The sequence below is a fragment of the Croceitalea sp. MTPC5 genome (genome assembly GCF_036985505.1).
Taxonomy (GTDB): domain Bacteria; phylum Bacteroidota; class Bacteroidia; order Flavobacteriales; family Flavobacteriaceae; genus Croceitalea.
Map to the genome: position 1 here is coordinate 1 of NZ_BTGQ01000006.1, position 230,686 is coordinate 230,686.

General features: G+C 41.6%; 202 protein-coding genes, 2 tRNA genes, 1 other RNA gene and 7 pseudogenes (1 of these 212 cut by a window edge). 84 read left to right on the forward strand and 128 right to left on the reverse strand.

The window, feature by feature from the left end; all coding sequences use genetic code 11:
- Positions 1-155: 155 nt before the first annotated feature.
- The 4 genes from AACM45_RS16860 to AACM45_RS16875 all read right to left on the reverse strand — a co-directional run bounded on the left by AACM45_RS16860 (position 156) and on the right by AACM45_RS16875 (position 4,996).
- Positions 156-230, reverse strand: a tRNA-Pro gene (locus AACM45_RS16860).
- 27 nt (positions 231-257) lie between these two features.
- A tRNA-Ser gene (locus tag AACM45_RS16865) sits at positions 258-341 on the reverse strand.
- 170 nt (positions 342-511) lie between these two features.
- A complete protein-coding gene (locus tag AACM45_RS16870; RefSeq protein ID WP_339144201.1) occupies positions 512-2,833 on the reverse strand; it encodes a TonB-dependent receptor in 2,322 nt (773 codons plus the stop codon).
- A 126-nt stretch (positions 2,834-2,959) separates the two neighbouring features.
- Complete coding sequence (locus AACM45_RS16875; RefSeq protein WP_339144202.1) at positions 2,960-4,996, reverse strand: HD family phosphohydrolase; 2,037 nt, start codon at positions 4,994-4,996, stop codon at positions 2,960-2,962.
- Positions 4,997-5,112: 116 nt separating this feature from the next.
- Between AACM45_RS16875 and AACM45_RS16880 the strand changes: the two genes are divergently transcribed.
- Together AACM45_RS16880 and AACM45_RS16885 are read left to right on the forward strand one after the other, a co-directional pair.
- Positions 5,113-6,288, forward strand: coding sequence for an acetyl-CoA C-acyltransferase (locus AACM45_RS16880; RefSeq protein WP_339144203.1), 1,176 nt, complete (start codon positions 5,113-5,115; stop codon positions 6,286-6,288).
- Positions 6,289-6,306: 18 nt separating this feature from the next.
- Complete coding sequence (locus AACM45_RS16885) at positions 6,307-7,059, forward strand: C40 family peptidase (protein ID WP_339144205.1); 753 nt, start codon at positions 6,307-6,309, stop codon at positions 7,057-7,059.
- Between the two features lie 50 nt (positions 7,060-7,109).
- On the opposite strand, the gene AACM45_RS16890 is transcribed toward AACM45_RS16885, so the two are convergent.
- Positions 7,110-8,360 carry a tetratricopeptide repeat protein gene (locus AACM45_RS16890; RefSeq protein ID WP_339144206.1) on the reverse strand — a complete coding sequence of 417 codons (1,251 nt, stop codon included), beginning with the start codon at positions 8,358-8,360 and terminating at the stop codon, positions 7,110-7,112.
- 37 nt (positions 8,361-8,397) lie between these two features.
- Complete coding sequence (gene gyrA / locus AACM45_RS16895) at positions 8,398-10,929, reverse strand: DNA gyrase subunit A (RefSeq protein WP_339144208.1); 2,532 nt, start codon at positions 10,927-10,929, stop codon at positions 8,398-8,400.
- A gap of 258 nt (positions 10,930-11,187) precedes the next feature.
- Between gyrA and AACM45_RS16900 the strand changes: the two genes are divergently transcribed.
- Both AACM45_RS16900 and AACM45_RS16905 read left to right on the forward strand, forming a co-directional pair.
- Entirely contained in the window at positions 11,188-13,737 is a 2,550-nt protein-coding gene (locus AACM45_RS16900; RefSeq protein WP_339144210.1) for an ATP-dependent Clp protease ATP-binding subunit, read from the forward strand.
- A gap of 194 nt (positions 13,738-13,931) precedes the next feature.
- Entirely contained in the window at positions 13,932-14,348 is a 417-nt protein-coding gene (locus tag AACM45_RS16905) for an STAS/SEC14 domain-containing protein (RefSeq protein ID WP_339144212.1), read from the forward strand.
- 2 nt (positions 14,349-14,350) lie between these two features.
- On the opposite strand, the gene AACM45_RS16910 is transcribed toward AACM45_RS16905, so the two are convergent.
- The gene (locus AACM45_RS16910; RefSeq protein ID WP_339144213.1) at positions 14,351-15,886 is read right to left on the reverse strand and encodes an NAD(P)H-hydrate dehydratase; all 1,536 of its coding nucleotides are present in this window, start codon (positions 15,884-15,886) and stop codon (positions 14,351-14,353) included.
- A gap of 251 nt (positions 15,887-16,137) precedes the next feature.
- Between AACM45_RS16910 and thrA the strand changes: the two genes are divergently transcribed.
- From thrA to AACM45_RS16955, 9 genes are all read left to right on the forward strand, one after another.
- Positions 16,138-18,585: a bifunctional aspartate kinase/homoserine dehydrogenase I gene (gene thrA, locus AACM45_RS16915; RefSeq protein ID WP_339144214.1), complete on the forward strand. Its 2,448-nt coding sequence runs from the start codon at positions 16,138-16,140 to the stop codon at positions 18,583-18,585.
- Positions 18,586-18,587: 2 nt separating this feature from the next.
- Positions 18,588-19,511: a homoserine kinase gene (locus AACM45_RS16920; protein ID WP_339144215.1), complete on the forward strand. Its 924-nt coding sequence runs from the start codon at positions 18,588-18,590 to the stop codon at positions 19,509-19,511.
- Positions 19,512-19,515: 4 nt separating this feature from the next.
- Entirely contained in the window at positions 19,516-20,808 is a 1,293-nt protein-coding gene (thrC, locus tag AACM45_RS16925; RefSeq protein ID WP_339144217.1) for a threonine synthase, read from the forward strand.
- Between the two features lie 187 nt (positions 20,809-20,995).
- The gene (gene gcvT / locus AACM45_RS16930) at positions 20,996-22,084 is read left to right on the forward strand and encodes a glycine cleavage system aminomethyltransferase GcvT (RefSeq protein ID WP_339144218.1); all 1,089 of its coding nucleotides are present in this window, start codon (positions 20,996-20,998) and stop codon (positions 22,082-22,084) included.
- A complete protein-coding gene (locus AACM45_RS16935; protein ID WP_339144220.1) occupies positions 22,081-22,995 on the forward strand; it encodes a glutaminase in 915 nt (304 codons plus the stop codon). The genes gcvT and AACM45_RS16935 overlap by 4 nt, the downstream gene beginning before the upstream one ends.
- Positions 22,996-23,817 (forward strand): sugar nucleotide-binding protein, encoded by an 822-nt coding sequence (locus AACM45_RS16940; protein ID WP_339144221.1) that lies wholly within the window; start codon positions 22,996-22,998, stop codon positions 23,815-23,817. It begins immediately after the preceding gene.
- An 11-nt stretch (positions 23,818-23,828) separates the two neighbouring features.
- Positions 23,829-24,113: a 4a-hydroxytetrahydrobiopterin dehydratase gene (locus tag AACM45_RS16945; RefSeq protein WP_339144222.1), complete on the forward strand. Its 285-nt coding sequence runs from the start codon at positions 23,829-23,831 to the stop codon at positions 24,111-24,113.
- Between the two features lie 73 nt (positions 24,114-24,186).
- On the forward strand, positions 24,187-24,897 hold the full coding sequence (locus tag AACM45_RS16950; RefSeq protein ID WP_339144223.1) for a YebC/PmpR family DNA-binding transcriptional regulator: 711 nt from the start codon (positions 24,187-24,189) through the stop codon (positions 24,895-24,897).
- 116 nt (positions 24,898-25,013) lie between these two features.
- The gene (locus AACM45_RS16955; protein WP_036383580.1) at positions 25,014-26,204 is read left to right on the forward strand and encodes a site-specific integrase; all 1,191 of its coding nucleotides are present in this window, start codon (positions 25,014-25,016) and stop codon (positions 26,202-26,204) included.
- Positions 26,205-26,223: 19 nt separating this feature from the next.
- On the opposite strand, the gene AACM45_RS16960 is transcribed toward AACM45_RS16955, so the two are convergent.
- From AACM45_RS16960 to AACM45_RS17060, 21 genes are all read right to left on the reverse strand, one after another.
- Positions 26,224-26,475 (reverse strand): hypothetical protein, encoded by a 252-nt coding sequence (locus AACM45_RS16960; protein ID WP_036383578.1) that lies wholly within the window; start codon positions 26,473-26,475, stop codon positions 26,224-26,226.
- 26 nt (positions 26,476-26,501) lie between these two features.
- The gene (locus AACM45_RS16965) at positions 26,502-27,551 is read right to left on the reverse strand and encodes a relaxase/mobilization nuclease domain-containing protein (RefSeq protein ID WP_339144229.1); all 1,050 of its coding nucleotides are present in this window, start codon (positions 27,549-27,551) and stop codon (positions 26,502-26,504) included.
- Complete coding sequence (locus tag AACM45_RS16970; RefSeq protein ID WP_036383575.1) at positions 27,541-27,888, reverse strand: plasmid mobilization protein; 348 nt, start codon at positions 27,886-27,888, stop codon at positions 27,541-27,543. Before AACM45_RS16970 ends, AACM45_RS16965 begins: the two co-directional genes overlap by 11 nt.
- Positions 27,889-28,058: 170 nt before the next feature.
- Positions 28,059-28,544 carry a hypothetical protein gene (locus AACM45_RS16975; protein ID WP_094997577.1) on the reverse strand — a complete coding sequence of 162 codons (486 nt, stop codon included), beginning with the start codon at positions 28,542-28,544 and terminating at the stop codon, positions 28,059-28,061.
- Entirely contained in the window at positions 28,541-29,329 is a 789-nt protein-coding gene (locus AACM45_RS16980) for a hypothetical protein (RefSeq protein ID WP_094997576.1), read from the reverse strand. The genes AACM45_RS16975 and AACM45_RS16980 overlap by 4 nt, the downstream gene beginning before the upstream one ends.
- 613 nt (positions 29,330-29,942) lie before the next feature.
- Positions 29,943-30,971 carry a nucleotidyl transferase AbiEii/AbiGii toxin family protein gene (locus AACM45_RS16985; protein ID WP_225621182.1) on the reverse strand — a complete coding sequence of 343 codons (1,029 nt, stop codon included), beginning with the start codon at positions 30,969-30,971 and terminating at the stop codon, positions 29,943-29,945.
- An 11-nt stretch (positions 30,972-30,982) separates the two neighbouring features.
- On the reverse strand, positions 30,983-31,585 hold the full coding sequence (locus AACM45_RS16990) for an AbiEi antitoxin N-terminal domain-containing protein (protein ID WP_094997573.1): 603 nt from the start codon (positions 31,583-31,585) through the stop codon (positions 30,983-30,985).
- A 409-nt stretch (positions 31,586-31,994) separates the two neighbouring features.
- Complete coding sequence (locus AACM45_RS16995) at positions 31,995-32,234, reverse strand: hypothetical protein (RefSeq protein ID WP_339144232.1); 240 nt, start codon at positions 32,232-32,234, stop codon at positions 31,995-31,997.
- Positions 32,221-33,021 carry a PRTRC system ThiF family protein gene (locus AACM45_RS17000; RefSeq protein WP_158657149.1) on the reverse strand — a complete coding sequence of 267 codons (801 nt, stop codon included), beginning with the start codon at positions 33,019-33,021 and terminating at the stop codon, positions 32,221-32,223. Before AACM45_RS17000 ends, AACM45_RS16995 begins: the two co-directional genes overlap by 14 nt.
- Positions 33,011-33,721 (reverse strand): hypothetical protein, encoded by a 711-nt coding sequence (locus tag AACM45_RS17005; RefSeq protein WP_339144233.1) that lies wholly within the window; start codon positions 33,719-33,721, stop codon positions 33,011-33,013. The genes AACM45_RS17000 and AACM45_RS17005 overlap by 11 nt, the downstream gene beginning before the upstream one ends.
- On the reverse strand, positions 33,721-34,764 hold the full coding sequence (locus tag AACM45_RS17010) for a hypothetical protein (protein ID WP_094997570.1): 1,044 nt from the start codon (positions 34,762-34,764) through the stop codon (positions 33,721-33,723). Before AACM45_RS17010 ends, AACM45_RS17005 begins: the two co-directional genes overlap by 1 nt.
- 2 nt (positions 34,765-34,766) lie before the next feature.
- Entirely contained in the window at positions 34,767-34,982 is a 216-nt protein-coding gene (locus tag AACM45_RS17015) for a PRTRC system protein C (RefSeq protein WP_094997569.1), read from the reverse strand.
- A 12-nt stretch (positions 34,983-34,994) separates the two neighbouring features.
- The gene (locus AACM45_RS17020; protein ID WP_094997568.1) at positions 34,995-35,480 is read right to left on the reverse strand and encodes a hypothetical protein; all 486 of its coding nucleotides are present in this window, start codon (positions 35,478-35,480) and stop codon (positions 34,995-34,997) included.
- A gap of 319 nt (positions 35,481-35,799) precedes the next feature.
- Complete coding sequence (locus tag AACM45_RS17025; RefSeq protein WP_094997567.1) at positions 35,800-36,999, reverse strand: hypothetical protein; 1,200 nt, start codon at positions 36,997-36,999, stop codon at positions 35,800-35,802.
- Positions 37,000-37,830, reverse strand: a complete 831-nt coding sequence (locus tag AACM45_RS17030; protein WP_094997566.1) for a serine/threonine protein kinase — start codon at positions 37,828-37,830, stop codon at positions 37,000-37,002. It abuts the gene before it with no gap.
- Positions 37,831-37,835: 5 nt separating this feature from the next.
- The gene (locus AACM45_RS17035; protein ID WP_094997565.1) at positions 37,836-38,537 is read right to left on the reverse strand and encodes an AsnC family protein; all 702 of its coding nucleotides are present in this window, start codon (positions 38,535-38,537) and stop codon (positions 37,836-37,838) included.
- A 376-nt stretch (positions 38,538-38,913) separates the two neighbouring features.
- Positions 38,914-43,929: a helicase-related protein gene (locus AACM45_RS17040; RefSeq protein ID WP_094997564.1), complete on the reverse strand. Its 5,016-nt coding sequence runs from the start codon at positions 43,927-43,929 to the stop codon at positions 38,914-38,916.
- Between the two features lie 6 nt (positions 43,930-43,935).
- Positions 43,936-44,301 (reverse strand): hypothetical protein, encoded by a 366-nt coding sequence (locus AACM45_RS17045; RefSeq protein ID WP_094997563.1) that lies wholly within the window; start codon positions 44,299-44,301, stop codon positions 43,936-43,938.
- Positions 44,302-44,313: 12 nt separating this feature from the next.
- Positions 44,314-44,628 (reverse strand): hypothetical protein, encoded by a 315-nt coding sequence (locus tag AACM45_RS17050; protein ID WP_094997562.1) that lies wholly within the window; start codon positions 44,626-44,628, stop codon positions 44,314-44,316.
- A 3-nt stretch (positions 44,629-44,631) separates the two neighbouring features.
- The gene (locus AACM45_RS17055) at positions 44,632-45,891 is read right to left on the reverse strand and encodes a hypothetical protein (protein ID WP_119648312.1); all 1,260 of its coding nucleotides are present in this window, start codon (positions 45,889-45,891) and stop codon (positions 44,632-44,634) included.
- 10 nt (positions 45,892-45,901) lie between these two features.
- Positions 45,902-46,696 (reverse strand): M23 family metallopeptidase, encoded by a 795-nt coding sequence (locus AACM45_RS17060; protein ID WP_119648311.1) that lies wholly within the window; start codon positions 46,694-46,696, stop codon positions 45,902-45,904.
- A 98-nt stretch (positions 46,697-46,794) separates the two neighbouring features.
- Between AACM45_RS17060 and AACM45_RS17065 the strand changes: the two genes are divergently transcribed.
- The 18 genes from AACM45_RS17065 (at position 46,795) to AACM45_RS17150 (ending at position 66,493) form a co-directional block, all read left to right on the forward strand.
- Positions 46,795-48,006 carry a hypothetical protein gene (locus AACM45_RS17065; RefSeq protein WP_119648310.1) on the forward strand — a complete coding sequence of 404 codons (1,212 nt, stop codon included), beginning with the start codon at positions 46,795-46,797 and terminating at the stop codon, positions 48,004-48,006.
- A 152-nt stretch (positions 48,007-48,158) separates the two neighbouring features.
- Positions 48,159-48,938 carry a hypothetical protein gene (locus AACM45_RS17070; RefSeq protein WP_339144234.1) on the forward strand — a complete coding sequence of 260 codons (780 nt, stop codon included), beginning with the start codon at positions 48,159-48,161 and terminating at the stop codon, positions 48,936-48,938.
- A gap of 212 nt (positions 48,939-49,150) precedes the next feature.
- The gene (locus AACM45_RS17075; RefSeq protein ID WP_119648308.1) at positions 49,151-50,443 is read left to right on the forward strand and encodes a toprim domain-containing protein; all 1,293 of its coding nucleotides are present in this window, start codon (positions 49,151-49,153) and stop codon (positions 50,441-50,443) included.
- A gap of 45 nt (positions 50,444-50,488) precedes the next feature.
- Complete coding sequence (locus tag AACM45_RS17080) at positions 50,489-52,954, forward strand: type IV secretory system conjugative DNA transfer family protein (protein ID WP_339144235.1); 2,466 nt, start codon at positions 50,489-50,491, stop codon at positions 52,952-52,954.
- Positions 52,954-53,352, forward strand: coding sequence for a hypothetical protein (locus AACM45_RS17085; RefSeq protein WP_339144236.1), 399 nt, complete (start codon positions 52,954-52,956; stop codon positions 53,350-53,352). Before AACM45_RS17080 ends, AACM45_RS17085 begins: the two co-directional genes overlap by 1 nt.
- A gap of 242 nt (positions 53,353-53,594) precedes the next feature.
- On the forward strand, positions 53,595-54,269 hold the full coding sequence (locus tag AACM45_RS17090) for a ParA family protein (protein ID WP_339144237.1): 675 nt from the start codon (positions 53,595-53,597) through the stop codon (positions 54,267-54,269).
- 2 nt (positions 54,270-54,271) lie between these two features.
- Positions 54,272-54,736 (forward strand): hypothetical protein, encoded by a 465-nt coding sequence (locus tag AACM45_RS17095; RefSeq protein WP_339144238.1) that lies wholly within the window; start codon positions 54,272-54,274, stop codon positions 54,734-54,736.
- A 125-nt stretch (positions 54,737-54,861) separates the two neighbouring features.
- Entirely contained in the window at positions 54,862-55,089 is a 228-nt protein-coding gene (locus tag AACM45_RS17100; protein WP_339144239.1) for a hypothetical protein, read from the forward strand.
- Positions 55,022-55,378, forward strand: coding sequence for a hypothetical protein (locus tag AACM45_RS17105; protein ID WP_147378288.1), 357 nt, complete (start codon positions 55,022-55,024; stop codon positions 55,376-55,378). Before AACM45_RS17100 ends, AACM45_RS17105 begins: the two co-directional genes overlap by 68 nt.
- Before the next feature lie 2 nt (positions 55,379-55,380).
- A complete protein-coding gene (locus AACM45_RS17110; RefSeq protein ID WP_094997551.1) occupies positions 55,381-55,704 on the forward strand; it encodes a DUF4133 domain-containing protein in 324 nt (107 codons plus the stop codon).
- Positions 55,689-58,292: a TraG family conjugative transposon ATPase gene (locus AACM45_RS17115; protein WP_119648303.1), complete on the forward strand. Its 2,604-nt coding sequence runs from the start codon at positions 55,689-55,691 to the stop codon at positions 58,290-58,292. The genes AACM45_RS17110 and AACM45_RS17115 overlap by 16 nt, the downstream gene beginning before the upstream one ends.
- A complete protein-coding gene (locus AACM45_RS17120; protein ID WP_339144240.1) occupies positions 58,289-58,921 on the forward strand; it encodes a hypothetical protein in 633 nt (210 codons plus the stop codon). The genes AACM45_RS17115 and AACM45_RS17120 overlap by 4 nt, the downstream gene beginning before the upstream one ends.
- Before the next feature lie 8 nt (positions 58,922-58,929).
- Positions 58,930-59,835 carry a type IV secretion system protein gene (locus AACM45_RS17125; RefSeq protein ID WP_162987836.1) on the forward strand — a complete coding sequence of 302 codons (906 nt, stop codon included), beginning with the start codon at positions 58,930-58,932 and terminating at the stop codon, positions 59,833-59,835.
- An 8-nt stretch (positions 59,836-59,843) separates the two neighbouring features.
- Complete coding sequence (locus AACM45_RS17130) at positions 59,844-60,470, forward strand: hypothetical protein (protein WP_094997547.1); 627 nt, start codon at positions 59,844-59,846, stop codon at positions 60,468-60,470.
- 64 nt (positions 60,471-60,534) lie between these two features.
- Positions 60,535-61,503 (forward strand): conjugative transposon protein TraM, encoded by a 969-nt coding sequence (gene traM / locus AACM45_RS17135; protein ID WP_158657144.1) that lies wholly within the window; start codon positions 60,535-60,537, stop codon positions 61,501-61,503.
- Complete coding sequence (locus AACM45_RS17140) at positions 61,500-62,483, forward strand: DUF4138 domain-containing protein (protein ID WP_339144241.1); 984 nt, start codon at positions 61,500-61,502, stop codon at positions 62,481-62,483. The genes traM (AACM45_RS17135) and AACM45_RS17140 overlap by 4 nt, the downstream gene beginning before the upstream one ends.
- Before the next feature lie 90 nt (positions 62,484-62,573).
- Positions 62,574-63,125, forward strand: coding sequence for a conjugal transfer protein TraO (locus AACM45_RS17145; RefSeq protein ID WP_094997544.1), 552 nt, complete (start codon positions 62,574-62,576; stop codon positions 63,123-63,125).
- An 11-nt stretch (positions 63,126-63,136) separates the two neighbouring features.
- Positions 63,137-66,493 carry a TraQ conjugal transfer family protein gene (locus tag AACM45_RS17150; protein WP_339144242.1) on the forward strand — a complete coding sequence of 1,119 codons (3,357 nt, stop codon included), beginning with the start codon at positions 63,137-63,139 and terminating at the stop codon, positions 66,491-66,493.
- Between the two features lie 43 nt (positions 66,494-66,536).
- Here the strand turns inward: AACM45_RS17150 and AACM45_RS17155 are convergent, their stop codons facing one another.
- From AACM45_RS17155 to AACM45_RS17180, 6 genes are all read right to left on the reverse strand, one after another.
- On the reverse strand, positions 66,537-67,022 hold the full coding sequence (locus AACM45_RS17155) for a hypothetical protein (protein WP_094997542.1): 486 nt from the start codon (positions 67,020-67,022) through the stop codon (positions 66,537-66,539).
- A 279-nt stretch (positions 67,023-67,301) separates the two neighbouring features.
- A complete protein-coding gene (locus AACM45_RS17160) occupies positions 67,302-67,787 on the reverse strand; it encodes a phosphatase PAP2 family protein (RefSeq protein WP_094997541.1) in 486 nt (161 codons plus the stop codon).
- A gap of 24 nt (positions 67,788-67,811) precedes the next feature.
- Positions 67,812-68,618, reverse strand: coding sequence for a M90 family metallopeptidase (locus AACM45_RS17165; RefSeq protein WP_094997540.1), 807 nt, complete (start codon positions 68,616-68,618; stop codon positions 67,812-67,814).
- An 85-nt stretch (positions 68,619-68,703) separates the two neighbouring features.
- Positions 68,704-69,348, reverse strand: a complete 645-nt coding sequence (locus AACM45_RS17170) for a GNAT family N-acetyltransferase (protein WP_094997539.1) — start codon at positions 69,346-69,348, stop codon at positions 68,704-68,706.
- Between the two features lie 82 nt (positions 69,349-69,430).
- Complete coding sequence (locus AACM45_RS17175) at positions 69,431-69,649, reverse strand: heavy-metal-associated domain-containing protein (RefSeq protein ID WP_094997538.1); 219 nt, start codon at positions 69,647-69,649, stop codon at positions 69,431-69,433.
- A 23-nt stretch (positions 69,650-69,672) separates the two neighbouring features.
- Positions 69,673-71,931 (reverse strand): heavy metal translocating P-type ATPase, encoded by a 2,259-nt coding sequence (locus tag AACM45_RS17180; protein ID WP_094997537.1) that lies wholly within the window; start codon positions 71,929-71,931, stop codon positions 69,673-69,675.
- A 335-nt stretch (positions 71,932-72,266) separates the two neighbouring features.
- Between AACM45_RS17180 and AACM45_RS17185 the strand changes: the two genes are divergently transcribed.
- On the forward strand, positions 72,267-73,532 hold the full coding sequence (locus AACM45_RS17185; RefSeq protein ID WP_094997536.1) for a thiolase family protein: 1,266 nt from the start codon (positions 72,267-72,269) through the stop codon (positions 73,530-73,532).
- Between the two features lie 131 nt (positions 73,533-73,663).
- On the opposite strand, the gene AACM45_RS17190 is transcribed toward AACM45_RS17185, so the two are convergent.
- The 15 genes and pseudogenes from AACM45_RS17190 to AACM45_RS17260 form a co-directional block, all read right to left on the reverse strand.
- Positions 73,664-74,179, reverse strand: a complete 516-nt coding sequence (locus tag AACM45_RS17190) for a PQQ-dependent sugar dehydrogenase (RefSeq protein WP_308423258.1) — start codon at positions 74,177-74,179, stop codon at positions 73,664-73,666.
- 3 nt (positions 74,180-74,182) lie between these two features.
- Positions 74,183-74,953: a PQQ-dependent sugar dehydrogenase gene (locus AACM45_RS17195; protein ID WP_308423257.1), complete on the reverse strand. Its 771-nt coding sequence runs from the start codon at positions 74,951-74,953 to the stop codon at positions 74,183-74,185.
- A gap of 55 nt (positions 74,954-75,008) precedes the next feature.
- Positions 75,009-76,346: an MBL fold metallo-hydrolase gene (locus AACM45_RS17200; RefSeq protein WP_094997535.1), complete on the reverse strand. Its 1,338-nt coding sequence runs from the start codon at positions 76,344-76,346 to the stop codon at positions 75,009-75,011.
- Positions 76,347-76,465: 119 nt separating this feature from the next.
- Positions 76,466-77,026 (reverse strand): DUF305 domain-containing protein, encoded by a 561-nt coding sequence (locus AACM45_RS17205; protein ID WP_094997534.1) that lies wholly within the window; start codon positions 77,024-77,026, stop codon positions 76,466-76,468.
- Between the two features lie 85 nt (positions 77,027-77,111).
- A complete protein-coding gene (locus AACM45_RS17210; RefSeq protein ID WP_094997533.1) occupies positions 77,112-77,342 on the reverse strand; it encodes a heavy-metal-associated domain-containing protein in 231 nt (76 codons plus the stop codon).
- A 406-nt stretch (positions 77,343-77,748) separates the two neighbouring features.
- A pseudogene (locus AACM45_RS17215) lies at positions 77,749-77,880 on the reverse strand (helix-turn-helix domain-containing protein); the annotation flags it as partial.
- A gap of 18 nt (positions 77,881-77,898) precedes the next feature.
- The gene (locus AACM45_RS17220) at positions 77,899-78,768 is read right to left on the reverse strand and encodes a DUF4249 domain-containing protein (protein WP_229702449.1); all 870 of its coding nucleotides are present in this window, start codon (positions 78,766-78,768) and stop codon (positions 77,899-77,901) included.
- A 5-nt stretch (positions 78,769-78,773) separates the two neighbouring features.
- Positions 78,774-81,176: a TonB-dependent receptor gene (locus tag AACM45_RS17225; RefSeq protein ID WP_094997530.1), complete on the reverse strand. Its 2,403-nt coding sequence runs from the start codon at positions 81,174-81,176 to the stop codon at positions 78,774-78,776.
- A 152-nt stretch (positions 81,177-81,328) separates the two neighbouring features.
- The gene (locus tag AACM45_RS17230; RefSeq protein ID WP_094997529.1) at positions 81,329-82,081 is read right to left on the reverse strand and encodes a methyltransferase family protein; all 753 of its coding nucleotides are present in this window, start codon (positions 82,079-82,081) and stop codon (positions 81,329-81,331) included.
- Positions 82,082-82,153: 72 nt separating this feature from the next.
- Positions 82,154-83,203, reverse strand: coding sequence for a helix-turn-helix domain-containing protein (locus AACM45_RS17235; protein ID WP_094997528.1), 1,050 nt, complete (start codon positions 83,201-83,203; stop codon positions 82,154-82,156).
- A gap of 92 nt (positions 83,204-83,295) precedes the next feature.
- Positions 83,296-83,541 (reverse strand): annotated as a pseudogene (locus AACM45_RS17240) (helix-turn-helix domain-containing protein); the annotation flags it as partial.
- A 50-nt stretch (positions 83,542-83,591) separates the two neighbouring features.
- Positions 83,592-84,928: pseudogene (locus AACM45_RS17245) on the reverse strand (IS3 family transposase).
- A gap of 112 nt (positions 84,929-85,040) precedes the next feature.
- Positions 85,041-86,720 (reverse strand): annotated as a pseudogene (locus AACM45_RS17250) (multicopper oxidase domain-containing protein); the annotation flags it as partial.
- Between the two features lie 65 nt (positions 86,721-86,785).
- Positions 86,786-87,229, reverse strand: coding sequence for a DUF3347 domain-containing protein (locus AACM45_RS17255; RefSeq protein ID WP_120182570.1), 444 nt, complete (start codon positions 87,227-87,229; stop codon positions 86,786-86,788).
- Between the two features lie 39 nt (positions 87,230-87,268).
- Positions 87,269-87,490 (reverse strand): heavy-metal-associated domain-containing protein, encoded by a 222-nt coding sequence (locus AACM45_RS17260; RefSeq protein WP_120182569.1) that lies wholly within the window; start codon positions 87,488-87,490, stop codon positions 87,269-87,271.
- A gap of 367 nt (positions 87,491-87,857) precedes the next feature.
- On the opposite strand from AACM45_RS17260, the gene hppD reads away from it, so the two are divergent.
- Positions 87,858-89,018, forward strand: coding sequence for a 4-hydroxyphenylpyruvate dioxygenase (hppD, locus tag AACM45_RS17265; protein WP_050377144.1), 1,161 nt, complete (start codon positions 87,858-87,860; stop codon positions 89,016-89,018).
- Positions 89,019-89,246: 228 nt separating this feature from the next.
- Here the strand turns inward: hppD and AACM45_RS17270 are convergent, their stop codons facing one another.
- From AACM45_RS17270 to AACM45_RS17350, 17 genes are all read right to left on the reverse strand, one after another.
- The gene (locus tag AACM45_RS17270; RefSeq protein WP_050377143.1) at positions 89,247-91,502 is read right to left on the reverse strand and encodes a heavy metal translocating P-type ATPase; all 2,256 of its coding nucleotides are present in this window, start codon (positions 91,500-91,502) and stop codon (positions 89,247-89,249) included.
- 126 nt (positions 91,503-91,628) lie between these two features.
- Entirely contained in the window at positions 91,629-92,030 is a 402-nt protein-coding gene (locus AACM45_RS17275) for an HAD family hydrolase (RefSeq protein WP_050377142.1), read from the reverse strand.
- Positions 92,031-92,150: 120 nt separating this feature from the next.
- A complete protein-coding gene (locus AACM45_RS17280; RefSeq protein ID WP_082171028.1) occupies positions 92,151-92,576 on the reverse strand; it encodes a Fur family transcriptional regulator in 426 nt (141 codons plus the stop codon).
- Positions 92,577-92,692: 116 nt separating this feature from the next.
- Positions 92,693-93,172: a DUF2652 domain-containing protein gene (locus AACM45_RS17285; protein ID WP_339144243.1), complete on the reverse strand. Its 480-nt coding sequence runs from the start codon at positions 93,170-93,172 to the stop codon at positions 92,693-92,695.
- A gap of 183 nt (positions 93,173-93,355) precedes the next feature.
- On the reverse strand, positions 93,356-94,651 hold the full coding sequence (locus tag AACM45_RS17290) for a TolC family protein (RefSeq protein WP_292968514.1): 1,296 nt from the start codon (positions 94,649-94,651) through the stop codon (positions 93,356-93,358).
- A gap of 9 nt (positions 94,652-94,660) precedes the next feature.
- Complete coding sequence (locus AACM45_RS17295) at positions 94,661-97,789, reverse strand: efflux RND transporter permease subunit (RefSeq protein WP_304144919.1); 3,129 nt, start codon at positions 97,787-97,789, stop codon at positions 94,661-94,663.
- Positions 97,790-97,792: 3 nt separating this feature from the next.
- Complete coding sequence (locus tag AACM45_RS17300) at positions 97,793-98,863, reverse strand: efflux RND transporter periplasmic adaptor subunit (RefSeq protein ID WP_225603953.1); 1,071 nt, start codon at positions 98,861-98,863, stop codon at positions 97,793-97,795.
- A 435-nt stretch (positions 98,864-99,298) separates the two neighbouring features.
- Positions 99,299-99,889, reverse strand: coding sequence for a helix-turn-helix domain-containing protein (locus tag AACM45_RS17305; protein ID WP_225603954.1), 591 nt, complete (start codon positions 99,887-99,889; stop codon positions 99,299-99,301).
- 153 nt (positions 99,890-100,042) lie between these two features.
- The gene (locus AACM45_RS17310; RefSeq protein ID WP_225603955.1) at positions 100,043-101,113 is read right to left on the reverse strand and encodes an iron-sulfur cluster-binding domain-containing protein; all 1,071 of its coding nucleotides are present in this window, start codon (positions 101,111-101,113) and stop codon (positions 100,043-100,045) included.
- Between the two features lie 107 nt (positions 101,114-101,220).
- Positions 101,221-101,637, reverse strand: coding sequence for a hypothetical protein (locus AACM45_RS17315; protein WP_225603956.1), 417 nt, complete (start codon positions 101,635-101,637; stop codon positions 101,221-101,223).
- Between the two features lie 111 nt (positions 101,638-101,748).
- Positions 101,749-101,991 carry a heavy-metal-associated domain-containing protein gene (locus tag AACM45_RS17320; RefSeq protein ID WP_225603957.1) on the reverse strand — a complete coding sequence of 81 codons (243 nt, stop codon included), beginning with the start codon at positions 101,989-101,991 and terminating at the stop codon, positions 101,749-101,751.
- A gap of 109 nt (positions 101,992-102,100) precedes the next feature.
- Positions 102,101-102,607 (reverse strand): plastocyanin/azurin family copper-binding protein, encoded by a 507-nt coding sequence (locus AACM45_RS17325; RefSeq protein WP_225603958.1) that lies wholly within the window; start codon positions 102,605-102,607, stop codon positions 102,101-102,103.
- Between the two features lie 181 nt (positions 102,608-102,788).
- Positions 102,789-103,175, reverse strand: coding sequence for a hypothetical protein (locus AACM45_RS17330; protein WP_225603959.1), 387 nt, complete (start codon positions 103,173-103,175; stop codon positions 102,789-102,791).
- 53 nt (positions 103,176-103,228) lie between these two features.
- Positions 103,229-104,179 carry a cation diffusion facilitator family transporter gene (locus tag AACM45_RS17335; RefSeq protein WP_225603960.1) on the reverse strand — a complete coding sequence of 317 codons (951 nt, stop codon included), beginning with the start codon at positions 104,177-104,179 and terminating at the stop codon, positions 103,229-103,231.
- 12 nt (positions 104,180-104,191) lie between these two features.
- Entirely contained in the window at positions 104,192-104,464 is a 273-nt protein-coding gene (locus tag AACM45_RS17340) for a DUF5661 family protein (protein WP_225603961.1), read from the reverse strand.
- 20 nt (positions 104,465-104,484) lie between these two features.
- Complete coding sequence (locus tag AACM45_RS17345; protein WP_225603962.1) at positions 104,485-106,896, reverse strand: heavy metal translocating P-type ATPase; 2,412 nt, start codon at positions 106,894-106,896, stop codon at positions 104,485-104,487.
- Between the two features lie 90 nt (positions 106,897-106,986).
- A complete protein-coding gene (locus AACM45_RS17350) occupies positions 106,987-107,550 on the reverse strand; it encodes a helix-turn-helix domain-containing protein (RefSeq protein WP_339144247.1) in 564 nt (187 codons plus the stop codon).
- Positions 107,551-107,803: 253 nt separating this feature from the next.
- Between AACM45_RS17350 and AACM45_RS17355 the strand changes: the two genes are divergently transcribed.
- From AACM45_RS17355 to AACM45_RS17390, 8 genes are all read left to right on the forward strand, one after another.
- Positions 107,804-108,649, forward strand: a complete 846-nt coding sequence (locus AACM45_RS17355; protein WP_249601195.1) for an RteC domain-containing protein — start codon at positions 107,804-107,806, stop codon at positions 108,647-108,649.
- 263 nt (positions 108,650-108,912) lie between these two features.
- Positions 108,913-109,266: a helix-turn-helix domain-containing protein gene (locus AACM45_RS17360; protein ID WP_249601196.1), complete on the forward strand. Its 354-nt coding sequence runs from the start codon at positions 108,913-108,915 to the stop codon at positions 109,264-109,266.
- 12 nt (positions 109,267-109,278) lie between these two features.
- Positions 109,279-109,587: a helix-turn-helix domain-containing protein gene (locus tag AACM45_RS17365; protein ID WP_002978404.1), complete on the forward strand. Its 309-nt coding sequence runs from the start codon at positions 109,279-109,281 to the stop codon at positions 109,585-109,587.
- 85 nt (positions 109,588-109,672) lie between these two features.
- Positions 109,673-111,148 (forward strand): DUF3945 domain-containing protein, encoded by a 1,476-nt coding sequence (locus AACM45_RS17370; protein WP_249601197.1) that lies wholly within the window; start codon positions 109,673-109,675, stop codon positions 111,146-111,148.
- Between the two features lie 6 nt (positions 111,149-111,154).
- Complete coding sequence (locus tag AACM45_RS17375; protein ID WP_249601198.1) at positions 111,155-113,248, forward strand: type IA DNA topoisomerase; 2,094 nt, start codon at positions 111,155-111,157, stop codon at positions 113,246-113,248.
- Positions 113,238-114,119, forward strand: coding sequence for an ORF6N domain-containing protein (locus AACM45_RS17380; protein ID WP_249601199.1), 882 nt, complete (start codon positions 113,238-113,240; stop codon positions 114,117-114,119). The genes AACM45_RS17375 and AACM45_RS17380 overlap by 11 nt, the downstream gene beginning before the upstream one ends.
- 146 nt (positions 114,120-114,265) lie before the next feature.
- Positions 114,266-114,703, forward strand: a complete 438-nt coding sequence (locus tag AACM45_RS17385; protein ID WP_120181168.1) for a DUF1896 domain-containing protein — start codon at positions 114,266-114,268, stop codon at positions 114,701-114,703.
- Complete coding sequence (locus AACM45_RS17390; protein WP_120181169.1) at positions 114,690-120,110, forward strand: N-6 DNA methylase; 5,421 nt, start codon at positions 114,690-114,692, stop codon at positions 120,108-120,110. The genes AACM45_RS17385 and AACM45_RS17390 overlap by 14 nt, the downstream gene beginning before the upstream one ends.
- Before the next feature lie 54 nt (positions 120,111-120,164).
- Here AACM45_RS17390 and mobC read toward each other — a convergent pair whose 3' ends face one another.
- From mobC to mobA, 7 genes are all read right to left on the reverse strand, one after another.
- On the reverse strand, positions 120,165-122,165 hold the full coding sequence (gene mobC / locus AACM45_RS17395) for a conjugal transfer protein MobC (protein ID WP_120181170.1): 2,001 nt from the start codon (positions 122,163-122,165) through the stop codon (positions 120,165-120,167).
- Positions 122,166-122,390: 225 nt separating this feature from the next.
- Positions 122,391-122,924: a GNAT family N-acetyltransferase gene (locus tag AACM45_RS17400; protein ID WP_120181171.1), complete on the reverse strand. Its 534-nt coding sequence runs from the start codon at positions 122,922-122,924 to the stop codon at positions 122,391-122,393.
- Positions 122,925-123,383, reverse strand: a complete 459-nt coding sequence (locus tag AACM45_RS17405) for a GNAT family N-acetyltransferase (protein ID WP_120181172.1) — start codon at positions 123,381-123,383, stop codon at positions 122,925-122,927.
- 16 nt (positions 123,384-123,399) lie between these two features.
- Positions 123,400-123,729: a DMT family transporter gene (locus AACM45_RS17410; protein ID WP_120181173.1), complete on the reverse strand. Its 330-nt coding sequence runs from the start codon at positions 123,727-123,729 to the stop codon at positions 123,400-123,402.
- A gap of 75 nt (positions 123,730-123,804) precedes the next feature.
- Positions 123,805-124,368, reverse strand: a complete 564-nt coding sequence (locus AACM45_RS17415; RefSeq protein ID WP_120181174.1) for a Crp/Fnr family transcriptional regulator — start codon at positions 124,366-124,368, stop codon at positions 123,805-123,807.
- Between the two features lie 126 nt (positions 124,369-124,494).
- Positions 124,495-125,778, reverse strand: a complete 1,284-nt coding sequence (gene mobB / locus AACM45_RS17420; protein ID WP_120181175.1) for a conjugal transfer protein MobB — start codon at positions 125,776-125,778, stop codon at positions 124,495-124,497.
- Positions 125,779-125,780: 2 nt separating this feature from the next.
- Positions 125,781-126,218 (reverse strand): conjugal transfer protein MobA, encoded by a 438-nt coding sequence (gene mobA / locus AACM45_RS17425; protein ID WP_120181176.1) that lies wholly within the window; start codon positions 126,216-126,218, stop codon positions 125,781-125,783.
- 699 nt (positions 126,219-126,917) lie between these two features.
- On the opposite strand from mobA, the gene AACM45_RS17430 reads away from it, so the two are divergent.
- From AACM45_RS17430 to AACM45_RS17445, 4 genes are read left to right on the forward strand one after another with little or no spacing between them, the layout of a single operon-like run.
- Entirely contained in the window at positions 126,918-127,685 is a 768-nt protein-coding gene (locus AACM45_RS17430) for a ParA family protein (protein ID WP_123860956.1), read from the forward strand.
- A gap of 12 nt (positions 127,686-127,697) precedes the next feature.
- Positions 127,698-128,102, forward strand: coding sequence for a DUF3408 domain-containing protein (locus AACM45_RS17435; RefSeq protein ID WP_066434606.1), 405 nt, complete (start codon positions 127,698-127,700; stop codon positions 128,100-128,102).
- Positions 128,102-128,407, forward strand: coding sequence for a DUF3408 domain-containing protein (locus AACM45_RS17440; RefSeq protein ID WP_066434593.1), 306 nt, complete (start codon positions 128,102-128,104; stop codon positions 128,405-128,407). The genes AACM45_RS17435 and AACM45_RS17440 overlap by 1 nt, the downstream gene beginning before the upstream one ends.
- 12 nt (positions 128,408-128,419) lie before the next feature.
- The gene (locus tag AACM45_RS17445) at positions 128,420-129,055 is read left to right on the forward strand and encodes a conjugal transfer protein TraD (protein ID WP_123860957.1); all 636 of its coding nucleotides are present in this window, start codon (positions 128,420-128,422) and stop codon (positions 129,053-129,055) included.
- A 56-nt stretch (positions 129,056-129,111) separates the two neighbouring features.
- Here AACM45_RS17445 and AACM45_RS17450 read toward each other — a convergent pair whose 3' ends face one another.
- The 3 genes from AACM45_RS17450 to AACM45_RS17460 are packed head-to-tail and all read right to left on the reverse strand — an operon-like array spanning position 129,112 to position 132,429.
- Positions 129,112-130,866, reverse strand: a complete 1,755-nt coding sequence (locus AACM45_RS17450) for an ATP-binding protein (RefSeq protein ID WP_339144266.1) — start codon at positions 130,864-130,866, stop codon at positions 129,112-129,114.
- A gap of 2 nt (positions 130,867-130,868) precedes the next feature.
- On the reverse strand, positions 130,869-132,074 hold the full coding sequence (locus AACM45_RS17455; protein ID WP_019974894.1) for an SIR2 family protein: 1,206 nt from the start codon (positions 132,072-132,074) through the stop codon (positions 130,869-130,871).
- 55 nt (positions 132,075-132,129) lie between these two features.
- The gene (locus AACM45_RS17460; protein WP_019974895.1) at positions 132,130-132,429 is read right to left on the reverse strand and encodes a helix-turn-helix domain-containing protein; all 300 of its coding nucleotides are present in this window, start codon (positions 132,427-132,429) and stop codon (positions 132,130-132,132) included.
- Positions 132,430-132,633: 204 nt separating this feature from the next.
- On the opposite strand from AACM45_RS17460, the gene AACM45_RS17465 reads away from it, so the two are divergent.
- The 17 genes from AACM45_RS17465 (at position 132,634) to AACM45_RS17545 (ending at position 144,877) form a co-directional block, all read left to right on the forward strand.
- The gene (locus AACM45_RS17465; RefSeq protein WP_002979435.1) at positions 132,634-132,939 is read left to right on the forward strand and encodes a DUF4134 domain-containing protein; all 306 of its coding nucleotides are present in this window, start codon (positions 132,634-132,636) and stop codon (positions 132,937-132,939) included.
- 11 nt (positions 132,940-132,950) lie between these two features.
- Positions 132,951-133,283 (forward strand): DUF4133 domain-containing protein, encoded by a 333-nt coding sequence (locus AACM45_RS17470; RefSeq protein WP_019974897.1) that lies wholly within the window; start codon positions 132,951-132,953, stop codon positions 133,281-133,283.
- Positions 133,280-135,784, forward strand: a complete 2,505-nt coding sequence (locus AACM45_RS17475; protein WP_123860958.1) for a TraG family conjugative transposon ATPase — start codon at positions 133,280-133,282, stop codon at positions 135,782-135,784. The genes AACM45_RS17470 and AACM45_RS17475 overlap by 4 nt, the downstream gene beginning before the upstream one ends.
- Positions 135,785-135,810: 26 nt before the next feature.
- On the forward strand, positions 135,811-136,443 hold the full coding sequence (locus AACM45_RS17480) for a DUF4141 domain-containing protein (protein ID WP_019974899.1): 633 nt from the start codon (positions 135,811-135,813) through the stop codon (positions 136,441-136,443).
- A gap of 2 nt (positions 136,444-136,445) precedes the next feature.
- Complete coding sequence (gene traJ, locus AACM45_RS17485) at positions 136,446-137,441, forward strand: conjugative transposon protein TraJ (RefSeq protein ID WP_059333820.1); 996 nt, start codon at positions 136,446-136,448, stop codon at positions 137,439-137,441.
- A 21-nt stretch (positions 137,442-137,462) separates the two neighbouring features.
- Positions 137,463-138,086 carry a conjugative transposon protein TraK gene (traK, locus tag AACM45_RS17490; protein WP_026357463.1) on the forward strand — a complete coding sequence of 208 codons (624 nt, stop codon included), beginning with the start codon at positions 137,463-137,465 and terminating at the stop codon, positions 138,084-138,086.
- A 12-nt stretch (positions 138,087-138,098) separates the two neighbouring features.
- Complete coding sequence (locus tag AACM45_RS17495) at positions 138,099-138,527, forward strand: hypothetical protein (RefSeq protein WP_066439692.1); 429 nt, start codon at positions 138,099-138,101, stop codon at positions 138,525-138,527.
- Between the two features lie 19 nt (positions 138,528-138,546).
- Positions 138,547-138,834, forward strand: coding sequence for a hypothetical protein (locus AACM45_RS17500; protein WP_019974903.1), 288 nt, complete (start codon positions 138,547-138,549; stop codon positions 138,832-138,834).
- A complete protein-coding gene (gene traM / locus AACM45_RS17505; RefSeq protein ID WP_066439696.1) occupies positions 138,821-140,155 on the forward strand; it encodes a conjugative transposon protein TraM in 1,335 nt (444 codons plus the stop codon). The genes AACM45_RS17500 and traM (AACM45_RS17505) overlap by 14 nt, the downstream gene beginning before the upstream one ends.
- 24 nt (positions 140,156-140,179) lie before the next feature.
- Positions 140,180-141,073, forward strand: coding sequence for a conjugative transposon protein TraN (traN, locus tag AACM45_RS17510; RefSeq protein ID WP_066439697.1), 894 nt, complete (start codon positions 140,180-140,182; stop codon positions 141,071-141,073).
- Between the two features lie 21 nt (positions 141,074-141,094).
- The gene (locus AACM45_RS17515) at positions 141,095-141,655 is read left to right on the forward strand and encodes a conjugal transfer protein TraO (RefSeq protein ID WP_066439701.1); all 561 of its coding nucleotides are present in this window, start codon (positions 141,095-141,097) and stop codon (positions 141,653-141,655) included.
- Between the two features lie 11 nt (positions 141,656-141,666).
- The gene (locus AACM45_RS17520; RefSeq protein ID WP_066439702.1) at positions 141,667-142,116 is read left to right on the forward strand and encodes a DUF3872 domain-containing protein; all 450 of its coding nucleotides are present in this window, start codon (positions 141,667-141,669) and stop codon (positions 142,114-142,116) included.
- A gap of 111 nt (positions 142,117-142,227) precedes the next feature.
- Entirely contained in the window at positions 142,228-142,509 is a 282-nt protein-coding gene (locus tag AACM45_RS17525) for a molybdenum ABC transporter permease (protein WP_066439704.1), read from the forward strand.
- Between the two features lie 62 nt (positions 142,510-142,571).
- Positions 142,572-143,372, forward strand: coding sequence for a TIGR02391 family protein (locus AACM45_RS17530; RefSeq protein WP_066439705.1), 801 nt, complete (start codon positions 142,572-142,574; stop codon positions 143,370-143,372).
- Positions 143,373-143,525: 153 nt separating this feature from the next.
- The gene (locus AACM45_RS17535) at positions 143,526-143,837 is read left to right on the forward strand and encodes a helix-turn-helix domain-containing protein (protein ID WP_066439706.1); all 312 of its coding nucleotides are present in this window, start codon (positions 143,526-143,528) and stop codon (positions 143,835-143,837) included.
- On the forward strand, positions 143,818-144,117 hold the full coding sequence (locus AACM45_RS17540) for a helix-turn-helix domain-containing protein (protein WP_066439707.1): 300 nt from the start codon (positions 143,818-143,820) through the stop codon (positions 144,115-144,117). Before AACM45_RS17535 ends, AACM45_RS17540 begins: the two co-directional genes overlap by 20 nt.
- Positions 144,118-144,391: 274 nt before the next feature.
- Positions 144,392-144,877 (forward strand): DNA-binding response regulator, encoded by a 486-nt coding sequence (locus tag AACM45_RS17545; RefSeq protein WP_268224752.1) that lies wholly within the window; start codon positions 144,392-144,394, stop codon positions 144,875-144,877.
- 242 nt (positions 144,878-145,119) lie between these two features.
- Here AACM45_RS17545 and AACM45_RS17550 read toward each other — a convergent pair whose 3' ends face one another.
- The 34 genes and pseudogenes from AACM45_RS17550 to AACM45_RS17715 form a co-directional block, all read right to left on the reverse strand.
- Positions 145,120-145,926, reverse strand: coding sequence for a PRTRC system ThiF family protein (locus AACM45_RS17550; protein WP_055133019.1), 807 nt, complete (start codon positions 145,924-145,926; stop codon positions 145,120-145,122).
- Complete coding sequence (locus AACM45_RS17555) at positions 145,926-146,648, reverse strand: PRTRC system protein B (protein ID WP_123860962.1); 723 nt, start codon at positions 146,646-146,648, stop codon at positions 145,926-145,928. The genes AACM45_RS17550 and AACM45_RS17555 overlap by 1 nt, the downstream gene beginning before the upstream one ends.
- Positions 146,645-147,811: a hypothetical protein gene (locus tag AACM45_RS17560; RefSeq protein WP_130914202.1), complete on the reverse strand. Its 1,167-nt coding sequence runs from the start codon at positions 147,809-147,811 to the stop codon at positions 146,645-146,647. Before AACM45_RS17560 ends, AACM45_RS17555 begins: the two co-directional genes overlap by 4 nt.
- Before the next feature lie 17 nt (positions 147,812-147,828).
- The gene (locus AACM45_RS17565) at positions 147,829-148,047 is read right to left on the reverse strand and encodes a PRTRC system protein C (RefSeq protein ID WP_002978317.1); all 219 of its coding nucleotides are present in this window, start codon (positions 148,045-148,047) and stop codon (positions 147,829-147,831) included.
- Between the two features lie 27 nt (positions 148,048-148,074).
- Entirely contained in the window at positions 148,075-148,677 is a 603-nt protein-coding gene (locus AACM45_RS17570) for a PRTRC system protein E (RefSeq protein ID WP_123860964.1), read from the reverse strand.
- Between the two features lie 12 nt (positions 148,678-148,689).
- Positions 148,690-148,884, reverse strand: coding sequence for a hypothetical protein (locus AACM45_RS17575; protein ID WP_123860965.1), 195 nt, complete (start codon positions 148,882-148,884; stop codon positions 148,690-148,692).
- 14 nt (positions 148,885-148,898) lie between these two features.
- A complete protein-coding gene (locus tag AACM45_RS17580) occupies positions 148,899-149,237 on the reverse strand; it encodes a molybdenum ABC transporter ATP-binding protein (RefSeq protein ID WP_339144280.1) in 339 nt (112 codons plus the stop codon).
- A gap of 17 nt (positions 149,238-149,254) precedes the next feature.
- Positions 149,255-149,632, reverse strand: coding sequence for a hypothetical protein (locus tag AACM45_RS17585; protein WP_232520466.1), 378 nt, complete (start codon positions 149,630-149,632; stop codon positions 149,255-149,257).
- 58 nt (positions 149,633-149,690) lie between these two features.
- A complete protein-coding gene (locus AACM45_RS17590) occupies positions 149,691-150,764 on the reverse strand; it encodes a DUF932 domain-containing protein (protein ID WP_123860967.1) in 1,074 nt (357 codons plus the stop codon).
- Between the two features lie 44 nt (positions 150,765-150,808).
- On the reverse strand, positions 150,809-151,201 hold the full coding sequence (locus AACM45_RS17595; RefSeq protein WP_123860968.1) for a single-stranded DNA-binding protein: 393 nt from the start codon (positions 151,199-151,201) through the stop codon (positions 150,809-150,811).
- A gap of 427 nt (positions 151,202-151,628) precedes the next feature.
- On the reverse strand, positions 151,629-152,954 hold the full coding sequence (locus AACM45_RS17600; RefSeq protein ID WP_228378468.1) for a site-specific integrase: 1,326 nt from the start codon (positions 152,952-152,954) through the stop codon (positions 151,629-151,631).
- A gap of 318 nt (positions 152,955-153,272) precedes the next feature.
- A pseudogene (locus AACM45_RS17605) lies at positions 153,273-155,092 on the reverse strand (efflux RND transporter periplasmic adaptor subunit).
- A 210-nt stretch (positions 155,093-155,302) separates the two neighbouring features.
- A complete protein-coding gene (locus AACM45_RS17610; protein ID WP_094997526.1) occupies positions 155,303-156,013 on the reverse strand; it encodes a PepSY domain-containing protein in 711 nt (236 codons plus the stop codon).
- A complete protein-coding gene (locus AACM45_RS17615) occupies positions 156,013-158,535 on the reverse strand; it encodes a heavy metal translocating P-type ATPase (protein WP_094997525.1) in 2,523 nt (840 codons plus the stop codon). Before AACM45_RS17615 ends, AACM45_RS17610 begins: the two co-directional genes overlap by 1 nt.
- Before the next feature lies 1 nt (position 158,536).
- Positions 158,537-158,830 (reverse strand): phosphoribosylpyrophosphate synthetase, encoded by a 294-nt coding sequence (locus tag AACM45_RS17620; protein WP_094997524.1) that lies wholly within the window; start codon positions 158,828-158,830, stop codon positions 158,537-158,539.
- Between the two features lie 11 nt (positions 158,831-158,841).
- Entirely contained in the window at positions 158,842-160,068 is a 1,227-nt protein-coding gene (locus AACM45_RS17625; protein WP_094997523.1) for a permease, read from the reverse strand.
- An 86-nt stretch (positions 160,069-160,154) separates the two neighbouring features.
- Positions 160,155-160,733 (reverse strand): DUF2911 domain-containing protein, encoded by a 579-nt coding sequence (locus tag AACM45_RS17630; RefSeq protein WP_094997522.1) that lies wholly within the window; start codon positions 160,731-160,733, stop codon positions 160,155-160,157.
- 6 nt (positions 160,734-160,739) lie between these two features.
- The gene (locus AACM45_RS17635; protein ID WP_094997521.1) at positions 160,740-161,216 is read right to left on the reverse strand and encodes a YybH family protein; all 477 of its coding nucleotides are present in this window, start codon (positions 161,214-161,216) and stop codon (positions 160,740-160,742) included.
- Positions 161,217-161,348: 132 nt separating this feature from the next.
- Positions 161,349-161,906, reverse strand: coding sequence for a potassium channel family protein (locus tag AACM45_RS17640; RefSeq protein WP_094999235.1), 558 nt, complete (start codon positions 161,904-161,906; stop codon positions 161,349-161,351).
- 136 nt (positions 161,907-162,042) lie between these two features.
- Positions 162,043-162,642, reverse strand: coding sequence for a DUF4136 domain-containing protein (locus AACM45_RS17645; RefSeq protein ID WP_094997520.1), 600 nt, complete (start codon positions 162,640-162,642; stop codon positions 162,043-162,045).
- Between the two features lie 120 nt (positions 162,643-162,762).
- Complete coding sequence (locus tag AACM45_RS17650) at positions 162,763-162,993, reverse strand: hypothetical protein (protein ID WP_339144284.1); 231 nt, start codon at positions 162,991-162,993, stop codon at positions 162,763-162,765.
- Complete coding sequence (locus AACM45_RS17655) at positions 162,978-164,207, reverse strand: ferredoxin reductase family protein (protein WP_339144286.1); 1,230 nt, start codon at positions 164,205-164,207, stop codon at positions 162,978-162,980. The genes AACM45_RS17650 and AACM45_RS17655 overlap by 16 nt, the downstream gene beginning before the upstream one ends.
- Positions 164,208-164,281: 74 nt before the next feature.
- Positions 164,282-164,833: a YceI family protein gene (locus AACM45_RS17660; protein ID WP_094997518.1), complete on the reverse strand. Its 552-nt coding sequence runs from the start codon at positions 164,831-164,833 to the stop codon at positions 164,282-164,284.
- A complete protein-coding gene (locus AACM45_RS17665) occupies positions 164,826-166,352 on the reverse strand; it encodes an FMN-binding glutamate synthase family protein (RefSeq protein WP_094997517.1) in 1,527 nt (508 codons plus the stop codon). The genes AACM45_RS17660 and AACM45_RS17665 overlap by 8 nt, the downstream gene beginning before the upstream one ends.
- 10 nt (positions 166,353-166,362) lie before the next feature.
- Entirely contained in the window at positions 166,363-167,037 is a 675-nt protein-coding gene (locus AACM45_RS17670) for a DUF2231 domain-containing protein (RefSeq protein ID WP_229702448.1), read from the reverse strand.
- Between the two features lie 324 nt (positions 167,038-167,361).
- Entirely contained in the window at positions 167,362-167,901 is a 540-nt protein-coding gene (locus tag AACM45_RS17675; protein WP_094999234.1) for a hypothetical protein, read from the reverse strand.
- Between the two features lie 151 nt (positions 167,902-168,052).
- The gene (locus tag AACM45_RS17680; protein ID WP_094997515.1) at positions 168,053-168,619 is read right to left on the reverse strand and encodes a DUF3347 domain-containing protein; all 567 of its coding nucleotides are present in this window, start codon (positions 168,617-168,619) and stop codon (positions 168,053-168,055) included.
- Positions 168,620-168,641: 22 nt separating this feature from the next.
- Positions 168,642-169,097 carry a heme-binding domain-containing protein gene (locus AACM45_RS17685; protein WP_229702447.1) on the reverse strand — a complete coding sequence of 152 codons (456 nt, stop codon included), beginning with the start codon at positions 169,095-169,097 and terminating at the stop codon, positions 168,642-168,644.
- Complete coding sequence (locus tag AACM45_RS17690; protein WP_094997514.1) at positions 169,098-169,751, reverse strand: DUF3347 domain-containing protein; 654 nt, start codon at positions 169,749-169,751, stop codon at positions 169,098-169,100. It abuts the gene before it with no gap.
- Positions 169,752-169,804: 53 nt separating this feature from the next.
- Positions 169,805-172,243, reverse strand: coding sequence for a multicopper oxidase domain-containing protein (locus AACM45_RS17695; protein ID WP_094999232.1), 2,439 nt, complete (start codon positions 172,241-172,243; stop codon positions 169,805-169,807).
- Between the two features lie 8 nt (positions 172,244-172,251).
- The gene (locus AACM45_RS17700) at positions 172,252-174,051 is read right to left on the reverse strand and encodes an efflux RND transporter periplasmic adaptor subunit (protein ID WP_094997513.1); all 1,800 of its coding nucleotides are present in this window, start codon (positions 174,049-174,051) and stop codon (positions 172,252-172,254) included.
- A gap of 130 nt (positions 174,052-174,181) precedes the next feature.
- A complete protein-coding gene (locus tag AACM45_RS17705) occupies positions 174,182-175,405 on the reverse strand; it encodes a TolC family protein (protein ID WP_094997512.1) in 1,224 nt (407 codons plus the stop codon).
- A gap of 1 nt (position 175,406) precedes the next feature.
- A complete protein-coding gene (locus tag AACM45_RS17710; protein ID WP_094997511.1) occupies positions 175,407-179,243 on the reverse strand; it encodes an efflux RND transporter permease subunit in 3,837 nt (1,278 codons plus the stop codon).
- Positions 179,244-179,349: 106 nt separating this feature from the next.
- Positions 179,350-179,796 (reverse strand): HYC_CC_PP family protein, encoded by a 447-nt coding sequence (locus tag AACM45_RS17715; RefSeq protein WP_339144294.1) that lies wholly within the window; start codon positions 179,794-179,796, stop codon positions 179,350-179,352.
- A gap of 227 nt (positions 179,797-180,023) precedes the next feature.
- Here AACM45_RS17715 and AACM45_RS17720 point away from each other — a divergent pair, with 227 nt between their 5' ends.
- On the forward strand, positions 180,024-182,258 hold the full coding sequence (locus tag AACM45_RS17720) for a TonB-dependent receptor family protein (RefSeq protein WP_094997510.1): 2,235 nt from the start codon (positions 180,024-180,026) through the stop codon (positions 182,256-182,258).
- Positions 182,259-182,321: 63 nt separating this feature from the next.
- Here AACM45_RS17720 and AACM45_RS17725 read toward each other — a convergent pair whose 3' ends face one another.
- Positions 182,322-182,906 carry an RNA polymerase sigma factor gene (locus AACM45_RS17725; RefSeq protein ID WP_094997509.1) on the reverse strand — a complete coding sequence of 195 codons (585 nt, stop codon included), beginning with the start codon at positions 182,904-182,906 and terminating at the stop codon, positions 182,322-182,324.
- 115 nt (positions 182,907-183,021) lie between these two features.
- Between AACM45_RS17725 and AACM45_RS17730 the strand changes: the two genes are divergently transcribed.
- From AACM45_RS17730 to AACM45_RS17760, 7 genes are all read left to right on the forward strand, one after another.
- Positions 183,022-183,279: a hypothetical protein gene (locus AACM45_RS17730; RefSeq protein ID WP_339144297.1), complete on the forward strand. Its 258-nt coding sequence runs from the start codon at positions 183,022-183,024 to the stop codon at positions 183,277-183,279.
- Between the two features lie 24 nt (positions 183,280-183,303).
- Complete coding sequence (locus AACM45_RS17735; RefSeq protein WP_339144299.1) at positions 183,304-184,173, forward strand: FecR family protein; 870 nt, start codon at positions 183,304-183,306, stop codon at positions 184,171-184,173.
- Between the two features lie 104 nt (positions 184,174-184,277).
- Positions 184,278-186,035: a SusC/RagA family TonB-linked outer membrane protein gene (locus tag AACM45_RS17740; RefSeq protein WP_339144301.1), complete on the forward strand. Its 1,758-nt coding sequence runs from the start codon at positions 184,278-184,280 to the stop codon at positions 186,033-186,035.
- The gene (locus AACM45_RS17745; protein ID WP_339144444.1) at positions 185,948-187,540 is read left to right on the forward strand and encodes a TonB-dependent receptor domain-containing protein; all 1,593 of its coding nucleotides are present in this window, start codon (positions 185,948-185,950) and stop codon (positions 187,538-187,540) included. The genes AACM45_RS17740 and AACM45_RS17745 overlap by 88 nt, the downstream gene beginning before the upstream one ends.
- A 19-nt stretch (positions 187,541-187,559) precedes the next feature.
- Positions 187,560-188,897: a hypothetical protein gene (locus AACM45_RS17750; RefSeq protein ID WP_339144302.1), complete on the forward strand. Its 1,338-nt coding sequence runs from the start codon at positions 187,560-187,562 to the stop codon at positions 188,895-188,897.
- Between the two features lie 97 nt (positions 188,898-188,994).
- A complete protein-coding gene (locus AACM45_RS17755) occupies positions 188,995-191,535 on the forward strand; it encodes a spermidine synthase (protein WP_158657142.1) in 2,541 nt (846 codons plus the stop codon).
- A gap of 31 nt (positions 191,536-191,566) precedes the next feature.
- Complete coding sequence (locus tag AACM45_RS17760; protein ID WP_339144303.1) at positions 191,567-191,947, forward strand: hypothetical protein; 381 nt, start codon at positions 191,567-191,569, stop codon at positions 191,945-191,947.
- On the opposite strand, the pseudogene AACM45_RS17765 reads toward AACM45_RS17760, so the two are convergent.
- Both AACM45_RS17765 and AACM45_RS17770 read right to left on the reverse strand, forming a co-directional pair.
- Positions 191,942-193,278 (reverse strand): annotated as a pseudogene (locus AACM45_RS17765) (IS3 family transposase). The gene AACM45_RS17760 and the pseudogene AACM45_RS17765 overlap by 6 nt on opposite strands.
- A gap of 73 nt (positions 193,279-193,351) precedes the next feature.
- Positions 193,352-193,948, reverse strand: a complete 597-nt coding sequence (locus AACM45_RS17770; RefSeq protein WP_339144304.1) for a hypothetical protein — start codon at positions 193,946-193,948, stop codon at positions 193,352-193,354.
- Between the two features lie 847 nt (positions 193,949-194,795).
- Here AACM45_RS17770 and AACM45_RS17775 point away from each other — a divergent pair.
- From AACM45_RS17775 to AACM45_RS17810, 8 genes and pseudogenes are all read left to right on the forward strand, one after another.
- A complete protein-coding gene (locus AACM45_RS17775; RefSeq protein ID WP_339144305.1) occupies positions 194,796-196,085 on the forward strand; it encodes a malectin domain-containing carbohydrate-binding protein in 1,290 nt (429 codons plus the stop codon).
- Between the two features lie 12 nt (positions 196,086-196,097).
- Positions 196,098-197,228 (forward strand): fibronectin type III domain-containing protein, encoded by a 1,131-nt coding sequence (locus AACM45_RS17780; RefSeq protein WP_339144306.1) that lies wholly within the window; start codon positions 196,098-196,100, stop codon positions 197,226-197,228.
- 31 nt (positions 197,229-197,259) lie between these two features.
- Positions 197,260-200,304: a hypothetical protein gene (locus tag AACM45_RS17785; RefSeq protein ID WP_339144307.1), complete on the forward strand. Its 3,045-nt coding sequence runs from the start codon at positions 197,260-197,262 to the stop codon at positions 200,302-200,304.
- Positions 200,305-200,326: 22 nt separating this feature from the next.
- On the forward strand, positions 200,327-206,629 hold the full coding sequence (locus AACM45_RS17790) for a DUF6443 domain-containing protein (protein WP_339144308.1): 6,303 nt from the start codon (positions 200,327-200,329) through the stop codon (positions 206,627-206,629).
- Between the two features lie 60 nt (positions 206,630-206,689).
- Positions 206,690-207,475, forward strand: coding sequence for a hypothetical protein (locus tag AACM45_RS17795; RefSeq protein ID WP_339144309.1), 786 nt, complete (start codon positions 206,690-206,692; stop codon positions 207,473-207,475).
- A gap of 302 nt (positions 207,476-207,777) precedes the next feature.
- Positions 207,778-208,357 (forward strand): annotated as a pseudogene (locus AACM45_RS17800) (REP-associated tyrosine transposase).
- A 220-nt stretch (positions 208,358-208,577) separates the two neighbouring features.
- Complete coding sequence (locus AACM45_RS17805; protein WP_339144311.1) at positions 208,578-212,048, forward strand: T9SS type B sorting domain-containing protein; 3,471 nt, start codon at positions 208,578-208,580, stop codon at positions 212,046-212,048.
- 216 nt (positions 212,049-212,264) lie between these two features.
- Positions 212,265-212,759 carry a hypothetical protein gene (locus tag AACM45_RS17810; protein ID WP_339144313.1) on the forward strand — a complete coding sequence of 165 codons (495 nt, stop codon included), beginning with the start codon at positions 212,265-212,267 and terminating at the stop codon, positions 212,757-212,759.
- A 14-nt stretch (positions 212,760-212,773) separates the two neighbouring features.
- Here the strand turns inward: AACM45_RS17810 and AACM45_RS17815 are convergent, their stop codons facing one another.
- From AACM45_RS17815 to AACM45_RS17840, 6 genes are read right to left on the reverse strand one after another with little or no spacing between them, the layout of a single operon-like run.
- Positions 212,774-213,319, reverse strand: a complete 546-nt coding sequence (locus AACM45_RS17815; protein ID WP_339144315.1) for a 1-acyl-sn-glycerol-3-phosphate acyltransferase — start codon at positions 213,317-213,319, stop codon at positions 212,774-212,776.
- A 38-nt stretch (positions 213,320-213,357) separates the two neighbouring features.
- Positions 213,358-214,485 (reverse strand): iron-containing alcohol dehydrogenase family protein, encoded by a 1,128-nt coding sequence (locus AACM45_RS17820; protein WP_339144316.1) that lies wholly within the window; start codon positions 214,483-214,485, stop codon positions 213,358-213,360.
- A gap of 1 nt (position 214,486) precedes the next feature.
- Positions 214,487-215,191, reverse strand: a complete 705-nt coding sequence (locus tag AACM45_RS17825) for an HAD family hydrolase (protein ID WP_339144318.1) — start codon at positions 215,189-215,191, stop codon at positions 214,487-214,489.
- The gene (kdsB, locus tag AACM45_RS17830) at positions 215,182-215,895 is read right to left on the reverse strand and encodes a 3-deoxy-manno-octulosonate cytidylyltransferase (protein WP_339144446.1); all 714 of its coding nucleotides are present in this window, start codon (positions 215,893-215,895) and stop codon (positions 215,182-215,184) included. The genes AACM45_RS17825 and kdsB overlap by 10 nt, the downstream gene beginning before the upstream one ends.
- 31 nt (positions 215,896-215,926) lie before the next feature.
- Positions 215,927-216,493, reverse strand: coding sequence for a DUF4126 domain-containing protein (locus tag AACM45_RS17835; RefSeq protein WP_339144319.1), 567 nt, complete (start codon positions 216,491-216,493; stop codon positions 215,927-215,929).
- A gap of 24 nt (positions 216,494-216,517) precedes the next feature.
- A complete protein-coding gene (locus AACM45_RS17840) occupies positions 216,518-217,957 on the reverse strand; it encodes an ATP-dependent DNA helicase (protein ID WP_339144321.1) in 1,440 nt (479 codons plus the stop codon).
- A 102-nt stretch (positions 217,958-218,059) separates the two neighbouring features.
- Between AACM45_RS17840 and AACM45_RS17845 the strand changes: the two genes are divergently transcribed.
- The 4 genes from AACM45_RS17845 (at position 218,060) to AACM45_RS17860 (ending at position 220,688) form a co-directional block, all read left to right on the forward strand.
- On the forward strand, positions 218,060-218,710 hold the full coding sequence (locus AACM45_RS17845) for a hypothetical protein (protein WP_339144322.1): 651 nt from the start codon (positions 218,060-218,062) through the stop codon (positions 218,708-218,710).
- Positions 218,688-219,521, forward strand: a complete 834-nt coding sequence (locus tag AACM45_RS17850; protein ID WP_339144323.1) for a DUF3822 family protein — start codon at positions 218,688-218,690, stop codon at positions 219,519-219,521. Before AACM45_RS17845 ends, AACM45_RS17850 begins: the two co-directional genes overlap by 23 nt.
- Complete coding sequence (gene rsmD, locus AACM45_RS17855) at positions 219,521-220,060, forward strand: 16S rRNA (guanine(966)-N(2))-methyltransferase RsmD (protein ID WP_339144324.1); 540 nt, start codon at positions 219,521-219,523, stop codon at positions 220,058-220,060. Before AACM45_RS17850 ends, rsmD begins: the two co-directional genes overlap by 1 nt.
- Before the next feature lie 64 nt (positions 220,061-220,124).
- Positions 220,125-220,688, forward strand: coding sequence for a hypothetical protein (locus AACM45_RS17860; protein ID WP_339144326.1), 564 nt, complete (start codon positions 220,125-220,127; stop codon positions 220,686-220,688).
- Between the two features lie 46 nt (positions 220,689-220,734).
- Here AACM45_RS17860 and rnpB read toward each other — a convergent pair.
- An RNA gene (gene rnpB, locus AACM45_RS17865) (RNase P RNA component class A) lies at positions 220,735-221,064 on the reverse strand.
- A 148-nt stretch (positions 221,065-221,212) separates the two neighbouring features.
- On the opposite strand from rnpB, the gene AACM45_RS17870 reads away from it, so the two are divergent.
- Positions 221,213-222,961 (forward strand): DNA polymerase III subunit gamma/tau, encoded by a 1,749-nt coding sequence (locus AACM45_RS17870; RefSeq protein WP_339144327.1) that lies wholly within the window; start codon positions 221,213-221,215, stop codon positions 222,959-222,961.
- Here AACM45_RS17870 and AACM45_RS17875 read toward each other — a convergent pair whose 3' ends face one another.
- Genes AACM45_RS17875 through AACM45_RS17905 form a run of 7 tightly spaced genes read right to left on the reverse strand, consistent with a single transcriptional unit; the run spans position 222,962 to position 229,709 of the window.
- Positions 222,962-223,312, reverse strand: coding sequence for a transmembrane 220 family protein (locus tag AACM45_RS17875; protein WP_339144328.1), 351 nt, complete (start codon positions 223,310-223,312; stop codon positions 222,962-222,964).
- The gene (locus AACM45_RS17880; RefSeq protein WP_339144330.1) at positions 223,309-224,688 is read right to left on the reverse strand and encodes an alkaline phosphatase family protein; all 1,380 of its coding nucleotides are present in this window, start codon (positions 224,686-224,688) and stop codon (positions 223,309-223,311) included. Before AACM45_RS17880 ends, AACM45_RS17875 begins: the two co-directional genes overlap by 4 nt.
- 1 nt (position 224,689) lies before the next feature.
- Positions 224,690-225,883: a metabolite traffic protein EboE gene (gene eboE, locus AACM45_RS17885; RefSeq protein WP_339144331.1), complete on the reverse strand. Its 1,194-nt coding sequence runs from the start codon at positions 225,881-225,883 to the stop codon at positions 224,690-224,692.
- Positions 225,884-227,047, reverse strand: coding sequence for a 3-dehydroquinate synthase (locus AACM45_RS17890; protein ID WP_339144333.1), 1,164 nt, complete (start codon positions 227,045-227,047; stop codon positions 225,884-225,886). It abuts the gene before it with no gap.
- A gap of 9 nt (positions 227,048-227,056) precedes the next feature.
- The gene (gene eboC, locus AACM45_RS17895) at positions 227,057-227,941 is read right to left on the reverse strand and encodes a UbiA-like protein EboC (protein WP_339144335.1); all 885 of its coding nucleotides are present in this window, start codon (positions 227,939-227,941) and stop codon (positions 227,057-227,059) included.
- Entirely contained in the window at positions 227,941-228,849 is a 909-nt protein-coding gene (locus AACM45_RS17900) for a TatD family hydrolase (RefSeq protein ID WP_339144336.1), read from the reverse strand. The genes eboC and AACM45_RS17900 overlap by 1 nt, the downstream gene beginning before the upstream one ends.
- Positions 228,850-228,851: 2 nt before the next feature.
- Complete coding sequence (locus tag AACM45_RS17905; protein ID WP_339144338.1) at positions 228,852-229,709, reverse strand: EboA domain-containing protein; 858 nt, start codon at positions 229,707-229,709, stop codon at positions 228,852-228,854.
- A 134-nt stretch (positions 229,710-229,843) separates the two neighbouring features.
- Here AACM45_RS17905 and AACM45_RS17910 point away from each other — a divergent pair, with 134 nt between their 5' ends.
- Positions 229,844-230,425, forward strand: coding sequence for a tRNA-(ms[2]io[6]A)-hydroxylase (locus AACM45_RS17910; RefSeq protein WP_339144447.1), 582 nt, complete (start codon positions 229,844-229,846; stop codon positions 230,423-230,425).
- A 2-nt stretch (positions 230,426-230,427) separates the two neighbouring features.
- On the opposite strand, the gene ppk1 is transcribed toward AACM45_RS17910, so the two are convergent.
- Positions 230,428-230,686, reverse strand: the 3' end of a protein-coding gene (ppk1, locus tag AACM45_RS17915; protein ID WP_339144340.1) for a polyphosphate kinase 1. 1,823 nt of this gene lie beyond the right edge of the window; the window shows 259 of its 2,082 coding nt (coding positions 1,824-2,082); the start codon falls outside the window, past its right edge; its stop codon occupies positions 230,428-230,430.

The window sequence follows — 230,686 nt, forward strand, 5'->3', positions numbered from 1 at the left end:
CTATTTAAAATTAGCACAAATTGCGTACCGCTTTGTACACCGAATTGCACACCAGAAGGGTGGTTTCAAACGATATCATATGATTGCAGAAAAAATGAAAAACCCTGATAATCATACGATTAGCAGGGTTTTGATATTGCCATAATGGCAGTTCGTCGGGGTGGCAGGATTCGAACCTGCGACCTCCGCGTCCCAAACGCGGCGCGATAACCGGGCTACGCTACACCCCGAGTAGTTATCCCTATTAAAAGAAATTGCGGAGAGAATGGGACTCGAACCCATGCGACACTTACGCGTCGACAGATTAGCAATCTGCTCCGTTACCACTCCGGCACCTCTCCTTTAATCTTACTTACTTAAGAACTTACGCAAAATGCGGATGCAAAAATACCCTTTCAAGTTAAAGGAAACAACTATTTTTTTAATTATTTGAAATAAAAATTACAAAAGGTTTCAAAAAAATAAAGTGGGGCAATTGCCCCACTTTATTTTTGATTATTTCCATTGCTTACTAATAAATCGTTTTTAAACTTCCGTTTTTACCATCTGGTGTAATGGCTTTGACATCGAAGGTAATTCCCCCTGATTCGGATAGTTTCGGAAGTTCGATTACAGCTTCCCCATTTTCATCGGTTTTTAGCGAAGGATTCCAATACACCGTGCTGCCTTCGGTCTTGCCCCTCTTACTGTTTAATTGTCCTTGATACGCATCAAAAGAAAGGGAATCATGAAAACCCTCAAAAGTCAGTCGCGCTTTTTTTCGATTAAAATAATTCTCATCCATACCGTTTCTAGTATACATCAAAATTACACCTCCGGCACCTCTAGTTCCGTAAATAGTGGCATTTGCTCCAAGCAATAACTCAATTCGGTCAACGTCAAAGAAAGGTACAAGGCTCATAATATCGTTTAACGATGTAGGTTGTATCAAGGGCAATCCATCTATGACCCATAAAGTAGGCCCACCACCAATAGTCCGCGGTAATACCAATCTCGGGTTTAAACTCCCCAAACCTACCACCTGCACGCCCGGAATACCTAAAAACAGTTCAGGTATCGTTCTGGGTCTTTCCGGATTTTGATAGGTAACCCTATCTGGTTCGATATTGTAGATTGAGGGCGTCCTTTTTGCTTTCAATTTTTCCCCGATTAACGTAACTCCCTCTAAGGTAACCAATCGTTCGGCATTCTCATCCGGTTTGAATTCAGCAGTTTGTTTTTTAGGGATGAACTGTTTTGATCGTAAATCTTGTTGTCCATTCTTGTCTTCAAAGTTTAAGGGAGGGGTTTCATATTGATAGGGTACTACCTTTACGAACTTGTCCCTGTCTTCTTCAGCGACCCTTCTAAAAACCATGTCTGCCTCCCCTTCAATCTGCAAATTTTTCAGTTCGAAAAGGCCTTCTTCATTAGTAACCACCTCATAAGCCTCTGCCTCACCTTCTCCGCTGACTACGATCTGAATTTTGGTATTGGTCAAGGGAACTGCATCTAAATCATAGGCCCTACCATAAAATTCCAGCCCTTTCTGAAAATTATATCTGATTTCATCGGGAAGTTCCGTAACCTTATTCAATGCATAATCTGCAGGTAATTGGTTGGTGAGCACCAACAGATCATTTAAAAAACGTTGGTTTCTAACGCTATCGAAACTATTTTTTGAAGTGCTAACCGTCTTATTTTGACCCAGGGCCACTGAAAGTTCGGTTTGTACGGGCAAGCCCTCGGTATCCGTAACCTTTATTTTCAATGACCTACCCTCGACATTTGAAGTTTCTTCGATTTGAAGTCGAAGTTCATTATTGCTAATATGCAATGGCCGGCTAGCCCAGACCTGATCAATATCATCTTCTAACTGAAGTCTTAGCACCCCGTTGGGCAATTTACCTTTCGGAATGTCAATCTCGACCTCATTGTTCTTATTGAAATCTACTTTGGATTCAAAAAACTTGATTCCATTGATTCTTCCCCGCAAATAAATGTCTTGGTCTTTTAGATTTTTTGTTGAAGCTACTTTTGCCACGACTTTAGAATCATCTATCGTATTCAATCGTAATGTATAACCTACCGCATTACTATTGGGGAGGGGAATTTTTCTTCCTTTATTAAGCAGTAGGCTATACCGTTCACCGACTTTAGGTTTTAACAAAAACGTACCTAAACCGCCTCCATAGTTTTGCACTTTGGCCACTTCATTGTTATTTTCATCAACTACCGAAATCTGGGTTTCCCCCAGTTTTTCAAAACCCACCGCAATTCTATTCTCCAATCCCGCAATCAGGTTTCCGCCTTCCGGAAAAACTTCGATACCACCGAAATCAAGATTACCGACCGATGAAAGTGATTTACGCTTCTGAACGGAAATGGCCTTGACCGCAAAATTTTCAGGCCCGTAGTTCAACATCCATCTGGTATAGGCCCGAAGGTAATGCTTACCGGATTTCGTTTTTTTCGGAACCTTAAAGGAGCCTTCTGCTGCCCCGTCAACCACTTTGTGATACTGACTGTTGACCAGTTGCCCATTTTCATTCAGAAGTTCCACCTTAAGCACGTCACTCGCGCTCACCCGCAACTGTTCAGGACCCGTAAGCACATAAGCCTTAAAAAACAAGTGTTCTTTCGGTTCAAGAATATCCTTATCAGTATGCAGCAAAACTTGCTCTTGCCAAAGCACTAGGGAATCCTTCGGCGCACGTTCTTTTTGCAGGGATTCCCAAAAAACATCCTCCAATGATTGATCTGTGATTGCAGGTCCGGATTGTTGTCCTGTTAAAATGGCAACACTAAATAAGAATGTAATCGTAGCCGAAAGGAAGTTGTTTTTAGAAATCATAGCTTTACTTTTAAAATTGATAGTACAACTTTTATATAAGTAAATTTAACTATTATTCAAGGGAATAACAACTTGTTTTTCATTTTATTAACGTTTGCATTTGAATTAAACTGCACCTAACCAAACTTACTCCGGATACTCTACTCGTAAATGATAGATGTTGGTCAATTTTTGTTTCAGCACTTTTTTGACGGCCTCTATTTCCTTAAAGGTAATATTCGCATTTAAGAATTGATTGGCCTGCATCTGGCCCTTCACTATTTTTTCAACAAATTCATCAAGCATCAAATAGGTTGGTGACCTTAGGCTTTTTGAGGCTGCCTCCACGGCATCGGCCATCATTAAAATCGCGGTCTCCTTTGAAAAAGGTATAGGGCCCGGGTATCTAAAATCCTCATCACTTACTTCTGGGTCGATCTCCTGCTGCTTTTTAAAAAAGTAGAATACCAAACTCGTACCATGGTGGGTTCGTAAGAAATCAATTACACGATCGGGTAGGTTGTTCTTTCGAGCCAATTCGATACCGTTGATGACATGGTCAATTATAATCTTGGCACTTTCTTTTGGTGGTAGGTCATCATGCGGGTTAACATTCGTAATCTGGTTTTCGGTAAAATAGGTCGGGTTATCCATCTTACCAATATCGTGATATAGTGCACCTACCCTGACCAACATGGAATTTGCCCCTATCTCATTGGCCGCGGCCTCTGCCAAGTTGGCAACCTGTAAAGAGTGGTGAAAAGTACCTGGGGCCTTATTTGAAAGTTCTTTCAGTAATTTTGAATTGGTATCGGATAGTTCCAATAACGATACATCAGATACCAAGCCAAATATCTTTTCATACAGATAAATCAAAGGTTGGGCAAATAGGGTTATCATCCCATTCAGCAGAAAAATACCAAAAGTGACCAATTCAATATTCTGTAGGTTTCCTTCGTGTATCACATGAAAAGCAAAATACCCTATGATATAGATTAAGGTAATCTGACCGACCGAAATAAAAAGATTGGCCCTTTTGTACAATTCTGAAACCGTAAGTATGGTCACAATACCAGCGATAATCTGTAAAAAAATATATTCGAAACTATTGGGTACCACAAAACCTAAGATCAAAATGGTCAAAACATGAACGAAAAGGCCCAATCGAGCATCAAAAAAGTTTTTCAATACAAGGGGAAGTATGCACAAGGGTACCACATATAAAAACGCATCATTGTTCTCAACCACCAAAGTGGTGATGAAGACCATTAAAAGAATGTTCACGAAGATGAAGGTAACCTTGGTGTTATTGTTGAAAATTTCAGTACGGTACTTTTTCAAGAACAAAAACAGCATCATCAGTACCAATGCCACCAATACGGTATACCCTATTAAGATAAAATAGTAATTACTGCCTTTCCAAAGTTCTGATTCGTACTCCGTTTTTAATGAGTTGAGAATATTATAATCGTTGGATTCTACAACCTCACCCTTTGCAATAATCAATTTACCTTCTAAAATATCACCTCTTGTAAATGACACTTTAGACATTTCAGCTTCCAAGGCATTCTCCGTAAGGTTTTTGTTGAATGTAACGTTGGGTCTTATCAAATTTTTAATAAGGTTCTCCAAGGGCGCACGGAGCTCATTCGAAAAACCAGCAAGGTGGTCCGCAACCCTCTCTTTGGCTTCTGAGATGCCCAAAATCTGATTTTTGGTCAATTTTCGAGCTTCATTATCCACCACCAATAAAACTTCTTGTTCGGTAACATCCGTATGGAATACACCGTTCACGTAGATGGAATCAAGCAGCTGACCCCCCGTTTTTAGCATGGCCCGTTTTTGTGAATTTGAAACCGTCCCTTCAGCAAATATCGAAGGTGATTGCCTTAGGTAAGACTGTTTGACGTTCTCATAAACCGCCCCATCATAGGTGTAGTACATTAGCCTGCGTTGCAGTAATGCCTGTTTTTCAGAAGTGATGTCCTCTTCCGTTTTTTTAATGGAAAAATCAAAAGGGGCATAGAGATTTTCATATTGCCAAGGCTTTCCTTTTTGGAAATCATATTTGAATTTTCCACCTCTCGGAAAAAAAAAGACAATGAGACCAATTGAAATAAAATAAAGGACATACTTATAAATAAGTGCTTGTTTCTTGTAAAACTTGTCTAATGATTTTCCCATTTTTTTGAAGCCTAATCTCAAAAATAGAAAATTAAAAATTCACATAGATAGATAAGTACTTTGCAAGGCGGAATGCATTTTTAAATTTGTATTTTCGTGGCATAAAACGTAAGGTAATGAAACAAGTGGTCATCGTATCGGCCGTTAGGACCCCTATCGGTAGCTTTATGGGCTCTTTATCATCGGTTCCGGCCCCTAAATTGGGAGCTATTGCCATTAAAGGTGCATTGGAAAAAATCAATTTGACGCCAGAACAGGTCGACGAGGTTTTAATGGGCAACGTGGTTCAGGCCGGTACAGGTCAGGCACCTGCACGGCAGGCCGCTATTTTTGCGGGAATCCCAGATACGGTTCCTTGCACCACCATCAATAAGGTTTGCGCCTCGGGCATGAAATCTGTCATGCAAGCTGCCCAATCGATAACCCTGGGTGATAACGAGATCGTAGTTGCCGGGGGTATGGAGAATATGAGCCTTATCCCGCATTACGTACACATGCGCAAAGGGACCAAGTTTGGCCCTACTTCCCTAGTTGATGGCATGCAAAAAGACGGGTTGGTCGATGTTTATGATCAAAATGCAATGGGGGTATGTGCTGATGCCTGTGCGACAAAACACGATTTTACCCGTGAGGAGCAAGATGCATTTGCCATTCAATCTTATAATCGTTCAGCTGACGCATGGAATGAAGGTAAATTCTCAGAGGAAATAGTACCCGTAGAAGTACCTCAAAGAAGAGGGGAACCACTGCTCTTTTCAGAAGATGAAGAATACAAGAACGTGCGGATGGAAAAAATTCCGGCACTAAGACCTGCATTTACGAAAGACGGTACGGTTACCGCCGCTAACGCATCGACGATTAACGATGGGGCTGCTGCATTGGTGCTCATGAGTGCCGAAAAAGCGGTGGAATTAAAGTTAGAACCCTTAGCCACCATTAAAAGTTATGCAGATGCCGCACAAGAACCGAAATGGTTCACTACGGCCCCTGCAAAGGCCCTGCCTAAAGCCCTTGACAAAGCAAATATCAAGATTGATGATGTTGATTATTTTGAATTTAATGAAGCCTTTTCGGTAGTCGGGTTGGCGAATACGAAATTATTGGGTTTGACCGATGAAAATGTAAACGTCAATGGCGGTGCGGTTTCCTTAGGGCATCCATTAGGTTGCTCAGGAGCAAGGATTTTGGTTACCCTGATACATATTTTAAGGCAAAGGGATGCCAAAATCGGAGCGGCGGCCATATGTAACGGTGGTGGTGGTGCTTCTGCCGTAATCGTTGAACGCAACTAATCCATTAGCAGTATACCAATGCAGTATGGAATCTGCCATATGAGTATCGTTGCTGTAAGAAGTGGTGCCGATGATAGCACTGCCATGGTGACCCAATTACTTTATGGTGATTTCTTCAAGGTCAAGGAACGTAGAAAAAAATGGAGCAGGATAACAGTCTGTTTCGACCATTGTGAAGGTTGGATCCTAAACAACCAATTTCGACTAATCCCAGAAACGCATTTTAAGGACTTTGACTCAAAAGAAGCCCATCGACTTACTACGGATTTTGTTTCACATATTATCTCAGAAAAAGGGGTATTGACCCCTATTGTTTTGGGATCTCGGGTTGATGGCATCCCTTTATTACACCATTCCTTTGATGGAAGTGCGCCCATAGTAAAACAATTGAAATCAAACCTAGTTGCGACGGCTTTACTATATCTAAATACACCTTATTTATCGGGTGGAAAAACCCCTTTTGGTATAGATAGTTCAGGTTTTAGCCAAATGGTCTATAAAATAAATGGGTTCAACCTATTTCGAAGCACTGAGAAACAAGCTACACAAGGGGAGCCATTAAGCTTTATCGAAGAAAGCGAACCGGGTGATCTTGCATTTTTTGATAATAACGATGGTATTATAAATCACGTAGGTATCATACTTAAAGACAATTACATCATACATGTCAATGGCCAAGTACGTATTGATAGGTTAGATCACACCGGCATTTTTAACGTAACGGAAAAAATATACTCCCACAAATTACGTGTCATCAAAAAAATTGCATAAAAAAACCCTGATATAATATCAGGGTTTTCTATGCTGTCTTATGAACTGACTTATTCCCCTATCAATTTTTTGATACGCATGAAGTTCTCATTATCTCCAAGTGCTCCATAGATATTCTTTAGTTGGGATAGGATACCTTCATTATCAGGATTGGTTTTAAGGGCTTCTTCTAAAATTTTAACGCCTTCCAAAAACAACTCATCCTTTTTCGCCTTAAGCTCATCGTAACGGGCGGTGTCGGCCCTTGACGTACCCAATGTATTCATTTCATCAATTAAGGCATTGCCTTCGTTTACGTACGTGGTAGAAAGGTTCAATTGGGCATTGATGTAATTAGGGTCTACTGCCAGGGCCTTTTTAAAGGCATCACGGGCCTCCTCTAAATTACCTTGTTCCATACTGATAACCCCGATATTGTATAAGAGATCCGGATTATTCGGGGCCATTGCCGAGGCTTGGCCCATTAGTTCCTTAAACTTATCTTTTTCACCGATACTATAATATAGGTTAGCCTTGTTCAAAACCAAGTTGACATCGTCAGGATTGTTCGATATGGCATCTTCGTATGCTGCGAGGGCCTCATCATTCTTTCCTTGTTCTTGATAGATCAATGCGATGTTCTTTACAATTTCGGCTTTCTTTGAAGGTGTGGTCTCTTCTTTTGGATCTTTATGGGTACCTGCCTTAACATACAGGTCCCTGGTCGTCTTATCCATTGATTCTACTTCACCAGAGGCGACATTGACGGCAGTATATTTCACCTCACTACCATCGTAATTCAATTCTTTCAACTCATTGTAAAAGCGTATCGCCTGATCGTAATTGTCTGGGCCACCATTTACCGCGCTACTGGCAGCATAATAAAGGTAGATGGTATCTTGAGGGCTCAACTTGTACGCAGTGTATAGCTTACTTGCACCTTCTTTATAATTCTTGTTATTGTTATCTTCTACGGCTGCATTGACCAACTCAGAGGTCATTTGGGTCAATTTCTGTTGTGCCGCAGCGGTATATTTCGGTTTACCTGAAGCCTCTTCAATGGTAATGACCTTTTTCAGGGCAGCAACGGCTGCATCAAAATCAGACAACTGGGCACTGGCATTACCAAGAATGGAATACGCCTGCGCCTGTAACTTGGGGTCTGCATTTTCGATTAAAGCCATGGCACCTTCCAAGGTGCTTTTTGCCGCTGCGGCATTTCCATTTTTCAATGCTTTGTCAGCCGCTTTGATTTCAGATTTTTGCGAAATGCCTGCCATTGTTATCGAAAAGGCAAGCAGTATTAAAATTTTAGTTCTCATCGTAAAAAGGTAATTTAAAATATTTAGTGTTTAGTACTTATTCTTTTACTTCATCATTGGTATTATCAAGAGCCGTGCCATCTTCTTCATTCACCTCAATATCAAGTATATCGGTTCCATCTACAGCGTCTTCATCCTTCATGACCTTGGCAACCGCCGCTATACTGTCATTGCCTTTAAGATTGATCAAACGTACCCCCTGTGTGGCACGCCCCATGACCCTCAAATCCTCAACTCCCAAACGGATCGCAATACCTGATTTATTAATAATCATTAGGTCATCTGAATCAGTAACGTTCTTTATGGCTACCAAACCTCCTGTTTTATCGGTTATGGAAATTGTCTTGACACCTTTTCCTCCCCTATTAGTTACGCGGTAATCATCAATATTGGATCTTTTGCCATAGCCATTTTCAGAGACCACTAAAATATTATCCTCAAAATTGTGCACGGATACCATGCCGATCACTTCGTCGTTATCATCTGCAAGGGTAATTCCGCGAACCCCTGAGGCGTTTCGGCCCATAGGTCTTGTCTTACCCTCTTCAAAACGGATTGCTTTTCCTGATTTGAGTCCCAAGAAGATCTGACTTGTTCCGGTAGTCAATTTAGCCTCTAGTAATTCATCATTGTCACGGATGGTAATGGCATTGATCCCATTCTGGCGAGGCCTTGAATATTGCTCTAAGGAAGTCTTCTTTACAGTTCCCTTCTTAGTGGCCATGATTACATAATGACTGTTTACGTATTCTTCGTCTTTCAAATCTTGCGTACAGATGAATGCCTTTACCTTGTCATCATTCTCTATATTGACCAAATTTTGAATTGCCCGACCTTTTGAGGTCCTACTACCTTCCGGAATTTCATACACACGCATCCAGAAACATTTTCCTTTCTGGGTAAAGAATAACATATATTGGTGGTTGGTACCAACAAACAAATGCTCTAAAAAGTCTTCATTACGGGTAGAGGACGCTTTTTGGCCCACCCCTCCCCTATTTTGTGTCTTATATTCGGTGAGTGGGGTCCTTTTAATATATCCGGCATGCGAAATAGTGATGACCACTTGTTCGTCTGGAATCATATCCTCAATGCTCAGGTCACCGCCCGCAAAGTTGATTTCTGAACGACGTTCATCCCCATACTTTTCTTTGACCACTATAAGCTCATCCTTGATAATCTGCATTCTACGCTCTTTCTTATCAAGAATATCCTTTAAGTCTTCTATGGTTTTTAACAATTCGTCATACTCTTCACGAAGCTTGTCTTGTTCGAGGCCCGTCAATTGACGGAGACGCATTTCGACAATTGCCTTTGCCTGTATTTCGGTAAGCTTGAACTTTTCCATTAATCCTGTCCTCGCCTCATCGACGTTTGAAGAAGCACGAATCAAGGCGATAACCTCATCAATATTATCAGAGGCAATAATCAGTCCTTCAAGTATGTGTGCGCGATCTTCGGCCTTTTGAAGTTCGAACTTTGTTCTTCTGACGACCACTTCATGACGGTGTTCAACAAAATGATGGATAATTTCCTTTAAGTTCAACAACTTTGGCCTACCATTGACCAAAGCAATATTATTCACGCTAAAAGAAGATTGTAATGCGGTATACTTGAATAACATGTTCAACACGATATTCGGAATGGCATCCCGCTTTAAGATATAGACGATTCGCATTCCCTTTCTATCCGATTCGTCACGAATAGTCGAGATACCTTCAATCTTTTTGTCATTGATAAGGTCTGCGGTCTTCTTTATCATGTCAGCCTTATTGACCTGATAAGGAATCTCGGTAACGATAATGCATTCACGACCTTGAACCTCCTCAAAGGTCGCCTTTGCCCGCATCACTACCCTACCTCGCCCGGTGTGAAAGGCCTCTTTAACGCCATCATATCCGTAAATAATACCCCCCGTAGGAAAATCAGGGGCTTTGATATGTGTAATCAATTCATCGATTTCAATAGCATCGTTATCGATGTAGGCCACTGTACCATCTATCACCTCAGATAGGTTATGCGGTGGCATATTGGTGGCCATACCTACGGCAATACCTGATGCCCCATTGACCAACAATTGGGGAACCCTTGTTGGTAAAACGGTGGGTTCTTTCAGCGAGTCATCGAAATTCAGTTGATGGTCTACGGTATCTTTATCAATATCGGCCAACATCTCATCAGCGATCTTTCGCATGCGCGCTTCTGTATATCGCATTGCGGCCGGACTATCACCATCTACGGATCCAAAGTTACCCTGGCCATCGACCAACATGTAACGTAAGCTCCACTCTTGTGCCATACGCACCATACTATCATAAACGGAAGTATCACCATGGGGGTGGTATTTACCCAAAACCTCACCAACGATACGGGCAGATTTCTTGTGTGCACTACTTGACCTTACACCAAGCTCGTACATTCCGTACAGCACACGACGGTGAACAGGTTTCAGGCCATCCCTGACATCTGGCAGGGCACGTGACACAATGACCGACATTGAATAATCAATGTAGGCAGATTTCATCTCATCCTCGATGTTGATGGGTATCAATTTTTCTCCTTCAGCCATGCTAAAATCTTAATCTTTTTTGTGGTTAAAACATCGTAGCAATATACAGAAAATCACAGGCGAACGCACAACGATGGCAGAGTTTATTAAAAAAATTATCAACACGATCTTGAACACTTAGTGTACATGGGAAACCTGTTAAATTGTTTATAAAAACCACCTTTTTTCGTCATTTTTCCAGTCTTTATCGAATAAGGGTATAGTATTTGAACATTGTACCGATACTTTTATTAATTTTAATTGCTGAAAAGAGAATTTATGGATGATAATTTTTCCCCAAGAGTCAAAGATGTTATAGCCTACAGTAAAGAAGAAGCTTTGCGTTTAGGCCATGACTTCATTGGCACGGAACACCTCATGCTCGGATTACTCAGGGATGGCAATGGTAAGGCCATAAACATTTTGGATGCGCTTGATGTTGATTTAGACCACCTGAGGAGGAAGGTCGAGATATTAAGCCCTGCGAACCCGAATACCGGTAGTGTTCAAAAAGATAAGAAAAACCTACACTTGACGAGACAGGCTGAACGCGCCCTGAAAACTACATTTTTAGAGGCCAAGCTATTTCAAAGCTCGTCAATAAATACGGCCCACCTGTTGCTTTGTATTCTTAGAAACGAGAATGATCCCACGACAAAGTTACTTCATAAGTTAAAGGTTGACTATGATAATGTTAAAGATCAATTCAAATCAATGATTACAAGTGACGACGATTATATAGATTCCCCCACTTCAGAGTCTTTTCCAGGGGATGCCGAAGATGCTGGCGATCCAAAAGAAAGTTCTTTCGGATCTTCAAGTTCTCAAAAAGGGAGTAAAAAATCGAAAACGCCTGTTTTGGATAATTTCGGTCGTGACTTGACCAAAATGGCCGAAGAGAACAAATTAGATCCTGTGGTCGGGCGTGAAAAGGAAATCGAAAGGGTCTCGCAAATATTGAGCAGAAGAAAGAAGAACAATCCCTTACTAATTGGGGAACCAGGTGTTGGTAAAAGTGCCATTGCCGAAGGTTTAGCCCTGCGAATCATAAACAAAAAGGTATCCCGGATTCTTTACAATAAACGTGTCGTAACCTTGGATTTGGCTTCTTTGGTGGCCGGAACAAAATATAGAGGGCAGTTCGAAGAGCGTATGAAGGCCGTTATGAACGAGCTTGAAAAGAATGATGATATTATTTTGTTCATCGACGAAATCCACACCATTGTAGGTGCTGGTGGTGCGACAGGAAGTCTTGATGCCTCCAACATGTTCAAACCTGCCTTGGCAAGGGGAGAGATACAATGTATAGGCGCAACGACCTTAGACGAGTACCGTCAATATATCGAAAAGGATGGTGCCTTGGAACGACGTTTTCAAAAAGTAATGGTCGAACCCACTACGGTTGAAGAGACCATTGAAATTTTGATGAACATAAAAGGCAAGTATGAAGACCACCATAATGTGGTTTATACGGACGATGCCATTGTAGCATGTGTCAAATTGACAAATCGCTACATGACAGATCGATTCTTGCCAGATAAGGCTATTGATGCCTTAGATGAGGCCGGATCAAGGGTACATATCGTCAATATGGACGTGCCCAAACAAATTCTAGAGCTTGAGACACAATTGGAAGAAGTTCGTGAATTGAAAAACAGCGTTGTCAAAAAACAAAAATACGAAGAAGCCGCGAAGTTAAGGGATGACGAAAAACGTTTGGAAAAAGACCTCGCAACGGCACAAGAACGATGGGAAGAGGAAAGCAAACTCAACCGTGAGACCGTTTCAGAAGACAATGTTGCCGATGTAGTCTCTATGATGAGCGGAATACCGGTCAATAGAATTGCCCAAACCGAAAGCAATAAATTGGCGGAATTGCCCCAACTCATCAAAGATTTCGTTATCGGACAAGATGAAGCGGTGGTGAAGGTTGCCAAAGCCATACAACGCAATAGAGCAGGATTAAAAGACCCTAATAAACCTATTGGTTCGTTTATATTTTTAGGACAGACCGGAGTTGGTAAAACACAATTGGCAAAAGTACTTGCAAAAGAGCTTTTTGATTCCGAGGATGCCTTGATACGGATAGATATGAGCGAATACATGGAAAAATTCGCCATTTCGAGACTTGTTGGTGCCCCTCCAGGGTACGTAGGTTATGAAGAAGGCGGCCAGCTGACCGAGAAAGTGAGAAGAAAACCCTACTCGGTTATTCTGTTGGATGAAGTTGAAAAGGCCCATCCTGATGTATTCAACATGCTATTGCAAGTATTGGATGATGGCTTTTTAACGGATAGTCTCGGGCGTAAAATAGATTTCAGGAATTCCATCATCATCATGACCTCGAATATCGGGGCACGTCAGTTAAAGGATTTTGGCCAAGGTGTCGGTTTTGGTACTGCTGCCAAAAAAGCACAGGCAGATAGTCACCAAAAGAGCGTTATTGAAAATGCACTTAAAAAGGCTTTTGCCCCTGAATTCTTAAATCGAATTGATGATGTCATCGTCTTTAACGCACTGGAGCGTGAAGACATCCATAAAATCATCGATATTGAATTGGATAAACTTTTCAAAAGAATCAAGGATATCGGGTATGACTTAAATCTTTCCGATAAAGCCAAGGATTATATCGCCGAAAAAGGTTTTGATAAACAATATGGGGCAAGGCCCCTTAAAAGGGCTATTCAAAAATATATTGAGGATGCCCTTGCGGAAGAAATCGTTAATTCCAACCTTAATGAAGGTGATGCGATATTCATGGACTTGAACGAAAAGAAAGAAGAATTGACCATTAAGATCAAGAAGGTGAAAAAGTCTTCTGAGGCTTAAACTTGACGATACCTAATATAAAAGAGGAGCTGTGTTACAGCTCCTTTTTTTGTTCTACACCTTTCTAATGATGAATGGTACATTTTAGGATGATTTTTTAACACTATAAACGATATATTGGCCTTTAATCTAAAATTTTTCAAAATACATACCCTTAAAACTACTTTCGTTGCAACACTATAAATGAATGGGGCATGAAAATGGGTTTTACTAAAAAAGCCATTATTGTTAAAGAGTATGTTTTAGATATTGGGGTTGTTCAAGTGTATGATAACTACATTGTTGCGACTTTTGATGAAGGGGCTACCGTAACACTTGAAAGGGCATATCAAATAATTGGTATTTCAGAAATACACTTTAGGGGTAAAGATTTTGGTTACATTAGCCTCAGACGTAATTCTTACGCGGTAGATCCCATTATATACACATACATAAGGGGCTTAGAAAACTTGAAGGCATTTGCTATCGTTTCCAAGAAAGAGATAGATATGCATAATTTCAAGATTGAAAAATTGTTTTACAAAAAACAAATTGAATTTTTTATCGAATATGAAAATGCATTGGCATGGATAAAAAAGCGTTTGAACAAAAAGAAAAACAAAAAAGCATAACCCTATTCTTGAGATCCCTTTTCGGGTTCAGGCCTTCTGAACAACTCCGTAAAAGCTTTTCCCAACCCTCGTATCAATTTTGAGGCAGTTACACTTTCGTAACCGCCTTCACCAGCAAGCAGATCACCCGAAAGCCCATGTAAGTATACCGAAAAAACGGATGCTTGCAAAGGCGGATAACCCTGGGCCATAAAACCAGTTATAATCCCCGCCAAAACGTCTCCACTACCAGCAGTGGCCATGCCCGGATTTCCGGTACTATTGATATACCCTTGGTTTTCGTAAGAAACCATCGTGTGGGCGCCTTTTACCACTAAAATGCAATCGTATTCTTTTGAAAAAGCCTTGATTTTATCCAGCTTGTCAAAATCATCATTCCACTGTCCAATCAACCGTTCCAATTCTTTTGGGTGAGGGGTCAGAACGCTTTGCGGTGGCAAGAGTTTTAATAAACCCGGATTTCCTGCCAGTAGGTTCAAACCATCGGCATCAATGACCAAAGGCGCTTTATTTTCTTTCAAAAAGCCCTCAAAGGCTTTTTCGGTAGACTTATTGGTTCCCATGCCCATTCCTAAACCAATGGCCGTAGGTCGTATTTCAAAACTGATGTCCGTTATTTTTTCGTCATCATCATCCGTTAAAACCATGATCTCAGGTACCGCGGCCTGCAAAGGGGTATAGCCACATTCCGGCACGTAAGCGGTTACCATCCCGGCCCCAGAGGTCAAACAGGCTTGTGATGCTAGATTTACGGCCCCGATCTTTCCATAACTGCCCCCTATGATAAGCGCATGACCGTAGTTACCCTTATGTGAAAACTTCAGCCTTGGTTGATACATCGGTAAGATTTCGGGCTTACCGATCAATTGATACGGCGTCACTGTTTGATAGAGGAATTCCATGTCCAATCCAATATCCAGAATTTCCCATTGATTTACATATATTCCTGTTTCGGGCAAGAAAAAAGGCAACTTAGGCACTTGAAAACTTAAAACATGATTGGCATTGATTACAAATTCACTATTGATGGGAGCTTGAGCCATAAAGAGCCCAGACGGAATATCGATTGATAGTATGAATGCCGCTGATTCGTTTAAATATTGAATCAACTTTCCTACCCATTCTTCTGGGGTTCTATTCAGTCCAATTCCAAAAATCGCATCTACGATAATATCGTCCCCCCCAACTTCCGGAAAAGTACAGTCTGAATCTATGAAATCTGGCCATAGTTTACGTTCTTTAAGCCGGTCTAAATTGATTAAAAAATCTTTTGATCGGGTCTCACTGTAATTGACCACATAAACCGAGATGGCATAACCAGCTTCTTGAAGGTGCCTTGCCAGAGCGATACCATCACCCCCATTATTACCAATACCACAGAATAAATGAATTTTCACCTTGGCTCCCTGCAGCCTTGCGTGCATCCAATCAAAAATTTGTGTGGCTGCCCGTTCCATGAGCAAATCACTCGAAATCTGTTGTTTTTCAATTGTGAATTTATCAGCAGCATAGATTTGTTCAGCAGTAAATATCTTCATTCAATAATAAAATTTGATTAAAACTAGTGATATGATAAAAATTTAGGAATCATTTGGTGTGATAGGCAAAAGTACTACTTTTGACCTATTACAGAAGCCATGCAATTTAAACAATCGGACATAACGATTTTCACTCAAGACAACATTAACACCATTACTGTTGGCACGACTTTTACCACCCCTTTGGGGTAAGCTACTATATTTTCGTCCGAATTACACTTATTCCATCACTTTATTTAACGTAATACCCAATGAAAATCTTAAAATTTGGTGGCACATCAGTCGCTAACGCCGAAAACATAAAACGTGTTCTATCCATTGTAAAAGAAAGGTCTAAAACCACTAAAATAGGCGTTGTAGTATCAGCATTCGGTGGCATGACCAATATGTTGCTAGATACCCTACGATTGGCAGCCAAACAAAGTCTAGACTATGAGCAGGGATTCGGGACTATGGAACATAAACATTTGAGCGTTATCAAAGATCTTTTTCCGGTAACGGAGCAAAGTAGTATTCTAGGGAAGATAAAGGGTGAATTAAATGAGTTGGAAACCTTATTACAAGGCGCTTATTTAATCGGTGAGGCGACCACACAACTTACGGATAAGATCATGAGTTATGGGGAATTATTGTCTTCTTTCATAATAACCGAATATTTTAAGTCTGAAGGGTTGGATGCGGCCCTTAAAAGTGGCAGGGAGCTAATAACCACGGATGAAAATTTTGGGAAGGCCACCGTTGATTTTAAAGCTACGAACGCCCGTTGTGCCGATTATTTTGCCAATACCGCCAACCAAATCACAGTCATACCCGGTTTTATTGCAGCATCACAAAAGGGCAAAGCCACCACCTTGGGGCGTGGGGGTTCTGATTATAGTGCAGCAATACTCGCCGGCGCCACGAAATCGGAAATTTTAGAAATCTGGACCGATGTCAGCGGCATGTTTACCGCCAATCCAAAATTGGTAAGACAAGCAAAATGCCTATCACATATCTCTTATGAAGAAGCCATGGAGTTATCGCATTTTGGGGCCAAGGTATTATATCCACCCACAATTCAACCCGTTTTGGCCCAAGGTATTCCGATTGCCATTAAAAATACCTTTTTTCCTGACGATGAAGGCACCCTGATTACCAAAAATACGAACGGAACGGATAAGACCGTTAGAGGCATCAGCCATATAGGTGGAATAACGGTATTGGCACTAGAAGGGCCTGGTATGATCGGTATTCCCGGTATTTCAAAACGTTTTTTCGAGACACTTTCACAAGAGCATATAAGTGTGGTCATGATCACACAGGCATCATCTGAACATTCAATATGTATCGGCATTTCAGATGATGATGCCCAACGCGCCCTAAATGCCGTCAATACGGCATTTGAATATGAAATGGCCTCAAAGAAAATCAAACCCGTAGTTATTGAAAACAACCTCGCGATTATTGCTTTGGTAGGTGACAACATGAAAAGTCATCAAGGTCTCAGCGGAAAAATGTTCAGCACATTAGGAAAAAACAATGTCAATATCAGGGCGATAGCCCAAGGGGCTTCTGAGCGAAATATTTCGGCCGTAATCGGAAAAGGGGATGTTAAAAAAGCATTGAATTCATTACATGAGGAATTTTTTGAAGAAAACATAAAACAACTCAACCTTTTTGTAATGGGGGTCGGCAATGTGGGTGGTCGATTTTTAAATCAAATCGAACAACAACGAGGGTACCTCAAAAAAGAACTTCAATTAGCGATTAGGGTAATTGGGCTTTCAAATTCAAAAAGAATGGTCTTTGATGAAAATGGTATCGCCCTAGATGCTTGGCAAAACGAATTGGAACAAGGGCAGCAGGCAGATACCATCAAATTCTTTGAAACGGTTAAAAAACTGAACTTTCGCAATAGTATTTTTGTCGACAATACGGCGAGTAAGGCTATCTCTGATAGTTACACCTCTTATTTGGCCAATAGTATCGCTGTGGTTACTTGTAACAAAATAGCGTGTTCTTCAGCATATGAAGACTATCACAATCTAAAACAATTGGTAAAAAAATACGATGCCCCCTTTTTATTTGAGACCAATGTCGGCGCAGGCTTACCCATTATAGACACTTTAAAACACCTTATCGTTTCAGGGGATAAGGTGCATAAAATACAGGCCGTACTTTCTGGAAGCCTCAATTTTGTCTTTAATAATTTCAATGACAACACCAGCTTTCACGATGTAGTCATGGAAGCGATGGAAAAAGGGTATACCGAACCAGATCCCACTATAGATCTCAGCGGTATTGACGTCATGCGAAAAATATTGATTCTTGCCCGTGAGAGTGGCTATCACATGGAACTTTCCGATATCGAAAATGAATCATTTTTACCGGAGGAAAGCTTAAGGGCCGACTCAAACGATGCATTTTTCAGCTCGCTTAAAAAATACGAGGCCGATTTTCAAAAGCGTTACCAAAGGGCAACTAAGAAAGATTGCAAGCTCAAATACGTGGCAGAACTTGAAAATGGAAAGGCCAAAGTAGGTTTGCGGGAAATTCCGGCAGGACATGATTTTTATAATTTGGAGGGGAGCGACAATATCGTACTTTTCTTTACGGAAAGATACCCTGACCAACCACTCATCATTAAAGGGGCCGGGGCCGGAGCCGACGTTACGGCATCTGGTATTTTTGCCGATATCATAAGAATTGGTAATTTCTAGTTATGAATGAGATCAAAATATTTTGTCCCGCTACTATAGCCAATGTCTCCTGCGGATTCGATGTACTCGGCCTGGCACTTGAAAGCGTAGGCGATGAAATGGTGGTTCGAAAAACGAAGTCCCCTGAAATCAGGATTTCAAAAATCGAAGGGCAGCAACTTCCTATGGAAACCAATAAAAATGTTGCGGGAGTAGCAGCGTCCGCTCTGTTGGAAAAAAGCAACTATGAAGGCGGTTTTGAAATTGAGATTTATAAAAGGATAAAACCTGGCAGTGGTATCGGTAGTAGTGCTGCGAGTGCTGCCGGGGTAGTTTGGGCCATAAATGAGCTTTTAAAAAGACCTTTTTCAAAACAAGAATTGGTCACGTTTGCCATGCAAGGGGAAAAACTGGCCAGTAACGTTGCCCATGCAGATAATGTCGCGCCAGCAATTTATGGCGGTTTTACACTGGTCAGAAGCTACGACCCCTTGGATATTGTCTCTATTCACACACCTAGGGCGTTGTTTGCAACGGTCATACATCCACAAATTGAAATTAAGACATCCGATTCAAGAAAAGTTTTAAAAGCCAACATATCCCTTGAAAAAGGAATAAAACAATGGGGAAACCTTGGAGGTTTGATCGCAGGGCTATTCACTGAAGACTATGATCTAATCGGTCGGTCGTTAGAAGACCACGTCATCGAGCCGATCCGTTCCATTTTGATTCCTGGTTTTGATGAAATAAAATCAAGATCATTGGAAGCGGGAGCTTTAGGATGCGGAATTTCCGGATCAGGGCCTTCTATTTTTGCGTTGAGCAAAGGTGAAGCTACGGCACAAAAAGTAGCGAGCAGTATGGCCGCCGTCTATCACGCAATCGGATTGAATTTTGAAACACATGTCTCTAGTATTTGCCCGCAAGGTGTAAAACAAATAAACTGACCAAATGAAGTTCCATAGCTTAAATAACCCTACTGAGAAGGTTTCATTCAAAGATGCAGTGGTAGCAGGCATTGCACCAGATAAAGGATTGTACTTTCCTGAACGTATTACCCCCCTACCCGCCCCCTTTTTTGAAAACATTGCATCCCTATCAAATCAAGGGATCGCATTTAAGGCAATACATCAATTTGTCTCAGAAGATGTTACCGATACACAACTTCGATCCATATTAGAGCGGGTTTTAGATTTTGACTTTCCCGTAGTTGACATCGAAGATAACGTTGGTACGCTCGAACTTTTTCACGGTCCGACAATGGCCTTTAAAGATGTGGGCGCCCGTTTTATGGCCAATTGCTTAGGTTGTTTTTCAAAAGAAGGAGAAGAAGTTACCGTATTAGTGGCTACTTCCGGTGATACCGGAGGGGCAGTGGCAAACGGATTCTTAGGTGTAGAGGGGGTTAAAGTCGTTATTCTATATCCGAGTGGAAAAGTGAGTGAAATACAAGAAAAACAACTGACGACTTTAGGTCGAAATATCAAGGCCATCGAAGTGGATGGTACTTTTGATGATTGCCAGACTATGGTCAAAACGGCGTTTTTGGATAAGGACATCACCACCTCAAAAAAGCTGACCTCTGCCAATAGTATCAATGTGGCGAGATGGTTGCCCCAGCTGTTCTATTTCCTATTCGCCTACAAGCAAGCTAAGATGCAACATAAAGAAATCGTATTTTCAATACCATCAGGTAATTTCGGTAATTTATGCGCGGGTATGGTAGCCCAACGACTGGGTATGCCTGTGAACCATTTCATTGCCGCAACCAATATCAATGATACCGTTCCGCAATTTATGGCCTCCGGTTCGTATCGACCAAAACCTTCTTCAGCTACCATTTCAAATGCAATGGACGTTGGTGACCCAAGTAATTTTATTCGTATTCGACATTTGTATCATAATGATTTTGAGTTGCTGGCCAAAAACCTCTCTTCATATGCCTTTGACGATGATACCACAAAGCAAGCAATGAAATCGGTTTATAAGAAAACTGGTTATGTCATGGACCCCCATGGGGCGGTTGGCTACTTGGGGTTGAAAAAATATCAAGAAACACATGCCAATACATACGGCATCTTTTTAGAGACCGCCCATCCTGTAAAGTTTTTGGATGTTGTTGAGAACAACCTTGACATAACCCTTGAAATTCCACCACGGATAAAATCGATAATGGGTAAGGAGAAAGTGGCCACACAAATAGCAACTTATGGTGAATTAAAATCTATTTTAAAGGATAGTTAAGGCTTTTTTTCAAAAAAGGAATCCCTTTTTTTTTATAAAACAAATGGTTTGGTAGGAATCCCACACCATTATTTCAATATTTTTGCGAAGACCAATGGACTGGGTAGATAAGATTTTTTTTTTAAATCCACTTCAGTATTTGATTGCAGATCAAATTGGTCCGATAAAATACAATAACTATCAACAGATGAAAAATACCGCACTTACGCAAACCCATATCGATTTAGGGGCCAAAATGGTGCCCTTTGCAGGTTTTACCATGCCTGTTTCCTATGAAGGGGTAACCCTTGAACATGAAACGGTTAGAAAAGCTGTTGGCGTTTTTGATGTTTCACACATGGGGGAATTTTTGATCGAAGGTCCAAATGCACTAAATCTCATACAAAAAGTAAGTTCTAACGATGCGACAAAACTTACCGTAGGGAAAGCACAATACAGTTGTCTGCCAAATGAAACGGGTGGTATTGTTGATGATTTAATCATCTATAAGATAAAGGAAGAAACGTATCTACTCGTGGTCAATGCTTCCAATATCGAAAAAGACTGGCAGCATATCTCAACATATAACACTTCTATCGGGGCAACAATGCGAAACTTATCCGACGAGTATTCCTTGCTTGCCATACAAGGGCCAAAAGCTGTTGAAGCTATGCAATCATTATCCTCCCATGATTTATCGGAAATTAAGTTCTACAATTTCGTGGTCGGTGATTTTGCAGGCGTTGAACATGTAATCATCTCCGCTACAGGCTATACGGGTTCTGGCGGATTTGAGATCTATTGTAAAAACTCGGAAGTGAAACAAGTCTGGGATAAGGTTTTGGAGGCTGGAAAGGATTTTGGAATTAAGCCAATTGGACTGGCCGCTAGGGACACCTTAAGGTTGGAAATGGGATATTGCCTCTATGGAAACGATATCGATGACACCACTTCGCCACTGGAGGCCGGACTCGGATGGGTCACCAAATTCACTAAAGATTTTGTCAACCATGAAGCTTTGGCCGAACAAAAGGAGGCAGGTGTGACCAGAAAGCTGGTCGCTTTTGAAATGGATCAAAAGGCCATACCAAGACATGGGTACACTATCACCGACACCGAACAAAATGCAATAGGCCAGGTGACCTCGGGTACCATGGCACCTTCGTTGGGCATTGGAATCGGATTGGGTTATGTAAGTAAACCCTTTTCAAGACAAGGTGAGAAAATCCATATCCAAATACGAAAAAAATCCGTTCCCGCAACAATTGTCAAGCTACCATTTTATAAAGGTCAATGATAGATTTTCAACACATCATTGATACCATTGCCAAAGAGGCAAATACTGCAGAAGAAAGGGGAAAAGTGGCTTCTTATATTCCTGAATTGTCAAAGGTAAGTGCCAAAAAGTTTGGTATTACTTTGTTGGATGCAGATGGGAACAGTTTTTCAGCGGGTGATTCAAATGAGCGATTTTCCATTCAAAGTATCTCTAAAGTACTGGCCTTGGCCAAAGCGTTTGATTTGGAAGGAGACCACCTATGGCAACGAGTGGGCGTCGAACCTTCGGGAGACCCCTTTAACCATCTTTCTTTATTGGAAATGGAAAACGGTATCCCTCGAAACCCCTTGATCAATGCCGGGGCCATTGTTATTTGTGATATTTTGGTTTCAAAACTGAATGCGCCCAAACAAGATTTTTTGACATTTGTACAACAAATCGCAAATGACCCGACCATTACTTATGACGAAGCGGTTGCCCAATCTGAGAAAAAGACAGGATTTAAGAATTATGCCGCGGCATACCTTATAAAGTCTTACGGAAACCTTACCAATGATGTGGAAACCGTATTAGATCTTTATTTTTATATGTGTTCGTTAACACTTTCTTGCGAACAATTGGTCAAAGTGTTTTATATTTTTATGAACCATGGCAAATGCCTTAGAAATCAACACTATTTAAATATATTTCAGATAAAACGGATTAATGCCATTATGCTTACCTGTGGATTCTACGATGAGGCGGGTGAATTTGCCTTTGAAGTTGGTTTACCGGGCAAAAGCGGCGTAGGTGGGGGTATCGTAGCACTTTTACCCAATGAATTTTGTGTTGCGACATGGTCGCCGGGATTGAACGACAAAGGAAATTCAAAGCTAGGGATGCGCGCCCTAGAAAAGTTGACCACAAAAACGGGCTTATCCATATTTTAATTGAAGAAAAAGAAAATCCTCATACTCGGTGGTAGCGGTTTCATTGGCCATGCTCTTTATAAGGAGTTGTGCAATTATTATGACACTTATGGTACCTATTTCAACAATTCCTCATTTCAAGACAACAGACAATTCTACGAGTATGACCTTCAAGAAGATGATATTTTTGATGTTTTGGAAGCCGTAAGGCCAGATTACATCATATCGGCTTTACGGGGTGACTTTACGGCCCAGGTTCAAGCCCATATCCATTTAATGGAATATGTATCAAAGCGTGAATGCAAGCTATACTTCATCTCTTCGGCCAATGTTTTCGATGCTTACAGTAAGTATCCTTCTTATGAGAATGACAAGACACTTTCAGAAAGTGTTTACGGAAGGTTGAAAATTCGTATTGAGAATATGATGATGCGTATGTCGAAAAAAAAGATGGGGATCTTAAGGGTACCCATGGTTTTTGGAAATACATCACCTCGGGTACGGGATCTAAAATCACAACTTACCGCCAATGAACCCATAGAAGTATTTCCGAACCTCATCATCAATGTCACCAATGATGATCGGCTGACCCAGCAAGTGCACTATTTGATAAATCGCGATAAATATGGTATTTTTCATTTAGGCAGTATGGATTTGGTGCATCATGAAGATTTTATCAAAGAAGTCATCAAACGTTTGGGCAATTATCACCCGCTGTTAAAAAAAGTATATACCACCAATGAAGATAGGTACTTGGCCGCACTGCCAAAAGAAAATCGATTGCCCAAAAATCTTCGCATCACCTATCAAGAAGTTATCGACCATCATTTGGCAGTAGAATAAAAAACAAGAATATGGATAAATTAAACGAGTCACAGATTACGGAACTACTTTTAGAATTGACAGGTTGGGAATATAAAAAGGGCTCCATTACAAAATCGTATAAGTTCAAGGACTTTAAAGAAGCTTTTGCCTCAATGACAAGAATAGCATTTGAGTGTGAGGCGCAAAACCATCATCCAGAATGGGAAAACGTCTACAATTCGTTGACTATTAAGTTGAATACCCATGATGCGGGTGGGGTAACCCAAAAAGACATCGATCTGGCCAAAAAAATTGAGTTTTTGATGACCTCGTAAAGACAGAAATCGGTATTTGTCAGTGCTATGTGTTTTAGTACATTTGTTGTTCTCATTTTAATCAATAGACGTTATGGGTAGAGCTTTTGAGTTTAGAAAAGCACGTAAAATGAAACGCTGGGCAGCCATGTCTAAAGCCTTTACAAGAATTGGCAAAGACATTGTCATGGCGGTAAAAGAAGGTGGTCCTGATCCAGATGGCAATTCCCGTTTAAGGGCGGTCATACAGAACGCCAAGGCCGTCAATATGCCCAAAGACAATATTGAAAGGGCCATTAAACGGGCTTCTGATAAGAGCCAGGGCGATTACAAAGAAGTATTGTTTGAAGGTTATGCCCCACATGGTATTGCTATATTGATTGAAACTGCGACGGACAATAATACGCGAACCGTGGCAAATGTTCGCAGTTACTTTAATAAGTGTAATGGTAGTTTAAGCACTTCAGGTTCCGTGGAGTTCATGTTTGACCATACCTGTAATTTTAGAATCAATGGCGAGGGGCTAGACCCTGAGGAACTCGAATTGGAGCTTATTGATTTTGGGGCGGAAGAGGTTTTTGTTGATGATGATGGCATCTTGATCTATGCGCCTTTTGAAAGTTTTGGCGATATCCAGAAAGAATTGGAAGCACGTGAAATTGAAATATTATCCTCAGGTTTTGAACGCATTCCGCAAGTGACCAAAGAATTGAACGAAGAACAGATAGCGGATGTGGAAAAGCTATTGGAAAAGATCGAGGAAGATGATGATGTGCAGAACGTGTACCACACCATGCAGGAATAAATACGCTCACACCCTTTAAATACACGTAAAAGCCTCTATATCAATAGAGGCTTTTATTGTTTATAATCGTTTATATTTCATTATATTTATGCATATTCCGAACTAATACCGAACTAATGAATTTCAACTATTATCTTTCCTCTTATTTAAAAAAGAACGGAACCCAATTAATCAGACTTAAAATTGAGACTTCTAAAAAGGATGTCCAGTATATTGACTCTGGAATATCCGTACTAAAAAACCAGTGGGACGACAAAAAGAAAAAAATAAAAAGGCATCCACTTGAAGAAAAACTGAACGCCAATCTCCAATCCTTATTGATCTCTGTTCAACAAATCTATTACAATAATAAAGGGATTTCGGCCAAACGCTTGCTCCTTCTTTATAAGAATAACAAGAAGTATGATACTAGTTCTTTTTTGGACTTCTATCAACAAATAGTCGATGAAGCTAGGTTAAAAGGTAAAATCCGCACTGCCAACACACAACAGAAGTACATCCAAAAACTAAAAAAATTCTCGAGCTACGTTTCATTCTCCGATCTTTCCGTACAATTCGCCAAGGATTATGAAAAATGGATGCTTGAAAAAGGGAATAAAATTAATACCGTCGCCTCGAATTTCAAGTCAATGTATGCAGTTCTAAATAAAGCAATGAAAATGGGTGTTATAAAGGAAAATCCCATAAGAGGCTATACAATAGTAACTGAGAATGTTGAAAAAGACTCATTGACTTTTGAAGAAATCACCAAACTTTCAGAATTGGAAATCCCTGTAAGATTCAAAGGGATGATCAAAGCCAGGGACATGTTCCTATTTTCCTTCTATACAGCTGGCATGAGATTTTCTGATATATGCAAGCTTAAATGGGAAAATATTGCCGGAAATGAAATCGTATATACTATGGGCAAATCCAGAACTAGAGCCGGTGCAAAAAGAACTTTGCCTTTGACTCCTAAGGCTGTGGCTATACTAGAAAATTATAAAGGTAGAAACAATACTTTTATCTTTCCTCCCCTTTATGGAATGGACAATAAAAATGCAGAAGAAATAGAACACAAATTATATATTGCCAATAATGCTATAAACCGGTCATTGCGTAATGCTTGTGAAAAAGCAGAAATAGGAAAATGGGTAAATATGCATATGGCAAAACATTCCTTCGCCGACTTTGCGGTAAAAAAAGATACTGGGTTGTTAATGATCTCCAAACTATTGGGGCATACCAAATTGTCCACCACACAGCATTATTTAAAAGATTTTTACCATAAGGAAGAAGCAGAAGAAATGAATCGATTGTTCGGTTGAAGTGCTTTTCATGCAACACTTAAACTACTTCATTAATAGTGATATAATACCCTTTGTCCACTCTTATGGATATTTCCCCCTTTCTGAGTTTTTGATTGACCGAATAAATGTCTTCATAAGCATACAGGTATTTTTTGCCAACTTTGAAAAAACTGACTAATCCTAGATCCCGTAAAGCCTGCATGATCTGTCCATTGTACGATACACCAAGCTTTTCGCAAAACGCCTTACCGGTCAGATTAAGGGGTTGTATGTTTACTTGATTGCCCATTGAATTTTACGACACTCTGATTCGATTTATTTGTTCAATCCCTTTCTTTTCTTCTTTCTTTTAGACTTTTTTCTGGCACCATGGTCAGTAAGTTCCAGCTTAAAAGGATTCCATTCCGATTCATCCATTAAAGACTCGACTATTCCATTTTCCTTAATTTCTCCCACATGACTTTTTGATTGTTGAGCAGAATTTCGAGTGCCTTTTGCAGTCCCATTATTTCTTGGTTCAACCTTGACTGTTCCTTCAGTGTTTCCTTCGTCAGCTTGATCAGTTCCTCGTTCTTTTCCATTAGCCGATAATATAATTGAACGGTCTCTTGTTTGCTCATAATCGATTTGTTTTACAATACTGTTCCATGAAAAAATTTTACCAAGGGTACTGCCTTTATATACCACATTTTGATATTTGAAAGATATCCCCGAAACCCTGCCTGTGGTTTCGCTTACGTTGAATCTAGGCAAGATATTTTGCTCTTGTAGCAACTTGATAAATTCTGTTGTGTCCATTGCTTTTGAGATTGCCGAACCAATTCGCTCCTGTAGGACAAGTTTGATAGGTACATCGCCTGTTCTCAGGGTTTTCTCTATTTCCTTTTGATCAAGTGATTTTTTTCCACCAATTTTTGTTGAAATTTGAGTCAACCCAAATTTCCTCTCCAAATCATTGAGCACTTCCCGGCTTCTTCTTTTAATGTTACTGTCACTCGTTATCCTACCCGAATACCTGACCCTATTGCCCACTATATGGATGTGTTCGTGTTCCGTGTCCGTATGACGGTACATAATGAACTGGTTGTTATCGAAACCCATCTTCATTAGATAGTCGCATCCCAATGAAGCAAATTCATTATCGTCCAATTGGTCAGAGTACGGCAGGTTCAAGGAAACATGAAGGACCGCATTCCCAAGTCCCGGACGCAATTGCCTGATCAAATTGAATTCCTGTGTCATGTTTACCGCTGTGGAATACTCTATATTGGAATCGATCACATACCCTACACCTTCGCTTACCTTTTTCTCATTGTAGGCAAGAACACCGTAAAAATCCTTTCCTATGGTTATCTTACCTATCATTGTTCGCTATATTTGATTTGAGCTGTTGCAACAGCATTTTTACCTCCTCCAATTGTTTAATGATATTGAACGGGTCACGGATACCTGAGTTTGAGACCCTGGCAAGTTGGTTCAGGTTGTTTCCCACCCGGCTCAACTCGACAAAGAGTTTCCTGTCCAATGGGGTTATCTTTTTATTCGGCAAGGATTTTCCCGTACATTTTCTTCGGATATATTCGGCAACGGACAGCCCGATGGTTTCTGCATTAACGGAAACTTTGGAATGATCAGCAGCAGTCATCCTGACATTGACCTGTATTGTTTTTAATAACCCAAGTTCTTTTTTTGGCCTTCCCATTTCAAATGATTTAACGGATCACAAGGCAAACTGCAAACAAGGTGCGCAGGGTTTTTGTTAGCAAAAACACAACTTGCTACGTGACCTCCGATTAACTTAGGCCAAACCTAGAACATATCGCAAGTCAGTAAGGGCTTTGCCGTACACGGAGTGTTGTACGGTAAATGGATTTAGCAGAGTTCTACGTCCTCAAAAAGGATTTTGAGGGAGGCCTCCGCTTCAGGAACCTCAAAGTATCTATGGGATTCCAATACGAGATGCTTTAATGCGGATCTATAGCGTGCCTTGCCATGGGCGTTGTCCTCATAAAAAGTACAGGGGTCCTTGGGATGCACATCCGTAGGTGTGGTAAAGGATTTTATGTCCCTGTTCATATACTCGAACCGTTGGGATGCCCTTCTGTGGATACCTTGAAGGGTAAGATCTTTGGGATATTTAGGGACATTGTAATAAAGTTCTTCCAAGATTACGATAAAGGCCCTCCTGCGGGAAAGTTTCGGTTTCTGCGAAGCGATGCCGATGGCATTTTGTACATCGCGTACCAAACGCTCGGCCAATAGGACCTGTAATCGGGAATATTCCTTGCCGTTGACCTCGGGATGTTCCTTCTTGGCCAAATCTTCCAGATAGCTGAGCAGTTTTTCCGATGGAATCATAATTTAGGGCCGCCCCTGCGTCTGTTTATGGTTGGAGTTCGCTCTATAGCATTTACCAAAGCGTTGGCAAGTTTTTCGGACCGGAGGGAGAGGCCCAAAATGTGTTGTTGTGTTATCGAACCCGCCAATAAATAATCGGCCATGGTAGTCTTTTTTGGCCAGAGCTTGGCCTTTACGATAAGATGTAGCAGTAATTGTTCGTGGGCATCGAGACCATAGCGGGCATTTTCCAATTCCTTACCAAGACTTTTGAGATAACCTTCGGGAAGGAGCTTCTTTTCTTTCACGGTTTTCTCCATACTTTCCCATCCGACATGCTTCGATAAATGAGCGGCCATGTAAACTACGGAGAATCGGCCATATTCCCATTTCCGGTACGAGGTGGTCTGATCCAAGAGTTCCATTTCTACAAAATCCACTAGCGGTTCATTGGACAATGGCCGTTTAAAGTCATATTCGATATTTTTTAGTGCTTCCATCTGTAATTTCGCGGAATTACCCAGGTTGTTCATCAGATGTCTTCCAAAGGTTTGGGACAGGTCAAACAGCGGTTGTTTATCTTCCAGAATTGCCTTTAACAGCAGTTCCCTTTGCTCTTTGGGGACTTCGTCATAATGAAGTCCATACGTAAAGATGGCCGCGATAAGGGTTTTCAGTTGCCCTTCTGAAAGCGCAGACTTTTTGTGGGAAGGGGAATGACCATCCAGTTCACTAATGACTTCCCTGAACGACTGTCGGCCTATCGGCCGACTGAAATCCAGTACTTTATATAGGGTTTCCGACATGGTATAAATTTAATCAATGTAACGGAAAAGATTCAAATAATACATCACTTCGTTCTTGGCCGTATCCACCCTTTTGAAGAGAACATAAATAGCAGAAACTGATTATCGCAATTACCCTCCAAAAGATAGTCTATAACTTCTTCCTTATAAATGGGAAGACCGTACAAATCCATCAAGGTATTCTCCTTGCTATTTTGACTTTACCTGTATGGAAAATTCGTCTTCTGGCATTCCTATTCGTTTTAATTGCCTATTTGTACTTTTTTGGTTTTTCGAAAGAGAATAAAATTAACGGAACAATAATCATTAAAGTAATCATAACGAAAGTGAATGTTCTTATCATGTAGACCACTTTAATCTCATTAACCTCTAATTCAAAAACAAGTGGTGCGATCCAAGAACACAGCGACACGGACATTAATAGGGCGAATATCCTTAAGAAGGTGTCCGAATTAAATTTTTTAATTTTTCCCATAACTCATTGATTCTTTAATCGATAACAAAGATGATTAAATTTAGGTGTTCATATCAAACATCATCCATTATGGATTCCGATTATATAGTCTTTATTCCTATTTGATTCGTTTATATGGTTGTCCTGCCCAAATTGATCTCAACTTTTGGGTAAGGGAAATTCCACTCCCATTCTCCAATCCAAAACATTCATCTTTTCTAAAAATCCTTGGATTCCCTTGACCAAATTTTCATAGGCTGGGGAATCCCCATAAATCATTTGCTCTTGCATGGTTTTATAATCTGCCTTCCAATCGTCCTCATACTCAGGGGGTGGGATGGGCCGTATATCCTGAGGTCGATGCAGATTATAATCGACCCCACCAAGTTTTGTGAATACATATCTATGATTTACAATGGTTTCATATAAACCTTTGTCGTGGATGGCATTGACCGCAAATTCCGTTTTCGATAATTGGAAAATATCGTACAAATGACGGCTTAGCCTATCCACCCTTATCTTTTCCTTGGGACGTTGGAATTCCTCATGCAATAGAAAAAGTTTTTCTAAAAAAGTCCTTTCAGGGGTTACGGATGGAACCTTTACTGGAGGCGCTACAAATTCGGCATCGGGATATTCTTCGTCCACAAAGGAGCTTATCGGTTTTGATTGAAATGGTTCCCTTAGAGAACGACAGCCAATTTCAACTTGTACCCTTGGTTGGATGTATCCGGGGGATTTGGTCAGAAATGGATAATAGATTTCTATGATACGAGGGTCTTGGTCGCTTGATTCGGCCGGAATGATATTGAAACCCACATCCTTAAATCCATTGCTCTTAAATCGCTGCTGCAACTCTGGATAAAATTTCCCTGAAATATAGGAACTCGTTTCTTTCCTCAGCTTGGTCAGCTGTTTTTTTGATAGCTCCCCTGAATATCCAAAAAATCCCCGGTCAACGGCAAGGTCGATATCTTCGCTAAATCGATCGATCAGTTTCCAAGCCTTGCTTAGCGACGTCCCGCCCTTAAAGACCAAATGTTCCGCTATCCCCATTTCAAATATTATTCCCAATGTACTGACGACCCACCAGTCCTTTTCAACCGCAAAATCTGGTATTCCCGTTTTGCCTTCTACATTTTTAAAGATGGCAAGCCTATCTTCTTTGGGTATATCGTAAAATTTCATTTTATTCATTTTTATTCATTGTCCAAGCTCTTTTCCATAATTTTCCGAATCCATGCCGGGGCCAGTGCTATATCGTGAAGCAGGTCTTTTTGGTCTTCTTTTTTCAAGAGGGCTATTATTTTAGATTCTTCCTCGTCCGTTACTTGTTCCTTTCCAATCTCGCGAAGGGCCTGTATGACAAGTCTGCTTATCTCTCCCTTGGCCGATAAATTCTTGGGAGTGGTCTTCTTTAGTTTTATGCTTCGTTTCCCCAATTTTATTTCCCGGGGAGCTCCATCGGTAAGAAAGACAAGTTTCATGGGTACCTGTGTGCTAAGCCCCAATGCACTTAAAGCATATACCCCGGTAGGTACCAACCTGATCTTGTCCCTTTTGGCTATGGCCATGGCAATCTCCTCTGCCGTTGGCAATACCTCTCCCGCATATTTACTTATCTTGGGACGGACATAGATTCCTTGGGCCACTCTTTTTATATAACCTTCTTTTTCAATCCTGTGGAGGGCCAACCGTATAGCTTCAGATGAACCTAATCCCCGAAAATCATCGGGGAACACTAATTCTCCCCGCTCCTTTTTGGAAATGGATTTTTTTATTTTGGACTCAACACTCTGCATAACACATTCATCTTATCTGTAACAAATTTAGTAAATTTTTGTTACAAAATACTTTTGGGATAATTATTCTATTCCTACCATAATTGCGTTCCAACTTGTTTACCTAAAAAAATCGGCCAAATATCTTACACACAGAAATGGATGGTAAAAACATTGAACAAAAATCTTATACGAATGGAACTACAAAACACGTTCCGCAAAGGTATGGGACCCCGATAGGGGCTTCCATACTTTTGCATCCCGTTTCGAGGGGGTTGAAAATCAGTAGCCGGAAAGACGACCGAATGCGAGCCAGCGCAGCGTGCTCGCTCGGTCAGGCTTGAAGGTGGAGGGTTTTCAATTCCCGCAGAAACCATGGGGAGGGAGAGAAAAAGACGAACCAATAAGAACGATCATTCCAATGGTAAGATCAGGAATATGGCCTCGGCCATCTTTTAGCGATATAATATCCCCAGACCGATAGTTCCATTGCACCGAAGAGCCATACCAGATCTTTTATAAATGGAATGCCGACCATGATGAAAAGAAAAAGTAGAAACGGTATTCCCAAAAAACGTTTGAGCCTGAGAATTCCCTGTAAAATAATCCATATAAAAATAATGAATCCCAAAAAGGGAAGTTTTTCGTAAAGAATTTCAAGCGATAGCATGTATATTGGATTTTATGGGAAGCGGATTCGTCCTGCCCGTTTCAAGGTTTACGAATGCCCCGTGATATTTGATTTTTTTGTTCGTTAGTAGTTCATAAAGGCAATGGACGGCCATCGATGACAGGGCATCATTGATGAACAGCGATTGTTCCTGCAACTTGTCCGCATAGCTACATCCCATTCCCTGTTCGACCTCTTTTTCCATCGCCAATAGGTCGGGGAACAAATCAACGATATGATATAACTTTTGGTTTTGCACCTCCCCATTCGAAGGCCGATCATTGTGTTGCAGATTTCCGAGGACATACTGACCAAAGTATTTTCCGTTGCCCAGATCCAACCAATAATGTTGGTTCTCATAGGGATAGGAACTTGAGTGTGGGTGTTCCAAAACCTTTGCCAGTTCCAACCGAAAATCGGCACCGTCCACACAGCTAATGATCAAATTGGCGTGCAATCTTTTATCGTCCGCACCTATCCGTTCGGGAACGGCATCCCATTGCAGTCCGAAGGTATGGTTGACCTTGGTTACGGCACAAATGGCCTTGTTGCCCCCAACGTCCTGTGGGGCATAGAGCTGTCGGCCCACGTTCGAGGGCTGTACCAAGTCCCCGTCGAAAACGGTCACATAGAGGCCTGGATGCCCCAACTGCACCAAGGCATGGTCGAGCCTTGACAAACGTGCCAATATAAGGGAACCGTTGCCCCCTGCCCCGACCAATGCAATGGTAATGGGATGTGTGGGAGCGAAAAAATAATTCGGGGCGTAGTGAAAATCAGTTTTCATAGACATGCTGTAAAAGTTGGTGGTTCGCGAGTAAAAGGGACTCCTCGAAATTCTGTATTCCCTGCATTTGGAGCATTAACTCCGTGTAGTTTCCGTTGAGCAGATGGTCGTGGTTTGTATGGGTAAACACGGACAGGAAAAATTGCTTTTCCACAAAGGCCATGATGTCCTCATAAAAGTCCAAATGGCGATATTGCAACATCGCATCGCCCATGCACACCTTTCCAGAGGCATAGACGTTCATAAAAGGGGCATGGTAGAGTTCCGTGCCGTCATGGATCGGCTTTTTTCGTGTTATGGCAAAAACGGAAAGCGATTCCCCCGAAAGGGAAAATACCAATTTGGGTATGGGATATGTTCCCGTAGGTATGTCCAATTGCTCCTTAAAAAGAAGCCTTTCCGTGGTTCGGTCGCAAGACCAGACCAACTGCAACGTCCCCTTGTCCCTGAAATAGAGCAACTGTTTGGGCAACCGGCCCTTAAAGGAAAACTCACTTTGGTCCACATCGACCAATTTGAGCATGTCCCTTACCATATCCATGGTAAGCGGGGACCCTACCCCCAATTTCCCATTTCGAACGGTATGCCTTGAAAAGTAACATTCGTCCCGTCCGTAATACCCGTTTATGGCCTCATAACCTATGATGGCTATTTTGGGTTCAAAATGAAATTTCGGGTTGTGAAGGGTGCATTCTTCCATCAGAGTTTTTTTAAGAGTTCGTTCAAAAGATCCATAAAATTGAAAACGGCATTTACCTGCCCTTCCTCTCGCATTACAAAGGGTTTGATATCGTTCCCAAGGGTAAGGGATGTGTCGTAGATGGTATGGGAGTAGCCGTACTGTGCGATCTCGTTTACAAAGTTGATATAGCCATTCTCCAATTGGGAATCCTCCCTATCCAAAAAGACGATCAGGTCGTCCACTTCCATATCCATGTCATCTTCCAAAAAACATAGGTTGGCAAAGGCATTGAAATCAATGATAGGGGCTTCCAAAAGCAAATCCCGTATCATTTTGAACAAGGTGTTCTTTGGACGGTAGCCACGCATACAGGCCAGCCAATCGAAATCCTCGTACTCCGCATAATCGGAAGCATGGGCCTCGATAAAGCACAGGACGCATGGCCCCTCGGCACAACAGTCTGTCTCGGGGTCGGATTCGGATTCCGAAACCCCCAACGACCATTCGAACAAGCATTCCAAGAGGTAGCCCATCCGCTTGAATACATTGTCAAAGGGCAATGAATGCACAAAGGACAGCAGGCTAGCGAACAATTTTGGACTGCGGATTCGCAGCGAAAATATGGGGGCCATTGGAATCGCCCAAATATGGTGTGCCTCAAAAACGGGTTTCATGACAAGGATGCCATCATTTCCCTCTTGTGTACATACCTCCTTTACCAGTGCATCGGGAATTTCCATGTGCAATCGTTGCAATTGTCCGAAGAACCGCATTTCAGGCCTCCCTTCCGTCAAGGCGGATGCCTTGCCCGTAAGCGTATCCAATGCATTTTTCGTCAGGGTGCCTAGCATGTCCCATCGATTTTCGTCCCCACCGTCGAATACCTCGAATCGAGGCAAGATCGGAATGGTCAGGTCAGAAAAAAACGATCCCCTTGTTGGACGTGTTTGGCTCTTCGGGTTCCCGATGATGGCTTTGTCCGTGAATCCAGAATGCCGAACAAGGCCTTGTGGAAGTGCGACAGTTCCCTTTTTGATGGTATGTGCTTCTTTTTCATTCATCGCTATCCTTTGGTTCCCGCTATGGTCTTGAACATAATTTCATGACGCCCGTCGACAATGCCGTTATCCACGATCTTGGCGTTGGTCAGTTCGGGATACACCGAGGCATAGTGATCTTTGATCCGCTCCGGTGTCCAATTCAGGTCGATGTCGTCCAAGACGGATTCCCCCGAGACGTTTTTTATCATAAATTTTCGTTCCAATCCTAATACTTCCATAATGCTTGTGGGTTAAAAAAAGGTGGGTTGTTGATAGGCTTTCATATCCTCGATGGTCTTTTTTGCCAAAGCGTCGTTTTCATCGAGTTCCAGTACTTTGTTGGCCAGATTCACGGCCTTCCTGTGTTCAGCCATTGGGTTAAAGTTCTTGTCCTTCACCAGTTCCTTTAGGTCGGACAGCGCCTTTTTCTTTTTCTCCTTGCGGTCGTTCGCCATTTTGGTCTTTTCCTCGGCCTTTTTCAGGTTACTGAGATAGCCGTTGGCATTGTCGAACAGGACTTTTGTTTCCTGCATGGGTTTCCCCAACCGTTCCAAAAAGACGGTATCGATTTCCTCGATGCTGCCCTTGAGCGTGAAGGGCCGTATCGCTTTTAGGGCGTTATCCCCCTCCGATGCCTTTGGGAGTAGCGAGACCGCACAGTCCGTACCGTGAAAGGAGACCGATATGGAGAATTGCCCGATGCCCGTCTTGCCCAAAGATTTAAAGAATGTTTCCATAGATTTTGCTTTTAATTGTTGTTACAAGATACCCTCAAGAATCTTCTAATCATTGAAAATTAAGGATTTAAACCACAATCGACTTCTTCTTCCCCTCACCACAAAATACGCCCCGAAGGGGCGTTGGAACCGGTGTCCGCTTATTGGAGGCGGGCGGGAATCATTGCAAATTTTTGGATGGACTTTAGGTAACCGTAAAAATTTTTGCGGAAGTAGTTTACGGTATCTATGGCAGGCTGTGTTGCATACGAAGTAGGGCTTTCGTTAATTCATGCGCTTTTCGTAGTTGATAACTGAGATGTATAAATCCATAGGAAATTTAAATAGAATCCCATTTGTGACTTAAGACCATTCCTCTTAATCTGTGAAAAACATTTAAAGCAGAAAGGTTGGAGTCTACAACATCCGAAAAATCCCTGTCTTTTCCTCGTATTCCATTGTCATTAAAATATTTGGTAAGTCTATCGGCTCCTTCCAGTCTTAATTTAATGGATTCCTTAGTCTCAATATAAGATTCTTTCACGCTATTTTGGGCTTGCATTCGTAAACATTGTAGATAGTGCCGGAAAGACTCTCGGTCGCCATATTTGACAGTTGTTGGTTGCGCACCAGAAAAGAGAATATCGGCATAACCAGAAAGGTTTTCTGTATCCGTTCTTAAATCACTCAAAATACCCAAACGTCTCGCAATATCTAAAAACGGTATTTGATATTCCGATAGGCTCTGAGGACAATAGTACCATGTTGACCTCCTACTAACAGAATCCTCCGGATTGTTGAACTTATTGGCATTAAAGCTCCTAACATTGAGCCAATTTCCGGATGCTATTGCATCGGTTTTCGTAAGTGCCAAATTGAGCATTTGATGATTGGCGTAGCCAACAACAACCTGTTTACCTTGAAGTTTTAAACCTGCGGTTAAATCCATTAGATTGACAAGCCAATTTGGGTTGTCAACCAAATAGCGATTGTTAGATGGTTCTGGTACCACATAGCAGCCTTGCACATTCCAAGTATCCATATATTCTAAAACATCGTGAATTGCCTCCTCAGAATTCATAGCTTCTTGAGATAAACACAAAGTGAAATAAATGTTTTCATGAACATTTAAATTCTGTGCTTCATTGATAATTAAAGTATGGTAGTTATACCAATTATCATTGATTTCAGAGCTTCTGCTTCCCGGTAGGATGAAAAATGGCGTTTCATAAGGGCTATTATACTCGTCCCTTAATACTGCGAGCATTCTTCTGACGTCGACCGAATTAAAAAGAGCTGTTGAATAATCCGATGGCCAAAACGAATGGGATGTCAATCTTCCATGGTCAGCGTGCGGCACATAAAATTGAGGATCAAAGACAACTTGACCACCTAGTTTATGTATGTCCGGAACAAAACCGTTCATTTGATCTATGTCTTGATCCCTTGGACTCAAAATTACAGTGCCTGATTGCCAGTTCTTAATAAGGTGCTTGCAATGCGCCATCATTCCATATCCAAATTGAAGGTATAGTTCCATTTAATTTAAAGTAAGTGTTTCCTTTAAAGTGTCAAAAACAATTTTTGCCTCATTAGCCGTATTCGGCCTTCTATTTCTTCGATGGTCTCCTAAAAGACTAATAAAGGTAGAGAGTTGGAATTGTCCATCGCCTTCTATTCTCAGAGGCGGTAAAGATATATTCTCCAGTTTTCTAAGAACCTTAAAAATATCATTATCGACATCGACCATATAAAAATTTTGCCCCCTTAACAATTCATAACAAACCACCCCTATTGAAAAAAGGTCTGCGCGTATATCAATATCTTTTTTATAGTTTCTAAATTGTTCTGAGGATGCGTAACCCACTGTAAATAGGCCAAAGGGGTCATCAGACTTGGTTATGGATTCTAGATCAAGGTGTCTTGCTATTCCAAAATCAAGAAGCCAAAAGTTGTCATCATCGTCGAGGATAATATTCTCTGGTTTAATATCCCTATGCACCAGTTGTTTGTTTTCGGAATGAACAGCTATTTCGAGCATAGTGTCCAAAAACCGAACAATATCATTTATTAGGAACTTTCTGCCGTCATTTATGGCGTCCCTTAGATTTTGCCCTGAAATGTACTCTTCGACAATCCAAATAAATTCTGGGTCAGCTTCTTCGCAATTATGAGCGATGATTCTAGGTATATTCGGAGATTCGTCTAGTACGGATACCGCTCTTATTTCCCTTTTTGTTCGCTCTAAACTGTCAGAATTTGGAAAAACTTTCTTGAATACGATTTGACCATGTTCATCATGTGTACCTTGGAAAACTTCCTTTTGCCCCCCTTTTTTGATTAGATTTAAATCCTTTAATTCTTCTATCATAAAACTTACAAAGCTGATGCCAATTGACGGCCTATATATTCATTGATAATCCAAGAGAAATAAGACCCAGGTAGTTTGGCTTTTTTTGCCCTTACCTTCAATTTTGCGCCGTCTTCACTTTGAGATAAAATTCCAAGGTTGCCATTGATCGAAGACACTACATTCTCGGTTATGGTTTTATCAGGAAGCAACACATAAGAATGTGAGGAAAAGTTTTCATTTAACTGTGCTTGCTTAAACGCATTCTTCCAATCACTCATTTTAGCTTCGATGGAAATGATTTCACGTACAAAAAAGGAATTTTCAAAATCCTTTATTCTGGCAGTCATTCCGTTAAAGAATATAAGCTCTGCTTGCACCAGCTTTTTAAGGGATTTCTGAGCGGATTTTTCGGAGTACCCAAGTTGTTGAAGTATTCTTTTAAAACGGATACCTCTTTTACCATTTGAAGAAATATGGTGCAGGATTTTAATGTCTGTTTTATCGAGTTTGTTTCGCTTTGGCGACCAATCACTTTTATTAACATCTTCCCATACCACAATCAGAATATCTGGGATTCCTGTCTCAGCATAAACTTCCTTCAATATTTTAAACTTGTAATTTTTCTTCTCAAAGTTGTGAGTGTATTGATTTAGAAAAGTATTGACCAAGTCATTTTCAGGGCCTTCTTTTTCTTTCCTAAAGTTAAATTGCAAGTTATTGAGCATATAAATTTTGTTTTGAACAAAGATAACAACCTAAAGATAATTCCTTTTTTGTATTTGAACAGGATAATAAAAATAAAGAGTTTATCGCTCTTTGTTTTCAAAGAAAGTGCTAATAATAGGTTCTGAAAGGGTTAAATGAAATTTCTCCCTATTATATGCCGGACAAACAACTCCAATTTAATTTGAACTTCACAATCTCAGGAATCTCTGTAAGTTGCTTTTTAAAACAACCGCATAGCTATTGCCTAAGAAATATCCATTTTAAAGGGGCTAACTGTCAACATTCAACTACTTATTTATAAGGTAGTGTGGCTATATCTCACTTTAGGTGTGTTTACATTCTAAATTGGAATTTACGAAATAGTCTTTGCCGTGGTTAGACTTTGACTGCCCTTTTTCGTTTGAGCTCTTTGATATCCTGTCTTAATACCTGCATCTTGGCCGTTTTTTCCGGAGGGAAGCCAATAGCCGTTTTCTTTTTATGGGTTTCCATCGAACGCAGGTTATAGTCCAGATCGAATTTCTTGGAGCTGATTTCCCGTTTTACCTTTTGACATAGCTTGACGAGTTGCAGGGCCACTTTTTCCGGATCGAACCGTTGCTGTTTTCTGCCAGCGATGTGGATATTCCTGAACTCTAGCCGATAGCAATAGAGATAATTGTGGTTTGAGGGAACATATTCCGCTTGAAAGACCAAATTGGCGTTCAGGGTTTGCAAGCGGGCAACTTGCTTGTGCTTTTGTATGTTCAGGTTCAAATTCGACCGTTCGACCATCGCCAGGCCCAATCCTTTGAAAAATGTTTTGGGTTCCCTTATGTTATGGACACTCGATTCGAGTTCGGAACCCGAAACGAGACCTAGCAAACTTCTTTGCAACTGGCCCATGTCCTCGGGTTCGATTTCATCCATGGGCAGGTTCAGCTGGCTGATCGTATTTTGCGCCCTCTCCAAATCGGCCACTTGGGAAACAATATGTTTGTTTTCCTTTTCGATGCGCTCGATGGCTTTGAAGGAATTGGCCTTGTTGAGCTCGTGCAACCGCTTTTGCGATTGTAGAAACTTTAGGTCATCCGAAAGCTTGACGAGTTGAAACTGGTCCATATCCCCAATCAACGCGGCCTGCATCTGTTCATAGGACAGGCTCTTGTCATCGGGAACGAGGTCGTCATAAATGCGCTTGTTCGGATCGGCCTCCCTGATTTGTTCCCGGAATCTTTCTTTATGGGTATTCAACGAATAGGAAAAGATGTCCGTGGAGTCCTTGATGCCGTAGAATCGCTCCACCACCGAATTGCCGTAGATTTGGGCCACTTCATTTCCCTTGCGCAAGCCCCGTCCGGCCCGTTGGTCGAAGGCATCGGGGGAATAGGGAATGTCCATATGGAAGATGCCCACGACCCGTTTTTGAATGTTCGTGCCCGTACCCAATACCTGTGTACTGCCGAGGGCTACCCTAATCTCGCCCTTTCGTATCCTTTCCTGCATACGATCTGTTCTGTTCCTCGCCTTTTCCTCTTGGGCCAGGGCAATTTCATTTGCGGGAATCCCATAGTCTTCCCGGAGGATTTTGCGGACCGTTTCATAGGAGTTGTATTGTCCCGGTTTCCAAACGTTCAGGTCGGAGAACACTAGGCATACCCCTTTGTGTTCCGATGTTTTTTTATAAAGCCCCACAACATCCTGGCACAGGCGTTGAAGTTTGAACTGATCGAGTTCCGAAAATTCGATGGCGAGATTGTCCTTTGCCAAAGGGTCGATCAAAAGGGAGCGGTTGATATTGAGTGCTGTTATGTGTGCGGACTTCATTTGGTCCTCGTTGTAAATGGGAACCTTGAACAGGGCATTTTGGTTACGGTCCTTGGTAAACCTGAGCGAGGCCTGTTTGAGCTCTTCATAGGCCGGTGTCGATTCCAAAATGATAAATTCCCTGTCCACCTCAAGGTCATGGGTCCTGAAATGTTTGTCCCTGCAGATATGGGTAAAGGAGTTATACATCTTGCTCAGTTCGGGCAGGTTGGTGTAGTACCGAAATCGAGCGTGCATCCTCGGATCGCCAAAAATATTCGGTTCGATGCTAACGCTCTGCTTCAGGAAAATCGAGGCCCAGGCATCGAAATTGAAGATGTTCTTGCGCTTCAGTGCCGCAGGGGTAAGGTAGCGCTGGTAGGCATACAGTTCGGTGACCGAGTTTTTCAAAGGGGTACCACTATAAAAAAAGATATTTTTATCGGCACCCATGCGGTGATGGATGGACTTTATACTGATTTCGAGGTCCAGGTTCCTTTGACTGTCCGAATGGTTGTTGAGACCGGATACATTCTGGTGCCGGGTCGTGAAACCGATATTTTTGAAATAATGGGCCTCGTCGATCATCAGGGCCTCGATGCCCAAATCGGTCAGGGTCGTTTCCGTTTCCCCGGACCGTTCCTCCAATTTTTTTAAGGTCGTCTGTAGCTTGTCCTCCAAATGCTCCTTCCTTTTGATCAGGCCCTTGATCAGTTTCTTGGATTCCTTGATATTTCCATATTCCCTTGCCGTTTGTAGGTCCTGTTCGATCATATCTATTTTTTCGCCGAGGATATCCAGGACGAACTGCCTTGATTTGGGAATCTGCTTTAAGTGGCCGTGCTCGGCGATGATCAGGTCAATGGCCCTGTGGTTTTTAATCGTTTTCAAGGTCTTGGCCCTTTTGCCCTTGGCCATGTTCTTGGAACTCAATCGGAGGATGTTCAGTTGGGGAAAATTGGCCCTGATCTCGGCCTCGATCTGGGGAGCCACGCTTTTTAAGGTCAGTAGCAGGGTTCTCCTGCTCTTCCCGTGCTGTTTCAGTTTATGGGCCAGCATGGCCATGGAGAGGGTCTTGCCCTTGCCGACCTGATGATCGTTCAGGGCACTACCCCTAGTAAGACCGAAGAGGGTGGAGTCAATCTGATGTTGGTAGGGCGGGTAGACCAAGGTATCGGGAAAGGTGAGCCATCCCTTGGGCACCGTGATATTGACATCGGCCAAAAAGGCCTGGTAATAGTTGTTCTCAATGGTGGCCTTCAACTCTTGCCGCCCTTCGATAAAGGACTTGAAGTGGAGCTGCAGCTCCTCGTAAAGATTTTGGGCCATCAAGGTGGCATCCTTGTCCAATTTCCTAATGGTCTTTCCCGATCGGTCCTTGTACGAAGTGAAAATGACCGGATACCTATTTTCCGCGAAATGTTGCAATATCCGTTTATAGTTCGCCTTGACCTCATGGTGGAGCACCACACTGAAGCGTTCGTGGGCCTCTTGGTTAAAGTCCCTTGGGAACATCAAGGTCAAGGTGGAGTTGAACTGCGCCATATTGATCTGTACCTTCTCGCCTATGAGTTCCTCCAAAAAGGACTCTTTTGCGGAAATAGGAATAAAATGGCTTTCGAAATTGAACTCGATATCGTCCAGGTCCAACTTTGCGGGAAGCAGTTCCGTCAATGCCCGTTCCATTTTTTCCGTTTCGATTTCGAATGGTGGAGGATGGTTCCCGACATACTCGATCTTATCCTGGATATAGCCACTCGAAAATAGGAAATAGGGCACCACTGCATAGCCCGTTTCGGATTCCCTATCGGGCTCTAGAAAAAGGGAGCGGGTTTCCAGCCCGTTCAGCAACAGTTCCTTTTCGTTGGTCTTAAAGGCTCTTGTGATGGCTGCTATATCGAGCTGTCCGTTATGGTCAAATTGGTAGCGCGCCATTTGTTCGGGATTCTCGAATCTGGGTTCCTTTGAGTCGGATGTATCTGTGCCAATTTCAGCAGAAGCGGTTTCATCGGGTTTGGTTTTGGCGCGGGGAGCCTTTAGAAATCGTTTCAAGGTGAACGACGGATTTTTGCCATAGCCCTTTCCATCCTCCTTTTTCTCAAACTGTTGGCGGACCTGCTCGAAATAATGGTCGTCCTTCAGAAATATGAGATGCCCCTTTAGGAATCCCCACTTAAAATGGAAGGTGTCCAATTGGTAGTCCAAGTCCTGGAAGCGTCGGGCAACTTCTTGCTCCGGAAGTTCCCTTTTTTCGATATTGAGGTTGAGCAGTACGAGCTCGTTCCGCATACGGGCATAGTCCGCCACCAATTCCCTGATTTTATGGGGTACCTTTCTTGTGCGCTGTGGGTCGGTGTAAAACAAAACTTCGCCCTTCTTGTTAAAATTGTAGGTACCAAAAAACAATCGGGAGTATTGTTTGGCTTCTTTATCGTGCAAGGCAATCGGAGGTAAAACCGTATCGACGATAGGAGGCGTTGGTGGTGCTGCCGTTTGTTCCTCGGCTATGGCCTCCTTTGGCAAGGGTTCCGGTTTTTTCGGTATATCTAAAGGTGCCTGACCGACCTCGAACTTGAAACCATCGGATTGTCCTTCCAGAAAATTCGACAGGGATATTTCGTTAGGTTCAACAATAATGCTTGGCCTGTTGTGGAAAAAGCCGAGCTTGGGCGTACCGTGAACATTTCCCGGATTGTTCTTGAAAAAACGATTGGTCAGAAAGGATTGACCTTCCAGTTCAACGGCTTCGGTTTCCGCAAAATCCATTTCGTCGGCGGACAGCGTTTTTTTGTTGGAAGTCCTACGGTACAACAATAGATCGGATACGACCTTGGTGCCCTCGTTGGTGAACAAGTCCGTGTTGAAACGGTTGGCCAGGAGCAAGTCGTTATCCAATAATATAGACTCCCTAAAATCATTGTAGGCACTTCGCTCGGCAAAGGCGGAAGAGGTAACCAAGGCCGTGATTCCCCCATGGCGTACCATCTTTGGGGCATAAAAATTAAAATAATTGCCCACATTCTTGAGCGGACCTTCCGTCAGGTAATCGTGTCGATAGGCCTTGGTGATGGGAATGTCCCCAAAAGGGATATTGGTCATGACCAGATCGAAACGGGTCTTTTCCCCTTGATCCAGAAAAAAATCCTCAAAAGTGGTGTTCAGTACGGTTACACGGTCGTCTTTTTGGTTATTGGCCTTAAGGATTTCAAACGATAGGATATCGGGTTCCAAAGCCGTGATTTGGGCTTCGGGAAACGCCTTTTTCAATTCCTGCACATAGGCCCCATTGCCCGCCGAGGGCTCCAGTATGGTCTTGGGTTCGAACCCGTTCTTTTTTAGAAGACCGATTTTATATTCGATAAGGGTCTTGGGGGTATAGTAACTGGTCAGATGGTACCGCCGCAACGAAGCCAGAATTCCCCTGAAGGTCTCCGGGAAGGCCTGTTCAAGGGTTTGCAGCAATTGTTGCCCCTGTTTTTCCTTCCCAGATGCAGGATAGAACAACAGCTCCCCCAACTTGGCAAGTCCGGAATTGTTGATATAATAGTTCTTGGGATTCGATGCCTTTATCAAGGCAACGATCTGAGCCAAATGTTCCTGTTTCATCCCGAATTATTGAAGCGATTTCAGGATGGCCGCCTTTCCCTCGGGGTCTTTTTCGTTCAAGGCCCGATAGATATCCGACAGGGCTTCATTGGCATGCTCCAGCGCAAGGGGCCCAATGTGGCCGTCCTCAAGAAACTGCCCCTGTAATTTGGCGTGCAGGATATAGGCATTGATGGCAAAATCAAAACGGTATTCCGCAGCATCCAAACGGGCGGTCAGGTTCGGATAAGCCTCCAACGCGTAAAAACAAAAATGAAGGTCGGGACCACATTCCCCATTGGCAAGCTGGCGCTCCCAGTCCTTGATCGTTTCCGGATGTTCAGTTCGGAACCTTTGGGTTTCCGAAGTAAGTAAGAGTTCTTCCTGTGTCATGGATTGTATTTTTTAAGGTTTGTTTGACAGTATAAAATCAATTGTGCTTTCAATGTTTCGATTTGGAGTTTCGTTCAATTCGATAAGGTGTTCGTACAAGGCGTTCTTGAACAGTATCACGCCGTCAAGTGAATCGAAGCGATGGAAAACGTGTCGACCCTTTTCGCAGCGGATGAAAAGCTCAAAGGCCTTTTTCTCGGTGCTTTGGCTCAATGGTTTTAATACTTCTGAGGTAAAATCCATCAATGTGGTAATACTTTCCATAAGGAAAGCATCCCGTAGTAAGGGACGGCCATTTGTGTCCAAAATCGTTATCTCAAAAAGCATGGTTCAAATGGAAATTTTAATTTGTCTTTTTTTCTTTGTCCCCAATGGTTCCAAGACATTGGTATGGTTCATATATTCCCTATAGCTATGGTAGTATTCGGGATGTTTGCTTTTTAGATTGGCAATGGGCCTATATTCCTTGAGTTCTGGTTTCTTGCCTTTTTTCGACAATGCAAAGTAGGTTTTGCCCGAACCGTAATGCTTTTTTAGCAGTAGGGTATCGTTGGTCTGCCGCAAGGGAATCTTGTCCACATCTATGAGATAGTCCTTCTTCTCAATAAGGTTTTTGACGACCTCGTACTTTAACCGTTTCGGGACGTTTTTGGATTCCAAAAAATCATCCAGCAATGTCCATTGCTTTAAAACATCGATACCTCCCACACTGTCCGTAGCCTTTAGGAATAATCTGTTCCCATGAATGCCTAGGGAAACGCCGTATTTGGTCTCGGCCAAAAAGGTTATTGATTTTTGTCCAAGTAATGTGCGGAATTCGCCTACCGAGAGATATAGGCGATTTTTTTCATTGGCGACTTTTAGATAGGGCACCAGTACGACAACGTTTTTTCCTAGGGTTGCGGGAACGAAAAGTCCATCCAAACCTTGTTCGACCTGAATAGGCAATGTTTTGGATAATTTCGGTAGTTTACCGACCGGGGGCACCATAGGCCGGATGCCATTTTGCAGATGCCGATTGTACGAGTACATATTTCGTAAAGTATCGTTGAAAAGGTGGAGCAGCCTGTTTTTGGTCTGTTTATCCAAATGGTTGACATCCCTTTGGAAATACCTGTGCTTCATAAACAAATGATCGGATTTGGAAGGGTAAAGGTGTTGAACCCTTTCCTTTAGTAGCGAAATGGTATTGTTGTTCCAGACGGGACAATTGTTCAAATGTGCAAAGGATATATAAGTCCTATTCTCCATGCTATTATAGCCCAATAGCAGTTTCATCAACTTATTTTCGTTTTCATGGATGGATATGCGGCCTACGGGGGTGATATTCCTGTCTTTTTGGAACAGCCGGTTTTTACTTTTTAAAAGGGCCAACTGCTCTTTCAATGCCGTATTGATAAAACCCGATTCGGCCAATTTGAGATTGCGGACATATCGCAGCTTTCTAAGGTCGTTCAATTGATCGGTCGGAACGGACTTAAATTCAAATTCTTTAAATGTACTGAAGTCGGGATCCAAAAATCGGGATACCAAATTTTTGACCCTGTGGAAGAGTTTAATGGCAAAGCGAATAGTAAGGTACGATTTCATGGCTATCGGTTCAATCAGTTTTTAAATTGGAATACACCTCATATTTTATATTAAAGGAAGGTGCTGGATTTATCCTGTTTCCGTCCTTAATGACCTCGTAATGCAGATGGGGACCAGTGGAAATTCCCGTACTCCCAACGGTTCCGATAAAATCATGGGCATCGAGTGCTTCCCCTAGGGCGACCGCCACGGATTCCATATGCCCGTATAGGGTACTGAAACCATAGGCATGTGAAATGATGACATGCAGGCCATGCCCATTGGGATCGTTTCCGATATGGGCCACCCTTCCGGCAGCGGTACAATAGATCGGGGTATCCTTCTCCGCCGCCAAATCGACCCCAAAATGTTTCCTTGTGATCCGATGGATGGGATGGTGGCGGTTTCCATAGGAACTTGAGAGTACATAGTGCTCCCGGAACAGGGGAACCGTCGAGGGCACACTGTCCAAAATTTTCGGCCGCAAGGGCAAAAACGGTTTTAACCGGTCTATTTGCTCGAAATTTTTCAAGTCGTGCAGAAGGTCGTTGAGCCGTTGATAGACAAGGTCTTCCCTAGATTCCTCGGTTATGGGTTGACTTATTTGCCTTGCAAGGTTTCCAAGGTCTTTTGTATTATGGGGATTATCGTAAAAAAATCGATTGGCGGCGATACAAAGAAAGAACACCGTGACAAAAATCCAGTAATTACTGTTCTGCGGGGTAAAATGACCGCTATCCTTGGAATTGGTCACGTCGCCCACTTTTTGGGCGCATCCCTTTATCCAACCGATCGAGGATTTTTTAATGTTCTTCCAAACGCTCATAACGAATTTATTACAAAGGTTTTTGATAAAATTTTGATTATTGCAAATTTTATTTATATTTGTAGCAATTATTGCAAATATATGTAATTTTTACAAATATGAACAACAGGTGGCGAAAATTTGATGCAACGCTGGATGTCCCGGCCCTAATGGATTATTTTAGGCTTGTGGTCCAACGTGAGACGCGTACTTTTATATGCTACCAAATCGGGAAGGAGCAGTACATCGTTATCAGGACCGAACTCGGATATCGCTATTACAAGCCGAGCGGACCCAAGACAAAACTGACCGCTTTTGACTTTATACTGGAGCGGCTTTCTCGAACCGATGCAGAGGCGAGAACGGGTCTGTGGACCAAAGTCGAGGATTTCTATACGGAACTTGAAAAAAAGCCGGAATTTTTTCTAAATAACGGCTCCAAAAATTCACTTGAAATTGTTGACATTGATTTCAACCATTTTGAAACGCTCAACGAGGAACTTTCCTTAAGGCCGAAAAGCCTAGGGGGCGACGGTTCCGACATTTTTAAAGATCGTATCTACGAAAATCCGGAAGGCCGACTGTATTTCCCCTATCGCAACTTGGCCAACACCCTCACGGGATATGCCATGGAAAAGGATGGAAAGCTTTCCCTGATAGCGGAAAGCGATATTTCCAAATCGGTTTGGTTCAGTAAGGTACCCGATACCATCAAGCATTTGGTGGTACTCCGCAACCCTATGGAAGCTATGGCCTTTCATCGAAGGTTCCAATTGGAGGACGTGGTCTACCTTACGATATCCAAAATCAATTACGAGACCTCGAAACTACTGGTGCAGATCCTGAAGCGTACCAAACTGAAAAAAATGGTGCTCAGTTTTACCGGATCATCCAAGATCGAAGGCTATATCCACGACCTGATGCTCATTTCCTTTATCAACGACTCGCGTTTTTTGTTCCGGGTGGGCAAGGACCATTTGGCCGTCCGCTTCGATCCCGAAGGGCAGAAACCGTTGGCCAAGCTGCACAATGAGGTACTAAAATACAACGGTAGCTTGGCAAAGGAATATATCAAATACAACAAGGTGCCCGACCAATCCCTTTTGAACAGGAAGAGCATCGTGCTGACCAAGGAAAAGCAGTGGGTATCGTGCCGTATTCCCTTTGAGGTCAACGCACTTCGCTATTTTCTCTGGAGCTATTACCGAAACTATATGGACAAGACCGTTGAGATCGTTAAACCCGTACACGCCAATTGGAGGCTGGAGTTCGAAGCGAACGGGGTCTATGTCGGAACCGAAAAATTAAAGGCCTTTAGGATGGCCGTATAAATAAAGGGGGCGCTCCCGCCCCCTTCAATCCTTAATTCCGGACATGAAAAATGGAAATGTCATATCCAGAATTACAAAGTTAACAATTGTTTATTAATCCTTAATTTAAAACTTGAAAAATGGAAAAACAAGCACAGCAGGTTTTCGTAAAAGTGAACCAACGGTGGCAACGGGCTACCGTAACCGGAGAAAAGGACGGAAAGGTATCCGTCGTGAACAACGAGGGACAATCGTTCAAAGTGCCCAAAAAAAAGAAGTATTATGAACCCATCGAATCCAAGGACCAGAAATTTGCTTATAAGGACCTCGAAGAACAATTGAAGGGCCATTATATCAGCTATAAAAAAATCCTCCCGAACGTACGCACAAATCTGACCGAGGGACAGGAGCATTTCCACGAGTCCACCTATATCTCCGAGGGCGAGCTCAAGGAAAGTGCCAAAATGATACAGATGGTATATGACCGGAACTTGGGTACTAGACTGGACGTCCAGTACCGTAGAAATGAAAAGGTAACTCTGGACGAGGCATGGGCCTATAACCATACTTTCAGCGCCGATGAGTTCGAGCGCATGGTGGACAAAAAGGAGTTCGTGCTGTTCCAGGGAAGCACCAACGACGGCGAAGTGTTCCAAAAATTGGCCTATTACGAGCCAAAGGTACAGGATATCCGTACCAAACCGGCACTTTCCACGAACACCTATTTTTATGGGGTAAAGTTGACGGCGAAACAGGCCGATGCACTCAACAGGGGCCAGGAGCTCGAAATGGTCATCAAGAGCAAAGTCCACGGGAACAAACCGTATTTGGTATCCTGGTCCCCGCGCCGACAGACCTTTATTACCAAAAAAGTCGATTTGGAAAAGGCCAAAAAGCTTGAGGTCAACCCCGGCGAAAAAAAAAAATCGCGCGGCCGAGGCATGAAAGTCTGACCGATTGACCTAACAATGGGCCGTCCGTCACGGACGGCCTTCTTTTCATCCATACTATCTACAAAAGCAAATAACCTCAGGGCAACCCTACGAGGCATTCACAATGAAAAGACTTACAATTATCGAGATAAGTCTTTAGCATTTAAATCTCGATTACTGACTAAAGTTTGGGACATAACCGCATGTAATGCTCCCAAAAAAACCATGCCTATATGAAAAATTATGCCGAAAATCCGGAGCACTACAAACGGTTGATCGCCCAGATCGATCGTGAGGTCGATTTTCCCGGATACCTGATCGCACAGGGCTACCAATTGCTCAAGAAAAGTTCGGGTTCACAGGAATTTGGCAAGGAGGCGGAACGCCTCGTCCTACAGACAAAAAGAAATCCCGTAACCTATTTCAATCGCAACGACTCTTCGGACAAGGGGCGATTTTTCAAATACCTCCACAAACGCTCCGCCAATTTTTACGAAGCCGTAAAACAGGGACTGGGCATCATCCAAAGGGATTATCCCGAACCTTCCCCGGCCAAGGTGCACCAAAAGAACAACAGGCATATCAGCTTGGAAGATCGTTATCATATCGGCCCCTTGACCAGACCGAACTATTTAACGGAAGGTCGCGGACTCTCCATAAACACCCTCCAATCCGAAGCCTTCAAGGGCAGGATCTTCAATGCCTTCCACGTCAGTGATAACAAGGGCCGCATCGCCAATATCGCCCTTCCCAAATATGGGTTGGACGGAAAAATCAAGAACTATACGCTTTATAATAGGCCCTATCGGGACAGAAAGGACGGAAAGGTGAAAAAGTTCCGCTTGTTCCTCAACGAGCGTTATGAATACCTTTTCGTTTCCAATCCAAATATCAACGCAGAAAAAATAGTTTGTGTGGAGAGCGGTTTCGATGCCATGGCCTACCATGAACTGCACGGTTGCCCAAAAACATTCTACATCTCCATGTCGGGCCATATCGACGAGCGGAAACTCGAACAGTTCCTCCAATGGAATCGTACGGTAGATCCATCCCATACGCTCCCTCTTCTTTTGGCCTTTGACCATGATATCGAGGGGATGCGCTACGACCTTATTCTTTTGAGCCATTGGATCAATCGAAAGTCCAACCGGGTATTCATCGAAACGGATTGGAAACGCCCCGTGATGCGTTTGAAACTGAACTATCTCACCAAATCCATTGCTATCATGGAACGGGATACCGATTACATCAATGAACGGATTTCCAGAGGTTCTCACGGAATGCCCGAAGGTCTTCAAAAAGCCGTCTGCTATCGCGACAAGGTGCTTTGGGAATTGGATTTGGAAAGGATAGTCTCCCTCCCCCAACATTCCAGAACCTATTGGCGGCTGGCAGTGGAGGCACTTTCCCAATGCTTCGCACAGGGTATCCTGAAAATGGACAAATGCCCCACCATGAAGGATTGGAACGAGGAACTGATCTCGGTAAAAAAAAAGTCCAGTTGTCGGCTAGTGAATCTACTTTAAAGACTGTCATGGACAGACCGAGGAAAACCCAAAAAAGAAAAGGACATGCAAGATAAGAACAAGGGCTATATGGGCATGTACCTATCCGCTTTCCACTTCGCCATTATCCTATTCCGGGAGCAATATGCCCTGTACTTATTCCATTACGGGCATCAGGGATTCTCGGATAACATCCATTCCTTTCTAGTACGGTCCGGGCTACCGTCCCAAGGCATGGTCGCCCGTCTGCTCTTGCTGGGGCTTCTGATGGGCGGTATTATGATGTACCGTCCGGTCAAAAAAGAGGAAGTCGGTCGCAGAAAAAGTGTTGCGGGCTTTCTCGTGTCCTTGGCCTTGCTGTTCGTTTCTTGGTGGTGCCACGGTGCTTCCGAACTAGGGATGTGGGCCTCCATGATATTTCTTTCATTGGCCTACTTGGGATTGATGACTTTCGGGATGCGATTGTTCCAGTTTTTGGACTTCATGAACTTGGCAAAAAATGACCCCTTTAACGATACGAAGGAAACCTTCGAGCAGACTGGGGAGCGTATAGATACCCCATATTCCGCCAATATCCCATATACCTATTCGCACGATGGGAAACAACGGAAAGGATGGATTAATTTTGTCAATCTTTTCAGGGCGTTGTTGGTCATCGGCACTCCGGGGAGCGGCAAATCCTTTTCCGTTATCGAGGAGATCATGGCCCAGTTCATCGACAAGAAATACGCCATGGTCATCTACGATTTTAAGTTTGATACGCTGACCCGTAAGGCGTACGGTTATCTACAGGAGGCCATAAAAAAGCATGGGAACGATTCCGAAATGCCTTTCCCGAAGCTCTACCGAATCTGTTTTGATGACCTTCGGATGACGCACCGGAACAACCCCATGGATCCCTATGGGCTGGTCAATCAGTCGGATGCCATCGATACGGCCACGACCCTTATGAAAAACCTGAATCCCGAATGGATAAAACGGCAGGACTATTTTTCACGTAGTGCCATCAGTTATACAGGGGGCTGTATCTGGTATCTCAAGAAAAAATCGGAAGAAACGGGCAGGTATCTCTGTACCCCGGGGCATTTGGCCATTCTGACCACCGTAAAGATCGATATATTGATGGAAATCATGACCAAGGACGTAGAGGTACGCCAAATATTGGTTCCTTTTCGGGACGCATTGGAAAAGGAGGCCATGGAACAACTGTCTGGCCAGACCAGTACGGTCCAGATAAGCCTTTCTAGTATTGCGACCAAGGAAATTTTCTATGTGATGTCGGGCAACGACTTCAGTCTTGAGGTGAACGATCCCCGGTATCCCAAAATCGTATCGCTACAGAACAATCCCGAACGGAAGGAAGTCTACTCCGCACCCTTGGGCCTGTACATGAACACCATTCTCAAACGGGTAAACAAACCGGGCAAGCGGCACATGGCATTGCTTATCGACGAGGTACCCACCTTGTTCATCATGTTGTTGCGGACCATAATCGATACCGGGAGGGAAAACAAGATCGCCACCATTTTGGGGCTTCAGAGCGTCGGACAGCTGATCTTGGACTACGGCCGGGAACTGGCCGATGTCATCTATGACAACTGTGCGAACATTATCTGCGGTGCGGCCAAGGGCGAGACGGCCAAACGGTTGAGCGAGCTTTTCGGAAAGATCCATCAAGAAAAGGTCTCGAAGAACACGAGCAGTTCGGACGTAAGTACCAATCTGAGTACACAGATGATGGAGCTCTTGCCCAGGAGCAAGATCGCATCCATGTCCACCGGACATTTCGCAGGGTTGGTGGCCGATACTTTCGAGCATCAGATCAAGGAAAAGAAATGTTATGGCCAGTTGCTCCCCGACATCGAAGGCAAGCGAAGGGCCATGAAGCACAAGTTGCCCGTTGTCAACGATTTCAAACCGGAGAATTTCGGGGAACTTTTCCAAGCACAGATGAAGCTCATAGAGGAGCTGGATTTACCGAAGAATGTCTCGGGCCTGTTTACCAGGGAAATTGGGTACATCGAATTTTATGGAAAGCGTCTGGAAGAAACGGCCAAAAATGCATTTACCAATGGTACCAAACGCCGAATTTTTAAGGATGTGGTCAAGGAGCTTCGCCTGTTCGATTTCAGGGAGGATATTCTGGAACTGCTGAATACGGGTGTTAGGGACGCCGATTGGCAAAGGTTATTGGCCTATATTGTGGAGGAATTTTTGGTACGTACGGAAATGGACCGTGTGGCCCAGGCCGAATTCGACAAGATCATTAATGAAGTGGACAGCTTGGTCAAAGAAGAGTATAAAGCCCTTACGGGAAAAGAGCTGAAGAGTGCCATATTTGACGAAAAGAAAATAAATGGTGAAATTGCAAGATCAATCGACAACTCCGAGGCGGCCGTGGAAAAGTTCATGGACGATTTCGGGAAGGAACTTGATGAGTCCCTGTCCCAAAGTTTGGCAGTTTTGCAGGAAGAGACGGAGTATAATTTTGAAGAGGAATTTTCCTCGTATCCCATAGAAAATTTTGAATAATGGACATTGAATCGATCATCAATCTGGACTCCAAGGATTTGGGGTATATCGGGGAACGCTTAAAGGAAATACGTCTTGAACTGGTGGAATTGGACGATGTCGAGGACAAAAGGTTCAGTAAGTTTTCGATGACCAACCTAAGCGATTACCTGAACATGGACCGTACAACTTTGGCCAATGTGGAGCGCGGTTCCTCAATGGTCAATTCCATCAAGATCATCCTCTATTTCTACAGCTTGGGCTATAACCCCATTTGGATTCTATTGCCCGATAACGAGTTCGTGCAAAAACGTAATCTCGGGGAAAATATGGTCTATCAAGAAGGACTTCGCGAGAAATACCTTGAGCTGGAGGAACGGGTTTCAGAGGCCATGAAGGATTTTAAATCGTCCTTATAAATTTTGCGTTCGAAGTAATTTCTTGCCGTTAAAAGGGTTCTAGGCTCAATATCCCCATTATTGTTTGCAAACACCTACCTATGCTTGGTTCATTGCTATATAGCAATGTCCATAGCATTATACAATCATTGCTATATAGCAACGTATAATGCAATAGATATTCAATGCTATATAGGGATATAGTTTCAAATGTTCATAGTGTCATATGGCCATATGATACTATGGTTTTAAAAAGTATATTTATGGAAACAAAAATAATTTCATGTACGGGGGAAAAGGGCGGTTGTGGCAAGACGACCCTGAATATCATCTTGGCCACCAACCTGTTCCACCTGTACGGGAAGAAAGTGGTATTAATCGACATGGACAATCCCCAGTACTCTGTGTACAAAAAGAGGAACCGAGATCTTGGACAGGTAGGTTCGACCGAAATGCCGATGTTTCCTGTGGAGCGGGCAACGGTCCAGACCTTGGAACCGTTGATCAAAAAATATTATGGTACTGTGGATTTTATCATCGTCGATTTCCCCGGAAACCTTAACGAGGAAATGGTAAGGGGGCTGCTGTATGTCGAACATATCTTCATTCCCTTTTTCCTTGACGAACTGGAAATCGACAGTACAGCGGTGTTCTACAAAACACTGCAACGTAACTATCTATGGAACGAAAATCGGGTACTGCGGTCCGTCAACCTGTTCTTCAACCGCTACGAGCTGGTCAAGGTCAATAAGTTCAATGCGGTAAGGAAAACCTTGGCGAAAGCGGGGATGCCCATGATGGAACAGGTCGTCATGGAACGGACCGTATATAGGGAGCGATACCGGAATACCCTAATTCCTATTCCCGCAACAAAAGAGAACGGGAAACTGGGGCTAAAACGATTTATGGAAGAGGTCATGAAAATTTCAAAAAATTAAAAATGGGCAAAAAAGTAAATGTTAAGGACTTGCTGGAATCTGCCATCTTGGATAATACGGACACGAAGGAACAGGTCCAGGGACTTAGGGAACAACGGCACGGCACGGTCGGAAAAGTTGGAAAAAGTCCGGTCCGGAAAAACGAAAGAAACGATGATTACGTTAAAGATGGTAACACGCATAGGGCCACGGGACGTACATTTCCGTTGGTAAAGTTAAGCCGTAGGGAACAAAAGAAGGTAACGGATTTCGAGACGTTGCTGGAGCAAGACAATTATACCGACAAAAAGGAGCAATTTATCTTTAGGTTGAGCAAGACCTGTTTCGAGGACTATGAGCGACTCGCCAGCGCATGCAGCTACAAGTTGGAAAAAAAGGTCTCGCGCAACGATATTATGCGAAAGGCCTTGGAGCTTTACCACCAAGAAAACGTTCGGGAACTTCAACGAATTATCGACAAGATTTGAATTGGCGGTGGGAACATATCGTTTATGCCATCATCGGTATCCTATGCCTGCTGTGGTACCTATGGGTCTTTGTCGTACTTAAAAAATCAAAAAACGAAAAAAATGTTCAGGAAAATTATTCATATATGCAAAAATCACATATATTTGTAAAAAACACATCTTCAAAGGATAAAGATATGGACCAGTTACTCAACCGTGTCGATGAGAATGAAACCAGCTCCGAGCTGTTGGATATTTTCAATGCGTCCGATAAAGATGTTCAGAATGAATCCTTAATTCCAGAACATGAAAAATTCAAGATTATCAAAAACTCCGAGTCCCCTCCGGAACCGGAGCTGGACGACTCCGATTAACGTCTTCCTAACACTATTCCTTATTGTTGCTTTCCATTCGGCCGGCTTTGCCCAGATCGATGAACTGGTCGATCAGGTCAACGAGGCGGAACAGGGTACGGCACAGATAGGGAACAGTATTTTCCGCATCATCAAGATTGCCGCAGGCGTACTTCTGGCCATCGCGGCACTGGCCTTTCTCATCATCAGGGAACAGAACCAGGATATGGCCCGAAAAGTGGGCAACGCCATTGTGGGGCTGGTCATTTTCTACGGCCTTATCGAAATCGGGGAAAACTTGGCCAACTGATCATGGAAAACAAGCTGGTCAAAATTCCAAAGGCCCTGCAAAAGGACGTTTCCTTCTTTGGGCTTCGTGCTAAATATGTGGACCAAGCCTTTAAGGGCTCGTTCCTGTCCCTGATGGTGGGACTGTTCCTCAGTACGGTCATCCCTACCTTTCTTAGCCTTTTGCTTTCCTTCTGTACCGCGGCCCTCTATATCGCACTCATGCTTTTCTATTCAAAGGCTTATGGGGAAAACGGTTTTATCAAGTCCCGAGCGGACAGAAAGGGGCCGGACACCATTAAGGGCCATGTCAATAAAAAAAAGTTGGTGCTATGGAAAAAAGATTGAATCTTCTGGATGCCTTTCCCATTTATGGTTATGAGGCACCGATCTTGGTATCAAAGGAACGAGGATGCCTGAGCATTCCGCTGCAATTGGAACTTCCCGAAATCTACACTTTGGACAGCAAGGATTATCTGAACCTGAACCGGATGGTCTCGGGTATCTTGGAAATCCTGGGCGAGAACTGTCTTTTGCACAAACAGGACCTGTTCTTCGGAGAAACCTATGCCATGGACCGACAGCGGTTGGAACGGGATTTTTTCGAGACCGAGGACGAACGCTATTTCAAGGACAGGCCTTTTTTGGAGCACCGGTGCTATCTGGCCATCCACAAAGTACCCAAAAACTATATCGGCCGAACGCCTATCGGGGCCAATTCCTTCTTAAAGAAAGAGCGCCGGTTCTACGGCCAAAAATATGTTCCCGAAGAATACCTCGACGGGGACACAATGGCGGATTTCGAGGCCAGGGTAGGTGCCGTCAACGACCTTATCAACGATTCGGGCCTGATGAGCTCAAAAATCCTTGATTCCGAGGGGCTTTTCGGACGATCGGGCTATTACGACTGTTATCTGGAAGCGGGCTACGGGGAAGGTACGGGCAGGGATATCGATTTTTCCGACTACGGGCTGCGGATCGGCGAAAAACAGGGACAGTACTTCACTTTGGAAAACCTGGACCAGTTCTCCAAGGAGGATATGGCCTTTCACGAATATTTTGGAAAATACAGTACAGGGAACAACCTCTTTCCTATAGGAAACCTGTTTTCCTTGGGGTTCAGGATTCCGCAGGAACATATTGTCAACCAATATATCTATATCCCCGAAAAGGAGAAGGCCATGGCCAAACTTCGGTCGAAGGCGAAACGACTTGACAAATATGCCCGGAACCGCAAGGGGGACAAGAACAGCACCTACCGGGACCAAATCTATGAGTTCCAGCAGCATATCCTTAACGAGCATAAGGAACTGGTCTATTATCACTTGAACGTATTGGGCATTTCCAATTCCAAAAAGTCCTTTAGGTCGATGTGCAATTCCGTCCGGTCGGCCTTTCGGAAGCTGGGTATTCATGCCAAGGAAAATACCGTGGATCGGAAAAACCTCTTTTTTGGGGGTATCCTTGGCAACGGCATCGGACTCAGCATGGAACTCTTCAGCCCCTTTTCCTCGGAGATGGCGGCCAGCCTTTGGTATTTTGAAGGGGGATATCGAAACAGGATGCACGGCCCCCACGGCCTGCGCATGGTCGATAGGGCCACGGGAAAACCTTTATTGGTAAGTCTCTACCGCGATCCCGAGGCAAAGGACTGGATCTTTAACCGGGGCATGCTCATCGCCTCCGGTTCCGGTGGCGGAAAGACCTTTTTTGCCAATGCCTACCTGTTCTCCGAATATCGCGAGGGAGCGGAAATCCTCATTCTTGAGAACGGGAATTCCTATGACAAGTTGCTGGACCATCTGGACGGGGTCGTCATAGAGAACGACGACAAAAATCCCTTTACGTTCAACCCCTTTATGCTGGATCCGGGGGATATGGTAGAAAAAGACGGCCAAAAGATGCTTACCGAGCACAAGCTGACGCAGCTTATCGCATTGGTCTATCTTCTATTGGGGCGAAAGGATACTACAACGGACGACGGTCATGACAGTGCCGTAATCCAGACCATTATCGAATTGTTGGTACAGGGATATTATAGGGACCAGTTCCTTAAGGATAATCCCGATAACTCCTTCAATACTTTTTATGGGTATTCGGAAAGGCATTTGGAGCGGCTTATGGATTCCAAGGGCATACGAAAGGAAGTCTTCGACCCCAATCTGTTTTTACTGCTCTTGGGCAAATATGCCCACGATGGCCCCAGGGCATACCTGTTGAACAGTAGGGACAAAAGGATAGCCCAATTGGGTCGTGAAAGGTTGGTATACTTCAAACTCGAAAACCTGATCGAAAACGAACAGCTCTTTCCGATCCTGGCGTTCCTGATGATCGATGTGTTCGACAAAAAACTGAAGGATCCCAAAAAACTTTCCCTAAACAAAATATTGGTCGTTGACGAGGCGTGGAACCTGTTCGACAATCCGATAATGGCCCACTACTTTGACGCCAAGTCCAGAATGGCCCGGAAATATGGGGGGCAGCCCATTTTTATCTCGCAAAAGGTAAGCGATTTCGTCAAATCCAAATACATCGGCAATACCATTGTGGTCAACAGCCATATTAAGGTGTTGCTGGACCTCGGCGAATTCGGAAATTCCTTTGGGGAGATCCAACGGTTATTGGGCCTGAACGAGAAACAGAAGCAACTGATCCTATCCATCAACAAAGATTTGCCCATGGGCCGAAAGCTAAGGGAAATGGCCATTTGTTGGAAGGACCGGGTCAAGGTGTTCGGATTGGAGACCTCGTTGCCCACCAAATGCCTGTTCGAGACCAATCCCAATGAAAAAGCAAAGATCAACCGTCTCCATGAAAAACATGGCCGTGATTGGGTAAGAACGGCCAACGCCTACAAACAGCTGCAGAACGAACTGGCGGAATCCGGTTCTGGGAATTTGAACGGCAGCGACATTAACCCTAAAAATAGAAAATGATGATATACTTGAAACCAAGAATTGTTTACCTAAGAATTTTAATCGGGCTACTCCCTTATTTTGGGGCCGCCCAGATTCCCGTAACCGATGTAGCGGCGAATGCCCAACTGGTCATCCTCAATCAAAATGTGGCCACGCTGAATTCGCAATTGGTCACCTTGAACTCGACCATGGGCAAGCTTTTGGCACAGATGGAACGGAACGTTACCGCCAATTCCAGTGCCTCCAAAATCCTTAGCCAGGACCTTACGGCAAAAAGGACCCCCGCCAGTTATGTCATGGGAAGTCCAGAAATGACCGAACTCTATGACCTGAAGGACAAGATCGTGGAAGCCTATAAGGGCACGCAGAAAAACCTGCGCTCCTTCGCCAATCTGGAAAAGGTGGAAAAGGAAAGGGCGACCGAAGCGTTGGCCGATGCCCTCGTGCAGGTTACTTCCTTGGTCTCCCAAGGATCGCATATCGCCTCGACGGGCGAGATTATTGAATCGGCCGATAGGCTCTCGGCATTACGGTCGATCTTGGACAAAATGGACAGCGTGCTGGAAACCATCATAAAAGTCAACACCTCCCTTTTACAGAAAAACGAACACCGCAAAGCGGTCTATTCATTGATCAAGACCAATTGATGTACGTTATGCAATCGGATACAGGTTTTAGGGTAACGGTCAACACGATATTCGACCAATATATCGATGATGCCTTTGCGAATTTAGGCCCTACCTTGGGCATTGGCTTCCAAATGGCAAAGATCGGGTTGGGCATTTTCGCCATCATGCATTTTGTGGGCAATGATCGCGCCGATGTGTTCAAGGCCCTAAAGTGGTTTCCCTTGATGTTCATCCTTTTCAACTACTCCGAGTTTGCACACGCCATCTTTGAATTTTATAACAACCTCGGCTCCTCATTTGTCAGTACCCAAAAGAACTGGGATACCATCGGGCAAAAGGTGGCCTTGGCCCAAATCGATGTGGCAGCCAACAATGTGGTAGAATGGAACATGTTCAGCATGGATATCGATGGACTGCAATCCTTTGCCCTTACGGGTCTGGCAGGTTCCATAACGGCCTTCGCACATATTATCTCTACGCTGATTTTCGTGGGCATCAAGGCATTGGCCACCATTTACCTGTTCATCCTTATCATTTTCGGGCCGATCAATATCGGGCTTTCGTTCATTCCCGCCATTTCGGGCCTTTGGAAAGCATGGTTGCAAAAGTTCATGAGCCTCTGTCTTTGGCTTCCCATGTTATATGTAGTGGATATGTTTATGGTCAATCTTGTCGATGCGCTCGTGGACCATTTGTTGCGTAACAGTGCCTACGACCTCGGATTGATTTTGAGTTCCTCCCTTCTGGTCTTGATGACCTCCTTCTTCTATATCAAGGCCCCTACACTGGCCAACTTTGTAGTGCAGGGACTTAACATATCGGGTGGGGGCATCGTCTCCAAGCCCAAGCACTATGGCAAAAAAGCAATACAAACGGTCATCGATGCAAAGAGCGGCGGGGCCACAAAAGCGGTTAGGACACTTACGCAATAATTAGGATTATGAAAGGAAAATACGAGATATTCAATGATATCGCCCAAAGTAGAAGGCACAACAACAGGCTCGTCTATAGCTGCCTGATCTTGATGATAGCGGTCTTCGCGATTGCCATCTATTTCGTGGTATCGGCCCATGAGCGTGCCAACAATAACGCCTATGTGCTGCACGGGGGGCAACGCCTCCCCATGGTACCGATCAGGGATGCCAAGGAAAACCTCGAAATTCTTTGCGAAGGTCACGTCCAAAACTTTCATGAACTGTTTTTCTCGTTGGAACCCGATCTGAACCTGATCAAAAGAAACATAGAGGAAAAAGCCTTGTTCATGGTCGATTGGTCAGGCAACCGTTTATATGCCCGTTTGGTCGAAAAAAAATACTTCCATGATGTGGTAATGCGTGACTATCACTACTTTGTGGAACTTGATTCGATTCAAATCGACTATGCAACCTATCCGTTTCCGTTTACTTTTTACGGCAAACAGGCCATAGAAAAAGGCAAATCCACAACGTATAGGAACTTGGTCACCAAGGGGCACCTGAAAAAAGCGGGCATTACCCCAAACAACCTGAACGGAATCAAGATTATCGACTTTGAGGTCGTGGACAATTCCGATCTCGAGCGTAGGTAACATGAAATTCAGTGGCAACATAAAACGTTTGAAGCGATGGGTCGTAAGGCACAGAAATTTTGCTATGGCCCTACCTTTTATTCTGGTACTGACCAGTTTTTTTGTCATTGAGAACGTCAAGGATTTTCAAATGGGGTTCGGCGACACTACCGATCCTACGAATGGCTTCAATCCAGAACTTCCCGGCAAGGTTCCGACCTTGGAATCCGAAGCTATCGCCGAGCCTTGGAAATTAAAGGACTCAACTGAAAAGAAAAAGGTAGGGAAATCTTCGTCCTTACCGGACATGACCCAAATGAATGATTCGCAAAACGATTCTCTCCAGAAGATCTTGAAGCGATTGGAAGGACTCTCCCTGGATGCTAAACCACAGGAAACGGTGCAGGCCGAAATCCCCGATGGAAAGAAAACCGTGGAGAGGGAAAAGAAGAGCGCAATGACCGCTGAAGAGCAGAAGCAAAAATTCGTCGAGAACCGCTTGGCCTACCGTGAGATGCTGCTGGAGGGAAAAAAGAAAATAGTCGGGGAATCCTTGAGAGGGAACCGCAGGCCCCAACAGGAACGGATGCCCGTTACCAAAAAGCCAATCTTCTTTAGGGCCACCGTATATGGCGACCAATTCATCTTGCCCAATGAGAACGTAAGGCTCCTACTCATGGAAGATATGGTCCTTAGCGAAAAACGATTTTCCAAAAATACCTTCATCTACGCTATGGCTTCCATACAGGGAAACAGGGTGTATTTGGATATAGACAATATCGAGCACCATCCGGTCGATATCTCCGTCAGGGACTTCAACGATGGCAGGGAAGGAATCTACAACAAAAGGGCCGGGGAACTCTGGAGGGAGTACAAGGCCGAAATGGGAGGCGATGCACTACGAGGGGCCACCGACGAAATTACCAGCGGCGCACCGGATGTTTTAAAAGGCATCGCCCAAGGGTTGGGGACTTTCCTTCGAAAAAAAAGGTTACGGGAAAAAGAAAAAATCCTATTGATGGATGATTATGAACTCTTATTGGCAACACAATGAAAATAAAAGCTGTACTTACAATAATTGGGCTATTGGGGTCTCTATCGGTTATGGCGAAAATGGACACCATTCCGGTTTCAAGGAACTATAAGACCATTCTGGTACTGCCCGCCCCTTATGATTTTTCCATCAATGGGAAGGAGCTGAATTTTTTGGAGTCCTTCCCGACGAAAAATGCTTCCGCAACCTCAGAGCGTATCGTTTTGCTTATCTATAACGATGTGGCGCCCGACACCTCCGATTTTACGAACTATACCATTTATACCCGTGACGGTCGTGCCTATGATTTTATCCTGCAACTTGTGGACATCCCCGCCAAGAAGCGATGGACCATAACCACCGATATGGTCGATAACCTCGAAGAGCTATCCCATAAAAAAAGTGCTACTGAATTGGATGAATCCGACTTTGCCTCACATCCTGACATAAAGGACACTTTAGCAACTACCAAAACAGTTGGGGAAAAATTGGAGATTAAGCCCGAAAAGGAAATCGATGGGGAACCCTTGCCGCTTACCAAGGAATTGTATGTCTTGGATAGAATGGAATATATACGGCGGAGATGTTATTACAACCAGTTCAACAAGGGCAAGATCATCCGATATTTTTCCAAATACGATGATGTATTTCTCTGGCTGGAGAACGTGTACTATGAGAATAACGAAATATACCTACAGTTTCGCTTGGAGAACAAGGAACATATAGACTATGATGTCAATTTTATAAAGTTCAGCATCGCCACCAACTACAAGAATAGTTCGAGCAATGTCAAGACGGAACACAAGCCCTTGTTCAGGTATAAAGTTCCCAAAAAGGTCGAGGGGAATTCCGAGAACTATTTTATGGTGGTCTTCGATAAGTTTACCCTTGACCGGAGAAAGTCCCTCGTAGTGGACCTAGATGAAGAAAAGGGCAATCGAAACCTATCCTTGGATATAGATCAACTTGTCATCAATAACCCATCAGGATTTAAATTATGAAAGGCCATAATGCGCATTTATAAGATAATGACCAACTCCAACCGATAGAATAAAACGATTATCATCACTGGTTGGCTAAATTTTAAATAGATGAAAGCAAAGTTATTTTTCATTACGGTGTTGTTTTGTCTTGCGGGTTCAGCCGTTTCAGGCCAAATGCGGGGGAACCTTGCCTCTTCGGTCGGAGTGAGCGGTGGCTATGTCGAGGATGGATACGGCATTATGGGAACGTTCAATTTTCATCCCAATCGGTTCCAATATTTTCAGATAAGTGTTTTGGCCGCAATTGCCGAGGACAAGGGTGCCCAATATATTCCCTATAATATTTTCACTATTCAGCCGGGGCTGTACTATCGTGTATTCATGGCGCCTCGAAGAAAAAATTTTAGCCTTTTCCTCGGTGGCGGTGGGCTGTTCGGATACGAGGTCATCAATAACGGAAGCAATGAACTGCCCACCGGTGCCCTTATCAATGGTAAAAGCCAGTTTATTTATGGCCTGTATCTCGGTGCGGAAATGGAAATAGGCCTGAGCAATGATTTTTCGCTATTGGTCAAGGCCAACGAATACTACCATGTCAATTCGGACGTGGGAAATTTTTATCCGTATGTCGGCGTCGGCCTACGGTATTTTTTGTTTTAAAAAGCGACGTTATGAAATTCAATACCCCACAACGCATAGTCGCCATAGGTTCGCTATGCATAATATTTATAATTGCCTGTAGCAAGGACTTTGAAGGAATAGTGCAGGATTCCTTCGATTTCACCTTTGATGGTAACAACGAGGAAAACGGTTTTGTATTTGAAGCTGCAAGAACGGATTTCAGCTTGGAACCAGAGCGGATGGTCTCCACCGTTTCCTATTTCATGAAATATAATATCCTTGACGGAAAAGGCTATTATTTAGGTACGGAAAACGATACCATCCGCGAAAATGACACCATTTTGGTCAAGGACTTTGACCTATCCTACCGGTATATGCCCATCGATACGGGTATGCATAAAGTCAAGGTATTGGCCTGGGATTCAAACCAATTGCAAAAGGAGTTGGAGTTGGCCTACAATGTCAAGTACGCCAGTTTCAGCTTTCTCTTGGGAAAGGGTACCGGGGATTTCATTATCAATAGTCGGAATCCCGTAAATGTAACCTTGCTACGGGACAAGAACACGGTAGCTCCGGATGGGGAATCGACCGAGGAATTTGGGATTACCTACCAACTGGAAGATGGTTCTGGCAAGCTCCATTTGGACGATGTTACCTACGATGCGGGAACCCCGTTCAAGTTGCCCAAGGGCATTACCGAATTTGGCTACCTTCCAGAAACCTTGGGCGAGCATAAATTGACCATGGTTGCCAGGGCTCCCGATGGGGCGTCCCTGACGAACGAGCTGCTGCTGACAGTCGGAAATGTCAATTTCACGTTCAGGGCGACGGCGGCATCCTCACAAGTGGAGCTGGACACCAATCTAGCAATCAATATCGATTTGCAGACACAGGACGGGGAAAGCGAAGTTACCTATGATATTAGCCATTCCTTTTCTTCCGATAGCCAAGGCGCGGGAATCGTACGGGACCAAAATGGCGGGGTCATGGACCCCGGGACTTTTCGCGGCATCGATCCCGGCAATTATAACTATACTTTTGAGGACGATGAATTGGGGCAGCGCAAAATCTATTTTGATATACGAGACAGCAATGGCCAGAGGAAAAGGGACAGTGTCGAGATCGAGATTGCCAACATTCCCTTCACGTTTAGCGGAAATTCGGAAAGCAACCAGGTATTCGTAAACCAACGGACACAGCTTAATTTCAACATCAAATCGAACGGCAACACATCCAATATCGATTACTTCCTGACCTATGACCTAGAAGAAGGAAACGGAAGGGTTACTGGGGTCAATGGAAATACCATTCAGAACAATACCGATTATCCGGTCGACTTGGGTAATTTCCCATTGTTTTATACGCCCGAAACCTTGGGCCCGCATCGCATCAATTTTCTCGTTACGGACAATTACGGGCAAGCGGTCGGACCCGTCGAAATCGATCTGGATGCCAATCCACTTGAACTGGAATTCAATGCCTCGGCCAATAGCAACGAGGTATTGGTAGGCCAGCGTGGTACAATTTCATTAAGCCTTATCGAACAAGGGGATTACGATGGGGTTTCCTATGAGTTGAACTACTTCATTTCAGGTGGTGACGCACAATTATACAATGGAAATTCGCCAATAATCCCTAGCCAATATTTTTCGGTAAGTCCGGGAAGCTTTGCGTATGATTTCGTCGGGGAACAGGCAGGAACCTACGAAATAACCTTTTTGCTTCGTGACAGCAACGGTCAGATCCTTGAAGATAAGGTTACCGTCGTTGTCGGGAATAACGACTTTACGGTCAATATGACCCCATCCAAGGCTACGGAATTTTCCAATATTCCGGTAGGTATGATCGTGGATATCGACGAACTGCCCGAGGGAGCGAACGACAGCTACATAGCGTTCTTCTCCTCCAGCCAAAACGGGGCGATGTCCGTAAATGGTATAACCTACGGTCCGGGGGAACAATTTCCCTTGGGCGCCGGGGTCAACAATATTTCCTATACCGGATCGGAACCCGGACAGCACAATATTGTCCTCAGTGTCGAATCAGGATCGGACGTTACCCGCACGGCCAACTCTACCATCACTTTTGACCAGGTCGATTTTACCTTTACCGGGGGCACCCAAAAATCGGATATAACCGTGGGGGAAACCACCGGTCTCAATTTCAATATTTCGGAAAGTGTCGGGTCTTCGGATTACACCATGCGTTTCAGTATGAACGGGAATGCGCTTATCAGGGACAACAATGGTATAGAGGTAAGCCCAGGAAACAGTTACGATGTCAATACGGGCAACTTTAACTGGACGCTCGAAGGAACCAGTGAAAGTACGGTTCGAATGGCTTTCACGGTCCGAAACGATACGGGATTGGAGAAAACTGTGGATATTACGGTAAACGTGGCGGCCAAGGATTACACCTTTACCGCATCGGGCACATTGCAGCAAGCCTATACAGGGGAACAGGTGGATATGAACTTCAATATTTCCGAAATCGGAATCGGTGGGGATACCTACGGGATGTATTTTTCGGCAAGCGGCAACAATGGTTCTTTTGAATATGAGGGCACTAGCTATTCCGCTGGAGAAAGTTTTAATGTACCTGTGGGGGCATTTTCGGGAAAGTATGTCGGAACGACCGAAGGCAGTCATGTCATAACGTTTACGGTACGCTCTTCATCGGATGTGGAGAAAACGGCCAGCGTCAACATCAACTATGAAAGGTACGAGGAACCATTCGAGTTGACCGTTAGTCAGGCTCCAGGGGAACGTTTGGAAGAAGAACCTTTTAACATCACGGTCATTACTAATGCCATAGGCACTCATGACCCGGCCGTGACCTATCAAATGACATTTTCTTTCAATGGAAACCGTGTCGGTTATTTCTTTTATGGTGGGAATAGATATGATGAGGGGGAGACAATTCCGTTGAACTACGGGAGTACCAACCTTACTTTCTATCCAGAGACCTCAAATACGTTTACCATTGATTTTGAGGTGGAGAACTCAACGGGGCATTCCAAAAGCGGAAGCACATTTGTTGACACTTTAGGAAGGCCCGTGGCATTGGTCAAGGGGGAAAAGCACAATGTCAGTTGTGGGGGATTGAACGGTTGTGATTATCAAGTCAGGATCTATACCTGTTTTGATATCGAGTGTTCGGAGGCCTATGGCGGTGCTACGTTGGATCAAGTGGAAATCAGGATATTCAACCGGAGTACCAATCGGTGGGATACCCGCTTATTCAATTACAATGAAGCCTCGGGCGATGGGGTGGATAGGTATTTCATGTTGGAAGAGGAAGCCCGTGAAAGCCGTTTAAAATATCTTGACCAGGACTTTGAGGTCAGGGTCAGGGATACCAATGGCCAATGGAGTGACAAAGTAAGGGGAAGAGTGGTCAGAGTTTGATGTCAAAGGCACTTTTAACGCGCTAAGCTAAGCATAACTAAAACTAGCTTCTCTTGAAAGTGTAGGTAATCACTACATCCTGATCATCCAGAAAATCCTCTTGGTCAACGACCAATCGGTTTTTGGTAAACTCCACGATAATCCAATCGTTGCGGTTATCAAATCGTATGATCCAGTTGTCTATTAGTTCGTACCTATCGTCCTCGACATTTTGAAATGCGGGCACTTCCCCACAGGACAGTCCGTTTTCATTAATGGAAAAAGCACCTTTTTCTTCAGCTCCCCTAGAGCTGAAGAAAGTGAGATTATCCTTTAAACATTGACGTATTTCGTTGGTATTGAACAGGTCTACATTGACCGTACCGTCGCCATTGATGTCCACGGCTGTATTGGAATCAATAGATTCATACTCCCACTGGCCCAACAAAGCTTGGCTCCTATCCGATTCCGCAACGCTGTCGTCGTCGCTATTGCACGAAAAAAATAGCAGCATCGGGAATGCAAAAAAGATGAAAATATTTGGTTTCATTGGAACTAGCCTTGAATTACTACAAATATATCACTAAGGATTACATATTTTAAACAAGAATTTTCGAAATTAATTGTGCTTAGGCAAGATAAATGCATGGAGCACTTTTTTTGTGCCTCCATGCTTTTATGCGCGGTGCTGAGGATGTTTAAAAACCGTAGCCGGAAAGACGACCGAATGCGGGCCAGCGTAGCGTGCTCGCTCGGTCAGGCTTGGAGGCAGAGGGTTTTCAACTTCCGCAGGCACAGGGGAGAGCAATATGAAAATGATCTCTATATTTCAAAAACTAAACATTATCCCCAAAGTTGTGTAACCTTCCAACTGACCTGTAACAAATTCAGTCCTCATGCTTTCTGGTTTTTTCCAACCCAAACCATCGTTTGTATCGATTTTCTTGATTCGTCGATTGGCCGCCGCCTTGCCTACTACATAACCGATAAAAAGACCCAAGGGATAGTCCGAGGCCCAATGTACCCTGCTGCTCATCATTTCGAAGGCCATGATACCCATTAAGGTATAGCCAACGGGCTTTATCCATTTTATCTCAGGATAGTTCGTAGCAATGACGGTAATGGTCGCCATAAAAGTCGCCACATGGCCCGAGGGCATGGCATCGTAGTTGGACGTTCTTGTTTGATATTCCTTGATTCTGAGGAAGAGTGTCCAATGTCCGCCGGGATTTCCGCTATCTATGGCGGGGCCTGGACTCTGCCTTCCAGCAAACCTCTTGATGGTCTGTGTGATGACGCCGATCATACGTGCCATTTACAGCACCCATAGCCTTATTTGTTAGTGGACCTTAACTTTTTGCAATTGTTTTTCTAAAACTACTGGTTCCTGCCTAAAACATTCCACCAGCATTTTATAGAGTTCAGGATGCTTTTTCTTGAGTAAATCGGGCCGTTCAAAAAAGTATTCAGAAGCCACTGCAAAAAACTCGGCTTCGTTGGTGCCGCCATACTTTCGGATATCGGAATGATTATCGCTTATGGCTTCCATTTCCTTATGGATCAACTTTAGCCATGGGATTGCATATTGATGTTTCAATAACCGTTCTGGCACTCCATCGGTCACATCGTCTATTTTATCTATCAGGTGTGCAAATTCGTGAATACCGGTGTTGCTTTTATCAGTCGTATTGGCAAAGCCATGATACAACGCTTTTTTTGATAAAATCATCTGTTTTTCGAACCTTCCGTTACCGACCAATCCGCCAATATTTCGCAGTAGTCCTTTGCTGTCAAATTCTAAATCTTCATTAAAATGGTCGGGATATAAAAGTATACCGCTTAAATTAGTGTAATGCCATTCTTCAAAACCAAAAACGGGAATCACGGCACTTGCGGCAATCAATATTTTGTCCAGTTCCTGTAACTCCAGTTGTACTCCGTCGATGGAAACCTCGCTTAAAAACTGCATCATTCGTTGTTGAAAAACTGCCTGTTCACTTTTGGGAAGTTTCCGGTAAAAGAGTACATGATCCATCAGCAACGGATGCCAATGATTTGGGAAGGGCTTTACCTTTTTTTTTCCTATTCCGGAAAAATAATAAACGGCAAGCGCCAATATCAATCCGAATATAATCGTATAAATCATAGTTGATGTAGCGGATAAGGGAATATCATCTGATTTTAATTTTTCCCAGAATAACCACCATATAATAACAAATTATCCGGTTTGATTATTTGGAATAGTCCTTCAACAGAAAATTCCAATGGTATCTTTTTAACAATCCTATGTACAAATAGAGTTTCAACTTTTGGGCATTCAATTTTTTATTGACTTTTATTGATGACGTATTGAAGTAGGAGACAATACTGTAAAGTTCTTCTACGCAATAGTTTTCAAGAAGTTCAAAGCAATGATAACGTAAGTAGGTAGCCAAGTTCTTACCTCTATACGCCTGAAACGTGTAAACATTCAAAAGGTAACCTTCCTTATCTTTTATTTTGAAGGAGCGGCCTTTAAACACAAAATCCTGCAAATCAACGAATAATAGGGCGGCAATCTCTTTCCCTCGCTTGAGACCGATACATATCTGCCCCATACTTAAATTCTGCTCTAATTCCTTGGTTGTAAGCCCCATGATGTTATTCATTATCCCAATCTCGTCCAAACCTATATAACATAATTCATAGTCTTTGAAGCTATCTCGAATCTCAGGTTTTTCGGCTCCATTTTTTATTTCCCTATACCAATAGTAGGGTGCGATGTCCAATCCTATCCGGGTCAGAGCATTTCTAAGGGTGAATAAAAATAGTCCATGGCGTATTCGGTGCCACAATAACTTCGTTTTATAGAATTTGCTTTTTTCCGCTACCTTCATTTTCTTTTCATTTGACTTAAGTCAGTACTGACAGAACGATATCTTTTAGATTGGATATAAATTTATTATAGGCGTTTGGTGATTAACGAACATCAACACTTTCCGCGCTAAACCCAATTTTCTGCAAAGTAGCTTTTACATCTTCTTCTGAAGCACCATCGCTTTCTATGGTCAAGATTTTATCAGCATTAGTAGTGTCCACTTCCCAACTTTCGACCCCTTCTTGTTTGTTTAAAAAGGGGGTTACTTTAGAGATGCAACCGCCACAATTGATATTTGTTTTGAATTTTATAGTTTTCATAGTATTTAAATTTATGATTAATCTTAAAGTTTTACTCGTTTAAGCCTTAAGCTATTTAGAACGACAGATACGCTACTGAATGCCATTGCTGCTCCCGCAATCATTGGGTCCAATAAGAACCCATTTATGGGATACAAAACGCCCGCCGCAATCGGTATTCCAATGATATTATATATGAATGCCCAAAATAAGTTCTGACGGATACCCAAAACCGTTTTCTTTGATAGTTCCAATGCTTTTGGGATGGATTGCAAATCTGAAGTTATCAAAGTCATTTTTGCAACATCCATCGCTATATCAGAACCTTTACCCATCGCAATACTCACATTGGCTTGCGCCAAGGCGTGGGAATCGTTGATGCCATCGCCAACCATAGCTACTATTTTTCCATCAGCTTGCAGTTTTTCTACAAAAGCTGCCTTGTCCGAAGGCATTACTTCGCCTTGGTAATTTGTTATTCCAACCTGTTGTGCTACTGCAGCTGCGGTCTTATTGTTATCTCCGGTAAGCATAAAGACCTCGATGTCTCTTTCTTGAAGCGTTGCTATGGCTTTCTTTGAAGTTTCCTTAATTTTATCTGCAATGGCGAGTATTGCCAGTACTTGTTCATCATTTCCATAGAATATGACTGTTTTTGCTTGCTCTTCGAGGCTTTCTGCTGTTTGCATTAAGGAAGCATTAATTTGAATATTTTTCTCAAGCATTAATTTATGGTTTCCCACATAGTATTGTGAACCATTTTTTGCTTGAGCTTTTACACCCATACCTGTAATACTTTCAAAGGAATCTATTTCAGTTTGTTCAATATCTTCTTCTTTCAAAAGGTTGACCACCGCTTCCGCCAAAGGGTGTTCAGATTGTGCTTCAATTGCTAAAAGAATTTGTTTGTATTTCTTCGTGTCTTTATTATTCTCAGACCAATGAATATCCGTCACTAATGGTTTTCCTTCGGTAATGGTACCCGTTTTATCAAGAATGACCGCATTCACTTTATGTCCTAGTTCTAAACTTTCGGCATCTTTTATTAGGATATTGTTCTCGGCACCTTTGCCAATCCCCACCATTATAGCCGTAGGTGTAGCCAATCCCAATGCACAGGGACAAGCGATAACCAATACTGCTACAGAGGTCAATAAGGCCTGCGAAAATGCATTATCGTCTCCTACCGACATCCAAACAATGAACGTAATGATAGATATACCCAAAACGATAGGAACAAATATTCCAGCAATTTTATCGACCAGTTTTTGAACGGGTGCCTTGCTTCCCTGGGCTTCCTGAACCATTTTGATGATTTGGGATAGCAAGGTTTCCCCACCTACTTTTTCAGCGGTAAATTGAAAACTTCCTTTTTGGTTTACCGTACCCGCAAATACTTTTCCACCACCTGATTTTTCCACGGGAACAGGTTCCCCTGTAATCATACTTTCATCTACATACGAGCTGCCTTTGGAAACTTCCCCATCCACAGGAATCTTTTCTCCTGGACGAACTAAAATAGTTTGACCTACTTGAACCGAGGAAATAGGAATTTCTTTTTCTTCCCCATGCTCAATGATTTTTAGTGTTTTGGGTTGTAATCCCATCAGTTTTTTAATGGCCGAAGAGGTGTTTGATTTGGCCCTTTCTTCCAATAATTTTCCAAGGGAAATGAATGTAATAATGACCGTGGCCGCTTCGTAATAGACGTGTGGTTCAATACCACGGCTCAGCCAAAATTCAGGAAAGAGGGTGTTGAAAACACTGAACAGAAAAGCGATTCCGGTACTCAAGGCGACCAAGGTATCCATATTCGCCTTCCCGTGTTTGGCCTGCTTGAAAGCATTGATGAAAAAGCTACGACCGAACCAAAATAAAACAGGAAAAGTCAATACCAAGGATATCCATTTTCCAGGTTCCCAATGCATAAAAAACATTCCCAAAATGAAAATGGGAAGGGTCAGAATCGCTGACCAGATAGTACGGTTTTTTATATCATAATAATGCTTTTGCCGAAGCTCCTCTTGTACCTCCGAAGGGTCTTCAGCATTTATGATAATGTCATAGCCCACCTGACGTAAAGCGTTTTGCAATTTTTCTTCGGTAACGTTCTCATCATAATCTACGAGTACCGAGCTGCTCGCAAAATTAACAATGGCATTATTGACACCTTCAGTATGCGACAGGATGGATTCAACACTTGATGCGCAGGCCGCACAAGTCATTCCCGTGACCGGAAACGATTTTTTGATATCTGATTTCTTGGTTTTATCCTTTTGCTCCAAAACAGTTGTGGTTTCCATGGCTTTATCTGAATTACTTTATGCAAAGTTCGGAATTGTTGCCGCCAACCGTGTTACGAAATTTGCTGAAAGAGTTGTAGAATTCTCGGAAGAAACAACTGACCATCGTGCAAAAATCTACATAAAGTTTTTCGCCTCTTGACCACAGGCCTCGACCACTCTTATCAATGGCTGTGACAGGTAAATAGAGTACTCCCTCTTTCCAGCGATAGTAGAAGTCTCTGCAAAGCTTTACTTGTTGCATTAAAAAGTTGCTTACATACAATAATCTTATGCTTTAATTATTTTTCATAGGACCATTTTTTCCTAATTTAAGGCTTAATAGAATTACTACTATGAAAAACTCTAAAAGTGAAATTTGGTTGATCGCCGGATTGAGAACACCTTTTGCAAAGGTTGATAAAGATTTTAAAGATAAAGATGCCCTTCACTTGTCTATTCCCGTTGTCCAGGAAATGATAAAAAGAGACTCTTTATCCCCCAATCTTTTTATTTGGGGTTCAGTAGCGCCAAATCTAGGTTATAGCAATCTTGCACGTGAGATACTTATGGATGCAGAATTAGATCAGAGTATTCCTGCGTTGACCACGATTATGGCCTGTAGCACCAGTATGATGGCAGCCATTGAGGCTGCTGGATTGATAAGCGAAGAAGAGGTTGCCTTGGTGGGCGGCGTTGAAAGTATGAGTCGGGTTCAACTTGGATTGAACCAGAATTTTTCCGACTGGTTACGGCGGTTGTTCCAAAGCAAGACCCTTGCGGATAAATTTTCAAAATTGAAAGATTTGAGTTTTGGGGATATACGTTTGTTTATCCCGAGTGTTACCAACAGAACTACTGGTTTGAGTATGGGCGAACATTCCGAAATTACCACAAAACGTCTTAATATTGATAGAGAGCGGCAAGATGAGATAGCCCTTAACAGCCATCAAAATTATATCAAAGGAAGAAATAATGGATTTTTTGATGATTTGATTTTATCGTTGGATGGAGTTGAAGAGGATAAGATTCCTCGGGAAAATACCAGTTTGGAGCAGTTGGCCAAACTCAATCCGGTATTCGATAAGGAGTCGGGCAACGGTTCATTGACTGCCGGAAATTCTTCCTTATTGACCGATGGTGCCGCAGGTTTATGGGTATGTGGTTCAAAGGCAAAAGAGAAATTTTCCGATGAATCCTATGCTGTTCAATTAATAGACTGGGAAATTGCCGCCGTAAATATTGAAAAAGAAGGACTGTTGATGGCCACTACATTTGCAATTCCCAGATTAATGGCCAGGCACAATTTACGCTATGATAATATAGATTTATGGGAGGTGCACGAAGCCTTTGGGTCACAGGTGGCTGCTAACGTTCAATTGCTTGAAGATAAAAATCACCTTAAAAAGGTGGGTGTTTCATTCGACTTTGGAGCGTTCCCTTGGGACCATCTCAATCCAAATGGAGGTAGTATTGCTATTGGTCACCCTTTCGGAGCGACCGGCGCAAGAATTATTAACCAATCAATCAAGGAACTGGCACAAATGGGACCCGGCAAGAAAGCGGTGGTCAGTGTCTGTGCCGATGGTGGACTGGGAACGGTGATGTTATTGGAATCCTGACTAATGTGTTTGGTTTATATCAGCGTATAAATAAAGGATACTCAAAAGATTTCTCAAATCCTTTACCGGAGGTTGTGCATCTTCCATAAATAAAAATACTTATTTAACGGCAAACCCCCATTGAGAATCGCTCACATACCGCGTTTACCGTCCCAACTGATTCTCCAGATGGTATTGGTCACATCATCGGTTATCAACAGCGATCCATCGGGTAGTATGGCGGCACCCACGGGTCGGCCATAGACCTCATCCTTTTTGCCGTCAACAATAAAACCGGTTAAAAAGTCTTCGGGTTTTCCAGTTTGCCCTCCATTCATGAATGGCACGAAAACCACTTTATAACCTGATAAAACCTGTCTGTTCCAAGAACCATGCTGCACGACAAAGGCACCGTTCCGATACTTGTCAGGAAAGGAATCGCCCGTGTAGAACGTCAATCCCAAAGATGCCGTATGGGAGCCAACGTTCACATCGGGCAGCAGTGTATTCTCCACTTGGGCCGAAGGCACCCATTTTACCCTTGGATCTTCATTTTGCCCATAGTACACATAGGGCCAACCATAAAATCCGTTTTCGCGGACACTGGTCAAATAATCTGGTACGAGGTTGTTGCCCAATCCGTCGCGTTCGTTGACCGCCGTCCACAAGTCTCAGGTAATGGGGTTCCAATCCATACCCACGGCGTTTCTTAATCCGGAAGCAAAGACCCTTAATACGGAACCATCGAGGTCGATCTCCAGAATGGCCGCCTTCATGAATTCGGCCTCGGCCCCTTTCTCCCCGACATTTGAGCCACTACCGACCGCTATGTATATTTTTGAACCGTCCATGTTGGCAATTATATTGCGTGTCCAATGTCGATTGGCCTTTCCTGCGGGCAAGATGGTAATTTTTTCCGCTCTTCCCGATAGTTGCAATTGACCGGGCTTGTAAGGAAAACGTAGCAATCCGTTGGTATTGGCCACATAGAACCAATCATCCAGCACAAGCATTCCGAAGGGTTGATCGAGTTCCTTTTCGAGAAATACGGCGCGTTCATCGGGAGACCCATCCTTGTCTACATCGCGGAGCAAGGTTATCAAGTCGGCACTGTTCTTAAAGCTTTTCGACTTTGATGCCCCGATGAACCATGCCCCGATTTTTTTCCAAAGAGGATAATTCGAATTGCTTTGCGCCACAAGTACATCGCCATTCGGTGTAACGTATATCCACCTTGGATTCTCAAAACCGTCAGCATATTTTGTAACGGTAAAACCTGGCGGGGCTTTAGGGGTCCTTCCATTTTTCCAGCCAATGACATTGCTATAGTTGGAATAGGATTTGGAGGCCGATATCGGCGGTAGCGAATCGACGGTCTGCGCATTTGTAGTTGCCAATACTAAGAGTGAAATGATTAAACCTGTAAAAAAACGTCTTCCCATGGCCATTTAAAATTTTGTCTTACATCTTCTGCCCATTAAAAACTTAGCTTCTTGGTTATTTGAATTTCTCAATAACTTCCCCTAGGTCATATACTTTTACGTCTTGCAATTCATTTGAAAGTATGCTGCTTCCGATCGCGCTTCTATATCCACTGCCACAATGGACAATAATGGGTTTGTCGTTAGGAATGTCCTGAATTGAATCCCTTAGTTCGTGTAGGGGTTGGTTCAGGGCACCGTCAAAAATTTTCTTTTTTCTTACTTCATCCGTATTTCTGACATCGACAATGGTGTAATTATCCAGATTTTGCACAAAATGCTTGAAATCCAATCGCTCGTTTTCGACAAAGCTTTTCTTCGAAAGGGTAATTATCGCCTTAAGCTGATTTTCAAACCCTATCTTCGCCACCCGCCGGGCGATGGTCTTTACACTTTTTGGAGAATCAACAACCAGATGAAATTCCTCATTTGGTTGGATTATAGTACCTAACCATGTTTCAAAAGAGGATGCTTCGCCACCCTGCATAATATTGATACTCTGTGGCCAATGACCTTGTTTAAACTCGTTTTCATCACGACTATCGACAATTAAGATATTTTCTTTTGGTGTTTCGGCATTAAGATGAATAGGGATTTTAGCGGTTGCCATATCAATCGATTCAACTTTCTTTTTGTTCATAGCTACATCATGTTTGAAATAGGCCGGTATGAATGGTTGGTCTTCAAGGAGTTCTTTGACAAACTCGTCTTCATTTTGATGGCCAAATGCCCAGTTATCCTTTCGCTCCCTACCTAATGTGCTACTGCTATCTGCCGACATGCTTTTGCCGCACAGGGATCCCGCCCCGTGGGCGGGGTAAATAATGGCCTCATTCGGTATTTTTTTGAATTTAGTTCGAATTGTGTTGAACATTTCACGGGCCAGTGCTTGCTTTTTTTGCTCTTTGTCATTTTCATTTCCGCGCAGATCCGGGCGTCCGACATCCCCGATCAATAAGGTGTCCCCCGTAAAAAGTGCAACCTCATTTTCATCTGTGGCAAGAATGGAAATACTATCGTATGAATGCCCAGGAGTATTTATGGCTTCTAGTTTGGTATTGCCCACGAAAATGGCACTGTTCCCATCAAAACTTTCGAAAGGGTATTCAGCTTCCAATCTGCTGCTGTTATAGATCGTGGCACCAGTTTCTTTGCTAATTTGCCAATGTGAGCTTACAAAGTCTGCATGGGAGTGGGTCAATAGCACAACTTTGATCTTAGCATTTTCTTTATGCGCAAAGTTATAATAGTGCATCGGGTCGCGATCGGGATCGATTATCGCCATCTCCCCTCCGCTCAGCAGTACGTATGAATAGTGGGAAAGTGGTTCATATTCAAATTGCTGTATTTTCATAAAAATTTTATGCGTTTATAATTTAACGTCCGAAATGCCTTCGTTTATTCTCCTGTATTTTCGTTTTTTCCTTTCGAAAGTAAAAACTGTTATTACCTCCTGACATTCACTTTTCCGTATCAGTCAAGGTTTGTTGTTTCTTCGGTAAGCGATCCTTCAAATTTGGGAAGCGGACGCTTTTCCTTTTCTTCTTCTGTTTCTACTATCCCATTTTCCTTGATATCGTTAATCAACCATTGCATTTCCATTATTTCCCGACGCTGCGCTTTGATGATTTCATCGGCGATTTCCCTTACCCTGATATCTTTTATTTGAGATCGTTCACTAGTTAGGATAGCGATGGAATGATGAGGAATCATACCTTCCATATAATCAACACCGGTAACCGTAACCTGACTCCTGACCAGCCATATTCCGCCTGCAATCAGCAAAACGCCCAATGCCAGGATGGCAATATTCTTATTGCGGTCTTTGTACATTTGTAGCATATACAGCAGCATGATAATAACCATGGACCCGCCCATGATCAACGTCATAAAGAACCTGGTTTCACTATACCAGAAGTGATCGATAATCTGATAGGAGTGCGTGTACATTAAAAAGAACATCGCGACCATTGAGGTGCCAATCATTGCGAAGAACTTTAAATACTTATCTGTTTGTTTTTCCTTGTTTTCCATCGTAAAATTGTTTTTTGGTTATTATTAGAATTTCAATTGATTGTAGCTATCATACAAATTACCGCATAACTATATAGGCATTGTTTTAGTTTTGTTCAACGCTATTCATAGGTTGTATTTTATATTGACCGTCGGTATTTTTCAAGGCCTTTTGCAAATTTTCCAAAGGCACTTCAAATTGAGATTCAACCGTCGCTTCGGCATCTTTCAAATCGACCGATACATTGGCTACTCCTGCGACATTTAGAATTGCTTCTTCTACATGGGTTCTACAGCCGTTGCATGTCATTCCTTTTATTTCATACTTTTTTTTCATGACGTATTTTATTTTAGTTTCTTTCGTGAAACCGGAAATTTTCCGATTTCGTAAGTATTTATTACCTTTTAATAGTTTTCTGCACGCCAACGGCTTTCATAATTTTTTCGCGAAAAAGAATTTATCACTTTTGCCAACAGGCGATAACCAATTTGGTTATTCTATTTATGGTTTTGAGTTATTCTTTTGTGCTACACCAAACCATTAAATAAGAACGTGCAAATGGACATTAGTTAAAAATAAAGCTTACAGTAAAGATCATTTGTTTCTAAAAAAACAAACATTGACCCATTTGAAATTGGGACATTTGTTTCAAAGCAACCAATATGAGGGCTCCTTTGGAAGCTTATCGTAGAAATTATATATCATCCAACGATTTCCTGTTCTTATCTATACTATTTTTAAATTATGAGGGAGTCATTCCCGTTACCTTTTTAAACTGGTTGCTTAAATATGCTACACTGCTATAGTTAAGTTTAAAAGCTATCTCGCTCAAGCTTGATTTATGGTACACCAACAACTCCTTTATACATTCAATTTATTGGTTGATGATTTATTACTCAACGAAAGTATAAACCTCATTTACAAATTCTGTAATCCTAAAGTACCCAAACGCATAATTATCAGGGTTTTCTAAATTTTTATAATTGCCCCTTAGCCTTGTTGGAACAGTTGCAAAAGGATCTCCTGCATTATCAGATTGTTCTATTAATCTATGTAAAAAATCATAGTATTCTTCGGATATGCCATATAGGTTTATGTCCACCATATCTCCAGGCAAAATTTCGTCTTCCGCATCCGCTTCATCTTCTTCGTATAAAAGGGACATTTCATTACCATTTGTAAACTCATCAGACATTATTTCTCTTGTCGGAAGCAGATCTTCTCCTTCTAAAAAGGTGATGTAATAAAAATTCACTTCATTTGCTGGATCATTGAAGTATATTGTGAGATCTAACTCTTCTGGGTCCGAACCGAGTTCACGAGATTGCTCTATTCTATCTATTTCTGGGACAGGCATTAATGTTTCTTCAGCAGTATAGGTCTCATTATTATAAATTACCTCTAAGTTATAGGTGTTGTTAATCATTGGTTCGAAATCTGAGGTTGTGTAACGACCATCTTGTTGGTCTTCAAAAATAAATATATCGCCATTTGTGATGTTTTCAACTCTGACTGATGCACCTGCTACAGGGTTTGGTGCTGTATCATAATAAGGTGTGGTAAGGCTCAGTTTTATGGTTTGATTATTTCCTAAAGTACCTTTTTCCCAACCTATAGATGCTTCAATAACCAATCGTGGAGATTCGGTAGGTACAGATAGGTCTATAGCTTCTGTACAAGAAAAAATAATAATGCTTAATCCTAAAAGGCTTACAATTTTAATCTTATTTTCTATTTTAAATATATTTTTTAAGGACATCATGTTTTTTAAAATTTAAAGTTATAGGTTACTGAAGGAATAATGCCAAATATTGTAGTTCTCAAGGCTTCGTTTACTCCAGTGTTATAGTCTTGGTTAAATGATATGGAGGCTGCATTTTGCCTGTTATAAAGGTTATAAATACTAAATACCCACTCACCTTTCCATTGCTTATTGGGATTACGGTTGGGCTTATAGGTCGCTGAAACATCTAACCTATGATAAGCAGGTAGCCTGTCGGCATTTCTTTCATTATAAATTACAACAGAGGATCCGTCATATTCAAATTGCCCGGTTGGATAGGTGACTGGACGACCGGTTTGGTAAATAGCATTTGCACTAAATTTCCATTTATCTGTTAATTTATAAACTCCTGTAATAGAAATATCGTGTGTACGATCAAAAGGTGCATTGTACCAATTACCATTATTGATTCCAGGGCCTCCAGCATTTCCGCCAAAAGAACGTTGCTCAGATTTAGCCAATGTATATGATAGCCAGCCTGTAAAACGCCCTTTATTTTTTCTGAGCATTAATTCTAAACCATAGGCTCTTGCCTCACCATTCAAAATTTCGGTTTCGATTGTATTATTCCCAATTAAATCCGCTCCGTCAATGTAGTCAATACGATTATCTGTAGTTTTATAATAAGCTTCGGCTTCAAATGAATATGCATTGCCATTGAATTTCTTATAATACCCTAAAGCATATTGGTTAGAAAGCTGAGGTTTAATATAGGTCCCACTAGGTGTCCAAACATCTAATGGGGTAACAGATACCGTATTAGACAGTAGATGTAAATATTGTGCTGTACGTGTGTAACTTCCTTTTATTGAAGAGTTGTCTGTTAGCAAGTAAGACAAGCCTAAACGCGGTTCTAAATTTCCAAATTGTTTAATTGTTTGGCCTTTTGAATAAGCTGTTTCTCCTATGGCTTCGCCATTTTGGTAGATGCCTAATCCTTGGTTATAAACTACTGGCTGATTATTTGCATAATTTGTGATGGCCTGCCCGCCCAATCGGTTGAATGTACTGTAGCGCAAACCATATCTTGCAGTAAACTTATCTGTAAGTTTATGTTCTACACTGGCATAAGTCCCTGCTTCAAAAGCTCTTTTTTGATCTAATGTCAATGGATTAATAGGAGAGGTTGGCGTTGAAGGCATAATTTCTCCTGGATTTAGATTATAAGAAATGCCACTTAGTCCAAAATCTATTTTTAGTTTATCACTTGCATAATATCCAAAATCGTATTTTAAGTTATAATTTGTGATGTCAGATATCCAATCCAGTTGTTCAAAGTCCAGTATTATCTGATAATCGTATTTACTATATATAAGCGATAGGTTAGAGAATAGCTTATCATTGAAAACATGATTCCACCTAAGATTTGCAGAGATGTTTCCGTAATTACTATTTATTAAACGTGAAATATTAAAAACATCTCGCCCAAAATAACTGGACAGATATATTTTATTGTTTTCATTAATTTCATAATTGGTTTTTAGGTTTACATCGTAAAAACTAATATTACTATTTGCCAAATCGTCCATCAAACCAGAAAAAAGCTGAGCATAAGTTGTTCTTCCTGCTAAAAGAAAAGAGCCTTTCTTTTTGAATAATGGTGCTTCTACTGCAAGCCTACTTGAAATTAATCCAATACCTCCATTGAGTTCAAGCCGCTTATTGTTACCGTCTTTTTGCCTTACATCTAAAACTGAAGCTGTCCTTCCGCCGAATTTAGCAGGAATATCACCTTTATAAAGTTTTACATCTTTAATTGCATCGTTATTAAATACAGAAAATAATCCAAAAAAGTGAGACGTATTGTAAATGATGGCTTCATCTAAAAGCACCAAGTTTTGGTCTACTGCTCCACCTCTTACATTAAAGCCTGCTGAACCTTCTCCATTATTTGAAACCCCTGGCAAAAGTTGTATGGTTTTAATAAGATCTACTTCGCCTAATACAGCAGGCACTAATTCAATTGTTTCTGCCTTTAAGGTAACAACTCCCATTTGTGGTTTTCTTACATTTAGATTTTTTACGCCTTCATCTGCTGTAATTACGACTTCATCAAGTGTGCTAGGATCTTCTTTAATTTCAATGTTGAGTTTTGTGTCTTTATTAAGAAACACCTCTTTTTGTATTTCTTTGTATCCTAAATACGAAACAACCAATGTGTATTTTCCTTCTGGTGCTGTTATGGAGTAAAAGCCATACTCGTTTGTGGTGGTGCCTATGGTGGTGCCTTTTAAATAAATCGTTGTGCCAAACATGGCTTCGCCGTTTGACTCATCGCTAATGGCTCCTCTCAAGGTGTATTCTTCTTGGGCAAATAGCATGCTGTTAATTATGATGAAAAATAATGGTAAAAAGGATTTCTTGATTGATTGACTTAAATGTTCCATATATAATTTGATTGTTTTAAAATAGATTCTTTTTGTAATGTCTAAAGTTTTGATTGAGTTTTACTCTTGGCCGAGATGCAAACCAGTCTTTGTAGAAGATATTATGAAGACTATGATTATCTTATTACTGTATCTGCGGCGTTGTGAATATATTAGCGATTGATCTCATCCAATAATTTTTGTTTTTTCATAATCTTTAATACTATGTATATTATTGATGAAGCCAAAGCACCATAAAACCAGAAGTCATATTCAAATTTGATAGCCTGTAGTTTTATCATTTCGCCGATAAAACTAAAAACCCAAAATATTAGAAACACGGCTGCCAAACCGTTTTTCTCTTTTTTTAATGCCTTTTTGATACTAAACGGATATTTAGCTTTTTGATAATACTTAAATGAAGGCATAAATGCAGGTGTTTTTTTGGCCCAATCAAGATAGATATTACCAAATTTTTGTCTTAAAAAACTTTCTTCGGCATACATTATACGTTCGTAGTAAAATGCGTAGAACAAAACGAAGGTTATCACAAACCAAGTGTTATTAGTGAGCATTGCCACGCCAAGCCACATAAAGAAATTGCCCAAATATAAAGGATGCCTAACTATTGAATAGATGCCCGTAGTGTTTAGCTCTTCAGCAATTTGCCCCTCTGTTGTATTTCTTCCAGATGTGTTTTTTGGTGTATGGGCTACTGTAACCACTCTTATATACAAGCCGAATAAACTAATGCCAAGCCAAATGTAGTCGAAGAATTCAGGTAACCAATTGTCTATTGCTTCACTGTTGTAATGTTTTTGATAGATAAATACCAATAAACCAATAACTAAAATAATCAATGGTAAATAACTTCTATTTTTAAATAAAAAGTCGCCTTGTGTTTTCAATTCTTCTTGTAATGCCATGCTTTAAGGATTTAATTCCCCCAAAGAACGAAACAACAAAGCACAAGATTATTTGCCTGTTGTCCAGAATGCTTATTCTGTACCTATTACCTTTTTCTGGGCAATAGAATTCCTGAATTGCGTAGGGGTTATTCCTTTGACTTTCTTGAATGTAGCATTAAAAGAAGACTTGGAACTAAAACCGACTTCTGTGGCCATCCCGAAAAGCGTAAAATGGGCATGTTGGTCGTTTTGTAGGTTTTTTACAAATGCTTCAACCCTATATTCATTGACAAAATCTTGAAAACTTTTGTTTAAATGTAAGTTTAGAACTTCAGAAATATACTGTCTAGGAATATTCAATTTTTTTGACACACTATGGATTGATAACCTGTGGTCTAGATAAAGTTTTTCCTTTTCCATTATTTGTATTAAAGCGTTTTTATATTTTTCAATCAATTCGGGCGTTAGGTTAGACGATTTGTACTTGGTGACCTCAGCATTTGGTATGAGTTCTTTGGGCTTACTTATCATATAAAAGGTAATAAAATAGAACAAGAATGCGACAACAAGAAGCAAATAGGAATTAAAATCGTCATCACTGGAAAAAACAATAGGCGCCAATTCAAACAAATCTAGAAGACCATTTATATACGAAATGCTCAATATTAAAACAATAGGGGCAACAAAGTAAAGAATCCAATTAGTCCTTTTAGTTTTAAGTAAGTTGTATAAAATATAGATTAAGTAGCACAAAAACACGAATTCTATTAACGTCTCTATTATCTCTAAAAAATCGTTTTCCCCATCCGAAATCATTTCCAATGTTTCACTTAAAAACAAAAACATACTGGGTAAGAAAAACAAATAGTCTCTTTTCAAAAAAACCTCTTTGGCAGAATTAAAGTACTTGAAGTATAAAAAAAGAAATGTTAGAAATAACGAGCTGTCAAATAAGAACCAATCTGCGTCATCTATAAAAAGGTTGTTATCATCATCACCAATTATGTATAGCAGTATGGATACAATGCTTCCAAAAAAGAGCCAAAAAGTTGTTTTCCTGTAATTCGCTCTACTTCTGTAAAAAATGAATAAAATAAAAAGACCTTGTAGTAAGGCAACTATTTGTATGATTTTAAGCATCGATTAAAAGTTTAATTATATTATGAAGTATTGAGATGGTCTAGTTGCCTTGGACAGCTTTCTTGATAAAGTGAACTTGCAACAAAAACTTCTTAAACATCATCCAAAAACTTTCTATTCTGTATAGTACTCTTCTTAAATTGTGTAGGTGCCATACCATTGATTTTTTTAAATTGATTGCTTAAATAGGCCACGCTGCTGTACCCCAGTTGATAGGCAATTTCGCTCAAGGTAAGTTCGTCATACACCAATAATTCCTTTACCCTTTCAATCTTTTGGGTGATGATATACTGTTCAAAAGTGATGCTTTCCACAGATGAAAAAAGGGAACTTAAGTACTTGTTGTACGTCTTCAAACGAATTAGGACTGTCCCGATCCAAAGTTAAGTCATAGTTTCAACTTTTGAATTAGGTGCTCTTTCCTTCTTTTGAGCATCGTTCTTTTCTTTATCGATTTACGTTTTTCCAATATCTTTTTGTCCCTTCCGAAATATACGGCTGCCGGTGTCAGGTTGTCCAATGATTCGTGGTATCTCCTGTTGTTGTAATAGTCCACGAACTCTTCCAACCTTTCCTTGAGTTCCCCCGGCATATAGTAGTTGTCCAGTTTGATGATGTTCTTCATCGAACGGTGGTAACGCTCTATCTTGCCCTGCGTCTGTGGATGGTTCGGTTTTCCCCGGATATGCTCCATCTCCCTTTCCTTTATGAACTCCTTCAGTTCGCCACTGATGTAACAGGGCCCGTTGTCCGACAGGAGCCTTGGCATTTGCCCTTTGGGCAGCGATACCTTTTCCAATGCCCTTCCCACTGTTTTCTTCACATCCCCTGCGTTCATCGAGGGACAGAGTTCCCAATGGATAATATATCGGCTGTAATCGTCCAGAATGGTCGAGAGATAGTACCAGCCCCACCCGACGATCTTCAGATAGGTGAAGTCCGTCTGCCACATCTGGTGAACCCTTATGGTCTTGTCCCTGTACTCCTGTGAAGCGGCCATGGTATCAAAAGCAGGGGATGTCACCAGTCCACGTGACTTAAGTATGCGGTAGACACTGCTCTCCGAGATATAGTATTCCCGCTCATCGGTCATCTTACAGGCAAGTCCGCGACAGGATTCCTCCGGGAAGTCCAGGGCCATCTCCACGACCTCCGACCTAATCTTGTCGGGTATCCTGTTCCAATAGGTATTGCGTGCCCTATGGTTGGGCGCAAGTCCGTCAAAGCCACCTTCGAGGTACTTACCGTACCAGTTGTAGAAGGTGCTCTTGTTTATCCCTATTTCCTTCAATGTCCTGTTCACGCCTATTTCAGATGTCTCCACAAGCCTTATGATCTCGTATTTCTCCTGTTGGGTAAATCGCATGTACTTCCTCCATTTTACCCTAAGCCATTGGTACTTTTTTTGAGCACCCGGTTCTGGAGCAACAGTTCGGCCACCGTTTCCTTAAGCTGGGAGTTCTCCCCACGGAGTTCCTTTACTTCACTGGTATTGGCCTCGCGCATGGTGTCACCCATCAGGCGCTTCTTCCCAGCTTCCAGAAAATCCTTGCTCCAACGATAGTACAGTGCCGGGGCAATGCCCTCACGCCTGCAGATGCCGGATACCGATTCCTCGCCCTTGAGACCTTCCAGCACGATACGGATCTTTTCCTCTGCAGAAAACTTCCTCCTTGTATTCCTTTTAATGTCCTTTACGATTGATTCCGTGTTCTTCTTTGTCATTTTAAGTGATTTAAATGGTTAATGAATCCATCTTCAAGGCTAGCCTTGAAGATAACAAAACCATCACTTATCTTTAGACCAAGATCAGTCCACTTTTAGTTGAAGATTTACACGCCATCATATGGTACAGGATATGGCAATGGAAAAACCAATCGCCCTCGGTATTGGCAAGAAACTCGATGGTATCGGTTTCCATCGGCATAATGTCGATTATATTTTTCATCGGTGCATTTTCGCCGTGCTCATTCAGCACCCTGAAATCAAAACCGTGCAGGTGTATCGGGTGGCGCATCATTGAGTTGTTGTGAATGGTAATCCTCAAAATCTCGCCTTTCTTTACAGGTATTTTGTCGCTTTCTGCCAAGACCTTATTATCCATACTCCAAACGTAACGGTTCATATTTCCGGTAAGGGTAAATTTCAGTTCTTTTACCGGAGCATCTTTTGGCAATGTGGTATTGTGTGGCGATTTCAGCATTGCGTAATTGAGCGTTACTATATTGCTCAACGCATTGGCATTATAACGGTTGGGGTCTTCGTCCGTATTCATTTTATGGTTTTCCCCGTGATGCTCCATTGGCTGCCCATTGTCCTTAGCTTTCTTGCCCTTTTCTTCGCCTGTAATTTCAGGATACATTACTACGTTCATATCCATTTGGTTAAGGCTCATATTCATTCCCATATCGTCAAGGTCGCCGTTCATCTTCATCATATCATTCATCATCTTCATACCCTCAAAATATTTCAGGCGTGGCATTTCCCCAACATATTGTTTTGTACCGCTGCCAATAAAATAGCTTGTGGATTGGGTACGGTCTTCGGTAGTTGCCATAAATTCAAAGGCTTTACCGTCTTCGGGAATGGTAACGACTACATCGTAAGTTTCAGATACAGCGATAATCAGCCTGTCCACATCCACAGGTTGCACATCGTTGCCGTCGCTTGCCACTACGGACATTTTACCGCCTGCGTAGCGAAGCCAAAAGTAAGAGGATGCACCGCCATTAGAAATCCGCAAACGCACTTTGTCGCCTGCTTTTAACGGCTTGCCGTCAATGCTTTTCAGGTCTGTATGATGATTGCCGTTCATCAGCACACGTTCGTAATATACATCGCTCACGTCCATAGCCAACATACGTTTCCATTCGTTGGTCAGCTTGGTTTTGAATTTACCGCTTTGGATGGCTTCGGCATAGCTTTGTGTTGCGCCTTTTCTTATGGCAAACCAATCGCTTGCATTGTGCAGCATACGGTGTACATTGTTGGGATTGAGGTTCGTCCATTCGCTTAGCATTATGGGAATTTCCGGCAAATCGTCAATGCCTTTCCTGAATGTTTTGTCATCAGCCCTTTTGTGCATTATAAAGCTGCCGTACATACCAATCTGCTCCTGCAAGCCCGAATGTGAATGATACCAGTGCGTTCCGGTCTGAATAATCGGGAAACGGTAAGTATAGGTTGTGCCGGGTTCTATGGGCATTTGCGTTAAGAAAGGTACACCGTCTTCTTTATTGGGCAGGAATAGCCCGTGCCAATGCAGGGATGTACTTTCTTTCAACTGGTTATGGACAACAATTTCTGCCGTGTCGCCCTCTGTAAATTCAAGCGTGGGCATTGGGATTTGCCCGTTTACAGCGATTGCCCTTTTTTCTTTGCCTGCGTAGTTTACAACCGTATCTCTTACATACAGGTCGTAATGGACTACTTTTTGGGCAATGCTGACTTGTGATATAAAGAGTGCCAACAGGGTTAGCGGCAACAGCTTTTTGTGAAGAAATTTTTGATTATCCATTTTAAAAATAGCATTGGTTATAAAGATTAAAAGGCATTGCCTAATGAGCAATGCCTTAATGGGTATTATTTAGTTTCTGCAACTTTACCACACGTAAGCATAGATGAACCGTAGTAAGGATTTTTGATGTCCTTTTCTTTGCTCAACCAATATGCTTTTTTCATCGGGCAATACTGGTAGTAAACTGGTTGGTTTACTTTGTCGGATGGTTTTACCAGTTTCCACATTATGGTAGATACATCATTGAAAGCGGCTCTTTGCTTTTCAATGTTGTTGCCTGCCTTGCTTAATTTCTCGGTGGCTTTCTGCAATTCTGCTTTCTGTGCAAAATTGTCTTCGCTCTTTACGGCTTCGTTCAGTGCGGAAATAGCGGTGTTTGCCGCCTTGCTGTCACTGCTTACCAAAGCATTTTTTACGCTGATATAATTGTTCAGCAGGTTGCCTGTATTTTGTGCAAAAGCAGAAAATCCAAACATCATTACGGTTATTGCAACTATTAACTTTTTCATTTTTTGTTCCTTTTAAAGATTAGTGAATTGCTGATGGTATTATGCTGAAACAGGTTCAGCTTTAAAACCTTTTTTCCTGATGATTGCGACAACCTCGTCTTCGGTAATGCCCTCTGCTTTTACAGTCAGTATTTTATCGCTGTTTGTGGTGTCAACGTTCCATTCGCAGATACCGTCTGCGTTATCTAAATCTGCCTGCACTTTTGATACACAGTTACCACAGTTAAGGTTTGTCTTGAATTGAAGATTTTTACTTTCCATTGTATTGAACTTTTAATTGTTTTTGTTGGTACAAAATTCGGAACATAATGCGCTATGCTGTTTGCGATATTCCTTGTTTGATTTATGATATTTACTGATTATACCTCAAAAACGGTTCCGCTTGTAATATTTCGGTTTTGTTTTGTGACTTTTACTGATTATGGTGTTGGTTCTGAATAAGCGGAATACATTTACCGCTTAATAACGCTAACTGATTATAAAATGTCTATCAAAACCTTTCTCTCGGTTTTGCATCGGGCGATGTTGTAGCTCGGGTTCAGGAACTAAAACACTATTGCACAATCCCACTTGTGCAAAAACCTTTATTGCAAAATCACACATAACATAATTTTTAAAAATCATTATAATGACAAACGATTTGAAAAACGTTGAATACGGCTTGGATAAAATATTCGAAGGTGCACAGGACTTTTTACCGATTTTAGGAACCGACTATGTAGAGTTTTATGTAGGCAATGCGAAGCAGGCTGCCCATTATTATAAGTCCGCTTTCGGATTTCGGTCAGAGGCTTATGCCGGACTGGAAACGGGAATGAAAGACAGGGCATCTTACGTGGTAAAACAGGATAAAGTACGGTTGGTCTTAACTACCGGAATGCGGTCTAATTCTGAAATCAACGAACACGTTAAAAAACACGGCGATGGCATCAAAGTGGTTGGTCTTTGGGTGGAAGATGCCCGCAAAGTCTTTGAAGAAACCACATCGAGAGGTGCAAAAGCATTTATGGAACCTACCGTAACCACAGATAAAAACGGCGAAGTGGTACAATCGGGTATCTATGCGTATGGCGAAACCATTTTTATGTTTACCGAACGCAAAAACTACAACGGTATTTTTATGCCAGGTTATGAAAAATGGGAAACCGAATATAATCCTGCTCCTGCCGGACTGAAATATATTGACCATATGGTGGGCAATGTGGACTGGAACCAAATGGACACCTGGGTAAAATGGTTTGAGGATGTAATGGGATTTGAAAACTTTCTGTCTTTTGATGATAAGCAGGTTTCAACCGAATATTCTGCCCTGATGTCAAAAGTAATGGCAAATGGTAACGGCAGAATTAAGTTCCCGATTAACGAACCCGCAGAGGGCAAAAAGAAATCGCAGATTGAAGAGTACCTTGAATTTTATGAGGGCGAGGGTGTTCAGCATATTGCGGTAACTACGGACGATATTGTAAAGACGGTAAACGACCTTAAATCAAGAGGTGTTGAATTTCTATCAAGACCGCCACAAGCGTATTATGATGCTATTCCAGACCGTTTAAAAGCGCATATGCACCGATTTAAAGAGGATATAAAGGAATTACAGGAATTGGGTATTTTGATTGATGCAGACGAAGAGGGCTATTTATTGCAAATCTTTACAAGACCTGTGGAAGACCGCCCTACATTCTTCTTTGAGGTTATCCAAAGAATGGGTGCAAGAGGTTTTGGCGCAGGAAATTTTAAGGCTTTGTTCCAGTCTATCGAAAGAGAGCAGGAACGCAGAGGTACGTTATAATTCTATAATTTTCTTTTAATGCGAAGAGGCTGTTTCCAATATTGAAACAGCCTCTTTTTGTGTGCATTTATTTTTGGTATAGTTTACAATTTGGTTAATGTTTGTGTTCAATGTTGTTTTTGACAATTAATAAGCGATGCCTGTGATTGATGTTTTGCCATCTTCCTTTTTGGTTTAGGTCAAAAAAAACTGCCGCAGAATATTTTCGGCGGCAGTCAAATCCAACAATTAAAACTTCATTTTCTGTATTCGCACCGCATTTAGAATTGCTAATAATGCCACACCTACATCGGCAAATACGGCTTCCCACATTGTAGCCAGTCCGCCTGCTCCGAGTATCAGTACAATTGCTTTCACACCGAACGCCAAAACAATATTCTGATAAACAATTTTCTTCGTCTGTTTCCCGATATTGATAGCCATCGGGATTTTAGACGGCATATCGTCCTGTATAACCACATCGGCAGTTTCAATGGCGGCATCACTTCCTAAACCACCCATTGCGATACCCGCATCACTCAATGCAATTACAGGAGCATCGTTTACACCGTCCCCGATAAAGGCTACGCTTCCATTACGGGATTTGATTTCTTTTACTTTATTTACTTTGTCTTCGGGCAATAAATCTCCGTATGCACTGTCAATTCCTAACTGATTTGAAACGTATTGTACCACGGTATTTTTGTCCCCGCTTAACATTGTGGTTCTAACACCCATTTTACGCAGTTTGTCAACGGCGGCTTTCGCATCTACTTTAATGCTGTCAGAAATGGTTATATATCCGGCAAACTTACCACCATAAGCGATTGCTATCACGGTATAAACAATGTTTGCCGTGTCTGCATCGTGGCTGATATTGAACTTGTCAAGCAATTTGAAATTACCTACCAACAGCTCTTTACCGTTGACAGTGGTTTTTAGCCCGTGTCCGGCAATTTCTTCCGTATTTTCAAGTTTCACTGTGGTATCTACTTCTCCCCAGTAATTGTGGATTGCGGTTGCCACAGGGTGCGTACTTTGGCTTTCTAAAACATTGACAAGGTTCAGGATTTCATCTTTGTTGAACTCCGGTTTTATGAATACTTCCTGTACTTTGAAAACGCCCTCGGTCATCGTTCCTGTTTTGTCCATTACTACGTTTTCAACTTTGGCAAGAATATCAAGGAAGTTGGAACCTTTGAACAAGATACCGTTCCGGCTCGCTGCTCCAATACCACCGAAGTAACCTAACGGAATGGAAATTACCAACGCACAAGGACAAGAGATAACCAAAAATACCAATGCTCTGTACAGCCATTCGCTGAATACATAGTTATCTACAAAGAGTGCAGGCAGCAAAGTAATGGCTATTGACAGGTACACTACGATTGGCGTATAAACTTTGGAGAATTTACGGATAAATAATTCGGTGGGTGCTTTTTGAGAAGTTGCATCCTGTACCAATTCCAGAATTTTGCTCAATTTACTATCAGCGTAGTCGGTAGTAACTTTTATCTGACTTACGGTATTCAGGTTAATCATACCTGCCAGTACAGTGTCGCCTTTACCTTTGGTGTCGGGTTTACTTTCTCCTGTGAGTGCTGCTGTATTGAATGAAGCACTATCCGAAACTAATTCGCCGTCCAAGCCTAATTTTTCGCCCGGTTTCAATTGGATAATATCGCCAATGTTAGCATCTTCGGCTTTTATCACAACCGCTTTGCCTGCCCTAAGAACCGTAACTTCATCAGGACGTTGGTCTAACAGGGCTTTAATATTTCCTTTGGCTCTTGATACTGCAATGGTCTGAAAAACTTCTCCTACGGAATAAAACAACATAACGGCTACTGCTTCGGGATATTCGCCTATGGCAAATGCTCCTATTGTAGCAATACCCATTAAGAAGAACTCTGAAAAGAAATCTTTATACCGGATACTTTCTATTGCTTCTTTAATTACGGGTAGTCCGACAGGGATATAGGCAATTACATACCAAGCAATTCGTACCCATCCGGTAAACCAATCCTGTGGAAAGTAATTATCTAACCCGATGGCGATAAGCAATAAAATTAATGAGATACCCGCAGGCATAAAAAGCTGAAACGCTGTTTTGCCCTCTATGTCGTGGCTGTGGTCGTGGTCATCCCCGTGGCTGTGCCCGTGTCCGTGACTATGGTCGTGTCCGTGGTCGTGGTTATGACCACCTTTTTTGTTATGGCTGTGTTTATGACCGTGGTCGTGATGGTGGTGGCTGTGGTCGTGATGGTCTTCCTCATCATCACAATGTCCGGCATCGTCTTCACTGCAACTGCTGCCGTCAGTGTGTCCGTGTCCGTCATCTTTATGATTGGCATCTTTTAGCAAATCTGCTGCTCCTGCTTTTTCATAAATTTTCTCTGTTCTTACACAGCACAACTGATTACCCTGCGTATCATATTTGTGTTTGTGTTCCTTTTTTTTTACAAGGTTCAGATTGTTATCTGTACTGCAACATAGTTTTGACATATCTATTAATTGTTTTTAATTTCCATTTATAAGGCAAAATTACTATGGGGTTTTGGGAACTTAGTTGCAAAAGCAACACGGCTATTTTGGAGTATATAAAATTTGCCTTTTGGAAAGGAGCGGTTGCTATGCTGTGGTTTCGGTAATGAAAAAACAGCCTGTGTACCTGTCGTCAATCATTACAATAACCACCTTTTCGTTTACGTGGTCTAAACTTTCATCGTAATAGAAGTCATAAGATTTCATCCAGGCTATATTGCCGATGATGACTTCGTGTCCGTCCACAAAACCTTTAATGCCGCAGCCGGGTATCTTTTCAAATTTATCAACCGTATAATCTGATAAAGTGATTGGCGGAAGTGCTTTGAGAATAGCTTTTGCTATGGGATGCTCTGCTTTGGATTGCAGTGCTGCCGTGTATGCCATCATCGTGTCTTTTTCGGGAACGGCACATTCAAACCTGATGACTTTAAAATTATTGTTGTAGCCTACATCTGTATCTTGGGTAGGGATATATTTATCTGCCATAGTAATATTTGATTTAATTACACAGCAAAACTACCCGTTGGTTTTGGGAACTTGGTTGCAAATGAAAAGCAGCCATATCCTGAAATATGACTGCTTTTGATTAACCGATTGGGATAAAAATTATTTTTTCTTAACGAACCTCGAACATTCGTTACACATTCCTTTCATCACGAAATTGACACTTTCCAACAGAAATTTATCGGGAAGCTGAATGGGCGGTATGGAAATGCTTTCAAGGCAAAAGGTATTTTTACAACGGTTACAGTTAAAATGTACGTGCAGCTCGCCAACGGTACACATACAGGTATCACTGCAAATGGAATACTTCATTGAGCCGGAACCGTCATCAATCGTATGGATGAGCAGGTTGTCGTGAAAAAGGCTCAACGTTCTGAAAATGGTCGATTTATTGACAGTTTCCAATTCGGTTTCCAAATCGGTAAGGCTGAACGCTTTTTTAAAGTCAGACATTGTTTTAAAAATTAACAGCCTAACTGATGTTGGTTTTATACTCCTGTTCAATAATTTTTGTTCCAAGCGTTCCATTTTTAGTATTTTATATGCTGTCCGTAGCTAAGGTGATTACACAAAAATAGACAACCTTGCTGCCGACAATTTTACGATATTCTTTGTTTGATTTATGATATTTACTGTTTAGGTTTTTACAGGTAATGTATGTAGCCGATTTCGGGCAAATACATACAGTCATCGCAATTGTCGTATTCTACGGTTGCTTTTTCGGGTTGGTCGAAATTGGCTTGTAAAAAAGCATCAGAAAACAAGGCATAAGGCGGATGTTCGGCAATATGATTTTTCAGCATCTTGTGTGCTTCTACCACAGGTGCGCCGTAGAGCTTCTCGAATTTCCCGATTTTGTATTTGGTAAATTCTCCATAGTGTACGATTATCTTCAGCGAAAGCGGAATTTCGATTGCCAGTTGCATTGCCAGGCGTTTGAGTTCCTTTTGAAAATCGTTGTACATCTGTTCTATCTGCATCAGGGTTTCTTCAAAAGTGGGCAGGTTATGGTGCTTGTAAAATAGTATGGCATCGCCCTCTATTTCCGAAATTTCAAGGCAAAGGATATTGCTGTCCATTATTGATTTGAGCAGGCTTTCGGTTATATATTTACCAACAAACATATTGGATTTGATAACGAAATCTGTAAAACCTGAAATGTCGGGTCATTACCATTCCTTTTTTATTATCGGCGGTATGTTCTTGCATTATTCCATCGTATTATTAATTAAAAATGCAGGGGCGTATGACTGCCCCTGCATTTTGAGTATATCAGTGCCGTAGCATTAACTCCATTTCAACAAAAGCTATTTTATCTGCCCGATGGCTTTGCGGTACACTGCTTCGGCAATTTTGTACCGTACTTTTGCATCTAACATATTGCTGTATGCTCTCTGCCAAAGTGTTTCTGCTATCAGCACATCTTCTCCGGTAATAGTTCCGGCTTTAAAGCGGTCATTACTCAATTTAAGGTTCTCGTCAGCTTCGGTTAATGATGCCTGCATCAAATCAATATTTTTTGTCTGTAATTGCAGGTTAAGTGTTGCCTGCTCAACCTCCACATTGATTTGGCTTTTCAGTTCTTTCAAACCGTATTCAGCCGAACGGATTGTCGCTTCCTGTTGTTTTACTTTTTCCCGTTTGCTTCCCCAGTCGAAAACAGGGATATTCACGCTTAGCATACCGAAGTAGGTCAGCATATGTTTTTTGGTCGGGTCGCCAAAGTTGATGCCCTCTTTTCCAAAGGCAGCCACTCCGTTAAGTGCTAAACCAACGGTTGGTTTCAGGTCGGCTTTGAGCATACTTTTTGTTAGTTCGCCTATTTTAACGGCATTGGCAGCCAAATCAATTTCCGGTCGCACGGCATCGGTGTTTTGCAAAATGCCCTGATTTGAAAAGTCGCCCGTACTCAATGTATCAGCTACGTCTATCACTGTGGGGTCTTCCATTCCGATTAACTGGCTCCATCTTCTTTTTGCCAAAATGAGCTTGTTTTCCGCTGCCTGTAAGCGGGCTTCGTTTTCGTTTTGAAGCACCTTTGCCCGCAACACATCGTTTTTGTAAATCAATCCTGCTTCAAACTGATTGTTCAGGAAAGTGTAATGCGAAGCCAGTTGCTTTTTAACCTGCTGTTCCAGTTTTATTTCTTCCTTTGCCTGCACTACAAGCCAGTAAGCGGTTTCGGTAGCCAATAATACTTCATCTTCGACCAATCTTTGTTGAGCGTTGCTCATCTGTATATTGGTTTCCGCCATTTGCTTACCGTACTTAATTTTACCTCCGGTATAAATCGGCTGTGTAACGCTGACCATTGGTGCAAGACCATATTCGGGAAGCATTGTGTTTAACGGTTCGCCAAAGTAAAAGGCGGTTGCCGAAGCATCCAGTTTCGGTCTGCCTGCCACATCAGCAATCCGCTTGTCGGATTGGGTGGCAATTACGTCCTCTTTGGCTTTGCCTATCCTGTTGTTGTTTTTTAATGCCAGCTCTTTGCTTTCCGCAAGGGTTAATTGCTGTTGGGCAAAGAGGTTTTCTGTTCCCTGAAAGAGAGCGAAAGTGCATACAAAAACCTTTATGACTGTTTTATATCTTTTCTGTAACATAATCTCTTTTTATGATAAGTGATTTTTGGGTTGAACATTTTCGGCATTAAGCTCGTACTGCTCATCCAACTCTTTATTTTTAGGCGGTTTCACGAACCTGTAATACAATACTGGAACGATAAACAAAGTGGTAACCATTGATACCAAAATCCCGATTGAAATCGTACTTGAAATCGGTCCCCATTCGGGCGAACCACTCGACATCAACGGTATCAATCCGATTGCCGCCGCCATAGAAGTAAGGAAGATTGGTCGCATTCTTCGTTTGGCTGCTAACAGGGCTGCTTCTTTAATTGTGTGCCCGTGTTCCTTTACCAGTTCATCTGCATAGTCCACAAGGATAATTCCGTTTCGGACTACAATCCCCAATAGGGCGGTAATACCGATGATTGCCATAAACCCGAACTCGTAACCTGTAAGGAACAAGCCTAACATTGCACCAAGCAAGCTCAACGGGAACGAAGCCAGTACAATGAATACTTTACCAACACGCTTGAACTGGAATAACAGGACAAGGAAAATGAGGACGAAACTTATCATAAAAGCTTTTCCCATTTTGGGACCGCTTTCCAGTCCGTCTTCATATTCGCCACCGTAGGCAATCTTAATGCCTTTCGGTAATTTCAGGCTGTCAATTTTCGGCTGTACCTCTGCAAATACTTCTGCGGGTTTTCTGCCTAACTGTGCTTCGGAAGAAACGGTTAACGTTCTTAATCCGTTACGGTGTACAATAGCCCCAGTATGCCAAGACGGTTGTAAATCTACCACTTGCTTTAAAGGTACTTTAGCACCGAATGTTGAATTGATGTACATATTACCCAAAGCATCCAGACTTTCCCGGTCGGTTTCGTCTGTACGCAATACAATGTCGATGGCTTTATTGCCCTCCCACATCTGCGATACTGGGTAGCCTTTTATCTTTGCACCCAATGCCTGCGCAATCTGCGCTTTGCTAACGCCTAAACGCAGGGCTACATCTTCTTTAACAACGGCTTTCAGCCCTACATAATCATTCTGATAATCGGTGCGCACCCAGTTAGAGCCTTTGGTATTTTCCAGTAATGCCGCAACCTGTTTGGCTACTTTTTTCTGCTCGGTCATATCCTTGCCAATCACACGTATCTCAATCGGTGCGGGCTGCTGCTTCTTGCTTAACTGCCTTACCCGTACATAACCGTTCGGCAAGTAGTTGTTGAATTTCTGCACATACTCATCAATCATTTCAGAAGTGGCATCCTTGCTTGTGGTATTGATGAATATCTGCGCAAAGTTCTCACGTGGGTGCTCCGGTGCGTAGGTGGAGTAGAAACGTGGCGAGCTTGTACCTATAAAGCTCGCTGTGGTTACAATTCGTTTATCGCCTGCAATTTCTTTTTCTATCTTCTTAACGGCTGTTTCGGTTTCGTGGATATTTGTACCGTTATCCATCCACAATTCAAGGTTGAACTGGTTTCTTTCTACGATAGGGAAAAACTCGGTTTTTACCTGACTGCCTACCACGAACGAAAGTAAAAAGATGAATATTCCTGCTACCAACGTGGTTTTGTACCATTTCATACAGAACTCAATTGCCCTGTCGAAACCGTCCTGCATCCTGTCTAAGAAATTGCGTTTTTTCGGTTTATCATCTTGCTTTTTCAATCCTTTTTTCAGGAAGTGGTAACACATATATGGGGTCAGGAACAAGGCTACCAAGAACGAAACCGCCAAAGCGATACTAACGGTAATCGGTATCCATTGCACAAACTCCCTTGTTAGTCCGGTTAGCGTAAATGCCAACGGCAGGAACGATAGGACAATGGTTAGTGTAGCAGTAAAAATTGGAACCATTAATTGCGTTGCACTTTGCCAAGCGGCAGTCCACGACGGTATTTTTTCGTCCACTTTCTCAATGTAGTTATCCACTACGATAATGGCATCATCTACTACCATCCCCAGTACAATAATCATTGCCGCCAAACTAACCTGGTGCATTTCGATACCAAGTAAATTTAGGATAGCGAATGTTACGGCAATTGTAACAGGTGCGGCAATAGCAGAAATTGTAGCCACTCTAAACGGTAGCAGAAGCATCACTACCAAGATAACGGCGGCAATGGCAATTCCGAACTCAATAAAGAAATGCCCCAAATTCATATCCACCACTTTGGGTTGGTCGACAATAGTGTTGACCTGCACATCTGATGGCAGGATTTCTTTTACTTCAGCAACTTTTTGTGTCAGCGCATTTCCCAAATCGACAATATTCTGTCCGGGTTGCATTTCTACGGTCAGCATCATTACATCATTTCCCGCAACCGTAATTTTACTTTTCAGGTCTTCGTATCTCCTTTCGATTTTGGCTATATCACGCAAGCGGATATTGCCACCCTGCGGAGAACTATATACAATAAGGTTTCCGATTTCATTTTCATTCTGATACTGCGCATCTGTAAAAATGAGGAAACGGTTTTTGTCAATCTCAATATCGCCGCTCGGAATGGTTACATTCTGTTGGCTCAATGTTGCTGTGATTTCATTGATACCGAAGCCGTATTGTTTCAATACATCTTCACGCAGCGTAATGAATATTTGCTGCTTCTGCCCGCCGTAACGCTTGATTTTGGAAACCTGCGGAATGGTCTTAATACCGTCTTCCAGTTCGTCCAGATAATTTTCTAACTGGGCGTAAGAACGACCGGGAGCTGATACAGCAATCATTTGAACGACCACATCACCGAAGTCGCTGTTCACATACGGTCCCTGTACGCCTCGTGGCAATATCAAGGGCATATTGGCATCCAAACCGTGTTGTAAGGTGTTCCAGAATTTTTTGGTGTCTTTTACATAGTCCTGCAATTCTACCGTTACAACTACCTGTCCGGGCTTACTTTCCGAATGGGTTTTATCTTTTTTGATTTCCTCAAAACCGAACAGGTATTGTTCCAGTTTATCGGTAACTTCTTTTTCCATCTGTACTTCGTCGCTTCCGGGATAGAAAGCCACGACAAGCCCCTGTCTAACTGTTACACGGGGGTCTTCACTTCTCGGCATCGTCATTAATGAAATCAGTCCTGCAAGCACCATAATAACGGTAATCGCTATCGGTACTTGCGGAAATTTCATTGCCGCTTCAATGATGTTTATTTTCCTTTTCATAAATTATTCAGTTTTTGGAGCGGAGGTTGTTACCGATGCTGTTTCTGCTTTTACTTTTTGCCCGTCTTTGACGTTTTTTTGTCCGGCAAGGATAATGGTTTGGTTTTCTTCAAGCCCATTGGTAATAATGACTTCATCGCCTACGATTTTGCCAACGGTTACCCTTGTCAGCTTGGCGTTGTTGTTCTTATCTACCACGTACACGTGAGGGATTTTATCAACGTTGTTCACGATAGCGGTAAGCGGTACACGTACCTGCTTAACCTTAACTGGAACGCCTGCAAGCACTTGGGTAATCATTCCCGGCATCAGCACACCACCGGGATTGTCAAGGCGTACTTTCAGTGTATATGCTTTGGAAATTTCATCAGCCACGGGATTGATGATTGTGATTTTGCCCGTGAAATTGCGTTGCAATGTAGGTATGTGCATATCCACCTGCATCCCTTGTTTAAAGTTCCCGATTTCGCTTTCGGGTACTGCGAACTGCGCATATACCATATCCGTTTTTACGATGGTAAAGGCAGGTACTCCCGGTGCTGCGATACCGCCCACCTCGGCGGCTTTCACGGTTATAATTCCGTTGGTAGGCGAATGCAGGCGGCTGTCGGAAATGCGCTTGCGGTTAATCTTTTTGTTTGCCTGCGCCTGTGCTACTTTGGTTTTGATGTCGATGTAATCCTTTTCGGGGAAGCTCCCTTTTTTGTACAGTTCATCAAATCTTCTGAACGCATCCTCGCTCTGTTCAAGGCTTGCATTGGCAATCTGCAATGCGGCTTCGTACTCGGTGGCATCAATGCTTGCAAGGAATTGTCCTTTGCTTACACGTTGTCCCTCATTTACGCCCACACTGTTAATTGTTCCGCTTACGGCAAAACTTACGGTAGTCATATTATCGGGTACAATAGAACCCGAATAGGAAACGGACTGCTCTGTTTCCGAACTGTTGATGGTGGCTACGGTTACTACCGGAGGCTCCTCTTTTAACTGTTTTTCTGCTTGTTGCTTACAGCTTTGTATTAAGCCTGCTCCCATTACGAAGAGGGATAGCAAGCCAATTTTATGTGTTCTCATTTTAAATTTATTTTGTTACTTAATTTTTGGAGCAATGCGCTATTGATTTTTCCTGTTTCAACATATTTTTAAATTCTATGGCAAAGCTATCCGTCAGTTTTGGGAACCTGGTTGCAAATGCTGAATAGCTTTTTTGTTATCCTTTGTTCGGGCGTAAAACGGAACGGGGTTCTCCTGCAAATAGCCGGATTAAGTGCAGTTGTTGTATCTGTCATCTTATTTGTTGTTAAACTTTGAAAATCTTAAAATATCAGGAGCAAAGGTCGGGTTAGCGCCATAGAGCAGCCATACGAAATGACGGGTAAAAGTTGTGAAATTTACTTTTTTGAATGGCTTGTATGTGCCGTAAACAAACAGAGCTACTGATGTTTCAGTAGCTCCGATGTCCGCATTAATAAATTCAGCGTATTGCCTTGTTGATGGATTGAAAAACCCTTAATGCGGGGTATGCTCTTCGTCCATTTGCATATTTAGGGTATGCTCGTGCTCCTGCTTTACCTGCCTGAAATAGCTTGATGTAAAGCCTGTGTGCTTTTTCAACTGGTTGGAAAGGTATGCCTGACTGCTGTACCCCAATAGGTGGGCAATCTCGGTCAAAGACATTTCGGTATCTGCCAAAAGCTCTTTTACCTTTTCAATTTTCCGATGAATGATGTACTTTTCAAGTGTTATTCCCTCTGCCGAAGAAAATAAGGCACTCAATGTATCGTAGTTCTTGTGCAGCTTATTACTGATTAAGGTCGTGAATTTGGTAGGCGTTCCGCTATCCAGTTGCATCCTGATACCTTTTTCTACCAACTCTTTTATCTTGTTTATCGTTTTTTGGTTTTTGTCGTACATCAGCTCAAATCCGTTGCTTTTCAGCATCGTTTTGATTGCTCCCAACTTCTGCGAAAAGTCTTCCGTATCTTTTAAAACCACTTGTCCCAGTTTTATATCCAAAACCTCAAAACCCAAAGCTGTCATTTCCTGTTCAAGAACATACATACATCTATTGCACACCATTCCTTTTATTAATAGTGTCATAGCTTCTAAAAATTGTATTAATCCCTTTATTCAGGGGTCAAAATTCTGCATTTGCTACCTACAAAGTGTTATGATATTCCGGTTTTGTTTTGTGAAATTTTATGAAAATCGGTGCAGTAACATTAAATATTATAAACTTACTTGTGTGCGGTATTACTGTACCGTAACACAAACATCCGCATTCATCGGGTAGCTTTGGCAAAGCAAAATTATTCCCTCTGCAATATCCTGTTCGGTCAATGCGGCATTGTTTAGCATCCGAACTTCTCCGTCTGTCTTTACAGCCCAACAAGCTCCGCAGGTTCCGTTCTTACAAGAACTCGGCACATTGATATGATGGGCTTTCATCGCATCCAAAAGCGACTGCTTCGGCTGAACCTCAATGAGCGATGTACATTCAAAAGTCTGCGTTTCATCATTAATGTAATTTTCCTCGTAGTAGTTTACAATCACATCTTTGGCATTGCCGTCCGTTTCCATATTGCCCGCATCTATCGGTATGGGGTCGAAGTATTCCAAATGGATATGCGTTTCGGGAATGTTCAAGCCCGTTAAGGCATCCCTGTACAAATCCATCAGCCCATTGGGTCCGCAGATGTAATAATGGGCTTCGGCAACCTCGCCAACCAGTCTTTTGATGACGGAACGCAAAACAAGCAAATTGAACCTGCCTGCAACGTGGTTGATTTTGGTTGAAACAAATTCGGGTGCGGTAAAGGAATAGCAGATGTTCAGCTTTTCATCCGCCTGCATCGCTTCCAGTTCATTCCAGAATATAGTATCTTCCGGCGATTTGTTGCTGTACACCAGTAAGGGAATTGGATTGGTGCTTTCAATGCTTTTCAGCATTGCGTATAACGGCGAAATACCGCTGCCGCCTGCCAATAGTACGATTTGGGATTGTTCTGCTATCGGTTTTTCCAAAACAAAGTTTCCAAAGGGTGCTTCTATTTCCCAGTTTTCGATATGGTCTGCATTATCCAAAATGTAATTGCTCATTTTTCCGCCTGTGACCCTTTTAATGGTAACGGCGGGAAATTCTTCAGACGGCTTAGAACTGAACGAATACGAACGTATGAGCAGTTCGCCGTTTACCGTAAGCCTGATATTAAGGTATTGACCGGGCAGATAGGTAAATGCCTGCTGCGCTGTGTCAAAGTATATGGTAATGGTGTCTTCGGTTTCCTTTATAATTTTGTGTGTCTGCCACGTGTATTTCTTCATCTCTCGGTAGTTTCCTGTCTTCCATTGCTTATAAAAAGAAAACCTCTGCTTTAGTACACAAAGAGAGGTTAATGAAGACTTTTATTTAAAAGTTTGCTGTTCTGACATTATAATTTGTTTTGTCTATCCTGCTGTCTTTTGATGATTTCGAGCTTGTTTTTTCGTATTTGCTTAAAATGTGCAGACGTTAATCCTGTATAGGTTATTAACTGACCCGATAGTTCAGTCGGCTTTTGGTAGCCTAATGCTTTTGCTATCTGCGATATGGATTGTTCGGTGTACACCAGTAATTCTTTTACCTTTTCGATAATACGCTTTATAAAAATAATTTCAAGGGTGATATTGCATTTAACAAGGAGCAGGTTATTCAACTGCTGGTAATCCGTTTGTAGCTCGTTAGTAATTTGGACGGTAAATGGTGCGGATGTACCTGTATCCAATCGTGTCTGAATATTCAGGTCTGCTACCCCGCAAACTTTCGTCATTATTTCCGAACAGTCGCCTGAATTTTGTTTATGTGACATAGCTTCTTATTTATGGAACAACGTTCTAAAGTGTTTCATATTTTCTTTGAAATAGTTTCGAGAAAAAAATCCCGGAGACGCACTTTCATACATTCCCGGGATTGCCCAAATTTAATTGCAGCATCCGGTTGAGCAACTTGAAGCCTCATTGCTGTCGCCGCCAACTTTGTAGCCTGCTTTTTCAATCGCCTCAACCAGCTCTTCTTTTACTTCATCGCTTTCAACTGAAACAGCCAATTTTCCTGCTTCTAATTTTTCGATTTTGATGCCGTCTATGTCTTTGATAGCACCGTTTACTCTTGCCTGGCAGTGTGCACTTTGCATATCTGGTATGCTTAATTCTACATTTTTCATTTTGAACTTGTTTTTTTATTGTTCTACAAATTTCCGTATTTAACGGTGAGTTACTATTATGCTATTCCTTGTAAGATTTGTGATTTTTACTGATTTAGAAATTGCCGTATTATTCTACAATGAACTTGCCTTTCATATAGATGTAATGACCAGGAAACGAGCATAGGAAATCATACGAACCTTTTGCCGGAGCAGCAAAGGTGATTTCGGCGGTTTGCCCGCCGCCAATCATATCGGTTTTGGCAATAATGGAGTTTTCCATTCCCTTTGGAATGTAGCCGTTCTCCTTAGCATCTATTGATGCATTGGCAAAGGCGTTAAAGTCTGTCCCTTGTGCAAGAATGACAACATTGTGCCCCATAGCTTCAATCGGTGCTTTGCCGATGTGCTTCAGAATGAGCTTTACAGTTTGTCCCTCTTTGGCTTTAAGTTCGGTCTTGTCGAATTTCATATCATCTCCGCCATTAATGGTAATTACGGCTTCGTTACCAGTTTCTGCTGGTGCAACCGTTTCTTCTGTTTCGGGATAAAGGCTTTCCTTTGCCTTTTCTTCTTTTGGTGTATTGTTACAGGCAGTAAAAGCGATTACCGACAATGCTAACACTAACTTTTTCATTTCTATTTGAGATTTTATTTGTTTTCTGATATTGCAAATTTCAGCACATTACGGCAGTTCCTTATTACGCTTTTCCCTGATAGATTTGTGATATTTACTGATTTGGAAGTGCATAAAAAAACGGCAGTTCCTGTTGAATGGAACTACCGTTAAGCAAACGCAATAAAGCTAAATTCGATGATTATTTTTTCAGTTTATCCGCAGGTGGGTTGTAGTCTGCCAAAGCAGTTACCCTTACCGTATCTACTCCTGTAATATCCCAAGTGATAGGTATCATTACCATATATTCGCACTTCGGGCACATATCGCCCTGCGAACCTATCATTTCTTTATGCCCCGGACAACCCGTAATCAGGTGTCCTGACGCATCAACTAATTCGCCTTTTTCATTTCTGTTTTTTGCGGTTGTTTTTTCGGCAGGTTTTTCAACCTGTTCCGTAGCGTGGTCGTGTCCATCGCCCGCTGTGTGTACGTGTCCGTCCTTTGCTGTTTTGGTATCGCCACCGCAAGATGCCAAGAGGATAGTTAACGAGGCGAATGCGCCTATCAATAATTTGCTCACTTTCATTTCTATTTCCTTTTTAGAGATTAAAACTTGTTTTTAAATAGTATTCAACTGAATTAATGATGATGATGGTCGTGTCCTGATGGGTCTGCCTTTACATTGCACAATACTGAATTATCGTGTGTATGGGCAGGTGTTTCTAACTGAATAGTTACGTGATGAATGTTCAGGTGTTCCAAATCGTGCTCTATTTTACGAAGCATTACTTCACTTTCTCCAATCGTCATTTTTTCATCAACTACGGCGTGGCAGGTAAGGGCGTTCAAACCGCTTGTAATCGTCCAGATATGCAGGTCGTGAATGCCGCTGATACCGTTGGTGTTCAGGATTTTTCCAGTTACCTTTTCAACCTCAACATTCTCCGGTGTGCCCTCCATTAATACGTGTACCGATGATTTGGTTACTAAATAACCGCTTCTCAATACCAGTATGGAAACGATAACACTTGCCAATGGGTCTGCCCATCCCCAACCAAAGAACATAATGAGCAAGGCTGCGATGATAGCACCAACCGAACCAAGCATATCGCTGATTACGTGCAGGTATGCGCCACGCATATTGAGGTTTTCTTTTACGTCAGCCCCACGCATCATTATCCAGGCTACAAGCACATTAACGAGTAAGCCGATGAATGCCACGATGAGCATACCGCTTGATTGAATTTCCGGCGGGTTTTGGAAGCGTTCTATCGCTTCGTAAATGATATAAGCTGAAATCAAAATCAGCGTTGCGCCGTTGATAACCGCCGCCAGTATTTCAAATCTTTTGTAGCCGTAGGTCTTGCCGTAGTCGGCTACCTTGCTGCTGAACTTAAATGCCATCAATGCAATGAACAATGATACCGCATCGCTCAACATATGTCCGGCATCTGCTAATAATGCAAGGCTGTTTGTCAGTAATCCGCCGATTACCTCTACTGCCATATACAACGTAATGATAACCAAGCTAATGGTTAAGGTCTTTTTATTCGCACTGTGCGAGTGGCTGTGCCCGTGGTCGTGTCCCATATTCTTTCTTAATTATTCGTTGCCTAATTGTGGAACTTCCATTCCAAAACCTTTGTACAATCTTGTATAATAATCTGAAAATGCGTTTAAGTGGGATAAGGCAATTTTTGCCGTAAGAATAGGGTCATTACCTGTTACATTGGTTGCCTCATCTTGCAAGCCGTGTTCCAGTTCCACTTCAAGCCCTACACGAAACTCATTTAATGGAATTTTATTCCAGTCAATATTCAACTGGTCGCCAATAGATTTGGCTTGCTCTGCCGTAAAATGTGTTTTCTTTTCCATTGTCTTTAATTTTTTAGAAGTTATTTTTTCCATTTTAAACGTAAACTATTGCTTACCACACTCACACTGCTTAATGCCATTGCCGCTCCTGCAATCATCGGGTTTAATAAGAAGCCGTTGATTGGGTAAAGAATACCTGCTGCAATAGGAATACCGATAAGGTTGTAGATGAATGCCCAGAACAGGTTTTGCTTAATGGTAGCAACGGTCTGCTTTGATAATCTTATTGCCTGTGGTATTTTGGTAAGGTCTGATGAAATGATGGTCATTTTAGCTACGTCCATTGCGATATCCGAACCTTTACCCATTGCGATACTGACATCGGCTGTTGCTAAAGCTGTACTGTCATTGATACCATCGCCAACCATCGCTACCACTTTGCCTTGTTGTTGCAGTTCTTTTACAAAGTCGGCTTTGTGCTGTGGCAATACTTCCGCTTTGTAATGCTTGATACCTGTTTGTTGTGCAATGGCTTTGGCAGTTGCTTCGTTATCTCCGGTCAGCATATACAGGTCAATGCCCATATCCTGCATTTCTTTGATAGCTGCTACCGATGTTTCTTTGATTTTATCGGAAATAGCCACTACCGAAAGTGCCTGTTTGCTGTTTGCAAACCAAATAACGGTTTTGGACTGTTTGCCCCATTCATCGGCTTGCAGTTGCAGTTGCTCCCCAATGGTAATCTTGTTTTCAGCTAAGAGCTTTTTATTACCTACAAAATAGGTTTCGTTATTGTGATTGGCTTTTGCTCCTTTACCTGTAATACTGTCGAAGTTTGATAACGTAGTGGTAGAAACTCCGTCCAGATGTTTAACAACGGCTTCCGCCAACGGGTGTTCCGATTGTTTTTCGATGCTCAATAAAATATCTTTGGTCGCATCGTCATTGTTCAGCCATTGGATGCCTGTAACCTGTGGTCTTCCCTCGGTAATGGTTCCGGTTTTGTCTAAAACGATAGCGTTTACTTTTTTAGCCAATTCCAGACTTTCCGCATCTTTAATCAAAATACCGTTTTCAGCACCTTTACCAACGCCCACCATAATAGCGGTTGGTGTTGCCAAGCCCAAAGCACAAGGACAAGCAATAACCAATACGGTAACGGCTGCCAATAATCCCTGTACTACACCGTTATCGCCACCCAAAATGAACCATAGTACAAATGTCAGGATAGCAATACCCATTACTACCGGAACGAAAATACCTGCGATTTTATCGACCAATTTCTGTACCGGAGCTTTGCTTCCCTGTGCATCCTGTACCATTTTGATGATTTGGGCAAGCATTGTTTCTTTGCCCACTTTAACCGCCTTGAACTGGAAGCTGCCTTTTTGGTTGATTGTACCTGCAAATACCTTTTCGTTTTCTTTTTTCAGTACAGGTACAGGCTCGCCGCTTAGCATACTTTCATCTACATACGAATTGCCCGATACCACCATACCATCTACCGCAATTTTTTCGCCTGGCTTAACTAAGATAATATCGCCTGCGTTCACATCTTCGATGGCTTTTTGTCTTTCCGTACCGTCAGCTTCTATCACGATAACCGTTTTCGGCTGTAAGCCCATCAGTTTTTTAATAGCTGATGAGGTGTTTCCTTTGGCTTTTTCTTCCAGCAGCTTACCTAACAGAATGAATGCGATAATAACGGCGGCTGCTTCAAAATACACGTGAGCGTGTAAGCCTCTCTGATGCCAAAAGTCCATAAACAGCATATTGAATACACTGAATATATAAGCAATACCTGTACTCAATGCTACGAGGGTATCCATATTGGCAGAACGGTGTTTTGCCTGTTTCCACGCATTAATAAAGAAGTCTTTACCTAACCAAAGGACTACCGGAGTGGAGAATGCCCACATTATCTCATTACCGTAAGGCATATCCATAAAGAACATACCGATAATGACTACCGGAAGCGATAGGATTACCGCCCAAATGGTTTTGTTTTTAAGTTTTCTGAATTTTTCGGCGTGGATAGCTTCTAATGTTTCCTGCTGCTTGTTTTCGTCTTCAAGCAGTAAGTCATAACCGCCATCCTGTACCGCCTTTCTGATTTGCTCGGAATTGGTCATATTCGGCAGGAACTCCACGGTAAGGTTGCCCGTACCAAAGTTTACCGAAGCATCTACCACGCCCGGAGCGTATTTTACCATACTCTCGGCACTGCCCGCACAAGATGCGCAGGTCATACCCAATACGGGATATGTATGTTTAACGGTTGGAACGCCGTAGCCTAAATCTTTAATCGCTTTTACAGCTTCTCCTACTACCTCGTTATCATTTACGGTAATAGCCGCCCTGCGGTTATTTAGCTCTACTTTGTGGGTTTCTACGCCTTTTACCTGTGCCAGTCCTTTTTCGACTATCAATGCACAGTGTTCGCTTTCTACATCCTCTAAAGGAATGTAAACTGTTTCTTTATTTGTTGCCATATTTCGATTGCTTTGTTTTCACATTGCAAAGTTGGCAACAATAAGGGGGAGTTCTATTGTGAAATTATGGGTTTGATTTGTAAGATTTACTTAAACCTTATCCAAAGGCTTGCGCTTGTCTTCCCGTATCTGCTTGAAATGGCTTGGTGTAAGTCCGGTTACTTTCTTGAACTGGTTGCTCAAATACGCCACGCTCGAATAATTCATACGGTCGGCAATTTCGCTTAAAGACAGCTCATCATATACCAAAAGCTCTTTTACCTTTTCTACTTTCTGTGCGATAAAATATTTCTCAATGGTCGTGCCCTCAATATCGGAAAACAGGTTGGAAAGATAGTTGTAGTCGTTGTGCAGCGCATCGCTCAATACATCCGAATGATTGGTTTTGGCATCATTGTCCTGATGGTGCACCAAATCAATGATAACATTTTTTATCTTCTCAATCATCCGGCTCTTTTTGTCGTCAATGACCTGAAAGCCCAAAGGGTCTAAAACATTTTCCAATGCTTCACGCTCTTTTGTGGTTAAATCTTTTTTAAGGGTTATTTCGCCCAACTTTATATTGTTAGCCTCTATACCGAGCTTGTCGAGTTCGTTTTGAACTACGAGAATACAACGGTTGCAGACCATATTTTTGATAAATAATTTGCTCATATTTCCCTAAATCACTGTTCATATTATTGCATAAATACGCAAAGACAAATTTAGGATTAAAATTTAAGTATTTATTGATTGTGAGCGACTAAGTGATACGGGTAAGGTTTTTTACAGGAGAAAACAGGCATAAATGGTTCAAAATCTTCCCCATTGTAGGGGCATATTGGCAGTTAAATCCCTGTTTATTAATAACATTTGTGCAGGTACACTGTATCAGTAACAAAGTATCAGTAACAAAATCCTCCCTACTATGAGAAAATCATTAGGCAATATTGTTAGCGAAATTCAGGAGAAGGAACGGAAACTATCACTTACGTGCTCGGGGCTGATTGAAGAGGCTTTTCAAATGACGGTTTATCTTCAGGAGCTACTGGTTTCGTCAAAAGAATGTGTTTTAAATTCGGGCTTTGTCAATGAGGCAAAAGAGATTGAGTTTTTCAAAATGGTTAAACCCCAAATCCTGGGCAAACTCATCTACTACAATAAGCTCTACCGGATAGAAACCGCTTGCCCGGTTAATAACGGGAAAATGTATCATACTTATTTCGCTAACCATTTACAGGAGTTAAAGATTGAATTTAGGGAACATATCTGCAACTCCCATTTTTATAGGTACTACCGTTCGGGCAGGGTGGATAAGGATAACGAATACTTTAAGCGAGGGCAGATAAATTACCTCGATGGGCTTAACAGTTACGTCTTTGAAATCGACCCGCAATTCTCTACCTATTACGATTACAAAGTAGCCCGCATCATCGCTAATGACCTATTATACGCCTACCTCTTAACCAAAATCAACCCCGAAGATAATCTCGATGTATATTTTCAGAACGCAGAAGGTATCAAAGAACTTTCTTGGACGGACAGCAAAAACGCACTGGTTGAGCTGATGTATGCCCTGTACGCATCGGGCGCTATTTCAGGTGGTAAAATCGGCATCCGAAAGCTCACTGCCATTTCGCAGGTCTTATTCCGAATTTCACTGACCGATGTGCATCACGCATTCCATAGAATGAAAACCCGTGCAGGCTCACGGACATTATTTTTAGACCAGTTGAAACAGGCTCTTGAAGAATATATGGATAAGGATTTATAAATAGTCCGTCCGTAAAGGGTTTGAAAGCAATACACATTCCGTATTGCTTTTTTTTGTGCCTGCACTTACCCATATATGCCAATTGGCAAATGGACTTATTTCCATAACCGAAAAATGGGAAAATCTACCGAAACTCTTATTTAATAAGGGTTTACGACAAATTGTAAAATTTTCAAAAAAACGCTTTTTCAATTGGCAAGCATTGGCAGACAAACACTGCCACAGTTCTGAATTTTGTCCTGTGAACATTAAACAGCAGTGCTATGAACATTATAACAGTTGACGAAGAAGTGTGGAAGCACCTCAATGAACGGTTGAAAGCCATAAGCGAATATATCCTCAAACTTGAAGATACAAGTTACGATAGCTTATGGCTCAACAATCACGAAGTCTGCCAGTATCTCCACATCAGCGAAAAAACATTGTGGCGTATGCGTACCAACGGGCAGATTGCTTTTTCAAAAATGTATGGACAGTATTACTATACGATTGGTGCTATCAAGGAAATGCTCAACGCAAACGCTGTGCAGACCACCAATGAATATGTAGAAGAGCTTATGGCGAAAGGCAAAAGCTATATCGAAAAAGGCAGAAAGCTGAAATCAGGTAATAATTAAAGGCGTACTCGTATGAATATCGACAAAATGGAATTTGTGGCGTGGATGGAACGCATAATGGATAGGCTTGACATTCTCGGCAACCACATAGACGATTTACAAAAGAAGCGCAACAGCATAGACGGCGAGGAATTACTGGATAATCAGGATTTATTGCAAATGTTGAAAATAAGTAACCGTTCCCTGCAACGGTATCGCTCCATCGGCAAGCTCCCTTATTATACCATTAGCGGAAAACTGTATTACAAGCTGTCCGATGTGCATCAGTTCATCAGGGAAAGTTTTAACCCTCCCTTGCCCAAACTGGATGCCAATAAGTGACAAACACTGCCTTTGACTGCCACATAATGCAAATCAGTGAAGGCTTCCTTTACATTCGACAGTGAATTTTTAAAATTTTCAGATTATGAGCGAAGAAACAACTAATAAACAGGATATGCCTGAACAGCTATCGGACATATTACTGGTGCTGGATAAAGAGAAAATGAAAATCCAAGCCGTAAAGAGTATTGACGAAAACGGGAAAATGGAAACCGTAGAACCCACAAAGAAGAACCAAAACCAGTTTATGCGTGTGGACAAAAGCGGTGATTTCTTTTCCAACTTCTTTTCCAATTTTTTCAGTCAGTTAAAGAACCCTACCAATTTTTCATTCTTCAAAGTGCCTGCACCTCTTGCTATTGATAAAGCACAGGAGTTGCAAAAGCAGGTAGATAAGCCTACTCCCGAGGGCGAAAAAGTGATGAAAGAATACGAAGTGAAGACAGAACCACAGCAGGATAAAAAACAAGAAAATCAAAATAATATGGCAACAGCACAAACAACACCGGAAGTAAGCGAATATCGCTACAAGCCGGAACAGATTGATTGGGACACAATGAAAAATCTCGGGTTAAGCAAGGAATATCTTGAAAAAAGAAACCTGCTTGACCCTTTGCTACGAGGTTACAAAACCAATGAACTTTTACCGATTGGCGTTAATTTCGGAGGTTCTGTTCTTCGCACAGATGCCCGCCTGTCTTTACAGCAAGCCGAAGATGGAAATGTTATCGTAGCAATACACGGTATCAAAAAAGAGCCTAACCTCCACTTCGAGTTTTTTGGTCACAAGTTTACCGATGAAGACAAGAAAAACCTGCTCGAAACGGGCAATATGGGGCGTGTCGTTAATTTGGTAAATTCCAAAACAGGCGAATTGATGCCGTCTATTATCAGTATTGACAGGCTGACAAACGATGTAATTGCATTACGGACAGAGTTCATAAAAATTCCCGATGAAATTAAGGGCGTAAAGCTGAATGAGGAACAAAAGCAAACTTTAATGGAGGGTAAACCGCTAAAGTTAGAGGGTATGATTTCCACCAAAGGAACGGAGTTCTCGGCAACAGTACAGTTCAATGCAGACAAGCGTTATGTGGAGTTCCTGTTTGACCGCAATAATTCCAACAGGCAAACCCAAAGCAACGGTCAAGCCCAAAGCAAAGGACAAAATAATCAGCAAAGCCAACCGCAGGAAGCTCCAAAAACATTTAGGGGCAAAGAGCTGACCGATGAGCAACATAAGGATTTCAAAGCAGGTCAAACCATCTACATTGATGGATTAAAAGATAAAAAAGGGCAACCTTATCAGGGCTATATCACTTTCAATAAGGATACAGGAAAAACCGGGTTCGAGTTTCCCAATCAGTATAAGGAAAGAGTAAAACCCACCGAAGCCCACAAAACGCAGACTGCCGTCAATTCGGAGGGCAAAACCAACGAAGCGACCAAAAACGTCCAAGAGCCTTTAAAGTCCGGGCAGCAAAGTCCAAAAAACAAGCAGCAGCAGGAACAACAGGAAAAGCCCGAAACCCCTGCAAAATCCAAAGGCAGAAAAATGTAGTACGATATGAAAACAATTATTGCAGAAAAACCAAGCGTAGCAAGGGAAATAGCCGGACTTGTGGGAGCATCCGATAAAAAGGACGGCTACCTGACAGGTAACGGCTATTTTGTTACGTGGGCATTCGGTCATTTAATAGGACTGGGAATGCCCGAAGATTATGGCATTTCGGGATTTGATAAAGCATCCCTGCCGATATTGCCCAACCCGTTTTTATTGACCGTCCGCAAGGTCAAAAAAGATAAAGGGTACACCGCCGATACTGGCGCATTAAAGCAATTGAAAGTCATTGAGCAACTTTTTAAGCAAAGCAACAGCATCATCGTTGCTACCGATGCAGGTCGTGAGGGCGAACTCATTTTCAGGTACATTTATGAGTACCTGAAATGCAACAAGCCTTTTGAACGCCTTTGGATAAGTTCACTTACCGAAAAGGCAATAAAGCAGGGTTTTGACAACCTGAAAGACGGGGCAGCATTTGACGGATTGTACCAGGCTGCGCAAGGCAGAAGCCGTGCCGACTGGCTTGTAGGCATCAATGCTACACAGGCATTGAGTATAGCCGCAGGTAACGGTATCTATTCGCTCGGAAGAGTGCAAACACCCACACTGGCTTTGATATGCAAACGCTACCTTGACAATAAGAATTTCACGGTAAAGAAATACTGGCAGATACAGTTGATGCACAACAAAACGCAGGTTGATTTCAAAAGTATTTCCGCTACCAAATGGGAAGAAAAGCAACTTGCCGATGATACCCTTAGAGCTATTCAGCGTGGCACAACGGCAACTGTTACCTCGGTAGAAACCAAAAGCGTTACAGAACAACCGCCCTTGCTTTTTGATTTGACAGGCTTACAAAAGGAAGCTAACAAAAGACTGAAATTATCTGCTGAAGCAACGCTTAATATCGCACAAAGCCTGTACGAAAAGAAATTTATCACGTACCCACGTACCGGAAGCAAATACATTCCTGAAGATATGTGGGCTGAAATTCCAAACCTTGTGCGGGCATTGCAGAACCGTGAAGATTGCAAGCAAGCCCTTACCAAAATCAAATGGGGACGGTTCAACAAACGTATCGTGAATGACCTCCGTGTAACGGACCATCACGGTTTGTTGATTACGGATAAAGTGCCGTCCGTACTCAATGCAGACGAAAACAAGATTTACAATATGATTGCGCTTCGGTTGCTCGAAGCCATATCACAAGCCTGTGTCAAAGAAATAACCGATGTATCATTACAGGTATTGCATTACGACTTTACGGCAAAAGGCTGTAAAATTCAGGAAGCGGGTTGGCGTTCCATCAAAGGAAGTTTTACCGATGATGGCGAAGAGCCGGTACAGGAACTACCTGAACTGAATAAAGGCGATGAACTCAAAATAAAGGAAGCCGCCGTTTTGGAAAAGCAGACCAAACCGCCAGTGCTTTACACCGAAGCCGGGCTTTTGTCGGCTATGGAAACCGCAGGGAAAGAAATCGAGAACGAGGAAGAGCGCAAAGCCCTCAAAAATATCGGTATCGGTACTCCGGCTACAAGAGCCGCCATTATCGAAACCCTGTTTACCCGCAATTATATCCAAAGGGATAAACGTTCATTAATCCCTACGGAAAAAGGATTGCAGGTGTACGGGCTTGTCAAAGACCGAAAAATTGCGGATGTGGCAATGACCGCCGAATGGGAATTGGCATTGCAGAAAATCGAGAACAACGAAGCGGATGCCGGAACATTTCAAAAGGAAATGGAAACCTATGCCAAATCCATTACCGATGAATTGCTGCAAACTTCTATTGCTCAAAACAACCTACCGAAGTTGGTTTGCCCTAAATGCAAAAGCCAGCAACTCATTATCCGTGATAAAATTGTGAAGTGTCCCGATGAGGTTTGTAGTTGGGTACAGTTCCGTATCGTCTGCGGTGTGCAAATCAGTATCGAAAATGTAACAAGCCTTGTCAATAAAGGCAAAACCTCTTTAATCAAAGGAATGACAAGCAAAGCAGGTAAGAAATTCGATGCGTATATCGTGTTGAATGCCGATTGTAGTACCTCTTTTGAGTTTGAGAAAAACAAAAGCAGTAAACGCAATGGAAAATAAACCGTCAATCGTACCCAAAGAAATCAGGAACCTGATTTATACTATCCGGGGCAAACAGGTAATGTTGGATAGTGACCTCGCTGCCTTATATCAGGTAGAAACAAAGAACCTGAACAAAGCCGTTAAAAGAAATATTGAGCGATTTCCTGTATCATTCTGCTTTCAACTGACCGAAGAGGAAGTTGAAAACTTGAGGTTCCAAATTGGAACCTCAAGTTTGAGCTACGGCGGCAGACGTTATTTACCCTATGTTTTTACCGAACAAGGCGTTGCAATGGCATCTGCCATACTCCGTTCAGACATAGCCGTTAAAATGAGTGTTGAAATAATGGAAGCCTTTGTAGAAATGCGGCGTATGCTTATTAGCAATGCTTCTTTGTTTCATCGTTTGGATAATATCGAGTTAAAGCAACTGGAAGCCGACCAAAAATTTGAAGAGATTTTTAAGGCTTTGGAAAGTGATAAGCTGCACAGCGAAAAAGGCATTTTCTATAACGGGCAGGTTTTTGATGCCTATGCCTTTGTTTCCGATATTATCCGCAATGCCACAAGTTCCATTATCCTGCTTGATAATTATGTGGATGATACCGTGCTTACGTTATTGGGGAAACGCAAAGACAATGTAACAGCCACAATCCTTACTAAAAATATCAGTAATCAATTACGGTTGGATTTACAACGCTACAATAGCCAATATCCTCCGGTAGATATTGAGCTTTTCTCCGATGCCCACGACCGTTTCTTGATTATTGACCATACAGAACTCTACCACATCGGGGCATCACTCAAAGACCTGGGCAAAAAATGGTTTGCCTTTTCAAGAATGGATATTGAAGTCGGCAGGATGCTTCAAATCTTGAATAAGCCATAAAAATGAACCTCCGAATTATCGGAGGTTTTTTGTTGCCTATTACGCCAAATCCTGCCTTTCAAAGCCAAACCCTGCAACATTCTCATAGGCATTTGCTCCTGCTTCTAATTTTAGGATTTAAGTAAAATTCTAAAACAAAATATAGTATGGATGTACAGCAAAAAGACCTATCGTATTTCAGATTACGACTGCAAGAACTGTTAAACAGTAGCTTCCCCGAAAAGGCACACGACCAAAAATTTATCGACCAGCGTTCTTCGTGGGCTTCCAATGCTTATGAGGGTGCTTTCAGGGCGGGAAACCCCATTGAGCAATGCAATGAAATAGCCAACTACATACTTTTTGAGGGCTTACACTTCTCCAAATTCGACACTGTTTTTCAGGTGGTATGCAATGAGTTTGATACCGTAATGGCAGATGAGGAACTGCGACCGTTTGCCCTTAAAATGTTCCCTGTCTGTGAGGCTGTTCTCGCAGGATATGAATTAACCGATGATTTCGCCTACGGTTATGAGTTTGATTTACTCTATACCGAACTGACTGGAACCATCGCAATATGGATAGAGGAAAATGGGCTTCAGTAAGAAGCAACATCTCCAACAGAATATTGATGCCCTGCGAATTGCTTTTAAACTGGAAAAGGAGAAACGGCAAGCCACCGTAGGCGAAAGACTGCTAATGATGCAATACAGCGGATTTGGCGGTCTTAAATTCGTGCTGAACCCCATAGCCAACGAAATAGACATCAATCATTGGAGAAAAACCGAACACGACCTTTTCCCTATTACGCAGGAACTCCACCAACTGCTCAAAGAAAATTCCGAAGACGATAAGCAATACCGCAGGTATGTGGACAGTATGAAAAGTTCCGTACTGACAGCTTTTTATACACCGCCACAGGTAATAGATGCGATTTCCGCAACCTTGCGTGAAAGAGGTCTGAACATTGATAAATTCCTTGAACCGTCCGCAGGTATCGGCTCATTCGTACAGTCCTTTTCGGAAAACCAACAAAGTATTACCGCTTATGAAAAAGACTTGCTCACAGGCAAGATTTTAAAACAGCTTTACCCCGAAAGCAATATCCGTGTAAGTGGTTTTGAAGAAATTCTCGAAAAGGAACAAAACAGCTATGATGTAATTGCCAGCAATATACCATTTGGCGATACTTCCGTTTTCGACCTTTCCTATTCCCGTAGCAGGGACAGTGCAAAAGTACAGGCAGCCCGAAGCATACACAATTACTTTTTTCTGAAAGGTGCTGATATGCTCCGTGAGGGCGGTTTGTTGGTTTACATTACTTCACAGGGCATTCTGAACAGCCCTAAGAACGAACCCATACGCAAGGCGTTAATGCAGGATAATAATCTGGTTTCGGTTGTTCGCTTACCCAACAATCTTTTTACAGAATATGCAGGTACAGAAGTCGGAAGCGACCTGATTATCCTGCAAAAGAATACGGCAAAACAAAATCTGACCGAAAGGGAAGATCTGTTTTGCCAAAGCAGGCAAACAGAATACAATACACCTGGTAATGCACTCTTTCAGGACAACACAAGGATTGTGCATACCGAACGTAAATTAGATACCGACCCATACGGACAACCTGCATTAATCTATACGCATAAAGACGGCGTTGAGGGAATTGCCAAAGATTTAAAACAAATGCTTTCCGAAGATTTTGGCAAGCACCTGAATATAGGTTTGTACAAAGGCGAACGGAACGATGAACCTATAATACAAATTCCGATTGAACCAACGGTTACACCTCCGGTTATTGAGCCTGTAATCATTCAGCCAAAACCGCAACCTGTACCCACGCCTGTAACCCATCGGGAAAGCCCACAGGAATTAAAGCAACTAAGCATCTTCGACCTGTTTGAAAATGCGGACGAACCTGTAATGGTTGCTGCTCCGCCCAAAAGAACCACGCAAGCCAAAAGGCAAAGCACTAAAACAAACCGCCGTGCAATAGGTCGCCAAACCGACCTGTTCAGTGCGATGCAACAACCTTATACGCCTCCTGTTACTAATAGACCTACCAATGGAAATACATCAGCCAACGGCAAAAAACAGGAAGTTATCGGCGACCTGTTTTCAAGTATCAATGAGAATGGCCAAGCTGATAAGCCAGCTATTCCCGATACCATTCCCGAACCTGCTCCGTACAGTGGCAAACTGCAATCGTTCCATCGCAACGATTGCCTTGTGGTGGATAATGGTTGGGTCGGTCATCTGCAAGATGTAGATATAGCAGACGGTACGGCTGTATTCCACCCTTTACAGTTACCGACCTTACAGAAAGCAAGAGCCGAAGCGTATATCGGGGTGCGTGATGTTTACCAACAGCTTTACACAAAAGAGGCACAGCATCAGACCGAATACAAAGAAGAAAGGGAAAACCTTAATCGCCTTTACGATGCCTTTATTAAAAGGTACGGCAACCTCAACAGTGCCGATAATATCAAGCTCATCAAAACGGATAGTTCCGGTAAGGAAATCCCTTATTTGGAACGTGTTATTGGTGGCGTGGTACACAAAGCCGATATATTCAGCAGACCTGTTAGTTTTTCTACTATAACCATAGCAACGGATAATCCCGAAGAAGCGTTATCAGCTTCGTTGAACAAGTACGGAAGCGTGGATTTGGACTTTATGTCCGAAATCAGCGGTATGCCTGACGATGCTTTGAAAGAAGCCTTACACGGTCGTATCTACTACAATCCACTTCAAAAGGAATATGAAATAGCCGAACGCTGGATTGCAGGGAACGTAGTGGAAAAAGCGGAGAAAGTCAGAGCCTATCTCGAAAGCAATCCCGATGATACACAAGCCAAAGAAAGCCTTACCGTATTAGAGGAAGCAAGACCAATACGAATTGAATTTGAAGAACTCGATTTTAATCTGGGCGAACGCTGGATACCCACAGGTATTTATGCCCGGTTTGCATCGCACCTGTTCGATGCAGAAGTCCGTGTCCATTATTCCGACAGTGCCGATGACTTTTCCGTAACCTGCAAACAGAAGAACGTACACATTTGGGAGAAATACGCCGTCAAAGCCCAAAGCCGGACGTATGATGGGATTGCCCTGCTCAAACACGCCCTTGTCAATACCACGCCCGATATTTCAAAAACAATAACGGTTGAAGGCAAAGATGTCAAAGTGCGGGATATGGAAGCCATACAAATGGCGAATACTAAGATTGATGAAATCCGCAACGCCTTTACCGATTGGCTTCACGCCCAAAACGATGAGTTCAAAACAAGGCTGACCGACCAATATAATGATACGTTTAACTGTTTCGTCCGCCCTAACTACGACGGCACACATCAGGAGTTTCCGGGATTAGACTGCAAGGGCTTAGGCATTAATGACCTGTATTCGAGCCAAAAGGATGCCGTTTGGATGATAAAGCTCAACAACGGGGCAATTTGCGACCACGAAGTAGGTGCAGGAAAAACGTTGGTAATGTGTACGGCTGCACAGGAAATGAAGCGTTTGGGGTTAGCCCATAAGCCTATGATTATCGGGCTGAAAAGCAATGTTCACGAAATTGCCGAAGCCTACCGCACGGCTTACCCACACGCAAAAATTCTGTTTCCTGGCAAGGAAGATTTTACGCCCCAAAAACGCCTGCGGATTTTTGGCGACATTAAAAACAACGATTGGGATTGTGTGATACTGACACACGACCAATTCGGAATGATACCGCAATCGCCCGAAATTCAAAAAGAAATACTCCAAATAGAATTAGACAGCGTAGAGCGTAACCTCGATGCCCTGCAATCGCAAGGCAAGGAAGTTACCAGAGGGATGCTTGCCGGAGTAATCAAGCGGAAAGAAAACCTCGAAGTCAAGCTCAAAACCCTGCAACACGATATTGAAAACCGAAAAGATGATGTGGTGGATTTTAAGATGATGGGCATTGACCACTTGTTCGTTGATGAAAGCCACCAATTCAAAAACCTGATGTTCAACACAAGGCATACAAGGGTTGCCGGATTGGGCAATGTGGACGGAAGCCAAAAAGCATTGAACCTGCTCTTTGCTATCCGTACTATTCAGGAGCGTACCAATGCGGATATGGGAGCAACCTTTCTTTCAGGAACTACCATCAGCAACTCATTAACGGAACTATATCTGCTGTTCAAATACCTGCGACCACGGGCATTGGAAAAACAGGGCATTCATTCTTTTGATGCGTGGGCAGCTATCTATGCAAGGAAAACGACCGATTATGAATTTTCTGTTGCTAACAACATTGTAGCTAAAGAACGTTTCCGATACTTTATCAAAGTGCCGGAACTGGCACAATTCTACTCCGAAATTACGGATTACCGAACGGCAAAAGATATAGGAATTGACCGCCCCAATAAGAACGAGGTGTTGTACAATATACCGCCTACTCCCGACCAGGAAGAATTTATCCAAAGTCTGATGGAATTTGCAAAAACAGGAAAAGGAGAACTACTCGGAAGAGCACCTTTATCTCCATCGGAAGAAAAAGCAAAGATGCTCATCGCAACGGACTACGCCCGTAAAATGTCTTTGGATATGCGGATGGTAAGCGGTGCGTATGATGACCACCCCGATAACAAGGCTTCGCATTGTGCGGCAAACATTACCAAGTATTACAACCAATACAACGCACAGAAAGGAACACAGTTCGTTTTCTCCGATTTGGGAACCTACAAGCCGGGCGAATGGAATGTGTACTCCGAAATCAAACGCAAGCTCGTGGAAGACCACGGCATACCTGCAAACGAAATCCGTTTTATACAGGAAGGCAAAAATGATAAGCAACGTAAGGAACTTATCAAAGGAATGAACGAGGGCAAAATCCGTGTGTTGTTCGGTTCCACAAGTATGCTCGGAACTGGCGTGAACGCACAGAAAAGAGCCGTTGCCGTTCATCATCTCGATACGCCGTGGCGACCAAGCGACCTTGCTCAAAGGGACGGCAGAGCCGTTCGAAAAGGTAATGAGATTGCCAAATTCTTTGCCGATAACAAAGTAGATGTGATTATCTATGCCGTAGAAAAATCATTGGATAGTTACAAGTTCAATCTGTTGTACAATAAGCAACTTTTTATAGACCAATTAAAAAACAATAACCTCGGCAAACGTACTATTGACGAGGGCAGTATGGACGAAAAATCGGGAATGAATTTTTCGGAATACGTGGCTATCCTATCAGGAAATACAGACCTGTTGGATAAAGCCAAATTGGAAAAACAGATTGCCGGGTTGGAAAGCGAAAAACAGGCGTTCAACCGTTCAAAGTATAGTGCGAAGTACAAATTGGAAGATTATACGGAAATGTTGCAAAGCACTCAATCTCGTTTAAACCGTATGAGCCTTGATTGGAATAATCTGCAAGAGCGTATCCAAAAACGGTCAGACGGTACAATCGTAAATCCTGTACAGTTGGATGGCTTACCGCCCAATGCCGATATTAAACAAATCGGTGCAAAACTCAACCAGATTGCGGACAAAGCCCGAACCGGAGGTCAGTATGAAGAAATCGGTACGTTATACGGATTTACGCTTTTGGTAAAAACGGAAATGTCCGAAAAAGAGGGTGTGGATATAAGGGTAAACCGTTTTTTGGTACAGGGCGAGGGCAATATCAAATATACCTACAACAACGGTGTGATTGCTAAAGATGAAAAGCTGGCTGCTACGAACTTCCTTAATGCACTGGAGAAATTGCCCGGCTATATCGAGCAGGAGCACAAGAAAATTACGGAGATACAAAAAGACCTGCCCATTCTTCAGGAAGTGGTTAACGGTACTTGGTCGAAAGAAAGTAAACTGGGCGAACTCAAAACGGAACTGGCTGCCGTAGAAAGAAAGATACAGCTATCTATTACACCAGAAACCAAACAAGATGCTCCGGAGCAGGCAGAAAAGCAGAAAGAAGCTCCAAAGGTTCAGGAAAGCATTATACGGACAAAAGGTATTCATTTGCCTCGTGGCGTATTGTAAAACCTGAACGGGCAGGCAATAAAAAAGGGAGGTCATTTAAGCCTCCCTTTTAAATTATCCGTCCTGTACCAAATGCTGCAAGTTCGGGTCATTCTTGATACGCTCCATTTCGCTAACAACAATATTCAGGATGTCTTTTTTTATCTGTTTGTAATTGCTTTCAATTTCCTGCTTCATTTTATCCTCGCCCTGCTCATTTACAAAAGATAAGATTTGGGGTATCTTTTGGTAGGCTTTGGTTTCGGCGGCTACCTTTTCATTATCTACCACGATTTCGGCGTGAAATATCTTTTGCTCGATACGTTCATCAAAGTTATCCGATACAGAACCGACAAACATACCCTGTGTAAGCGTTGAAATTTTGGAAGCCGGAATAAGGCTGTCTAACTGTGTGGAAATAGAGGTGGATTTATCATTGCGGTTAATGGTCATACTCTGACGTTTCTGTAATACTTTACCGAAACGCTCCGAAAGACTTTTTGCCGTTTCTCCAACCACCTGACCACTGAATATATTACCTACCGTATTCTGTATTACCTTGCTTTCCTTGTCGCCGTAATCCCTCGTTAATTGCGAAAAATCCTGGAAGCCCAAACATACTGCCACCTTATTACTTCTCGCAGTTGCAATAAGATTATCCAGTCCTCTGAAGTAAATCGTGGGTAACTCATCTATGATAACCGAACTCTTTAATTGTCCTTTTTTGTTGATGAGCTTGACAATTCGGGAATTGTACAACCCTAATGCTGCTGAATAAATATTTTGGCGGTCGGGATTGTTACCCACGCACAAAATCTTCGGCTCGTTCGGGTTATTGATGTCGAGTGTAAAATCATCCCCGGTCATTACCCAGTACAACTGCGGGCTAATCATTCTTGACAAAGGTATTTTTGCCGATGCTATCTGCCCTTGTAACTGGTCTTGTGCGCCACCTTGCCACGCATCCATAAAGGGCGACAAATAGTTTTCCAAATCGGGGTATGAGGTTAAAATCGTGAATACGTCCGAATACTTTTTGTTCAGCAATTCAATGGCGTGTGGGAACGTACAATACTTGCCATCCTCATAGATTTTCAGATACCAAATAATAGCAGCTAAAAGAATAATTGGGCTTTCCACGAAAAAATCGCCTTGCTTCTGTATCCACGACCTGTTGAGGTTTAGCATTATGGTATAAGCCGCTTCGTAAGCATCAGAAATGTCGGTCATAAAATCGGGATTGAGTGGATTACAACGGTGGCTCTTGCGTGGGTCGTCGAAATTTATCACGTAAAATTTCGGCTGTACCTTGTATTTATCCCGGTGCTTTAGTAAATGATTGTAGGCGATAGTCGAAAGGTCGTCAAACTTGAAATCGTAGATGTACATACTAAAGCCTTTTTCTATCTGCTGCTTGATGTAGTTGTTTACGATGGCATAAGATTTACCGGAACCCGGAGTACCCAACACGATTGATGCCCTGAAAGGATTTACAATGTTTATCCAACCGTTGTTCCATTTGCCTTTGTAGTAAAATTTGGTGGGCAGGTTGACGGAATACTCGTTTTCCATCAGCTTGGTTTCCTGTTGAAAGCTCTCGTTTTCGTTATTGAAAACATCGTCCATTAGGTTGGTACGGAGCAATCGGCTCATCCATACGCCTGCCATCAGCAAGGCGATATAACCTAACGAGATAGTAAGAATATACAGAAATGTGCTTGTTGCGGGGGATAGCTTTAGCAATGGTGTGTTCAGGAAGAACAGCGCAAAGCCAATGCCCAACGCCACATAAATTTTAGACCAGGTTATCTTCTCATTCTTTACACCCTTTGTCCCTAAGCAACTCAAAGCCAGTAAAACCAAAGCGAATGCTTTTGTATAAAGGGTATGTGAAAACAAGCCCGCCGTACGGTCGAAATTGCCTAACATCTTGTTGATTACTTCCAACGTCCAGCCACGTTCTAAAAAGAAACCGTAGCAGAACCAATAAAGGTGCATCAGCACCAAAAGAATACTGACTGCCCGCATAAAAGCCATTATTTTGGCAAGCCCTCTTAAATCGTCTTCTCCCTGCATTATTTTAAGTTTTAATGTTCGGGCGTGAATTTAAAGGCTGTTGCTGTCGGCTCTTAAAATATGGCAGTAAGTGGCGTTGTGTGGCAGTATTTGGCAGATTAGTATAAAATGAAAAAGGTAGCAAATCGCTACCTTTTCAACCTTATTGTAAAATTGATTTTGTCCTTATTCTTTCTCAAAAGTAACGGCTTCGTCCATCTCGCCCCTTGTGAGGCTCAATTTAATTTACAAAATCCTCTCTTCTAATTTTAATTTCATCATTATATCGGTTTGTTCATCATCGCCTAATTTGAAAATATGCTTGTCAAATTCAACAAAACCATTTTTCTTATAAAAGCTGATTGCCCGAGGATTTTCTTCCCAAACACCTAACCAAACGTAGTGTGCATTTTTCTGTTTGGCAATTTCAATAGCTTTTTCATAAAGCACTTGTCCGACTTTTTTACCGTGAAATTCCTTTAAAACATAAATGCGTTCAATTTCAAGTGCTGTGTCGTCTTGCAATTCTGTTTGCGATTGCCCGAAATTGATTTTCAAATAACCAACTAATTCGTTTTCAGATAAGGCAAAATAAAACTCGGAACTTTCATTGTTCAATTCTTCTATTAGCTTTTCATTGGAAAATCCCTCCTCTAAATATGTTGTCATATTCTCTTCTGTATTACTCGAAGAAAATGTTTCTGAAAATGTTTGTCTGCCTATCTGTTGCAGTTGTTCAATATCGTTTAATGTTACTTTTCTTATTTCCATTGGTTCCATCTATTTTAAATTCCATTCGTAGTTAAGCCATTCGGTATTTTCTCTTGCTCCTAATCGTTCATAAAATTTCACTCCTACTTTATTCCACGGTGCAACCGTCCATTTTATTTGACTGCAATTATTTTGTTCTGCTTCAGTTTTTAACGCATTCATTAGTTGTTCGCCAATTTTCTGACCACGATAATTTTCGTCCACATAGAGCTCTTTCATATAAATAGCAGGACGGTTTTGGGCTGTATAAGGAAGAAAATAATAAACCAACATTCCTGCGATTTTATCATTATCTTCTGCCACAAGGCAATAAAAATCGGGTGGGTTTTTCTTAAATCCGCTGTTTCTGACAATTTCGGGTGTAATGGCAAAACTGTCAATGTATTTTTCAAAAACAGCCAATTCTTTCATTAAATGCCAAACTTTCTCGCTGTCCTTTTCTTCGGCTTTTCTTATTGTTATATTCATTTTTTTAAAACATTATTTAATGAGCTGATACGGCTTTCAGCCCGACAATCGAGCCTATTAAAGTGATAAGAAAAAGTATTCGCAGAAATGTTGCAGGCTCTTTAAATACAAGAATACCGACTAAAACTGTTCCGACTGCTCCGATACCTGTCCATACGGCATAAGCCGTTCCGATGGGCAAAGTTTGGGTTGCTTTAATCAAAAGTCCCATACTCATAGTAAGGGTAACGAGAAAACCTGCATACCACAAATACATTTCATTTCCTGTTGTTTCTTTTGCTTTTCCCAAACAGAATGCAAAAGCCACTTCAAACAACCCTGCTACAACTAAAATTATCCAATTCATTTCCTTTGTTCTTTATCTGCAAAGGTCGGAAACGGAATTGAGGTGAAATTTTACAAATGATAAAAAATGAGCCGTTCACTTTATTTCTGCCCTAATTCTGCTCAAACTGACTTGTGTTATACCTAAATAAGAAGCAATGTGTCCTAATTGCACTCGCTGGACTATATCGGGACTGTTTTTCAAAAGTTCCTTATATCGTTCGGTAGCTGTTCGGACTTGTCGAGAAATAAGCCTTTCTTCTGTTTTTATAAGTTCTTTTTCGGCAAATCTTCGCCCCCAATTTGCAATATGTATATCATTCTCAAAAAGTCTTTGTAAGACTGTTGTTTTCAGTTTATATAATTCGCAATCTTCCAACAACTCTACATTTTCATATCCTTTCTGATTGGCTATATAGCTTTTCATTGAAATAATAGTATCGCCCTCTTTGCCAAACCAAAAAGTGATTTCATCATTATCTTTATATGAATATGCTCTTGCTACACCTTTCTTTATAAAGTAGATGTTCTTTTCAATTTTATCAGCTCTCAAAAGAATATGCCCTTTTTTATATTTAACCTCTGTAATTGATTTCTTGAGCAATTCTTTTGAAGTATCTGGAAGCGGATATATATTCTCAAGTAAAAGGTCTATGTTCATTAATCCAATGCTGATTTGTTGTAACAAAATTACAAAATAAAAAAATGAGCTTCGTTATATGTGGTGTGAAGACTGAAGCTGTACAACCTTAAAAATGAAACATATATTTCAATCAATAGATATTTTTTACAACCTACTACCTTTCTTCTTTTTCTTCTTCATTTTATTGGCAAAATCCTGTTCCTCGTAATCTTCGCCCTGGGCTTCGGGCAATAAGCCTCCCAGTGCTTCAATCAAACCATCTTCGTGTTTACCAGTAGTTAAGAAGTCGAACAAATGGTGTGGTTCTTCCGCAGGAAGATCCGCATCATTTGATGTAGATATTTTCGGTTGTAATTCAACTGGCTCTTTAATCTCCGGTTTGATATTATTGTTCCAATAATCATTAAAGGCATTGGCAGAAAGTTCCTTGCTCAAACGTGAACCGTTCCAAACCGCTTTAGAATTGTGGTCTATAAATGTCATTCCGTAAATACGCCCTGTATCATTCCTCCGCACCACTACGTTAATTCCCTGCTCGGCTAATTGCTTCTTAAAGCCCATTTCATCAGTTGTTGATTTCAAGGCAATGGTAACGGCTGATTGTAAGGTCTGCTTGGTTGGACTATCTTTTAAATCCGTTTTGCATTTCGCAAAATACAGTTCCAAAGCCGGAAGCCCTGCATCTTTACCAAACAAAGAAGCCTTGAACGGATGCCCGGCTCTTTCGCCTTTCTCGTTTAAAGGAATGTATAATAAACCCTGCCGTAGCTGCCCCTGCAATTCGCCCTCTACTTTTTCGGTGGTAATATTGAACAGGGAAAGCAAGGCATTGTATTCGCCCAAAGTCTGAAACTTATAGTAATTTGGTAAGTGGCGAACTACTGAAGCGATTTGACTTTTCACATCTCCAGCTTTGTAGTTTACCGGGCGGAAAACCTTGTCGTTCTGCCGATGCTCCTTATCAGTTGCGGGTATCAATCCGTGTTTTCTTTCCAACTCACGGCACACATTCATAGACCGCATTTTCTCGAACTTGTCCGAAATCTTTTTACCCTCTTCGTCCACGCAAACCGATACAATGTGTATATGGCTGCGGTCAATATCCGTGTGTTTGAACACCACAAAAGGCTGTTCTCCGTAACCCATTTCCCGCATATACTGTTCTGCCATCTCCCTAAACTTATCATCGCTTACTTTATCATTCGGGTCAGGATTGAGCGAAATATGCAACGTATGTTTTTCGGTATTGCGGTTGGCTATCAGGTAAGGCGCAAAAGACTGGGCTAATTGTGCAACGGAATAATGCCCGTTAGCGGTTTCAATCATCTTATTGGCAAACAAAATCTGTCCGTTTTCATTCTCCACTTTGAGCTGATTGTACGCCAATGCTCCGTATAAATTTCCGCTTCTACCGATTTTCGCTATCATTTCTAAGGCTGTTTTTTCAGGTACTTTGCTTCAAATTCCTCGGTTAGCTGAATAATTTTTTGGCATAGCATCGCCATTTCAGCCGTCTGTTTTTCCAATTTGTAGAGGAACGCTGCCGCTTTTTTCTCGGAAAAATGCTTGTACAACAGCTTTACAATCTGGTTATAATTTACACCTATGGAACGGAACTGGCTGTGAAAAGAGGTTAGCCGCATATAAAAATCAACCGTTCCTTTGTCAATCTGAATGGTCTTTATGGTCTTGTCAAAGATGCAGGACGTTATGAAATGCGCCTTTACCTGCATACCTGATTTATCAAACAGGGTAAGAAAACGGGCGTGTTCCTGCTCGTTAAAGGAAATCGTATAGCGGATGGTCGCCGGGTCTTCTTTTGGGCGGCGTCCGGTCTTTTTCAATTGCTTTTTGTTGTTATCGTTCATCACTAATCCATTTTAAAATCCATACAAAACCCTGACTTCGGAAGGTGTTTTCTGCCCCCTGCAAAGGGCAAGTTGTTTTGAGCATCGGAAATCATTCCGAGATGCTCAAAACACAACTTGCCGTGTTCCGTTGAACACAAAAATCCGCCCTTCGGGACGGATTAAATGTAACAGGGAAAACGGCTCGATGCCGTTCCCGTTACCCTCCATTTTGTCAAAAGACTTTTGCATAAATCCGTTAATAATAATCATTGTACAAAGTAAAGCCCTACCTGTAAGAGTATTGCAATGCGATACCCGGACAAAGACTGCCTTTGAGTGCCAAACACTGCCACACCTCAATCAGCGGATAAATCAATCGCTTTATTTGCCGTATAATTTTAGTGCAGGTAGTAAAAAATGTATTTCGACAAAGAAGAAAATCAGGTTTGCAAACAGGCAGTTTGGAATAAAAGCATAAGGTTTTAAAAGCATAAAACAATAAAAGTGTAAAAGCATAAAAGCGGTAAAGCAATTTACCTATTGTAAGGTTTGCCACTTGCTAAAGAATGTGCCTGACAAGGCAAAAATGAAAGCAAATACCTGTGCAGGAAAGTACGCAAAAGGGAATGCAGGAATATAGGAATGAGGTAATAATCAGATAAACCAATATTCAATCCTGCAAAACAAATAAAGTGTGTAACAATAAATTTTTAAATAATGGAAACAACAAAGAAAACTTTAAAAATCAGCTTCTCCACCCAAAAAGGCGGTGTGGGAAAATCTACAATGACCACCTTGCTGGCAAGTGTGCTTCACTACCGTTTAGGTTTTAATGTGCTGGTGATGGACTGCGACTTTCCGCAACACAGCCTGACCAATATGCGTGAACGGGATAAGAGAACCATAATGCAGAACGACTACCATAAAAAGGCGGCAATGAAGCAGTTTCAAGCCATCAACAAAAAAGCGTACCCGATTATCAAATGCAAGGCTGAAACAGCTCTGGAGAAAGCATCGGAATACAGAAGCCAGTCGGCGGTTGTGCCGGATGTTATTTTCTTCGACCTGCCGGGAACAGCCAATACCAAAGGTGTACTGACAACCTTAAAAAAAATGGACTTCATCTTTTCGCCCATTACTGCCGACCGTTTGGTAGTGGAAAGTACATTGGGCTTTACCAAAGCCTTTCTCGGACTTCCCCAAACGGACGAGGGCAATCCCGAACAAGAGATGTGGCTGTTCTGGAACCAAGTGGATGGCAGGGAAAAAACAGGTTTGTATGATGCGTATCAAAGTGTCATCAAAGAACTCAACCTGCCCATAATGGAAACAAGGATAATGGACAGCAAGCGTTTCCGAAAGGAAACAGACGACACAGCCAGTTATGTATTCAGGTCAAGTTTGCTGCCTGCCGAACCACAGTTAATGAAAGCAACTAAAATGGATTTGTTTGTCGAGGAATTTTTAAAAATCACTCATCTATAAAAATAGTAAAGTATGGCTTCAGATAACAAAAACAACGATTTTGAAAAGCCCAATGTTGATGAGGAATACCTTATGAACGTCATAAGCGGCGATGAGCCTGTTGCTCCACCGACCATTAACAAAAAGCAGGATGTACCAAAGGAAAACAAGCCCAGGGAAAAAGCCCGTAACAGTTCATCAAAGAAAGCGGACTACGAGGAAACGTTTTTGGTCAATCGTTTTCCATCGGGGCGTAATGGCAAGGTCGTTTACATACGCCCTGAATACCACGAAAGATTGCTCCGCATCGTTCAACTGACAAGGGAAGAAAGAACAACGCTCTACTCTTACATTGACAATATTCTTGAACATCATTTCAGGGAGTACGGGGACGATATTACCGATTATTTCAATGAACATTTTAAACCCATTCTATAATGAAGAAAGATAAAAAGAACAGGAATACTGTTGCAGCCGGCAGCAACTCCGATACAGTTAGCAATACAGCTAAAACAACCTATGAAAACGCATTTATGCAAATGAATAAAATGCAGAAAAGAGGCAATAAAAGCATATACCTAAGTCCTGAACATCACGAGCGTTTAACCCGCATAGTCCAGATTATAGGCGATGATAAAATACCCTTGTTTGCCTATCTCAATAATATTCTTGAACATCATTTTAAAGTATTTGAAGATATGATTACAAAAGAGTTCAACGAAAAGTACAAAGGCTTGTTTTAAAAAACCTACGTTATGGAAATAGTAATTGTGATATGCCTGCTGATAGTCATTGTCCTGCTTTTACAGGATAAGATTGTCATTAAGAAAAGGACAAAACAAGTACCTCCGCAGAAGAAAGTCAATCCGAACCTGCCCGATATTATGGGGCAGCCAAAATCCGTAGAACGCCTTTCAATGCCAAACGCTGCCAATGAACGCCAAATTGAGGAACCGGAGATAAACCCCGCTAATTTAGACATTGAATACGACGAAAATGAAAACGTCGGCATTCAAATCCGCAAGGAAGAGCTGGACGAAGTTTTCAGTAATATACCTGATTTGGAGGAAGAGGAAGAAGATTGGAACAGGTACGGAATATCCGGTGGCGATGACGGTTTTGCCCAAGGGGTTACCTTTGAAGAACTAAGCTCCGTGGGGGTGTTGCTCCAAAAAGAAGAATTGGAACCAGCCCAAAAGGAAACAGCGATAGCCATAGTTCAAAAAATACAGGGAACCGAATTATTCAGCCTATTGGAGAATTCTATGGAAGATGCTTCCCGAAGAATAGCCGAGCTTTTGGATAGCACCCTTTCATCTGAAACGGAAGACAGTTCTTCCACTTTGCGGAAAAGTGATTTGAGTGATTTTGACATTGAGGAGTTTGTTTAGGCAAGCTCCCTTTTGTATGTTAGACACAAATTAAAAATTGTTCAAACGCTATAAAACTAAGTGCCCGCTATTTTTACAAATTTTGGAGTATCGAACTTCGGTGTAATTGTTGGCATATCTACTTTGACTGATATTGGCATTGGAAAATCAACTCCCATAATAATTGCTTCTCCTGACCCTAAAGATGGTAAAAAAGAAAGAGTTTCTTTATTGGCAGTCGAGCAAGCACTCGCGATTGCTTCCTTATCTTGATAATTTATCAGCCTATGAGTAATGAATGTTCCCATTTGACTTAGCGTACCAACAGGAATATCTCTTGGCATTTGTGTTGATAAACATAGAAATAATCCATATTTACGACTTTCTTTAGCAATGTTATCAAAAGCATTTAATTCTGTGCTTTCAAAATATTCATCCTTAATTTTCTTGTTTAAAAACTGATGGGCTTCATCTACAAAGAGAATTAGAGGATTTTCTCTGAAAATATTAGTTCGAGCTTTATTCAATAAGTATCTTCTCAATGAATTTGCCAAGATTTCTCTTGCCTGAAAATTATAAGGTACATTTTCAAAACCAATTCTTAAAATATTTAATTCTGGATTATTCAAAAACTCGTCTATCTTGGTTATTAGGTTATTTGTGGTTGGAGCATTAAATCCAAACATACCGGAATAATCATTGTCCGATATTACATTGTTAACACGCATTATTAAACTCGTTGCATTTCCATAATTTCTTTCATCTCTATTGTTTGCCCAACGGTCGTTGAATATTTGAAAACATTCATTCCCTATTTGCCTGTGGAGTAGATTTATACTGAAATTATTTATTGTGAAATCTTCTATAATAGATTTATAAGTAAAGTAGGCATTATTATATGCCGCAGTAATATTATTTTGTTTTACAACTAATCCATTATTTATAACTACTTGCTGACCCCTGAATGTAAAAGTATCGTTAGTTCCATCATTATTATGTCCATTATTAGGAATATTCCCTAATAAGCAATGTGCAACTTTTAACGACTTAATAGCTTCCAATAAAACGGGTTGCTGTACTTGTCCTGATGGTCTGAACAGAACGAATAAATCATTAATGGTTAAATTCTGATATGGAAAATAGCTTTCTGAAATCAGTGTTGAATGGTCAACTTTTGGATGAGCATCAAATGTAGAGTATTCTCCCGTTGGGTCTAAGATTATAGCTTTTGCTCCGGTTTCTATAACTCCCTCAATAAATTTGCTGATGGTATAACTTTTCCCTCCTCCTGTTGTACCAACAACCGCACAATGACGACTAAATATCGCTTGCAAAGAAATATCTACGGGAACATTTTTATCGTATATCAAATTCCCCATTCTAAAAGTAGGAGAATGTTCGATATTTTCGGGTTTTATGCCAAAGGTTTTGAAATGTGTAGAAAGAAATTCCGACGAACAAATGAATACCTTAGAACCAATGAGTGGGAGGCTATTTATCCCTTTTTCTATTCTACTCGGGTCAAACAAATCAAATGATAAAAGAATTTCTATTCTTCCTACTGGATGAAATGCTTTAGTTGAAAAAGTTCTTTCACTTAATTCCAACCGTTCTTTTTCAGGTAACGATATTTCCAACATTTTTCCCAGAAAACCTTTTTCCTCTCCCTCAACAACAATATAGTTTCCTACAAGTCCACCTCTCAACACTTCTGCGTGGTGAACAAATGTTTTCATCAAAACAGAAGACGGGAAATGCACTTTCACAAATGCAGGGGATACAAAATTTACATACCCAAGAAAATGACTGTGATTAAAGGGGCTATTGCTCATATCTAACTATTAGGGATATTAATTACTATTTGTCGTGTATCTTCCTGATTGTAAGATTTTAAGTCAGGATAATTCTTAGCGAAATCCTCAAAGGTTTCTGAAACAATAGATATATTGGAATATTTGTTTGCAGCATCAATAAAGGGTTTCATATTTTCGTTGGTTTCATCTATCCCTTTATTTACAATCATCAATTGAAAGCCTGGATTTTGTTCCAAGGCTTCGATGATTGCGGTTACGATATGTTTATCCCCGAAACTAAAGCCTATTGTAATAAGGAAAACATTCTCCTTTCTCAAATTGGACTGGAACCTCGACATCATTTCAAAATACGGCTGTTCATAAGAGCTTTCATATTTTGATTGATGTGGATATATCATCAATGGTTCGTCAGGTTCTTCTTTTTGTATAATCTTGTTGTCTTGCTTTTCCCAATTTACAGAACCGTGTAATTTGTACAAATGGAAAACTTTTTGAATAAAATTGTCTTCTTCTTTTACTCTACTTTGATTGCGGGAAACAATATCGTAATCATAATTACGCCCACTAAATATTCTTGGTTGAGAAAATGAAAACCCGTCTATAACAACAAAATTGCTTTCACAAGCTGATTGTTCAAACATTAGGTCATAATTCAATGTAAACAGCTTAAATCTTGGTAAAGTAACTTTGCGTTTCGTTATTTTATTTAATAAGAGCGTATGTGGCGAATTATCTGGCAAACTCAATTGACAGGCTTCTTTGATAAAATCTTTAATTTTGTTTACACAATCCTCAATATCTATATCCTCTTTGGGTATATATGGTATAGCAGGTGTTGCCATAGAAAGAACCTTTTCTAAATTCTTTACTATAGAGCCATCATCCCATTTTTCATCGTAGCCAATAGTTTCAAGTAACTTTCCAAAAACATCGGCTGTTAAAAGAGCTTCCGCATCATCCCATAAATTTGCCATCGACTTACCCAACTTCCCATCTTTTCCCCAACCAATAGATGACCCTGCACCAGTTAGAAGTAATAAATTCTCAAATTGATTATTTAGAGTTTGGGAGTATTTATTCCTATTTGTTGCAATTGCATAATCAATTCTATTTTCGGTACTTTCTTTGAAATCGTGAAGTTTGCCGTCGATATATACTTTTATATCAGTAGCATCACTATCATCATAAGCAACAGAACTGTTATTGTTGAGTAAAATGTATTTCATATTCGCATATTTTATTTGTTAACCTTTTTATTGCCAAAGAAGAGTTGTTAAAAACCTAATCTGCATTATTCTTGATTGCATTTAATTCTTTTAAAACAATTTTTAAAGCCTGCTTTCCTATTTCTTTATCGTCAATAAGTCCCTTTATTTTATCTGAAAACCATAAAACCAATAGCTCATCAATTGGGGTATTCAAAAATTCTGCAAGCTTTTCGATGTGTTTTCTTGGCAATGGTCTTTCTTCATTTTCGACTTTACTGATAAAAGCACTATCCAGTTCCAATGCAGCCCCAACTTCCCGTAGGAACAATCCTTTACTTTCTCTTAGTCTTTTTATGTGTTTTCCAAATGCCATTTTGCTTTTTTAAGACTTGTCTAAATATGTCAAATTTAAGCAAAATAGTTTAATAAATACGGATTTAGACTTTCTATAAAGCCACTCACTGCCAAATCATTCCTTTGACTGCCACTTTATTATAACGCCCTGATTTCTGAAACACCTTTGTTCCGAAAGTCCGCAAGGTGCGGGATAACAATAACAAATTAATGTGTTTCAATTATGGAAAAACAGAGAAAAAAAGTTTTGCTGGCAGCCGTGGCTATGCTGTCAGGAATTGGTGCGTTCGCACAGGGAAACGGCTCGGCAGGTATCAACGAGGCTACCCAAATGGTAACTTCCTATTTCGACCCCGCAACCCAATTAATCTACGCCATCGGTGCGGTCGTGGGCTTGATAGGGGGCGTTAAAGTTTACAATAAGTTCAGTTCGGGCGACCCCGACACATCGAAGACTGCGGCAAGCTGGTTCGGTGCGTGTATCTTCTTAATCGTAGCGGCTACCATCCTGCGTTCATTCTTCCTTTAATCCTTTGCTTTATGAACAATTACAACATAAACAAAGGCATTGGCAGGACAGTGGAATTTAAGGGACTGAAAGCACAATACCTGTTCATTTTCGCTGGCGGACTGCTCGGTACGCTCATCCTCGTGATGATACTGTATATGGCAGGCGTAAACTCTTACATCTGCCTGTTCCTCGGAGCAGGCGGTGCTTCGCTCATTGTGTGGCAGACCTTTTCACTAAACAGGAAGTACGGCGAACACGGGCTAATGAAAATCGGAGCAGGAAAAAGACATCCCCGATACATCATTTGTCGCAAGCCTGTACACCGCTATCTGAAATTCACTCCTAAATCGAATGCCCTATGAGAAACGTTGCAAAGACAACAACGCTGGAAAACAAATTTCCTTTGTTGGCAGTAGAAAACAACTGCATCCTTTCCAAAGATGCGGACATTACCGCCTGCTTTGAGGTTCGTTTGCCGGAACTGTTTACGGTAGCATCGGCGGAATACGAAGCTATTCACTCCGCCTGGCATAAGGCTATCAAGACCTTGCCGGATTTTACGGTCATCCACAAACAGGATTGGTACATCAAAGAAAGCTATGCTCCCGATTTGGCAAAGGAAGACCAAAGTTTTTTGGCTAAATCCTACCAACGCCATTTTAATGAGCGACCATTTCTGAACCATTATTGTTACCTGTTCCTGACCAAGACCACTAAGGAAAGAATGCGTATGCAAAGCAACTTCAGTTCGCTTTGCAAAGGTACGCTCATACCAAAGGAAATCAGGAACAAGGAAACGATACACCGCTTTATGGAAGCGGTGGCACAGTTTGAGCGTATCGTGAACGATAGCGGTTTCATAACCCTGCAACGCCTTACCGAAGATGAAATCATCGGAACGGACGAAAAGCAGGGATTGTTGGAACAGTACCTAACCCTGTCAAGGGAAAGCGGAACACCGATGCAGGACATCGCACTCGGAACGGAAGAAGTCCGTATCGGAAACAAAAGGTTGAGCCTGCACACCTTGTCCGATACAGACGATTTGCCCGGAACGGTATCGGCTGATACCCGTTTTGAAAAGCTATCCACCGACCGGAGCGACTGCCGTTTGTCGTTCGCTGCTCCCGTGGGATTACTCCTTAGCTGTAACCATATCTACAACCAATATTTGTTTTTGGATAACAGCGAAGACAACCTGCAAAAGTTTGAAAAGTCCGCCCGCAATATGCACTCTTTGGCAAGGTATAGCAGGGCAAACCAAATCAACAAAGAGTGGATAGAAAAATACCTGAACGAAGCCCACAGCTTCGGTCTGTCGTCTATCAGGGCACACTTCAACATTATGGCGTGGTCGGAAGACCCTGCGGAGCTGAAACAGTTAAAGAACGATTGCGGTAGTGCATTGGCATTGATGGAGTGTAAGCCTCGCCACAACACTACGGACGTAGCCACTTTGTTTTGGGCTGGAATGCCCGGCAATGCAGGCGATTTTCCGAGTGAGGAAAGTTTTTACACTTTTATCGAACCTGCCTTGTGCTTCTTCACAGAAGAAACCAACTATCACAATTCGCCCTCGCCGTTCGGTATCAAGATGGCTGACAGGCTTACAGGAAAACCTATCCATTTGGATATTTCCGACCTGCCTATGAAGTGTGGCATTATCACGAACCGGAACAAGTTTATACTTGGTCCGTCAGGTTCGGGAAAATCGTTCTTCACAAACCATATGGTAAGGCAATACTACGAACAGGGCGCACACGTATTGTTGGTAGATACGGGTAATTCTTATCAGGGCTTATGCGAACTCATCAAAGGAAAGACCAAAGGTGAAGACGGTGTTTATTTTACGTACACCGAAGGCAACCCGATTGCATTCAATCCATTTTACACGGATGATGGGGTTTTCGACATCGAAAAGAGAGAAAGTGTTAAGACCTTAATATTGACACTATGGAAACGTGATGATGAACCGCCAACCCGTTCGGAAGAAGTGGCATTATCCAATGCCGTATCAGGTTATATTGAACGTATCAAAACAGATGATGTTTACCCATCATTCAACGGTTTCTACGAGTATGTCAAAGGTGATTACCGCAAGGTACTCGAAGAAAAACAGGTAAGGGAAAAAGACTTTGACATTGCAAATTTCCTGAACGTCCTCGAACCCTACTACAAGGGTGGCGAATACGATTATCTGTTGAACTCCGACAAGCAGTTAGACCTGCTTTCCAAACGCTTTATCGTGTTTGAAATTGATGCGATTAAAGACCACAAAATCCTCTTTCCCATAGTCACAATTATCATTATGGAAGTTTTTATCAACAAGATGCGGAGGCTGAAAGGTATCCGAAAACTCATCCTGATTGAAGAAGCGTGGAAAGCGATTGCCAAAGAAGGAATGGCGGAATATATAAAATATTTATTTAAAACCGTCCGCAAATTCTTCGGAGAGGCGATTGTCGTTACGCAAGAGGTAGATGATATTATCCAGTCGCCCATTGTAAAAGAAAGTATCATCAACAATTCCGACTGTAAAATCCTCTTAGACCAGCGTAAGTATATGAATAAATTCGATGACATACAGGCAATGTTGGGGCTTACAGATAAGGAAAAAGGTCAGGTACTTTCTATCAATATGAACAACGATGCAAGCCGACTGTACAAAGAGGTTTGGATTGGCTTAGGTGGTACGAACTCGGCAGTCTATGCCACCGAAGTTAGTTTGGAGGAATACCTCGCATACACCACCGAAGAAACCGAAAAAATGGAGGTAATGCAATTAGCTTCCGAATTGGACGGTAACGTAGAACTCGCCATTAAGCATATCGCAATGCAAAGGCGTGACAAAGCAAATCAATAGTCATTAACATTTTAAAATTCATAAAAATGAAAAAGTTCCTTTTTATGGTGTGTACGGCACTAATGCTCGCCGTAGCACCGTCCGCAAAAGCACAATGGGTAGTAACCGACCCCACAAATCTGGCATCGGGTATTCTCAACAGTGCGAATGAAATCGTACAGACTTCTTCCACGGTATCCAATGTAATTAAAAATTTCAAGGAAGTGGAAAAGGTGTATAAACAGGGTAAGGAGTATTACGACAAGCTACAAGCTGTAAATAATCTTGTAAAAGATGCACGTAAGGTACAGCAGACTGTATTGCTTGTCGGTGACGTATCCGAAATGTATGTTACCAACTTCGGTAAGATGATGAACGACCCGAATTTTTCTGCACAGGAATTGGCAGCTATCAGCAATGGTTATTCGGCATTGCTGAATGAAAGTACCGAACTGCTGAAAGAACTCAAACAGATTGTAACCTCATCAAGCCTTTCGCTGAACGACAAAGAGCGTATGGATATTATTGATAGAGTGTACAAAGAAGTAAAGGAATACCACAGCTTGGTACGCTACTATACCAATAAGAATATCTCTGTAAGTATTCTAAGAGCAAAAAAGCAGAACAATACCAAAAGAGTGCTTGACCTCTATGGAACTCCTAACCAAAAATACTGGTAGTTATGGAATTTCAAAATCTTCACGAAGTCCTACGCTCATTATATGATGAGATGCTCCCACTGTCCGCCGATATGGCGGCAGTGGCTAAAGGGATAGCCGGATTGGGGGCTTTGTTCTATGTTGCCATAAAAGTATGGCAGGCTTTGAGCAGGGCTGAACCCATTGATATGTACCCTTTGCTTCGTCCTTTCGCTTTGGGGCTTTGCATTATGTTTTTCCCAACTATCGTATTGGGAACAATCAATGCCGTGTTAAGTCCGGTGGTACAGGGTACTCACACAATCCTCGAAAATCAGGTGCTTGACCTCAACAATTTGCAGGCGAAAAAAGACCTGCTCGAACGGGAAGCTATGCTACGAAATCCTGAAACAGCCTATCTCGTATCAAATGAGGAATTTGATAAAAAGCTCGAAGAATTGGGCTGGTCGCCCGGCGATTTGATTACGATGTCGGGAATGTATATGGATAGGTTTGCCTACCAAACCGAACAAGCTATTAAGAATTGGTTTCGCAATCTGTTAGAGGTACTGTTTCAGGCGGCAGCTTTGGTTATTGATACCATAAGGACGTTCTTTCTCATTGTCCTGTCCATACTCGGGCCGATAGCCTTTGCGATAAGCGTGTGGGACGGTTTTCAGTCCACGCTCACGCAATGGCTGACCCGATACGTCAGCGTTTACCTGTGGTTGCCTGTGGCAGACCTGTTCAGCTCTATGCTTGCCAAAATACAATCCCTCATTATCGAAAAGGATATAGCAATGCTTGCCGACCCGACTTACATTCCTGATACCTCAAATACCGTGTACATCATCTTTATGATAATCGGTATCGTGGGCTACTTCACTATCCCAACGGTAACAGGCTGGATTATTCAGGCAGGCGGTGCAGGGAACTTTACCCGTAACGTAAACCAAGCCGCAATGAAAACCGGAAATATCGCCGGAGCAGGAACAGGTTCGGCAGTTGGAAATATCGGTGGCAAGTTAATGGGGAAATAAAAACAATCAAATCATTTAAAAATGGAATTTAAAACATTAAGAAATATCGAAAACAGTTTTAGGCAAATACGGCTGTATGCCATTGTATTTGCCGTTCTCTGCCTAAGCGTGGTAGGATTTTCACTTTGGAAATCTTACAGCTTTGCAGACGAACAACGCCAAAAAATCTATGTGCTGGATAATGGAAAATCGTTGATGCTTGCCTTATCGCAAGATGCAAGTATCAACCGACCTGTGGAAGCAAGGGAACACGTCAGGCGTTTTCACGAACTCTTTTTTACGCTTGCTCCCGACAAGAACGCTATCGAAAGCAATATGAGCAGGGCATTCAACCTTGCCGATAAATCAGCTTTTGATTATTACAAAGACCTGTCGGAAAAGGGCTATTACAGCAGGATTATTTCGGGGAATGTACAGCAACGCATTGAGGTGGATAGTGTCGTGTGCAATTTCGACACCTATCCTTATGCGGTGCGTACCTACGCCAAACAATTCATTATCCGTTCGAGCAACGTGACCAGGCGTAACCTGATTACTTCCTGTTATCTCGTGAACTCTGTCCGTTCGGACAACAACCCGCAAGGCTTCAACATCGAAAAGTTTGCAGTGATAGAAAACAGGGATATAGAAGTTATCGAACGCTAAAAAAACAATCTTATGGAAGCATTATCAGATTTAAGCACGTTTGCAAAAATCCTTACCGATAAAGGATATAACGGCTATTTCCATACGCAGGGAGCGTATGCTGGAAAGTTGAAGGAAAGTATCGGCGAATACCTCGAAAACTGCCAAAAAGGTACAGATAGTTTGCCTAAACAGGACTTGTTGCTGACGGGCTACCTGCAATGGTCGGGCGAAGACAAGCCAAGTGTAGAATGCAGTATGTGGGTAAAATACCTGAACGGCAAATTCTCGCTTAACAGAATGGAGGTTGCAAGGAAAGACCAATTTGGGCAACTGCTGAAAAAATCGGAACTGACAAACCTGTCAGTCATATCCGCACCCAAAGCGGTTGAGGCAGTCGCTTTGGTCAATGAAGAACCGAAGCAAAAGGCAGGTCAAAGTCCTAAGCGTTTCAAGCTATAACAACAGAAATAGTAAGGTTATGAAAAAACTAAGAGCAAATATGGACAGGTACTTTGACAAGCTGGACGAACGCTGGCGGGCATTGCCCTTGCGGAAACAGCACCAATACACACTTTACTTTTTTGTGGGGTATCTACTGCTTACGGCAGGTGTCATTTGCAAAGTATGGTACGATACCTCAAAGTCGGGTAACGATATGGTCATTGAGCATATCGAAAACCCTGTCCTCAAAAAAAGTGAAAGTCCTGCAAGATTGCAGGACACATTATCAACAATTCTAAAAAACAAGATTTATGAAAGAAAATGAGAACAAAAAGTCGGTTGTTCGGGTAACGGAAGGGAACCAGGCAGCAACCACTGATGTACTGCAAGACGGTACACAGAACAAAGCCGAAAAGCTCAAAAAGCCACTCATATTTGGCTTAATGGGAATTGTCTTCGTAGGTTGTATGTACCTCATATTTAAACCATCCGCAGACAAAAAGGAAATTGAGAACATCGGGCTGAACGATGCAGTACCGGAGGCTACCGGAGCAGGAATGCCTGCCGACAAAGGCAAGGCTTACGAGTTGGAAATGCTGGAACGCAAAGAGCAAGAAAAACGCAATGCACTTACCACGCTTTCTGACTATTGGAATACTGAAGACAAAAAAGAGCCTAATGATGAATTTCCCGAAGAAGACGAAAACAGCAGCTATGGCGTTGGCAGAGGTTCGGGAAGAAACGGCAATCCTGCATTGAGCAGTTACCGCAATGCACAAAGCACATTGGGTTCATTTTATCAGGATAACAACTCTGAAACAACAGAACTCCGCAGGCAATTGGACGAACTAAAAGAACAATTAGCCGAGAAAGATGTACCTAAATCTGTAACCGTTGATGACCAGCTTGCCATAATGGAGAAATCCTACCAGATGGCGGCAAAGTATCTGCCAACAGGTACAAATTCGACAGAAGCCCCACCTGCTAAGGATGCAGGTACGGCTACCGCAGGTTCAACTCAAAAGGAGCATTTTGTGGCATTCACACCTACAAGAAAGAACACCGTTTCCGCTTTGTATCGTGAGCCTACGGACAGTGCCTTTTTAGCCGATTGGAGCGAAACAAGAAACCGGGGCTTTTATACCGCAGGTTCTATTGAGCAAACGGCACAACCGAAAAACAGTATCAAAGCCTGTGTACACGATGCGCAAACGGTTATTGGCGAAACAGGGGTACGATTGCGATTGTTAGAGCCAGCCCAAACGCCTCAACGTACCATTCCGAAAGGAACGATTGTAACAGCTAATGCCAAATTTCAGGGAGGTCGATTGCAGCTAAAGATTACCTCCGTAGAATTAGAGGGCAACATCATTCCGGTTGATATTACTATTTACGATTTGGACGGACAGCAAGGCTTGTACGTTCCGTATTCGCCCGAAATGAACGCCCTTACCGAAATGGCGGGCAATATGAGCCAGACTTCGGGAACAAGCATAATGCTCACGCAGAATGCAGGACAACAGGTTGCTGCTGATTTAAGCCGTGGCGTGGTACAGGGTGTTTCGGGCTATTTCGCCAAAAAGGTAAGAACCCCAAAGGTTACGCTAAAAGCAGGGCATCAGGTCTTCCTTGTATCTAAAAAATAATGTTGAACTCAAATAATTTAAACAATGAAAAATCATTTAAAAACCTTTTGGGCATTTGCCCTGATACTCGGCTTTGCCGTACAATCTTACGCACAGGATAGTGCAAAAACTCCGCTTGCATTAGGCAAGATAGAACCGTATAGAATGGAAGTTACCTACGATAAAACTTCACATCTTATTTTTCCGACCGCCATCCGTTATGTGGATTTGGGAAGCGAATACCTGATTGCTGGAAAAGCGGAAGATGCGGAAAATGTATTGCGTGTAAAAGCATCGGTAAGGGAATTTGAAGCGGAAACCAATTTTTCAGTTATCACAAATGACGGGCGTTTTTACAGTTTCAATGTGTATTACAGTCCCTATCCCGAAGCGTTGAGCTATGACCTCTTGACAATGCAAAAGGCGGTTGATAAAGCCAACGGAAACGATGTGCTTTTTGAAGAATTGGGCAACAATTCGCCATCATTGGCAGGCTTGCTTTTGGAAACCATTTACAAAAAGGACAAACGTATTGTAAAGCATATCGGGGCTAAGAGTTTCGGTATTCAGTTTATCCTCAAAGGTATCTACATACACAACGGCAAATACTATTTCCATACGGAATTGAGAAACCGTACCAATGTGCCGTTTCAGATTGATTTTGTGAATTTCAAAGTGGTGGATAAAAAGGTAGCCAAACGTACCGTAGTGCAGGAACGCCCGATGATACCGCTTAGGACTTACAAACCATTGGATGAGATTGGCGGAAAAACGACCGAGCAAAACGTGTTCCTGTTAGACCAATTTACCATTGCCGATGACAAGGTACTACTTATTGAGATTTTCGAGAAAAACGGTGGCAGGCATCAGACACTCCAGATAGAAAATTCCGACTTAATCAAAGCTCGTTTGATTAACGATATGCACCTGAAATTTTAATAACCTTTTAAAGTAAATAATATGAAAAAGTATATCTATACCGTGATGCTCATCTTTATGGCCATCACGGTCACACAGGCACAAAGAATGTTACCTAAACAGAAAGGATTGGAAGTGAGTACGGGTGTGCTGTCCGATGATAAAATCGGTAACGATTATTACATCAATGTAGCAATGACCGTAAACGGCAAAAATGGTAACTACCAGCTTTGGGCGTTGGAATATACACACCAATACCACGATTATAAAGACCTCCGCATACCGCAGGAAACTTATACCGCAGAGGGCGGTTACAGTTTCTTCCTGTTGGGCGATGTTCGTAAGAACATCACGCTGAACTTTGGAATAACAGGCGTAGTCGGTTACGAAAGCATCAACCGTGGCGAAGCAATGTTGTATGACGGAGCGAAGATACTGAGCGAAGACAATTTTGTTTACGGAGCAGGCGGACGGCTCACATTTGAAACGTACCTGTCCGACCGTTTTGTGTTAGTCCTGCAAGGGCGTACAAAGGTTTTGTGGGGTACAGACTTGGAACAATTCCGACCGTCCGCAGGCGTGGGATTAAGGTTTAATTTTTAAAATGTAAAATGATGATAGCAATATTCAATAAATTCAGGATAGGATTAAGCTCAATATATATACTCTTGGCAATCCTCACGGCTTCGGTTACGTTGGTATCTTGTAGCAAAGACGATGAACTCGAAATACAGAACGATTTCCCTTTTGAGGTCAAAGTAATGCCTGTACCCAAAGATATTGCCAGTGGGCAGACCGTAGAGATACGGATTACCATACAGCGAACAGGCAATTACAGCAACACGCAATATTTTCTCCGCTACTTTCAATTTGACGGTCAAGGCACATTGCGGTATTATGACGAACCACCGTATTTGCCAAACGATTTGTATTCGTTGCCAACGGAGCAGTTCCGGTTGTATTACACTTCGGCATCTACCGTATCACAATCCTTTGAGGTTTGGATTTCCGATAACTTCGGTAACGAAAAGCAGTTGAGCTTTCAGTTCAACAGTAGTGATTAATGCTACTTATATAAAAGCAAAACCGACTGTTACAGGTCGGTTTATTGCTTTTCAGCTTTCGGTGTACGTTGTTTTTTGTTTAAATTTACTTGAATTATAATCTTAACGGGTATGGATACAGTTACGGCTCAATTGGTGTTTGGTATTATTGTTATCGTTATTGCGATAGTGCTTATTTATTGGATAAACCGCAGGAAATTTTATAGGCGTAATGGTATGGGTGCAGAGGGATTTTCGAGTTTTGAAGCATCTGTATTTACCCGTTTTATAGAACGTGTCGGCAAATGGATTGCATACGCTTTGATAATTCTCGGTATTGTCTGTATATGGACTTATAGCCAAATGAAAAAGGACAAAGAGAAGCAACAAGTGGAGATACCTAACTCGAAATAAGTATTTTTATGGAAATTTAGATTATATGATTTAGTATTCATAATAAAGAGGAAAATTATAAAATGACAAAATCCTTTGATGACATAACCCTACGAAATATATCTGATATTATATCAAATATACTGACACATACGAAAATTACAGAACATTTATCAGGTGCTGGTATTTCTCAATCTCAATATGGCACAAATAAAACAGACAGATTGTTTTATGCTTTAAAAGAAAGACAAGCACAAGACAGATGTGGAAATAATGTATTGGCATTTGTTGTTAGATTATTAAATCCTAAAAGATATAATTCCGAAGATGAATTTGAAAAAGATAGAACAACTATCAATGAGAAACTTGTTTATGAAGGGATAGAAATTGATAAAAGTGGACAGCCCCGACAAGTTGATAAGGCGAAAACTATTTCGGAAGCAAAAAGCAGGTCACTAAAAATCAAAGAAAAAGTACACGGAATTGGAGTTCATTCAGAAATTTTGCCTTATTGTGAAGCTGAATGGTTAAAGGAAAATTATTTTCACGCTATACTTGAAATTACGAAAAGTGTAGCAGAGAGGCTTAGGCAAAAAAGTGGCTATACTTCAGACGGAGCAGATTTAGTTGATGATTGTTTTGCGTTGGGAAAGGACAAAAGACCTATGCTTGCTTTCAATACTCTGAAAAATCAAAGCGAAGAAAGTGAACACAAAGGTTTTGGAAATTTCTGCAAAGGATTTTTTTCTATGTACAGAAATCCAAAAGCACACAACCCCAAAATATTGGAAGATACCCAACTTTCACAAATGACAGAAGTTTTGGTTGTAGCAACAATTATTCACAACAAACTTGATAACACTTATAAAACGGGGCTTAAATAAAAAAAATCGGATAGCTCAAAAGGTTATCCGATTTTTCGTTTATGGCAAAAGTAAAAAGCCAAACACTGCCTTTCAACGCCAATCAATGCAACCTTTCCCAATCCTGCAATAAGCCTTTATAAATTCGACTTCCACAGAAAAAATGAGCAAACAATGGAAGTTATTGCAATACAAAAAACCGCATTGGACGGAATGAAGAATGACCTAAGGGAACTTTTGGAAATGACCGAAAATGCCACACGAAAATATACCCCGATTTTCAAAGAGGAGCAATGGCTCGATAACCAGGAAGTGTGTTTGATGATGAACATTACCAAACGGACTTTGCAGACCTACAAGGACAAAGGCTTATTACCATATTCCAAACTGAACCGCAAGAATTATTATAAACGCTCGGACGTACAGGCTTTACTCGAAGCCGGACAGCCGTACAATACCAACGACAATGGATTTACTGACGAATGAAACGGAAGAAATCATCGCCCATCAGGAAATGATAATGCAGTTGAGAAACCGTATTGAAGAAATATTAAAAAATTACCGTCCTGTAATGAACGGAGAAATATACTTGTCGGGCGAAGATGTGTGTAGGCTGTTACATATCAGTAAACGGACTTTACAGCAATACCGTGACGATAATATCCTGCCGTATATACAAATTGGGGGTAAGATTATTTATAAGGAAACGGATATTCTGACCGTCTTAGAACAGAACTATATAACCAATGACAGACATTGCTTCTAATTAATTTGGTTCTGACTATGTTTCAACGGAAGGACTTTAGTATATTTGCTATGTAAAATATAACAATACTTAAAGTGTTTTTGCTTTAGGTCTTGGTACTGAAAACTGGTAATTTTTTGTATCCCCAAGACAATAAGTAAGAACGCTCACGTCATAGGCGTGGGCGCTCGCTTATTCGGGGATTAAGGCGTACCAGTGCCTCAGTATCGGTAAGTGTGGTTGCCTGCGCTTCTTTTTTTTGTGCAGGGCTACATCAACTCAAAAAAGTAATGATATGGAAACTGGTACAGCACAACAAAAAATTGCCCTCGCCTTTATCAATGATAAAAGCCCGATTTTGGATTTGACCTGCAACGACCTCGTTGCTTCAGGAATTGAAGTATTGTTCCGTTCTGAAAACATTGAAGACGGACTATCTCAATTACCAGCATTAAAAACACTTCCCAACATTTGTATTATTGACCTTGATTTTTACAATAAGAATGTGCTGGCACAGCTTCAAGAATTGAGAACACAATATCCAACCATTAACCTGATTGCACATAATGATATTGATGCAGAAAAAGCCGTAAAACCTCTTTTGGAAATTGGTTTTACAGGTTATTTGCTCATTGGTAGCGATACGGACGATTTTAAAAAAGCTATTGATGTTGTTACCAATGGCGGTAGATATTTTAGTGTGGGAGTAGCGGAAATTGCACAGGAATATTTCAGTAATAAGTTACGTTCCGATTATAATAGTATAAAATATCTGTTCTAATCAAGCGGCGTTCTTTTGCTTCTTTTCTTTGGTCGCTTATGTGAAAAGAAAAGAAGTCATTGCATACCTAATCATTGGGATAATGAATATCCCACACAATAATGTCGCAACCTGTTTGGTAAAAGGTAGAGAAAGGAAATTGTGTAGCGGTGCATTTTGACAAAGGGGTTGCACCGATTTGATGCAAAAAGACTGTCCCGACCATCGGGAGGATCTGTCTTTTTGCCGCCCGACTTTTCGGGTCAGGCGACTTTTATCGGGTGGGTGCGGAAATCTTTCAGATTGTGAAAAAATCCTTTGTATTCAGTCATTCCCCTGCGAAATAAGTTCCACAGCAAAGAACAACCCATTTGGGTTAATGAGGAATTGATAAACAAGTCCTGGTGTTCCAACGCTTCGGCAAGTGAGCAACTTGGCGTGTTATCCTCTTGTTCGGATTGCTTCAGCAATTCGCCAAATTCATCGGTAACAAATGGCAGGCTTGCCACCGTTTGGTATTTCTCTGAATTGGGTTGCTTTATCTCTCCGATAGTAGATAGTAGCACTTGTCCTGTATCTTGGCTGTTGCCAAAATCCAACCAATATTTCGGCTCATCTTGGTAGTGTCTGCGGTAACTTATTTCTTTAAGAATTTCAGCAACGCCAAACCTCGCCTGTACATTGTCCACACAAGTAATAGTAATGATTGCCCTTGCTTTTTCGGGTATTCTGCCAAACTTGTCCTTTTCAAATTTTACCGTTTCGGCTTTCCAATTTGTACCGATGCAACGATTGATACGGTTTATCAATGCAACCGATTTGTACAATCCTGTTTCACTTTCAAAAAAACGCTGTCTGCCTAAATTGGCACTCGTGATAACATCATCATCCCAAAGGCGGACTTGCAACCCTGCGTGTCCCAACGCTATCAAGCTCTCGTTTATTTCCATTAAAGCGGTCAATACTTTTGAGCCTGTGCCACCTGCCCCGATAAGGTTTACCGAAATTGGGTTTGTCGGATTGAGCAGATAATTGTCCGTAAAATGGATTGCTGTTTTTGCTGTATTCATCACAATAGATTTTTAAGGGTTTTGTTATTCTTTTTTAATACTTCTTTCGGAAAAGGTTTATCAGTATTGATAAGGTCTTTCCAAAGGTTTACAATGTTTTTTTTCGTGAGGTTCTCGCATAATGAATGGCTGAAATAGGAATTAAAAAAATAATGTTCCCACGCCTGTGTAAATTCCTCAACCGAAGCCGAATTTTTAATATCAATACTAACAGTACCCATACATACATTGCCCTTTTCGTAGATATTGAAGAAAGGTGCGTAATGCAATGGCGTTTTCTCGGTGGGTCTTCTGTCGCTTGCCAAAGCAAATACAGTAAGACTGCTTTTGCTCGCTAACCAAAGCATTGGCGGTACTTGTGCCATTCCGTTGGATATGCCCAAACTATCCACAAAATACAGTTGTCTTTGCTGTGCTTTGGTGTACCATAATACTATACCTTTTTCAGCATTTGGATTGATATGCAGAATGTTTGTAGGCAATATTCCCTTTGACTTTAAAAAGGCTGTGTTCTTTTCTTCATCGGTCTGTAACGCCTTTGCCAATACGTTGGCTTCTTTTACGGTCAATGGGTGGGCATTGATAGGCGTTCCGTTGCTATCCATATCGAAATGCTCCACGTACATTGCTGTATCTGTTCCTTTGGTTTCATAGAAAACCAAAGCGGATTTTGGATAGTATAATGTGCCGAAATCTTTGGTTATGTCGTTTACGGTGTTCATTTTTCTGTTGTTTTATAGTTATATAATAAGTAAGAAAGGTCATCCAACAATTCAAACAGGCGATTTTCAAAATCAAGGTTGCCTTGTGTTATTTTACTGCCGTCAAATGCTTTGCAAATGGTCGGCTCTTCCATTTTTCCGTATTCGTTGAACTCATTGTTGATGCTTTCGGAAAGGCTTTCATATAGCCAACCTTTGGTATCTGCGATAAATGAAATGTACTTTTCCATTCCGATTGCTTCGGTTTCGTAATCATCGTCATAAGGGTCTTCTTCGGGCAATGGTGCGTTTCTAAAAAAAGTTGCTTTCGGATATTCAGTACAAAGGGCAAACGCATTACACGCTACCTGCCAACATTCCCTGTCGAACGTGTCAAGGCTTTTAAATCGGTTCAAACGCTGTTCAAATATCTTTAGATTGCTTCGGTTAAATAACTTTTGTTCTATCCTGTCGCCAATATATTCGGCATTTCTCAACTCACTTCTATATGTTTCTGTTTCGTCCGTTTCCTCGTCCTGTTCTACCCAATCTTTATGCGTTTCATACAACCAATACAAATAGCTGTCTTCCTGCCTGTAATACGGCACATCGGCAATATGGTACAGATAACTGCATACCGATACAAGTAGCTGTGCGGTCTTTTTACGCTTCGGGTCTTTGAGCATTTTAAAGAGTGGTGCAATAGGAATATAATACAAGGTTGTACCTACATTATACCTTTCCTCACTTACAAAAAAGGTTTTCTTACTATCCTGTACCAATTTGAAACTGTCCCAATTTATGTTGGTACGTTTTACTTTGGTTTCCATATCCCACATAGATAATACTACATTGTATGGAAACTCAAAATCATGGGTTTGCATCGGTTCAATGCTGTAATGCTCGGCAAGTCGGGAAAGGGACTTGTAAAAATCCCTCTCCGTTTTCTGACAAGCCTGTACGGATTGTGCTGTTTTCAGTTTAGGCAGAAACGTACACTTTAGAATACCATTGGTAGCATTGCTATCGGTACGGATTTCTGCTTGTCTTTCTGCACTTGGTTTGCGTCCTTTGGTCTTTGTAGCCAATTTGCGAACTCGCCCAACTGTCGGTGTAACTGCTGTTGTCGTTTCTGTTCGGGTATATTGATTGTTCCCGATATGATGTTGCGTTGCATAATTCATCGTTTTAAAATTTTGGTTTAACCTTTCGTACCCATTACGCTCTCAAATTTGTACTCTACCGCATCGTCTTTTATCTGTGGTGCAGATGCTTTTGCCGTTGTCAAAATCGGGTACATATTGGCGTAAAAATTCATTACGGCTTCCACGCTCCAACGTGGCTCTGGGTCGGTCAGTCTGATGTCCTGTCCTTTGTCTTTGAGTATGAAAACTCGTTCTAATTGCGTTGCTAATAACATAACTTTCTAATTTTGGGGTTAACACTTTTATTCTTCCTCGTCCGCTTCATCAATAGGATAATCGGCAGTAACTTCTTCCACCTTTGGCGGTTCGGGTGTAGCTTCTTCCATTGCTCCGAAAAGGCTCGGTGTTGCGAACTTGTCGGACAATGAAGTTTTGCGTTTGCGTATCTCGTCCGCTTTTTCGGGAAACTCCGTTATATCGGGTACTTTCATCCACGCTTCGCGGAACTTGCCCTCTTTCTCCAACTCGTCAGCCTTTACCATAGCATCTTTAAATTTCTTGTCTTTGGCTTCTTTTTCCTTTTTCTCCTTTTCTGCTTTTTCTTTCTCGATTGCCGATTGCTTTTTAACTTCTTCCAATTGCTTTAAGAATTTTTCCATATCCACCATTAAGCCCGATACCTTTTGTATAGGTGTGGTAATCTGTTCAAAAAATCCCTCGTCAAACTCTTGGGGTGTGGCGTTAAATGTCAATGGGGGAATAAGGTTTTTGGCACTATCTCCGCATTGTTCGTTATTGAGCAATACTGTTACGATTAGGTTGCTTTCTATTCCTTTTGAAATGTTCAGTTGCAATACTCCTGTAAAGTCCAACTGCTGTATCTGATTGAAAAAATTTGTGTTCATCGTTCTTTGATTTTAATTGTTGTTTAACCGTTTTTTGATTGCTTTTAGTTTCTCGTATATGTCCATCCAATAGGCATTTTGCCTTTTATCGAAGTCTGAAAAACTTTTGTCCTCGTGGCTATACCCTGTATTTCGTTTGGCAATACAGATAGCTTCTTTTAGGTCGGTTACTTCAATTTCGTAACCGTTCAAATCCGTTATTTTCATACCTGTTCTAATTCTTATTTAGTGATTTCCGCTATTTGGTCAATCCTGCCGTAAACAATACTTCTAAGGCTTGTTTTGTCGGGGGCGTCGTATTCTGCCCAACTGCCGTACTGCTTCACTACATAGGTTTTCAAAATATCCTCAAACCCGAAGCGATAACCCATAAGGGGTACGGCTCTTTTGAAGTAGGCATTTCGGTTTACTGCTTCCGCAAGCCAATTTTTTTCTGCTCGGCTCAACTTGTCGCTTTTGTTCAGTTTTTCCCTTAGTAGGTAAACCTTTGCATTTTGCAGGGTTTCCAATTCGGGAACATCGTAGCGTACAAACTTTGTGGCTATTGCTGTCGTTTCCATTGTATCTGCTTTAAGTGTTATGAATTAGTTTCAGCATCGGTGTATTTTCCATTTTCATAGTAGCCTATAAGCCGTTCCCAAAGCCGTATTAGGCTGTCGATATCTACATAGAAATACTCTGTTCTGTTGCAATAGATGATGTATATAGCTTCATCCCTGTATTGCGTTTCAAGGCTTTTTTCTTTAGCCATACTTTTGGCTTCGTCTATGGTTTTTGCTTTCATATTCTGCTGTTTTGTATCGTTATCAATCTTTACTATATCCACAATGGCACATTCGGGACAACCCTCTACGGCTGTTATCTGCTGTATTGCTCTCTGCTTTCCGCTAAGTGATACTACTGTCAGCGTTACTTTGCCTGTGTCGTGTTTCAGCGTTGCTTTATAGGTTTCCATTGTCATAGCTGTTGTTTATAATAGGCTACCACCGATTAAGGCGGTAGCCTGTGGTTATCTAATTAAGGTTTAGGATTTCCGCACCGTCCAGAGCAAATGCAGTACATAGTTCAAATGCTTTCTGCGATTTGAGTTGGGCAGTACCACCCAATACAATGCTCTGCAACTTGGCTTCGTCATTCTTGTAACTCCTTACATTCTGATAGTAGCCTGTCACAGAATTGTACGCTCCGAACAACGTACCTTTGGTAGTGTCCATTTGTTGGGTGTCGCTTATCATAGCATACGCAAAAGCATCCTCAACGACATTTTTGAACACGGTGGAAATTTCATCTTCCGCACCTTTTTTGATTAGGTCAAGCGTTTCCTTATTTGGGCAAAGTGCCAACTGTATTAGCTTTCTTACTTCTCGGTCTGTTACCTTTACTTTTGCCCATTCGTTGAAAATGCCCTCTAATTGGTTGCTCAATGTGTTGGCAAGTCCCATAATCTTGTGAGCGTTCTCGATACGTTGTTTTGCTCCCGAAGTGTGCTTGATACGGACTACATTGGTCATACTGCGTAACGAAGCATTCAGCGTGTTTTGGCATACAATACGGATAGGCGTAAATGCGGCTGTGATACTTCCGCTACCATCGTGCGAAGTGGTTAGGAAAATGTACTTTTCCGTAACATCATCGCCATTGCCTACACGGATATAGTCGGGCAATTTGGCTGTGATAAAAACACGTTCTCCGTTGCCTAACGCTCCTGCGGTTTCGTACAGAATGCCCTCGCCACCGCCTACAATGGCATCAAAGAAATTAAAGGCTTCACGGTTTTGTACGATATGGTAATCCTTACCGACTACGCCCAATACTGCATTGTTATCGGTGCGTATGTTGGCGAAATAGTTAGGTACTTCTAATTCGCTACTGCCTATCTCTATGCCGTTGGTGGTTTCGATAATGCCCGAACCTTTGGTAAATAGTGGGGATTTTACGACTTCGTAATCTAACCCTGCGTATTTGATTGCTTCCTCACTTGTCGGGTATTGTTCTACGATTTGACCTAAACCGTGCCACGCTTTTTGTTGTACGCTAAAAAATGAATAACGTCCTGTTCTCTCGTTGAAATTGATATTATGTGCCATAATGCTTAAAATTTGATGTTTAAAAAATGATTGAATACTCGTTGTTAGAATGGGAGGTCGTCATCTGCTCCCTGTGCAGTAAAGCTGTTGTTCTCGGCTTGTGCAGTAGCCTGTATGGTTTCGGCTCTCTTACTACCTCCGTGCAGTTTGATTTGAGAGGTATGAAAGTTCAGCCCCGAATGTGCTTCGCCGTTTTTGCCTATCCACGCCCTTGTGCTTATTCTGCCTGTGAGTTCTACCAAAGTGCCTTTTGTGAGTAGGCTTGCCACGTTTGCAGAAATCCAATAGGCACAATCGAAATAGGTTGTTTGCTCTATTCGTTCACCTTGCTTGTTTTTGTAGCTTTCATTGGTCGCTACTGAAAAGTTTACTACCTGTTTTTCGTTCGACAATGTGCGTACTTCCGCATTTTTTGTCAGTCTTCCGATAATGTTCATAATCGTCCTGTTTTAAAAGTTTTACATTTTGTTACGTTCGCTTTTCTCGTTTCCTGCTTCCTGTTGTGGTTTGCTCCGCTTCGCTTCGCATAATTTTTTCCAAAAGAAAAACCGGAAAAAAGAAAGCAGATAATCCAAGCGGGCAATAGCGAAAACCAAGAAAAAAAATGATTTAATGGGGGTTCCTTTAGGGGGAAACCGTTCATTCATTTTTTTTATTGGTGGGTGTGTGCGGTGGCTGCCCGCTATAACTTAGCTGCCTTTTTACCGGTTGATTGTGGAAATATTCTGTTCTAATTTTTATGGAATAAATGACCAGGCTATGAGAGCCTGAAATAGAGGTTGGAATAATCGAAAAGTAAGGGCATAAAAAAAGCAGGATAGTTAAATCCTGCTTCAATCTGATAAGTAAAGAATGCACTAATTTTTAAACCATAATTTCTTCGGTATTGTAAATTTTATCTGCGTTTGTATGTTCATTCAATAATGCTATTTCTTCCCGTTCCATTTTAATAATAAACGCATCTTCCATTGCCTTAAATTTAGGCGAAACCAAATCCATATCCTTACTGATTTTTTGGCTGGTAATCTTAGCATAAATCTGTGTAGTGGAAATATTCTTATGACCCATCATTTTGCTAAGGCTTTCAAGCGGAACACCCTCGGTCAAAAACATTGTGGCGAATGTATGACGGGCGGTGTGGAATGTAACTTTCTGTTCTGTAACAATACCCGCTTCCTCAATAAGTTTACCTATATGCGTGTTGCAAGTCGCATTGGATGGCATTGGGAATACAAAATCATTTCTTGTAGCTCCACGATATTTCTCAATGATGCGTTTGGGGATTTCCAAAAGACGGACGTTGGAGGCAACATCTGATTTCTTTCTCCTGCTGATTATCCATTGGTGTCCATCAAAGAAAGACTGGATATTGCTCCATTTCAGTTTCTTAATGTCTATGTAAGAAAGCCCTGTGAAGCAACTGAAAATAAAAAGGTCTTTTACAAGTTCATATCGAGGCTTAGATGGTTTCAGGAGCATTAAGGTTTCTACATCCTCTTTTAAAAGGTAGCTGCGGTCGGTTTCTTCCATACTGATTTCATAATCCTCAAAAGGATTATCCCGTATCAAGCCTTTTTTAATAGCCAATTCTGCCAAAGCAATAACTGGCATTGTGTAAACCCAAACCGTATTATGGGTACATTCCTTATCAATGCGAAGAAAGAAATCAAACTCACGAATAAAATCAGAAGTGAGTTCCCGGAAAGCCATATCGTCCCGATGGTAACGCTCCCTTATAAATTCGCTAAGATGGTTGTAAACAGTGTTGTATTTGCTATACGTGCTTTGAGAGCGTTTTCCCTTAGCGACCATTTTTTCAAAGTCTTCATTTTGGTCTTTAAAGACTTTTAGTACGGCATCGTCCATTACACCAACACCCAAAAACGAGAGCTTTACTTTCTGTGCGGTCGCAAAACCCTCGTGCTTCAGCATATCTTCGTAAATCTTGTCGATACGACCCCGTACGTTATCCAGCTTTTGGTTAATGTTCAAAGCGGTGGCACTCTTGCCCTCAACTCTTCCGTATTTTAAATCCCAATTTTTCGGGTTAATTTCTAACTTTGTTCCCAAAGTTTTAGCTGTTCCATCAATGGTAATACGTGCCATAATCGGTGCATTACCGTTCTTTTTCAGTTCGTTCTTTTTCAGGTAGAAAAGCAGTTTGAACGTGGACTTTTTTGTCTGTTCCATAACTCAAATGTTTAATGTTTAAAATTAAATTACATTGAGTTACAAGGGAATGTAAAAAAGGGTGCAAAAGACTGAAATATAAACAGTTAAGCTATGTAGTTACCTTTATCAATCGGTAACGAATTAGTAACCTAACCTTGTGTTTTCAAGCCCAAAACCTATCAGACACCGAGTTCCAAACTAAGACTACTGTTTTATAAAGCATTGTATAGCAACGGGTTTAATCGTTTTGCTTATTTTTGCTTTTTACTAATCTTTTTATTTAAAAAAAGCGGAACTTAGTACCTATTGGCCACATCCGCCTTTTACGGAAATTAATTATTCCAAAGTAGCTTTTACCTCTCCACAGGTCATCATCGCTTCTCCATAATATGGGTTTCGAATCTCCTTTTCCAGGCTTAGCCAATTGGCTCCCTTATTGCTATCTGCCATCGGGCAAAAGCTGTTGTACACTTTTTGATTGACTCCAAAAAGCTGAACACCGCTGATCATGTGGGCCGATAAATGTTTAAAGTGGTCTCTTTGCCCCTTGACATCCGAAGTGCTGGCCATTGCATTGGACGATGCTTTGAGCTCTTTTTGAATGGTCATCCAATGATCATGTGCCTCTTTGTCTTTTAGCAACTTCATATCGACTTTGGCCAAACTTTCTTCCATTTGTTTTGCTTCTTTTTGTGCGGCCGCGCCATCATCGTTTACCAAGGCATCCTTAACATCTATATAGGCTTCGAAAATCTGCTTCAACTGACCTTGAAACTCACTTGATACTTTAATCCTTTTTTTCATATTAGAATGGTCGGTGCCCGTACTTGTTGAGGGTTCCATTTTATCTCCTTCCTGCATACCCAAATGACCCTCATGCCCGGTCATGGTTTTGCCTCCTTCTGCGTTCATCATCGATTTTTTACCCTGTAACTGTGCGGCCGCATCAACACTAAATGTTCCGTTGGTCACAATTTGATCCCCGTTTTCAAGCCCGCTGATTATGGTATAGGTATCGCCATTGGTATTTCCAAGGGCAACTTCGCGCATTTCGAAGACAGGCTCATTGGGATTGGTCTTTACATAGACCACCGACCGTTCCCCCGTCCACATCACGGCGCTAGCGGGGACAATAACCGCGTTATCCATTGGCATTTCGGCAGCTTTGATTGTACCTTCCACGAACATACCCGGCTTCAAGAGATTATCCTTATTGTTAAGTATTGCCCTTACCATAACCGTTCTTGTAGAAGAATTAAGTAACGGGTCTACAAAGGATATTTTAGCCGTAAATTCTTCATTGGGATAGACATTCGTCGTTATCTTGACCTCCTGACCCTCCTTCAACGATGCTATCTGATTTTCATAGGCATCGAATACCGCCCAAACGGAATTTAAGTTGGCAATTTTGTACAAAGGCTGCCCTTGTTTTACATAATCTCCTTCTTCAACCATGATATCGGTAATCGTTCCTGAAACTGTGGCATAGACTGGAAAGTTTTCCTGCACTTTGCCCACTTCTTCTATCTTATCTATTTGATTGTCAGAAAGCTTCCATAATTTTAATTTATTGCGAACGGCATTGTATAATGCCGGTTGCGATTCCTTCATGGATGCGGCCGTCAACAGCTCTTGTTGTGCGCTTACCAATTCTGGGGAATAGATGGTTGCCAAAAGTTTGCCCTTGGCAACGTTCTCTCCGGTATAATTCACATTTAGCCGTTCAATGCGACCCGCAAAATATGTAGCTTGGGTAGCATTGGCTTCTTCGTTCTCGCGAATCTTTCCTGAGAGCTTAAGTGAACTCCCATCCGAACCACCTGTACCAACGGTAGAGGCCCGTATATTGGCTAATGCCAAGGCGTTGTCCGTCATCCTTATTTCGTTTGGCCCAGCCCTTCTCCTCCGGTTTCAGCGGGAATGAGATCCATACCGCAGATTGGGCAGTCTCCCGGTTCGGGTTGCATGATCTGTGGGTGCATGGAGCAGGTCCACATCTGATTCTCGGATTCTCCGGAATGGTCATGGCTATCGGACATATCCGAAAGATCTTTTATGGCCAATTGATCGGCCTCAGCATTTGAGAAAATAAAATATCCCCCCAATAAACCGACCGCTAACGCAGCCACTGCAATGTAAATGATGTTCTTGTTCATGATATTGAAAATTGAAATGTTATTGTTTCTTAAAAATTTATATGGATTCACTAATATTTTTCAAAACCAGTACAATGAGCGTATGTACTATTAAAAGTATGATAATGACCCATAAAATATAAGCACCTTCCTTTTCAAATGGCATTTTTCTAATCTCGCGCTTACTTAGGTTTTTTCTTTTCATATATTGCGTCTCCACTCATTCAAAAATTACCTTCTTGATTTGCTTTTCATCCTTCGTACAGATGGTGATGAAATATACCAAAGCAAAAAGCCGCTCAATACCGTTATCAAGCCTAAGAGCGAAAAGGCTCTTAAAACAATGGTGTTGAAGTTATCCCTCGTGTCATAATCCATTGTGTGGGTCATCCATAAAAAATCGAACCAGCGCCAATCGCGATGACGTACTGTTTGAAAAGCACCATTCTCAATCGCCACGTAGGCTTTTAAATTTTCATCGGTTTTATATGAAATCTCATAAGCAGGTAATGGTCGTCCGCGGTACTCGTGGTGGTTTCCGACTTCTTCTATCCTTTTTATTGCGGCAATTTTAAGCTCTGGAAGCATATATCTTTGTGCTACCTCTTGCGCTTCTTCTTTAGTGATACCTTCCTTTCCCTCTCCTGTTTTGGCATTATAAAGCTTTGCTTCGTTTATCCAATAGTAAGGTTCTTCTGCTATTTCCAATAATTCCAGCGATTGGATGGGTTGCATACTATTTAATTGACCCGTACCCAATAAATCTGAAAAAACCATCTGTTTTGGCTCCTGTTTTTTGAACTGGTCGCCGTGTATTTCATCAATATCCGTCCAGCTAAAATACATCCCGCTAATCGTCCACATCAGGAACTGAATACCCAGGAAGATACCCAAGTAGCGGTGGGCTTTTCGAATCCATTTTGCTGTTTTTCTATTGACCATTAGCTTTCGATTTTTTTGGTACGTAATCGTAAGGCATTTGCAATAACCGATACGGAACTAAAACTCATTGCCAAAGCTGCAATCATAGGTGATAATAACAAACCGAAAAACGGAAATAGGACTCCAGCCGCAATGGGCACACCTAAGGTATTATAGATGAAAGCGAAAAAGAGATTCTGCTTGATATTTCGCATAACCATATGGCTTAAATTTTTAGCTTTTACGATACCGTGCAAATCACCTTTTACCAAGGTTATCATCGCACTTTCTATGGCTACATCTGTACCTGTCCCCATAGCGATTCCCACATTACTTTTTGCCAGTGCTGGTGCATCATTGATGCCATCACCTGCCATTGCGACCACCTTCCCTTCATTCTGCAATTTTTCAACTTCCTGCAACTTATTTTCAGGTAACATACTGGCTTTAAAGTCAGCAAGGTTTAGCTCTGATGCTACGGCCTGTGCTGTATCGTGGTTATCGCCCGTGAGCATTATCACGGCAATCCCCTTGTCCTGTAATTCCTTGATGGCCTTGGCGCTTGTTTTCTTGATTTTGTCGCCTATCACGACATAGCCTGAAACCTTACCATCAATAGCTAAATACGAAACGGTTTTCCCTTGTTTTTGAAAGGATTGTGCTTCATCTTTCATAGCAGATGAAATAGTAGCCTTGGCATATTCCATCATCCTATCGTTTCCTAAATCGAGCTTCTTGCCATCAACAGTACCTTCTACGCCTTTTCCCGTTATTGCGCTGAAATTTTCGGTTTTTGATAGTTCAACATTCTGCTGCTTTCCGTATTTCACAGTAGCTTCGGCCAATGGATGCTCGCTGGAACTGTTTAGGGATGCAATAAAATGTAGAATTTCGCTTTCGCTAAATTGTTTATCATCAAAAGAACCTACCTTCTCAACCGTAGGTTTTCCTTCAGTAATGGTTCCAGTCTTATCCACGATAAGGGTGTCCACCTTGTCCATTTTTTCCAGAGCTTCGGCATTCTTGATTAGCACACCATTTTGTGCTCCTTTACCAACGCCAACCATAACGGACATAGGTGTGGCCAACCCCAAGGCGCAGGGGCAGGCGATTATCAGTACGGCAATGGCATTCACAAACCCATAGACATAAGCGGGTTCCGGACCCCAGATTGCCCAAACGATAAAGGTTATGACCGCAATAAATATGACTACTGGCACAAAATAGCCTGAAACCGTATCGGCCAATTTTTGGATGGGCGCACGACTGCGACTGGCATCGTTTACCATTTTGATGATTTGGGAAAGTAATGTGTCGCTACCTACTTTTTCGGCCTCCATCAAGAACGACTGGTTGCCGTTTATGGTACCGCTACTTACTTTGTCATCTACAGATTTATTAACTGGAATGGGCTCTCCCGAAATCATCGATTCATCTACGGTAGTTTCTCCTTCGGTAATTTTGCCATCAACAGGAATTTTATCTCCTGGCTTCACCCGTAATATATCTCCTTTCTCTATCTGGTCGATGGAAACTTCCTCCTCATTTCCATTGACTACCTTAATGGCTTTATTGGGCGCAAGTTTTAAGAGTTCCTTGACCGCAGAATTGGTCTTACTATGCGCACGAGCCTCAAGTACCTGGCCGAGTAGCACCAGCGTTAAAATAACTGTGGTCGCCTCAAAGTACACAAATACAGTTCCTGATTCCGTTAAAAAGTCTTGTGGAAATATCTGAGGGAATAGCATACCGAAAACACTAAAAACCCAAGCCACTCCGGTACCTATCCCAATGAGCGTAAACATATTTAGGTTCCAGGTGACAATACTGCGATACGCACGTTCAAAGAACATCCACGTAGCATAGAAAACCACGGGAAGGGAAAGCACAAACTGAGCCCAGTTCCAGTATTTTATTTCGAGAATACTTTCCAAGGGATTGTTTGACAGCATTTCTGACATTGCTATAAAGAATATAGGCAACGTAAAGACAACCGCTATCCAGAATTTTTTAAGTAATTTTTTATAGGTCTTTTCTTCTGCCGATAGGTCTGGTTCCATCGGCACCAGGTCCATCCCACAAATAGGGCAGTCTCCAGGTCCGTCTTTAACAACTTCAGGGTGCATAGGGCAGGTCCATTGCTCGGAAGTGGTGGCGGTTAAATTTTGTTCCTCGACTAAATCCATTCCGCAGACAGGACAGTCGCCTGGCTTGTCGTAGGTTTTATCTCCTTCGCAATGCATTGGACAGTAGAAGGTTCCTGTTCCTTTGCCTTTGGGTTGTGGTTTTTTCGCTTTCGCGGAAGCGGAATCCTCTTTATGATGATGCTCGCCCGGTTTGTGGATAGAATACGTACCGCCGTCATCATTTAATACCTTTTGAAAAGTCTCGATAGGAATGTGAGATTCCATTTCGATGGTGGCTTCTGCCTTTTCCAAATTGACCGATGCACTGGTTACTCCCTCTATATTGGAAAGGGTTTTTTCGACGTGATTCTGGCAACCTTTGCAGGTCATTCCGTGTATGTGATAGGTATGTTTCATTTTATCTTAATTTTTTTCGCATTGCTTCAGAAATATTCTCTGCATAGACACCATAGGCATCGACCAATAATCCTTTAATTCCATTTTTTGATGAAATAGCGTAAAGAACGCTGTTGTCATCGGTACTGCTCATTCCTTCAAAACGATGCATCTCATCTACATCGAAATCCTCTGGATGTAATTTTAGCTTTAGCGCATTACATTCAATGTGTCCCGAACATAAATTAAAATCGTAGGTATAACCTTGCTTTTGCAAGTGGGTCATTGTTTGGGAAAGGGTATCGAATGTTTTCATAGCCACTAATTTTAGTTGATTAAAAAATTTACAATCAGTCCTCCTGCAAGCCATATATAACAGATGAAGGCTGCATATTTTAAAACACTTTCCAACAATGGACTTTTGGGTGCCATCTCGCTCATTGAATGTTCTACATCTTTTTTCTTGAAAAAACCCAGATATACGAGATAGGCCGAAATGATGAGAAAAGCAACGTTCAAGAAAAAGGTATAATCAATCTTGAAAAATTCGCTATCCTGAATCTTCACTTGTGATGAACCTGGTAGCATATTCAATAAATCAAATCCATAATGAAGTGCCAATGCCGTACCAATTAATGCTGTAAATAATAAAAACAAGATAAACAATGACATTTTCCAACCATAATACTTTGCATTGATTCTCAGTACTGGAAAAACCACCAAATCACTAAAAATAAAGGCCATTACGCCAGCAAAACTCACGCCTTTTCCGAATAGTAACGCTGCTAACGGAATGTTGCCCATTGAACCGATAAAAGTCAAAAATGCGGCAACTGGACCGACCACAATATGTTCCAGAATTTCGAGAAATGTGAAATCTGTATTGCCTTGACCACTATTTATAAATAAGGTCTGAAAGAACGAATCTGGCACAAAAGCTGCTGTTATACCTGCAATGGTAAAACCTACGGTTACATCCTTCCATACCATTTGCCATTCCATCTTATATTTTTTGGCAACGCGCGCCCAACTGTCTTCGTTCTTGATTTGTTTCTTCCAATCTTTGGAACCGTCCATCTCATCATCATCTTCATTTTCGAGATTCTTACGGGCTTTTTCGATGAGTTTTTTAGGATTGATGAGTCGTATCAGAATCCACGAAATACCAATCAAGAGAATACCACCTACATATTCGCCCACCACGAACTGCCAACCTAAAAAGATGGAAATGATAATCCCCAATTCTATGACGAGATTGGTAGATGCCAACAGAAAAGCAATGGAAGACACAAAGCTTGCCCCTTTCTTAAAGATGGATTTTGTACCTGCCAAAGCCGAAAAACTGCACGAGCTGCTTATAAAGCCGAAAAACGTGCCCAACAGCACACTTTTGCCTTCGTTTTCGCCCATTGTTTTTTGCATCCTCTTTTCGGTCACGAAAATCTGTATCATACTACTGATGATATAACCCAAAATGAATGCCCAAAGCGCCATCCAGAAAAATCCGGTAGTCGTATAGGCGGCTTCGCCCCATTGTTTTAAAAATTCGTTCACGGTTTAAACTGTATTAGTTTTTTATTCTTTGATGATACACGTTTTTTTATATTTTTTATCATCGTACCCTTGTTGACCCTATCTTGTTATTTTACTTTGAATGGAATTACTACTTTAACTTTTTCCCAAGCTAATGTTATCTCACCTTCCGTATCACTAATTTTCTTGATATTATATTCTAAGTGTTCTTTTAGACTATCTGCAATAATCGGTGTTATCTTAAATCGTATTACATCATCTTTTTCGTCATATTCATCCTTTCCGTGCTGGTTCCAATTGGAATTTAAAATGATGGTCCATTCTTCTTTTGTAGGAATGGTAAAAAATCCATATTTACCTGCTTTCAGTTCCTTACCATCTATTTCTATATCCGTATCTGTCTCTATCCACGTAGCCATATGTGCCCCAGCTTGCCAGACTTGGTCATACGCCAGCAAACCACCAAAAATCATCCTGTCCCTAACCCCTGGCGATGAATAATCAATATGGATGTGCGCATTACCAATGGTCGCCATTGCAGAGGTGTGTGGGCTTAGCTCTTTTTTTGGCGGTTGGTCTGTGGTTGCTTCTTTTGACTGTTCTGGCATTGGCTCGGTTTTCTTCTCTTTACAACTGGTAATAAGAAGAAGACCGAACACTATACTTATTGAAATATATCTACTCATCGGTTGTTATTTTGTATTTCTTGAAGATGAATGGGTTTTTATTATTTTCCATTTTCCATCTATTTTTTTAAGGAGTGAGGTTGCTACCCCTTTTTTCTTTATGGTCCGACTATTTCCCTTGTCGTCCGGATTGAGGACAATGGTATATAGGTACGTTTCGGTAGTAAAGGCATAGGGTACATCTACCTTTACATCGATTTCATAATCTGAAAATTCGAATTTTTCAAAATGACCCAATTCCGGTCCTAAATGATGTTCTATATAGTGGCTGTACGTACCCTCGACGCCTCCCGATTCAAAAACCTCGGAATCCTCGGTAAATAATTCGAAAGTACCATCGGTCGTAAGATTTTGTAGGGCATCCTTATAGCTTTTCATTACTGTAAGCACTGCTTCTTTTTCTGTTTTTGCATCTTGGCTAAATAATGGGCTTGTCGCCATAATTAATAGCGCTACTAAAGTTGTTAATTTAAAGGTTTTCATCTGTATAAAATTTTTAATTTTTTGAAAATTAATGTCTTAAAAATTTTAAGACATTCAGCAATTCGCATATCTTAATTCGTATTTGCGACGAGTTTTCGGTCATGCTCATTTCATAATTTTAGTTTTAAAGGGTTATTTGTTATCGACGTGTATTCTATTTATATTGGCAATGCCAAAGACAAGGACCAAAAAGCTCAAGAAAATCTCCAGAATCACCAGTATTTTTCCCGAAATGGAAATCGGCACGATATCGCCATAGCCCACCGAGGAAAATGTGATCATACTGAAATAGATAAACTCAAAAAACTGTACCAAAAATGAACCATTGAGTGCTGTGCTCGATTTAAAATTTCCGGGGTTCAAAACATATAAAGCGTGATAATCTGCCGTGAAAGAAAAAACAATCAATACAATCAATACCGCAAATAAGGTGAGGACGTGCGCAAGCTGATGGCTTTCGCCAATTATTTTGGCCAACTGCGTAAACGTAAGCCTAACAATAATAACGGTCTTTATTAAAGCCAAACCGACAATAAGAATATGTTGCCAAAGGATGTCGGTATCAGCTTGTGCCCAAAATATATAACTCAATGATATGGCAATAACCGCTGTTGCGGTAAGCAATACTTTTTTAAAGAGCTGTCCGTAAAACCCCTTGCCGGTTGATATAGTTTTTATTGTTTCTTCCACTATTGTTATTGGTACATTTTCAATATAAAAGTTTTGCAAACACAGTACATTTGTCTGCTTAAATCAGTACTTGAAGATGGGATATGAACTATCAATCAACAAAATCATCCATCTCCCAAAATCAAGTTTTTTTAAATTAATTTTTTACAGTCTTTCCAAATTGATATTTCGCGAATATCTTCGCTACGGCCTCCCTGATTTCCTTTTGTTTATCTGTGGTATCTGCGTGGAGTACATCGGGCGCAAACCCTTGCCAGACCAATTGCCGTCTGTTCATATCTATAAGTTCGATAACGACACCACCTTCCTTATGTTCTTCAGTTGATTGGTAACCGCCATAATATCCATAGCCATAAGCACCAAAGTGTCCGAAGCCGTGACCATAAGAAGGGAAGTAGGGGTAGCCGCCACTGTTGTAGTTCATATTCCTTGTCTGGACCACAACACGGGAATCTACCAGTAAATCTGGATTGTTCTTATCCAAGACATAGCCTTTATTTTCCATTTGTTCTTGTATGGCGGCTTTTAAGCGTTTCTTTATCAATGTGTTAAAAAAAAGCGGCTCGTTTTCCTTATTGCTGTCCATTTGAAAATCATCGCTCCAATAAAAAGTTTTGTAATTTCCAAATGGTACCTCTCGGTCATAATCGGTAACGATGGCCGAAGAACTGACCGAGCAACTGACTGCGGTAACACCTATTATAAGGCAGACTACCATTTTTATTAATGTTCTCATAATTATTTATTTAATTCAACAATCTTTTTATTTACTATTTTTTCCATTTTTACATTCCATCTTGATTTAGCTTGGTTTCATTTTTTATATTGGACAATATCAAAGTACCATAATCTCCTTTTAATGCATTGCCCCAAATAATTTCCAGCCCGACCGAAGCCCTGCAAATAAAATGACCAGTACCAATAAAGCAAGAACAATAAGCCTGGAAACCAATTGGGCTTGTTTTTTATGATAGGTAATGGGCGAGCCAGATTGCGCAAGCCCAAACATTTCACTGTGTATTTTATTTAGTGGCACTTGCAATTGTCTCAAATCCTTGATTACAACCTCGATCATAAGTGGAGGCATACATAATAATCATTCTGCGAGAGCGGGGCAGAACAGTATTTTTTCAATAATTCCATATCAAACCGTCCTTTTTCACCTTCCCAATCATCCTGTTTGCTGAGTATATGCACTACTTTCAGTTTTAGGGAGGTGTTTTCTGAAATGTGGCTTAACTCTTCTCTAAAGGCAATGTCCGATTCGGTGGCATTGGAATAGAACAGCATTACTTCCCGCTCCTCACCTTTATCTGCCATATACTGCAACATACTCACAAAAGGCGTTATTCCTATGCCACCCGCAATAAATACTATGGGGCCCGAGTGCGATTTTTCTATATGGGACATCTTGCCGAACGGCCCTATGATTTTAACCTTATCACCTTCTTGAAGTTGATGGATTTGACTGGTAAAATCGCCCGATGCTTTAATTGTGGATGCCAAATGCAATTTTTGGCTTGGGCTTGAGGATATGGTAAATGGGTGTTCTTCAGATTTTATATGCCTACAATCTATAAATTTGATAAAGTGGAACTGCCCTGGGTTATGCGAATAGGGCTCATTGCCATTTATAGGAACAAACTGAACGCTGTATGTGTTGTTGGCCTTTTTTACAACATTTAGCACTTTATATTTGGGTGCGAACGTGAACAAAAAGTACCGTTGCCATATAAAAAACGCTATGGCAGTAGGGGGGAGAATGAACCATAATACCTGTAATGGCAACAACTCCAAATCGTCCCCAGCATAAAAACTGTGCACGAACATCAATAGAAGAATGCCGATGGCAAATACATCGTGCATAGCACGCCACCGTTCATAGTTTATTTTTATTTTCCTGTGGCCGATACTTACTACAACCTGAACTAACAATATTAAAAACGCAATTTTGCCCAAATTGATGAACCAAGGTTCGTCATAGCCCAAAAGCATATCAAAAGATTGCTCTGATAAGGTAAGCAGCATAAAATGGGCCACAATAAATATAAATGCCCAGATACCCATTCTTCTATGAAAATCGATCAAGTTGTTATAGGCGAACAATCGGTCCAACCATTTTATTCTGGCAGAAATGATAAATTGAAAGAACACCATCATTATACCTGATAAACCCATTAGCATCCCAATTTGCGCAATAAACCCCTCTTCAGTAGTTGGCATTAAGCCATATACCATTAGCAATGGGATGGCCATCGCTATGAAATAGGTGCTTACTGCAAAGATGTGTTTACTGTTCATCAACTTAATTTTATAGTTTTAAAGCTTCATCGAAATAGAATTATTCAACTTTCTGCGACTATAATTTTACTTCATTACTGTTTTTTCTGAAGAAGCGCATCCACACTCAAGTCGTGCCTGTCATTAACTTTTATAAATGTAAAACTGGGGCGTTCTAAATTATAATCGGTAATCAACAGGGACCAAGAAACTTTTAACTGAATTGTTTCTTCTGAAACAAGTTTCAACTCAATAGGAATTGTTATTTCCCGTGTAACTCCCGCAAGGGTAAAGTCGCCCTTTGCGGTGAGCGTTTGCGCCGCTTTTTCGTCAAAATCAAAATCGTCTTTAAGCTTTCCTTCAAAAACGACATTGGGATTTTTTTCCGCTTTTACCAACTCGTACATATGTCCATCCCGTTTTTCATTGTCTGTCTTTATGGATTTTACAGGTACCGAAAAGTTCAACGCACCGTCCTTAAAATCAATGGTGCCCTGTAAATCATCAGATTTACCGATATAGGAATTAAGGGGCATTTTTGCCTTAAAGGATGCGCTTCCTTCCTTTACTATAAAGTTTTGGGCGTTCATAGCCACGTTGCCAGAAAACAACAGTATTATTAAAAAATACATTGCATTTTTATCCATTGCTTTTTATTTTTCGACCATTCAATCCGTTTGAATATAATTCTTGGTATGTTTTTGTCCCGTTTTCATTGATTCGGCGGACAATGAACTTCTTGTCGATACCTTTTCTACTTTCAAGCCCCATTGATTTTAGCAGCTCCTTAAAAGCTTCCATGGTGTTTTTATGGTAGTTGGCTACTTTGGTCTTTTTATCTTCTACTACCAATGATGCGACCCTTGAAGGTACCATTGTGGTGATTCCCGTAGGGCAGGTATCCAGATTGCATTTTAAGGATTGTACACAGCCCAGGGCAAACATCATCCCCCTTGCGCTGTAGCAGGCGTCGGCACCAAGTGCCAACATTCTATAGATATCAAAAGCCGATATTATTTTTCCTGCTGCCATTAATTTTATCTCATCACGTAGCTTATATTTCTTTAAAATGGAATGTGTAAAATCTATGGCTTCAATTATGGGGAGTCCGGCCCAATGCAGCGATTCCATATGCGCAGCACCGGAACCACCCTCTGCACCGTCTATGGCTATAAAATCTGGATAGTTTTGCTTTTCAGCGAAAATGCGGACCATTTTTTCGAATTCGTCTTGCTGTCCGATGCACATTTTTATCCCAATAGGCTTTCCTCCAGAAAGTTTTCGTAATTTTTGTATAAAGCCAATCATTTCCGAATCATTGCTAAATGCAGCGTGATGTGGTGGCGATAGAATTTCGGTTCCTTTTTCTACGTCCCTGTACTTTGCGATTTCCTCGGTATTTTTTTTGGCAGGAAGAATGGCACCAAAACCGGGTTTTGCACCTTGTGAGACTTTTATCTCAATCATTTTGATCACCTCATTGGATGCGATTTCTGCAAATTTTTTAGGGTCGAAATCCCCTTCTTCTGTCCTACATCCAAAATATCCAGTACCAAACTGAAAAATAACATCGGCTCCATATTCCTGATGGTAGGGGGTAAATCCACCTTCGCCGGTATTTTGGGCAAATCCTGCGATTTTTGCACCGCCGTTAAAAGCAAGGGTCGCATTTTTGCTTATGGAACCATAGCTCATTCCAGCCAGATTGAGGATGCTTGCCGAATAGGGTTTTGAACACTTTGAACTTCCTATGGTAACCCTGAAATCATCTTTGATTTCCTTTGCAGGATACGTGGAATGGGTAAACCATTCGCGACCAACTTCGTCATACGGAATCTGCGTTCCAAAGGGTTGGTTTTTGACCGCATCTTCGGCACGTTTATAAACAATTTCTTTCTGTATCCAATTGAAAGGTTTTCCCTCTGTTCTATTCAATAAAACCGTTTCTTGAACGACGTGACGTTGTTTTTCCAATAGAATGGTAATTCTTCCCAGCAAAGGATAGGTGCGTCTTATATTATTGGATTTTTGAAAATAGTCCTTAGTGCCGAGAAGCATAAAAGGTGCGATCAACAGCGCAAGCCACCATAAATGAGGCTTCCACATTATAAGTCCTGCAAGTACAACTAGCAGCGTTATCGACGATATTAAAAATATTCTTCTCATGCTTTATTTTTTAATGCGAATGGCTTTCTTCCTCTGGCGTTTCAGTTTCCAAATACTGGCCCTGTGGGCCAACGCCCTGAATATAAACGAGCTGAGCGCCATAATGTCCTGCTTGTGAAACGGAGAACGCCGAAAAGGCCATAACAAGGAGAACGGCTATTTCAAAACCTCGATTCAGTTTTATCCAAAAAAGGCTGATAACCTTCAATACTGCGGCCAGAGCGCTCGACCAAATGGTCCAATCTGCATATTTATCATGGTTATCCAATACTTTTTGGGCTATATCCGTAAGGCCATGGGTATGCGGGTGTACAAAAGTTCCCGCTACGTAGGCCCCAATAAAACCAGTACCAATAAGAAACAAGATAACCCAGTCCAAGTTCCTTTTAAGGACGAACAGCTGAATACCTTGGAGCAATGCCGCAAACAAAAGGAGTACGATAGGAAAATGCACCACCAACGGATGTAAATTGTCGAATTCATCCAAAGCCACCTCCTCCTTGTTTATGGGCTTTTCAGCGTGGCTTTCGGTATGTTGCTGTAGTTTTTCGGACAATTCAAGAGCATAAAAGGTTCCCAAACTATTCGCCGAATATCCCGAATTGTTCCCAATGGACTCAGGGGCACTTGCATGAAGCGACATTAGGCTTAAAAGCAGTACTAAAAATGAAACTGTTTTTTTCATAATCAATCGTTTTTATGATGAACTATTCATAATCTGTAAAATAAGCGCACCTATAACAATAGTGCCTATAATGATGAAAATGGTATAGTTGAACCACTTTTTCCAACCTTGTTTCCCTGACTTTTCCGGGCCATTTTTACAACAATCTTTCATTTCAATCCTAATTTTGTTTATTGTGCCTGTCAAGGGAAGAGCGTTAAACACCAACCATTGATTAACCAATATCCCCTTCCCTAACAGGACTTAATAATATAACACGAATCTGGGTGGACATTAACTATGTCAAACAAACAATCCAAAAACACATTCCCGACCGACCCAGATTTACTTTTCCAAATTCCCTTCGTTTATAAAGTTTTTACCAATCACAAAAATTAAATAGGGTAACAATGCAAATTGTAGTAGCGGCGACAGTCCCACATTAACCCATGGTACAATAGGCATTGCCTCTGCATAAGCCCAATCGCCCCGTGATGTATGCCAAATTTCTCCCAAAATTGCACCAGCACTTCCGATAAAAATCAACGGGAATATTTTATTGATATCCATTGAGCTTGTCCAAAAGACATTTTTATAAACCAAACCAAATCCGAAAAGCAGGATAAGCACCATCAACATATCAGCTACAGATGCGAGGGCACAAAACGATATATGTTGCCAATCGTATTCAAAACCTTCATAGAGCAGACCTTGTGCCAGCTCCCAAATAAAATTGAACGAAAACGCTATTACTGCAATACCGATGATATAGTTGTTATAATTTTTTTTGTCCCGTACCTGTTTGGCAAAATAGAGATATAGCAGAACGACCACGGTCAACGCAATGGTTGGTACTATAAAAATGTCAAGGCTCAATGCTTCCATTTTGGTTTTGCTTACGTTAAATCTTTTTTTGCATTTTATTTTATTAATACTCGTAAAGCTGTGCTCAGCAAGAATCAACTATTAATGCCTGAAAAGGGGAAGCATTGTAAACATTAACCGCTAACTTTATCTCCCCTTCCCTTATTCAGGCCTACATTTCTATAGTTTGTGTAACCTTTCCGCACGTCAACATTTTACTACCGTAATATGGATTCTTAACGTCCTTGCTAGCACTCAACCAATTACTGCCACCATCATACATCGGGCAAAATTGCTGATATAGCGTGTTTTTTGTTCCGGTAATGGCCACCATATCGGCTATATCCTTACTCAACGTTTTAAAGTGCTCGCGTTGATGGTCGATATTGCTTTTGGCAATATGTTCTGCATGTTCAATAGCGTCTGCTATAATATCTACCAGTTCCTTTTGCTGATTTGCTGTATAATTTGACTTGTCAAAGGCTTTTAGTGAAACCGCCAATTTAGCACCTGTTTGGGCTGCCTTTTTGGTGTCATCTGCAACTAGGGCATCTTTTAGACTGAAATAGTCGTTTAATATTGCTTCAGCCTTTATGTCTTGCATTTTTTCCATGTTCATTTTCATCCCATCCATGTTCATTTTACTATGATCCATGTTCATTTTTTCTTTTTCCTGTGCGTTGGTGAAAGAAAGGGTTAACAATAGCATTGCTGCCATACTCATTTTTAGATATTTCATTTTTATTGTATTTAATTGTTGTTTATAATTTATTTTTAAGTTCCGTTAAAAAGTTGATGATGTCCTGTTTTTCAGTATCCGTAAAAACGGCGTCCCTGTGGATAAGAGTATAAGAGGCTAGAGGCATTTCGTCATTTTCTATCTGACTAATAATTGATTTTATTTTACTTGCCTTTCTTCTACTGCTCAGGGAATCCCACTCGTTAAAGTTGAGTTCGGCCTTTCCTTCCTTAACATGGTCTTCCAATAACCAAGCCACCGGTTGCACTTTATTGTACCACGGATATTGAGTGTTGTTACTATGGCAATCATAACATGACACCTGTAACTTCTTCTGTATAGTTTTAGGAACATTATATACTAGCATGAAGTCCGTTTCGGGTACACTATCACTTTGATTGGGTTGCGTGGGAATAAACTGAATTCCCACTAACCCGACCAAAAACACTAGTGCAATGATTTTTACACTTTTCTTCACTTAGTTGATTTCCTTTTGTACACTCCCGCAGCTCATCATTTTAGCCCCGTAATATGGATTCTTTATTTCCTTGGTAGCGCTCAGCCATTGTGCCCCCTTGTTGTTATTGTACATGGGGCAAAAATCCTGATATAACTTTTCTTCCGTCCCTGTAATGGCGATAAGGTCTATCATATCTTTGCTCAACACATCAAAATGTTCCCTTTGGTGGTCGATTGGGCTTTTTTCTATGTGCTCGGCGTGTTCAGTAGCATCTTCAATAATATCCTTCAATTCTTTTTGTTGTTCTGAACTAAAAGAACTGGCATCAAAACTATTTAAAGCCGTTACCATCGTGCCCCCGGCTTTCGCCGCACCATCTTTGTCGTCGGAGACTAGTGCATCCTTTAGGTCTAGGTAATTGGCAATAAGTGTTGTTGATTTTGATGCATGCTGTGCGTTGCCCATCATTTTATCCGACGATTCCATATCGCCATGATCCATTTTGCTATGGTCTTCTTCCATTGCGCCATCCATATGACTATTGTCATCCATTTGTTCCGAATGGTGGCCGTCTTCGTCGTTATGCTCTTTTTTAGCGTCTTTACATGAAGTGGTTGTAAGGGCTACCAATGCAATTGCCATAATACTTGTTGTTACTTTTAAACGTTTCATTTTGTTTTTATTTAGATTAATACTTGTTTTTATTTGACTTATATATTGAATGATTAAAATCTCACGGATAGCCCACCACCTCCACCAAAACGGTTGTCATAGCTGCCCATAAGGGATACGTTTCTCGATAAAAAATATTCTGCACCTGCACTCCAAACTGTTTCTGAAGTGAAGTCTTTATTTGCAGGTAAGTCATTTACAAATCCTAAATCTATTTGGTACTCATAATAGCCAAAAACGGAAAATCTTGGGAACAGCATAATGCTTCTCCCCAATCCAATTCTCGGTCGTAATTCATTATCAATTCTGGCATCGAGTGCAAATAAATAAGGTGTTAAATAGCGAACCCCAACCACTGCGGTTGTTTTAAATTGGTCAAGACTTTTACGGGTTTCATTTTCAATATTTACACCTCCAAAAACACGTAAATAATCGTGTAGGTAATATTCGTAGGTTGCCTCGGCCTCTAAATTTTTGTTCCATCCATATTCAAAAGAAGCATTAAATTGATTTCTAATATTGGAGCTTATAATATTGAGAGCCGTTGTATGCGAAGCAGCATCAACCATACCCCAAGTATAGTATTTGTTAGTTTCGGCTATCAAATTTGAAACTGGATATCCTTTCATTCTTGGGTCTCTTGGTGTATCATAAGATACTACCCTTGCCATACCACCCATCATGTGATATAAAATATGACAATGGAAAAACCAATCACCATACTCGTCGCCATTATTACCATAAAACTCAATGGTTACCTTTTGCATTGGTGGTACATTTACCGTGTGCTTTAATGGTGAGTACTCTCCATTTTCATTAAGTACTCTGAAGAAATGCCCGTGCAGGTGCATGGGGTGGTGCATCATGGTAAGGTTATTGAATATTATACGGGTAACTTCCCTGTTATTTATTTTTATTTTATCCGCCTCAGACAATGGCACCCCGTTCATGCTCCAGATATAACGGTTCATATTTCCGGTAAGGTTCAGCAATATTTCCTTAACTGGAACATCCTTATCATAGGTGGTTATTTCGGGCGACTTCAAATAATCGTAATTGTATTCTGAAAACAAATCCATTCCTTCCATTTTCATCCCAGCCATGGTATCCATTCTGATGGTATCTTTTTGCATATTCATTGCCATACCTTTCATTTTCGTATGGTCTATGGCCGTTGTGTCCTTTGGCATTTCCATGTTCATGTCATCCCTTTTCATGCCTTCCATCTTGTCTTGTTTTATGGAATCTTTCTTCATCTCCATGCCCTGCATTTTTGAATGATCCATATTTTTCATATCATCATCTTTCATTTCGGAATTACCCATGTCCATTCCTTGCATCTTATCCATCTGCATCCCATATTCTTCCTTCATTTTATAGCGTTCATCTTTTTTAGGGCGATATTTTAATGCATGTGCACCCATTTTCATGTCCATCTTTGCCATTTTCTGCATCATGCCAATCTTATCTGGTCTCGGAACAATCTCTGCAGGAAGCACGTCGCCGGTTCCAAGAAAGGCTGAAGCCGTACCAGAACCATCCTGTGCCGTAATTCTAAATTCAATTTTTCCTTTTTCTGGAATGGTTACAATAAAATCGTAGGTTTCTGCAATACCTATGAACGTTTTGTTCTTTTTAACAGGCACAACATCAAGACCATCAGCCGAAATTAAAAGTGGGTCTCCTCCTCCAAAAGTCATCCAAAAAGAGGTAGAAGCCCCTCCATCTATAATCCTTAATCTAACTTTCTCACCGGGTTTAAATTCAGGATACTCAATACTTTCTTCGCCGTTAATTAAAAAGGCAGGATAATACACATCGGCTATATCGGCACCTTCCATTCGCTGTCTCCAAAAGTTTAATTGCGCTCCCATGGCACCTCGTTTAATTACTCGGTTCAATGGGGTAGCCGTTCCTTTTCTAATGCCGTACCATTCATTGCCTCGTTTAAGATTGCGAAGTACATTCATTGGTTTTTCGTTGGTCCAATCAGACAACATCAAGACCAATTCTTTGTCGTACTCCAATAGTTGTTCTTTTGGATGAATGACTATAGAACCATAAACACCACTTTGTTCTTGCAACATTGTATGTGAATGGTACCAATAGGTTCCAGATTGTTTTATAGGAAATTCGTATTTCTGTGTATGCCCAGGTTCTATGGGTGGTGTTGTTAAATAGGGTACGCCATCATAAAAATTAGGTAATAACAAACCATGCCAATGCACAGAAGTTTCTTCGCTCATTTCATTTTTTACGTAAATAACCGCGTATTCTCCTTCAGTAAATTCTAAAGTTGGCCCTGGGATAGTACCGTTAACGGTCATTCCCATAACATTTTTTCCTGCTTTATTTACAGTTGCTTCACGCAAAGTTATAGTATGTTCTCTAACAGGAAGGTTGTATATATTACCTTCTGCTACTTGCACTACTTGTGCAAAAACACCAGTAGTTATTGCAACTAGAAATAATAATGTTAATTTTGTTTTCATTTTTGTTTTCATTGTATTTCTTCTTTTACTTCTCCACAAGTAAGCATTGCTTCTCCGTAGTAGGGATTCTTTACTTCTTTTGTTGTACTCAACCAATCGGCTCCCTTATTGTTGTTCGCCATTGGGCAGTGCATCACATATAACGATTTGTTATAAGGACTAAATGTCTTTTCCAAATCAATCATAGTACTGGATACCTGTTGGAAAGGTTTTCGAATGTCTTCCAGCGTTTTGAAATGCTGAACATGTTGAAGCGTGTTTTTTAAATCGCTGCTCAACCCCATCCAAACATTGTGTGAATCTCCTGTGTACAAGGACATGTTAACCCCTTCCAAAGTCTTTAATATTTTTGCTCCTGCCGTTTTTGCGCCTTCCATATCATCTTTGGTTAGAGCCTCTTTCATATCAATGTAATTTGTAAAAAGAGGTTGAAGCGCATCTTTTGCATTCTGCCCAATTGTTATTTTTTTTAGAACTGATTTTTTAGACTCCACTTTAGAATTAGGAGTGTCACCCATATTCATACCCCCATGATTATGCCCCGTCATTGCAGGACCACCCTCAGGATTCATCATACTAGGCTTACCCGCTAATTGTGCTGCGGCATCAATACTGAATGTTCCGTTAATGGCTATTTCGTCCCCATCATCCAAGCCTTTGTTTACCACGAAACCATTCCCCAAACCGGGTCCTAAAGTTACTTCGCGCATCATAAAATTCACACCTTTTGCAGATGTATTCTTAACATATACTACAGAACGCTGTCCTGTCCACATCACAGCGGTTTTGGGAACTACGATAGCATCTGATTTTATCGGCAATTTCGCTTCCACCGTGCCAGAAACGAACATTTCAGGCTTTAGTTTTAAACCTTTGTTGTTGATTTCCACCCTGGCCTTTGCTACCCTTGTCATGGGATTGATTACCGGGTCAATATAAGAAATGCGACCTTTAAAGGTTTCCCCTGGTAAAGAAGGGATAGTAAAACTTACCTCATCATCCTTTTTTACCCAAGCCATATCCGATTCATAGACATCGAATAATACCCAAATATTATAAAGATTTGCAATTTGATATAATGCTTTGCCCTTGTTGACATAGTCGCCAAGGTTTACCATTTTTTCGGTTACATAGCCCGAAACATCGGCATGTATGGGTAGTTCTTCTTTAACAATACCAGATTCGAGGATTTGTACGATTTGCTTATCAGATAGTTTCCAGTTTTTTAATTTTTCCTTTGCGGCATCAAAAAGCTGTGGCTGGGTCTCAACAATCTTTCTCGCTTCAAAAAGCTCTTCCTGGGCGTTTACCAAATCTGGGGAGTAAATGGAAGCAATCACCTGCCCTTGGTTTACATTCTCACCTGTAAAATTGACCATAAGTCTTTCTATACGTCCAGGTATATGGGATGACTGGGAATATACAGACCGCTCATCGGCTTCAACCTTGCCGTTTAATTTAAGCAACTTTATGGGCTTGGTCTTGCCCACTACGGCTGTTGAAACGTTGGCAAGCTGCATGGCTGTTGGCGACATGCTTATGACCATGGGATCCAATTCTGAATCATTATCGTCTCCCAAAGGAATTAAGTCCATCCCACAGATGGGGCAGTCACCTGGTTCATTTTGTCTGATCTGCGGATGCATGGAACAGGTCCAGATGGTTTCTCCAGCTATTTCTTCTTCCGTATGTTGGTGCTCATCTGTTTTATTGTTTTCTGAACCTCCAAACAATAGCCACCCGAACAACAAGCCTAAAACCAGGGTAGATGCGGCCACTTTTATGATTTTTTTTGTTTCTGTTTTCATCTGTATAAAATTTTTAATTTTTTGAAGATTAATGCCTTAAAAATTTTAAGACATTAAGTAATTCGCACAAATTTTATTCATCCCAGTAGGTAAATATGTCGATGAAAAAATTTATGCTCATTTCATTTGTTTATTTTTTTGCAGTGATATAATTTAATTTAGCCAATGCTATTTTATATTGTTTCAATGCGGTTATTTTTAGTTTATCGTACTTTAACAATTGTTGCTGCATTCTCAATACCTCTTCGAAGTCCTTTCCAGAATTCCCATAGGACGTAAACAACAGATTAAGTGCCTGTTCCGACTCTGTTATTTGTTCATCGAAAAGTGACACCAACTCGGTTTGTTGTTCAATATCAAAAAAGGCCATTTCGTAATTTGATAATAATGAATTGGTCATTTCTGTCTTTTGTAGCGAATAACTTTCCTGCATTAATTGCGCTTCCTTTACGGCTGCCTTATACTTTTTCCTAAAAATAGGCAGGCTTAGGGTTACCATTGGCATTAATACATCCTTGCCATTGTCAGGCACAACCATATCGGTACGTTTATCTACCATTACATAGTCCAAGCCAAGGCCGATTTTTGGGAAACCTTGTTTAATAGCCGCCCGTTCAGAGGCCTCTACAGCCTTTACCTTCAATTCCAAAGAATTTAAGAGTGGATGATCTACCAAAAGGGAATCTTTACCATTATCAAAGGACAACATGTCAATTTCAAGGGTTTCAGAAATAGATACCGGTTCAAATTCACCACGGTTTAATAATTTATTGAAAGTTGTTAAAAGCGGGCGTTCCTTTTTTTTCAGTATTTCCAGATTTGTCTGTGATTCCTTTAAAAAAATATCTACTCTCAAGACATCCACCAAGGTTCCTACACCATTTTTAAATTTTGAATTGGAAATGGTCTTATACGACTCTAGAATTTCAATATTCCTTTCTTCAATTTTCATCCATTCTTGGAGTTCGTACAAAGGAAAATAAGCCGCTGAAACCTCATAGTACAATTTGTTCTTGGCATCCAAAAAGGATTGATACTTGGCTTCTGCCATAAGTGCTGCGGCATCACCTTGTGCTTTTAAAGTTCCAAACCAAGGGAACATTTGGGTCAATGAAAACCTAGCTTTTTGTGGTCCAACCCTGGTTTCCACCGGTGAAACAAAATATCCAAAAGAAAGCGAAGGATCTGGCAAGGTGCTTACCTGCGGCACTTTTTGCAATACCGCTTCAAACTCCTTGTACTGCGAAAGCAATCCCGGATTGTTTTCTGCCGCTATCTTAAAGTATTCCTCTAAAGTCTGGCTATATAATCCCATACTTATTAAGACAAGTATTATTGTGAATACATTTTTCATTTTATTGTATTTTTTTCAATTTCTTATTTTGATTTTTAATGACCGTTTCCCTCCAATATGCCTGTAATACAGGTACTACAAACATGGTCATGATTTGAATGGCCATCCCCCCAAAGGTCGGAATTGCCATGGGAATCATTATGTCTGCCCCTTTTCCTGTTGAGGTAAGCACAGGCAAAAGTGCAATAATGGCCACCGCTGCCGTCATCATTGCCGGACGGACTCTTTTCTTTCCAGCCTCCAGTACTGCCGCCCTTACATCTGGAATGGTTTGTGGGTTCTTTTCCTCAAAAACCTGATGGATATAGGTTCCCATAATCACACCATCATCTGTTGCGATGCCAAAAAGGGCAATAAATCCTACCCAAACAGCAACACTTAAATTGATGGTATGCATTTGAAACAGGTCGCGCATATTAACACCGGATATGGCGAAATTCATGAACCAATCCTGTCCATAAAGCCACAACATGATAAACCCTCCTGCAAAAGCAACAAATACACCCGAAAAGTGAATGGATGATGCTATTACTGTTTTAAATTGGAAGAACAGCAGCAGGAATATAACAATTAAACTGATTGGTATAACAATGGACAATCTTTTCACTGCCCTGATTTGGTTTTCATAACTACCAGAAAATTTGTAACTAATTCCCGCTGGTACGGTTAATTCCCCTGTATCAATTCTTTTTTGAATGGCTTCTTGCGCGTCGTTCACAACATCTACTTCTGCAAAGCCATCGCGTTTATCAAAAAGAACATAGCCCACCAAAAAGGTGTTTTCACTTTTGATGGCCTGTGGCCCTCTTACATATTCAAAATCAACTACTTGTGATAGTGGAATTTGAGCTCCTACTGGGGTGGGAATCAATATTTTACTTAAAGACTCTGGATCATCCCTTAATTCCCTTGGATAACGCACCCTTACAGGAAACCGTTCCCTACCTTCGACTGTAGAAGTAACTTTCATACCACCAATGGCGGTTTCAATGCTTTGCTGTACATCTTCCACGTTAAGTCCATATCTGGATATTTCATCTCTATTAATATTAAGGTGCAAATAGGGTTTTCCAACAATTCGGTCCGCAAATACGGCCTCTGCTTTTACTGAAGGAACTTCTTTTAAAATACCCTCCAATTGCATTCCAAATTCTTCTATTGTTTTTAAATCTGGCCCAAATACCTTTATCCCCATGGGAGCACGCATTCCTGTTTGCAACATGACCAACCGGGTCTCAATGGGCTGTAATTTGGGAGCCGATGTTATACCAGGAATTTTTGTGACCTTAACAATTTCGTCCCAAATATCGTTCGGCGATTTAATCTGTGGCCTCCAGTTGCGGAAAAATTCGCCATTGTCGTCCTCTATCAAATCTTTTTTGGTAATTCCCTGTTTTAAGGCTTCTTCATTGGTCAGGGTGTCCTTTTGTTTGGTAATAAACCTATCTTCCTTATCCACTTTAAAATGGACCCTATGACCTTCTTCATCTAAAATAAATTCAGGCTTGTAATTGATGATGTTTTCAAACATGGAAATAGGTGCCGGATCGAGTGCCGATTCTACCCTACCTAACTTACCCACGACCAATTCTACTTCGGGGATATTTCCCAACAGCATATCCAGCTGTCCTGCTATATTCTTATTATATTCTACCCCAGAATGTGGCATTGAGGTAGGCATCAATAGGAACGACCCTTCGTTGAGTGATGGCATAAACTCCGACCCTATACCAGGAAATCTATTTGAAGCCGCCTGCCAACCAGAGGATTGCCGAACGCTTTTCCATCCTACGGATTCAAGGCCTTTGGCAACAATTCCGAAAGAACTGTCGAAGCCAATCCAAACCAAAACCCCGAAAAACAGCGTCACAAAAGGTATTAGCATAAATTTTCCTTTGTTCTGCAAACACCATCGTAATACCGGGGTATAGAAATGTACAATGGCTAATAACGCCGCCAAAATAATTCCGATCAAAAACAGCACAAAAATATAGTTTATGATGATCCCGTTTTGAGGTCCTAATGGCATCCACTCCTCTGTAAGGAAAAAAGAAGCGATGAAAATCGTTAGTCCTAAATTGATATAATTGGGGTACAATTTATATTTCTCTGGCCATTTAGGCTCCAATAAATTATTCAATCCGATCAGCGTTATAACCAACGGCAGCCACATATGGGCATAAATAGCAAATACAATACCTGCAACAATCAATAATATAGACCAAAAACGGCGTACGCGTTTTTTGTCATAATTCACTCCCATTACAAAATGGGCCAGTGCTGGCAATACAATAATACCTAAAACAAACGCACTTAACAACGCAAAGGTCTTGGTAAACGCTAAAGGCCTGAATAATTTTCCTTCGGCCGATTGCATGGCAAAAACTGGCACGAAACTTACAACCGTAGTGGCCAATGCTGTTGTAATGGCTGAAGCTACTTCTACAGTTGCCTTATAAATTACTTGCATAAGCTCTTTCCCTTTAACGCCATGATTCTCTGGCATTTCCAAGTGCCTAATAATATTTTCAACAAATACGATTCCCACATCCACCATAACACCAATAGCAATGGCAATGCCTGATAGAGCAACGACATTGGCGTCGACACCGGCATATTGCATGACGATAAAGGTCATCAATACCCCAACGGGCAACAGGCTTGAAATAATAATGGAAGCCCTTAAATTGAGGACAAGTACCAATACAACAATGATACTGATTAAAATCTCATGGGATAAGGCATTTTCGAGCGTGCCAATGGTTTCATGTATAAGTTGAGTACGGTCATAAAATGGCACAACAGTCAATTGGCTTTCAACACCATTGGCCAAGGTCTTTTTTGGTAACCCAGGTGCAATTTCTTTTATTTTATCCTTGACATTGTTGATAACCGCCAAGGGGTTGGAACCGTAACGGGCCACTACAACACCCCCAACAACTTCTGCACCCCCTTTATCAAGCACTCCTCTACGCGTCGCTGGACCTAAACTGACCACTCCAATATCTTTGATACGTACAGGAACGTTATCCTGGACAGCAACAACCGCTTTTTCTATATCTTCAGTTTTCTTGATGTACCCCAAGCCCCTTACCAAATATTCCGCCTGATTGACTTCGATGGTTTTTGCGCCTACGTCCCTATTGGATTTTTGAACGGCTTGCATAACCTTATGCAAGGGAATGTTATAGGCTTTAAGGGCATCAGGATTTACATCTATTTGATATTCCTGTACATAACCACCAATCGAAGCTACTTCTGAAACACCTTCAACAGCATTTAAACCGTATTTTACATAAAAGTCCTGTGCGGTGCGAATTTCATGCAAGTCCCAACCACCAGTGGGATTGCCATTTTTATCCCTACCCTCCAGCGTATACCAATATACTTGCCCTAATGCTGTAGCGTCAGGTCCTAAAGCTGGGGTTACACCATCGGGCAACAGGCCTGCCGGAAGAGAGTTCAATTTTTCCAAAATCCGGGATCGGGACCAGTAAAACTCGGTTTGCTCATCAAAAATAATATTGATCATGGAGAATCCGAATATGGAAGAACTACGAATGGTTTTTACCCCTGGTATACCCAACAAATAGGTAGTCATAGGATAGGATATCTGATCCTCGATATCCTGTGGGGAACGCCCTGGCCATTGTGTGAAAACGATTTGTTGGTTTTCCCCAATATCGGGTATAGCATCGACCGGTACGGGATCTTTTGGGAGAAACCCTGTATCCCAATTAAAAGGAGAAGTAACAACTCCCCAAGTAATTAAAGTTATTAAAATGAGAACAGTAACTAGTTTGTTCTCTAAAAAGTATTTTATGATATTATTAAGCATATTATGTAATGTTAGGTTGGAATTAAATGAGATGTTCCAAAGGCAATAAATATATGAACCACACTATATCAATAGCACAGCCATACTTCAACAATACAATACGCTTTTATATAAGGAAAATTTGATCCAGAATGTGAATATCCTTAACGAAAAGAAGAGATGAGTAGCAACTGAAAGGAACTACATTTTCTTGTAATCCCTCAAAAAGGTTTAAATAACTGTAAACGAAAGAAGCAACGAAGTGTTGCTGTTCAAAACTTAATTTTTCAAATGTAAGTTTCAAGTCGTGTTGCCCGTTTTTTGAAAATGTAATATCATCACAACAATCATTAGAATCAAAATTGTCATTGTGTGAGTTCTGAGTTTGTCGTATCTCCATTCCGCAAGATTCGACTTGGCCAAAGAAGGAGAAATCAACCAGATTGTCACAACAATAATGTTGTTCAACCGTAAAAGAAAAGGTTGAAAACAACACTACTAGTGCCATTATAAAAGACGCTATTTTATTAAAATCGCTTTTCATCAATACTGCAAAATACATAAAATTTAACATGCCCTTAAAATTTAACAAAATTTTAAAATCAAAATTATTCAATATGCAAATCTAATTGTTCGTCTTTCGAAAATAGATGACAATTATCAAACTTTGGCATAAGGCAACAAACTTATAGTAATATTATAATTGGAAATTATTTAGAATCTTTCTCAATAAGATTGCGTCAATTCTAAAAAAAAAATTATATTTGCATTTTATTTTTATTCAATCTAAATAAGTATAATATGAAATGGTTTTTAACTGTATTTTCAATAATGCTCCTGACAGCGAATTTAGGATTATCACAGGAAAGCAATGATGGCAAAGATTCAACTGTCCTGAAAACGGAAGTTTTAAACGAGGTCATAGTCAATGGAAGTGCAATTCTAGGGAGTAAATTTGAAGCCATGAACAGAACGGGTTCCGCAAATTATATATCGGCGAAAGAACTTCAAAAATTCAGTTACAACGATATTAACAGGATATTGAGAAACGTGCCCGGGGTCAACATATACGAGGAGGATGGTTTTGGATTACGGCCCAATATCAGTTTAAGGGGTACTTCTCCGGAACGTAGTGCAAAAATCAATCTTATGGAAGATGGGGTACTTATAGCCCCTGCCCCCTACAGTGCCCCTGCCGCATATTATTTTCCCACCATCGCAAGGATGCAGGCCGTGGAAGTATTGAAGGGAAGTAGTCAGGTCCAGTACGGGCCAAATACTACGGGTGGCGCCATCAACATGATCTCTACCCGGATACCGGACCGGTTTACTGGAAGAGCGACCTTATCGGCCGGTAACTTCAATTCAAAGAATACGCAGATCGTAATAGGCGATAGTTTTAAGAACTTCGGATTCGTAAGCGAATACTATAACTACAATTCAGACGGTTTTAAAAATATTGACGGAGGGGGAAATACGGGTTTTGACAAATCGGACTATTTGGCAAAGTTTCGAATGAATACCGATGAAGGTGCCAAAGTCTATCAATCCCTTCTCTTTAAAATCCAATTTTCCGAAGAAAGGGCCAATGAAACCTATTTAGGGTTGACCGATGCCGATTTCAATGAAAACCCGTACCGTAGATACAGGGCATCCTCGGAAGATGTGATGGACGCGGAGCACCAACAATACCAATTAACACATTTTCTTAAACTTTCCCAGACCCTGTCCATTACCACCACGGGATATGTGAACAAGTTTAAACGCAACTGGTACAAATTGGACGATGTAAATCTTGGGGAGCGCGTTGGAATAAACAATGTGCTCACAGATCCGGAAACCTATGCCATGGAATACAATGCCTTGTTGGGAAACACGGATACCCCGGAAGATGTGTTCGGCATAAAAGCGAATAACAGGAGGTATACCTCCCAAGGAATACAGTCCATTGCCCGGTTGCGATGGGGCGCTGACTGGTTACAAAGCCTGGAGCTGGGTATTCGCTACCATGAGGATGAGGAGGATAGGTTTCAATGGGTAGACAGGTATGGTTTTCAGAACAATGAACTAATACGCACAACGGTCGGCATCAAAGGGGCGGATGCAAACCGTATCGGCAACGCAAAGGCAATTGCCGCGCATACCTTGTACAAACTAAATTTGGGCAGGTTTACATTGACCCCAGGTATTCGGTACGAGAATATTACCTTGGGCAGGATAAATTACGGTACCAACGATGCAACGAGATCGGGTACGGACCTTTCCGAACGTGAGAACCAAGTGGATGTTTGGATTCCGGGAATTGGGGCAAATTATACCTTTACCGAAAATCTTTCCGTTTTTGGCGGGGTGCACAAAGGGTTTTCCCCTCCCGGCAATACCGAAGGCCAAGATGCGGAAAGCAGTATAAATTATGAATTGGGTACCCGTTTTAATTACCATGGAATTCAAGGCGAAGTGGTAGGCTACTATAACGACTATCAAAACTTGTTGGGGAGCGACCTTGCGGCTACAGGTGGTACGGGCAGCTTGGACCAATTCAACGCTGGCGAGGTAAGGGTCAGCGGTGTAGAAGTATCGTTGAACTATAACCTTTTGAATAACAGCTCGGAAAAGGTCCGCTTACCGTTAACGTTTAACTATACCTTGACCGATACCGAGTTCCTTAGTTCATTTGACAGTGCCAACGCTATATTCGGGGAAGTCTCGGTGGGTGATGAGATACCCTATATCGCCAAGAACCAGTTCAATTTGAACCTTGGCCTGGGGCATGAAAAGTTTGGCATTGACATGGGCGCACGCTATATCGATGCATTCAGGACACAAGCAGGAACAGGGACCATTCCCACAAATTTAAGGGTGGATTCCAATTTTGTCGTTGACATGTCGGGCCGCTATTTCTATAATAGCCACTTCACCTTTTCCGCCAATATCATTAACTTGTTCGACACCACCTATGCGGTGTCAAGGGTTCCTGCCGGATTACGGCCTGGGCATCCATTCGGGGTTAACTTTTCAATAACCTATGGCCTTTAAAAGAAAGAATCATAATTTTTAGACCATGTCAATTGAAAACCGATGTAAGGACATTTGTCCTTTTTACCTCACATGGCCAAGAATTAAAAACAGCACCTGAATTTTTTCTTTTAATTTTTCCCTTAAAATTTTGAGGGCTTTGGTAAGATGTCCTTCGACCGTTTTGATGGAGATACCCAAATGTTCCGCAATCTCAGTATTGGTTAGCCCTTCTTTCTTACTTAACTTAAATACTTGGTTGCACTTCTTTGGAAGCTGTTCGATCTCTTTTTCAACTAGTTCCACCTTATGTTTTAAGTCTTCTTGATATTCTCTTTCAATTACAAGGTCCAAAGTTTCGGCATAGGTAGTCTCGAAAAAATAAGTTTCTTTCTTATACTTTTTTACATGGTCCAAAAAATTGTTTCGGACAGACTTGTAGAGCCATCCCTTTAAGATAGTTCCCTTTTTTATATTATCCCTTTTCTTCCATAGTTTAAAAAATGCTTCCTGCACCAAATCTTTTGCCAAAGCTTCGTTACGGCTTAAACTTTTTGCATACCAATAGATTTCATTATAATAGAACTCAATGACTGTTTTGAAAGCCTTCCTATCCCCTTTTTGGATTGCTTCAACATTAATTTTTTCATCTAAGTTATTTGAATTCATAGGCTATTTTAACAAAAAAAAATCAATATTATAGATTATTGACAATAAAAAGTAAGGGTATTGTATAGTTCAATCGTTTACATAATATGAATTGGGACTTTCCTAAAAATCATCGATGAAAAATAAGAAAATAGAAATTATCATACACAAATTTTTGATCAATACGGCAACTTTGGATGAGCTTGATATTTTGGCCAAATGGGTCGATAAAAATAAATCTAGCTTTCAGGAAGAAGTGGAACTCCATCATCTAATAACCGGGGCTGGAGAAGAAGAAAGTACAGAACACCTAAAGAAAAATCTGATATCGGCTTTTAATCACACTAGACTCGTCGCAGGCAAGGTCAAAAAAAGGAACTTACTACTCAGGTAGGCCGCGATTTTTGTCGGCGTTCTTATGTTAGGTATTTATGCTTACGAGCAACGTAGTCCTGAAGTAATTCTTGAAAAAGAAGCCACGATTACTTTTGAAGATGGGTCTAAAAAGGAAACCTTAAATGACAAGGCAACCGGAATAGTGTCTACTACAAATGCCTATGTGGTAGAGCAAGAAGGCACTAAAATTACCTATAAAAAAGTAGCATCGAACCAAAAAAAGGTGAATCGGTTGGTTTTCAACACCTTGGATGTGCCTTATGGAAAAAAGTTTCAGTTGTTACTATCCGATGGTACGGAAGTATACCTTAATTCGGGTTCCTCAATTACATACCCAGTGATATTTTACGACGAAGGTCCAAGGAATGTTGTTCTTAGAGGGGAAGCTTACTTTACCGTTGCTTCAGATTCTTTAAGGCCATTTACGGTCAGCACACAACTTCTTGATGCAAAGGTCCTAGGGACGGAATTTAATATTTCCAGTTATCGGGATGACGAACATATTCAAGTGGTACTTATTGAAGGTAGTCTGTCAGTCGGTCGGAATAATTCTATTGGTTCGGGAGATGTAATCCTAAAACCGAATCAGCTGGCTTCCTATTCCTATTCCGATGATGAACTATCCACTGCCAATATAGATGTTAGCAGTTACATTGCTTGGAAAAATGGCATATTGTTGTTCAAGAACGAAGACTTTTATCATATCGCAAAAAAACTTGAAAGGCACTATGATGTAAAAATCGAGATAAAGGATATGCAGGTAAGCAAAGAAAGATATACAGGAAGGTTTAAAACGGAAACCATTGAGGAAATACTACAGGCTTTTCAACGGATTAAAAGTTTTGATTACAACATTGAAAACAATAACATTAAAATTAACCTTAAAAACTAAGCGTATGGAGTGAACCTTAAAAGAATCAGGGATTGCTGGAACAATCCCATGATTCCAAACGAATTTAAAAACTATTTGACCAATTTCTAAACTCTCTCAAAAGTATGAAAAACACACTATGTAAAAGGTATTTTACGATTAAAATAGACCTGAAAATGAAAATTACCATGTTGTTTCTTTTGGTTGCCTTTTTTCAACTTCAGGCAAATAACACGTATTCCCAGAAATCCAATATTTCTATGAACATGAAGGATGCTACGATAGCGTCAATATTTGAAGAAATAGAGAAAACAACCGATTTCAACATTCTTTATAAGAATTCCACTTTAGACATCAATAAACGTATTTCCGTAAACGTTGACAAAGTCAAGATAGATGAACTGATGGGTATAGTTCTAAAGAAAACCAATGTTTCTTTTGAAATTAGAAAAAAACTTATCGTGTTGGTTGAAAACGGCAAAAAGTTGAATTCCGGTACTAGTCCGGCCTCATCCAATCCTCCAAAGGTTCCGGGTCAAACCATGACGGTAACTGGCACGGTAACCGATCAAGACAATATTCCCTTAGGTGGAGTGAGTATTGTAATCAAGGGCTCCACTAAAGGGGTTTCCACCAATTTTGATGGGGAATATGAAATAGAAGCTTCTGAGGGCGATATTCTTGTGTTCTCCTATATTGGCTTTTCCTCACGTGAAATCAGTGTAAAACAAGCAGACGTAATTAACGTTGCCATGATGCAAAGTTCAATGGATTTGAACGAAGTAATCGTTACCGCAACCGGTGCGCGCCGTAAGGTTGAGATGGGAAATTCCATTGCGAATCTCAACGTTGCCGATGACGTAAAGCAGCGGCCGATAAGCAATGTCTCGGACCTACTTCAGGGGCAGGCGACCGGCGTTCAGATTTCAAGTAGTGGAGGTTCTACAGGCATGGGCTCGCGCATTAGGATCAGGGGTTCGAACAGTGCATCCCTTTCCAACGAACCAGTAATTTATGTTGATGGTATTTTGATTAATAACGAGGCAAATTCAATCTCTTTTGAAACAGGTGGGCAATCCCCTTCCCGTTTAAATGATATCAACCCAGAGGATATTGAGTCTATCGAAATCATCAAGGGTCCTTCCGCGGCAACATTATACGGATCTATTGCGGCCAACGGTGTAATTCGTATTACCACTAAAAAAGGTAAACAAGGAGAACCAAGATGGTCTGCATTTTTCGAGAGCGGTTTGGTAGAAGATGTAACAACCTATCCCAAAAACTATCAGGCACTTGACGCAGCAGGCAATCCCGGTTTCAACTTTGAAGCGGCCGAAGGCACTTTTGTCCACAGTACGGTCAATTCTTTTCAGCCCTTGAACGACCCGCGTACCTCGCCTTTTAGAACCGGACAGTCTTATGGCGGTGGGTTGAGCGTATCGGGAGGTTCGGAAGTACTCACCTATTTCCTTTCGGGAAGTCTTACCGACGGTGAAGGCGTGTTGCCCGTCAATAACATAAAAAGAACGAATTTCCGGGGAAATTTCGGAGCCAAGATTACTGATGACCTTAAGGTAAATTTGACCACGGGCTACACCAACAGTAATCTGGAACTTCCCTTGAACGATAATTTTGCCCTCGCATTAATGAGTCAGGGCCTAAATGGTACATCGACCATAGATGTCAACAACGGTTGGGGTGAATTTACACCCGATGAACTGTTTACCATAGACACCCGGCAAATAATCAATCGTTTTACCAGTGGTCTTGAACTCATTTGGCAACCCTCTGAAAAATTGAACCTAAGAGCCTCCGGAGGCCTAGATTTACATCCCGTTGGGACAGTCAGTTTTTCCCCACGGGTGAAGCCCCTGATTTTCTAAACTACGACGAAGGTGCCCGGTTCTCTAATAGGTTCAACGATTTTGTCTATACTTTGGATGCCGTAGGTTCTTACAAAACAGATCTTTGGGAGGGCATAAATTCCAGAACTTCCCTTGGATTCCAATATTTACAGAATCTTTCGCAAGGCACCTTCGCAACCGGTCTTCAGTTGGTTGCGGGTAGTAATTCTATTGCGGGGGCAGCAGTAACACAAAGTAACGAACAGACCATCGAGTCGCGTACCGTAGGGGTCTTTGTGGAGGAACAGATCGGTTTTAATGACAAATTGTTCGTGACAGGTGCCGTACGGGCCGATCGCGGGAGTTCTTTTGGTGCCTCGTTCAATTCGGTATTTTACCCCAAAGTGAGTGCTTCTTGGCTGATTTCGGAAGAAGAATTTTTCAATGATTCCGACAAATATGGCATAAGCTCGTTACGGCTTAGGGGAGCCTGGGGAGCCTCGGGGGTACAACCGGGCACCAATGATGCGCTGAGGTTTTTCAATCCCATAGCCGCTACACTGGACGGACAAAGTGTTACCGGGGTCACTATTGGCAGCGTTGGAAACTCCGACTTAACCCCAGAGCGGTCAACGGAAGTTGAGTTCGGCTTTGATGCGAAACTATTGTCCGAAAAAATTGGCTTTGAAATGACCTATTTTAATAAACGTACCGAAGATGCTCTTATATTTAGGCAATTGCCCTTATCGCTCGGCGTGGGCGAAGGGCGCTTTGAAAATTTGGGTTCCGTTAAAAACTCGGGTATTGAAATTGGATTGAATACAAGAATCATCGAAACCGATAAGTTTTTCTTTGGGGTGGATTTTGTGGGTTCGTTCATAGATAATGAATTGATAGAATTGGGTGAGGGCATACAACCGGTCATTTTTGGTCAACAACGTCACGTTGAAGGCTTTCCCCTTGGCGGTTACTGGGATGAAACCTATACTTTTAACGATGCCAATGGCGATGGTTTCATTGGGCAGGATGAGATACAAGTTGGGGAAGTAGGGTACTTAGGTACGCCGTTTGCCACTACTGATATTTCATTTACCCCAACACTTAGTTTTTTCGAAAATCAATTTGTGCTAAGAGGACTCCTAAACTACAGGGGTGGTCAAAAACTTTATAACAACACCGGTTCTTGGCGAAACGGGAATAGTAACAACCAAGAACTGAACGATCCCAATGCCTCGCTTGCCGATCAGGCAAGGGCCGTTGCATCAAAATTTTTGGGCACTAATGCTGGTTATATTGAAGATGCTTCGTTTTGGAGGCTTCGTGAAATTTCGTTGACCTATAATGCGCCTGTCACCTTTTCGAGTCAACTTGGTTTTGACCGTATAAGCCTGACGCTTTCCGGGCAAAACTTGGGTGTATGGACCGACTACACGGGACTTGATCCCGAAATAAGTTCTGAGGGGCAAGCCAATTTTACTACTGAGGAATTTCTCAGTCAACCACCCGTGCGTTCTTGGAAAGCAAGGCTAAACCTATCTTTTTAACATTAAAAAATCTAAGAAAATGAGAACATTACTGAAAATAAAAAACAACTATTCCAGATTGATCTTTAATGTCGTTGTTTTGGTTGTACTTACATCGTTGAGTATATCTTGCGATTCGGTGGTAGAAGTTACAGATCCTGATATTGTTACACCGGAATCGCTTAATAGCGAAGCCGGTATACAAACCCTGCGCGCGGGTTCTTTGGGAGATCTTGCCGTGGCCATGAGCGGTTCCGCAGCAGGCCATGGGGCTACCACGGGCCTAATCGTTATGAGCGGCCTTATGGCTGATGAGTATAGTTATTCTGGAACCTTCCCCACTAGACGTGAGGCTGATACCCGAAACCTTCAAGATATTAACGGTGACATAAATACAATTTATGGTAACCTGCACAGATCACGAACCGGGGCCGAAACTACTATAGACCTTCTTGCCAATTTCGGCGGAAATCCAGAAGTGGAAAGCGAGATGCAAAGTATCGTTGGGTATGCCTATGTCATGTTCGCAGAAACCTTTTGCGGTGGGGTTCCCTTTAGCAAGGCACCTGCCGACGGAGGTGAATTGATCTATGGCGAGCCTTTGACTACTGAGCAAATGTTTAATGCTGCGGTCGAATGGTTTGATCAAGCCATCACCAACGCCGGCAGCAACGATAAATTGGCCAACCTGGGGCGGTTAGGCAAGGCCCGCTCCCTTTTGGGCCTAGGACAAATTGATGCCGCGGCTGGCGAAGTATCTGCTGTTCCATCAGATTTTGTTTACAATATTGAACAATCAGACAACAGTCGTAGACAAGAGAACGGTATTTATATAATGACCACTGTTCGCCGTCAGTTTTCTATAGCAGATGGCAAAGGCGGCAATGGTCTAATGTACCGCTCCGCTATGGATCCCTGGACACCTTGGGACGGGGGCACGGAATTTGGACAAGATGATATTACCCTGTATTACAACCAACTCAAATTCAATTCCTCCAGTGTACCCGTGGCCTTGGCCTCAGGAATAGAAGCAAGGTTGATCGAAGCCGAGGCGGCCGCTAGTGCAGATGATGCCCAAACCGTCGAGAATATACATAATGAACTTAGGGCCGCAATGGGTCTATCAGAGTTAGACCTCTCAGGAATTAGTGGCGAAGACCTGTTGCTGGCCCATTTTTCAGAACGTGCCTTTTGGTTGTTCAGTACAGGTCATCGACTGGGAGACCTAAGAAGACTTGTGGATGTTTATGATATGATGCCCTCAAGTGTGTTTCCATGGGGGCCTTATTTCAAGGGAGGGGAATATAATCCCAATCTTAAATTTCTAGTCCCACAGTCAGAATCGAACAACCCCAATTATGTTGGCTGTTTGGATTGAAAATATTTGAAAATGTCATACAAAAAAGAGAGGAGGCTTTTTAGGGCCTCTTTTCTTTTTAAGTTTGCTGAAGGCAAAGTTGTCAATTACATTTTTTATGAAAAACCTGTTAGCGATTCCAAAATTTGAACGTTCTGGAAGCTTCATTTTCTTATGTGCCTTGTTTTTGTTGTCCGGCACCGCTGGCCTTATATTCCAAGTGATTTGGATGTACCGGCTGGGACTTGTTTTCGGGAATGCGGCGTATGCAACAGCTGCAACATTATCCGCTTTTTTTCTCGGATTGGCCCTTGGGGGACGGTTTTTTGGCAAGGCTTCCGCCCGTTTTAAACGTCCACTTCGCTTATATGGCTTTATGGAGCTAGGTATTGCCGTAACGGCACTCTTGTTGGTTCCTGGCCTCCATTTCTACGAAAAGTACTATTCTGATATCGTATCTTTTTTAGGGGTTTCAAGAAGCGTTCTCTTAGTCATCAAGTTTGTATTTGGTATTTCATTACTTTTTTTTCCTTCATTTTTAATGGGAGGCACCTTTCCCGTTTTGGCACAGTACATCGGGAAAAATCGAATTGACCTTTCAAGACGTGGAACGATTTTGTATGCCGTAAATACCTTAGGGGCCGCTCTAGGTGCTTTTGCTGCCGCGTTTTATTTGTTAGCTAGGTACGGGGTCAGTGCAACCTATGGCTTTGCCATGGCCCTGGCTCTTTCCGTAGGGGTTCTGGCGCTTGTTATCGACCGCTTTTATAAGACTCCCCACCCAGCTGCTCTTGAAGCCTTCGATTGGCCTGAAAAGCACGAAAAATCCACTTACGCTACATCCGAATTGGGTTATGGCCAATTCATCACGGTCGCCTTTTTTTCCGGGGCCTTGGCACTAGCGGCCGAAACCTTATGGACTAAAATGTTAGCCCAAGTTTTACAAAATTCGGTCTATTCGTTCGCTGCAATATTGGTAGTGTTCCTTTTATCCCTAGGGCTTGGCGGTATTTTATCCCATGTGCTGGTAAGGCTAAGGGCGCCGTCAACAAAATTTTTGATCTTATTGTTGGCCTCGGCCGCAATTTTGATAGGAATATCTCCAACGGTATTCAGTACTGTGACAAACGGACTTGAGTACCTTGCAGTGAACGCATCTTGGCTTACATATATATGGTCCGTCTTTAAACTAAGCCTAATAGTAATTATGCCTCCAACTATTATTTTAGGTGCCGTGTTTCCCTTTCTGTTGAAAGCGGCCCCTACAATCCATATGCCATCTGGGATAATCGCGGGCAAATTAGTACTCTACAATTCGTTGGGCGGCTTTGTGGGACCGGTAGTGGCAGGTTTTGTTCTATTTGATTTGGTCGGCCTCTGGAATAGTATAAAAATCATTGCTGTTCTGTATGGCATCTTAGCTCTATTGATTGTTTTCCCAGCATCCGGAAAAAAGAAAATTATTCAACTTTTATTACCAGTTGCATTGATTTTCGGAATATTCGTGTTGAAAAACCCACCTCTTGTACAATTGAAAACAGGAGAAAAAGTACTGGATTATTGGCAATCAAGCGACGGTGTCGTCTCTATAATACAATTGGCGGGAAATTTAGAGATGCGATTAGATAATTTTTATGTGCTCGGGGATTCGAAATCGTTTTTGGTCGAGCAAATGCAGGCCCATGTTCCGCTTATGATACATTCAGCACCTAAAAATGTGGCGTTTTTGGGACTGGGTACCGGCATCACGGCAGGTGCCGCGTTTAATCATGATGTAGAAAATGTAGTAGCCGTTGAACTGGTGTCCAACGTGGTTACTGCGGCAAAACGTTATTTTTCACCTTGGACCAATGGACTTTTCAAAGATAAACGGGCGCATATCGTAGCTGACGATGCCAGAAACTTTCTTCTGGGCGCCAATAAGAAATTCGACGTTATTATCGGAGACCTTTTTACCCCGTGGCATGCGGGTACGGGAAGTCTTTACACCCTTGAGCATTTTGAACAAGTTAAAAAGCGATTATCGCCCGGTGGCATCTTTGCGCAATGGTTACCGCTATACCAGCTTACACCTGAGAACTTCAATACCATTGCCGCTACATTTGCAGCCGTTTATCCACAAGTGACACTCTGGCGGGCCGATTTTTCCACGGACCGGGCCAGTATCGTACTCGTTGGCCAGGAAGCAGGCTCACAGCTTAACGATAATACCTTACGCAAAAATATTGTCCATGTAGTGGGTAAGCAAATTGACCCGGAAAACAACCACATGGCCGGTCTTTTTTATCTAGGTAACTTGGAGGCCATTAGAAATCGGTTGTCGGGTGTTGAACTGAATACCGATGACAGAAGGTCTGTTGAATTTAAGGCACCTATTCTATCGCAACAAGCCAATTCGGGCAGTGCAAGCTATATTACAGGCAAGGAGTTGGATGATTTGTTGACCTTATTAAATACTAATCTTCCTGCTGGGAAAGACCCCTATCTTTCCAACTTGGCAGAGGAAGAAATTCGATTTGTAAAAGTGGGGGCGCTTTACCATCGTTATTTGCGATATGTCAGTACCGGGGAAGAAGATAAGGCAAAAAAAATACGGGAACAGATACAGTTCTTGGCACCGGACTTTTTACAGACGGAGACCAAAGCTATTGATGAATAGAATAAGGGAATACCAACAAACAAGAAATAAAATGAATTACCAAAAAACAACTGGACCGATCAAGAACTATATGAAACAAGTAAGCAACAAACCATTCTTTTTTTCGATTCCAATAATCATATCCATACTATCTTTTAGTCTTTCCTTTGCGCAACAAGATATCATCGATAAGGCCATAGCGGTTTCGGGAACCGAAAAATTGAAAAATGCAAAGGCTTCATTTGATTTTAGGGATTATCAGTATACATACAAAAGAAACCAAGGGCGATTTGAATACACAAGAATCGGCAAGAAAGGCGATGGCACGGAAATACGGGATGTCTATACCAATAAGGGGCTGGTCCGCTATGTGGCCGATACCTGTACGTCTTCAAACGAATTAGGACTGTCCCGATCCAAAGTTAAGTCATAGTTTCAACTTTTGAATTAGGTGCTCTTTCCTTCTTTTGAGCATCGTTCTTTTCTTTATCGATTTACGTTTTTCCAATATCTTTTTGTCCCTTCCGAAATATACGGCTGCCGGTGTCAGGTTGTCCAATGATTCGTGGTATCTCCTGTTGTTGTAATAGTCCACGAACTCTTCCAACCTTTCCTTGAGTTCCCCCGGCATATAGTAGTTGTCCAGTTTGATGATGTTCTTCATCGAACGGTGGTAACGCTCTATCTTGCCCTGCGTCTGTGGATGGTTCGGTTTTCCCCGGATATGCTCCATCTCCCTTTCCTTTATGAACTCCTTCAGTTCGCCACTGATGTAACAGGGCCCGTTGTCCGACAGGAGCCTTGGCATTTGCCCTTTGGGCAGCGATACCTTTTCCAATGCCCTTCCCACTGTTTTCTTCACATCCCCTGCGTTCATCGAGGGACAGAGTTCCCAATGGATAATATATCGGCTGTAATCGTCCAGAATGGTCGAGAGATAGTACCAGCCCCACCCGACGATCTTCAGATAGGTGAAGTCCGTCTGCCACATCTGGTGAACCCTTATGGTCTTGTCCCTGTACTCCTGTGAAGCGGCCATGGTATCAAAAGCAGGGGATGTCACCAGTCCACGTGACTTAAGTATGCGGTAGACACTGCTCTCCGAGATATAGTATTCCCGCTCATCGGTCATCTTACAGGCAAGTCCGCGACAGGATTCCTCCGGGAAGTCCAGGGCCATCTCCACGACCTCCGACCTAATCTTGTCGGGTATCCTGTTCCAATAGGTATTGCGTGCCCTATGGTTGGGCGCAAGTCCGTCAAAGCCACCTTCGAGGTACTTACCGTACCAGTTGTAGAAGGTGCTCTTGTTTATCCCTATTTCCTTCAATGTCCTGTTCACGCCTATTTCAGATGTCTCCACAAGCCTTATGATCTCGTATTTCTCCTGTTGGGTAAATCGCATGTACTTCCTCCATTTTACCCTAAGCCATTGGTACTTTTTTTGAGCACCCGGTTCTGGAGCAACAGTTCGGCCACCGTTTCCTTAAGCTGGGAGTTCTCCCCACGGAGTTCCTTTACTTCACTGGTATTGGCCTCGCGCATGGTGTCACCCATCAGGCGCTTCTTCCCAGCTTCCAGAAAATCCTTGCTCCAACGATAGTACAGTGCCGGGGCAATGCCCTCACGCCTGCAGATGCCGGATACCGATTCCTCGCCCTTGAGACCTTCCAGCACGATACGGATCTTTTCCTCTGCAGAAAACTTCCTCCTTGTATTCCTTTTAATGTCCTTTACGATTGATTCCGTGTTCTTCTTTGTCATTTTAAGTGATTTAAATGGTTAATGAATCCATCTTCAAGGCTAGCCTTGAAGATAACAAAACCATCACTTATCTTTAGACCAAGATCAGTCCACTTTTAGTTGAAGATTTACAAGTTATAATTTCCTCAGCGTCTTCATCAGATAGATTCTCTAAATTTTCATATTCTAAAATATTAAATAGGACAGTTTTATCTTTCAAATCAGATGTTAACTCCTTTATTGCAGTTGAGGAAACACAGTTTGAATATGCTTGGGAGACAATAAGATTTCTAATAATATTAAAATTCCCAGTGCTTCCATCTCTAACTTTATCCATCAATGGACTAAAAATCGTGTCCCTAACAAAAGTTATTACAGATTTGTCTATTTTCCCTTTTTTCTTTTTTGATGTTATTTTAAACAGAACTAGGTTTAATTCAATTCCCGCCTCGCCTTCCGATGTCCCTTCAAGGGTTATTGTTGCACTTGTAAAAGGAGGTAGACAGTCGTCCAAGTCCTTTTCGCTTGCGTAAACCGCCCTACGGATATCCTCTACAAGCAAACGTATTGGTTCACTATTTTTCCTGAGTTCGCGAAGTCTTTCTTCTTCTGTAAACCGGCCATATTGAGCTGAAATTGGTACTGAAAAAAAGCAAAAAATGAGAAATAAGAGTAGAACAGTGGCTTTCATATTCGATAATTTTTAAATATTCAAAAAATTAGGAAAGCCAATTTTAGGGTAAGAAATACACACACCTCATTTCGAGTGGCTTTCAAAATGGGGGAGTTCTACAATCTAGAAAATTTATTTGAAACCCCATTACAGGAAATCCTCATAAAAACTGTGGTTTTTCCCCATGTATATCTGCAAATGAATGCCCCGCATTACTTCAATCTTTTTGAAATTTTGATTATCATTGGGGAGAATAAAGTAATCACTCATTAGAATTATTTCTCAAAACCGAACTAATATCGAACTAATGAAATTAAAATTACATATAATTAATTCAATATCAATTATTTAAATTAAAATAAGCGATATACAGAACGTGTATCATACGATGAAGGAATAGAAAATGATTTTCTTTTAATATAAGAGGGCGTCCAAGTGGCGCCTTTTTTTATTTTATCGCATCAATTTATGCGAATTACCAATGAATTACCACTCATAAAAAATGATGATTCTTCTTCATTGCAGGTGAAGCAAAAAAACCGATTTCTGAAGGGGGCAAGATTTCCTTACAAGGATTTTCTGTATTAAAAAAAAGTTAAATCTTCCAATTCGTAATCAGTTTACAAAGTTCAGAAAATCGTAGTTTATTGAAATCCAATCAATTCCATAAACCTAAAATTAGACCATATAAAACCCATATATATTCTATGGTTTTTATGCAATTCACTAAAACATAGATCTCTTAGCTTTAAGCCAACAACCAATCAACTTGTCACTTTCAAAAAGTCGCCTCAGGTAAATTTCTATTACGATAGTATTTTGATAGAATCCTTTGATTGGTTCTAACTAAAATCTATTGTTCACAATGAAAGCATCCCTTTTTACAACACTCCTTATTCTTATCCTTTCCTTGACCTGTAGTTATGGTCAACAAGAGACCTTAATCAAAAGAATAAACTGCGGCGGAAATCAAGTAACAGGTGCTGATGGTCTGGTTTATGATGCCGATACTTCTAATTCAGATGTTTCGTTCAGTTCTTTTTCCAGTAGTTTGACACATCTCAGTTATGTATCTCCTGAGCTAAGTGAGCCCTATTTAAAGTCTAGACTTTTGAATAGAAATGGCAATCATGGCGAAATTGATTTCAATTATACCTTTAACAACTTATCCGATATACACCAATACCGAATTATCCTTCATTTTGCGGAACCTTACCACGGGGTAATCAACACTAATTGGAATACCCGAATCTTTGATATAGACATCAATAATGGACAATATGTTTTTGATGATTATAACATTATGACAGAGGCAGCATTACCAAGTACAAACCCTATGGACGGGGCCAAGAAGGTCGCAAAAATTAATAGGGTAGTAAATATTAGCGGGGGTAGTTTGGTCATTAAGTTCACAAATCAAGATAATGATGCCTTAGTCAATGCCATAGAACTATTTAGGATAGAAAATGGTGGGGATAATCAGGCTCCTACTATTCCTACCAACTTGGTAGTTACAAATGTCACTGAAAATTCGGCTGACATTGCCTGGTCCGCTTCATCGGATAACGGGGGAGGAAATGTAGCGGGTTATAAAGTTTACAATAACGGAATAGAAATTAAGGACGTTACCACGACCACCACTACAATAGCAGGGTTAAATGAACAAACACAATACAATATTTCAGTAGCAGCTTATGATAATGCAAGTCCTGTAAATATCAGTTCAGTTAGTACTCCTACAATCAATTTCACCACTTTAAGCTCTGGGGGCAGTACATCAAATGGATCATCTATTTGGTCAGAGGCCAATACCACTGCAAGTTACTCTGGTGAAGTGGCCATAGGCCGTGCAACGGTACCAAACGGCTATAAAATGGCCATTGAAGGTCACGTTCGTGCCCGCGAAGTCCGTGTGGACCAAGAATCATGGCCCGACTATGTATTCTCAAAAGAGTATGAACTGCCCACCTTGGAAGAAATTCAAGAACATATTGATGAAAAAGGGCATTTGCCCAATATCCCTTCTGCTAGCGAAGTTGAGGCAAACGGAATTGAACTGGGAGAAATGAACAAGCTACTCTTGGAGAAAATCGAAGAGCTAACCCTCCATATTATCCAACTAAAAAAGGAAATCAACCAAATTAAAGAAAAATAAAATCAAAAAACTATGAAGCCAAATGTAATTAAAGTATCACACCATCTAATAATAGTTATCCTAGTCAGTATTTTATCACAGTGCAATCTTGTCAATGCGCAAATTGATTACGGAACACCCCAGTTAATCAACTCGCTGACCGATCAACCAATTTTGAATATAATGCCTGGGGACACCTACAATCTAAATGTGGTAGGAGATAGTCTGAATATTGTGGCAATACCACCTAGTGGTGCAACGGAAGAGAGTGTTCGATTTCTCACTAGTATCAATGAAGACAATATAGAAAGTGTTGCCCCCTATGCCTACAAAGAAGATGTCAGTGGCAATTTCTATAGTTGGATCACCCTTCCAAACTATTTGGATGTCCCTATCACTTTTACTATACAATATTGGAGCCAGAATGGTGCGGGAGGGACACTTTTGGGCGATGATATCTTTACCATAACCTTTACAAAACCTACCCCAGACAACTCATCGCCTTCGGCCCCAACATCATTGACCGGCACTGCAAGTTCGACCACTACCATTGCCCTTAGCTGGAATGCAGCAACGGATAATGTAGGGGTAACAGGGTACAACATTTACCAAGACAATGTTGAAATAGCCGCGAACTGGGCTGGCACTACCTACGATGTTAACGGTTTATCACCGGCTACTTCTTATGATTTTAAGGTTCGGGCCATGGATTCGGCGGGTAATGAAAGTGCCAATAGCAATACCCTGACAGTCACCACCAACGCAAGTTCTGGTGGAGGGGGCAACAGTAGTTCAGTCTGGACCGAATCCAATACAACGGCAAGCTATAACGGTCAAGTTGGCATCGGGGTGACAACCGTCCAAACCGAATATAAGCTGGCCGTAAATGGCAAAATCCGTTCTAAAGAGGTACGTGTTGAGCAAAATAATTGGCCCGACTATGTCTTTTCAAAAGAGTATGACTTGCCCACTTTAAAAGAAATACAAGAACATATCAATGAAAAAGGGCATTTGCCCAATATCCCTTCTGCTCAAGAAGTTGAAGAAAATGGTATTGAATTGGGTGAAATGAACAAGCTACTCCTGAAGAAGATTGAAGAGCTTACCTTATACATCCTTCAACAAGAGAAACGTATTCAAAAATTGGAAAATCAATCTAATTAATCAAAAACAATAGTACCAAAAAAACATACAAATGAAGAAAATCCTAATACTCTCATTTTTAATCTCGGGCATAGCTATTGCACAAAATGACGATGGAAGCGAACAAGAAAACTTCTATGAGGGTCTTGTCAGCAAAATGGTCAATATCCCCAACTCTCCTGAGGCCCAAGCTTTTGCCAAATACGGTGATACCGAAGTGAGTTTATATTCCGGGGTTCCTCAAATCAACATTCCCCTTCATTCCGTTCAGGGAAGGGAAATGAACCTCCCCATTTCATTGACCTATGATGCCTCTGGCATAAAAGTGGAACAAATTGCCACCCCGATGGGTTTAGGCTGGAACTTACAGGTTGGAGGCCGTATCTCTAGAATGGTCAATGGCCTTCCCGATGACTATGACTCTGGTACTTATGGAACAATTTATAATAATAATAGCCCCCAAGGATTATCCATTAAAAATCAAGTCCTAGATTATTCCGCCAATCAAGACAGGGACAGTAACAATACATTTTCTTCCTTACAGGCCGGACAAGACTATTACGAGTTTCTACTTCTGGCCAATAATAATCATATTGACCCACAACCAGACTATTACTCCTTGAACGTACCCGGTATCAGCGAAACCCTTGTAATTGATTATACCGATAACAATACACCCAAAGCCTTAAATAATCCCAGAATCAAAATAACACGTAGTACTACGGGGCTAAATCAAAGCATTACGGGTTGGACCGTAACCAATGAAGATGGAACCGTTTTCAATTTCAATACCTCCGAAAAGACTTTTCGACAAAACCTAAAAGCAGATGGTTCGACTTCGGGAGCAGGAGGCTCGGTAATCGGTCAAGGGGATGCAAATACCACTTACAATTCTTCATGGTTACTTTCTTCGATTACCTCTGCAAATGGTAAAGACCATTACGTGTTCAATTACAACAATTTAGGCTATTGGAGCCAAGAAGAAGGGTTTTCTTCTGCAGGAGTTTCAAATATGATTGTTTCGAACAACAATCCAAATCATAATTATCCCTACCCTGAAACCACGGGCACAAATGTCGTCTATAAAGTTCAGCAACAACTGCTTGGTTCTATCCAGCACAATGGAAAAATAGTTGTCTCAATGGAACATGGAAATAGGGATGACCTAAACTTTGACCAAGGAACCAATTCAAAGTATACGGCAATGAACGTTTTTGATTTTCAAGGAGGGCAGGTCGCTAACCCCTCAACCTTGAAAAGAATTGAATTCGATAATGCTACGTACTTCAATTCTGATGACTGGGCAAATTATAAGGATATCCGTTTAAAGTTGGATGGTATCACCATCAAAGGGAATGATGGGGACATATCTTATGAAACCTATCGGTTTGAATATGAGAGACCCAACGACCTGCCTTCGAGAGATTGCACAGGACAAGATTATTGGGGATATTACAACGGTAAATGCGGGCAAAATTTTTACGAAGCCTATTCCACTTCCGGTATTTCATTCCCTGGAGGGGATAGAAATCCAAACAGTTACCATGCACGAACGGGTATTCTCAACAAAATCATATACCCCACTAAAGGATATACCATTTTCACCTTTGAGGGCCATAAAGATCAGAACAATGATATTGGAGGTATCCGTATCCAGAACATCACAGATTACGCCAATACCGGCCTACCTGCCTCTATTAAAAAATATTCCTATTCAAATCCTAAAAAAAACGAAAGGAAGCTTTCTGAAGTAAAGACAATTGACAACCTATCCACACAGCTGATTCGATACACTTCCATACCAAAGGGATCCGAACCTTATGTTACCTATGGCAAAGTCAATGAAAGACGAATTGATAATATCGGTCAAAACAATGGCATTACCACTTATGAGTTCTATACGGGCAATAAAGGGATAATTTCTAATCTGAGCCCCCCATTTGCAAACAGGTTTACAGGCAATATTGAGGTAGGTATGCCTTTCCAACAAATACAGACCGACAGCAATGGAAATCTTGTAAAGAAAGATAGCACTATTTACTATAAGGCGCAACAAGTACTTAATGTGCCCGGTTATGTTGTATATGTAAAAGAAAAGTTTCAAAATAAAAGGTTATTTCTGACCCAAATCGGCAATATTGCGAGAGCTGATGTAGCAGATGAAAATGATATGAACCCATGTTTTCAAAATGTAAATAATGCAAATTGTCCATATGATGTTAGACTCTCTGCAAACAACAACGCCTTAAGGGGCAAAAAAACGCAAGCATTAGGACAATATGGTGGAGTACGCAAAATAGTAACGATACAAGCCTTACCAAAAGCTAATGGAACATCACAGACCGTAACAACTACCCAAGACATCATTTTTACAAGCCAAGATGATGGCCAAGGGAATATTGACCCCACGGATAAGCTTTATTTGCCTAGAAAAATTAGAACTACTTCCAGTAAAGGAGAAGTATTTGAAACCTTAAAATATTACCCATCTGATAATGTGGTACTTGGTTCTTCGGAACTTGAAGATTACAATAATCTCATAGAAGAAGTCAAAATTGTCAACACTAAAGACCCGGGTACCGTGAACGAGAGAACCATATCCATTACAGAAAACGAATATGGAACCGCAGGGGCAGTAATGATGCCAACCCTAGTGAAGACCAAAAAAGATAATGTTACAATAGACAATCGAGCAGAGTTCACCTATTATGCCAACGGTAATCTGAAAACCTCAAAACAGACCAATGGCCCTACAACAGTATATCTATGGGGGTATGACCAAAGATACCCAGTGGCGAAAATAGAAAATTCATCGGTCGCGGCCATAGAGGCATTGAGCAGTTTCACCTCCGGATTCGACTTGGGGTCAAGTGGACTTTCAGATGAGCAAGAAGCCGATTTACGCTCACTCGCAGAAACCTTGGTGACCATCTACGATTACAAACCCTTGGTGGGGGTAAAAAGCATAACCGATCATCGTGGTTTTAAAACCCAATTTGAATATGATGATTTTAACCGTTTAGAAGCGGTCAAAGATGAAGAGGGAAATCTTTTAAAGGATTATGACTACGGATACGCAACCCCAATTCAAAACTAACACAACCATTAGAATGAATATCATGAAAAACATATATCCAACTATTTTGTTTTTATTTTTTGCCCAGATTGCTTTTGCCCAATTTGGCGGCGGCGGTGGTCAACCGACATGCGAACAAGAAGGATTTCCCCCTGGATCGGTTAGATGGTTCAGGGATGCCGATGATGATGGCTATGGAGATCCCAATGTGACTACATGTTCGGCAAGCCAACCTTTTGGTTATGTCAGTGATTCATCAGATTGTGACGATACTGATGACAACCTACCTAGTTCAGATCATTGGGTAGATAGTGATGGTGATGGTTATGGTGACCCTAATCAAAAAATTCCGTTTTTACTTTGTACTGTTCCAAATGGATATGCCACCAATGGTGATGATTGCAATGATACTGAGGGGGTTGGGGCGACCGTATATCCTGGGGCACCGGAAATCTGTGATGGGTTGGATAACGATTGCGACGGTTTAATTGATGAAAATACCGTTGCTACCCCTACACCGGTCACTGTTACGCCAAGCGGATGCGGGCAGGTGACCTTATCACATAACGGGCCAAGTTCATGGTACTGGCAAACTATTTCCACCGGTGTTTCACAAACTGATAACGACAACCCAAAAGTGGTTACCAGTGGTAGTAAATTGTATTTACGGGCAAAATCAGGCAATTGCTGGAGTAACCCAAGGGAAGTTACTTTTTCAACAGTGCAACCTTCTTTAAACGAACCCGATATCATTGGTACGACGGAACGTTGTGGAAATGGGAGCATATCTGTCCGAGGGGGCTATTTAGATCAAAACGGAAGGGTTGCGGATAGTTTTAGATGGTATAGTGCCACCGGAGTGTTTATTGGCGAAACACAACCCTCGGCATACCAATCTTTTAATCTCTCACAAACGAGTACCAATTATCAACTTGAGGCTATTATTGACGGTTGTATAAGTCCAAAAAAGAATTTTACGCTTACTGTAAATCCATTGCCAAGTACACCTACTATAAGCGTCAATCAATCTTGTGATGTAACCAACGTGAGCATGTTGAATCCACCAGCTCCCAACAGTACTATTAAATGGTATTGGCAAACAGGTGCCAACGATGTTTCGACCAATGATGCTGACCTTAGTAAGAACTTCACTTCGCCAGGTACCGTTTATCTAAGATCTTATAATGAATCAACCGGGTGTTGGGGAGCTTCAGGTCAAGAAACGTTCTCCATCATGGCCACACCAGCTGTTCCGCTCATTCAAGATATTAGTATAAATCAAGGTTGTACCAGTACTACCTTGGCCTACAACACGGCAGATGTACCAGCCAACACCGACTGGTACTGGCAATCAACGGCCGATGATGTCAATACGAATGGCAATGCCGGTCTTAATTCCATCGAATTATTTAGCTCGGGCACCTATTTCATCAGGGCAAAATCAGGCAATTGTTGGAGTGCAGCACTTCCTATTACGTACAATCTAGGATCTGACGGTATTTTAGCACCCCAAATACCCTCCCAAGAAAACCAAGGCTCTTGTGGCCCGGGCACCTTTAACTATACACCAGCTTATATCACACAAACGGGACAGACCGGTCCATCACATTACGTATGGTACGACGCCAATGACGTTCAAATTGACGAAGTGGCGGTGGGCACCCCATTTACCAGAACCCTCTCCACGACGACCATCTTTAAGGTCGCTGCAAAAATCAATGGTTGCACAGGACCAAAGACCTTGGTTACCGCTACGGTATACAGTGTACCATCAGATTTGACTTTGGGCAGTGCCATTGGTCAAATTACGGAAAACTGCAACCAAACGGTGATTACAAGAAACGCTCCTCCGAACGGGTTCAATTGGTTTTGGCAAACTACTTCCAATGGTGAGGACGACTCCCCCCAAGCTGAAGAGCCAACCCTAGAATTCACGACCTACGAAAATCTTTTTTTAAGACCAAGAAACGAGGCTACGGGGTGCTGGGGTAATGCACTCGAAGTCCCCTATACGGTGAAGCAATCACCTGCAGTACCCAATACGACCATACAAGTGAACCAATCTTGTAATTCAGTTACCTTGACCAGGGACAGCAATCCCCCCAATGGCACTACCTGGTATTGGCAAAGTGAAGCCTTTGGAGAAGAAATGAGTGGCGATTTGGACAATGCGTCCATTGAACTTTTTTCAGGTACGGAATATTTTCTTAGGGCATTTAGCAATGGCTGTTGGAGCGCGACCTCTTTGCGAAAAAGCTATACCACAGGTTCAAATACGGTCGTTCCGCCTACTGTTACCGAGGTAGCCATCTGTGGCCCTGGTGACATTGTCTTGATGCCAGAATACAACGGACCTGTCCTTTCTGGGGTAGATCCCGATGTCACTTACAATTTTTATACAGAAGATGGCACGTTCATTAGCACGGTACCTTTTGGAGGTTCTTTTGCAGACTCCATAACCGAAACTACCATTTATCAGGTGGGCACAATGGGTAACGCTTGTGAAAGTTCAAGAACATTGGTGACTGCAACGGTCAATATACCAGATACCATTTATTACCTCGATTTTGATGGCGACGGCCTCGGGGATCCCTTCAGCCCTAGCGCCCTTGAGTGTGCTGCACCTGAAAATTATGTTGATAATAATTTAGACAATTGTCCTAATTTCAATGATCCTACCAATGCGTGCCCCGATGCGATAGATACCAATGCTACACATAACCCAGACAATTATATATACACTAGAACGTATCAGGTAGGGCGCGATAGTGCACTTTCAAACTTCTTTGTTCCATCAAATGAGGTCATACAAGAGATTGCTTATTTTGATGGGCTGGGTAGGCCTCGGCAACAAATTGCCATTGACCAAACACCTGACAAGAATGATTTGGTGACCCATATTGGTTTTGACGGCTTTAATAGAACGCATCGTCAATGGTTACCCTATGAAGAGGCAACCGATGAATTGGCAAGTTATCGTTTTGATGCCAAATCGGAAACGGATTCTTGGTACCTGCAAGAATATGCAGAAGACCTTAACCCGAGCGCACCCAATCCGTTTTCACAAACCTATTTTGAACCGTCGCCCTTAAATAGGGTCTTAAAACAAGGTGCCCCAGGCCAGACATGGTTGGTCAATCCTTCGGGGGCTGATAATACCATAGCGTTCGATTATCAAAGCAATTCGGCGACCGAGGTCAAAAAATACTACGTAACCACTGATAACTCGGCCGATACCAACACCTTCGTACCCAGCTTGGCAGAAGATGGCTTTTATGGTGCTGCAGAGCTTACCAAAACGGTGACCTATGACGAGAACCATTCGGGTACTGATAAGGACCATAGCACTGAAGAGTTTGTGGATAAGCAGGGAAGGGTACTGTTAGAGCGCACCTATGACAATGAAGTGGCCCACGATACCTATTATGTGTACGATGACTATGGCAACCTGACCTATGTATTGCCTCCATTAGTCGATACCTCTGATGGGGTTTCTGCAAATGAGTTGGCAGCACTATGCTACCAATACACTTATGACCATCGCAACCGCATAGTAGTAAAACAATTACCGGGCAAAGAAAAGGAGTATATTGTTTACAACAAACTTGACCTACCCATCATGACCCAAGACGCCAACCAAAGGGTAAATAATGAATGGCTCTTTACCAAATATGATGCCTTTGGTCGTGTGGCCTATACCGGTAAGGCAACTGTTGCCAACGATATTTCAAGAACCGATGTACAACAAGAGGTCGACGGTCTGACCACAGCGCCCTGGGTGGGGCGTACAGGCCAAAACAACTTTGGCAGTGCCGATGTTTCTTATAACGACGGCGCCTATCCTACCCTTTTGTCAACAGTAGCACAGTTGACCGAAATCTTGACCATTACGTATTATGACGATTATGGCTTTGACAGGGGCAATGAGCCCAATCCGCCCTCCAAAGTCTTTGATGAAGATCTTGATGAACGGGTAAAAGGCATGGCCACCGGTTCAAAGGTAAAAGTATTGGGCACCAATGCTTGGACCACCACGGTGAACCGTTACAATTATCAGGGTCATCTCATCTATACCTATAGCGAAAATGGATATTTGGGGTCGGTAGATCTGATTACTACTAAAATCGACTTTGTGGGCAGGCCTTTAATAGTACGTTCGGCACATAACCTAGGGATCACCAATGTGGTTACCCTAGACAATTTTACCTATGACCATGTAGGCAGGCTGTTGACCCAGACCCAATGTATCGGTGATAGTGCTTTGGGCAATACCTGCCCGACCACTGGTGGTTCTGGTACGACCGTAGAGGCCAACTTATCATTGTCAGGTACCATTACTACGGATCAGGTGGCGACCATGAGTATTACAGCAGAAGACACCGCCACTATAAGTGGTACGGTCACTTTACGTATTGACCCTAATGCCAATAATGGCAATAGTGCCGGGCAAGAGCTGATCGTAAGCAATAGCTATGACGAACTGGGTCAATTGCAACGTAAAAAAGTAGGTGGCGATGCGACGGGAAATGGCCTACAGACCGTTGATTACAAATACAATATCAGGGGTTGGTTAAAAAGTATCAATGATGTCGACAATTTGAATGCGGACCCTAGTAAAAAAGATCTTTTTGCCTTTAATATCGGGTATGACCAAGGGGCGAACCCCTTATACAACGGTAATATCTCACAGACCCAGTGGCGTACCGATAATGACGACAGTAGCCTAAAAAGCTACGGGTATACCTATGATGCCCTAAACCGTATTACATCGGCGACCGACAATATGGGGCGCTTTGGGCTATCTGGCGTGCAATATGATAAAAATGGTAATATTACCGACCTATCGCGGCAAGGTCACCTACAGGCCATGCCCGACTGGGGCAACAATGCCCATTTTGGTACTATGGACGACTTGAACTACCAGTACTTTTCGGGTACCAACCGCTTAAGGCGTGTGACCGATGCCGTGACCGCCAATGCGACCTCTGGTATGGGCGAATTTGTTGACCGTAACCCCGAAGGTGACGATTATGGGTACGACGATAACGGAAACATGACCTCAGATGCCAATAAGGGCATCACCAGTATAACCTACAACCATTTGAACCTACCGACCACGATCACCATCGCCAATGAGCAGGGCAACGGTACAATTTCGTATATTTATGATGCGACCGGTGTAAAACTCAAAAAGGTTATGGGGCTCAATCAGACCATATATGCGGGCAATTATATCTATACTTTGGAAAGCAATGCCGAAACGTTGCAGTTCTTTAACCACCCCGAAGGTTATATAAGTACCGAAAATGGAGGCTATGGCTATGTCTATCAATATACCGACCATTTAGGCAACGTCCGACTCACATACGCCGACTCCAACAATGATGGGAGTATAGACCCAAGTACAGAGATAATCAGCGAGAAGAATTACTATCCCTTTGGATTGGAGCATAAGGGCTATAATTCTGCAATCAGTCCGAACGTAAATGGTATCGCTGATGAGTGGAGATACAATGGAAAAGAGCTAAATGAAGAACTTGGACTTGATTGGTATGACTTCGGTGCTAGAAACTATGATGCATCTTTGGGAAGGTGGATGAATATCGACCCTTTGGCAGAGCAAATGCGTAGGCACAGTCCGTATAATTATGCGTTCAACAATCCCATATTCTTTATCGATCCTGATGGGATGAGCCCATATGTTAATGATGGCATCTACATAGATAAAGACGGTAATAAAGTAGGTGAAGATTCTAAAGGCGCATCTGACGGAAAGGTTTATGTTGTTCAAGGCTCATCAAAAAGAAAAGTTCAAAAAGCTACAGATAATGGAAAAACAATTGAGAGAAATGAATTGGACGAATCATTCGAATTACCAGCAAATGATGTAAAAAAGGAGCATGCAACAATGGTTGCAAAAGCCAAATCTGACAATGATCGAGAATTTTCTTCAACTAATATTGAGCAAAAAGACGGAACTACATATAATCATAATGTGACAGGCGAGGAATACGTTCCTGGAGAAAATGCACATATTGACCCTTTATCAAATTTACCTGCTTCGAAAAAAGGCATTGTGAAGGTGGTTGCACACACTCATAATGTTGACCCTAGTAAACATGATACAGAGGAAACCACATATTCTGCTGGAGAAAAACCAAGCCCCGCGGATTATGAGACGGCGGCGAAAACTCCTCATTCAATTAATGTAGTTTTAAATACTAGGAAGGACAAAGTGTTTATTATTAAGGCAAATAGTAGCCGAAACAGGAAAGGTGAAACAAAGATTGTAAATAAGAAGTTCGTAAAACTAAAAAGTAGTGTTTACTTCAAACAAAAATATTAATTAGCAAATATGAAATTATATTGTTCCCAGACTATAATAACTGCTTCATGTTGGATATTTATGCTGACCAATTCGTTTTTGTTTGGTCAAAATCAATTGAATTTAGACTATCATCAATCAATCAACAATAAAATTGATTTCGATTATGACACTAAAAGCTATTACATAGATGACATTCTGTCTAACAAGATAGAGCCAAAAGAAGTTTATAAGATTGTAATTACCAATAAACAGGAGATGAGCTATTTCTTAAAAAATATTCATCAATTCTCGAATTTACTCAAATTACATATATATAAGACAAAACTTTTAGAATTTGATTTTCTAAATTCTCTGAAAAACTTAAGAGTTTTATCCCTCTCACATATTAGAAAAATAGATTACGATGGGTTGGTGGATGAATTGAACAAGATTTCCAACATCAAACATTTAATCATCTCTAGTAAATCTTTACGAAGACTTCCCAAGAAAATTAATAAATTAAATTACCTTAAATCCTTGGGCATCAAAAATTCGAAAATCAAACATGCTGATTTTTCAATATCCTTATACTACCTTGAACTAACTTCCAATCGGAAAATTGATTTTTCATCTATTAACATTGAAAATACAGAAGTAGTTTATTTAAAAAATAATGGGATTAAAGATTTTCCTAAAAACTTGGGAAGTTCAAAAACTTTAAGAAGTTTGATAATTAGTCAGCCTGAAAAGTTTAATTTCGACTGTTTCATTAAAGGTTTTATTAATTTGGAGATTCTAGATATTTTCAGTACTCCTGTCTTGGGAATTAAAAATTCTTGTTTTATTGAAAATAAGAATATTGAAATTGTACAGCAAGAGCGATAAGGTAAGGTGGTAAAATAGTTGACGCACTTGTTTGGTAATACAACATGTCGAAAATCATTTTTTTTTTGAGAACATACCGATTGTTGGTCCCCCCCGCTAGCGCCCGTCTATGATGGGTGACATACCGAGTAAGTAATACCAGAGATAGGAACTATGGCTTTGATGTCATGGTCTTTTTATGAACGGTATAAGATGCGGCTTAGCCCCGCAACCGCGAGTTTGCAACTCGTGGCCAGCATGGGCAGATAGGTAAGAACTTAGAGAAGCCATAGCTTAGATCTTGTGCTTTTGTATTTTTGACTATGAGCAGAAATTACAGGTTTCATAACAAAGTAGGAGCTTATTTTGTTTTTTTCGCAACGGTATATTGGATAGAGGTTTTTACAAGACAAGTATATTTGGGTATCCTTGAAGAAAGTCTGAACTATTGTAGAAAAGAAAAAAGGTATGGAAGTCTACGCCTATTGTTTTATGCCAAGCCATATCCATTTTATATTTCGGTCAGCCAATGAAGACCCGTCGGGAGTTTTGCGCGATTTTAAAAAATACACTTCAAAGAAAATCTTGAAGACGATTCAAAACAATCAACAGGAGAGCAGGAAGGAATGGTTAATGTGGATGTTCGAAAAAGCCGGTAAAAAGAAAGGCAATGTTTCAAAGTATCAATTTTGGCAACATCATAACAAACCTATCGAACTGTGGAGTGCAAAGGTCATAAGACAAAAAATGGATTATATCCATAATAATCCAGTAGAATCCGGTTTTGTTACCGAACCAACACAATGGAAATATAGCAGTGCCAAGAACGTTGCCGAAGATCATACGGTTTTGGAAATAGATGATATTGGTTTTTTGAGTTGGCTATCTGTTCATTTACTGTAGTGGCCACCAGATGCAAACTGGCGGTAGCGGGTGAAAAGTTAAACCAAACGTTAGCAGAACATTTGAACTGCCATAGGTCTCCCTAGAAATCAAGGCTAATGAACACCCAATTACGTTTTAGTATTCGCATGTCGATTATTTCTATAATTTCACCACAAGACCTTTGGTTTTCTACGAATTACCGTTATTTTAGTGTAAGCTTTTACATACTTTACCAACCTTGAATTTACGCCTACTCACATTTTTTTTAGCCACCTTTTGGTACTGTTCGGTCCATGCCCAATTAGAGGCCTCTATTTGGTATTTTGGTGAAAATGCCGGTCTTGATTTTCGCTCTGGCACCCCGATACCCCTATTAGACGGCCAAATAGCTACCCGTGAGGGTTGTAGTGTTATTTCCGATGCTACCGGAAACTTGCTTTTTTATTCTGACGGTCTCACCGTATGGAACCGAAACCATCAGGTAATGGCCAATGGCACCGGCCTTGCGGGGCACCCCTCATCGACCAATGCCGGAATCATCGTGCCCTCACCAGGTATGGCGAACATCTATTACATCTTTACCTCGGGAGCTTTTGACAATTTTAATCTTGGGGTGCATTATTCCGTTATTGACCTGTCACTCGATGGTGGGTTTGGTGAGGTCGTTACCAAGAATATTCCGTTATTGATTCCGGCAACCGAAAAGTTGACCGCGGTAAAACATGCCAATGGAACTGATATATGGGTCGTCACCCATGATCTATCGGGATCATTTTATGCATACCGGGTTACAGCGACCGGGGTTATCACCACCCCTGTCTTGAGTACGGTAGGGGTTGACCTTTCAACGTTTGCCGATATAGATGGCCGTGTATCGGGTCAGTTAAAGTTTTCACCCGATGGTACAAAAGCGGTAGTGGTACATTCAAGGGTTTCTGCAGAACTTTTGGATTTTGATGCCTCGACAGGGCAATTTAGTAATGCGCGACATTTGGTTGATGACATCGGAGAATTTGGGGATGTGCTCTATGGTGCGGAATTTTCCCCATCTGGCAGGTTTGTCTATGTAAGCTATTTTGCAACGGCCATTTACCAGTTCGATACCCAGCTTGCAAACCCAATACCCTTAGAGTTGTATGCTTCAACCCCATTCGGCCCACAACAATATGCAGCAATGCAATTGGCCATAGATGGAAAAATTTATATCGCCGACTTTTTTCAAAATTCCTTGAGTATCATTCAAAACCCAAATTTATTAGGTGCAGCTAGTAATTTGCAGTTCAATGTGATCGATTTGGGCGGGCGTTTCAGCAATGTAGGCCTACCCCCCTTTATCCAATCTTTTTTCTTTGTTGGCGATATTCAGGCACAAAACCTTTGTTTTGGGGATAGCACGGCATTTTCAATCAATACTTCAGAGGCCATTACCTCCATTAATTGGGATTTTGGCGATGGCACTACATCAACATTGGAAAACCCAACACATATTTATACGGCACCGGGCACCTATACGGTCAGTGTGGTGGTGTCCACAGCATCAGAAACCAAAACGGAAACCAGTCAGGTCACTATTTTCGAGATACCCACGGCAAATACCCCTGGGGACATATTGGGCTGTACCTCATACGGCAGTTACAATCTAGACCTGACTTCTTTTGACCCAACGGTATTGGGCACACAAGACCCCGATACGTTCACGGTATCCTATTTCTTGACCCAGGCCGATGCCGATGCGAACAGTAATCCCATTGGCCCCGTCCATTCTTTTGATTATGGTACCACCACCGTATTTGTTCGGGTCTCCAATACAAACAACAGCCTATGCTACGACACCACCCAATTCGATGTGGTGGCCCGCCAGGCCCCTTTAGTGGACGTTGTTACCGATTGGAGCGTATGTGATGATGATCTCGATGGGCGGTTTATCTTTGACCTGACCCTAAAAGATGCGGAGATATTCAATGGACAGGACGAGACCTTGTTCGACATCCTATATTTTGCTACCCAAGCGGATGCCGATGCCGGCACCGACCCCCTGCCCATTCCCTATACCAATACACTGCCCCTAGAGGAAGTGTTCTTTCGATTTCAGAACAGTACCTATACCTCTTGTTTTAGAACGGGCAGCTTTAATATTGAGGTCCTGGAAGGGGTCACGGCCAATACCCCCACCGATCTGTCGGTCTGTGACGACGATAACGACGGACAGGCCAGTTTTGATTTGGGCGCTACCCTACCGGAAATCATCGGGGCCCAAAATGCGGGCGATCTGGTCATCAGCTATCACGGTTCACAAGCTGATGCCGATGCGAATACCGACCCGTTGCCCACTGAGTATTCCAGTACCGCCTATCAGACCACGATTTACGTTCGGGTCGCCAATGCCTCCGATACTTCCTGTTTTGATACCACCTCGTTCGACCTGACCGTTTTCGATACCCCCATGGCACAGACCGTTGCCGATTGGCAGGTCTGTGGTGACAATAATGATGGAACATACGGCTTTGATCTTAACGAAAAGGCCAATGAGATCTTGGCCATGGCCAGTGGGGCCAATGTTTTCTTTTACGAATCTCAGGTGGATGCCGAAATGGCACAAGACCCCATCGCAGGTACTTTTCAGAATACCGGCAACCCCCAGACCCTTTATTTTCGGTTGGAGAACACCTTGAACCCCCATTGTTTCGACGTAGGTAGCTTTCAGCTTGAGGTCTTCGATACCCCGACCGCTTTTCCACCCAGTGCCATTGTCATCTGTGATGTGGACGGAACGGGAAGCTATGGCTTCGACCTCTCCCAAAAGGATACCGAGGTATTGAACGGGCAAGATCCCGATACCTACCAAGTGAGCTACCATGGTTCTGAACTGGATGCCCTCAACAATGAAAATGCCGTTTCAAAAACCGACTACCGAAACACCGGTTTGAACGAGACCATTTTTGTTCGGGTACAGCATTCACAATTCGATATTTGTTACGATGTGTCGAGCTTTGACCTTATCATAAACCCATTGCCGCAATTGGATTTGGAGGAAACCTATGTGATCTGCCCCGATAGTCCGGACCTGGTCATCGACGGGGGTATTTTTGAAACTTATGAATGGCGTAATGCCGATAATGAGATCGTCGGTTCGCAACGAGAATTGGCCGTTTCGGAATTGGGGGTATACAGCCTTACGGTGACCCGAACGACCAACGAAGTGGTTTGTGAGAATACGGCAAGTTTCGAGGTGCTTTCCTCCGGTGCCCCCGAGAGCTTTACGGTGGATGTCAGTGGTTTCTCCGATAGCATCACCTTGATCGTCGACGCCTTGGGTATCGGGGATTTTGAGTATTCCATTGATGGGACCGACTTTCAGTCATCGAACAGCTTTGAGGTCTTGCCGGGTACCTACACCGTCTTTGTTCGTGACCCTTTGGAATGCCGCGTTCTTGAACAAGAGGTCATGGCCATAGGGTTTCAAAAATTCTTTACTCCCAACGGCGATGATAGGAACGAACATTGGAACATTATCGGGGCCGGGAACATGCCTAATGCCCTTGTCGCCATTTATGACCGTTATGGCAAATTGCTACGGCAACTGTCACCAAGCGATACCGGCTGGGACGGCACCTTTCAGGGAAGCCCCATGCCCTCGGCGGATTACTGGTTCAGGTTCGATACCGGTAATGGACAACAAATGACAGGGCATTTTACCTTGAAACGATGAGACAGAATTACCTACATGTGAAAATGTAGCGTTATAATACTAATCTCCTTAATCTTTTATTTAGCCTAGATAATCTAATCTTGGCACCTTTAGAATGCCATAACCAAGAACCTAATGGAACTTCAGTAGCCAAATTATAATTTTCAATTGTCAATCGATTTCACCTACTGCTGTAAACATTGACTTATTCATACGACCTAATCTAAAAATCTTTTCATGCGCACCTCTTTTTTCATAGTCTTAAGTGTTTTTTTTAGTCTTAACGTTAATTCCCAAAACATGACCTCGGCAGACCTCATCGAAATCATCGAAAAACAAGCAGATACCGTTGATGTTAAAGGAAACTCCGTTCAGTTTGTATTCAAAGAGGCGATGCTCGTTTGTATTTTTGATGAAAATGCGAACCGCATGCGCATCATCTCCCCCATTGTAGCACTAGAAAAATTAGAGGAGGAACAGTTATTAAATTCATTGGTTGCCAATTTTCACTCTGCTTTGGATGTGAAATATGCGCTAAGCGATGAAATCGTTTGGTCCGTTTTTATCCATCCGCTCAAAGAGTTATCAGAAGGGCAACTAATCGATGCTATCAATCAGGTTCATACGGCTGCAATCACCTTTGGAAGCACTTATTCCAGTACCAATCTCATATTTCCCGGTAATTCGCAAAAACCAAAAAACACCGAGGAGAAAATCTTGAAGAAATTTTAATTTGAACCTTGGGGTCAATCCCCAAAACTATTTACAGCGATTTTCCCTTTTACGCCTTTAAAAAAGGTCCTGATTTTTCTGAAATCCAAATTAATGTTATCCGTAACATATAGGGGTTCTGCGATAGTAACGGTTTTTTTAGCAAAATCAAAGGCGACCATAACGATGGGTACCTCGGCCGATTTCGCAATATAATAAAAGCCTGTTTTTAAGGCCGTTACTTTCTTACGTGTTCCCTCGGGGGCCAGACACAGCCGAAACACTTCTCGCTCTTGATAGATACCGGCTACACTCTCTACCATATTGGAATGTTTCTCACGGTCTACGGGTGCCCCACCGGTCATTTTAAAAAACCAGCCAAAAGGGGGTCTGAACAAACTCTTTTTACCGACATAGTTGATTTCTTGCCTAGAAATGGCACGAACCAAAATACCAATGATAAAATCCATCCAATGGGTATGCGGAATCACAATGACCACGTACTTGTTCAAATCAGGAAAGGAACCCACCAATTTCCAGCCCATTAGCCTAAAATAGATGAACTTGGCCAAACGGTGCATTATGTTCTTGATTTAGTACGGTTGTTCAAAAAAGAATCTTATATGTTGCGATAGATGGCACGTATTCCTTCTTTCGAAATCAGTTCTTTCCAATCTTTCCCCAATGCATTTTCCCAAAGGGCATCCATGGAATAGGCCACGGCAACCATGGTATCCATTTCCGATTCGCTTAAATTGGCGCAGATATTCTTGGGTAAAGTGATAGTGTGCCTTTCGCACATCGTTTTAAATAGGGCCACCCCTTCGGGGTAAAATTCCCCTAAATATTGAAATACCAAGCAGTTGCCCAAACCATGCTTGATACCTAGCAGGTAAGACAGCCCATAACTCATGGCATGCGCCACGCCAACTTGTGAATAGGCGATGCTCATACCACCATGCCATGAAGCCATCATCAGTTTTTCTTCTGCAGAATCTTGTGATAAATCACCGAGAAATACCTCTTTACATAATTCGAACGCCTTTTCTCCATAACTCTGGCTAAAGGCATTCAGATAGGTACCCTTTAAAGATTCCACACAATGGATAAAGCAATCCATACCCGTATAAAACCATTGTTCTTGGGGTACGGTACGCAATAAATCGGGATCTAAAAGTACTTGATCGTAGGTAGTATAATCCGAATTGATACCCAACTTCTTTTCAGGACCCAATAATACTGCGGTACGAGACACTTCCGCTCCTGTTCCACTAATCGTCGGAATGCCCACATGGTATAATGCCGGTCTGGTAACTAGGTCCCATCCTTGATAGTCTTTAGAAGAACCCTTGTTTACCATCATTATGGCGACTGCTTTGGCCAAATCAAGCAAAGTGCCACCACCAATACCCACTATTCCCGAAGGCAGTTCATCAAAATCATTGTTGATTTTTTCAACTAAGGCATCCACTTGGCCCGTTTTCGGTTCCTCATCGGCCGATATGAATATGATCTGATCATTGAACAACCAAGGAATCCTTTGCTCCAATTGCTTTCCTTCAAAAAAATCGTCGACCAAATAGATAAACGGTGCATCTGAATTTCTTCGTTTTGGTAGTAGTATTTGCTCTAATTGGTCAAAACTACCCCTGCCAAATACCACACGGGGCACCATGGGAAAGTTCTTGTATTTATTTTTTGTGTTCAGCGTTACGCTTTGTTTTTCTGTTTTATTCTTCAACTCCATCTCAATTCAAATACTTCAAAATATCCCTAATCGAGGATAATTTTAAATGATTGTTGGCCTGTTCCTCCTCGTCTGAAACCATTTCATGTGCCCAAGTCGTGTGAAAAGGTACATGCACCGCTTTTGCACCAATGTTTAATATAGGTATAACATCTGACTTCAGGGAATTCCCTACCATTAAAAATTCATTGACAGCTATCCCGAGATGATTCAAAAGGTTTTTATAGTTCCGTTCTTTTTTATCACTTAAAACCTCCACATGGTGAAAATAATTGGATAGACCCGATTTTTCAAGCTTTCGCTCTTGGTCCAATAAATCACCTTTTGTCAAAACGATCAATCGATATTTCTTTTCCAATTGCGCCAAGACCGCTTCCACGCCGTCCAAAACCTCAACCGGATGTGTTATCATGTCTTTACCAAGTTGCACTATTTTTTCTAACGTATCAGCGCTTACCTGTTTATTGGATAAATCCAAAGCAGCTTCTACCATCGAAAGCATGAACCCCTTGATACCATACCCATACAATTCAAGATTCTTCATCTCTACCTTAAAAAGCTCTTGATCTATCTTATTCTTGGTTTCATAATGCTCTAAAAGCTCGGCAAAACGCGCTTCGGTTTCCCTAAAGTAGGTTTCATTCACCCAAAGGGTGTCATCGGCATCAAAACCAATTACTTTTATGTTTGAAAAATCTATTTCCATGCCTTTTTTGCGCGTTCTAAATCTTCTGGGGTGTCAATTTCAATACCGGTAACATGGGTTTCCACCATTTTTATTTTCCGACCATATTCCAAAAAGCGGATGGCTTCAATTTTTTCAGTAGCTTCCAAGGGCAACATCGGTAGTTTCTGAAAATCCGCCAATGCCCTTTTTCGAAAAGCATAGATCCCTTTATGCTTGTAATAGGTCGCTCCTGCATTCTTATCCCTTGGATATGGGATTGGGGCCCTTGAAAAATACAGGGCAAAATTATTATCGTCCACAATGACCTTTACGGTGTTCGGATTCGATATTTCATCCCAATCGGTTATGGGTGTCATCAGTGAGGCCAAATCGATTTCTTTGTCCTTATCATTTTTGAAGACGGCAATAATACGTTCTAAACTCACCTTATCAATAAAGGGTTCATCACCTTGAACATTTATGGCAATATCAACATCTAGGGATGCTACGGCTTCGGCAATACGATCACTACCGCTCTCATGCGTGCCCTTGCTCATCATCACATTACCTCCATTCTCTTTAATAAGGGCATAGATAACCTCGCTATCGGTCACCACTACTACATCGTCAAACAGGTTGGTGGCCAGAACGGCTTCGTACGTTCTTAAAATAACCGGTTTACCCTGTAGATCTTGCATCAGCTTTGCAGGAAATCTAGAGGCTTGGTAGCGGGCCGGTATCATTGAAATTATTCTCACGGTACGGGATTGGGTTTTATTTTCGTCTTGGTCTTAATTTTCTATAAATTCTAAATATGACCACTAAGATGATAATTACCAAAATGATGGCCAAAGGTGGTACTAAGATCGATGCTGTCGATACCGCTACTGCAGTGCCTGTTTCAACGGTTGAAACGATAGGATTGGCTACGCCCCCCGTTGTAGCGGTTGAGGTAAGCCTACCCGCGGCATTCGCACCTTTAATGGCCGATGCCGTTCCCCCACCGGCAATAATAGCCAAAGACCATGTTACCACGGGATCTAAATTGACCACCGTAGATACCATTACGGCAGTTCCTGCTATTGCCGCAAGGGGTACTGCAATACTATCAAGGGCATTGTCTACCCAAGGAATGAAATATGCGAAAACTTCGGCCAAAGTGGCAATACCCAATGTCATTACCGCTGCCAGACTTCCAATCCAAGTCCAATTGTCATTTAGGTCCCACACACCAAAATAAGCCGCAAGGCTAAGGGCGAATAAAGGAAGAAATACCCTGAACCCTGCAGAGGCTGCAAGACCGATACCCAAAAACAAACTAATAATGGTCTCAGAGGTCATTACTTCTATTTTGTTAAAATTAAGTTATTCACCATCAACAAAAAAATCATCTTTGAATCCGATAAGATACAGTTTCTCTTTTGCCCTTGTTACCGCGGTATACAACCATCTCAAATATTCTTTGTCCACCCCATTCGGCAAATAGGGCTGTTCTACAAAAACCGTGTTCCATTGTCCCCCTTGCGATTTATGACAAGTAATGGCGTATGAAAACTTTACTTGAAGGCCGTTAAAGTATTTGTTGTTCTTGACCCCCAAAAATCGTTTGTATTTTGATTTTTCATGTGCATAATCCTTTGAAACTTCTTGATACAAGCGGTTGCCCTCTTCATACGATAAAGAAGGGGTCTCGGCTTTTATGGTATCCAATAAAAGAACAGTTTCAAAAGGTTTCTGATTCGGATAATCGACCATTTGTACCTTGACCTCGGCAAATTTGAACCCGTACAGCTCTTTTATGGCGAACAGCTCTAAAACCTCAATAATATCGCCATTGGCAATGAAACCGGCTTCTGAGCTAGGTTTTAACCAGAAATAATTGTTTTTGACGACCATCATATAATCCCCGACGGAGATCTCGTTTTCCAAAAAAAGAATACGCTGGCGAATATTTTCATTGTACAGGTTGGCCCTTTTATTGGACCTTACGATTATCGCGGTTTCTTCTTTACCTTGCTCTGCGTACGAATTGTCAATGGCTTCCTGTATTTCATGACCGTCTATCAACCTCACGATATCGGTAAACCCAGAGGTTCGAAACTTAAATTCCTCAAAAAAATCATTTTGAAGTTGTTCCCTAAGGTTGGTGGCATTGAATAGAATGCCCGATTCCGAAGCTTGTCGCATCACTTCGTCCAGCTCTACTTTAGTCACTTCTTTGTTATAATTTAGCGACAACCTGTTTTCATCGAGTGCCGGACTCAAATCCAATTTTACGGGGGGAAGTTGGGCCGTGTCGCCGATCAGAATCAGCTTACAGCTATGGCCAGAGTAAACAAAATAGATCAAATCATCCAATAGGGAGCCATTTTCGAATAATTTGGAATCAGATGGGGCATCAGGTATCATTGAGGCCTCATCAACTATGAAAATAGTGTCCCTATGTTTGTTAGGTGCCAAAACAAATTGCACGCCACCACCAGATTGCTTTTTCGGAAAGTATATTTTTTTATGGATGGTATAGGCCTGCGCCTTCGCATAGTTCGACATCACCTTTGCCGCCCTACCGGTCGGGGCCAACAAAATGGCCTTCATCTTGGCACGCCATAAGTTCTTGACCAAACTACCTGTAATCGTTGTTTTACCGGTACCGGCATACCCTTTCAATAGAAACAGCCGTTCCTTTTCATTGGCAAGTGCAAAATCCGCTAATTTTTGAAGCGTGACCTCCTGCAAAATCGTCGCTTTATGTGGAAAATTTTCCAGTAAAAGTTTGTAAAAATCTTGACTTTTCAAGTAGGTCATAAGCCTTCAAATATAGTCATCATTTTTAGGACAAAAACTTTTGTGATTAAAAAAAAATTGTAGATTTGTGAATAACCACTAAATCTAATTAACACTTATAAAATGAAGACCATCTTACAAATTGTACTCTGGGTTGTTTGTATACTTTTAGGTTATTTGATCTATCAGTCCGTCAATGCCCCGATAGAGTTCAACAAAGTTCGAAAAGAACGTTTTTCAGCGGTGATTGCCAAACTGAAAGATATCAGGGATTCCCAAGAGGCATACAAATCGGTGAACGGTAAGTATGCAGGTAATTTCAATAGCCTTGTCAAGTTTGTCGATACGGGCAATTACACCATTACCCAGCAAAGGGATTCTTCATTCATGAAGTTTGACAAAGTGTACCAAATTGAATTGCAAAAAGACACCGTTATCATAGACACCTTGGGTTTTGTTAAGGTCAAGGATTCCTTATTTAAAAATGACGACCGTTACAAGAGTATGATGGAGGTACCCTATGCCCAAAATGGAGAAAAGTTTGAGTTGAAGGCAGATATCATTGAAAAAAGCGGATACCGTGCCCCGGTATTCGAGGCTAAGGTCAAGAAGAGTGTCGTTCTCTATGATCAGCCCGGTGACCTATTAGCAAGGGAAAATGCCCATGTTAGTGTCGAAGAGGTAAATGGAACAGAATTAAAAGTCGGTTCACTTACTGATGTAAGTACCAACGGTAACTGGCCACCGATATATGATAGAAAAGGCGACCAATAGCATAGCGTCACAACATACTGATAGTAATTCATTTAAAAAGTTGTCCATTCAAATCGGTTTGAATGGACTTTCTTTTTTTGTTTTGGATACCTTGACCAATACGGTGCTATTGACCGATAAGATTGTACTGAGCGATACCGCTACGCCCTACCTTTTGCAAAAATCGCTCAAAGAGGCCATCGAAAAGTATCGGTTAAAGCCCTCGTTGTTTTCTGAGGTATCGGTTATCCATCAAAATAGTTTATTCACACTCGTACCCAAACCGCTATTTGAAGTTGAAGAACTCGCTAACTATTTGAAATTCAATGCCAAGTTATTGGCCAATGATGAGGTGGTTTATGATGAACTAAAGAATCAGGGATTGGTCTGTGTTTACGTACCATTTACCAATATCAACAATCTATTGTTCGAGCTTTTTGGTGAGTTCGAGTACAAACACCTTACTACGGTAGTCTTACAGACCTTATTCAATCAAAAGCCAAGCATGAAAAAAGTCTGCTATGCCCATGTATCTGATGGCTTTTTTGAACTAGCGGTATTTGACCAGAAAAAAATGCTGTTCTACAACCAATTCGAATACAATACCAAAGAAGACTTTTTATATTATATCCTCTTTACATATGAGCAATTACAGCTGAGTACCGAATCGATCAAATTAAAACTATTTGGGGCGATTGAAGAAGGGGATGAATTGTATAACATATGTTATGATTATATCAAAAAAGTAGTCGTATTTGAGCCAAAAACAACGGTTCCGTTGAACTTTGACCAACAAGATTCCATAGACTTGACGTTATTAAGCTCATTCTAATGCGGATTATTGCTGGACGTTATAAAGGGAAACGACTTATTGCCCCTAAAAAATTACCCGTAAGACCCACAACCGATATGGCCAAGGAAGCATTGTTCAATATTCTAAACAATCGCTATCATTTTGAGGACCTAAAGGTTTTGGATTTATTCTCCGGAACAGGAAATATAAGTTTTGAATTTGCTTCAAGGGGTGTGGAAACCATCACCGCTGTAGATGAAAACGCTAATTGTACGAGGTTTATCAATAGAACGGCAAAAGAACTTGATTTTGCTATTACGGTCATTAAGAATGATGTGTATCGACATTTGAAAAATGAGACTGCAAAATGGGATATCATTTTTGCCGATCCCCCTTACCACCTTAAGACCAACCAATTCATGGAACTTGTGGATTTGGTTTTTGAGAACAACATTCTTGAAAATGAAGGCGTACTGATTGTAGAGCATTCCGATCAAACTGATTTGAGTGAATCACCCAAATTTTCAGAAAGCAGAAAATACGGGAGTAGTGTTTTTAGTTTTTTCGTTTCCGATTAAACTTGTTGCCAAGCCCACACACTAATTGGGGTCCATAAACGTTCTGAAAAAAACGATTTATTTTATGAAATACCTCAAGCTTTTATTTTTATTCGTAGTGACCTTCAGCATTATTTCTTGTAGTGATGATGACGAGGCAGACCAACCCATTGATGCAACTACATTAATTGGCACTTGGGATATGACTTCTTTGGCAAGCGTATTAGCGCTTAAAACGACCCTTGAGGGATCGGAAGTTACCATAGGGGGCATTAGCACTGGAGAAAATATTGATTTTACGATAACATTTACGGAAACCGAGTATACGGTGAACGGAACCTATGATGTAGTTACTGTTGGCACCTTGAACGGGGAAGATGTGAGTACGGAAACCGAATCTTTAGAATTTATGAATGAAAGTGGTTCGTATACCCTAAACAATAATACGATCGAATTTCAGAACGGTGTGTTGATCGAAGATAATACGGACTTTGAAATTGATGACCCTGGCCTAGAGCAATTGACCGTTTCCTTTACCAATAATGGTCAGAACCTCACCTTGTCGCAAGATGTCGATACCGTAACTGAAGAGGAAGGTGTACCTATTTCGTTCGTCTTTGAATCTGATATTCAGTTTACCAGACAATAATCAAAAAGTAGCGTATAAAAAGCCGAACGTATTGTTCGGCTTTTCTTTTTTAAAACAGGCCGTAAGCCGGATTCTGTTATCACTTAACGCGAACCCTTATCATTTATCTAGACTTTTGATTACCCAAAAGCTCAAACCGCCTACCCTCCAGCTCAAGCGTGCCGCTTTCAAACACTGGTTTACATGACGTTTCACCACATAGAGTTTACCTGATTTCACTACAGCCGAACTGTACTTGCTTTCTGTTGCACTTGTCCGCCCTTGACCTTAAGCCAAGGTGACGGGTGTTACCCGCTATGCCGCACTATGGTGTCCGGACTTTCCTCCCCGTTTATAAAAACCATCGTATTTTAAAAAAATTGAAACCTCAACTTTAGTAAGTCAACAAGTTCGTAACGGAGCGATAAGGAGACCTGCGGTACAAAGGTACATCAATTGTTAATAAAAAACGGTTACCTAATACCCCAAGCGGATAGAATACTATCAGCTATTTTTATCTTTGTAGGTAATCAAAATCACCGTATTTGGAACCCTTTGTAGTATCGGCAAGAAAATACCGTCCGCAAACCTTTAAAGATGTTGTCGGACAACAAGCCATTACCGATACGCTTGAAAATGCCATTGCCCATAATCACTTGGCACAAGCACTTCTGTTCTGTGGCCCAAGAGGTGTTGGCAAGACAACCTGTGCGCGTATCTTGGCAAAGAAAATCAATGAAGAGGGTTCTGAAGGTACTGATGAGGATTATGCCTTCAACATTTTTGAATTGGATGCCGCCTCGAATAATTCCGTTGATGATATCAGAAACCTTACCGATCAGGTTCGAATTCCACCACAGGTGGGCAACTATAAGGTCTACATCATTGATGAGGTACATATGTTATCGCAATCTGCGTTCAATGCATTTTTGAAAACCCTTGAAGAGCCTCCAAAACACGCTATCTTCATTTTAGCGACAACAGAGAAGCATAAAATTATACCAACCATATTATCACGTTGTCAAATATTTGATTTTAAACGGATTACAGTCAAAGATGCCGCAAATTACCTGCAGTATATCGCTAAGGAACAAGCGATTGATGCCGAAGAGGATGCTTTGCATATCATTGCGCAAAAAGCAGATGGTGCTATGCGTGATGCCTTATCCATTTTTGATAGGGTGGTCAGTTTTTCTGGGAAGAATTTAACGAGAAAAGCCGTTACCCAAAATTTAAATGTATTGGACTACGAGGTCTACTTTAAGACCACCGACTTCATTCTTGAAAATAAAATACCAGAACTGTTGTTGCTATTAAACAGTACACTGGCCCTTGGTTTTGATGCACATCATTTCATCATTGGCCTTGCGTCACACTTTAGGGATTTAATCGTGTGCCAGCATCAAGAGACCCTAAGTCTATTAGAGGTAAGTGAGGGTACCAAAACCCTTTATTTTGAACAAGCCAAAAAAGCCAAAAAGGATTTCTATCTAAAAGCGCTGGATTTGGCCAATGACTGTGATCTGAAATACAAGACAAGTAAAAATCAACGTTTATTGGTTGAACTTACCTTGATGAAATTGGCCTCCATCGACTTTGACGCTGAAAAAAAAAAGCCTGAATTTATAATTCCAGCTACTTATTTTAAGGGGCAACCCTTTCAAAAGGCACCATCATACACTATCTCAGATGAGTCTACAGTTACTGCCCCGCATATCGAAAAAAATACAGAGGAAGTAATTCAAACTACCGAAATACCCGTCAAAAAAGAAATTCAACCTTCCGACACCCCGCCCAAGCCGGTAGCTAAAAAAATAGAGCTTAAAAATTTGCCGAATAGGGTCTCTGGCCTATCCATATCTAGCCTTAAGGCCAAAAAAGAGCATCAAAATTCAAAGGTTGACCACACCAAAATGGTTGACTTACCCAAAGAACCTTTTGAAGAAGCTAACATGCAAAGCCTTTGGGCAACATTTGTTCAAAAACTGGAAGATCAGGGAAAGAAGATATTGGCTGCAAACTTGCAGGCCGATGTTCCGAAATTGAAGGAGGATTATACCATATGGATTGAACTACCCAATTCTACCATGAAAAAAGAAGTTGAGCGCGAACAAAGCCTAATGCTCAATTTTCTAAAAAATGAACTAAACAACCACTTCATTACCCTTTCGATAACCGTCAATGAAGAAGCGGCCAAAAAATTTGCTTTTACCCCTGAGGAAAAATACGAAAAACTGCGCGAAAAAAACCCGGCGCTCGACTTATTAAGAAAAGAATTCGATTTAGATTTATAATCAGTTACTGCTTGTGCGATTGGCAATGGCATAAATTGACATTGCGATGCCAGCAATAAGCAGACCTAACGCCTCCCTACCCCGCTCGATATTTACGATATCACCTTCACCTATGGTTACTCCCTCAAATTTTTCAGGCCAAGTGTATATGGCGAGACCAAAATAAAAGATTGCCAATAGCAATGCCCAAAAAAGACGAAGGTTGCCAAGGGCAAATAGTAGTGAAGCAAAAGCCGCCATGCCGTATATGGCATACCACTTAACCGCATCGGGATCATTGTGTTGTACAACCGCGGCATAACTAAAAAGTGCCATAAAGACAAAAGCTAGGATTTTTAAGAACTTGTTCATATTGGTTGTTTTATATGTTGCTCTAAAATATCAAAAACTTCAATAGCCTCAAGCTCTTCTTTGACGACTACACCTTTGGCATTGGAGATTAAAATGGGATAATCAAGGGTGCTTTCAGGTAACCTGCCATGCGATCCCTTGACTAAATTGGCATTCAAAGGTATAATATCCAATACGCTTCTAAAGCCAATTTTCTTCTTGATAAGCTTCCATAACACCTTTAGCATCACCAAATTGTCGTTAGGGTCGGTAAGCATCTCAACAGGGTCATACCCCGGTTTTTTATGAATATCGACCATTCTGGCAAAATCAGGTGCTTTTTTATCATCATTCCAAAAATAATACGTGAACCATGAGTCTTTATCGGCAACTGCAATTAAATCCCCAGAACGTTCATGGTCTAATTTAATCTGTGATGATTCTGTTTTGGAAAAAACCTTTTCTACACCCTCAACATTTTCAATCAGTTCTTTTACCTCTTCTACTTTCGATTTGTCTTTCACATAAATATGGCAGACTTGATGGTCTGCGACGGCAAAAGCTGCACTTGCCCCAGCATCAAGCAATTCCAATCCGCGTTCTTCACGAATGGCGATAAGGTTATTTTGACGCAATACCCTATTTAGATGAATGGGATGGTTTACATCCGTAATTCCATATTCTGACAAGATGACGATATTGGCATCCCTTTTTTGATAATAATCGACCAAACCTTCAACTACATGGTCAATCTCTCGTAGGTCTTTTGAAATGATTTTAAAGTCATGCCCAAAGCGTTGTAGATTGTAATCTAAATGCGGTAGGTACACCAAGGTTAGCGTGGGATCATGTAATTTATCCATCTCCACAGTAGCATCAGCAATCCATTGACTCGATTTTATGGACGTTTTTGGTCCCCAAAAATGAAATAGTGGAAATGTACCCAATTTATCCTGAAGTGTGTCCCTAAGTTGGGAAGGATGGGAATATACATCAGGAATCTTGCGACCATCGGCCAAATAATTAGGCCTTGGGGTAACACTGTAATCAACGGTTGAATACATATTGTACCACCAAAACATGTTCGCGCAACTAAAATCGCTATGTTCTTCCTTTAACTTCTCCCAAAGTTTAGGTGCCTGAACCAGCTTATTCGACTGCCTCCAAAATTTTACTTCACATTCCTCTTTAAAGTACCAACCGTTACCCACTATCCCATGTTGCGAGGGCCATTTACCCGTAAGGTACGTCGACTGCGCCGTACAGGTAACGGCAGGCAGTACGGGTTTTACAAAACCACTATGGCCAGACGCTAGAAAAGACCTTAAGAACGGGGTGTGCTCCCCAATCAAGCGTTTGGTCAGGCCCACCACATTGATGACTACCGTTTTTTTCATGTTACAATCTTTCTTTCAACCAGTTGATTTCACGTATAATCGAATCGGAAAGTGCTGTTTTTAAGTCAATGGGAAGTACATCCCAAGTATAGGTCTCAATCTCGAGATGGTCACATATCTTGTTCTTCTTAAGATAGTCGATGACCTTTAGTATATGATCCTGAGTGGAATACAAAGGCGGAAACTTTTGAAGAAATATAGGTACATGAAAATGTGCCCTTAGTTGCGCCCTACGCCCTTTTTTCTCTAGTAGTTCAGGTAAATCAGCATATGTTTTCACCCCTTCGTCACTAAGTTCCGTGACCTGATGTAGATAGGTCGGTTCGTTAAATTTCGAAAGGCTCTCCCAAATGTGCTGATTATCGGTTTCGTTGAAAAGTACTTTTAAAGCAGCACTGACCTGAATTTTTCCAATTTTAATGTCATTTCCCAAGAACTTTTGAAACGTATGTTCTGGCTCTTCATACGCCAGTGAAAAATGGCAAATGTCATAACATATAGTAAGATGCCTTTTGATAATACGTTCCGCATTGTCATTAGGAATACCGAATTCCTTTTTAAATCTATCCACTCCAATGGGAATAAGGTACTCCTTGAAAAAAGAAATCACTTCATCGGTATTCTCAAGAATTCCATCAGGTTCCGGTTCGATATCAAGATGCAGATAGTTTCCCGTTTCCTTTTCAGTTTGATACAATCGCAAGGCCACTGCTATCATACCTTGGGCACCAACTTTTTTTGCATGGTCAAGTTCTTCTTCACTGGAATACCAATGCTTGTATGAAATGGGGGAAGTTGAAATGCCCCCAGAAATACCTTCTGGCAATAGAAAATTAAGCTGTTTAAACAATCGTATCGTATAGTCAACCCTTTCTTGGGTCGTCCAATCTGGCCGGTGCACCTTATCTTTTACGGCCTCACCATGAAAATTTCCATAAGGAAATCCATTCATTGTGAATATATAGATTTGATGGGCGGTCAACCAATCTTTGAACTCCTGTAATTTTGAACCGAACCCTAGTTCTTCGCTTGCTTTATTAGACAATCGTAGCCCCAAACCAAATTCCTGGGTTTTAGAAACCTGGGACTTAATAAGGGGAACATAATTTTTTAAACTATCGAATGTAGTTTTCCAGTCTTCACCAGGGTGAATATTAGTACAATAGGTGGTATGGTAAAAATTTGATACTAACATCTAATTCGATTCGTGTTTTTCGATGGTTCTCATGGCAATCGCTTCCACCATTTTATCCCTATCGATTACATGTACATCATGTTTGGAACCGATTCCGGAAATCAACGTAATAGTCAATTGCCCCCCTAGGTGTTCCCTAAACTCTTCAATGCCTTTAAGCAGTTCATTAACAGCCTTTTCCCCTTCAACGGGCAGTGTCAGGTCAAAACCTATCTCCCTGAACACCTTTAAAATTCGATTCAATGTCGCTAGTTCTATAAGACCTATTAAATATGCATAAGTTACATCTAAAGCTATGCCTTTGGCCACCGCCTCCCCATGCCTTAGCTTATAACCGGTCATCTGTTCCAACTTATGGGCTGCCCAGTGTCCAAAATCCAAGGGCCTAGAAGATCCATTTTCGAAGGGATCTCCACCTTGCCCGATGTGTTGCATATGAATTTCAGCACAGCGATGTATTAAAGGTCCCATCGCTTCTAGCTCCCTATTCGCCAAGTTATGTGCATTGGTTTCAATAAAGTTAAAAAAGGGTTCATCTTTTATCAAAGCGACCTTTAAACCTTCGGCAATTCCCGAAATCCAGTCACGTCGTTCAAGGGTCTTCAAAAAATCAAAGTCATTTATAATAGCATAAGGAATCGCAAATGTGCCAATGAAGTTTTTCTTGTCGAATGCGTTGATGCTATTTTTCACACCTACTGCCGCATCATTTTGTGCTAAGACGGTTGTTGGTATTCGAATTAATTTTACGCCCCTATGAGCCGTGGTAGCTGCATAACCGACCATATCAATTAAGGCACCACCACCTATAGCCACAACAAAAGAATGTCTACAAATACTTTTTTCGTTGATTGCGTTCCAAATTTTAGTGACGTTTTCTTGATTATTTTTACTTTCTTCACCGCCAGTTATGGTAATTATTTCTTTTAAATCGATTTTAGACCTGTAAAAAGAACAATAACCTTCAATTGCTTCTGAAAGTGGGCTATTTGCGTCTACAACCCCTTTATCCAGTATAAAAACACATTTAACCTGGCCTTCAGTTTGATAATTACGGATAAGATTTACAAATAGGGCGTTTGAAGTATCAAATAGCCCTGTCGTAAAGTATAGTTTATAGTCGTAATTGACCGTAAATGACTGTGATATGGAAGGAAGTTTCATAAAATCAAACTAAGTTACCGCAAAAGCTTTTGATAATACAATCGATACCGGCAACAAAGTCAATATTACAAGGCCAATTGCGAAATTGGAATGTGCAACGGCAATTACAGAATCTAAAAGAATAATTGAAATCACGCCCGCCTTTACAGCCTTTTTAATATTTGATGGTGTATTCTTAAGGTACGCTTTTGTTAAAGGAATACCGATAGAAACTATAAAAACGAGTACGAATATATGACTTACACCAAGATTTGAAACAAAATCGGTATTGAAGTATAAAACGATTACAACTACGATTAGATATAAGATACCTGCAAAAACAATGTTCTTTTTGTTATTTCCATTCACCTCTCCTTGACTTATCATGGTAATCGCAGCGATATAAATTATTGGGATTATAGCGTATTTAAAATGCCCCAATTCTGCAAAAACAGACATTCCTAATAGCAAATTCATTCCTCTGCAAATACCCATATTCAAGGGGCCCAATACTTTTCTATTCTTTGAGTAACTATCATAGGTCAAAATAAAAAACACCAAAATTGCCGCTATTATCCCACTCATATTGGTAACTGAAAAAGCAAGTGCCAATCCAATGACCAACAAGCCGAATCCAAAAATTCGAGCTTCCCCAATTTTGATTACTCCTTTGGGGAGCGGTCTTTCAGGTCGCTCTACCTTATCCAATTCAATATCAAAAACATCATTCAAAACGACACCACCAGCATATAAAAAAATAGAGGAAAGGACCAGTAGCCCACCCAATGGGTCCAACTCAATTGTGAAGTGATCAAAAAAACCTGCCAACGCGAGGCCTGCCAAAATATCAGCAGCCGATGTGGGTAAATTTGCCGGTCGGCATAACTGCAAAAAAGCTTTCGTTTTTTGACCCATCAAACGATTTTGTCGCGCTCTACCTTAGGTTCTTGACCCCTTAAAACGCTGTTGTCATGAAATAGCTTTCTTTGATCGATAGCTTCTGGGGTCAGCCAGTGTTCCTCTTTCATTTTACCTGACTTACCAAACGTGTCCAATGCATTTTGGTAACAAGTTTTGACAACATCTTCTTTCGCAATTCCCCTTTGAAGCATCAGATTTGCCGTTTTGGGTACCGCTAAGGGATCACTCACGCCCCAATCAGCGGAGCTATCGACAATGATGTTGGTACTACCGAACCTTCTGACCACCTCGACCATACGCTCATTTCCCATTTTTGTTTTCGGGTAAATGGTAAAGGCCGCTATAAAACCTTTGTCCAGAACATCTTGAACGGTTTCTTCATTGTTATGATCTATTACCACATTACTTGGGTCAAGACCATGTTCTAAACAGACTTCCATACTTCTTAAGGTGCCTGCCTTTTTATCGCGATGTGGAGTATGCACTTGAACCATCATATTGAATTCCTTGGCCAGCTCAAGCTGTTCCCTAAAGTATTTATCCTCTGCGGGGGTTTGGTCATCATAACCTATCTCACCCACTGCGACCACATTTTCTTTTTGGAGGTAAAGTGGAAGCAATTCCATTACCTGCTCCGCCAACGCCTCGTTATTCGCCTCTTTTGAATTGAGCCCTATGGTGCAGTAATGTTTAATGCCGAACTGACTGGCCCTAAAGGCCTCCCAGCCTACGAGACTACTAAAATAATCTTGAAACGAACCCACTTGGGTCCGGGGTTGCCCTAACCAAAAAGAAGGTTCGATGATGGCCACTATACCAGCCTTTGCCATCGCCTCATAATCATCGGTTGTTCGTGATGTCATATGAATATGGGGGTCAATAAAATGTAATTTCTCTTCCATTGTTATCGTTTCAAAGTTTTCCAAGTGAGGGATTCCTTTTCTATTTCGTTTCTTAGGGATGGATAACCATCCAGTAATTCTTTTGCCTCACTCTTATTTGAATGGTAACAGACCAGAGCCGCAGCATTTCTTTCAATTGGATTATCGCTTTCAAAAAGTCGTACCATATCCTCTAACGTTTGACCTTCCAAAAAATTTGAAACGGGCCTCCAAAATTCAGGGTCTATGGTTCGTGATGCTGCCCAGCGCTCATGGGCATAATCTGAGATAATCCGTGCCAATTCCTTATTAGCCATTTTATCCACGTCCACGATTTGTGACAAATCGCGTTGCATAAAGGCCGCTTTCAAATACATTTGATTCCATTGTTGTGCATTGAAATAAAGAGCAGGATATGGGTTGTTCATTGCGATGGCATCAAAAATCGTGGCAATATTGGTGCGAAGTGCCTCGACAGCGGCAAATTTAAAATTCCCGGCATTTGGCAATAAAACCAAGTATTTCAATAGTGTCTCCAATTCAGAGGTATCGGCTATCCCGATAATGTTGCGTACTTTATCCTCAAAAAAATCAAAATTCGATTCCAATATCCTAACAAGCATAAAGGTGCGTGCCAACTCCAAGGTATTTGCACCCTTTTCTTTTAAATGGGCAACAGTCTTATTTTCATCAAAACCCTTGAAATCAAGCACCCGTTTTTCAACTTTTGAGGCGCAGTGCGTATAGGCCATGTAGAATTTTTTGACGGATAGCTCTTGAACGATTAAATCAATTTTATCGAATATCCACTGTTTTTCTTCTTTAGAACCATTTTTTTCAAGTATTTCAGACAGTATATCACCCGAATTCGAATAAGGCATTTCGCTAGATTGGATTTAGTAGATTATTACTTAAAAAAGTGATACACAAATATAATCATACTTGTGCGGATATGTTCTTATCGGAAACCACAATAACGGTTATCTTTGAAGTCTTTAAGCTCAAGAAAACAGTTATGTTAGGACTCAAATTACCTACCGATCCCAGATGGGTGAACATCGTTGAGAAGAATATCGATGAGATACTGACCGATCATGCCTATTGTGAACAAAAGGCGGCAAGCACGGCTATTTCCTTAATCGTTTCCTTTCCTGAGTACACCGAGTTGATCCAAGAAATGATCGCGTTATCACGTGAAGAGATGGGGCACTTTAAAATGGTCCATGATCTAATCCTCTCACGCGGGGGCACTTTAGGGCGAGACCGAAAGGATGACTATGTTGTCGAACTTTTAAAATTCTTCCCTAAAGGTGGCAGTAGAACAACCCAATTGGTCCATCGATTGTTATATGCCGCATTAATAGAGGCAAGAAGCTGTGAACGTTTCAGGTTGCTTTCAGAAGAATTGGAAGATAAGGAACTGTCAGAATTCTATAGAAAACTGATGATCAGTGAGGCAGGACATTATACCATGTTTTTACAATTTGCACGTCAGTATGGAGACCGGGAAGAAGTAGATGAAAAGTGGCAAAACCTTCTCGATTATGAGGCAAACATCATGAAAAACCTAAGTAACAAGGAAACCATTCACGGTTGACCTTAGTTTTCCAACTTCTTTTTATAATAATCATAGATTGCGAACTGTGAGCGTACTTTAGGTTTGTCATCATCGCGATAGGCATTATCATGCTTTTGAGAGAAAACCCGTCCCTTTATATTATCATTCCAAGATATCTCGAAAGTATCCAATAACTCTTGTTTGATATCCTCATCATAAATAGGGCAGCCGACCTCTACGCGATAATCTATGTTTCGTGTCATCCAATCCGCCGAGGAGATATATACTTTCGGGTCATTA

What these genes read in the sequence shown, in the direction of transcription:
- AACM45_RS16870 (WP_339144201.1), bottom strand. Translation starts at nt 2,833, where the DNA reads ATGATTTCTAAAAACAACTTCCTTTCGGCTACGATTACATTCTTATTT.
- AACM45_RS16875 (WP_339144202.1), bottom strand. Translation starts at nt 4,996, where the DNA reads ATGGGAAAATCATTAGACAAGTTTTACAAGAAACAAGCACTTATTTAT.
- AACM45_RS16880 (WP_339144203.1), top strand. Translation starts at nt 5,113, where the DNA reads ATGAAACAAGTGGTCATCGTATCGGCCGTTAGGACCCCTATCGGTAGC.
- AACM45_RS16885 (WP_339144205.1), top strand. Translation starts at nt 6,307, where the DNA reads ATGCAGTATGGAATCTGCCATATGAGTATCGTTGCTGTAAGAAGTGGT.
- AACM45_RS16890 (WP_339144206.1), bottom strand. Translation starts at nt 8,360, where the DNA reads ATGAGAACTAAAATTTTAATACTGCTTGCCTTTTCGATAACAATGGCA.
- gyrA (WP_339144208.1), bottom strand. Translation starts at nt 10,929, where the DNA reads ATGGCTGAAGGAGAAAAATTGATACCCATCAACATCGAGGATGAGATG.
- AACM45_RS16900 (WP_339144210.1), top strand. Translation starts at nt 11,188, where the DNA reads ATGGATGATAATTTTTCCCCAAGAGTCAAAGATGTTATAGCCTACAGT.
- AACM45_RS16905 (WP_339144212.1), top strand. Translation starts at nt 13,932, where the DNA reads ATGAAAATGGGTTTTACTAAAAAAGCCATTATTGTTAAAGAGTATGTT.
- AACM45_RS16910 (WP_339144213.1), bottom strand. Translation starts at nt 15,886, where the DNA reads ATGAAGATATTTACTGCTGAACAAATCTATGCTGCTGATAAATTCACA.
- thrA (WP_339144214.1), top strand. Translation starts at nt 16,138, where the DNA reads ATGAAAATCTTAAAATTTGGTGGCACATCAGTCGCTAACGCCGAAAAC.
- AACM45_RS16920 (WP_339144215.1), top strand. Translation starts at nt 18,588, where the DNA reads ATGAATGAGATCAAAATATTTTGTCCCGCTACTATAGCCAATGTCTCC.
- thrC (WP_339144217.1), top strand. Translation starts at nt 19,516, where the DNA reads ATGAAGTTCCATAGCTTAAATAACCCTACTGAGAAGGTTTCATTCAAA.
- gcvT (WP_339144218.1), top strand. Translation starts at nt 20,996, where the DNA reads ATGAAAAATACCGCACTTACGCAAACCCATATCGATTTAGGGGCCAAA.
- AACM45_RS16935 (WP_339144220.1), top strand. Translation starts at nt 22,081, where the DNA reads ATGATAGATTTTCAACACATCATTGATACCATTGCCAAAGAGGCAAAT.
- AACM45_RS16945 (WP_339144222.1), top strand. Translation starts at nt 23,829, where the DNA reads ATGGATAAATTAAACGAGTCACAGATTACGGAACTACTTTTAGAATTG.
- AACM45_RS16950 (WP_339144223.1), top strand. Translation starts at nt 24,187, where the DNA reads ATGGGTAGAGCTTTTGAGTTTAGAAAAGCACGTAAAATGAAACGCTGG.
- AACM45_RS16955 (WP_036383580.1), top strand. Translation starts at nt 25,014, where the DNA reads ATGAATTTCAACTATTATCTTTCCTCTTATTTAAAAAAGAACGGAACC.
- AACM45_RS16960 (WP_036383578.1), bottom strand. Translation starts at nt 26,475, where the DNA reads ATGGGCAATCAAGTAAACATACAACCCCTTAATCTGACCGGTAAGGCG.
- AACM45_RS16965 (WP_339144229.1), bottom strand. Translation starts at nt 27,551, where the DNA reads ATGATAGGTAAGATAACCATAGGAAAGGATTTTTACGGTGTTCTTGCC.
- AACM45_RS16970 (WP_036383575.1), bottom strand. Translation starts at nt 27,888, where the DNA reads ATGGGAAGGCCAAAAAAAGAACTTGGGTTATTAAAAACAATACAGGTC.
- AACM45_RS16975 (WP_094997577.1), bottom strand. Translation starts at nt 28,544, where the DNA reads ATGATTCCATCGGAAAAACTGCTCAGCTATCTGGAAGATTTGGCCAAG.
- AACM45_RS16980 (WP_094997576.1), bottom strand. Translation starts at nt 29,329, where the DNA reads ATGTCGGAAACCCTATATAAAGTACTGGATTTCAGTCGGCCGATAGGC.
- AACM45_RS16985 (WP_225621182.1), bottom strand. Translation starts at nt 30,971, where the DNA reads ATGAAATTTTACGATATACCCAAAGAAGATAGGCTTGCCATCTTTAAA.
- AACM45_RS16990 (WP_094997573.1), bottom strand. Translation starts at nt 31,585, where the DNA reads ATGCAGAGTGTTGAGTCCAAAATAAAAAAATCCATTTCCAAAAAGGAG.
- AACM45_RS16995 (WP_339144232.1), bottom strand. Translation starts at nt 32,234, where the DNA reads ATGCTATCGCTTGAAATTCTTTACGAAAAACTTCCCTTTTTGGGATTC.
- AACM45_RS17000 (WP_158657149.1), bottom strand. Translation starts at nt 33,021, where the DNA reads ATGAAAACTGATTTTCACTACGCCCCGAATTATTTTTTCGCTCCCACA.
- AACM45_RS17005 (WP_339144233.1), bottom strand. Translation starts at nt 33,721, where the DNA reads ATGGAAGAATGCACCCTTCACAACCCGAAATTTCATTTTGAACCCAAA.
- AACM45_RS17010 (WP_094997570.1), bottom strand. Translation starts at nt 34,764, where the DNA reads ATGAATGAAAAAGAAGCACATACCATCAAAAAGGGAACTGTCGCACTT.
- AACM45_RS17015 (WP_094997569.1), bottom strand. Translation starts at nt 34,982, where the DNA reads ATGGAAGTATTAGGATTGGAACGAAAATTTATGATAAAAAACGTCTCG.
- AACM45_RS17020 (WP_094997568.1), bottom strand. Translation starts at nt 35,480, where the DNA reads ATGGAAACATTCTTTAAATCTTTGGGCAAGACGGGCATCGGGCAATTC.
- AACM45_RS17025 (WP_094997567.1), bottom strand. Translation starts at nt 36,999, where the DNA reads ATGGAACTATACCTTCAATTTGGATATGGAATGATGGCGCATTGCAAG.
- AACM45_RS17030 (WP_094997566.1), bottom strand. Translation starts at nt 37,830, where the DNA reads ATGATAGAAGAATTAAAGGATTTAAATCTAATCAAAAAAGGGGGGCAA.
- AACM45_RS17035 (WP_094997565.1), bottom strand. Translation starts at nt 38,537, where the DNA reads ATGCTCAATAACTTGCAATTTAACTTTAGGAAAGAAAAAGAAGGCCCT.
- AACM45_RS17040 (WP_094997564.1), bottom strand. Translation starts at nt 43,929, where the DNA reads ATGAAACAGGAACATTTGGCTCAGATCGTTGCCTTGATAAAGGCATCG.
- AACM45_RS17045 (WP_094997563.1), bottom strand. Translation starts at nt 44,301, where the DNA reads ATGACACAGGAAGAACTCTTACTTACTTCGGAAACCCAAAGGTTCCGA.
- AACM45_RS17050 (WP_094997562.1), bottom strand. Translation starts at nt 44,628, where the DNA reads ATGCTTTTTGAGATAACGATTTTGGACACAAATGGCCGTCCCTTACTA.
- AACM45_RS17055 (WP_119648312.1), bottom strand. Translation starts at nt 45,891, where the DNA reads ATGAAATCGTACCTTACTATTCGCTTTGCCATTAAACTCTTCCACAGG.
- AACM45_RS17060 (WP_119648311.1), bottom strand. Translation starts at nt 46,696, where the DNA reads ATGAGCGTTTGGAAGAACATTAAAAAATCCTCGATCGGTTGGATAAAG.
- AACM45_RS17065 (WP_119648310.1), top strand. Translation starts at nt 46,795, where the DNA reads ATGAACAACAGGTGGCGAAAATTTGATGCAACGCTGGATGTCCCGGCC.
- AACM45_RS17075 (WP_119648308.1), top strand. Translation starts at nt 49,151, where the DNA reads ATGAAAAATTATGCCGAAAATCCGGAGCACTACAAACGGTTGATCGCC.
- AACM45_RS17080 (WP_339144235.1), top strand. Translation starts at nt 50,489, where the DNA reads ATGCAAGATAAGAACAAGGGCTATATGGGCATGTACCTATCCGCTTTC.
- AACM45_RS17085 (WP_339144236.1), top strand. Translation starts at nt 52,954, where the DNA reads ATGGACATTGAATCGATCATCAATCTGGACTCCAAGGATTTGGGGTAT.
- AACM45_RS17090 (WP_339144237.1), top strand. Translation starts at nt 53,595, where the DNA reads ATGGAAACAAAAATAATTTCATGTACGGGGGAAAAGGGCGGTTGTGGC.
- AACM45_RS17095 (WP_339144238.1), top strand. Translation starts at nt 54,272, where the DNA reads ATGGGCAAAAAAGTAAATGTTAAGGACTTGCTGGAATCTGCCATCTTG.
- AACM45_RS17100 (WP_339144239.1), top strand. Translation starts at nt 54,862, where the DNA reads ATGCAAAAATCACATATATTTGTAAAAAACACATCTTCAAAGGATAAA.
- AACM45_RS17105 (WP_147378288.1), top strand. Translation starts at nt 55,022, where the DNA reads ATGAAAAATTCAAGATTATCAAAAACTCCGAGTCCCCTCCGGAACCGG.
- AACM45_RS17110 (WP_094997551.1), top strand. Translation starts at nt 55,381, where the DNA reads ATGGAAAACAAGCTGGTCAAAATTCCAAAGGCCCTGCAAAAGGACGTT.
- AACM45_RS17115 (WP_119648303.1), top strand. Translation starts at nt 55,689, where the DNA reads ATGGAAAAAAGATTGAATCTTCTGGATGCCTTTCCCATTTATGGTTAT.
- AACM45_RS17120 (WP_339144240.1), top strand. Translation starts at nt 58,289, where the DNA reads ATGATGATATACTTGAAACCAAGAATTGTTTACCTAAGAATTTTAATC.
- AACM45_RS17125 (WP_162987836.1), top strand. Translation starts at nt 58,930, where the DNA reads ATGCAATCGGATACAGGTTTTAGGGTAACGGTCAACACGATATTCGAC.
- AACM45_RS17130 (WP_094997547.1), top strand. Translation starts at nt 59,844, where the DNA reads ATGAAAGGAAAATACGAGATATTCAATGATATCGCCCAAAGTAGAAGG.
- traM (WP_158657144.1), top strand. Translation starts at nt 60,535, where the DNA reads ATGGCCCTACCTTTTATTCTGGTACTGACCAGTTTTTTTGTCATTGAG.
- AACM45_RS17140 (WP_339144241.1), top strand. Translation starts at nt 61,500, where the DNA reads ATGAAAATAAAAGCTGTACTTACAATAATTGGGCTATTGGGGTCTCTA.
- AACM45_RS17145 (WP_094997544.1), top strand. Translation starts at nt 62,574, where the DNA reads ATGAAAGCAAAGTTATTTTTCATTACGGTGTTGTTTTGTCTTGCGGGT.
- AACM45_RS17150 (WP_339144242.1), top strand. Translation starts at nt 63,137, where the DNA reads ATGAAATTCAATACCCCACAACGCATAGTCGCCATAGGTTCGCTATGC.
- AACM45_RS17155 (WP_094997542.1), bottom strand. Translation starts at nt 67,022, where the DNA reads ATGAAACCAAATATTTTCATCTTTTTTGCATTCCCGATGCTGCTATTT.
- AACM45_RS17160 (WP_094997541.1), bottom strand. Translation starts at nt 67,787, where the DNA reads ATGGCACGTATGATCGGCGTCATCACACAGACCATCAAGAGGTTTGCT.
- AACM45_RS17165 (WP_094997540.1), bottom strand. Translation starts at nt 68,618, where the DNA reads ATGATTTATACGATTATATTCGGATTGATATTGGCGCTTGCCGTTTAT.
- AACM45_RS17170 (WP_094997539.1), bottom strand. Translation starts at nt 69,348, where the DNA reads ATGAAGGTAGCGGAAAAAAGCAAATTCTATAAAACGAAGTTATTGTGG.
- AACM45_RS17175 (WP_094997538.1), bottom strand. Translation starts at nt 69,649, where the DNA reads ATGAAAACTATAAAATTCAAAACAAATATCAATTGTGGCGGTTGCATC.
- AACM45_RS17180 (WP_094997537.1), bottom strand. Translation starts at nt 71,931, where the DNA reads ATGGAAACCACAACTGTTTTGGAGCAAAAGGATAAAACCAAGAAATCA.
- AACM45_RS17185 (WP_094997536.1), top strand. Translation starts at nt 72,267, where the DNA reads ATGAAAAACTCTAAAAGTGAAATTTGGTTGATCGCCGGATTGAGAACA.
- AACM45_RS17195 (WP_308423257.1), bottom strand. Translation starts at nt 74,953, where the DNA reads ATGGGAAGACGTTTTTTTACAGGTTTAATCATTTCACTCTTAGTATTG.
- AACM45_RS17200 (WP_094997535.1), bottom strand. Translation starts at nt 76,346, where the DNA reads ATGAAAATACAGCAATTTGAATATGAACCACTTTCCCACTATTCATAC.
- AACM45_RS17205 (WP_094997534.1), bottom strand. Translation starts at nt 77,026, where the DNA reads ATGGAAAACAAGGAAAAACAAACAGATAAGTATTTAAAGTTCTTCGCA.
- AACM45_RS17210 (WP_094997533.1), bottom strand. Translation starts at nt 77,342, where the DNA reads ATGAAAAAAAAGTATGAAATAAAAGGAATGACATGCAACGGCTGTAGA.
- AACM45_RS17220 (WP_229702449.1), bottom strand. Translation starts at nt 78,768, where the DNA reads ATGATGTCCTTAAAAAATATATTTAAAATAGAAAATAAGATTAAAATT.
- AACM45_RS17225 (WP_094997530.1), bottom strand. Translation starts at nt 81,176, where the DNA reads ATGGAACATTTAAGTCAATCAATCAAGAAATCCTTTTTACCATTATTT.
- AACM45_RS17230 (WP_094997529.1), bottom strand. Translation starts at nt 82,081, where the DNA reads ATGGCATTACAAGAAGAATTGAAAACACAAGGCGACTTTTTATTTAAA.
- AACM45_RS17235 (WP_094997528.1), bottom strand. Translation starts at nt 83,203, where the DNA reads ATGCTTAAAATCATACAAATAGTTGCCTTACTACAAGGTCTTTTTATT.
- AACM45_RS17255 (WP_120182570.1), bottom strand. Translation starts at nt 87,229, where the DNA reads ATGAAAAAGTTAATAGTTGCAATAACCGTAATGATGTTTGGATTTTCT.
- AACM45_RS17260 (WP_120182569.1), bottom strand. Translation starts at nt 87,490, where the DNA reads ATGGAAAGTAAAAATCTTCAATTCAAGACAAACCTTAACTGTGGTAAC.
- hppD (WP_050377144.1), top strand. Translation starts at nt 87,858, where the DNA reads ATGACAAACGATTTGAAAAACGTTGAATACGGCTTGGATAAAATATTC.
- AACM45_RS17270 (WP_050377143.1), bottom strand. Translation starts at nt 91,502, where the DNA reads ATGTCAAAACTATGTTGCAGTACAGATAACAATCTGAACCTTGTAAAA.
- AACM45_RS17275 (WP_050377142.1), bottom strand. Translation starts at nt 92,030, where the DNA reads ATGGCAGATAAATATATCCCTACCCAAGATACAGATGTAGGCTACAAC.
- AACM45_RS17280 (WP_082171028.1), bottom strand. Translation starts at nt 92,576, where the DNA reads ATGGAACGCTTGGAACAAAAATTATTGAACAGGAGTATAAAACCAACA.
- AACM45_RS17285 (WP_339144243.1), bottom strand. Translation starts at nt 93,172, where the DNA reads ATGTTTGTTGGTAAATATATAACCGAAAGCCTGCTCAAATCAATAATG.
- AACM45_RS17290 (WP_292968514.1), bottom strand. Translation starts at nt 94,651, where the DNA reads ATGTTACAGAAAAGATATAAAACAGTCATAAAGGTTTTTGTATGCACT.
- AACM45_RS17295 (WP_304144919.1), bottom strand. Translation starts at nt 97,789, where the DNA reads ATGAAAAGGAAAATAAACATCATTGAAGCGGCAATGAAATTTCCGCAA.
- AACM45_RS17300 (WP_225603953.1), bottom strand. Translation starts at nt 98,863, where the DNA reads ATGAGAACACATAAAATTGGCTTGCTATCCCTCTTCGTAATGGGAGCA.
- AACM45_RS17305 (WP_225603954.1), bottom strand. Translation starts at nt 99,889, where the DNA reads ATGACACTATTAATAAAAGGAATGGTGTGCAATAGATGTATGTATGTT.
- AACM45_RS17310 (WP_225603955.1), bottom strand. Translation starts at nt 101,113, where the DNA reads ATGAAGAAATACACGTGGCAGACACACAAAATTATAAAGGAAACCGAA.
- AACM45_RS17315 (WP_225603956.1), bottom strand. Translation starts at nt 101,637, where the DNA reads ATGTCACATAAACAAAATTCAGGCGACTGTTCGGAAATAATGACGAAA.
- AACM45_RS17320 (WP_225603957.1), bottom strand. Translation starts at nt 101,991, where the DNA reads ATGAAAAATGTAGAATTAAGCATACCAGATATGCAAAGTGCACACTGC.
- AACM45_RS17325 (WP_225603958.1), bottom strand. Translation starts at nt 102,607, where the DNA reads ATGAAAAAGTTAGTGTTAGCATTGTCGGTAATCGCTTTTACTGCCTGT.
- AACM45_RS17330 (WP_225603959.1), bottom strand. Translation starts at nt 103,175, where the DNA reads ATGAAAGTGAGCAAATTATTGATAGGCGCATTCGCCTCGTTAACTATC.
- AACM45_RS17335 (WP_225603960.1), bottom strand. Translation starts at nt 104,179, where the DNA reads ATGGGACACGACCACGGGCACAGCCACTCGCACAGTGCGAATAAAAAG.
- AACM45_RS17340 (WP_225603961.1), bottom strand. Translation starts at nt 104,464, where the DNA reads ATGGAAAAGAAAACACATTTTACGGCAGAGCAAGCCAAATCTATTGGC.
- AACM45_RS17345 (WP_225603962.1), bottom strand. Translation starts at nt 106,896, where the DNA reads ATGGCAACAAATAAAGAAACAGTTTACATTCCTTTAGAGGATGTAGAA.
- AACM45_RS17350 (WP_339144247.1), bottom strand. Translation starts at nt 107,550, where the DNA reads ATGAGCAAATTATTTATCAAAAATATGGTCTGCAACCGTTGTATTCTC.
- AACM45_RS17355 (WP_249601195.1), top strand. Translation starts at nt 107,804, where the DNA reads ATGAGAAAATCATTAGGCAATATTGTTAGCGAAATTCAGGAGAAGGAA.
- AACM45_RS17360 (WP_249601196.1), top strand. Translation starts at nt 108,913, where the DNA reads ATGAACATTATAACAGTTGACGAAGAAGTGTGGAAGCACCTCAATGAA.
- AACM45_RS17365 (WP_002978404.1), top strand. Translation starts at nt 109,279, where the DNA reads ATGAATATCGACAAAATGGAATTTGTGGCGTGGATGGAACGCATAATG.
- AACM45_RS17370 (WP_249601197.1), top strand. Translation starts at nt 109,673, where the DNA reads ATGAGCGAAGAAACAACTAATAAACAGGATATGCCTGAACAGCTATCG.
- AACM45_RS17375 (WP_249601198.1), top strand. Translation starts at nt 111,155, where the DNA reads ATGAAAACAATTATTGCAGAAAAACCAAGCGTAGCAAGGGAAATAGCC.
- AACM45_RS17380 (WP_249601199.1), top strand. Translation starts at nt 113,238, where the DNA reads ATGGAAAATAAACCGTCAATCGTACCCAAAGAAATCAGGAACCTGATT.
- AACM45_RS17385 (WP_120181168.1), top strand. Translation starts at nt 114,266, where the DNA reads ATGGATGTACAGCAAAAAGACCTATCGTATTTCAGATTACGACTGCAA.
- AACM45_RS17390 (WP_120181169.1), top strand. Translation starts at nt 114,690, where the DNA reads ATGGGCTTCAGTAAGAAGCAACATCTCCAACAGAATATTGATGCCCTG.
- mobC (WP_120181170.1), bottom strand. Translation starts at nt 122,165, where the DNA reads ATGCAGGGAGAAGACGATTTAAGAGGGCTTGCCAAAATAATGGCTTTT.
- AACM45_RS17400 (WP_120181171.1), bottom strand. Translation starts at nt 122,924, where the DNA reads ATGGAACCAATGGAAATAAGAAAAGTAACATTAAACGATATTGAACAA.
- AACM45_RS17405 (WP_120181172.1), bottom strand. Translation starts at nt 123,383, where the DNA reads ATGAATATAACAATAAGAAAAGCCGAAGAAAAGGACAGCGAGAAAGTT.
- AACM45_RS17410 (WP_120181173.1), bottom strand. Translation starts at nt 123,729, where the DNA reads ATGAATTGGATAATTTTAGTTGTAGCAGGGTTGTTTGAAGTGGCTTTT.
- AACM45_RS17415 (WP_120181174.1), bottom strand. Translation starts at nt 124,368, where the DNA reads ATGAACATAGACCTTTTACTTGAGAATATATATCCGCTTCCAGATACT.
- mobB (WP_120181175.1), bottom strand. Translation starts at nt 125,778, where the DNA reads ATGATAGCGAAAATCGGTAGAAGCGGAAATTTATACGGAGCATTGGCG.
- mobA (WP_120181176.1), bottom strand. Translation starts at nt 126,218, where the DNA reads ATGAACGATAACAACAAAAAGCAATTGAAAAAGACCGGACGCCGCCCA.
- AACM45_RS17430 (WP_123860956.1), top strand. Translation starts at nt 126,918, where the DNA reads ATGGAAACAACAAAGAAAACTTTAAAAATCAGCTTCTCCACCCAAAAA.
- AACM45_RS17435 (WP_066434606.1), top strand. Translation starts at nt 127,698, where the DNA reads ATGGCTTCAGATAACAAAAACAACGATTTTGAAAAGCCCAATGTTGAT.
- AACM45_RS17440 (WP_066434593.1), top strand. Translation starts at nt 128,102, where the DNA reads ATGAAGAAAGATAAAAAGAACAGGAATACTGTTGCAGCCGGCAGCAAC.
- AACM45_RS17445 (WP_123860957.1), top strand. Translation starts at nt 128,420, where the DNA reads ATGGAAATAGTAATTGTGATATGCCTGCTGATAGTCATTGTCCTGCTT.
- AACM45_RS17450 (WP_339144266.1), bottom strand. Translation starts at nt 130,866, where the DNA reads ATGAGCAATAGCCCCTTTAATCACAGTCATTTTCTTGGGTATGTAAAT.
- AACM45_RS17455 (WP_019974894.1), bottom strand. Translation starts at nt 132,074, where the DNA reads ATGAAATACATTTTACTCAACAATAACAGTTCTGTTGCTTATGATGAT.
- AACM45_RS17460 (WP_019974895.1), bottom strand. Translation starts at nt 132,429, where the DNA reads ATGGCATTTGGAAAACACATAAAAAGACTAAGAGAAAGTAAAGGATTG.
- AACM45_RS17465 (WP_002979435.1), top strand. Translation starts at nt 132,634, where the DNA reads ATGGAAAAACAGAGAAAAAAAGTTTTGCTGGCAGCCGTGGCTATGCTG.
- AACM45_RS17470 (WP_019974897.1), top strand. Translation starts at nt 132,951, where the DNA reads ATGAACAATTACAACATAAACAAAGGCATTGGCAGGACAGTGGAATTT.
- AACM45_RS17475 (WP_123860958.1), top strand. Translation starts at nt 133,280, where the DNA reads ATGAGAAACGTTGCAAAGACAACAACGCTGGAAAACAAATTTCCTTTG.
- AACM45_RS17480 (WP_019974899.1), top strand. Translation starts at nt 135,811, where the DNA reads ATGAAAAAGTTCCTTTTTATGGTGTGTACGGCACTAATGCTCGCCGTA.
- traJ (WP_059333820.1), top strand. Translation starts at nt 136,446, where the DNA reads ATGGAATTTCAAAATCTTCACGAAGTCCTACGCTCATTATATGATGAG.
- traK (WP_026357463.1), top strand. Translation starts at nt 137,463, where the DNA reads ATGGAATTTAAAACATTAAGAAATATCGAAAACAGTTTTAGGCAAATA.
- AACM45_RS17495 (WP_066439692.1), top strand. Translation starts at nt 138,099, where the DNA reads ATGGAAGCATTATCAGATTTAAGCACGTTTGCAAAAATCCTTACCGAT.
- AACM45_RS17500 (WP_019974903.1), top strand. Translation starts at nt 138,547, where the DNA reads ATGAAAAAACTAAGAGCAAATATGGACAGGTACTTTGACAAGCTGGAC.
- traM (WP_066439696.1), top strand. Translation starts at nt 138,821, where the DNA reads ATGAAAGAAAATGAGAACAAAAAGTCGGTTGTTCGGGTAACGGAAGGG.
- traN (WP_066439697.1), top strand. Translation starts at nt 140,180, where the DNA reads ATGAAAAATCATTTAAAAACCTTTTGGGCATTTGCCCTGATACTCGGC.
- AACM45_RS17515 (WP_066439701.1), top strand. Translation starts at nt 141,095, where the DNA reads ATGAAAAAGTATATCTATACCGTGATGCTCATCTTTATGGCCATCACG.
- AACM45_RS17520 (WP_066439702.1), top strand. Translation starts at nt 141,667, where the DNA reads ATGATAGCAATATTCAATAAATTCAGGATAGGATTAAGCTCAATATAT.
- AACM45_RS17525 (WP_066439704.1), top strand. Translation starts at nt 142,228, where the DNA reads ATGGATACAGTTACGGCTCAATTGGTGTTTGGTATTATTGTTATCGTT.
- AACM45_RS17530 (WP_066439705.1), top strand. Translation starts at nt 142,572, where the DNA reads ATGACAAAATCCTTTGATGACATAACCCTACGAAATATATCTGATATT.
- AACM45_RS17535 (WP_066439706.1), top strand. Translation starts at nt 143,526, where the DNA reads ATGGAAGTTATTGCAATACAAAAAACCGCATTGGACGGAATGAAGAAT.
- AACM45_RS17540 (WP_066439707.1), top strand. Translation starts at nt 143,818, where the DNA reads ATGGATTTACTGACGAATGAAACGGAAGAAATCATCGCCCATCAGGAA.
- AACM45_RS17545 (WP_268224752.1), top strand. Translation starts at nt 144,392, where the DNA reads ATGGAAACTGGTACAGCACAACAAAAAATTGCCCTCGCCTTTATCAAT.
- AACM45_RS17550 (WP_055133019.1), bottom strand. Translation starts at nt 145,926, where the DNA reads ATGAATACAGCAAAAACAGCAATCCATTTTACGGACAATTATCTGCTC.
- AACM45_RS17555 (WP_123860962.1), bottom strand. Translation starts at nt 146,648, where the DNA reads ATGAACACCGTAAACGACATAACCAAAGATTTCGGCACATTATACTAT.
- AACM45_RS17560 (WP_130914202.1), bottom strand. Translation starts at nt 147,811, where the DNA reads ATGAATTATGCAACGCAACATCATATCGGGAACAATCAATATACCCGA.
- AACM45_RS17565 (WP_002978317.1), bottom strand. Translation starts at nt 148,047, where the DNA reads ATGTTATTAGCAACGCAATTAGAACGAGTTTTCATACTCAAAGACAAA.
- AACM45_RS17570 (WP_123860964.1), bottom strand. Translation starts at nt 148,677, where the DNA reads ATGAACACAAATTTTTTCAATCAGATACAGCAGTTGGACTTTACAGGA.
- AACM45_RS17575 (WP_123860965.1), bottom strand. Translation starts at nt 148,884, where the DNA reads ATGAAAATAACGGATTTGAACGGTTACGAAATTGAAGTAACCGACCTA.
- AACM45_RS17580 (WP_339144280.1), bottom strand. Translation starts at nt 149,237, where the DNA reads ATGGAAACGACAGCAATAGCCACAAAGTTTGTACGCTACGATGTTCCC.
- AACM45_RS17585 (WP_232520466.1), bottom strand. Translation starts at nt 149,632, where the DNA reads ATGGAAACCTATAAAGCAACGCTGAAACACGACACAGGCAAAGTAACG.
- AACM45_RS17590 (WP_123860967.1), bottom strand. Translation starts at nt 150,764, where the DNA reads ATGGCACATAATATCAATTTCAACGAGAGAACAGGACGTTATTCATTT.
- AACM45_RS17595 (WP_123860968.1), bottom strand. Translation starts at nt 151,201, where the DNA reads ATGAACATTATCGGAAGACTGACAAAAAATGCGGAAGTACGCACATTG.
- AACM45_RS17600 (WP_228378468.1), bottom strand. Translation starts at nt 152,954, where the DNA reads ATGGAACAGACAAAAAAGTCCACGTTCAAACTGCTTTTCTACCTGAAA.
- AACM45_RS17610 (WP_094997526.1), bottom strand. Translation starts at nt 156,013, where the DNA reads ATGGTCAATAGAAAAACAGCAAAATGGATTCGAAAAGCCCACCGCTAC.
- AACM45_RS17615 (WP_094997525.1), bottom strand. Translation starts at nt 158,535, where the DNA reads ATGAAACATACCTATCACATACACGGAATGACCTGCAAAGGTTGCCAG.
- AACM45_RS17620 (WP_094997524.1), bottom strand. Translation starts at nt 158,830, where the DNA reads ATGAAAACATTCGATACCCTTTCCCAAACAATGACCCACTTGCAAAAG.
- AACM45_RS17630 (WP_094997522.1), bottom strand. Translation starts at nt 160,733, where the DNA reads ATGAGTAGATATATTTCAATAAGTATAGTGTTCGGTCTTCTTCTTATT.
- AACM45_RS17635 (WP_094997521.1), bottom strand. Translation starts at nt 161,216, where the DNA reads ATGAAAACCTTTAAATTAACAACTTTAGTAGCGCTATTAATTATGGCG.
- AACM45_RS17645 (WP_094997520.1), bottom strand. Translation starts at nt 162,642, where the DNA reads ATGAGAACATTAATAAAAATGGTAGTCTGCCTTATAATAGGTGTTACC.
- AACM45_RS17650 (WP_339144284.1), bottom strand. Translation starts at nt 162,993, where the DNA reads ATGCCTCCACTTATGATCGAGGTTGTAATCAAGGATTTGAGACAATTG.
- AACM45_RS17655 (WP_339144286.1), bottom strand. Translation starts at nt 164,207, where the DNA reads ATGAACAGTAAACACATCTTTGCAGTAAGCACCTATTTCATAGCGATG.
- AACM45_RS17660 (WP_094997518.1), bottom strand. Translation starts at nt 164,833, where the DNA reads ATGGATAAAAATGCAATGTATTTTTTAATAATACTGTTGTTTTCTGGC.
- AACM45_RS17665 (WP_094997517.1), bottom strand. Translation starts at nt 166,352, where the DNA reads ATGAGAAGAATATTTTTAATATCGTCGATAACGCTGCTAGTTGTACTT.
- AACM45_RS17670 (WP_229702448.1), bottom strand. Translation starts at nt 167,037, where the DNA reads ATGAAAAAAACAGTTTCATTTTTAGTACTGCTTTTAAGCCTAATGTCG.
- AACM45_RS17675 (WP_094999234.1), bottom strand. Translation starts at nt 167,901, where the DNA reads ATGGAAGCATTGAGCCTTGACATTTTTATAGTACCAACCATTGCGTTG.
- AACM45_RS17680 (WP_094997515.1), bottom strand. Translation starts at nt 168,619, where the DNA reads ATGAAATATCTAAAAATGAGTATGGCAGCAATGCTATTGTTAACCCTT.
- AACM45_RS17690 (WP_094997514.1), bottom strand. Translation starts at nt 169,751, where the DNA reads ATGAAACGTTTAAAAGTAACAACAAGTATTATGGCAATTGCATTGGTA.
- AACM45_RS17695 (WP_094999232.1), bottom strand. Translation starts at nt 172,243, where the DNA reads ATGAAAACAAAATTAACATTATTATTTCTAGTTGCAATAACTACTGGT.
- AACM45_RS17700 (WP_094997513.1), bottom strand. Translation starts at nt 174,051, where the DNA reads ATGAAAACAGAAACAAAAAAAATCATAAAAGTGGCCGCATCTACCCTG.
- AACM45_RS17705 (WP_094997512.1), bottom strand. Translation starts at nt 175,405, where the DNA reads ATGAAAAATGTATTCACAATAATACTTGTCTTAATAAGTATGGGATTA.
- AACM45_RS17710 (WP_094997511.1), bottom strand. Translation starts at nt 179,243, where the DNA reads ATGCTTAATAATATCATAAAATACTTTTTAGAGAACAAACTAGTTACT.
- AACM45_RS17715 (WP_339144294.1), bottom strand. Translation starts at nt 179,796, where the DNA reads ATGTTAAATTTTATGTATTTTGCAGTATTGATGAAAAGCGATTTTAAT.
- AACM45_RS17720 (WP_094997510.1), top strand. Translation starts at nt 180,024, where the DNA reads ATGAAATGGTTTTTAACTGTATTTTCAATAATGCTCCTGACAGCGAAT.
- AACM45_RS17725 (WP_094997509.1), bottom strand. Translation starts at nt 182,906, where the DNA reads ATGAATTCAAATAACTTAGATGAAAAAATTAATGTTGAAGCAATCCAA.
- AACM45_RS17730 (WP_339144297.1), top strand. Translation starts at nt 183,022, where the DNA reads ATGAAAAATAAGAAAATAGAAATTATCATACACAAATTTTTGATCAAT.
- AACM45_RS17735 (WP_339144299.1), top strand. Translation starts at nt 183,304, where the DNA reads ATGTTAGGTATTTATGCTTACGAGCAACGTAGTCCTGAAGTAATTCTT.
- AACM45_RS17740 (WP_339144301.1), top strand. Translation starts at nt 184,278, where the DNA reads ATGAAAAACACACTATGTAAAAGGTATTTTACGATTAAAATAGACCTG.
- AACM45_RS17750 (WP_339144302.1), top strand. Translation starts at nt 187,560, where the DNA reads ATGAGAACATTACTGAAAATAAAAAACAACTATTCCAGATTGATCTTT.
- AACM45_RS17755 (WP_158657142.1), top strand. Translation starts at nt 188,995, where the DNA reads ATGAAAAACCTGTTAGCGATTCCAAAATTTGAACGTTCTGGAAGCTTC.
- AACM45_RS17760 (WP_339144303.1), top strand. Translation starts at nt 191,567, where the DNA reads ATGAATTACCAAAAAACAACTGGACCGATCAAGAACTATATGAAACAA.
- AACM45_RS17770 (WP_339144304.1), bottom strand. Translation starts at nt 193,948, where the DNA reads ATGAAAGCCACTGTTCTACTCTTATTTCTCATTTTTTGCTTTTTTTCA.
- AACM45_RS17775 (WP_339144305.1), top strand. Translation starts at nt 194,796, where the DNA reads ATGAAAGCATCCCTTTTTACAACACTCCTTATTCTTATCCTTTCCTTG.
- AACM45_RS17780 (WP_339144306.1), top strand. Translation starts at nt 196,098, where the DNA reads ATGAAGCCAAATGTAATTAAAGTATCACACCATCTAATAATAGTTATC.
- AACM45_RS17785 (WP_339144307.1), top strand. Translation starts at nt 197,260, where the DNA reads ATGAAGAAAATCCTAATACTCTCATTTTTAATCTCGGGCATAGCTATT.
- AACM45_RS17790 (WP_339144308.1), top strand. Translation starts at nt 200,327, where the DNA reads ATGAAAAACATATATCCAACTATTTTGTTTTTATTTTTTGCCCAGATT.
- AACM45_RS17795 (WP_339144309.1), top strand. Translation starts at nt 206,690, where the DNA reads ATGCTGACCAATTCGTTTTTGTTTGGTCAAAATCAATTGAATTTAGAC.
- AACM45_RS17810 (WP_339144313.1), top strand. Translation starts at nt 212,265, where the DNA reads ATGCGCACCTCTTTTTTCATAGTCTTAAGTGTTTTTTTTAGTCTTAAC.
- AACM45_RS17815 (WP_339144315.1), bottom strand. Translation starts at nt 213,319, where the DNA reads ATGCACCGTTTGGCCAAGTTCATCTATTTTAGGCTAATGGGCTGGAAA.
- AACM45_RS17820 (WP_339144316.1), bottom strand. Translation starts at nt 214,485, where the DNA reads ATGGAGTTGAAGAATAAAACAGAAAAACAAAGCGTAACGCTGAACACA.
- AACM45_RS17825 (WP_339144318.1), bottom strand. Translation starts at nt 215,191, where the DNA reads ATGGAAATAGATTTTTCAAACATAAAAGTAATTGGTTTTGATGCCGAT.
- kdsB (WP_339144446.1), bottom strand. Translation starts at nt 215,895, where the DNA reads ATGATACCGGCCCGCTACCAAGCCTCTAGATTTCCTGCAAAGCTGATG.
- AACM45_RS17835 (WP_339144319.1), bottom strand. Translation starts at nt 216,493, where the DNA reads ATGACCTCTGAGACCATTATTAGTTTGTTTTTGGGTATCGGTCTTGCA.
- AACM45_RS17840 (WP_339144321.1), bottom strand. Translation starts at nt 217,957, where the DNA reads ATGACCTACTTGAAAAGTCAAGATTTTTACAAACTTTTACTGGAAAAT.
- AACM45_RS17845 (WP_339144322.1), top strand. Translation starts at nt 218,060, where the DNA reads ATGAAGACCATCTTACAAATTGTACTCTGGGTTGTTTGTATACTTTTA.
- AACM45_RS17850 (WP_339144323.1), top strand. Translation starts at nt 218,688, where the DNA reads ATGATAGAAAAGGCGACCAATAGCATAGCGTCACAACATACTGATAGT.
- rsmD (WP_339144324.1), top strand. Translation starts at nt 219,521, where the DNA reads ATGCGGATTATTGCTGGACGTTATAAAGGGAAACGACTTATTGCCCCT.
- AACM45_RS17860 (WP_339144326.1), top strand. Translation starts at nt 220,125, where the DNA reads ATGAAATACCTCAAGCTTTTATTTTTATTCGTAGTGACCTTCAGCATT.
- AACM45_RS17875 (WP_339144328.1), bottom strand. Translation starts at nt 223,312, where the DNA reads ATGAACAAGTTCTTAAAAATCCTAGCTTTTGTCTTTATGGCACTTTTT.
- AACM45_RS17880 (WP_339144330.1), bottom strand. Translation starts at nt 224,688, where the DNA reads ATGAAAAAAACGGTAGTCATCAATGTGGTGGGCCTGACCAAACGCTTG.
- eboE (WP_339144331.1), bottom strand. Translation starts at nt 225,883, where the DNA reads ATGTTAGTATCAAATTTTTACCATACCACCTATTGTACTAATATTCAC.
- AACM45_RS17890 (WP_339144333.1), bottom strand. Translation starts at nt 227,047, where the DNA reads ATGAAACTTCCTTCCATATCACAGTCATTTACGGTCAATTACGACTAT.
- eboC (WP_339144335.1), bottom strand. Translation starts at nt 227,941, where the DNA reads ATGGGTCAAAAAACGAAAGCTTTTTTGCAGTTATGCCGACCGGCAAAT.
- AACM45_RS17900 (WP_339144336.1), bottom strand. Translation starts at nt 228,849, where the DNA reads ATGGAAGAGAAATTACATTTTATTGACCCCCATATTCATATGACATCA.
- AACM45_RS17905 (WP_339144338.1), bottom strand. Translation starts at nt 229,709, where the DNA reads ATGCCTTATTCGAATTCGGGTGATATACTGTCTGAAATACTTGAAAAA.
- AACM45_RS17910 (WP_339144447.1), top strand. Translation starts at nt 229,844, where the DNA reads ATGTTAGGACTCAAATTACCTACCGATCCCAGATGGGTGAACATCGTT.